The sequence below is a fragment of the uncultured Caulobacter sp. genome (assembly GCF_947036865.1).
Taxonomy (GTDB): domain Bacteria; phylum Pseudomonadota; class Alphaproteobacteria; order Caulobacterales; family Caulobacteraceae; genus Caulobacter.
The window spans coordinates 1-225,486 of sequence record NZ_CAMQSF010000003.1; the positions used below are offsets into that span (position 1 = coordinate 1).

General features: G+C 69.0%; 207 protein-coding genes and 2 tRNA genes (1 of these 209 only partly in view). 107 read left to right on the forward strand and 102 right to left on the reverse strand.

Translation table 11 applies throughout. From position 1 onward, the window contains the following. Positions 1-401: 401 nt before the first annotated feature. Together Q0V34_RS03425 and Q0V34_RS03430 are read right to left on the reverse strand one after the other, a co-directional pair. Positions 402-1,847, reverse strand: a complete 1,446-nt coding sequence (locus Q0V34_RS03425) for a lipopolysaccharide biosynthesis protein (RefSeq protein ID WP_367272025.1) — start codon at positions 1,845-1,847, stop codon at positions 402-404. Positions 1,848-1,903: 56 nt separating this feature from the next. Then, the gene (locus Q0V34_RS03430) at positions 1,904-3,256 is read right to left on the reverse strand and encodes a hypothetical protein (protein WP_297507748.1); all 1,353 of its coding nucleotides are present in this window, start codon (positions 3,254-3,256) and stop codon (positions 1,904-1,906) included. A gap of 96 nt (positions 3,257-3,352) precedes the next feature. Between Q0V34_RS03430 and Q0V34_RS03435 the strand changes: the two genes are divergently transcribed. Further along, on the forward strand, positions 3,353-3,985 hold the full coding sequence (locus Q0V34_RS03435; RefSeq protein ID WP_297507751.1) for an acyltransferase: 633 nt from the start codon (positions 3,353-3,355) through the stop codon (positions 3,983-3,985). Next, positions 3,982-4,413, forward strand: a complete 432-nt coding sequence (locus tag Q0V34_RS03440) for a hypothetical protein (RefSeq protein ID WP_297507754.1) — start codon at positions 3,982-3,984, stop codon at positions 4,411-4,413. The genes Q0V34_RS03435 and Q0V34_RS03440 overlap by 4 nt, the downstream gene beginning before the upstream one ends. Positions 4,414-4,630: 217 nt before the next feature. Here the strand turns inward: Q0V34_RS03440 and Q0V34_RS03445 are convergent, their stop codons facing one another. The 7 genes from Q0V34_RS03445 to Q0V34_RS03475 form a co-directional block, all read right to left on the reverse strand. Then, on the reverse strand, positions 4,631-5,674 hold the full coding sequence (locus Q0V34_RS03445; RefSeq protein ID WP_297507758.1) for a phosphatidylinositol-specific phospholipase C domain-containing protein: 1,044 nt from the start codon (positions 5,672-5,674) through the stop codon (positions 4,631-4,633). 96 nt (positions 5,675-5,770) lie between these two features. Then, positions 5,771-8,404, reverse strand: coding sequence for a TonB-dependent receptor (locus Q0V34_RS03450; protein WP_297507761.1), 2,634 nt, complete (start codon positions 8,402-8,404; stop codon positions 5,771-5,773). Positions 8,405-8,540: 136 nt separating this feature from the next. After that, positions 8,541-9,524, reverse strand: coding sequence for a FecR family protein (locus Q0V34_RS03455; protein ID WP_297507764.1), 984 nt, complete (start codon positions 9,522-9,524; stop codon positions 8,541-8,543). Then, a complete protein-coding gene (locus tag Q0V34_RS03460) occupies positions 9,514-10,107 on the reverse strand; it encodes a sigma-70 family RNA polymerase sigma factor (protein ID WP_297507767.1) in 594 nt (197 codons plus the stop codon). Before Q0V34_RS03460 ends, Q0V34_RS03455 begins: the two co-directional genes overlap by 11 nt. Next, a complete protein-coding gene (locus Q0V34_RS03465; protein WP_297507770.1) occupies positions 10,095-12,938 on the reverse strand; it encodes a TonB-dependent receptor in 2,844 nt (947 codons plus the stop codon). Before Q0V34_RS03465 ends, Q0V34_RS03460 begins: the two co-directional genes overlap by 13 nt. 98 nt (positions 12,939-13,036) lie before the next feature. Beyond that, entirely contained in the window at positions 13,037-15,553 is a 2,517-nt protein-coding gene (locus tag Q0V34_RS03470; protein WP_297507773.1) for an FtsX-like permease family protein, read from the reverse strand. A 3-nt stretch (positions 15,554-15,556) separates the two neighbouring features. Then, positions 15,557-16,240 carry an ABC transporter ATP-binding protein gene (locus Q0V34_RS03475; protein WP_297507776.1) on the reverse strand — a complete coding sequence of 228 codons (684 nt, stop codon included), beginning with the start codon at positions 16,238-16,240 and terminating at the stop codon, positions 15,557-15,559. Between the two features lie 55 nt (positions 16,241-16,295). Between Q0V34_RS03475 and Q0V34_RS03480 the strand changes: the two genes are divergently transcribed. The 5 genes from Q0V34_RS03480 to Q0V34_RS03500 all read left to right on the forward strand — a co-directional run bounded on the left by Q0V34_RS03480 (position 16,296) and on the right by Q0V34_RS03500 (position 22,661). Then, positions 16,296-16,940 carry an arylesterase gene (locus Q0V34_RS03480; RefSeq protein ID WP_297507779.1) on the forward strand — a complete coding sequence of 215 codons (645 nt, stop codon included), beginning with the start codon at positions 16,296-16,298 and terminating at the stop codon, positions 16,938-16,940. Between the two features lie 59 nt (positions 16,941-16,999). Beyond that, complete coding sequence (locus Q0V34_RS03485; RefSeq protein ID WP_297507781.1) at positions 17,000-18,199, forward strand: TetR family transcriptional regulator; 1,200 nt, start codon at positions 17,000-17,002, stop codon at positions 18,197-18,199. 415 nt (positions 18,200-18,614) lie between these two features. After that, positions 18,615-21,014 carry a TonB-dependent receptor gene (locus tag Q0V34_RS03490; RefSeq protein ID WP_297507784.1) on the forward strand — a complete coding sequence of 800 codons (2,400 nt, stop codon included), beginning with the start codon at positions 18,615-18,617 and terminating at the stop codon, positions 21,012-21,014. A 77-nt stretch (positions 21,015-21,091) separates the two neighbouring features. Next, positions 21,092-22,291, forward strand: a complete 1,200-nt coding sequence (locus tag Q0V34_RS03495; RefSeq protein WP_297507787.1) for a phosphatidylinositol-specific phospholipase C1-like protein — start codon at positions 21,092-21,094, stop codon at positions 22,289-22,291. 76 nt (positions 22,292-22,367) lie between these two features. Further along, positions 22,368-22,661 (forward strand): type II toxin-antitoxin system HicB family antitoxin, encoded by a 294-nt coding sequence (locus tag Q0V34_RS03500; RefSeq protein WP_297507790.1) that lies wholly within the window; start codon positions 22,368-22,370, stop codon positions 22,659-22,661. 4 nt (positions 22,662-22,665) lie between these two features. Here Q0V34_RS03500 and Q0V34_RS03505 read toward each other — a convergent pair. From Q0V34_RS03505 to Q0V34_RS03530, 6 genes are all read right to left on the reverse strand, one after another. Continuing rightward, a tRNA-Cys gene (locus tag Q0V34_RS03505) sits at positions 22,666-22,739 on the reverse strand. Positions 22,740-22,877: 138 nt separating this feature from the next. Further along, positions 22,878-25,919 (reverse strand): TonB-dependent siderophore receptor, encoded by a 3,042-nt coding sequence (locus Q0V34_RS03510; protein ID WP_297507792.1) that lies wholly within the window; start codon positions 25,917-25,919, stop codon positions 22,878-22,880. 129 nt (positions 25,920-26,048) lie between these two features. Continuing rightward, positions 26,049-27,833, reverse strand: coding sequence for an amidohydrolase family protein (locus Q0V34_RS03515; RefSeq protein WP_297507795.1), 1,785 nt, complete (start codon positions 27,831-27,833; stop codon positions 26,049-26,051). A gap of 144 nt (positions 27,834-27,977) precedes the next feature. Further along, entirely contained in the window at positions 27,978-28,226 is a 249-nt protein-coding gene (locus Q0V34_RS03520; RefSeq protein WP_297507798.1) for a DUF2188 domain-containing protein, read from the reverse strand. An 8-nt stretch (positions 28,227-28,234) separates the two neighbouring features. Beyond that, a complete protein-coding gene (locus tag Q0V34_RS03525; RefSeq protein WP_297507801.1) occupies positions 28,235-29,167 on the reverse strand; it encodes an iron-containing redox enzyme family protein in 933 nt (310 codons plus the stop codon). A gap of 131 nt (positions 29,168-29,298) precedes the next feature. Beyond that, positions 29,299-29,829: a CinA family protein gene (locus Q0V34_RS03530; RefSeq protein ID WP_297507804.1), complete on the reverse strand. Its 531-nt coding sequence runs from the start codon at positions 29,827-29,829 to the stop codon at positions 29,299-29,301. 159 nt (positions 29,830-29,988) lie between these two features. On the opposite strand from Q0V34_RS03530, the gene Q0V34_RS03535 reads away from it, so the two are divergent. Further along, positions 29,989-30,192 (forward strand): hypothetical protein, encoded by a 204-nt coding sequence (locus Q0V34_RS03535; protein ID WP_297507808.1) that lies wholly within the window; start codon positions 29,989-29,991, stop codon positions 30,190-30,192. On the opposite strand, the gene Q0V34_RS03540 is transcribed toward Q0V34_RS03535, so the two are convergent. Next, positions 30,189-30,683 carry a DUF421 domain-containing protein gene (locus Q0V34_RS03540; RefSeq protein WP_297507811.1) on the reverse strand — a complete coding sequence of 165 codons (495 nt, stop codon included), beginning with the start codon at positions 30,681-30,683 and terminating at the stop codon, positions 30,189-30,191. The genes Q0V34_RS03535 and Q0V34_RS03540 overlap by 4 nt on opposite strands. Positions 30,684-30,748: 65 nt before the next feature. Next, positions 30,749-30,973 carry a hypothetical protein gene (locus Q0V34_RS03545; RefSeq protein ID WP_297507814.1) on the reverse strand — a complete coding sequence of 75 codons (225 nt, stop codon included), beginning with the start codon at positions 30,971-30,973 and terminating at the stop codon, positions 30,749-30,751. Between the two features lie 130 nt (positions 30,974-31,103). Here Q0V34_RS03545 and Q0V34_RS03550 point away from each other — a divergent pair, with 130 nt between their 5' ends. Beyond that, positions 31,104-31,325: a hypothetical protein gene (locus tag Q0V34_RS03550; RefSeq protein ID WP_297507817.1), complete on the forward strand. Its 222-nt coding sequence runs from the start codon at positions 31,104-31,106 to the stop codon at positions 31,323-31,325. A gap of 73 nt (positions 31,326-31,398) precedes the next feature. Here the strand turns inward: Q0V34_RS03550 and Q0V34_RS03555 are convergent, their stop codons facing one another. Beyond that, entirely contained in the window at positions 31,399-32,454 is a 1,056-nt protein-coding gene (locus Q0V34_RS03555) for a sensor histidine kinase (RefSeq protein ID WP_297507820.1), read from the reverse strand. 345 nt (positions 32,455-32,799) lie between these two features. On the opposite strand from Q0V34_RS03555, the gene Q0V34_RS03560 reads away from it, so the two are divergent. Together Q0V34_RS03560 and Q0V34_RS03565 are read left to right on the forward strand one after the other, a co-directional pair. Next, positions 32,800-33,426, forward strand: coding sequence for a Crp/Fnr family transcriptional regulator (locus Q0V34_RS03560; protein ID WP_297507823.1), 627 nt, complete (start codon positions 32,800-32,802; stop codon positions 33,424-33,426). Positions 33,427-33,499: 73 nt separating this feature from the next. Next, complete coding sequence (locus Q0V34_RS03565) at positions 33,500-33,871, forward strand: response regulator (RefSeq protein ID WP_297507826.1); 372 nt, start codon at positions 33,500-33,502, stop codon at positions 33,869-33,871. Positions 33,872-33,878: 7 nt separating this feature from the next. Here Q0V34_RS03565 and Q0V34_RS03570 read toward each other — a convergent pair whose 3' ends face one another. From Q0V34_RS03570 to Q0V34_RS03585, 4 genes are read right to left on the reverse strand one after another with little or no spacing between them, the layout of a single operon-like run. After that, positions 33,879-35,018, reverse strand: coding sequence for a hybrid sensor histidine kinase/response regulator (locus Q0V34_RS03570; RefSeq protein WP_297507829.1), 1,140 nt, complete (start codon positions 35,016-35,018; stop codon positions 33,879-33,881). Further along, a complete protein-coding gene (locus Q0V34_RS03575; RefSeq protein ID WP_297507832.1) occupies positions 35,015-35,590 on the reverse strand; it encodes a chemotaxis protein CheB in 576 nt (191 codons plus the stop codon). Before Q0V34_RS03575 ends, Q0V34_RS03570 begins: the two co-directional genes overlap by 4 nt. Then, complete coding sequence (locus tag Q0V34_RS03580; protein ID WP_297507835.1) at positions 35,587-36,411, reverse strand: protein-glutamate O-methyltransferase CheR; 825 nt, start codon at positions 36,409-36,411, stop codon at positions 35,587-35,589. The genes Q0V34_RS03575 and Q0V34_RS03580 overlap by 4 nt, the downstream gene beginning before the upstream one ends. A 5-nt stretch (positions 36,412-36,416) precedes the next feature. Then, complete coding sequence (locus Q0V34_RS03585; RefSeq protein ID WP_297508381.1) at positions 36,417-39,800, reverse strand: response regulator; 3,384 nt, start codon at positions 39,798-39,800, stop codon at positions 36,417-36,419. Positions 39,801-40,181: 381 nt separating this feature from the next. On the opposite strand from Q0V34_RS03585, the gene Q0V34_RS03590 reads away from it, so the two are divergent. The 4 genes from Q0V34_RS03590 to Q0V34_RS03605 are packed head-to-tail and all read left to right on the forward strand — an operon-like array spanning position 40,182 to position 44,807. After that, on the forward strand, positions 40,182-40,388 hold the full coding sequence (locus Q0V34_RS03590) for a hypothetical protein (RefSeq protein ID WP_297507837.1): 207 nt from the start codon (positions 40,182-40,184) through the stop codon (positions 40,386-40,388). After that, positions 40,389-43,133, forward strand: coding sequence for a cyanophycin synthetase (cphA, locus tag Q0V34_RS03595; protein WP_297507840.1), 2,745 nt, complete (start codon positions 40,389-40,391; stop codon positions 43,131-43,133). It abuts the gene before it with no gap. Then, positions 43,126-43,992 carry an isoaspartyl peptidase/L-asparaginase family protein gene (locus Q0V34_RS03600; RefSeq protein ID WP_297507843.1) on the forward strand — a complete coding sequence of 289 codons (867 nt, stop codon included), beginning with the start codon at positions 43,126-43,128 and terminating at the stop codon, positions 43,990-43,992. Before cphA ends, Q0V34_RS03600 begins: the two co-directional genes overlap by 8 nt. 5 nt (positions 43,993-43,997) lie before the next feature. Continuing rightward, positions 43,998-44,807, forward strand: a complete 810-nt coding sequence (locus Q0V34_RS03605; RefSeq protein WP_297508385.1) for a cyanophycinase — start codon at positions 43,998-44,000, stop codon at positions 44,805-44,807. 4 nt (positions 44,808-44,811) lie between these two features. Here the strand turns inward: Q0V34_RS03605 and Q0V34_RS03610 are convergent, their stop codons facing one another. Further along, a complete protein-coding gene (locus Q0V34_RS03610) occupies positions 44,812-45,570 on the reverse strand; it encodes a Crp/Fnr family transcriptional regulator (RefSeq protein WP_297507846.1) in 759 nt (252 codons plus the stop codon). Positions 45,571-45,933: 363 nt separating this feature from the next. On the opposite strand from Q0V34_RS03610, the gene Q0V34_RS03615 reads away from it, so the two are divergent. Continuing rightward, entirely contained in the window at positions 45,934-46,077 is a 144-nt protein-coding gene (locus tag Q0V34_RS03615) for a hypothetical protein (RefSeq protein WP_297507849.1), read from the forward strand. 49 nt (positions 46,078-46,126) lie between these two features. Here the strand turns inward: Q0V34_RS03615 and Q0V34_RS03620 are convergent, their stop codons facing one another. From Q0V34_RS03620 to Q0V34_RS03635, 4 genes are all read right to left on the reverse strand, one after another. After that, on the reverse strand, positions 46,127-48,376 hold the full coding sequence (locus tag Q0V34_RS03620; RefSeq protein WP_297507852.1) for a TonB-dependent receptor: 2,250 nt from the start codon (positions 48,374-48,376) through the stop codon (positions 46,127-46,129). Positions 48,377-48,474: 98 nt separating this feature from the next. Beyond that, positions 48,475-49,002 carry a DUF6702 family protein gene (locus Q0V34_RS03625; RefSeq protein WP_297507855.1) on the reverse strand — a complete coding sequence of 176 codons (528 nt, stop codon included), beginning with the start codon at positions 49,000-49,002 and terminating at the stop codon, positions 48,475-48,477. Continuing rightward, positions 48,999-51,506: a M1 family metallopeptidase gene (locus Q0V34_RS03630; protein ID WP_297507858.1), complete on the reverse strand. Its 2,508-nt coding sequence runs from the start codon at positions 51,504-51,506 to the stop codon at positions 48,999-49,001. Before Q0V34_RS03630 ends, Q0V34_RS03625 begins: the two co-directional genes overlap by 4 nt. A 32-nt stretch (positions 51,507-51,538) precedes the next feature. Then, a complete protein-coding gene (locus Q0V34_RS03635) occupies positions 51,539-53,479 on the reverse strand; it encodes a TonB-dependent receptor (RefSeq protein WP_297507860.1) in 1,941 nt (646 codons plus the stop codon). 174 nt (positions 53,480-53,653) lie between these two features. Between Q0V34_RS03635 and Q0V34_RS03640 the strand changes: the two genes are divergently transcribed. Beyond that, positions 53,654-54,709 carry a sterol desaturase family protein gene (locus tag Q0V34_RS03640; protein WP_297507862.1) on the forward strand — a complete coding sequence of 352 codons (1,056 nt, stop codon included), beginning with the start codon at positions 53,654-53,656 and terminating at the stop codon, positions 54,707-54,709. Positions 54,710-54,810: 101 nt separating this feature from the next. Here Q0V34_RS03640 and Q0V34_RS03645 read toward each other — a convergent pair whose 3' ends face one another. Next, positions 54,811-55,758, reverse strand: a complete 948-nt coding sequence (locus Q0V34_RS03645; protein WP_297507865.1) for a UDP-glucuronic acid decarboxylase family protein — start codon at positions 55,756-55,758, stop codon at positions 54,811-54,813. A 198-nt stretch (positions 55,759-55,956) separates the two neighbouring features. Between Q0V34_RS03645 and Q0V34_RS03650 the strand changes: the two genes are divergently transcribed. From Q0V34_RS03650 to Q0V34_RS03665, 4 genes are read left to right on the forward strand one after another with little or no spacing between them, the layout of a single operon-like run. Continuing rightward, positions 55,957-56,886, forward strand: coding sequence for an ABC transporter ATP-binding protein (locus Q0V34_RS03650; protein ID WP_297507868.1), 930 nt, complete (start codon positions 55,957-55,959; stop codon positions 56,884-56,886). Between the two features lies 1 nt (position 56,887). Continuing rightward, entirely contained in the window at positions 56,888-57,625 is a 738-nt protein-coding gene (locus tag Q0V34_RS03655) for an ABC transporter permease (protein WP_297507870.1), read from the forward strand. Between the two features lie 2 nt (positions 57,626-57,627). Further along, on the forward strand, positions 57,628-58,788 hold the full coding sequence (locus Q0V34_RS03660) for a sensor histidine kinase (RefSeq protein ID WP_297508387.1): 1,161 nt from the start codon (positions 57,628-57,630) through the stop codon (positions 58,786-58,788). Next, the gene (locus Q0V34_RS03665) at positions 58,788-59,393 is read left to right on the forward strand and encodes a response regulator transcription factor (RefSeq protein ID WP_297507873.1); all 606 of its coding nucleotides are present in this window, start codon (positions 58,788-58,790) and stop codon (positions 59,391-59,393) included. Before Q0V34_RS03660 ends, Q0V34_RS03665 begins: the two co-directional genes overlap by 1 nt. Here Q0V34_RS03665 and Q0V34_RS03670 read toward each other — a convergent pair. Beyond that, positions 59,390-60,358, reverse strand: coding sequence for a flippase-like domain-containing protein (locus tag Q0V34_RS03670; RefSeq protein ID WP_297507876.1), 969 nt, complete (start codon positions 60,356-60,358; stop codon positions 59,390-59,392). The two genes, Q0V34_RS03665 and Q0V34_RS03670, sit on opposite strands and share 4 nt — an antisense overlap. Beyond that, positions 60,355-61,557, reverse strand: a complete 1,203-nt coding sequence (locus Q0V34_RS03675; protein ID WP_297507879.1) for a glycosyltransferase family 1 protein — start codon at positions 61,555-61,557, stop codon at positions 60,355-60,357. Before Q0V34_RS03675 ends, Q0V34_RS03670 begins: the two co-directional genes overlap by 4 nt. Positions 61,558-61,887: 330 nt before the next feature. On the opposite strand from Q0V34_RS03675, the gene Q0V34_RS03680 reads away from it, so the two are divergent. Continuing rightward, the gene (locus Q0V34_RS03680; protein WP_297507882.1) at positions 61,888-62,640 is read left to right on the forward strand and encodes an NTP transferase domain-containing protein; all 753 of its coding nucleotides are present in this window, start codon (positions 61,888-61,890) and stop codon (positions 62,638-62,640) included. A 37-nt stretch (positions 62,641-62,677) separates the two neighbouring features. Here Q0V34_RS03680 and Q0V34_RS03685 read toward each other — a convergent pair whose 3' ends face one another. From Q0V34_RS03685 to Q0V34_RS03710, 6 genes are read right to left on the reverse strand one after another with little or no spacing between them, the layout of a single operon-like run. After that, on the reverse strand, positions 62,678-63,532 hold the full coding sequence (locus Q0V34_RS03685) for a nucleotidyltransferase family protein (RefSeq protein ID WP_297507885.1): 855 nt from the start codon (positions 63,530-63,532) through the stop codon (positions 62,678-62,680). After that, positions 63,436-64,590, reverse strand: a complete 1,155-nt coding sequence (bcerS, locus tag Q0V34_RS03690) for a ceramide synthase (protein WP_297507888.1) — start codon at positions 64,588-64,590, stop codon at positions 63,436-63,438. The genes Q0V34_RS03685 and bcerS overlap by 97 nt, the downstream gene beginning before the upstream one ends. Further along, entirely contained in the window at positions 64,590-65,651 is a 1,062-nt protein-coding gene (locus tag Q0V34_RS03695) for an LptF/LptG family permease (RefSeq protein ID WP_297507891.1), read from the reverse strand. Before Q0V34_RS03695 ends, bcerS begins: the two co-directional genes overlap by 1 nt. Continuing rightward, positions 65,648-66,868 carry an LptF/LptG family permease gene (locus tag Q0V34_RS03700; protein WP_297507894.1) on the reverse strand — a complete coding sequence of 407 codons (1,221 nt, stop codon included), beginning with the start codon at positions 66,866-66,868 and terminating at the stop codon, positions 65,648-65,650. The genes Q0V34_RS03695 and Q0V34_RS03700 overlap by 4 nt, the downstream gene beginning before the upstream one ends. Then, positions 66,865-67,302 carry an HIT family protein gene (locus tag Q0V34_RS03705; protein WP_297507897.1) on the reverse strand — a complete coding sequence of 146 codons (438 nt, stop codon included), beginning with the start codon at positions 67,300-67,302 and terminating at the stop codon, positions 66,865-66,867. Before Q0V34_RS03705 ends, Q0V34_RS03700 begins: the two co-directional genes overlap by 4 nt. Before the next feature lie 58 nt (positions 67,303-67,360). Beyond that, on the reverse strand, positions 67,361-68,296 hold the full coding sequence (locus Q0V34_RS03710; RefSeq protein WP_297507899.1) for a metallophosphoesterase: 936 nt from the start codon (positions 68,294-68,296) through the stop codon (positions 67,361-67,363). A gap of 157 nt (positions 68,297-68,453) precedes the next feature. Here Q0V34_RS03710 and Q0V34_RS03715 point away from each other — a divergent pair, with 157 nt between their 5' ends. Genes Q0V34_RS03715 through Q0V34_RS03725 form a run of 3 tightly spaced genes read left to right on the forward strand, consistent with a single transcriptional unit; the run spans position 68,454 to position 71,301 of the window. Beyond that, positions 68,454-69,512 (forward strand): CDP-alcohol phosphatidyltransferase family protein, encoded by a 1,059-nt coding sequence (locus Q0V34_RS03715; protein WP_297507902.1) that lies wholly within the window; start codon positions 68,454-68,456, stop codon positions 69,510-69,512. Further along, entirely contained in the window at positions 69,431-70,426 is a 996-nt protein-coding gene (locus Q0V34_RS03720; protein WP_297507905.1) for a diacylglycerol kinase family protein, read from the forward strand. Before Q0V34_RS03715 ends, Q0V34_RS03720 begins: the two co-directional genes overlap by 82 nt. After that, positions 70,423-71,301 (forward strand): hypothetical protein, encoded by an 879-nt coding sequence (locus Q0V34_RS03725; protein WP_297507908.1) that lies wholly within the window; start codon positions 70,423-70,425, stop codon positions 71,299-71,301. The genes Q0V34_RS03720 and Q0V34_RS03725 overlap by 4 nt, the downstream gene beginning before the upstream one ends. Positions 71,302-71,355: 54 nt before the next feature. Here the strand turns inward: Q0V34_RS03725 and spt are convergent, their stop codons facing one another. The 7 genes from spt to lptC are packed head-to-tail and all read right to left on the reverse strand — an operon-like array spanning position 71,356 to position 77,697. Continuing rightward, on the reverse strand, positions 71,356-72,570 hold the full coding sequence (gene spt / locus Q0V34_RS03730; protein ID WP_297507911.1) for a serine palmitoyltransferase: 1,215 nt from the start codon (positions 72,568-72,570) through the stop codon (positions 71,356-71,358). 3 nt (positions 72,571-72,573) lie between these two features. Further along, the gene (locus tag Q0V34_RS03735; protein ID WP_013079816.1) at positions 72,574-72,825 is read right to left on the reverse strand and encodes an acyl carrier protein; all 252 of its coding nucleotides are present in this window, start codon (positions 72,823-72,825) and stop codon (positions 72,574-72,576) included. Between the two features lie 55 nt (positions 72,826-72,880). Beyond that, complete coding sequence (gene cerR, locus Q0V34_RS03740; protein WP_297507918.1) at positions 72,881-73,852, reverse strand: ceramide reductase; 972 nt, start codon at positions 73,850-73,852, stop codon at positions 72,881-72,883. A gap of 1 nt (position 73,853) precedes the next feature. Beyond that, on the reverse strand, positions 73,854-75,572 hold the full coding sequence (locus Q0V34_RS03745; protein ID WP_297507921.1) for a fatty acyl-AMP ligase: 1,719 nt from the start codon (positions 75,570-75,572) through the stop codon (positions 73,854-73,856). Continuing rightward, positions 75,535-76,917, reverse strand: a complete 1,383-nt coding sequence (locus Q0V34_RS03750; RefSeq protein WP_297507923.1) for a lipopolysaccharide biosynthesis protein — start codon at positions 76,915-76,917, stop codon at positions 75,535-75,537. Before Q0V34_RS03750 ends, Q0V34_RS03745 begins: the two co-directional genes overlap by 38 nt. Then, a complete protein-coding gene (locus Q0V34_RS03755) occupies positions 76,914-77,063 on the reverse strand; it encodes a hypothetical protein (RefSeq protein ID WP_297507926.1) in 150 nt (49 codons plus the stop codon). Before Q0V34_RS03755 ends, Q0V34_RS03750 begins: the two co-directional genes overlap by 4 nt. 1 nt (position 77,064) lies before the next feature. Further along, complete coding sequence (gene lptC / locus Q0V34_RS03760) at positions 77,065-77,697, reverse strand: LPS export ABC transporter periplasmic protein LptC (RefSeq protein WP_297507929.1); 633 nt, start codon at positions 77,695-77,697, stop codon at positions 77,065-77,067. A gap of 154 nt (positions 77,698-77,851) precedes the next feature. On the opposite strand from lptC, the gene Q0V34_RS03765 reads away from it, so the two are divergent. Together Q0V34_RS03765 and Q0V34_RS03770 are read left to right on the forward strand one after the other, a co-directional pair. Next, positions 77,852-78,916 (forward strand): LLM class flavin-dependent oxidoreductase, encoded by a 1,065-nt coding sequence (locus Q0V34_RS03765; RefSeq protein ID WP_297508390.1) that lies wholly within the window; start codon positions 77,852-77,854, stop codon positions 78,914-78,916. Beyond that, a complete protein-coding gene (locus Q0V34_RS03770; RefSeq protein ID WP_297507932.1) occupies positions 78,913-79,536 on the forward strand; it encodes a cysteine hydrolase in 624 nt (207 codons plus the stop codon). The genes Q0V34_RS03765 and Q0V34_RS03770 overlap by 4 nt, the downstream gene beginning before the upstream one ends. Here the strand turns inward: Q0V34_RS03770 and Q0V34_RS03775 are convergent. Then, a complete protein-coding gene (locus tag Q0V34_RS03775; RefSeq protein ID WP_297507936.1) occupies positions 79,533-80,849 on the reverse strand; it encodes a DsbA family protein in 1,317 nt (438 codons plus the stop codon). The two genes, Q0V34_RS03770 and Q0V34_RS03775, sit on opposite strands and share 4 nt — an antisense overlap. An 87-nt stretch (positions 80,850-80,936) precedes the next feature. Between Q0V34_RS03775 and Q0V34_RS03780 the strand changes: the two genes are divergently transcribed. Both Q0V34_RS03780 and Q0V34_RS03785 read left to right on the forward strand, forming a co-directional pair. After that, positions 80,937-82,589 carry a sulfatase-like hydrolase/transferase gene (locus Q0V34_RS03780; protein ID WP_297507939.1) on the forward strand — a complete coding sequence of 551 codons (1,653 nt, stop codon included), beginning with the start codon at positions 80,937-80,939 and terminating at the stop codon, positions 82,587-82,589. After that, a complete protein-coding gene (locus Q0V34_RS03785; RefSeq protein WP_297507942.1) occupies positions 82,577-83,590 on the forward strand; it encodes a formylglycine-generating enzyme family protein in 1,014 nt (337 codons plus the stop codon). The genes Q0V34_RS03780 and Q0V34_RS03785 overlap by 13 nt, the downstream gene beginning before the upstream one ends. Here the strand turns inward: Q0V34_RS03785 and Q0V34_RS03790 are convergent. Next, positions 83,587-84,003 carry a DUF1330 domain-containing protein gene (locus Q0V34_RS03790; protein WP_297507945.1) on the reverse strand — a complete coding sequence of 139 codons (417 nt, stop codon included), beginning with the start codon at positions 84,001-84,003 and terminating at the stop codon, positions 83,587-83,589. The genes Q0V34_RS03785 and Q0V34_RS03790 overlap by 4 nt on opposite strands. A 12-nt stretch (positions 84,004-84,015) precedes the next feature. Continuing rightward, complete coding sequence (locus tag Q0V34_RS03795; RefSeq protein WP_297507948.1) at positions 84,016-84,918, reverse strand: haloalkane dehalogenase; 903 nt, start codon at positions 84,916-84,918, stop codon at positions 84,016-84,018. A 90-nt stretch (positions 84,919-85,008) separates the two neighbouring features. On the opposite strand from Q0V34_RS03795, the gene Q0V34_RS03800 reads away from it, so the two are divergent. From Q0V34_RS03800 to egtB, 3 genes are all read left to right on the forward strand, one after another. After that, on the forward strand, positions 85,009-86,106 hold the full coding sequence (locus Q0V34_RS03800) for an MBL fold metallo-hydrolase (protein WP_297508393.1): 1,098 nt from the start codon (positions 85,009-85,011) through the stop codon (positions 86,104-86,106). A gap of 60 nt (positions 86,107-86,166) precedes the next feature. Then, positions 86,167-86,826 carry a TetR/AcrR family transcriptional regulator gene (locus Q0V34_RS03805; protein ID WP_297507950.1) on the forward strand — a complete coding sequence of 220 codons (660 nt, stop codon included), beginning with the start codon at positions 86,167-86,169 and terminating at the stop codon, positions 86,824-86,826. A 150-nt stretch (positions 86,827-86,976) separates the two neighbouring features. Next, the gene (gene egtB / locus Q0V34_RS03810; protein WP_297507953.1) at positions 86,977-89,142 is read left to right on the forward strand and encodes an ergothioneine biosynthesis protein EgtB; all 2,166 of its coding nucleotides are present in this window, start codon (positions 86,977-86,979) and stop codon (positions 89,140-89,142) included. A 66-nt stretch (positions 89,143-89,208) separates the two neighbouring features. Here the strand turns inward: egtB and Q0V34_RS03815 are convergent, their stop codons facing one another. Both Q0V34_RS03815 and Q0V34_RS03820 read right to left on the reverse strand, forming a co-directional pair. After that, positions 89,209-89,415, reverse strand: coding sequence for a general stress protein (locus Q0V34_RS03815; protein WP_013079804.1), 207 nt, complete (start codon positions 89,413-89,415; stop codon positions 89,209-89,211). 9 nt (positions 89,416-89,424) lie between these two features. Then, positions 89,425-89,592 (reverse strand): hypothetical protein, encoded by a 168-nt coding sequence (locus Q0V34_RS03820; protein ID WP_297507958.1) that lies wholly within the window; start codon positions 89,590-89,592, stop codon positions 89,425-89,427. Positions 89,593-89,710: 118 nt separating this feature from the next. Between Q0V34_RS03820 and Q0V34_RS03825 the strand changes: the two genes are divergently transcribed. After that, positions 89,711-90,379, forward strand: coding sequence for a DUF1345 domain-containing protein (locus tag Q0V34_RS03825; RefSeq protein WP_297507961.1), 669 nt, complete (start codon positions 89,711-89,713; stop codon positions 90,377-90,379). Here the strand turns inward: Q0V34_RS03825 and Q0V34_RS03830 are convergent. The 5 genes from Q0V34_RS03830 to Q0V34_RS03850 form a co-directional block, all read right to left on the reverse strand. Further along, positions 90,376-91,098 (reverse strand): EF-hand domain-containing protein, encoded by a 723-nt coding sequence (locus Q0V34_RS03830; protein WP_297507964.1) that lies wholly within the window; start codon positions 91,096-91,098, stop codon positions 90,376-90,378. The genes Q0V34_RS03825 and Q0V34_RS03830 overlap by 4 nt on opposite strands. Before the next feature lie 122 nt (positions 91,099-91,220). After that, entirely contained in the window at positions 91,221-92,636 is a 1,416-nt protein-coding gene (locus Q0V34_RS03835; RefSeq protein WP_297507967.1) for an ATP-binding protein, read from the reverse strand. Further along, positions 92,633-93,397, reverse strand: a complete 765-nt coding sequence (locus Q0V34_RS03840) for a response regulator (protein WP_297507970.1) — start codon at positions 93,395-93,397, stop codon at positions 92,633-92,635. Before Q0V34_RS03840 ends, Q0V34_RS03835 begins: the two co-directional genes overlap by 4 nt. A gap of 185 nt (positions 93,398-93,582) precedes the next feature. Continuing rightward, on the reverse strand, positions 93,583-94,299 hold the full coding sequence (locus tag Q0V34_RS03845; protein ID WP_297507973.1) for an MBL fold metallo-hydrolase: 717 nt from the start codon (positions 94,297-94,299) through the stop codon (positions 93,583-93,585). A 72-nt stretch (positions 94,300-94,371) separates the two neighbouring features. Then, a complete protein-coding gene (locus Q0V34_RS03850; protein ID WP_297507976.1) occupies positions 94,372-95,991 on the reverse strand; it encodes an amino acid permease in 1,620 nt (539 codons plus the stop codon). 180 nt (positions 95,992-96,171) lie between these two features. Here Q0V34_RS03850 and hrpB point away from each other — a divergent pair, with 180 nt between their 5' ends. After that, positions 96,172-98,613 carry an ATP-dependent helicase HrpB gene (gene hrpB / locus Q0V34_RS03855; protein ID WP_297507979.1) on the forward strand — a complete coding sequence of 814 codons (2,442 nt, stop codon included), beginning with the start codon at positions 96,172-96,174 and terminating at the stop codon, positions 98,611-98,613. Positions 98,614-98,842: 229 nt separating this feature from the next. On the opposite strand, the gene Q0V34_RS03860 is transcribed toward hrpB, so the two are convergent. From Q0V34_RS03860 to Q0V34_RS03870, 3 genes are read right to left on the reverse strand one after another with little or no spacing between them, the layout of a single operon-like run. Next, positions 98,843-99,634 (reverse strand): RNA methyltransferase, encoded by a 792-nt coding sequence (locus Q0V34_RS03860; protein ID WP_297507982.1) that lies wholly within the window; start codon positions 99,632-99,634, stop codon positions 98,843-98,845. A gap of 5 nt (positions 99,635-99,639) precedes the next feature. Beyond that, positions 99,640-100,563 (reverse strand): class I SAM-dependent methyltransferase, encoded by a 924-nt coding sequence (locus tag Q0V34_RS03865; RefSeq protein ID WP_297507985.1) that lies wholly within the window; start codon positions 100,561-100,563, stop codon positions 99,640-99,642. A 17-nt stretch (positions 100,564-100,580) separates the two neighbouring features. Further along, positions 100,581-102,002: a glycosyltransferase gene (locus Q0V34_RS03870; protein ID WP_297507988.1), complete on the reverse strand. Its 1,422-nt coding sequence runs from the start codon at positions 102,000-102,002 to the stop codon at positions 100,581-100,583. 201 nt (positions 102,003-102,203) lie between these two features. Here Q0V34_RS03870 and Q0V34_RS03875 point away from each other — a divergent pair, with 201 nt between their 5' ends. Genes Q0V34_RS03875 through Q0V34_RS03890 form a run of 4 tightly spaced genes read left to right on the forward strand, consistent with a single transcriptional unit; the run spans position 102,204 to position 105,385 of the window. Further along, complete coding sequence (locus Q0V34_RS03875; RefSeq protein ID WP_297507991.1) at positions 102,204-102,839, forward strand: TetR/AcrR family transcriptional regulator; 636 nt, start codon at positions 102,204-102,206, stop codon at positions 102,837-102,839. 4 nt (positions 102,840-102,843) lie between these two features. Then, on the forward strand, positions 102,844-103,650 hold the full coding sequence (locus tag Q0V34_RS03880; protein WP_297507994.1) for an ABC transporter substrate-binding protein: 807 nt from the start codon (positions 102,844-102,846) through the stop codon (positions 103,648-103,650). Beyond that, positions 103,593-104,633 (forward strand): iron ABC transporter permease, encoded by a 1,041-nt coding sequence (locus Q0V34_RS03885; protein ID WP_297508396.1) that lies wholly within the window; start codon positions 103,593-103,595, stop codon positions 104,631-104,633. Before Q0V34_RS03880 ends, Q0V34_RS03885 begins: the two co-directional genes overlap by 58 nt. Then, positions 104,630-105,385 carry an ABC transporter ATP-binding protein gene (locus Q0V34_RS03890; protein ID WP_297507998.1) on the forward strand — a complete coding sequence of 252 codons (756 nt, stop codon included), beginning with the start codon at positions 104,630-104,632 and terminating at the stop codon, positions 105,383-105,385. The genes Q0V34_RS03885 and Q0V34_RS03890 overlap by 4 nt, the downstream gene beginning before the upstream one ends. Positions 105,386-105,496: 111 nt before the next feature. Here the strand turns inward: Q0V34_RS03890 and Q0V34_RS03895 are convergent, their stop codons facing one another. After that, on the reverse strand, positions 105,497-107,599 hold the full coding sequence (locus Q0V34_RS03895) for a lytic transglycosylase domain-containing protein (protein WP_297508001.1): 2,103 nt from the start codon (positions 107,597-107,599) through the stop codon (positions 105,497-105,499). A gap of 246 nt (positions 107,600-107,845) precedes the next feature. Here Q0V34_RS03895 and dapA point away from each other — a divergent pair, with 246 nt between their 5' ends. Further along, positions 107,846-108,733 carry a 4-hydroxy-tetrahydrodipicolinate synthase gene (gene dapA / locus Q0V34_RS03900; protein WP_297508398.1) on the forward strand — a complete coding sequence of 296 codons (888 nt, stop codon included), beginning with the start codon at positions 107,846-107,848 and terminating at the stop codon, positions 108,731-108,733. Further along, complete coding sequence (smpB, locus tag Q0V34_RS03905; protein ID WP_297508004.1) at positions 108,730-109,185, forward strand: SsrA-binding protein SmpB; 456 nt, start codon at positions 108,730-108,732, stop codon at positions 109,183-109,185. The genes dapA and smpB overlap by 4 nt, the downstream gene beginning before the upstream one ends. 201 nt (positions 109,186-109,386) lie before the next feature. On the opposite strand, the gene Q0V34_RS03910 is transcribed toward smpB, so the two are convergent. The 5 genes from Q0V34_RS03910 to Q0V34_RS03930 form a co-directional block, all read right to left on the reverse strand. Further along, positions 109,387-109,725, reverse strand: a complete 339-nt coding sequence (locus Q0V34_RS03910; RefSeq protein WP_297508007.1) for a hypothetical protein — start codon at positions 109,723-109,725, stop codon at positions 109,387-109,389. An 8-nt stretch (positions 109,726-109,733) separates the two neighbouring features. Then, positions 109,734-109,925, reverse strand: coding sequence for a hypothetical protein (locus tag Q0V34_RS03915; protein WP_297508010.1), 192 nt, complete (start codon positions 109,923-109,925; stop codon positions 109,734-109,736). Between the two features lie 178 nt (positions 109,926-110,103). After that, positions 110,104-111,096: a DUF2891 domain-containing protein gene (locus Q0V34_RS03920; protein ID WP_297508013.1), complete on the reverse strand. Its 993-nt coding sequence runs from the start codon at positions 111,094-111,096 to the stop codon at positions 110,104-110,106. After that, on the reverse strand, positions 111,093-112,049 hold the full coding sequence (locus Q0V34_RS03925) for a DUF979 domain-containing protein (RefSeq protein ID WP_297508016.1): 957 nt from the start codon (positions 112,047-112,049) through the stop codon (positions 111,093-111,095). Before Q0V34_RS03925 ends, Q0V34_RS03920 begins: the two co-directional genes overlap by 4 nt. Then, on the reverse strand, positions 112,046-112,705 hold the full coding sequence (locus tag Q0V34_RS03930) for a DUF969 domain-containing protein (RefSeq protein WP_297508019.1): 660 nt from the start codon (positions 112,703-112,705) through the stop codon (positions 112,046-112,048). The genes Q0V34_RS03925 and Q0V34_RS03930 overlap by 4 nt, the downstream gene beginning before the upstream one ends. A 144-nt stretch (positions 112,706-112,849) precedes the next feature. Here Q0V34_RS03930 and Q0V34_RS03935 point away from each other — a divergent pair, with 144 nt between their 5' ends. The 5 genes from Q0V34_RS03935 (at position 112,850) to Q0V34_RS03955 (ending at position 121,185) form a co-directional block, all read left to right on the forward strand. Beyond that, a complete protein-coding gene (locus tag Q0V34_RS03935) occupies positions 112,850-113,626 on the forward strand; it encodes a class II aldolase/adducin family protein (protein ID WP_297508021.1) in 777 nt (258 codons plus the stop codon). A gap of 98 nt (positions 113,627-113,724) precedes the next feature. Next, positions 113,725-114,414: a hypothetical protein gene (locus Q0V34_RS03940; protein ID WP_297508025.1), complete on the forward strand. Its 690-nt coding sequence runs from the start codon at positions 113,725-113,727 to the stop codon at positions 114,412-114,414. A 118-nt stretch (positions 114,415-114,532) separates the two neighbouring features. Then, positions 114,533-115,675, forward strand: a complete 1,143-nt coding sequence (locus Q0V34_RS03945) for an efflux RND transporter periplasmic adaptor subunit (protein ID WP_297508028.1) — start codon at positions 114,533-114,535, stop codon at positions 115,673-115,675. Continuing rightward, a complete protein-coding gene (locus Q0V34_RS03950) occupies positions 115,675-118,815 on the forward strand; it encodes an efflux RND transporter permease subunit (protein ID WP_297508030.1) in 3,141 nt (1,046 codons plus the stop codon). Before Q0V34_RS03945 ends, Q0V34_RS03950 begins: the two co-directional genes overlap by 1 nt. A gap of 15 nt (positions 118,816-118,830) precedes the next feature. After that, entirely contained in the window at positions 118,831-121,185 is a 2,355-nt protein-coding gene (locus tag Q0V34_RS03955; protein WP_297508033.1) for a transketolase, read from the forward strand. Here the strand turns inward: Q0V34_RS03955 and Q0V34_RS03960 are convergent. After that, positions 121,182-121,538, reverse strand: a complete 357-nt coding sequence (locus Q0V34_RS03960; RefSeq protein WP_297508036.1) for a nuclear transport factor 2 family protein — start codon at positions 121,536-121,538, stop codon at positions 121,182-121,184. The genes Q0V34_RS03955 and Q0V34_RS03960 overlap by 4 nt on opposite strands. Before the next feature lie 154 nt (positions 121,539-121,692). Next, complete coding sequence (locus Q0V34_RS03965) at positions 121,693-122,211, reverse strand: cytochrome c family protein (protein WP_297508039.1); 519 nt, start codon at positions 122,209-122,211, stop codon at positions 121,693-121,695. Positions 122,212-122,490: 279 nt separating this feature from the next. On the opposite strand from Q0V34_RS03965, the gene Q0V34_RS03970 reads away from it, so the two are divergent. From Q0V34_RS03970 to Q0V34_RS03980, 3 genes are all read left to right on the forward strand, one after another. Then, a complete protein-coding gene (locus tag Q0V34_RS03970) occupies positions 122,491-122,994 on the forward strand; it encodes a GcrA family cell cycle regulator (protein WP_297508042.1) in 504 nt (167 codons plus the stop codon). Between the two features lie 57 nt (positions 122,995-123,051). After that, on the forward strand, positions 123,052-123,261 hold the full coding sequence (locus Q0V34_RS03975) for a hypothetical protein (RefSeq protein WP_297508045.1): 210 nt from the start codon (positions 123,052-123,054) through the stop codon (positions 123,259-123,261). 137 nt (positions 123,262-123,398) lie between these two features. After that, on the forward strand, positions 123,399-123,926 hold the full coding sequence (locus tag Q0V34_RS03980; RefSeq protein ID WP_297508048.1) for a MarR family winged helix-turn-helix transcriptional regulator: 528 nt from the start codon (positions 123,399-123,401) through the stop codon (positions 123,924-123,926). Between the two features lie 15 nt (positions 123,927-123,941). Here Q0V34_RS03980 and arfB read toward each other — a convergent pair whose 3' ends face one another. The 5 genes from arfB to crtY form a co-directional block, all read right to left on the reverse strand. Beyond that, positions 123,942-124,373: an alternative ribosome rescue aminoacyl-tRNA hydrolase ArfB gene (gene arfB / locus Q0V34_RS03985; RefSeq protein ID WP_297508051.1), complete on the reverse strand. Its 432-nt coding sequence runs from the start codon at positions 124,371-124,373 to the stop codon at positions 123,942-123,944. Positions 124,374-124,378: 5 nt separating this feature from the next. Then, positions 124,379-124,840 (reverse strand): YaiI/YqxD family protein, encoded by a 462-nt coding sequence (locus Q0V34_RS03990; RefSeq protein WP_297508054.1) that lies wholly within the window; start codon positions 124,838-124,840, stop codon positions 124,379-124,381. 32 nt (positions 124,841-124,872) lie between these two features. Continuing rightward, positions 124,873-124,947: transfer RNA gene (locus tag Q0V34_RS03995), tRNA-Thr, on the reverse strand. A 178-nt stretch (positions 124,948-125,125) separates the two neighbouring features. Continuing rightward, on the reverse strand, positions 125,126-126,649 hold the full coding sequence (locus Q0V34_RS04000; protein ID WP_297508057.1) for an aldehyde dehydrogenase family protein: 1,524 nt from the start codon (positions 126,647-126,649) through the stop codon (positions 125,126-125,128). A gap of 47 nt (positions 126,650-126,696) precedes the next feature. After that, the gene (crtY, locus tag Q0V34_RS04005) at positions 126,697-127,884 is read right to left on the reverse strand and encodes a lycopene beta-cyclase CrtY (RefSeq protein WP_297508060.1); all 1,188 of its coding nucleotides are present in this window, start codon (positions 127,882-127,884) and stop codon (positions 126,697-126,699) included. Positions 127,885-127,975: 91 nt separating this feature from the next. Between crtY and folD the strand changes: the two genes are divergently transcribed. From folD to Q0V34_RS04020, 3 genes are read left to right on the forward strand one after another with little or no spacing between them, the layout of a single operon-like run. Continuing rightward, positions 127,976-128,869, forward strand: coding sequence for a bifunctional methylenetetrahydrofolate dehydrogenase/methenyltetrahydrofolate cyclohydrolase FolD (gene folD / locus Q0V34_RS04010; protein WP_297508064.1), 894 nt, complete (start codon positions 127,976-127,978; stop codon positions 128,867-128,869). Further along, complete coding sequence (locus Q0V34_RS04015) at positions 128,869-129,228, forward strand: cytochrome c5 family protein (RefSeq protein WP_297508067.1); 360 nt, start codon at positions 128,869-128,871, stop codon at positions 129,226-129,228. Before folD ends, Q0V34_RS04015 begins: the two co-directional genes overlap by 1 nt. 13 nt (positions 129,229-129,241) lie before the next feature. After that, entirely contained in the window at positions 129,242-130,648 is a 1,407-nt protein-coding gene (locus Q0V34_RS04020; protein ID WP_297508070.1) for a D-arabinono-1,4-lactone oxidase, read from the forward strand. Here the strand turns inward: Q0V34_RS04020 and Q0V34_RS04025 are convergent, their stop codons facing one another. The 3 genes from Q0V34_RS04025 to Q0V34_RS04035 form a co-directional block, all read right to left on the reverse strand. Continuing rightward, positions 130,649-131,134: an Hpt domain-containing protein gene (locus tag Q0V34_RS04025; protein ID WP_297508072.1), complete on the reverse strand. Its 486-nt coding sequence runs from the start codon at positions 131,132-131,134 to the stop codon at positions 130,649-130,651. It abuts the gene before it with no gap. A 103-nt stretch (positions 131,135-131,237) separates the two neighbouring features. After that, positions 131,238-132,020, reverse strand: a complete 783-nt coding sequence (locus Q0V34_RS04030) for an NAD kinase (RefSeq protein WP_297508075.1) — start codon at positions 132,018-132,020, stop codon at positions 131,238-131,240. Between the two features lie 46 nt (positions 132,021-132,066). Next, positions 132,067-133,152 carry a DUF2336 domain-containing protein gene (locus tag Q0V34_RS04035; RefSeq protein ID WP_297508077.1) on the reverse strand — a complete coding sequence of 362 codons (1,086 nt, stop codon included), beginning with the start codon at positions 133,150-133,152 and terminating at the stop codon, positions 132,067-132,069. A gap of 164 nt (positions 133,153-133,316) precedes the next feature. Here Q0V34_RS04035 and glpK point away from each other — a divergent pair, with 164 nt between their 5' ends. Next, entirely contained in the window at positions 133,317-134,807 is a 1,491-nt protein-coding gene (gene glpK, locus Q0V34_RS04040; RefSeq protein WP_297508080.1) for a glycerol kinase GlpK, read from the forward strand. 35 nt (positions 134,808-134,842) lie between these two features. Further along, positions 134,843-135,874, forward strand: coding sequence for an SMP-30/gluconolactonase/LRE family protein (locus Q0V34_RS04045; protein WP_297508083.1), 1,032 nt, complete (start codon positions 134,843-134,845; stop codon positions 135,872-135,874). Positions 135,875-135,876: 2 nt separating this feature from the next. On the opposite strand, the gene Q0V34_RS04050 is transcribed toward Q0V34_RS04045, so the two are convergent. Continuing rightward, complete coding sequence (locus Q0V34_RS04050; protein ID WP_297508086.1) at positions 135,877-136,551, reverse strand: uracil-DNA glycosylase; 675 nt, start codon at positions 136,549-136,551, stop codon at positions 135,877-135,879. A 1-nt stretch (position 136,552) separates the two neighbouring features. Beyond that, positions 136,553-137,149, reverse strand: coding sequence for an NYN domain-containing protein (locus Q0V34_RS04055; RefSeq protein ID WP_297508089.1), 597 nt, complete (start codon positions 137,147-137,149; stop codon positions 136,553-136,555). A gap of 48 nt (positions 137,150-137,197) precedes the next feature. On the opposite strand from Q0V34_RS04055, the gene folK reads away from it, so the two are divergent. Beyond that, positions 137,198-137,686: a 2-amino-4-hydroxy-6-hydroxymethyldihydropteridine diphosphokinase gene (folK, locus tag Q0V34_RS04060; RefSeq protein WP_297508401.1), complete on the forward strand. Its 489-nt coding sequence runs from the start codon at positions 137,198-137,200 to the stop codon at positions 137,684-137,686. A 93-nt stretch (positions 137,687-137,779) separates the two neighbouring features. Next, positions 137,780-139,834: a M13 family metallopeptidase gene (locus Q0V34_RS04065; RefSeq protein ID WP_297508092.1), complete on the forward strand. Its 2,055-nt coding sequence runs from the start codon at positions 137,780-137,782 to the stop codon at positions 139,832-139,834. Between the two features lie 10 nt (positions 139,835-139,844). Here the strand turns inward: Q0V34_RS04065 and Q0V34_RS04070 are convergent, their stop codons facing one another. After that, positions 139,845-141,887, reverse strand: coding sequence for an amidohydrolase family protein (locus tag Q0V34_RS04070; RefSeq protein WP_297508095.1), 2,043 nt, complete (start codon positions 141,885-141,887; stop codon positions 139,845-139,847). A 250-nt stretch (positions 141,888-142,137) separates the two neighbouring features. On the opposite strand from Q0V34_RS04070, the gene rpoZ reads away from it, so the two are divergent. From rpoZ to Q0V34_RS04085, 3 genes are all read left to right on the forward strand, one after another. Further along, on the forward strand, positions 142,138-142,497 hold the full coding sequence (gene rpoZ, locus Q0V34_RS04075) for a DNA-directed RNA polymerase subunit omega (RefSeq protein WP_010919426.1): 360 nt from the start codon (positions 142,138-142,140) through the stop codon (positions 142,495-142,497). A 161-nt stretch (positions 142,498-142,658) separates the two neighbouring features. Next, a complete protein-coding gene (locus Q0V34_RS04080; protein ID WP_297508404.1) occupies positions 142,659-144,812 on the forward strand; it encodes a bifunctional (p)ppGpp synthetase/guanosine-3',5'-bis(diphosphate) 3'-pyrophosphohydrolase in 2,154 nt (717 codons plus the stop codon). Positions 144,813-144,881: 69 nt separating this feature from the next. Then, on the forward strand, positions 144,882-145,919 hold the full coding sequence (locus tag Q0V34_RS04085; protein WP_297508104.1) for an alpha/beta fold hydrolase: 1,038 nt from the start codon (positions 144,882-144,884) through the stop codon (positions 145,917-145,919). On the opposite strand, the gene Q0V34_RS04090 is transcribed toward Q0V34_RS04085, so the two are convergent. Further along, the gene (locus tag Q0V34_RS04090) at positions 145,906-146,319 is read right to left on the reverse strand and encodes an NUDIX domain-containing protein (RefSeq protein ID WP_297508106.1); all 414 of its coding nucleotides are present in this window, start codon (positions 146,317-146,319) and stop codon (positions 145,906-145,908) included. The genes Q0V34_RS04085 and Q0V34_RS04090 overlap by 14 nt on opposite strands. 81 nt (positions 146,320-146,400) lie before the next feature. Here Q0V34_RS04090 and pyrE point away from each other — a divergent pair, with 81 nt between their 5' ends. From pyrE to Q0V34_RS04120, 6 genes are all read left to right on the forward strand, one after another. After that, positions 146,401-146,982, forward strand: coding sequence for an orotate phosphoribosyltransferase (gene pyrE, locus Q0V34_RS04095; protein WP_297508109.1), 582 nt, complete (start codon positions 146,401-146,403; stop codon positions 146,980-146,982). A gap of 206 nt (positions 146,983-147,188) precedes the next feature. Next, complete coding sequence (locus Q0V34_RS04100; protein ID WP_297508111.1) at positions 147,189-147,953, forward strand: pyridoxine 5'-phosphate synthase; 765 nt, start codon at positions 147,189-147,191, stop codon at positions 147,951-147,953. Continuing rightward, a complete protein-coding gene (gene acpS / locus Q0V34_RS04105) occupies positions 147,950-148,351 on the forward strand; it encodes a holo-ACP synthase (protein WP_297508114.1) in 402 nt (133 codons plus the stop codon). Before Q0V34_RS04100 ends, acpS begins: the two co-directional genes overlap by 4 nt. A 268-nt stretch (positions 148,352-148,619) precedes the next feature. Further along, positions 148,620-149,462, forward strand: a complete 843-nt coding sequence (gene lepB, locus Q0V34_RS04110; RefSeq protein WP_297508117.1) for a signal peptidase I — start codon at positions 148,620-148,622, stop codon at positions 149,460-149,462. Positions 149,463-149,471: 9 nt separating this feature from the next. Continuing rightward, complete coding sequence (gene rnc, locus Q0V34_RS04115) at positions 149,472-150,167, forward strand: ribonuclease III (RefSeq protein WP_297508120.1); 696 nt, start codon at positions 149,472-149,474, stop codon at positions 150,165-150,167. 132 nt (positions 150,168-150,299) lie between these two features. Further along, positions 150,300-150,740 (forward strand): hypothetical protein, encoded by a 441-nt coding sequence (locus Q0V34_RS04120; protein WP_297508123.1) that lies wholly within the window; start codon positions 150,300-150,302, stop codon positions 150,738-150,740. Positions 150,741-150,768: 28 nt separating this feature from the next. Here Q0V34_RS04120 and Q0V34_RS04125 read toward each other — a convergent pair whose 3' ends face one another. After that, entirely contained in the window at positions 150,769-151,191 is a 423-nt protein-coding gene (locus Q0V34_RS04125) for a hypothetical protein (protein ID WP_297508126.1), read from the reverse strand. Positions 151,192-151,333: 142 nt separating this feature from the next. Between Q0V34_RS04125 and era the strand changes: the two genes are divergently transcribed. From era to Q0V34_RS04155, 6 genes are all read left to right on the forward strand, one after another. Further along, positions 151,334-152,284, forward strand: coding sequence for a GTPase Era (gene era / locus Q0V34_RS04130; protein WP_297508129.1), 951 nt, complete (start codon positions 151,334-151,336; stop codon positions 152,282-152,284). Beyond that, the gene (locus Q0V34_RS04135) at positions 152,277-153,134 is read left to right on the forward strand and encodes an arylamine N-acetyltransferase (RefSeq protein ID WP_297508133.1); all 858 of its coding nucleotides are present in this window, start codon (positions 152,277-152,279) and stop codon (positions 153,132-153,134) included. The genes era and Q0V34_RS04135 overlap by 8 nt, the downstream gene beginning before the upstream one ends. Before the next feature lie 14 nt (positions 153,135-153,148). Next, positions 153,149-153,880 (forward strand): DNA repair protein RecO, encoded by a 732-nt coding sequence (gene recO / locus Q0V34_RS04140; RefSeq protein ID WP_297508136.1) that lies wholly within the window; start codon positions 153,149-153,151, stop codon positions 153,878-153,880. Positions 153,881-153,949: 69 nt separating this feature from the next. Further along, positions 153,950-155,542: an alkaline phosphatase D family protein gene (locus tag Q0V34_RS04145; protein WP_297508139.1), complete on the forward strand. Its 1,593-nt coding sequence runs from the start codon at positions 153,950-153,952 to the stop codon at positions 155,540-155,542. A 203-nt stretch (positions 155,543-155,745) separates the two neighbouring features. Beyond that, entirely contained in the window at positions 155,746-158,025 is a 2,280-nt protein-coding gene (parC, locus tag Q0V34_RS04150; protein ID WP_297508142.1) for a DNA topoisomerase IV subunit A, read from the forward strand. Next, positions 158,022-159,422 carry a serine hydrolase gene (locus tag Q0V34_RS04155; RefSeq protein ID WP_297508145.1) on the forward strand — a complete coding sequence of 467 codons (1,401 nt, stop codon included), beginning with the start codon at positions 158,022-158,024 and terminating at the stop codon, positions 159,420-159,422. Before parC ends, Q0V34_RS04155 begins: the two co-directional genes overlap by 4 nt. A gap of 67 nt (positions 159,423-159,489) precedes the next feature. Here the strand turns inward: Q0V34_RS04155 and Q0V34_RS04160 are convergent, their stop codons facing one another. Beyond that, a complete protein-coding gene (locus tag Q0V34_RS04160; RefSeq protein ID WP_297508149.1) occupies positions 159,490-160,938 on the reverse strand; it encodes a hypothetical protein in 1,449 nt (482 codons plus the stop codon). 201 nt (positions 160,939-161,139) lie between these two features. On the opposite strand from Q0V34_RS04160, the gene Q0V34_RS04165 reads away from it, so the two are divergent. The 4 genes from Q0V34_RS04165 (at position 161,140) to Q0V34_RS04180 (ending at position 165,201) form a co-directional block, all read left to right on the forward strand. Beyond that, positions 161,140-162,450 (forward strand): serine hydrolase, encoded by a 1,311-nt coding sequence (locus Q0V34_RS04165; RefSeq protein WP_297508152.1) that lies wholly within the window; start codon positions 161,140-161,142, stop codon positions 162,448-162,450. A gap of 64 nt (positions 162,451-162,514) precedes the next feature. Then, positions 162,515-163,489, forward strand: coding sequence for a zinc-binding alcohol dehydrogenase family protein (locus Q0V34_RS04170; protein WP_297508156.1), 975 nt, complete (start codon positions 162,515-162,517; stop codon positions 163,487-163,489). Further along, a complete protein-coding gene (locus Q0V34_RS04175; RefSeq protein ID WP_297508158.1) occupies positions 163,486-164,421 on the forward strand; it encodes a nitronate monooxygenase family protein in 936 nt (311 codons plus the stop codon). Before Q0V34_RS04170 ends, Q0V34_RS04175 begins: the two co-directional genes overlap by 4 nt. Positions 164,422-164,433: 12 nt before the next feature. Further along, entirely contained in the window at positions 164,434-165,201 is a 768-nt protein-coding gene (locus Q0V34_RS04180) for an SDR family NAD(P)-dependent oxidoreductase (protein ID WP_297508161.1), read from the forward strand. Between the two features lie 147 nt (positions 165,202-165,348). On the opposite strand, the gene Q0V34_RS04185 is transcribed toward Q0V34_RS04180, so the two are convergent. Continuing rightward, positions 165,349-166,188, reverse strand: a complete 840-nt coding sequence (locus Q0V34_RS04185) for an arginyltransferase (protein ID WP_297508165.1) — start codon at positions 166,186-166,188, stop codon at positions 165,349-165,351. Between the two features lie 102 nt (positions 166,189-166,290). Continuing rightward, complete coding sequence (locus Q0V34_RS04190; RefSeq protein ID WP_297508168.1) at positions 166,291-167,190, reverse strand: flagellar motor protein MotB; 900 nt, start codon at positions 167,188-167,190, stop codon at positions 166,291-166,293. Positions 167,191-167,306: 116 nt separating this feature from the next. Here Q0V34_RS04190 and Q0V34_RS04195 point away from each other — a divergent pair, with 116 nt between their 5' ends. Further along, complete coding sequence (locus Q0V34_RS04195) at positions 167,307-168,161, forward strand: NAD(P)-dependent oxidoreductase (RefSeq protein ID WP_297508171.1); 855 nt, start codon at positions 167,307-167,309, stop codon at positions 168,159-168,161. Positions 168,162-168,246: 85 nt separating this feature from the next. Here the strand turns inward: Q0V34_RS04195 and bioD are convergent, their stop codons facing one another. Together bioD and bioF are read right to left on the reverse strand one after the other, a co-directional pair. Continuing rightward, a complete protein-coding gene (gene bioD, locus Q0V34_RS04200) occupies positions 168,247-168,933 on the reverse strand; it encodes a dethiobiotin synthase (RefSeq protein WP_297508174.1) in 687 nt (228 codons plus the stop codon). Next, the gene (bioF, locus tag Q0V34_RS04205; protein WP_297508178.1) at positions 168,930-170,084 is read right to left on the reverse strand and encodes an 8-amino-7-oxononanoate synthase; all 1,155 of its coding nucleotides are present in this window, start codon (positions 170,082-170,084) and stop codon (positions 168,930-168,932) included. The genes bioD and bioF overlap by 4 nt, the downstream gene beginning before the upstream one ends. 75 nt (positions 170,085-170,159) lie before the next feature. Between bioF and Q0V34_RS04210 the strand changes: the two genes are divergently transcribed. Together Q0V34_RS04210 and Q0V34_RS04215 are read left to right on the forward strand one after the other, a co-directional pair. Continuing rightward, a complete protein-coding gene (locus tag Q0V34_RS04210) occupies positions 170,160-171,422 on the forward strand; it encodes an adenosylmethionine--8-amino-7-oxononanoate transaminase (protein WP_297508181.1) in 1,263 nt (420 codons plus the stop codon). Continuing rightward, complete coding sequence (locus Q0V34_RS04215) at positions 171,419-172,360, forward strand: EamA family transporter (protein WP_297508182.1); 942 nt, start codon at positions 171,419-171,421, stop codon at positions 172,358-172,360. Before Q0V34_RS04210 ends, Q0V34_RS04215 begins: the two co-directional genes overlap by 4 nt. Here Q0V34_RS04215 and Q0V34_RS04220 read toward each other — a convergent pair. Next, the gene (locus Q0V34_RS04220; protein WP_297508185.1) at positions 172,357-172,875 is read right to left on the reverse strand and encodes a hypothetical protein; all 519 of its coding nucleotides are present in this window, start codon (positions 172,873-172,875) and stop codon (positions 172,357-172,359) included. The two genes, Q0V34_RS04215 and Q0V34_RS04220, sit on opposite strands and share 4 nt — an antisense overlap. 43 nt (positions 172,876-172,918) lie before the next feature. Further along, positions 172,919-173,443 (reverse strand): superoxide dismutase family protein, encoded by a 525-nt coding sequence (locus Q0V34_RS04225; RefSeq protein ID WP_297508188.1) that lies wholly within the window; start codon positions 173,441-173,443, stop codon positions 172,919-172,921. 125 nt (positions 173,444-173,568) lie between these two features. Here Q0V34_RS04225 and gyrA point away from each other — a divergent pair, with 125 nt between their 5' ends. Further along, positions 173,569-176,331 (forward strand): DNA gyrase subunit A, encoded by a 2,763-nt coding sequence (gene gyrA / locus Q0V34_RS04230; protein ID WP_297508190.1) that lies wholly within the window; start codon positions 173,569-173,571, stop codon positions 176,329-176,331. Positions 176,332-176,359: 28 nt separating this feature from the next. Next, positions 176,360-176,851 carry a pantetheine-phosphate adenylyltransferase gene (gene coaD / locus Q0V34_RS04235; RefSeq protein WP_297508193.1) on the forward strand — a complete coding sequence of 164 codons (492 nt, stop codon included), beginning with the start codon at positions 176,360-176,362 and terminating at the stop codon, positions 176,849-176,851. A gap of 55 nt (positions 176,852-176,906) precedes the next feature. Here coaD and Q0V34_RS04240 read toward each other — a convergent pair whose 3' ends face one another. Continuing rightward, a complete protein-coding gene (locus Q0V34_RS04240; protein ID WP_297508196.1) occupies positions 176,907-177,218 on the reverse strand; it encodes a hypothetical protein in 312 nt (103 codons plus the stop codon). Between the two features lie 255 nt (positions 177,219-177,473). Here Q0V34_RS04240 and tatA point away from each other — a divergent pair, with 255 nt between their 5' ends. The 3 genes from tatA (at position 177,474) to tatC (ending at position 179,274) form a co-directional block, all read left to right on the forward strand. Beyond that, entirely contained in the window at positions 177,474-177,698 is a 225-nt protein-coding gene (gene tatA, locus Q0V34_RS04245; RefSeq protein WP_297508198.1) for a twin-arginine translocase TatA/TatE family subunit, read from the forward strand. Between the two features lie 86 nt (positions 177,699-177,784). Further along, positions 177,785-178,375, forward strand: a complete 591-nt coding sequence (gene tatB / locus Q0V34_RS04250; RefSeq protein WP_297508201.1) for a Sec-independent protein translocase protein TatB — start codon at positions 177,785-177,787, stop codon at positions 178,373-178,375. After that, a complete protein-coding gene (gene tatC, locus Q0V34_RS04255) occupies positions 178,372-179,274 on the forward strand; it encodes a twin-arginine translocase subunit TatC (protein WP_297508204.1) in 903 nt (300 codons plus the stop codon). Before tatB ends, tatC begins: the two co-directional genes overlap by 4 nt. Before the next feature lie 193 nt (positions 179,275-179,467). Here the strand turns inward: tatC and Q0V34_RS04260 are convergent, their stop codons facing one another. Then, positions 179,468-179,932 (reverse strand): hypothetical protein, encoded by a 465-nt coding sequence (locus Q0V34_RS04260; RefSeq protein WP_297508207.1) that lies wholly within the window; start codon positions 179,930-179,932, stop codon positions 179,468-179,470. A 384-nt stretch (positions 179,933-180,316) separates the two neighbouring features. On the opposite strand from Q0V34_RS04260, the gene serS reads away from it, so the two are divergent. The 4 genes from serS (at position 180,317) to Q0V34_RS04280 (ending at position 185,204) form a co-directional block, all read left to right on the forward strand. Then, positions 180,317-181,612, forward strand: a complete 1,296-nt coding sequence (serS, locus tag Q0V34_RS04265; RefSeq protein ID WP_297508210.1) for a serine--tRNA ligase — start codon at positions 180,317-180,319, stop codon at positions 181,610-181,612. Positions 181,613-181,774: 162 nt separating this feature from the next. Next, positions 181,775-182,572 (forward strand): 5'/3'-nucleotidase SurE, encoded by a 798-nt coding sequence (gene surE / locus Q0V34_RS04270; protein WP_297508213.1) that lies wholly within the window; start codon positions 181,775-181,777, stop codon positions 182,570-182,572. Beyond that, positions 182,569-183,237, forward strand: coding sequence for a protein-L-isoaspartate(D-aspartate) O-methyltransferase (locus Q0V34_RS04275; protein WP_297508216.1), 669 nt, complete (start codon positions 182,569-182,571; stop codon positions 183,235-183,237). The genes surE and Q0V34_RS04275 overlap by 4 nt, the downstream gene beginning before the upstream one ends. Before the next feature lie 92 nt (positions 183,238-183,329). Next, positions 183,330-185,204 carry a LysM peptidoglycan-binding domain-containing protein gene (locus Q0V34_RS04280; protein ID WP_297508219.1) on the forward strand — a complete coding sequence of 625 codons (1,875 nt, stop codon included), beginning with the start codon at positions 183,330-183,332 and terminating at the stop codon, positions 185,202-185,204. Positions 185,205-185,379: 175 nt separating this feature from the next. On the opposite strand, the gene Q0V34_RS04285 is transcribed toward Q0V34_RS04280, so the two are convergent. After that, complete coding sequence (locus Q0V34_RS04285; RefSeq protein ID WP_297508222.1) at positions 185,380-186,213, reverse strand: ATP-binding protein; 834 nt, start codon at positions 186,211-186,213, stop codon at positions 185,380-185,382. A gap of 118 nt (positions 186,214-186,331) precedes the next feature. On the opposite strand from Q0V34_RS04285, the gene yajC reads away from it, so the two are divergent. The 6 genes from yajC (at position 186,332) to Q0V34_RS04315 (ending at position 191,241) form a co-directional block, all read left to right on the forward strand. After that, positions 186,332-186,643: a preprotein translocase subunit YajC gene (yajC, locus tag Q0V34_RS04290; RefSeq protein WP_297508225.1), complete on the forward strand. Its 312-nt coding sequence runs from the start codon at positions 186,332-186,334 to the stop codon at positions 186,641-186,643. Between the two features lie 58 nt (positions 186,644-186,701). Next, on the forward strand, positions 186,702-188,300 hold the full coding sequence (secD, locus tag Q0V34_RS04295; protein ID WP_297508228.1) for a protein translocase subunit SecD: 1,599 nt from the start codon (positions 186,702-186,704) through the stop codon (positions 188,298-188,300). Positions 188,301-188,312: 12 nt separating this feature from the next. Further along, positions 188,313-189,263: a protein translocase subunit SecF gene (gene secF / locus Q0V34_RS04300; RefSeq protein ID WP_297508231.1), complete on the forward strand. Its 951-nt coding sequence runs from the start codon at positions 188,313-188,315 to the stop codon at positions 189,261-189,263. After that, positions 189,263-189,616: an MTH938/NDUFAF3 family protein gene (locus Q0V34_RS04305; protein ID WP_297508234.1), complete on the forward strand. Its 354-nt coding sequence runs from the start codon at positions 189,263-189,265 to the stop codon at positions 189,614-189,616. The genes secF and Q0V34_RS04305 overlap by 1 nt, the downstream gene beginning before the upstream one ends. A 224-nt stretch (positions 189,617-189,840) precedes the next feature. Beyond that, positions 189,841-190,455, forward strand: coding sequence for a urate hydroxylase PuuD (locus Q0V34_RS04310; protein ID WP_297508237.1), 615 nt, complete (start codon positions 189,841-189,843; stop codon positions 190,453-190,455). Positions 190,456-190,527: 72 nt separating this feature from the next. Next, complete coding sequence (locus Q0V34_RS04315) at positions 190,528-191,241, forward strand: squalene/phytoene synthase family protein (RefSeq protein WP_297508241.1); 714 nt, start codon at positions 190,528-190,530, stop codon at positions 191,239-191,241. Positions 191,242-191,374: 133 nt separating this feature from the next. Here the strand turns inward: Q0V34_RS04315 and Q0V34_RS04320 are convergent, their stop codons facing one another. After that, entirely contained in the window at positions 191,375-193,465 is a 2,091-nt protein-coding gene (locus Q0V34_RS04320; protein ID WP_297508244.1) for a S9 family peptidase, read from the reverse strand. Positions 193,466-193,750: 285 nt separating this feature from the next. On the opposite strand from Q0V34_RS04320, the gene lpxC reads away from it, so the two are divergent. From lpxC to recN, 3 genes are all read left to right on the forward strand, one after another. Next, positions 193,751-194,647 (forward strand): UDP-3-O-acyl-N-acetylglucosamine deacetylase, encoded by an 897-nt coding sequence (lpxC, locus tag Q0V34_RS04325; protein WP_297508248.1) that lies wholly within the window; start codon positions 193,751-193,753, stop codon positions 194,645-194,647. A 100-nt stretch (positions 194,648-194,747) separates the two neighbouring features. After that, positions 194,748-195,680 (forward strand): outer membrane protein assembly factor BamD, encoded by a 933-nt coding sequence (locus tag Q0V34_RS04330; protein ID WP_297508251.1) that lies wholly within the window; start codon positions 194,748-194,750, stop codon positions 195,678-195,680. Between the two features lie 81 nt (positions 195,681-195,761). Further along, positions 195,762-197,459 (forward strand): DNA repair protein RecN, encoded by a 1,698-nt coding sequence (gene recN, locus Q0V34_RS04335; protein ID WP_297508253.1) that lies wholly within the window; start codon positions 195,762-195,764, stop codon positions 197,457-197,459. Positions 197,460-197,503: 44 nt separating this feature from the next. On the opposite strand, the gene Q0V34_RS04340 is transcribed toward recN, so the two are convergent. Further along, a complete protein-coding gene (locus Q0V34_RS04340; protein ID WP_297508256.1) occupies positions 197,504-198,655 on the reverse strand; it encodes an acyltransferase in 1,152 nt (383 codons plus the stop codon). 82 nt (positions 198,656-198,737) lie between these two features. Between Q0V34_RS04340 and ligA the strand changes: the two genes are divergently transcribed. Further along, entirely contained in the window at positions 198,738-201,089 is a 2,352-nt protein-coding gene (gene ligA / locus Q0V34_RS04345; protein WP_297508259.1) for an NAD-dependent DNA ligase LigA, read from the forward strand. 110 nt (positions 201,090-201,199) lie between these two features. Next, complete coding sequence (locus Q0V34_RS04350; RefSeq protein WP_297508262.1) at positions 201,200-201,616, forward strand: DUF2147 domain-containing protein; 417 nt, start codon at positions 201,200-201,202, stop codon at positions 201,614-201,616. A gap of 141 nt (positions 201,617-201,757) precedes the next feature. Here the strand turns inward: Q0V34_RS04350 and Q0V34_RS04355 are convergent, their stop codons facing one another. The 6 genes from Q0V34_RS04355 to Q0V34_RS04380 form a co-directional block, all read right to left on the reverse strand. Then, entirely contained in the window at positions 201,758-203,569 is a 1,812-nt protein-coding gene (locus tag Q0V34_RS04355; RefSeq protein WP_297508265.1) for an aminopeptidase P family protein, read from the reverse strand. Between the two features lie 41 nt (positions 203,570-203,610). Beyond that, positions 203,611-204,000 carry a hypothetical protein gene (locus tag Q0V34_RS04360; protein WP_297508268.1) on the reverse strand — a complete coding sequence of 130 codons (390 nt, stop codon included), beginning with the start codon at positions 203,998-204,000 and terminating at the stop codon, positions 203,611-203,613. 1 nt (position 204,001) lies between these two features. Next, entirely contained in the window at positions 204,002-204,868 is an 867-nt protein-coding gene (locus Q0V34_RS04365) for a 50S ribosomal protein L11 methyltransferase (RefSeq protein WP_297508270.1), read from the reverse strand. 37 nt (positions 204,869-204,905) lie between these two features. After that, positions 204,906-205,418: a hypothetical protein gene (locus tag Q0V34_RS04370; RefSeq protein ID WP_297508274.1), complete on the reverse strand. Its 513-nt coding sequence runs from the start codon at positions 205,416-205,418 to the stop codon at positions 204,906-204,908. A gap of 37 nt (positions 205,419-205,455) precedes the next feature. Continuing rightward, positions 205,456-208,029: a glycosyl hydrolase 115 family protein gene (locus Q0V34_RS04375; RefSeq protein WP_297508276.1), complete on the reverse strand. Its 2,574-nt coding sequence runs from the start codon at positions 208,027-208,029 to the stop codon at positions 205,456-205,458. Between the two features lie 99 nt (positions 208,030-208,128). Then, a complete protein-coding gene (locus tag Q0V34_RS04380; protein WP_297508279.1) occupies positions 208,129-210,546 on the reverse strand; it encodes a UvrD-helicase domain-containing protein in 2,418 nt (805 codons plus the stop codon). A 147-nt stretch (positions 210,547-210,693) separates the two neighbouring features. Here Q0V34_RS04380 and Q0V34_RS04385 point away from each other — a divergent pair, with 147 nt between their 5' ends. Next, complete coding sequence (locus tag Q0V34_RS04385; protein WP_297508282.1) at positions 210,694-210,879, forward strand: hypothetical protein; 186 nt, start codon at positions 210,694-210,696, stop codon at positions 210,877-210,879. Between the two features lie 7 nt (positions 210,880-210,886). Then, on the forward strand, positions 210,887-211,147 hold the full coding sequence (locus tag Q0V34_RS04390) for a hypothetical protein (RefSeq protein WP_297508285.1): 261 nt from the start codon (positions 210,887-210,889) through the stop codon (positions 211,145-211,147). On the opposite strand, the gene Q0V34_RS04395 is transcribed toward Q0V34_RS04390, so the two are convergent. Genes Q0V34_RS04395 through Q0V34_RS04405 form a run of 3 tightly spaced genes read right to left on the reverse strand, consistent with a single transcriptional unit; the run spans position 211,144 to position 212,455 of the window. Then, a complete protein-coding gene (locus tag Q0V34_RS04395) occupies positions 211,144-211,353 on the reverse strand; it encodes a ribbon-helix-helix domain-containing protein (RefSeq protein WP_297508407.1) in 210 nt (69 codons plus the stop codon). The genes Q0V34_RS04390 and Q0V34_RS04395 overlap by 4 nt on opposite strands. Before the next feature lie 3 nt (positions 211,354-211,356). After that, the gene (locus tag Q0V34_RS04400) at positions 211,357-211,533 is read right to left on the reverse strand and encodes a DUF4169 family protein (RefSeq protein ID WP_297508288.1); all 177 of its coding nucleotides are present in this window, start codon (positions 211,531-211,533) and stop codon (positions 211,357-211,359) included. Between the two features lie 4 nt (positions 211,534-211,537). After that, entirely contained in the window at positions 211,538-212,455 is a 918-nt protein-coding gene (locus tag Q0V34_RS04405) for a DUF6807 family protein (RefSeq protein ID WP_297508292.1), read from the reverse strand. A 133-nt stretch (positions 212,456-212,588) separates the two neighbouring features. Here Q0V34_RS04405 and Q0V34_RS04410 point away from each other — a divergent pair, with 133 nt between their 5' ends. Beyond that, positions 212,589-212,825, forward strand: a complete 237-nt coding sequence (locus Q0V34_RS04410; RefSeq protein ID WP_297508295.1) for a DUF2171 domain-containing protein — start codon at positions 212,589-212,591, stop codon at positions 212,823-212,825. 117 nt (positions 212,826-212,942) lie between these two features. Further along, on the forward strand, positions 212,943-213,578 hold the full coding sequence (locus Q0V34_RS04415) for a glutathione S-transferase family protein (protein ID WP_297508298.1): 636 nt from the start codon (positions 212,943-212,945) through the stop codon (positions 213,576-213,578). A gap of 805 nt (positions 213,579-214,383) precedes the next feature. Here the strand turns inward: Q0V34_RS04415 and Q0V34_RS04420 are convergent. Then, entirely contained in the window at positions 214,384-215,586 is a 1,203-nt protein-coding gene (locus Q0V34_RS04420) for a pyridoxal phosphate-dependent aminotransferase (protein WP_297508301.1), read from the reverse strand. Positions 215,587-215,719: 133 nt separating this feature from the next. Then, positions 215,720-216,391: a ParA family protein gene (locus tag Q0V34_RS04425; protein WP_297508304.1), complete on the reverse strand. Its 672-nt coding sequence runs from the start codon at positions 216,389-216,391 to the stop codon at positions 215,720-215,722. Positions 216,392-216,614: 223 nt separating this feature from the next. Between Q0V34_RS04425 and Q0V34_RS04430 the strand changes: the two genes are divergently transcribed. Continuing rightward, positions 216,615-217,334 carry a TVP38/TMEM64 family protein gene (locus Q0V34_RS04430; protein WP_297508308.1) on the forward strand — a complete coding sequence of 240 codons (720 nt, stop codon included), beginning with the start codon at positions 216,615-216,617 and terminating at the stop codon, positions 217,332-217,334. A 55-nt stretch (positions 217,335-217,389) separates the two neighbouring features. Here Q0V34_RS04430 and Q0V34_RS04435 read toward each other — a convergent pair whose 3' ends face one another. Further along, positions 217,390-218,046, reverse strand: coding sequence for a TetR/AcrR family transcriptional regulator (locus Q0V34_RS04435; protein WP_297508311.1), 657 nt, complete (start codon positions 218,044-218,046; stop codon positions 217,390-217,392). Positions 218,047-218,096: 50 nt separating this feature from the next. On the opposite strand from Q0V34_RS04435, the gene Q0V34_RS04440 reads away from it, so the two are divergent. Beyond that, entirely contained in the window at positions 218,097-220,052 is a 1,956-nt protein-coding gene (locus Q0V34_RS04440) for an alkyl sulfatase dimerization domain-containing protein (protein ID WP_297508314.1), read from the forward strand. Between the two features lie 233 nt (positions 220,053-220,285). Next, positions 220,286-221,860 (forward strand): 2-isopropylmalate synthase, encoded by a 1,575-nt coding sequence (locus Q0V34_RS04445; RefSeq protein ID WP_297508318.1) that lies wholly within the window; start codon positions 220,286-220,288, stop codon positions 221,858-221,860. Here Q0V34_RS04445 and Q0V34_RS04450 read toward each other — a convergent pair. Beyond that, positions 221,857-222,330 (reverse strand): hypothetical protein, encoded by a 474-nt coding sequence (locus tag Q0V34_RS04450; RefSeq protein ID WP_297508321.1) that lies wholly within the window; start codon positions 222,328-222,330, stop codon positions 221,857-221,859. The genes Q0V34_RS04445 and Q0V34_RS04450 overlap by 4 nt on opposite strands. A 177-nt stretch (positions 222,331-222,507) precedes the next feature. Here Q0V34_RS04450 and Q0V34_RS04455 point away from each other — a divergent pair, with 177 nt between their 5' ends. From Q0V34_RS04455 to mreC, 3 genes are all read left to right on the forward strand, one after another. Further along, positions 222,508-223,386: a DMT family transporter gene (locus Q0V34_RS04455; protein WP_297508324.1), complete on the forward strand. Its 879-nt coding sequence runs from the start codon at positions 222,508-222,510 to the stop codon at positions 223,384-223,386. A 339-nt stretch (positions 223,387-223,725) separates the two neighbouring features. After that, entirely contained in the window at positions 223,726-224,769 is a 1,044-nt protein-coding gene (locus Q0V34_RS04460) for a rod shape-determining protein (protein ID WP_004623009.1), read from the forward strand. 47 nt (positions 224,770-224,816) lie between these two features. Further along, positions 224,817-225,486, forward strand: partial view of a rod shape-determining protein MreC gene (gene mreC, locus Q0V34_RS04465; RefSeq protein WP_297508336.1) — the 5' portion only. The gene runs 368 nt beyond the window's last position; the window shows 670 of its 1,038 coding nt (coding positions 1-670); its start codon is at positions 224,817-224,819; its stop codon lies off the right edge, out of view.

Genomic DNA, 225,486 nt, shown 5'->3' on the forward strand with positions numbered 1-225,486 from the left:
CAACCCTCCACTAAATCCGCAGCCCGGCTGTCCCAAAACTTCTGACGACGGACAAAAGAAAATCCCCTTACGACCCACTCTTTAAAGCCCCAGTGGATCATCCAGAATAAAGCTTCGTGTCAAATCTGTCTCCACGGCCGGGTTCGATTGACACCGGAGCATAAGAACCGTCTTGGTGAGCTCTATGTTCGATTGTCGACGTAGCGCTCGTGGTAAGTCTCGTCGCGCAATAGCCCGCGCGTCGACCGATGCTCAGTCTAACCGCACAAGCGCGCCGCGTATACGCCATTTCGCGCCGAGATGGTCCGCGCCAGATTTCCGCGCTCTTGGGTTGACGAACTTCGCCGCCAACGCCACGCCGATGACGTTCACGTGGGCAATCAAAGCCCTTGACCGCCCGTCTAGGGGCGTTCGGTCTCGGGCGCCTTTCGGAGCAGATTCACCGCCCGCGACCTGAAGCCGCCGATATCGAACGTCAGCGCCAGCGCGCCATAGACCAGGGCGCCGACGGCGGCCTTCACGCTGAGCTTGCCAAATCCGCCGATGGCGGGAATCTGCCTGACGCACAGCGCCATGACGAGGCTCGCCAAGCCGACCTTGAGAAGGACGTCTATGGGGAAGGGAAGGGGGCAGGCCCACCGCCCGAAGAACCACGCGGCGGCGAGGCCGACCGCATAGCTCGCCGTGGTGGCCTGCAGCGCGCCTTCCAGGCCGAAGATGGGAATGAGCGCGACGTTCAGCACGATGTTCAGGACCGCTGGTATCGCCATCGTCAGCACCAGCAGCTTCGTGCGTCGGGCAAGGCCGAAGGCCTGCATGAGATAGTAGGTGGTCACGCCCGAAAGCCAGCCGCTGGCGGCGATCCACGGCGTCACCCGCACGGCGTCCGCGCGCAAGGCGGGGCCGACCATGACTTCGACGAGCGGACGGCTCACGAGGATGAGGCCGACGGCGGCGGGCAGGGTTATCAGGATCAGCAGGGACGCCTGCTCCTTGGCCGCGGCGTTGAGCGCCGCCTTGCCGCCGCGTTCCAGGGCCGCGACCAGCGCGGGCGCCCCGGCCATGTTGAGCCAGATGAAGAGGACTTCGAGGGTCCGGTTCCCCAGGGCGTAGCCGGCGTGGTAGGCGCCCACGACCGACTCCCCGAGCATGCTACCCAGGATCAGGCGGTCGGCGCTGGACAGCACCGTCGCCATGATCAGCGAGGCGGAGACGGGGAGGCCGTAGTTGGCGTATTCGAGCGCGAACGACGGCGTGAACTTGCCGCCGCTCATGCTCGAGATTTCGGTCGGCAGCACCAGAAGGCAGATCACCAACGAGGCGCAGCCCACCCCGAGGAGCGGGGCGGCCCCGCCAAGCCCGAGCTTGACGAGGCCGACGCCCAGCAGAAAGCCGCCGGCGGACTGGAAGACCGACAGCATCGCGACCTTTGTGGTTTCGCCCGCGGCGCGTCGCTTATCGAGGGCGAGCTTGGCGACGCTGTTGGCCAGGCACGAGACTAGCGCCGCGATCAGCGCGGTCTCCAGCGACTTGCCGAGCGGCAACGCCAGGACCACCAGTATGGCGAGCGGCACGGCCGCCGCGCTGAGCCCCCAAAGACGATACAGCGTGGCGAAGTGGTCCGAGAGCTGGCCATCACGCTGGCGGATGGCCCAGAAGCGTACGGTCGAGGCCTCCGTCCAGGAAAGCAGGCAGACCTGAACCAGGCTGCCCGCCGAAAAGCCCAGAACGTACGCGCCGTAAAGCGCGGGGCTCAGGAGCCGGGTAAAGACGACCATCGTCAATATGCCGGTCGCCGCTTGTACGAACGCTACCGGCAGATATCCGAAAATGCCCCGCCAAAACATTAATTATATGCACCCGGTCTTAGAAGGTGGTCCAAGTATAGACCACCTTCCAGTGGTCAAGATCTCAGCGGTTGGGCCGCGAACTGCTTTCTTCCCGCGTATCCGAAAGCCAAGGCTGTCATGAACAGGATCAGCTCGTTCGTAAAAGGCGCTGACGCCAAGGAAACCAACAGAGCGAGGAAAATAAAAGACTGGCAAACACGAAGCCATCCGGCATTTATACGTTCGCCTTTCTTACGAGTCTGAAAAATTCGCAAGAGGAAAACACCAAGGAAGGCGATGTAGGATATGCCACCGATCCATCCTCCCTCTGCGATAATCTTTGGCCAAAACACATCCTGCAAAAATGCGGCGTACTCACGGCTGCCGCCCCATAAAAGGTGAATGTTGTAGGCGTAATAGACGTTGCTATAGCCCCCCTGATACGACGGCGCGCTCCCGAACGCCCCCCCACCCGAGCCGAGCGGAAAAAAGTCGCTGGCTATCCGCCAGGAGGCGTCGGTCATGCCGGCCCGCACCGTGGGAATGGAGCTCTCGCCCCAGAACATGCCGACGTGCTTGAGAACCGCAGCGCCGAAATCCGAAGTGGCTACGAGAAAGCCGCCCATGGCGATCAGTGAGGCGGCGATGATGCGCATGCCGATGTCGAAGCGTTCGCGCCGCTGCATGCGAATGATCAGGAAATTTCCGAGAAGTAGTGCGAATATTTCCTTAATGGAGACGCACAAAATTGCCAATAAAGAAAAGCATATTACGCCCGCCATATTCATTGATGTGCGACGCTTCGAGTATTGATAGGCCATATAAAACGCCGAAAACGTATACAGCCACGCAAGTTCCGTAGGGTGGTGAAAGAGGCCGCGCGGTTGGATAAATCCGCTTTTAATTTGAAGAATTTCCCCGTGAATATCGGATTTGCGTAGATAGTCTAGCGCCATAAACGGCGTGTTTATGATTGCTATAATTATCATTGTCCTAAGGACTGAGCTAATGATGCGCTCCGGGTCCTTGGAATTTGAAAATATATAGCACATGGCAAGGGCGAATACGGCGATTTTCGCGTCGAGCAATATCGCGATGAGCCCGGATTGTGGCTGCAGTACCCCGCCGAGCTGATTAGATATTGCACCCAAGTAAAGAAATAGTGCGTAGAGCAGGAAAAAGAAAACCGGGAGAACGTCTCGGCTGCGAATAACGTACGAAATTGCAAAAGGTAGGGCGAGAACCGCAGTTATCTCATCGAGCAGCGAGGGGGAATATCTATATGCAAACGCGAGCAAGATGTAGTGTAATAACACATAAAACATACACGCGAAATTCGTAAAGTCTTCCGAGCTCAATCCTCGGGACCGTTTGGGCTTGGCTAGGGTGCGGTGGTTCTCGTACATGGAGGAATGCGCTGTGGTCATTTTCGCCTCGGGCTGCCCCCTCATATTGGGAAAGTCCGCCAGGCGCCATCATCAAAGTGGCAAGAGCGACTTGAGTGCTCAACAAGAGGGGATGGGATGCAATTAAGGGGAGAGTCCGTTGGCCTTGAGGGGGGCGCGGGAAAATACAACGGCATTCAATGCCTAAGGCTTGTTGCGGCCTTCATTGTAATATTGATGCACTCTACTTTCTATTTGAAGGAAAGGCTAGTTCCAGAATATCCTATATGGCTAAACGGCGCTCGTGGTGTGGATATATTCTTCACGATAAGCGGATTTGTCATGTTCGTATCCTCAAAACGTCTCAGTGGGATTTCGGGGATAAAGACGTTTTGTGAGAAGCGAGCGATTAGGATATTGCCGCTCTACTGGTTTGTGACGACGTTGAAATTGGCCATCATGATAGTGGTGCCTGGAGTTGCTCTGCATTCATCTATAGAAGCTGTATATGTATTAAAGTCTTACCTTCTTATTCCGAGTGAAAATGTTGAGGGCAATGTGGAGCCGTTGCTCGGAGTTGGTTGGACGCTCATATTGGAGTTTTTCTTCTATGGGGTCTTTGCAATCGGCCTCTTGGCGAGACGTAAGATTTTGGAATTCTGTAGCATAGTTTTGTTAGCGTTCTTCGCGATCTCATTCTTTAGGTCTAGCAATTGGCGGCGTACAGAATATATTTCGACGCTAGAGTTCTGGAATTTCTCCTTGGCATGATAATCGCTCAGTTTCTGGAGCGGCATGCGGTCCCAAGCGTTATATCTGTTTTGGCTGTATTTGTTGGAGCGGCCTACGTCGTCTTTGGTCGCGGACTTGACAACGTCTTTCTGAATTCACTCGCCGTCCCCCTTGCTGCGGCAGCGTTGGTTTTTGGCGTGGCGAGCTCCGAAGGGCGCTGGGGTTCCCTCTTTCCGCGGTGGATGATCTATATGGGGGCGGTTTCCTATGCGCTCTACTTAATTCATCCGATAGTGGCTCCAGTTGCTCCTGTTATATTGAGAAAACTATCGATTGTGTCGCCGCTATTGTCGATCACGCTGAGTGTGACAATATCGATTATTGCATCAATATTATTATATGAGTTAGTCGATCGTCCGGTAGGTTCTTTCCTTAATAGATTGATAAAAGGGAATCAGACTCACTGATCACTCGCTTAATTCATACAAAGTAATGAGTGATCTGCTCAGAGATATAGGATTTTTCCTTAATTCTGCACAGCGATTTAAATTCTCACGGGGTGGTGATCAGGCGGGAAATGGGGTTCTGTGGCTGTTTGCTATCCAGCTTGAGGCCTTTCGCCTCTTTGGCGACGGCCTCAAGCCCGGCAGACGGAGCTCCGTAGTAGCTGCGCGCGCCATTCGCTCATTGCGCGGCTTTCTGCTCCCCAAACCACACCGGCTTCGCCTCGAACTTCAGGCCCAGCGGGTCCGGCGCGCCCGGGTAGTAGTCGCTGCTGATGATCTGGGCGCCGGAGCGTTCGGCCGAGCGCAGGCGGGCCAGGTCGTGGTTGCGGGCTTCCGTGGTGTCAGCGTCGCTGCGGGTGCGGACCAGGAAGCCTTGGGCGACCAGGGCCTTGATGCGGGCCTCCTCGGGGCGCGGGTCCTGGATGTTGAACACCGCCGCCTCCGGCTCGTTCTCGGCGTAGAGGCCAAAGAGCACGCGGCCCTTCAGCGACGGATGGCCGGCGCGATAGGCCGCCTCGATGCGCGGGTTGGCGTCGAGCACCATCAGGACCTTGCCGCGCGCGGCCTCGGCCGTCGGCCAGCCGCCGCCGGTGACGCCGTCACGCAGGGTGGCGCGGGCGCCGCGCACGTCGTCGGGCGTGATGATCCGGTCCCGGCCGAAGGTTTTCAGGGCGTCGGCGTCCAGGCCGGCGAAGTCGGCCTCGGTCCACAGCGGCGGGTTCGGAATGGCCGGGGTGTTGAACGGCTCTTCCTTGGTGTTGACGAAGATGACGAGCGCCTGGTGGCCGGGGTGGGCCTTGGACCAGGTCGCCACCTCGGTGAAGCAGTCGATCAGGCGCAGGCAGTGGGTGCGGTTGTCGACCACCGGCGCGTGCAGCACCTTGGCGCCGGGACCCTTCATGATCGCGGCCTTGGCCGGATCGTTGGCGTAGGGGCCGGCATAGAGCCCGCCGGCGGTGTCGGCATAGGGGTCGAACTCCAGCTGGCGCAGTCCGAGGTTCAGCTGGGCCTGGATCGGCGGATGGCCGTATTCGACGCCGCGCGAGTGCTCGCCCATCACCTGCCGCTGGTGGGCCAGGGCGGCCGGATCGAGCTCGGGACGGTAGCTGTTGTGCGAGCCGAGCCAGCGCAGGGTGTTGAGCTTGGGCGTCTCGGCCGCGACGGCGGAGAGGGCGAGGGCCGACAGGGCGGCGGCGAGAAGCAGGGGGCGAACCGGCGACATGGCGACCTCATCTTGCAAGAGAAGGGCGCGGGCCGGCCTTGGACCAGCCCGCGCGAGTTGACGCCCTCCCGCGGAAGGGAGGGCGTTGGGGATGGCTTAGAACTTGCCGCGGAGCGTCAGCGAGACCGTGCGGCCCCAGTGATAGATCTCCATCGGCTGGTCGGTGGTCTTGCCGTAGGTGTAGCGGACCTCGTCGCTCAGGTTCGAGCCTTCCAGGGTCACGGCGTATCGCGGCGTGATCTGGTAGGAGAGCGAACCGTCCAGCGAGCCGTACGGGGCGATGTAGGACTGGGCCGTCGTGGTGCTGCCGATCGACTGCAGATAGCGCGAACGCCAGAACCAGCCGAGGCGGGCGCTGAGCGGACCCTTCTCATAGTAGCCGACCAGGTTGTAGCTGGTCTTGGACAGGCCCACGAGGTCGTCCTTGATCTGGCGATTGCCGGCGAAGTAGTTGGCCTTGCTGTCGACGAGGGTCACCGAGGCCTGCACGCCCAGGCCGCTGAACAGGCCGGGCAGGAACGACAGCGACTGGTTGTAGGCCGCCTCGAAGCCGCGCACTTGCGCGTCGCCGCCATTGACGTTGGACGACAGCAGCACGTCGCCGCGGCCCGGCACCTGGATCGTGACGTTCTGGGCGGTGATGTAGTCGTCCATCTTCTTGAGGAAGACGGCGGCGGTCACGGCCGTGGTCGGGGCCGGGTACCATTCCAGCGAGGCGTCGTACTGCTTGGCCAGGAAGGGGTTCAGGTCCGGGTTGCCGCCCGAGGCCGTCGGCGAGTCGCGCGAGACGCTGATGCGCGGGGCGCTGTCGGTGACGTTCGGACGGTTGACGACGCGCGAGGCGGCGAAGCGGGCGATCAGGTCCTCGCGCAGCTCGGCCTTGATGTTCAGGCTGGGCAGCCAGTTCTTGTATTCCTTCAGATAGCCGACCGGTACTGGGGTCGAGCCGCTGGTCAGCGTGCCGCTGGCCAGCTGCTTGGTCTCGGCATAGCGCACGCCGGCGTTGCCGCTGACCGGCACGCCGCCCAGGTCGAACTTGAAGTCGCCGCGCACATAGGCGCTGTGGATCTTCTGGTCGACGATGAAGGAGTTGCGCAGGTCGGCCGCCGACAACGGCTGGGCCGCGACGGTCGGGGTGTAGAGGCGGTTGTAATAGGCGTCGCGGGTCGGGCTGACCCAGGCGCGCGGGGTATTGCCCGAGAAGTTCGACAGGAAGCCCGAATAGGGCATCGGCTGGTAGAAGCTGGCGCCCAGCGTGCTCAGCGGCACGTTGAGGATGTCGTTCAGCACCCAGTCGCGGCGCAGATAGGTGCGGTTCAGATTGTGCTGCTCCGCGCCAAAGGCGATCTTGGTGAACCAGCCCGAGAACACCCGCGCGCCGTCCAGGCGGAAGGTCTCGTCGGTGTCGCGCGAGTCCTTCCAGGTGTAGTCGAAGGCCTGGCCGACGAAGTTGGCCGGATTGGTGTAGTCGACCGGGGTGGTCAGCTGCGGAATGGCCTTGTAGCCGCGCGAGAAGTCGTAGGTCAGCGGCGCGAAGAAGGCGATCCGGTCGCGGGTCGTGGCCTTGCCGTCCGGGTGATAGCTGCGGGCGCGCGAATAGCCGTACTCGGCGTTGAAGGTCCAGGCGCCGGGCGTCCAGGCCTGCTTGACGCCGAAGATCGCCAGGTCGTGGCGGTTCAGGCTGGTCTCGCGCGAGGCCATCCAGCGGACATTGTTGATCGTGGCCCCGACGACGGTGTCGCCGACCACCTTCTGGCTGCCGGCCACGAACTGCGGCGTGGCGAAGGTGGTGTCGTCCGGATAGATGTCGAGGCCGAACTCGTCATAGTCGACGTCCAGGCGGGTCACCAGGATGTCGAGATCGGTCTGGAAGTCGCCGTTCGGCTTCCACTGGCCCGAGATCGCGCCCGACGACAGCTTGCGGTGCTCGGTCTCGATGGTCGGACGGGTGCGCGAGGGCGTGTAGAAGCCGCTGCCCAGCACCGACTTGAACTTATCGAGGTTCCAGCCGACCTGGTACAGGCGGTCGTTGCGGACGTGGCGCTCGTCATAGAGGCCCGAGGCCAGCAGGCCCAGGGTCTTGGCCTCGTTGGTCCAGCTCAGCAGGCCCGAGGCCGACGGGTCGGCCTTCTTTCGCACGTCGTTATAGGTCTCGCGCACCGAGAAGGCGGCCTTCTTGCCCAGGTCGAACGGCTTGAAGGTCTTGATGTTGATATTGCCGCCCAGGGCGCCTTCATCCATGTCGGCGGTCGGCGTCTTGACGACCTCGATCTGCGAGATCAGCTCGGTCGGCAGCACCTCGAAGCGGAACTGGCGGCCCTTGGCGCCGCCGTTCTCGATCAGGTCGTTGACCGCGATCGAGCGGCCGTTCAGCTCGGTATACTGGAACTGCGGGCCGAGGCCGCGAACGCTGACATACAGGCCCGCGCCGCGCTGGCGGTCGATGGTGACGCCGGTCACCAGCTGCAGCGCGTCGGCGGCGTTGCGGGTCGGGAATTTGCCGATGTCCTCGGCGTTGACGGCGTCCAGGCCGTAGGCGGCGCTGCGCTTCAGCGCGGCGGCGGCCTGCAGGCTCTTGCCGTACGAGGTGATGACGACCTGGTCGACGGTGGTGGCGTCAGCGGCCGGAGCGGCCGGCTCGGCGGCGAAGGCTTGGCCGGCGCCCAGGGCGGCGAAGGCCAGGACGGCGACGGCGCCCGCGCAGCGGGCGGGCTTGGTGGAGCGGATCATGTATCCCCCGATCTTGGTTGGCCCGCGGGGAGGCGCGGGTCGGGGGAGAAGAACGGAAGCCGGGTCCCGCCGCCTCAGTCGGCGGCGGGTGAATTATTTGCGACGACCTGTTGAAAACTCTCGACTTTTATCCGTCTCAGGACGATTTGACCCCCGGGGAGATGAAGAGGTCGCCCTCGCGGGTCAGCCGGGTTTTCACCGGCAGCAGGGCCTCAAGGCCGGCGGCGACGTCGCTCATGCGCTCGATCCGCAGCGAGCCGGAGAGGCGCAGGTTAGAAAGCGCCGGATCGGTCAACTCCACCCGCCGGCCGGCGGCGCGCGACAGCCGTTCGGCGGCCTGGGCCAGGGTGGCGCCGGTCAGCACGACACGGCCGCTGGTCCAGGCCGCGTCGCCCGCGACGTCGCCGGCCTGGACCGCGCCGGCCGCCGGTGCGGTCTCGACATAGCGCTCGCCCGGACGCAGCACGACGCTCGGGGCTCCAGCCTGGCTGACGCGCAGCGAGCCTTCGACCAGCGACACCGTCAGACGCCGGCCGCCGGCCACGTTGAAGCGGGTGCCCAGCACGGTCAGGGTCCGCCCGGACGCGGCCACCGTGAACGGCCGCCGCGCGTTGTGCGCCACCTCGAAATAGGCGTCGCCCTTCCGCAGAGCGACGTCGCGCGCGCCGAGGGTGAAGCGGCTCTCCAGCCGCCCGCCGGGGCTCAGGGTCACGCGGCTGCCGTCGGTCAGGGTCAGGTGGGCGGCGGCATGGTCGGGCGCGGTGAAGACACGCGTCTCGACCCTCGTCGACAGCGTCACGCCCACCGCCAGGGCCGCCGCGACGGCGAGGCCGAGGCCAGCGATCACGAGGCGTCGGACCAGCGACCGGGGCGCGGCGACGCGGTCGAGGCCGGCCTCGCGGCGCGCGGCCTGGCGCATGGCGCGCACGGCGGGATCCTCCGCCGCCAGGCCCAGAGCCATCCAGGCCTCGCGCGTGCGGGCGATCTCCTCGCGGGCGGTGGCCGAACTGGCGGCCCAGGCGTCGAGATAGGCCTGTTCGGACGCGGTCAGAGGGCGGGTCAGGCTGGCGGCCAGCAGTTGGCCGGGATCGGGCAAGCCCTCTTCGGGACTAATGGTCATTCGGGGCCTCGATCGCCTCGCGCAGCCGCGACAAGGCGCTCATCATGTGCTTTTCGACCGCGCTGACGGATAGGCCGAGCCGCTTGGCGACCTCGGCCTGGGTCAGGTTCTCGAACCGGCAAAGGACGAAAACCGAGCGCGCGTTGGGGTGAAGATCGTCGAGCGCCGCCACCAGGCGATGCAGGCGCTGGCGGCCCGCCACCGCCGCCTCGGCCGAGGGCTCGTTGGCGGGAAGGGCGGGGTCGACCTCGACGTGGCGGCCGCTGGCCCGGGCGCGCTGGTGGCGCTCGTGGTCGACCAGGGTGTTGGAGGCGACGGTGAAGATCAGACCGTCCGGATTGTCCCAGCGAAGATGGGAGAAGCGGCGCGACAGGCGCATGAAGACCTCCTGCGTCAGATCCTCGGCATCCTCCACCCCCAGCGCGCGGCGGCGGAAGAAGCTCAGCAAGGGGCGGCGATAGCGGGCGACGAGGGAGTCGAAACGCGGCGCGTCGGTCGACGGGCCCTTCGGGGCCGAGTCGAGCGCGTCGTTCGGCGGCTCGCCCGTGGCGGGCGCGCCGTCTTGGAAGGTCAGAACGCCCATCGAAGCCTCGCGGACAGGTAGCGGCCCCAGTGATGAATCTCCATCGGCTGGTCGCGGCTCTCGCCATAGACGAAGCGGCGCGCGTCGGCCAGATTTACGCCTTCGAGAGACAGGGTCGTCGCCGAATTGACCCGCCAAGCGGCCGCGCCGTCCAGCGAGCCGAACGCCGCGGTGGTCGAGGGCGCGGTGACCGAACTGCCGATCGTGGTCAGGTAGGGCCCGCGCCAATTATAGGCCAGGCGCACCGAGCCGCGGCCCTTCTCGTAGAAGACCACGCCGCTATAGGTGGCGCGCGACAGGCCCAGCAGCGCGTTGCGGATCACCCGGTCGCCGGCGAAATAGTTGGCCTGGCTACGCACCAGCGTGACGGCGGCCTGGACGCCCAGGCCGTTCAGCGGCGCCGGGGCGCGGCGAAACACGCGGCTGAACGAGGCTTCCACGCCCTGGATCCGCGCGTCGCCGCCATTGACATTGGTCGACAGCAGGATCTGGCCGCGACCGGGGACCTCGATGAAGGTGTTCTGGGCGGTGATGTAGTTGTCCAGCCGCCGGTCGAACACCGCCAGGCTCACCGCGCCGCCGGCTGGCTGGTACCATTCCAGCGACGCGTCGAATTGCGTGGCCAGGAACGGGTTGAGCTCGGGATTGCCGCCGTTGGCCGTGGGCGTGTCGCGCGCCAGGGTGATGCGCGGGGCGCTGTCGATGACATTGGGCCGGTTGACCACGCGCGAGGCGGCCAGACGCAGCAGCAGGTCGCCTGTCAGGTCGATCCGCAGATTGCCGCTCGGCAGCCAGTTGCCATAGTCCTTGCGCCATTGGGCGGGCAGGGGGTCATCGCCGCTCGAGACCACGCCGATGGAGCGCTGGCGCGTGGCCGCGTAGCGCAGGCCCGCCTCGCCGCTGACCGGACGGCCCAGCAGCGTCGTGGCGAAGTCGTAGCGGACATAGGCCGCGCGGATGGCCTCGCGCACCACGAACGAGTTGCGCAGGTCCGCCAGGGACGGGGGCTGGGCGGCGACCTCGGGCGTGTAGAGCAGGTCGTAGAAGGCGCGGGCGTTCGGCGCCACCCAGCGGCGTGGCAGATCGGCGGGCGTTCCGGAAAGAAAGTCCGAGACCGGCGTCTGGCCATGGAAGGCCGGCCCCAGGCTGGTCAGCGGCGTCCCGACCAGGGTGTTGAGGTTCCAGTCGCGCCGCCGATAGTCGCGCTTGCGGATGTGGACCTCGCCGCCGAACGACAGCCCGCCCGCCGGCAGATCGCGACGCAGGTCAATCCGATAGAGCTGGTCGCTGTCGCGCGAGTCCTTCCAGGTGTAGTCGAAGGTCTGGCCCACGAAATTGGCCGGATTGGCGTAGTCGACCGGGGTCCGCAGGGTCGGGCCGCCGCTGAGGCCGTGTCCGAAGTCGTATTGCAGCGGCGCGAAGAAGGCCACGCGGGCGCGCACCGTGCCGCGCCCGTCCGGATGATAGCTGCGGGCGCGGGAGAAGGCGTAGTCGGCGTCCGCGGTCCAGGCGCCGCCGGTCCAGCGCTGATGAAGGCCCAGCGCGACCAGGTCGTGGCGGTTCAGGCTGGTCTCGCGCGAGGCCATCCAGCGGGCGTCGTTGATGGTTCCGGCCTGCACCGTGTCGCCGACGATCGTCTGGCTTCCGGCCACGAAACGTGGGTTCGAGACCGACGGATCGTCGGGATAGATGTCGAGGCCGTACTCGTCGTAGTGCGCGTCGAGCCGCGTCGCCAGCAGGTCGGCTTCCAGCGACCAGGCCTTGGACGGTCGCCACTGTAGCGTGACGTCGCCAGACACCGTCCGGCGATCCTCCAGCTCGAGGGTCGGGCGTGTGCGGGTCGGGGTGTAGAGCCCGGGACCCAGCACCGAGGCGAAGCGGTTGAGGTTCCAGCCGACCTGATAGAGCCGGTCGTTGCGGATGCGCCGCCGCTCGGCGACGCCGCCGGCCAGGACGCCGAGGCGGCCGCTGTCGTCGACCCAGCTCCACACGCCCGAGACCGAAGGGTCGGGCTTGCCGGTCTGGCCCCGCGACATCCGCAGCGACGCGACCGAGCGTCGGCCCCGGTCGAGCGGCTTGAACGTGCGCACGTCGATATTGCCGCCCAGGGCGCCTTCATCCATGTCGGCGGTGGTCGACTTGGCGACTTCGATCTGGTCGATGACGTCGGCGGGCAGGACCTCGAAGCGGAACTGCCGCCCGCGAAAGCCGCCGTTCTCGACGAGGTCGTTCAGGGCGATCGGCCGGCCGTTCAGCAGCACGTTCTGGAACTGCGGCCCCAGGCCCCGGACGCTGACATAGAGGCCAACGCCCCGGTGCCGCTCCAGGCTGACCCCCGGCGCCAGTTGCAGAGCCTCGGCGGCGTTATAGGCCGGCAGGCGGGCGATGTCCTCGGCGCTGACCGCGTCCAGCACATAGGCGGCCGCACGCTTGGCGCCGAGCGATCGGTCGAGGCTGGCCGCGTAGGCGGCGGTGATGGTGACCGGCGTGAGCGTGCGCGGCTCCGCATCGGCGGGGGCGGCGCTCATGGCGGCGGGCGGCGGGGCCGGCGCCTTGGCCCTTTCGAGCACGAAGACGCCGCGCCGCACCTCGCGGACCGTGGCGCCGGTCCCGGCGACCAGGACCTCGATCGTCGCGCGCACCGGCAGGCCGCGCGGGGCGGGGCGGCCATGGCGTCCGGCGACCAGGTCGGGCGGATAAAGGATCAGCACGTCGCGCTCGGCGGCCAACCGCGTCAAGCTCTCGCCAAGCCCGGTCGGCGTCGCCGCCATCGCCCCCGAGGCGGCCAGCCCGGCGACCAAGGTCAGACAGGTGCGAAGTGAAGACGGCATGCCCGGCGTGGCGGCCCAAGGCTGAAAACCTAGGTCCCTTACCGACGGGTGATGACAGAAGGGCGACAGACGGCGGGAAGCTTCACCGTCCTGGAGCGCTAATCACCGCGCAGCACCGGCGCCGGCCGCTGCGACAGGGCCAGGCCCGCCGCCACCAGGCCGCCCAGCGTCGTCAGGCCCGTCGCGCCGCCGATCAGCGCCAGGACACCGCCCCAGTCGACGCTCCAGTGGGCCTCGAACACCTTGACCACGACCGGCCAGGCGGCGGCGAAGCCGAGCGCCAGGCCCGCCGCGCCGGCGATCAGGCCGACGGCCCCGTACTCGATCAGATAGGCGGCCAGGATCTGGCCCCGCGTCGCGCCCAGCACCTTCAGGGTGGCCGCCTCGCGAGCCCGGGCGCGGGCGCCGGCGGCGATGGCCCCGGCCAGGACCAGCAGGCCCGCCAGACCGGCGACCGCCGCCGCGCCCCGGATCGCCAGGGCCAGCCGCTCGAACAGCGCCGCCGCCGCGTCCAACTGCTCGCGCACGCTGATGACGTTCACGGAGGGGAACTGGACGCCCAGGGCTCGGGTCAGAGCCGCCTCGCGGTCGCGGCCCAGGCGGGCGATCGCCACGCTGCGCAGGTCCGCGCCCTCCAGCGTCGAGGGATTGAAGATCAGCGCGAAGTTCGGGCCAAAGCCGCCGAAATCGACCTTGCGCAGCGCCGCCACCCGCGCCTCGATCTCGCGGCCCAGGATCAGCATCGTGATGCTGTCGCCGACCTTCAGGCCGGCGGCCTGCGCCATCTCGACGGTCAGGGCGACCTTCGGCGGGCCCGTGTCGTCGGCGCGCCACCAACGGCCGGCCACGACACCGGCGTTGCGCGGCTCGGCGGCGGCCAGGGACAGGCCGATGTCGTTGTCGAACGCCCAGCGTCCGGACGGCTTGATCGCCTGGATGTCGACCGGCTTGCCCTTCAGCGCGACGATCCGGCCGGTGGCGAAAGGCATGCGCAGATAGGTCTCGTCGCTCAGCGGGCCCATCACGCCGGCGACCGCGGCGTCGAAGGCCTCGGCGCGATCGGCGGGGATCTCGGTGAACACCATGGCCGGAGCGGTGCGGGGCGCCACATCGCTGACCTGGGCCAGCAGCGCCGACTGGATCAGCACCACGCAGGCGACCAGGGCGACGCCGAGGCCGATGGCGGGGCTGGCGGTATGGGCGGCCGAGCCCGGTCCGGCGAGATTGGCGAGGCCCAGCTTGATCGGCCCCCGGGCGAGGCGCCGGGCTCGACCAGCGGCCCAGGCGGCCGCGCGTCCGAGGATGGCGAGCAGGCCGAACGCGACGGCGACGCCGGCCATCATGATCGCCGCCGCCAAGGGCGTGGGGGCGGTGACGATGGCCAGGGCGGCGAGGCCCGCGCCCGCCAGCGCCGCGCCGATCGTCTCCAGGCCGAACGGCGGCCGGGCCTTGGGCGCGCGCCGGAACAGGGCGGACGGCGGCGTCGCGCGGGCGCGGGCCAGAGGCACGAGCGAAAAGGCCGCCGCCGCCAGGACCCCGAACAGGCCCGCCTTGATCAGCGGCCAGGGATAGAGCTTGAACAGCGCGGGAATGGGCAGGCTGGAGCCGACGGCCTGGCCCAGGGCCAGCGGCGCGGCGGCCCCGATCGCAAGACCGATACCGACGCCCAGCAGCGCCAGCACGCCGATCTGGATCAGGTGCAGGTCGCGGATCAGCCCGCTCTCCGCGCCCAGCGCCTTCAAGACCGCGATCGCCGGCTCGCGGCTCGAAAGATAGGTCGAGACCGCGCCCGCCACGCCCAGACCGCCGGCGACCAGCGAGGCCAGGCCGATGAAGCTGAGGAAGTATTCCAGCTGATCGATCAGCCGCCGCGCGCCGGGGGCGGCGTCGAGGCGGTCGCGCACGCGGAAACGGGCGTCGGGGAGGGCCTTCTGGATCGCCTTGCCCGTGGCGCGCGGATCCTGCCCCTGCGGCAGGTCGACCCGCACCGTGCGGCCGAACAGCCCGCCGGCCGCCAGCAGGCCCGAGCGCTCCAGCACGTCGGCGCGGACCAGCACGCGCGGGGCGATGGCGAAGCCGCGCGAGAGGCCGTCGGGCTCGCTGACCAGGCGGGCGCGCACCACCAGGGTGAGAGCGCCGGCCTCGAACCGGTCGCCGATCTTCAGGTGAAGACGATCGAGCAGGGCCGGCTCGACCGCCGCGCCGGGCAGGCCGTCGTGGTCGGCCAGCGCGCCCGCGAGGCTGCCCGCGCCGTCCAGCTTGACGACCCCGGCCAGCGGAAACCGCCCGTCGACGCCGCGCAGGCTCACGAGGCGGCGCTCGCCGCTCGGTGCCTGGGCCATGGCGTTGGCGCTGGCCGTATAGGTCGTGGGGCCCAGGCGCTGGATCGCGGCGCGCTCCTTGTCCGTGAAGTCGCGGTTCTCGACCGAGAACGACAGATCGCCGCCCAGGATCTCGCGCGCCTGACTGGCCAGACCCTGGCGGAAGGCCTCCGCCGTCGAGCCGGCGGCGGCGATCGCCGCGACGCCCAGCGCCAGGCAGGCCAGGAAGATCCGAAAGCCGCGAACGCCCGAGCGCAGTTCGCGAGCGGCGAGGCGGAAGGCCAGCGGCGCCATGGCTCAGGCCTGGATCTGGCCGTCGGCCATCCGCACGATGCGGTCGGCGCGGGTGGCGAGGGCTGGGTCGTGGGTCACCATGACCAGCGCCGCGCCGACCTCGGCCACCAGGTTGAACATCAGGTCGGCAACGGCCGTGGCGGTCGCGCCGTCGAGATTGCCGGTCGGCTCGTCGGCGAACAGCAAGGCGGGGCGCGCGGCGAGAGCGCGGGCCAGGGCGACCCGCTGCTGCTCGCCGCCCGACAGCTGGTGCGGATAGTGGCTCAGGCGACCGGAGAGGCCCACCCGCGCCAGCCAGTCGCGGGCGGTGGCGATCGCGTCGCGCGCGCCGGTGATCTCCAGCGGCGTGGCGACATTCTCCTCGGCGGTCATGTTGGGCAGCAGGTGAAAGGCCTGGAACACCAGGGCCGCCCGACCGCGCCGCAGCCGAGCCCGCGCGTCCTCGCCCAGCTTGGCCAGATCCTGCTCGAACAGCCGCACCGTCCCGGCCGTGGGCTCCTCCAGGCCGGCGGCGACGGCGATCAGCGAGGACTTGCCCGACCCGGAAGGACCGACGATCGCCACCCGCTCGCCGGACGCGATGGTCAGGTCGACGCCGCGCAGGATCTCGACGGGACCGGCGGCGGAGGGCAGGGTGAGGGCCACGGCGTCGAGCTGCAAGGGCGCGGCGGGGGAGGCTTCGGTCATCGGGTTTCCTGCGCGGCCGGGCTTGTTCCGTCGGTGCTCGACCTAAATAGGAAGCATGAACGCCACCGCACACCGATTTCCGAGCCGCCGCCTCATTTTGGTGGGGCTTGGCCTGCTGACCCAGGGCGCCGCCGCGCCCAAGCCGCCGGTCGTGACCGTGCTGGGCGACTCGATCACCGCGGGCCTTGGCCTGCCGGCGCGGGACGCCATGCCGGCCCAGCTTGAGGCGGCGCTGGCGCGACGCGGCGCCTCGGCCGTCGTCCGCGCGGCCGGCGTGTCGGGCGACACCTCCGGCGGCGGTCTGGCGCGGGTCGGCTTCAGCGTCGGCGCCGACACCAGGGTCTGCGTCGTGGCCCTGGGCGGCAACGATCTTCTGCAAGGCGTCGATCCGGCCCAGACCAAGGCCAATCTGCGCGGCATTCTCCAGAAGCTGAAGGCGCGCGGCGTCCGCGCGGTGCTGGTCGGCGTCGCCGCGCCCCCGACCATCGGCGCCAGCTACGCGCGGGACTTCAACGCGATCTATCCGAACCTGGCCAAGGAATTCGGCGTCCCGGTCCTCGCCAACATGTTGGCCGGGGTTCGAGGCGACCCGTCCCTGATGCAGCGCGACGGCATTCATCCCAACGCCGCCGGCGCCAAGCGCATCGGCGAAGCGCTCGCGCCGCTGGTGGCCAAGGCGCTCGGGCGCGCCGCGGCTTAGGCGCGGCTGCGAAGCGGGCAAAGCCATCCGATCGTGACCTTCAGCTGGCGATGGGCTAGATGCGCCTTGTGTCGGTGAACCCAGCCTTTCCTTCCGTCGAAGCGATCGCGGACCAGGCCCTCGATCTGGTCGCTTCCGGCGGCCTCGCGGAGCTGACTCTGCGGCCCCTGGCGACCAGGCTCGGGGTGAGCGTCCCCGTGATCTCCTCGCGGATGGGCAGCAAGGAGCAGTTGATCGAGCGTGTGACCGAGCACGCCCACGCGCGCGATGTCGCCTTCCACGCGCGCTGGCTGGCGCGCCAGCGTGATCTTGGACCCATGGACGCGGCCGCCCGCGCGGCCCTGGTCGAGCTGGCCCTTCGTGATTGGGTCGAGGCCGAGCGCCGCCAGCTCATTCTGCTGATCGAGCTCGTGCACGACTACGCCTTGCGGCCCGACCGATCCTCGGCCCTCGAGAGATGGCTGGAGGAGGCGGGGCGGTTCTGGTCGCGCCTGCTGTTCGACGACCCTGACCTGGCCGATTTCGCCATGGGCTACGCGCTCGACGAGGCCGGATTCTCGCTGAGCGCCGGCGACAATCCGCTTTATGTGCTGTTGCGGGTCCTTGGCCTGCAGCGGCTGACGCGAGGCATGTTCCCGGGAGACGAGACGGCGACCGACACCGCGAGCGCGCTGATCGCGATGCTTGATCCGCCCGCGCCGCCGAGCGTCGAGGAGAGCGATCCCAAGCGCCAGCGCATCGCCGATCGCGCCGCAGACCTGATCGTCTCGTCCGGCATCGAGCGCGTGACCCACCGGTCGGTCGCGCTGGCCGCGGGCATGCCGGCCTCGACGGTCGTCTATCACTTCGGCGCCCGCGCCAGCCTTGTGGCCGCCGGCCTGCATACGGTGATCGCGCGGTTCAGCGCGCGGCAGCGTGACGCGCGTTCGGGCGAAGACGGCGCCTGGAAGGCCGAGCCGAGCGCGCAGGATCTGCTCAAGGCGACCTCGATGATCGCCCTGGCCGCCGTCCGAGAGCCGAGCCTGGCCTCCTACGCCCTCGACATGCGTCGCCGGCGCGGGGAGAACGTCCGCCCGGGCGATCTTCCCAAGCTTGGCCTCGGCGTCGGCGCCGGGTTCGACCGCCTGGCCGGGCAGGTCTTCTCCGTCGCGGTGTTCGGCATGGGCATGATCGGCCTGGCCTGCAAGCGGCCGCGCGACGAGCATTACCAGGGCGCCTTCGCCCGTTTCGAGGCGTGGCGACTCCGTTCCGTCGCTTGAGTCTGGGCGAGCCCGTTTCGGCGTCACCGAAGCGGGATGGGCGGGCCTAGGAGCCCCTTGACCCTTCTTGTCGGCCAAGAGCGCGCCGGCGATCCCTTGCGTTTGTTACGGGGCGGGCGGCACGGGGCTAGCCGCGATCCGCGCAGAATGCCGTCAACTGAACAAGTGTCTCCAGCTATCAGGCGGGTTCCGGGTTTGGCCGCCCGCGCGATAATGTCCTTATCCCTCCTATTGCCGGAAAATCTCAACACCGGTGGGCGTCGGTCGAGCGCGGAAAAAGGGCGACGTGAAGTGCTGATGGTTTTGAACAACTGTTATTCTCCTGTCATGCTCGCGCTCTAAAGGGAGCCTCGGTCTCGCCGTCTCGACGGCCCCGCGAGGGGTCTGGCGTGACGACCAGTTCAGGGGGTTTCCAATGAAGTGTCGTTTCTCGCGGGCGCTGATGGCCAGCGCCGCCACCGTGCTGCTCAGCCTCGGCGTCACCGAACAAGCGTGCGCCCAGGCCAAGGCGTCGAGCGCGCCGCTGGCCGGATCCGAAAGCGTCGGTCTGGAGGAGATCGTCGTCACGGCCCAGCGCCGCGAGGAGAAGGCGCGGTCGGTGCCGATCTCGATCACCTCGGTCACCGGCCAGGCGTTGGAAAACAGCGGCTACACCGCCCTGACCGACCTGCAGTACGTCGTGCCGGGCGTGCAATACGATCCGACCCAGGGCGCGGCCTTCCAGATCCGCGGCGTCGGCAGCACCTCGTTCGACTTCTCCAACGCCAAGTCGGTCAATGTCGTGGTCGACGACGTGGTCATGGACGCCCAGCGCGACAACGGCCTGATCGGCCTGACCGACGTCCAGCGCGTCGATGTGCTGATGGGGCCGCAAGGCACGCTGTTCGGCAAGAACTCGACCTCGGGCGTCATCGCCATCACCACCAACAAGCCGGTGATCGGCCAGTTCGCCGGCAATGGCTATGTCAGCTATGGCGAGCGCAACGACCGGATCGCCAACGCCACGGTCAATCTGCCGATCAGCGACCACGCCGCCCTCCGGGTCTCGGGCTTCGCGCAGGGCCAGGACGGCAAGGGCCGCTATGTCGTCCTCGACCGCAACCTCGGCCGCGTCGACGAATATGGCGTTCGGGGCAAGCTGCTGCTTCTGCCCGCGCCGGCGCTCGAGGTGGTCGTGGCGGGCGAATACACCCACCACGTCGACACCAGCATCCGCGTTCCGGTTGGCGGCCCGGCGGGCACCAGCTTCGCCCCGGCCGCGGCGGTGACCGCTCAGCAGATCGCCCTGGGCGTCCGGCCCGGACCGGAAAACGCCGACAGCGCCGACGGCTCCATGGGCCACATCCGCACGGTCAACTCCGGCGGCTCGATCCACGCGACGTACCAGCTCGGCGAGCACACGCTGACCTCGATCACCGCCTATCGCGAAACGGCTTACGACAACGACACCCCGGCCGACCTGCTGCCGGGCAATCTCTACGCCTATATCCCGTTCAACGAGGGGCGGCTGAAGACCAAGAAGTTCAGCGAGGAGGTGCACCTGGCCTCGCCGACCGGCCGGCCGGTCGAATATCTGCTGGGCGCCTTCTACAACGACCTGAACGCCAAGCAGACGCAGCTGCAGTGGGGCACGCTGGGCGCGCCGCTGTTCTCGCCGACGGGCGTCCGCACCCCGACGCTGTACGCCCTGACCGGCGCGTTCGACCCGATCACCCGGGCCCTGCTGGGCAACGCGGTCAAGTTCGACGCCACCAACCGGGCGGCGGCCGTCTTCGGCCAGGTCAAGATCACGCCGGTCGAACGGCTGAGCGTGACGTTCGGCGGCCGCTACAATCACGATCATAACAGCCAGACCATCGGCTATCTGAACATCGATCCCGTGCCGGTGGCGGGCTATACCCCGACCTTCATCGCCACCAGCTCGGCCCCGACCAGCGACTTCCGCTCCGGCTCGGTCAAGGGCGGCCGCTTCACCTACCGCATCGCCCCGCAATTCCAGATCACGCCGGACGCCATGGTCTACGCGACCTACGCGACTGGCTATAAGCCGGGCGGCGTCGCCTTCGTCGGCAACCGCTACGACCCCTACAACGCCGAGTCGGTGAAGAGCTGGGAAGTCGGCTTCAAGAGCGAGCTCTTCGACAAGCGCGTGCGGTTCAACGCCGACGTCTTCTCGTCGAAGTTCACCAATTTCCAGGCGACGATCCTGACGCCGGTCACGACGGGCGTCGGCGGCTTCATCCTCGCCTCGGCGATCGGCAACGCCCCGGGCCTGCGCTCGCGCGGCGCCGAGACCTCGATCGCCGTGCGCCCGAGCCGGGACCTGACGCTGGGCGGATCGCTGACCTACACCGACGCCGAGTTCACCAACTACGTCGCCAGCCCGACGGCGAACTATACCGGCACCCGCCTGACCAACGCGCCCAAGTGGCAGACGTCCCTGACGGTCGATTACAGCCGCGAGGCCGGCGCCAACCTGACCCTCAAGGCGCATCTGGACTACGCCTATCGCAGCGAGACCCAGACGGTCACCGGGGCCATTCTCGGCGACATCCTGGCGCCGCCGGTCGCCCGGGCCGACGGCACGTCGACGCCCAACTCGACCTATTCGCGGATCCCGGCCTATGGTCTGCTGAACGGCCGTCTGAGCCTGGTCAAGCTCGACAACTCCGTCGAGTTCGGCGTCTATGGCCGCAACCTACTGAACACCTATTATTCGACCGGCTGGCAGATCTACGGCGCGCTCGGCCTGCTGCACTACACCACGCCCAACGCCTACCGGACGCTGGGCGCCTTCGCCAAAGTCAACTTCTGACCTCGCCGCCGAGCGGAGCCGGCGTGGTCGTCCACGCCGGTCTCCCGCGGCGCGCCTCATCGCGAGAGATCTCGGGCATGAAAACGCAAACCCTCGGCCTCGTGGCCGCCGCGGCGCTCCTGGCCGGAGCGGCCCGCGCCGAAGAGCCGCGCCTGAACCAGATCCAGGTTCTGGGCACGCACAACAGCTATTCCCAGGGCGTCGATCCCAAGCTGCTGGCCCTGGCCGACGCGGCGATCGGAACCAAGATGGCGACCTTCGCCGAACGGATGCCGCCCGAGATGAAGAAGGAGTGGGAAGAGTACCACCCCCACTTCACCAGCATGAGCGAGGCGCTCAGCTACCGCTTTCCGTCGCTGACCGCCCAGCTCGACGCGGGCCTGCGCAGCCTGGAGCTGGACATCAACAACGATCCGCAAGGCGGGCGCTACGCCCACCCGGCCGGCTACGCGGCCCTGCGCGCGCGGGGCGTGCCCAACGGCGCCATGCTGCCCTACGACGCGACCGACATGGAAAAGCCCGGCCTGAAGGTCTTCCACGTCGCCGATCTCGACGTGCGCTCCAGCTGCAACCTGTTCGCCACCTGTCTGAGGCAACTGCGCGCCTGGTCGGACGCGCATCCCGATCACGCGCCGATCTTCATCCTGGTCGAGGCCAAGAGCGACCCGGTGCCGCTGTTCCCCAACGCCGCGCCGCCGCTGCCGTTCGACAGCGCCGCGTTCAACGAGATGGACAGGTCGATCTTCGAGATCATCGGCCGCGACAAGCTGGTGACGCCCGACGATGTGCGCGGCGACTATCCCACGCTCGAGACGGCGGTGCTGGCCCATCACTGGCCGACGCTGGGCAAGGCCCGCGGCAAGTTCGTCTTCCTGCTGCTGACCGCCCTCGATCCCGCCGCGCTCGCCGCCTATCACCAGGGGCACGAGAATCTGGAGGGTCGCGCGGCCTTCCTGCGCGCCACGCCGGGCCAGAGCTACGCGGCCTTCCTGCTGCTCGACAACGCCACGATGCGGGCCAAGGAAATCCCCGAACGCGTCAGGCAGGGCTATCTGGTCCGCGCCCGCGCCGACATCGAGACCTACGAGGCCAAGCTCAACGACCTCAGCCGCGCCAACCAGGCGTTCGCGAGCGGCGCCCAGATCGTCTCGACGGACTTCTACAAGCCGGGTAACACCTACGGCACCGACTATGTCGTGCGCCTGCCCGGCGGCGGCGAAGCGCGCTGCAACCCGATCAACGCGCCGAAGGCGTGCGACCTTGGGGCGGCGCGATAGGCCGGCGAAGCGGGGGCGCGTTCGCCGCGATCCGCCTTTCGCCGGCGCCGTGATAGGGTCGGCTTAGGGAGAACTCATGCGATACATCGCCCTTATCGACGGCGCGCCCGGCGCCTACGGCGCGGTCATCCCCGACTGTCCGGGCTGCACCGCCATGGGGGACACTGTCGATGAGGCCTTGGACAATGCTGGCGCAGCCCTCCGCGATTGGATGGAGCACTACGACGCTCGCAATGGCGCGCGGCCCGAAGCTCGGTCCATCGAGGCGATCCGGACCGCGCACGCACAAGAGCTTTCAGCCGGCGCCGTCCTGGCGTCCGTGGCCCTGGACCCGCGAACGCCAAGCACACCTGGGCGCGATAACGGTTGAGAGATGGAGGCCCGGCCCGGAATCGAACCGGGGTGCACGGATTTGCAGTCCGCTGCGTCACCACTCCGCCACCGGGCCATCCGGGGTCGACGCAAATCACGTCGGCGGGGGAGGGGGTTCGATACAGGAGCGCTGGCGGGGCCGCAACTCGAATTTGGCCCGCCGCTTTCGCCCGGATCGCTGGACGATCCGGGCGTTGCGCCTTCCGCGTTCGGCTTAGAACGACTTGCGGATGCTGGCGTAGAGATACCGGCCGTAGGGCTGGTACATCGAGGCCAGATAGCCGTTCGACGACACCGGCGGCGCCTCGTTGGTCAGGTTGCGGACGCCCAGCTTCAGGCGGGTGTTGGCCGCCCAGCCCTTGGTGAAGGCGTACTGACCGTAGACGTTGGCGGTGATCTGCGAGGCGATGATCCACGGAGCGCCGGTCGAGTCGATCAGGCCCGTGTCGTCGACGTCCGAGATGTACTGGGTGAACACCCCGGCCGAGAACTGCTCCAGGCGCCAGCTCAGGGCGGCGGTCCACTTCCAGTCCGGCTTGCCGTTCTGGCGGACATAGCTGCCGCCGCCGGTGATGTTGGTGCCGGCGTTGATCTTGCCCGCCGAGCGCGCCGAGAGCAGTTCGGCGATCTGCGGCGAGGGCTGCTGGTAGAACTTGATCAGGTGGGCGCCGTTGACGCTGAGGTCGAAGTCGCCGAACGGCGTGCCGTGCTTGCGCCACATCAGGCCGATGTCGACGCCGCGCGCCTCCTGCGGCAGGGTGTTGACGTACTGGTCCTTGACGTAGAGCACCGTTCCCACCGGGGCCAGGCCCGTGCCGTTGAAGGCGGCCACGTCGTCGCTGGTCGGGGCGGCGCGTACCACGTTCGGGTTGCTCGAGCCGCCCTGCCGCAGCAGGTAGTCGAGGATCAGGGCGTTACCCTCGCCGAACAGGCCGACGATGCCCTTCTGCTTCACGCGCCAGTAGTCGGTGGTCAGGGTGAAGTCGCCGAACGCCGAGGGGATGAACTTCGGCTGGAAGACGAAGCCGAAGCCCATGGTTTCGGAGTCTTCCGGCTTCAGGTCCGGATTGCCCGACCGCTGGGCCTGGACGCTGAGCGAGCGGCTGCAGTTGCTGAAGCTGGCGATGCGGCCGGCGCGCAGGTCGGCCTCGCAGCGCACCCAGTCCGTGCGCGTGTTGGCGCGGGTGACGACGGTGGCGTTGATCTGTTCCAGGTTCGGGGCCTTGAAGCCTTGAGCCCATGAACCGCGGACGCGGAAGCCGTCGATCAGGTCCCAGGCGAGCGCCACCTTCGGCTTGGCCACCGAACCGACGTCGCTGTACTTCTCGGCGCGGCCGGCCAGTTGCAGTTCGACATTGCGGACCAGCGGAATGCCCATCTCGGGCGAGATCACCGGCACGGCGAACTCGAGATAGGCCGAGGTGACCTTGCGCGAGCCCTTGGTGTCGGGCGACGGGCTGGTGCCCACCATGTCGCTGAGATAGGTCAGGCCCGTGACCGCGTTGGTGTAGGTGATCGTGCCGTCGACATGGGCGTCGCGGTCGTCGTGCTGGGTTTCGCGACGCCATTCGACGCCCGAGGCCACCCCGACATCGCCGGCGGGGAGGTGGAAGAGGTCGGCCTTCGAGAGGCGGAAGTCCCACGAGGCCAGCGAGCTCGTGCTCTCGCGCTTGGCCTTGAAGCGGATCGCGTCGAGCGCGGCTTGGCTGCTGGGCGCGCCGTCGCCGACGCTGGTGTTGGCCAGATTGCCGCCGTTGAACGGGTTGTAGGCGTCCGACGTCGACAGGGCGAGTTGCTTCTGCACGGCCGTGGCGCTGATGCCGTCCGAGACGTCCTTGACCTTGGCTTCGGAGTAGAGCAGCGCCGACTCCCACTTCCAGCCCAGGAGTTCGCCGCGCAGGCCCGCCAGGAAGCGGGTCTGGGCGTTGGTGACGTCGACCTGCTGCTTGCCCGCGTCGACGAAGTTGTAGCTGGTCAGGGTGACGTTCAGGCCCGTGGCGGGCGCGGTCGTGCCGGCCAGGCGATTGGGATTGGCCGCGCCGCTGGCGAAGGTGACCGGGCCGAACGGGTTCCAGTAGTTCGACGTCGGAACGGTCAGCACCTGGGCCGAGCTCGTGGTCGTCGGCGCTTGGAAGGCGCGGGTCTTGGCGTGGTAGACGCCGACCTCGCCGAAGGCGGTGATGTGGTCGGTGATCTCATAGTTGCCGGTGGTGAAGACGTTCAGCCGCTTCAGCGCCGGCATGGTCGTGATGCCGCTGGCGGCGGCGTCGTAGCGCAGGTCGCGATCCTCGGCCGAGGTGGCCGGGGCCCCGTTCTGGATGCTGATGCCCGGACCGACGCTGACCAGGCTGCCGGGATAGGTCGACGGCTGGATGTGGAAGGCGCCGCCCGTGCTGGTGATGAGCGTCGTGCCGATCCGCACCGCCGACGAGGCGGTGAAGCTGCCCCACGGCGTGATCGTGCCGCGGTTGTCCAACGCCGTCGCGCCGTCGAAGCGGGTGGCGGTGAAGAGCACGCGCTTGTCGGCCGACCGGGTGTAGGGCTGATCCAGGGATTGCAGCGCCGTGCGTTGGTCGTAGGCCAGGAACACCGTGACGTTGCCGCGCGCGAAGTTGTGGCCGAAGAGGCCGTTGAACTCATATTCCTTCAGGTGCGTGCCGTGGGCGGCGCCATATTGCGCCTCCATGTCGACGCCGTCGAAATTGTCCTTCAGCACGGTGTTGACCACACCGGCCACGGCGTCGGTGCCGTAGATCGCCGCGGCGCCGTCCCGCAGGACCTCCAGGCGCTTGAGGCCCGTCGTCGGGATGGCGTTGGTGTTGTAGGTGATGGTCGGGACCAGGCTCGTGCCGTCGGCCTGGCTGGTCGGGTGCGCCACGACGCGGCGGCCGTTCAGCAGCACCAGGGTGTTGCCCGAGCCGAGGTTGCGCAGGTTCACCGACCCGATGTCGCCGCGCGCCGAGTTGCTGCTGCCGGGCAGATAGGCGCTGTTGTAGTTGACGTCGCCCATCTGCGGGATGGCGCGGAAGAGGTCGTCGCCCGAGCTGGCGGCCACGGCGTCCAGCTGCTTGGAGTCGACGACGGTGACGGGCAGGGCGGCGGTGGCCTTGGCGCCTTCGATGCGCGAGCCGACGACGACGATTTCCTCGACGGTGCTGGCCTGGCTGGAGGCTTGCTGGGCGGCGGCTTGTCCGGCCCAGGCGCAAAGCGCCGAGGTCGCGAGCATGACGGCGCGAAGCGCGCGCGGATGGTTCATGGTTATTCCCCTCTTCTTGAAACCCGCCCCCGAGAGCGGGCCTTGTACGGAATGGCGCCCGACCTGGACGTGCCTCCCAAGGACAGCTTCGGGCGCGATCTTGTCGTCGCGGCCCGAGTCTTTTCCGGCCTAGTAGAAAGCCACGTTGTCGACTTCCATCCAGAGCTTTTCGCCGCCCTTGCGGCCGCCCATGAACTCGATCTCGGTAAGGTCCGAGCCGGTCCAATCGCCCTTGGCGCCGCGTTCGCCCGCGGCCTTCAGGGCCGAGAACGGGATTTCGACCGTCTTCCACGCCGCGCCCGCCGTGAACGGCGCGGACCAGCGGCCGCCGCTGGTGGTGACGCCCAGGGCGTAGTCGCCGTCGCCGCGCACCTCGAAGCGCACGCCCTGGAAGGCGCGGGCGTCGACCGGCTGGATCGAGCCCCGGGTCAGCGGGATGATCACGCCGGCATAAGGCTTGGCTTTCATCGACATCCTGGCGTTGATCGACAGCGCGTGACCCTGGTCGCCGCGCGAGATCAGCTGGCTGATCTCGACGGTGCGGTCGAGGCCGCCGTCCGGGTCGTCGGTGCGCAGGGTGTCGAGGCTGGAGCGGCCGTCGGCGCGCTCGAAGTCGTCGATCTGGGCCTTGGCCGGAACCGACGGCATCGCCGTGGCCTGGTTGGCGGTCATTGGCGCCGCGCCGGGGCCGAACACTAGCTTGCCGTCGATGAACACGCGGTCGGTCTTGCGGACGTCGCCGATCGTCTTCCAGGGCTCGCCCTTGATCAGCACCAGGTCCGCGCGCTTGCCGACCTCGATCGTGCCGCGATCGTCGAGCTGGTTGATGACCTTGGCGCTCAGCGCGGTGCCGGCCATCAGCGCCTCGGTCGGCGTCAGGCCCGCGCGCACCAGGAGCTCCATCTCGTGCAGGGTCGAGACGCCGTGCGGCGTGCCGGGCATGCCCGCGTCGGTGCCCAGCGCGATGGTCACGCCGGCGTCGTGCAGCATCTTGGCGTTGTGCAGCGCGTTGTCGAACTTCTTGAAGCTCTGTTTGACGTTCGGATTTTCGTCGGGGTCACGGGCGGGCTGGCCCGGCTTCACCGGTTCATAGACGGCCAGGGTGGGCGTGTCGGCCGTGCCGCCAGCCTTGATGGTCGCCACGGCCTCGGGCGTCAGCCGCCGGTCCTGCAGGCTGTGGGTGATGACGTCGACCTTCGAGCGGCCCGCGACCTCGCCGCGATCGACGGTGACCGTGTGGGTGAAGACCTTCAGATTGTTCTTGTGGGCCTCGTCGACCAGGGCGGTCAGGGTCCACTCGTCCATGCTGGTGTTGTCGGGCGCGACGCCATAGCGCCAGCCGTCGGTGAAGGCCTTGATCAGGTCGGGCTTGTAGGGGATCAGCGCCTTCACCGCCGCGCGGGCGGCCTCGGGCGTGTTCACCCACTTGGTGGTCGCCGTATCGGCCCAGTCGGCGCCGTGACCGCCGGGCGTGCTCATCCGGGCGGCGAAGTTGACGTGCGGCGCGACCAGGGTCGACAGCCATTGGCGGCGCGGGGCGTAGGACTCCGGCGCGGCGTTGAAGTCGCTGACGGTGGTGACGCCGGCCGAGACATAGGCGGTGGCGATCTGAGGCGTGGTGGCCGGAACGCCGCTCGGAGTCCAGTGGGTGTGCAGATCGAAGAAGCCGGGCAGCAGCGCCTCGCCCTTGGCGTCGATCACCTTGGCGCCCCGAGGAGCCTTCACGGTCGGCCCCACCTCGACGATGCGGCCGTCGCGAATGACGACATTGGCCGGATGCGGGGCCGCGCCCGTGGCGTCGAACACCGTCGCGCCGATGATGGCGATGGTCTCGCCTCCGGGCGTCTTGGCCGCCTTCGCGATGCCGAAGCCGAGGAGCCCCAAGGAACCGGCGAGCGCCGTCGCGGCCCACATATTCACTCGCGATGACCGCATGACGCTCGAACCCCCGAATCCGACAAACACTATCAGAACGACGGGTGAGACGAGCGTTTCCGCCATCGCCGCCGAGGCGACTTGGCGACTATCTTGAGACAAATTCGGCGTTTGGGACGCGTGTTAGGCGACGACTCGGGGTGGCTCCACCTTGGGCGGCGCTGGGCGCTCGGCTCGTGGCGCGTCGAACGCGCGCGGTTCGACCGAGCGACCGCGCACCCGCACCTCGGCGTGACCTGGCCAGGCGCGGGCCAGATCGCGCGCCTCGGTGATGGCCCGGCGACGGCCCGGGAAGAACAGCACCTCGCCCGTGGCGCCGATCTTCACGCACCAACCCCCGTCGTAGGGTGAGACGTCGAACAGACAGGTCATTCGAACCTCTATTCGGCGGCGTAGGCGAACGGCCCGCGTCGACCCCAGAGGCTCTGGCGGTAGGCGTCGAAACACTGCTCGCCGCAGATCATGCGCATGACCGCGCCTTCGGCGATGAAACGCGCGCGCGCGGGATCCTCCGACACCAGCGGAACCAGGGCCTCGGCGTTCCAGGCCTTGGAGTGTTCGATGTCGATCTGGGCGTGCAGCGCGAAGTACTTCCTGGCCTCCGGAGAAACGCCCAGCCGCTTGAGGCCCGCGTCGACGCGCGAGACCCGGGTCGGCGCCGTCAGCTCCACCGCGCCCAGCGCGCCGATCGACTGCCAGACATAGCGGCGGGTCGTGGCGAAGGCCGTCATGGTGTTGGCCAGGCACAGGGACTGCCAGAGCGTGTCGTCGATGGTCGGCGCCAGGCCCAGGATCGCCGTCGTGCGCGACAGCATCGGGCCGTGCATGCCGCGCATGGAGCCGCGCCCCATCTCGTCCCAGTAGTTCCGGGCGAGTTCCAGCTTGGCGCGGTCGGGGATCTTGACCTGGGTCAGGGCCACCAGATCGTCGAACCCCGCCTCGCCGGCGGCCTCCTGGGTCAGGAACCATTTCAGATCGTCGAGCGAGGCGTCCGCCTCCAGCCAGTCGAACAGCGCATCCCACTGGCCGGGGCCGTGGTCCTTCAGCGCCTCGAACCAGCCGATGAAGCCTTCTGGATCGGACGGGACGTCTTCGACCATCGGCGCCACGTGGCGCCGGAAGGCCTCGACGAACGCGCCTTCCAGCTGGCGCATCCTGAGGTCTTGATCGAGGTCTTCGCGCCAGGTTTCGGACGGCGCGGACGGCGCCAGCCGCACATGGTTCCAGTGCGCGAGCGCCTTGTGCAGCGCGTCGGCGTCCGGAACCGTCTGATCGAAGGCGCCAAGGTTGGAAAGTCGTTCGCCACCGTACACGGCGTCACTCCAAGGTCGTGGGGTTGAGAAGAGCGGCCAAGCCGCCCCCTCAAGTCGAGGGGCAAACGGCGGCCGATGGATTTGCGTTCCTGTGTCGAAATCGCGACTTAGGGTTTGGTCGTTCGCGAGGTTCAATCCGGCGGGCGGTCGTCGCCGTGTCCGAGCGTGGCCAGCAGCATGTCGAGACCCGCGTCCAGGCAGGCGATCCGCACCGCGCCCCGGCCGACGTCGCCAAAATGATGTTCAGTAACCGTCACCGGACCATCGCGGCGCGCCACCGCCAGAAAGACCAGGCCCGCTTCGTCGTCCGGCGCCCCTCGGCCGGCGAAGCCGGTGACCGATAGGGCGATGTCGGCTTCCGAGGCCCGCACCGCGCCCTCGGCCATGGCGCGCGCGACCGGGGCCGACACGGCGCCCTGGCTTTCGAGGAGCGTCGCGGGGACGCCCAGCACCTGCGCCTTGGCCTGGTCGGTATAGGTCACGAAGCCTCGCTCGAAAGCGTGCGCGCGGCCGTCGACGTCGGTCAGCACCGAGGCGAACAGTCCGCCGGTGCAGCTCTCGGCCGTGGCCAGGGTCAGGCTTTCGGCGCAGGCAATCCTCAGCACCGTTTCGACCTTGTGCTCGACGGCCGGCGGTAGGGTGGGCGACAGGGTTTCGGTCATGTCCGCGGCATGGTTGGTGTCGGTTCGGCCCCAACGCCGCGCCCGCTCGGAAGGCTCCCGACGGCGATCTGGGCCTTAGCAAAGGATAGAGTCGGGGCTCGCCCGGGGAGCGGCCGCCGCGTCCGGCCGTTGATTCACGCTCGTGATCAGGAGACGCGTATGACCGTTCCCCCCAACAACGCCGGCCGCTCGGGCAACGAAGCCGAGAAGCTTGGCGACTACACCGCGCTGGGCGGCGAGAAGAAGATCCAGAGAACCGGCGAGAAGTCCCGGGTGCGGGCCGGGCCGGACGGTCCCGACGCGACCGAGGTCGGCGACACCTTCAAGGGGCCGAAGGGCGACCCGGTCGAGGGCAAGCGCTAACGAGGTTCTGACTTCACGACGCTGATCTTGCCGCCGGCTTCCAGCGTCGCGAGCCGCGCGTCGGCGGGCGTCTCGGCCTGTTCGAGGCGGAGACCCTCGTCGAGGTCGGCGCGGCCGATGCCGTGACGGGTCATGGCTTGGTCATCGACCTCGCCGTTCCGGACCAACACCACCGGCGCGCCCTTTATCAGGGCGGCGACCGCGCCCCAGCGCAGGCTGGCCATGGCCAGCAGCCTGTGCAGGACGACGACCACCAGCGTCGCGGCCAGTCCGCCGACGAAGGGCGCCTTGCCGGTCATGCAGCGGCTGAGGTTCGAGCCGATGACGATGGCCACCACGATGTCGAGCGGGGCCATCTGCGAGAAGGTCCGCCGCCCGGCGATGCGGATGCACAGAAGCCCGAACGGCAGCAGGATCAAGGCCCGGGCGCAGAGCTGCCAGACCGCGGCCCCGCCCGTGTCGGGACCGATCAGTGGTCGGAGTATTTCCATCCCCCTCTAACGCCGCCGGCTTCGAACCGTTCGCCGGCGCTGGGCCGGCGAACGGAAGGCGCTCGTCAGGGCGCGGAGGTGGGTCCGGTCGAGGCCGGCGCGTCTCGAGCGCTGAGGCTGCCGCCCATGCCGGCGCCGGGCTGACGGCCGCCCAGGACCAGCGCGGCGACGGCCAGCGCGATGAGAAGGCCCAGCACGACCAGGATCATATTGGTGTTGCGGCGACGTCGCGGCGTGGAATTGGCGTTCGGCTCCTGCCCGATCTTGGGATCTTGCTGTACGGCGGCCATGGATGTCTCCTGTTCGAGGGAGAAGGGCCAACGTCGCGCGCCGGGGCGTGTTTCGGGCCGTGTCCTTTGCGCGCCGACAAGCATGTCCTATGTTGCTGCATCGCCTCGGAAACGAGGCGAGGTTCGCCGCATGATCTCGGCGTTTCCCGTTGTCACCGTTCTGAGGATCGAGCCGCTGGACGGCTGTTGGGTCCTGCTGTGCCGGCAGAACGCTCTGGCGCAGATCTTCCGTTCCGGCGCCGAGGCCGAGCGGCAGGCGCGGCGGCAGGCCCGGACCTTGGCGCGTTGCGGCTTCGCGCCGCGACTGACCATCGTCGATCGCGCCGGCCAAGTGACCCAGGTCAGGCTCTGAAGCAGACAGGCTCGCTTTCAAACGTCTAGAGCGTGCCAGCCGCCGAAACCGCTCACACTTTCGGCTATCACGCTCAGTCCGCGTCGGTCTGCAGCACGCTGCGTCTCGGCGTGAACGGGAAGCTGATCTCGCAGCGCACGCCGCCCGGCGCGAAGGCGAGGCTGCCGGTCCCCATGAGTTCGTAGGGCACGCGCTGCTCGATCAGCACGGCGCCGAACCCGGTCCGTCGCGGCGCGGCGACGGCGATCCTGACGCCGCTTTCCCGCCAGCGAAATTCCAGCCAGTCGGCTCCGTCGCGCATCGCGATCCGCCAGTCGATGGTCAGGCGCCCCCCTCCGGTGGCGAGGGCGCCGTATTTCGTGGCGTTGGTGGCCAGTTCGTGGACGGCCAAGGTCATGACCTCCGCGGCCTTGGGCGGCAGAAGGACTTCCGGGCCCTCGACCGCGATACGGTCGTCGTCGGCCACCTGCGCCAGCAGCTCGTCGCGGACCAGGCCCTCGAGATCGACCCCGCTTGCCGCTCCTCGGGTCAGAAGCACCTGGGTGCGCGCCAAGGCCGCGAGCCGCCCGTCCAGGTGGGCGGACAGATAGTCGACGCTATCGCTGGTCTCGGCGGTGCGGCTGACGATCGAGCGGATCACCGCCAGGATGTTGCGCACCCGATGCTGCAGCTCCGCGACGATCAGGTTCCGCGCCTGAGCCGCTCGGCCGCGATCATGCGCCTCGACCAGGATCAGCAGGGCGCCCATCACCGCGCCCGCTTCGTCGCGCACCGGCGAGCACGATAGGATGAAGCCGCCGTTCTCTCCGCCGTCGTCGCGGCGCAGGGGCAGGACGTTGTCCTCCAGGGTCACGGTCGCGCCGCGCCACGCGTTGTCGACGGCCGGCGCCACGATCGCCCTGGCCGGCTCCAGGGCGCCCAGTCCCGATCGTCCCAGGTCGTCTCGAGGCCCCAGAAGATCGGCATAGGCGTCATTGTAGAGGGCGACCGCCTCGCGGCCCGCCCAGAGCACCGCGGGAAATCCGCAGCCCAGCATCACGTCGGCGGCGGTCTTCAGGCTTTGCGGCCACGCCGCGCGCGCGCCGATGGCCGTGGCGGCCCAGTCGAAATCTTGAATGCGCCGGGCCATGCCGGGCGAGGATACTTCGCCGCTCTGAACCCGCATGTCCTTCCAGCCTGCTATGCCCGGCGGTCGGCGCTTTAGGGCGGGACCGGATGAAGGCGATAACGCGAAGCGTCTTAAATCGCCACACGGGAACGAACGCGCGGGGCCTCCGCGCGTTTCAACCTACGCGGCGCAGGGTCTATCAGATGATAAAGACCCGGGCGGGGCTCGCTGCTAGGGACGGAAGTGAGCAACAATGACTGTGATGTCCACGCCATATACCGCCGGAGCGCGCGCTCCATGCTAGGCGCCCCCGCGCAGAGGGCGATCGAGAAGGTCTATGTCCGAAGGCTCAGGCGCTTCGGTCCGATGCAAGACGATGACGTCTCCGCGCTGGAGGCGCGGCTGGGGCGGATGGAGGCCTACGCCGCCGGCAAGGACCTGGAGCTGACGACCTCTCCGCCGATGTTCCTGCTCTCGGGATGGGCCTGCCTGGCGCACTCTCTGCGGGACGGCCGGCGCCAGATCCTAGCGTTCGTGCTGCCGGGCGACGGGATCGGTTTCGACCTTCTGACCCGCTCGCAGCGGTCGGTCGAGGTCCTGGCGCTGACGCCGCTCAAGGTTCGCTATGCCCAGCCGGGCTTCGTGGCGGGCGCGGAGCGGCTCAGCCGGGTCTTCGCCGGCGCGGCGGCCGCTCAGCAGGGCCGCATGATCGACCACATGGTCCGGCTCGGTCGGCAGACCGCCCTGGAGCGCATGGCGCACCTGCTGCTCGAGTTGCACGCCCGACTGGCCGAGATCGGCGAGACGCGGGGCGAGAGTTTCCATCTGCCGATCAAGCAGGAGATCCTCGCCGACGCCCTCGGGCTCAGCCTGGTCCACGTCAACCGCACGCTGCAGCAGATGCGCCGCGAGGGCCTGATCGACATGCGGGGCTCGCAGATGACTCTGCTGGATCGCGCGGCCCTGGAGGCGGCCTCCGACCAGAGCTCCTAGCCGATAAACATAGGTTATTTGGGGCTTTGCGCCGCTCTCCTATGGCTGCCTCTCGACAGGTTCGGGGCGACGAATGGCGGACGGATTGCGAGGACTGGCGGTGCTGATCGTCGAGGACGAGTTCTATCTCGCCGACGATCTGGCGTTCGCCGTGATCAGCGCCGGAGCCAGCGTCTGCGGCCCGCATGGGCGGGTCGATGACGCGCTTCGCGCCCTGGACGCGGGCGAGGTCGTGGACCTGGCGGTGCTGGACATCGATCTCTTCGGCGAGCGCGTGTTTCCGGTGGCCGACCGGCTTCGCGGACGCGGCGCGCCGTTCCTGTTCGCCACGGGGTACGACCACGAGATCATCCCCGACCGCTTCCGCGACGCTCCGAGGCTGGAGAAGCCGTTCGCGGTCGAGGCCGTCGTCGCCGTCCTGGAGGCGCTGAGCAGCCTCGGCTGACCCGCGTTCAGGCCGCGGTCGGCAGGCGGACGGTGAAGGTGCTGCCCTGGTTCTCGCCGGCGCTGTCGACCGTGATCACCCCGCCGTGCAGCGCCACGAGCTGCTTGACCAGCGCCAGGCCGATGCCGAGACCGCCCTGGGCCTTGCCGAGGTGGTCTTCGACCTGGGCGAAGATCTCGAAAATCTTGCTCTGCATGTCGACGGGAACGCCGACCCCGGTGTCGGCGACGGTGATCGTCGCCCAGCCGTCGCGCGCCGCCGCCGACAGCGACACCGTCCCGCCGGTCGGCGTGTATTTGGCGGCGTTGTTCAGCAGGTTCGAGACGATCTGCGCCAGTCGCGTATGGTCCGCGTCCAGCCAGACCGGTTCGGCGGGCAGGTCGGTGATGAAGGCGTGCTCTCCGGCGTCGAGGTTGTGCTGGCTGGCGTCGATCGCCGAGCGGAGCACCTCGCCCAGCTCGATCCGAGCCTTCTTCAGCACGATCTTGCCCTGGCTGACGCGCGAGACGTCGAGCAGGTCGTCGACCAGGTGGCTCAGGTGGTCCAGCATCCGCTCCATGCGCGCGCGGATGTCTCGGGCGCGCTCGGGCGGAACGTCCTTGTTCAGCAGGTGCAGGCCGCCGCTTAGGGCCGCCACGGGGTTGCGCAGCTCGTGGGCCAGCACGGCCAGGAAGCTGTCCTTGTGGCGGTCGGCGCGGCGCAGGGCCTGGGCGGCGGCTTCCAGCTCGTCGCGCTGGGCTTCGATCTGACGGCGCTGCTCGTAGAGATCGAAGAACACATTGGCCTTGCTGCGCAGGATATGGGCCTCGATCGGCTTCTGGATGAAGTCGACCGCGCCGGCCTCGTAGCCGCGGAAGCGCCGCTGGCTGCTGGCGGCGCCCGCCGTGACGAAGATGATCGGGATATGCCGCGCGCGCTCGCTGCCGCGCATGAACTCGGCCAGCTCGAAGCCGTCCATGCCGGGCATCTGCACGTCGAGCAGAGCCAGGGCGACCTCGTGCACCAGCAGGAGCTCCAGCGCCTCCTCGCCCGATCGCGCCTTCAGGCAGGTCAGGCCCTCGCGCTGCAGCAGGGCTTCCAGGGCCAGCAGGTTCTCCTCCAGGTCGTCGACCAGCAGGAAGTTGATCGGCTTGTCCGCGTGAGTCATGCGACCCCCAAACTCGCTAGATAGGACGCGATGGCGTCCAGGGTCATGGTCGTCGCGGCGGGACACGCGTCGCGCGCGGCGGCCGGCATGGCGGTCGCGTAGGCCTCGGCCTTGTCTTGAACGATGGCCACGCCGCCCGCGTCGCACACGGCGCGAAGCCCCCGGGCGCCGTCGTGATTGGCCCCGGTCAGGATAACGCCGATCAGGCTCGCGCCATAGACGTCGGCGGCGCTCTCGAACAGGACGTCGATGGCCGGGCGGGAATAGTTGACCGCCTCGTCGGTGGAGAGCGCCAGGCCGCCGTCCGTCTCGACCAGCAGGTGGTAGTCGGAGGGGGCGAAATAGACGACGCCGGCGCTGATCGGCTCCTTGTCCTCGGCCTCCTTGACCGTCAGGCGGCACTTGGCCTGCAGCAAGGGGACGAGCACGTTGTCGCGATCGGCGGGGACGTGGACGACCACCAGCACGGGCAGCGGGAAGCTGGCGGGTAGGGCGGGCAGAATGGTCAGCAGCGCCTGCACCGCGCCGGCCGAGGCGCCGATGACGATCGCGGCGGGGGGCGGCCGGCTCACGGGTCGCGCCTCTGATAGATCTTCTCGCCCTCGACGAATTCGACGAAGGCGCCGGCGTGGGCGGAGAAGCGCAGGCTTTCCTTCGAGCCCAGGCCCAGGAAGCCCTTGCGCGTCAGGGAGTCGCGGAAGAGGCCGATCGCGCGGTCCTGCAACGGCCTGTCGAAATAGATCATCACGTTGCGACACGAGATCAGATGCATCTCGGCGAACACGGCGTCGGTCACGAGGCTGTGGTCGGAAAACACCACGCGGCTTCGCAGCGACTTGTCGAACGCCGCGCGGCCGTAGGCGGCGGTGTAGTAGTCCGACAGAGAGGACTTTCCGCCGGACTTCTGGTGGTTCTCGGTGAACTTGCGGATGCGGTCCAGCGCGTAGACCCCGGCCTCGGCCGCGGCCAGCGCCTCGGGATTGATGTCGGTCGCGTAGAAGATCGTCCGGTCGTACAGGCCTTCCTCGCGAAACAGGATGGCCAGCGAATAGACCTCCTCGCCCATGCTGCAGCCGGCGATCCAGACCTTCAGCGAGGGGTAGGTGCGAAGATGCGGCAACACCGTCTCGCGCAGGGCGCGGAAATAGGACGGGTCGCGGAACATCTCGCTGACCTGCACCGTCAGGAAGTCGAGCAGCCGCGGCAGCATGTTCGGATCGTGCAGCACGCGATCCTGCAAGGCGGAAATCGTAGGGAAGCCCAATTGCGCGCGGGCCTGGGCCAGCCGTCGCTTGATCGACGCCCGAGCATAATGGCGGAAGTCGTAGTGGTAACGCTGATGCAGCGCCTCCAGCAGGAGCTGAATCTCCAGGTCCTCGATCGAGTCCGACACCGGCTCTACCTCGGCATCCAGACGCGGACCAGCGACAGCAGCTTGTCCACGTCGATCGGCTTGGCCATGTAGTCGTTGGCCCCGGCGTCGATGCAGCGCTGCTGGTCGTCGGGCATGGCCTTGGCGGTCAGCATCAGGATGGGCAGCTTCGACCAGCGCGCGTCGCCGCGGATCTGGCGCGTGGCGGTCAGGCCGTCCATCACCGGCATCATCACGTCCATCAGGACCAGATCGATCGCGGCGGCCGGCTCCTCGGCCGATCGTGCGAGGGCGTCGATCGCCTCCTGGCCGTTGCGGGCGATCTCGATGATCGCGCCGCGCGGCTCCAGCACGTTGGTCAGCGAGTAGACGTTGCGGATGTCGTCCTCGACGATCAGGATCCGCCGGCCTTCCAGCACCGCGTCGCGATTGCGCGCCTTCTGGATCATCTTCTGCTGCTCGGGCGGCAGTTCCGAGACCACCTGGTGCAGGAACAGCGAGACCTCGTCGAGCAGCCGCTCGGGGGACTTGGCGTCCTTGATGATGATCGAACTGGAATAGCGGCGCAGGCGCTGCTCATCGTCGGGCGACAGGTCGTGGCCCGTATAGACGATGACCGGCGGGAAGCCGTGATCGCCTTCGCGGCTAAGGGTCTCCAGCAGCGAAAAGCCCGAGGCGTCCGGCAGGGACAGATCCAGCACCATGCAGTCGAAGGTCTGGTCCTTCAGCGCCTCAAGGCACTCGGCCGCCGTGCCGACGCCGACGGTCTCGACGTCGCCCGACGAGAGCAGCTTGCCGACCGCCTCGCGCTGCACCGCGTCGTCCTCGACGATCAGGACGCGCCGCACCCCGTTGGCGAGCTTGGCCTCCAGGGTCCGCAGCACCTCGGCCAGGGCGTCGCGCTGCACCGGTTTGACCAGGTAGCCGATGGCGCCCAGAGAGAGAGCCGTCTGGCTGTGATCCGCGCCGGAGACGACGTGGATGGGGATGTGGCGGGTCGCGTCGTCGCGCTTCAGGCGATCCAGAACCATCAGGCCGGACTCGTCGGGAAGGCCGACATCCAGGACCACGGCGCTGGGCTTGAAGTCGCGGGCCAGCTTCAGGGCCTCCTCGGCCGTGCCGGCCACCAGACACCGGAAGCCCAGTTCGCGCGCCAGATCGCGAACCACGCCGGCGAACGTGTCGTCGTCCTCGACCACCAGCAGCACGCGCCGGGCGCCCGCCGTCTGGTCGCGGTCGTCCTCGACGGTGCGGCGCAGCGGCGCGGCTTTCGCGGCGCGGCGCGGGGCGGACGGGGCTTGCGGACCCGCCGGGCGCGGCTCCTCGCGCGGCGCCACCTGGGCCGGATCATAGGTCACCGGCACGGTGACGGTGAAGGTGCTGCCTTGCCCCGGCGCGCTGTCGAGCGCGATCGAGCCGCCCAGCAGGCGGACCAGATGGCGCGAGATCGAAAGACCCAGGCCCGTGCCGCCATAGCGACGGCTGATGGTGCCGTCGGCCTGCCGGAAGGCCTCGAAAATGGCCTCCTGCTGCTCGGCCGACACGCCGATGCCCGTGTCCTTGACCGAGAAGGCCAGGCGGTCGGGGCCCGCCGGCGCGATGAGCAGGCGCACGCCGCCTTTCTCGGTGAACTTGAACGCGTTCGACAGCAGGTTCTTCAACACCTGCTCCAAGCGCTGGCGATCGGTCTCGATCACGCCCGGAGAGCCGGCGGCGACCTCGATCTCGAAAGCCAGCTCGCGGTTGTCGGCCACGGGGGCGAACAGCTGCTTCAGGTCGTTGGTCAGGCGCGAGAGCGCGACGCTTTCCGGCCGCACTTCCACATGACCCGCCTCGATCTTGGAGAGGTCGAGGATGTCGTTGATCAGGCTGAGGAGATCGTTGCCGGACGACTCGATGGTCTTGGCGAACTTGATCTGCTCGGCGGAAAGATTGCCCTGCGGATTGTCGCCCAGGAGCTTGGAGAGGATCAGCAGCGAGTTGAGCGGCGTGCGCAACTCATGGGACATGTTGGCCAGGAAGTCGGACTTGTACTGACTGGCCTGCTCCAGTTCGCGCGCCTTCAGCGCCACCGCCGCGCCGGTCCGTTCGAGATCGGCGCGCTGGGTCTCCAGGATCTGGGCCTGTTCCTCCAGTTGGCTGTTGGTCTGCTCGAGCTCGGCCTGCTGCTGTTCGAGACGGGTCTGGGACTCCTTCAGGGCCCGGCCTTGCTCTTCCAGTTCCTCGTTGGTGACCCGCAGTTCCTCGCTCTGGACCTGAAGTTCCTCGGCTTGGCGCTGAGTTTCTTCCAGCGCGTCCTGCAGGTCGGCGCGATAGCGGGCCGATCGCAGGCCGATGCCGATCGCGGCCGATGCCTGCTCCAGCAGCTCCAGCACCCGGTCATCGACCGGATGCAGGAAGCCCAGTTCGATGACGGCGTTGACGATCCCGTCGGCGCGCGTGGGCACGATCACGAGATGCCTGGGCTTATCCCGCCCCAGCGCCGAGCCGATGGTGATGTAGCCTTCGGGCACGTCGCGGATCAGCGTCGCGGCGCCTTCGGCGGCCACCTTGCCGAGCAAGCCCTCCTTCAGACCGAAACGTGTCGGCGTCTCCGCGTCGGCGGGAATGCCCAGGCTGGCGACGCGCCGGAAGACGCCGGCCTCGCCCTTGAACAGCGCGGCGGCCTGGAAATCCAGATACTTGGCCAGGAAGACCAGGATGTTGTCGGAAAGCGCCTCGACGGACTGGTCGCCCATCATCGCCTGGGCCAGTCCGACTTGACCCGCCTGCAGCCACTCGCCTCGCGCATGGGCGCGCGCGGCGCGACGGATCAGGTAGAAGACCACGACCGTCAGCGCCGCGCCGAGCAGGCTGGCCAGCACGCCGCTGAGCAGAGCGCTGCGGTAGGCCGCCTCCATCTCGGACAAGCGGATGTCGCGCAGCCGGTTTTCCTCGCGCCGCATCACCGAGACCTGCTGGCGGATCGCGTCCATCTCGGCCTTGCCGCGGTCGGTGTTGACCACCTCCAGCGCGGCGCGCTCCCCGTTCGAGCGGCGCAGCCTGACGGTTTCCTCCAGCTCTCCGAGCTTGGCCTGCACATGACGCCTCAAGACCGCCAGATTGGCTTGCTGCGTGGGGTTGTCGCGGGTGAGCGCGCCGACGGTGTCGAGGCGCGCGACCACATTCGAAACGGCGGCCTGATAAGGCTCCAGATAGCGGTCATTGCCTGTCAGAAGGTAGCCGCGTTGACCGGTCTCGGTGTCCTGCACGGTCGAGAACAGCTCGTCGATGGCCATCAGGACATCGTGCGAGTGCCAGATCTGCTGGCTGTTGGCCCGCAACATGGCGACGTTGCGATAGGCGACGACGCCGCTTCCCAGGAAGAACAACAGCACCATCGCCAAGCCCACGGCCGACCAGACCTCCATCCTGGACAGGGAGAGCGACAGGCGAGGTTTGGCGGTGGTCGACATGGCGAACTCGGAACCAGGGCGTCAGGCGTTGAAACTTATCGGCGAGGCGCGCACGGGGCGAGGGCGGCGATACGTGGCCGGCACACGCGGAGACGCCAGACGCGGTCCGCGACGCTCAGCATCATATGAATCCGCGCACGAAGTCCCCGAACACGCTCAAGCGCGTGGGTTTAAAACGCGCGACGATGGCGAAGGTTCCCGGCCTGGCCAAAAGACGCCGCCGGAACGCCTGGCCGGCTAAACAAGTTTAAGCGCCTCATCAAACGAGGGCGCCACCGGAACTTCGATCCTCATCGCCCCGTTCTCGTCGCCCTGAGGCAAGACGGGGTTTTAGCCATGTCCGCGCATTATCCGGGTATTGGATTTTCGATCCGCGCCGAGGGGCCGCTCTGGCTCTGGCGGGCCACGTTGGACGACGTCACGCTGGCCGAGGGGCGCGCGCGCACCCGCGCCATCGCGGCGGCTCAGGTGATCCAGGTCATCTGCCGCGTCTACGGGCCGGAAACCGCGGCGTCGGCCGTGCGGCTGGCCAAGGCGGCCTGAATGCGCGTCATCGAAACCGCCACCTATCGCGGTCCCCACTATTACGCCACGCGGCCCATGATCCGCCTTCGCGTGGATCTGGGCGCGTTGGAGGACTGGCCCACCCACCGCCTACCGTCGCACTTCATCGACCGCCTGCTGGTCGCCTTGCCTGGGCTGGAGTCGCACGGCTGCTCCTACCAGGCCGCCGGCGGCTTCGTGCGGCGGCTGCGGGAGGGCACCTGGCTGGGCCACGTCGTCGAACACGTGGCGCTGGAGCTGCAGGCCGTCACCGGCGCGGCCACGACGCGGGGCAAGACGCGCTCGGTCAAGGGCAAGCCTGGCGTCTATGACGTGCTCTACGCCTATGAAAGCGAAGGCCTGGCGCGCGCCGCCGGCCGGCTGGCGCTGGTCTTGGTCGACAGCCTGCTGCCGCCGGCCTTGAGCGGCGTGGAAGGGCTCGACCTGGTGGCGCCGGCCTTGGCCGGCGGGGTGGAGACGCCGCTGGATCTCAATGCCGCGCTCGCGGAGCTGCGGCGCGTGGCCCGACGCGAGGCGCTGGGGCCCACGACTCGGGCGCTGGTCCTGGAGGCCCGCCGAAGGGGCATTCCCGTGCAGCGGCTCGACGAGCACAGCCTGTTCCAATTCGGCTACGGCGCGCGGCGAAAGCTGATCCGCGCCAGCATCACGGGCGAGACCTCGCAGATCGCCGTGCAGACCGCCGGCGACAAGGATCTGACCAAGCGCTTGCTCGCCGGCGTCGGCGTGCCCGTGCCGCGCGGGGCGGTGGTCCGAGATGTCGAGGAAGCTTTGGAACATGCCGCGCGCATCAAGGGTCCCGTCGTGATCAAGCCGCTGGACGGCAATCACGGTCGCGGGGTCAATCTCGACCTGCGCACGCCCGAGCAGGTGCGATGGGGTTTCGAGCAGGCGATGCGGCACGGCCGCCGCGCGCTGGTCGAGGAACAGTTCGTCGGGCGCGACCACCGAATCCTGGTGGTGGGCGGCCAGGTCGTCGCGGTGGCCGAGCGCGTGCCGGCCAGCGTGGTCGGCGATGGCCGCTCGACGGTCAAGCGGTTGATCGAGGTCGTGAACCGCGACCCCCGGCGCGGCGACGGGCACGAGAAGGTCATGACCCGCATCGTGGTCGACGATCATGTCCGCGAGATGCTGGGCCGCGTTGGCCTGGACCTGAACAGCGTTCCGGCCGAGGGCGCGGTGGTGCAGTTGCGCGCGACCGCCAACCTGTCGACCGGCGGCACGGCGATCGACCGCACCGACGTCATCCACCCCGACAACGCCGCCATCGCGCGGCGCGCCGCCCTGACCGTCGGCCTCGACGTCGCCGGCATCGACTTCGTCGCGCCCGATATCCGCCGTTCCGTGCGCGAGACGGGCGGGGGGATCATCGAGGTCAACGCCGCGCCCGGCTTCCGCATGCACTTGGAGCCTTCGGAAGGTCCCTCCCGCGACGTCGCGCGCGCCGTTCTGGCCCATCTCTACCCCCCTGGAACGCGCAGCCGCGTTCCGGTGATCGCGGTCACCGGAACCAACGGCAAGTCGACGGTGGGTCGGATGCTGTCGGCGATCTTCCGCGCCCAAGGCAAGACCGTCGGTCTGACCAACACCAGCGGCGTCTATATCAACGACGAGCGCCTGAAGGCCGTCGACGCCAGCGGGCCCAAGAGCGCGCGCATGGTGCTGCAGGACCCCACCGTCGAGGTGGCGGTGCTGGAGACCGCGCGGGGCGGCATCCTGCGCGAGGGCCTGGCCTTCGACCGCTGCGACGTCGGCGTGGTTCTCAACATCACCGCCGACCACTTGGGCCTGAAGGGCGTCGATACGGTCGAGGACCTGGCGCGCGTGAAGTCTGTGGTCACCGAGGCGGTCAGCCGGCGCGGCGTCAGCATCCTGAACGGCGATGACCCGATGACCCTGCGCATCGCCCGCCACGCCGGCGGCCGGGTCGCCTATTTCACCCTGAACGGCGGACCCGAGATGTCGCCGTTCCTGCAGAAGCATGTCGCCGAAGGCGGTTTGCTGGCGGCGCGCGAGCCGTCGATCCACGGCGGCGATCTGGTGATCCACGACGGCGAGCGCCGCATTCCCGTGATGAGCGCCGGCGACATCCCGGCCACGCTCTCGGGCCTGGCGGACTTCAACACCGCCAACGCCCTGGCGGCGGTGCTGGTCGGCTACGCTCAGCGCGTGCCGGTCGAGATCATGGTCCGCGCCCTGAGCGGGTTTACGTCGTCGCACGAGGAGAACCCCGGACGCTTCAACGTGCACGACGCGCACGGCTTCCGGGTGATCGTCGACTACGCGCACAATCCCGCCGCCATGCGCGCGGTGGGGCAGGTGGTGCAGCGGCTGCGGCCGCGGGTCGGGCGGGTGATCGGCGTCGTCAGCATTCCGGGCGACCGGCGCGACGAGGACATCCGGGAGATGGGCGAGATCGCCGCCGGCCTGTTCGACGAACTGGTGTTCCGCGAACGCCCCGACGGCCGGGGCCGAGCCGCCGGCGCGGTGGTCGCCCTGCTGACCGAAGGCGCCTTGGCGGCCGGGTTCCCCGAGGCCCAGCTGCACCGCGTGCTCAGCGAGCCGCGCTCGGTCGACCTGGGCCTCAAGTTGGCGCGTCCCGGCGACCTCTTGATGGTGTTCCCGACCTCGGTCGAGGAGGTCTGGCGACAGGTCGAGACCTTCCGGCCTTCGGTCGAAAGCGGCGCCGATGCGCGGCCGGCGGACTTGGGAGGCGCGATTGTCTGAGCGATGGGCCGTGATCGTTCACGGCGGAGCGAAGACCATTCCCGAGGCGCGAAGAGAGCGTCATCGGCAAGGGTGCCTGCGGGCGGTCGAGGCGGGGGCGGAGGTCCTGCGCTCCGGCGGCTCGGCCGTGGACGCGGTCGAGGCCGCGGTGCGGGCGCTGGAGGATGATCCGACCTTCAACGCCGGGCGAGGCTCGGTGACCAACGCCGACGGCGAGGTGGAGTGCGACGCGGCGATCATGGACGGCTCCGACCTGTCGGTCGGCGGCGTCGCTGCGGTGCGCACCTTGAGGCATCCCATCTCGGTCGCCTGTTCGATGTTGCCGGAGCGCCCGGTGCTGCTGGTCGCGGACGGCGCCGAGCGCTTTGCCCGCGACCACGGCGCCGAGTTCTGCGCGCCGGAGGACCTGATCGCGCCTCATGACGATGATCCCGGCTGCGACACGGTGGGCTGCGTGGCGCTGGACGTGTCCGGGGATATCGCGGCCGGAACCTCGACGGGAGGTCTCAGAGACTGCGCGCCCGGCCGCGTGGGCGACTCGCCCTTGCCGGGCTGCGGCCTCTACGCCGACAGCGCCATCGGCGGCGTCTCGCTGTCGGGCGAGGGCGAGAGCATCATCCGCACCACCCTGGCCGCGCGGCTGATCCAGGCTCTGGAGACCGACACCCCCGGTCCGGCGATCGACCATGCCCTGGCCGTGCTCGAGCGCGTCGGCGGCGAGGCCGGCCTGATCGTCATCGACCATCGGGGGCGCGTCGACTGGGGCCATAACAGCGACCACTTCGCCGTCGCCCACGCTTCCCGCGACGAACCCGCCCGCGCCTTCCTTCAGCGTTCCGAAGATCGGAGAAAGACTTGAGCAACGTGAACGGCCGTGAAGGACCCCTGATCATCATCGGCGGTCACGAGGACAAGGAGGGCGACAAGGTCATCCTGCGCGCCGTCGCCGAGCGTCTGAGCGGCGGAAAGCTGGTTGTGGCCACGATCGCCTCGCACGCGCCGGAAGGCTATTTCGAGTCCTACCAGAAGGCTTTCGGGGCCTTGGGCGTCGACAATCTGGTCGAGCTCTACGTCGAGGACCGCGCCGACACGCACGACGACGCGACCCTGTCCGTGCTGGACGGCGCGGCGGGCGTGTTCTTCTCGGGCGGCGACCAGCTGCGGATCAGCAGCCAGATCGGCGACACCCCGATCGAGCGGCGCATCCGCGAGATCTGGCGCGCCGGCGGAGTGCTCGCCGGCACCTCCGCCGGGGCCTCGGTGATGAGCGACACGATGATGGTCCGCGGCGCCAGCGCCGAAACCCATCGGATCGGCGATCTTCGGATGGCGCCGGGCCTTGGGCTGGTCCGCGACGTCATCATCGACCAGCACTTCGCCGAGCGCGGGCGCATTGGGCGCCTGCTGGGGGCGGTGGCGCAGAGTCCGCGCGTCTTGGGCCTGGGCATCGACGAGGACACCGCGATCGTCCTGGAAGGCGACGACTTCGCCGTGATCGGCAGCGGCGGCGTCTATGTCGTCGACGCCGAGGGCGTGACCTCGTCGAACATCGCCGAGGCGAAGAGCGAGCGGGCTTTGTCGATGCTGGACGTGCGCCTGCACGTGCTGGCCGACGGTGACGGCTATTGCCTGCGCACCCGGCGGCCCCATGGCCAGCCCAAGGTCCCAGGCTGAGCCTCTACACGGGATCCTTGGACAGCCGCAAATAGGTCGCGTCGAACTCCGCGAGGTCGGTCAGAGCGGGCCAGTCCAGGATCTCGACCTCCTGGTCGCGCCAGGCCAGCAGCCGCTGCTCGCGCAGGGCCTGGATCGTGCGGTTGGTGTGCACCGCAGAAAAGCCCAGGGCCTCGCCGATCTGCTGCTGGGTCATGGGCAGGTCCATCCGGCGATCGTACGCCAGGGCCACGGTTTCCAGCCGCACATAGAGCTCGCAAACCAGCCGGGCCAGGCGGGCGGGGCCGTTCTGGCGTCCCATCGACAAGAGCCACTGCCGGTGGATCGCCGCGTCGATCACGGTCTCCAGCCAGAACAGCCGCGTCAGGTGCGGATAGATCTCGGTCAGGCCGCGGAGGTCGGCGTGCGGGACCTCGAGGATCCGGCAGTCGGAGAACGCGAAGACGCCGTGATCCAGCTGCTTCATGACCAGGCCGTGGAGGTCGATGAAGTCGCCGGGCACGCTGATCTCGGTGAACTGGCGCGGTCCATTGCGGAACGCCGAGTAGCGGCCGGCCAGCCCGCTCAAGAGCAGGGTGCTGTGGTCTACGCGGGCGCGCAGGCCGACGATGTCGTCGCCGGCGCGGACGTCGCGCACGCGGCCCTTCAGGGCCTCGATGGCCTTCACCTCTTCGGGCGAGAGATCGTCGCGCCGCGAGAGCTTTCGGATGAAGGCCGCCATGCCCGCCGCTTCGTCGGCGCGTGGTGCGCGGCGCTCGTTCACGAGACCTCCGCTTGGCGCATGAGCCCGAGACAAGGTCGCCGCGCGTCGCGCCGCTGGGGATGGATGATCATGCAAGCTCCCGTTTGCAAGCAGAAGCGCTGATCGGGCCGCCGGTTCCTCGCGCCTTCATACAAGCTTGGCGCTTGTCCCGCGTGCTTTGGGGGGCGCGATGGACGATCGCGATGGGCCAGCGGCGAGCCCTTGGACGTTTGTCGCGAGAATCCGCTTTGAGCCTGGATGAAAAAAATGCTGGAAAGCGGTGAACGCCGAAGGGCTCGTCGCGTACGCGATCGAGCCGCCGGCATTGCGTCGCGTGAGCGGGGGTGTTGAAGTCCGATGGCCGAAGAGCCTAAGCGTCGTCGATTGCGTCAGAAGAGAAGCTCCACGCGCGCGAAGCTTCGCCAGCAAGCCAAGATCCAGAAGATCATCTGGCTTTGCGTCGCGGCGTTCCTGGGCTTGGCCATTCTCCTGGTTTTCGCGCGATACGCGATGCTGAACGGCAATTAGCGCTTGGCCGGCCGGCGCGACGAACGTCGCGCGGCCGGCCTGGCCTTGACTACATCGGCCCCACGCCGCCGGTCGGCGGTTGGAAGTCGAAGGCCGGCTCGCGGGCGCGACGCGCGTTCGCGCCAGGCTGGCCGCCGAAGCCGTAGGTGAAGCCGATGAAGACGGCGCGCAGGTCCAGATCAAGCGCCCGGCGATCCTTCAGCACCGCCGTGTCGATCACCAGCTTGTCGCCGAAGGTCTTCAGGGCGTCCTGTACGGTGACCACGCCCGAGAGGCGGTCGTTGAACTTGTGGCGGTAGCCAAGGTTCAGCATGCCCGTCGGCTCGCGATAGCCCTGCGGCGTCAGGCGCTTGCCGATGGCGAAGCCGCTGATCTGCAGGAAGTCCTTGGGCGTGGCCTGAACGTTCAGGGCCGCGTAGCCCGAGACGCTGACGGCGGAGCGCTTGTCGGGGAAACCCAGGTCCGTGGCGCCGATCTCGTTCCAGGCGGCGTTGCCGCTGATGGTGTACGACAGCTTGGGCGTCAGGCGGGCGTTGGCGACCAGCTCCAGGCCGCCGCTGCGGCTCCGGGCGAGATTGGCCTTGGTGGTCAGCAGGACGCCGCCGCCGATGTCGCGCACCACGTCGGTGACCCCGTCGCGCGCCTCGCGCCAGTAGAGCGTGCCCAGATAATAGTTGAAGCCCTTGCGCAGCTGGTAGGCGACCTCGAACGAGTCCGTGGTCTGCGGCTTCAGGCGCGGGTCGCCCTGACGGTAGTTATAGGGGTCCTGATAGATCCGGTACGGATTGAGGTCCTGAGCCGTCGGGCGCTGGATGCGGCGGCTGTAGCTGGCGTTGATCTGGCGAGCGTCGTCGACCTTGTACTGTGCGTGCAGCGACGGATAGGCGCGCAGATAGTCGTAGCCGTCCTTCAGGTTCGAGGTGACCTGGTTGGTGTCGATCTTGACGTCCTCGACCCGCAGGCCCGGCATCACGGTCCAGTCGCCGAAGGTTCGGCTATAGGTCGCGTAGCCGGCGTGGATCGTCTGCTCGTACTTGAACCGATTGGTCAGGGCCGGGTCGACGACCAGGCCGCCGCCGATCGAGCCGCGCGCGCCGAAATTGTCGTAGTCGTTGTCGTCGATCTGCAGCTCATAGCCCGCCACCAGCTTGGCGCCGTCGGGGAGGGGGCGCTTGTACTCGGCCTTCAGGCGGGTCTGGACCAGTTCGTCGCCGATGCTGACATGCTCGACATAGCTGGAGACCGCCGGCAGCTGGTTGAAGCCGGTGGCGTCGGTGGTCTGGCGGTCGCGGGTGCGTTCGACGCCGGCGTGCAGCGTGAACTCGTGCTCCTCGCCAGGCAGCTTGCGGCGCAGGTCGCCGGTGAGGCCGGCCACCGACCGCGTCATCGCGCCGTCGCTGAGCCGCTGGTAGCGGACAACCGGCGCGCCGGCGGTGTTCAGGCCCTCATAGGCGGACCCGGCCTTGGAGTTGTATTCGGTCTCGTTGTAGCGGGCCTCGGCGCTCAGGCGGGTCTGCTTGTCGACGTCGTAATCGACGCCGGCCCGAGCGTTGTAGGACTTGCCCTCGCTGATGAAGCCGACCTTCTGGTGGCTATCGGCGTAGCGGCCCGAAGCGGCGTCCAGGCGCGAGCGGTCGTCCTCGATGCCGCCCTTGGCCTTATCGCGCCGCCAGCCCGCGTCGCCGGACAAGGTGATCTGCTTGGTGTTGCGGGCGAGGCTGATGCTGGCGTTCTTGCGGCCCTCGGTGCCGAGCGTCGCGCGGACGGTCCCGGTCGTCCCCACCCCGCGCTGCTGCTTGGTGATCAGGTTGATGATGCCGGCGGTTCCCTCGGGGCTGAAGGCGGCGGACGGATTGGTCATCACCTCGACGCGCTCGAACTGGCTGGCGGGGATCTGCTGCAGCACCTGACCGCGATTGTCGCCCTTGAACATGCCCGACGGCTTGCCGTCGATCATGATCGTCACGTTCGGATCGCCGCGCAGGCTGACATTGCCCTGCACGTCCACCTGCACTGACGGCACGTTGCGCAGCGCGTCGGCGACCGAGCCGGTGGTGGCCTGCACGTCCTTGCCCAGGCTGTAGCTGCGCCGGTCGATCGAGGTCTTGATGTCCTGGGCGCCGGGGGCGGTGATGGTCACGCCCTGCACCTGGTTGGACGGCTCCTTCTTGGCCGGGGCGGGCGTCGTCGACGCCGGAGGGGCGGTCTGGGCGGCGGCGGTCGTCGCCAGCGGCAAGGCGCTGATCGCGACCAGGCCCGAAGCGGCCAGCAGGGCGGCGCGGCGGGTCGTGACGGTCATGGAAAGTCTCCTCTGTTGGCGAGGAAACTGCCCGAGCGATTCAAAGCCTTGCAGTGCCTGGAGTCAGGCTCGCGGGGTGACGTTTGTCATGTCGGGCCTCAGCGTCCGGCGCCGTCGAGCGGATCGAGGACCTGCGGCGTCGTCGCTTCCGGGGCGTTGAACACCAGGGTCCGGGTGACGCCGCGCCGCCGCACGTTCACCTGGTTGACCTCGTCGCCATAGATGTCGGCGAACATCGCGGCTGTCACCGCCACCGCGCCGCTCGCCTCGCCAGGCGCGATCTTGCCCGCGTATTCGAACCGCACCTCGTCGGCGCCGAGCGTCATGTCCTTCAGCGTCAAGGCGATCGGCGAATCGTTGACGGTCACCGAGAAGCGCTTGGCCACGTAACGCTTCAACGCCTCGACCGCCTCGGGGTCGTCGAGGCTGGCCTGGGCGTCGGGGGCGATCAGGGCCAGGGCGGGTTCGGCGTCGTGCGTCGGGACCCGGTGGCTGACGGTGACCGCGCCGCTCCTGGCGTCGATCTCTACGACGCTCAGGGCGCCGTGGCCGCGGTGGGCGGCCGCCGGGAGCGGGGCGAGCGCGAGGCTCGCCGCCGCGATCAGGACCGCCGCGCGCCGGATCACTTCGGGCCGTCGTCCTTCTTGGGCTCGCCCTTCTTGTCGTCGCCGGCCGGCTGGGTGTTCAGGCTGTCGGGATCGACCTTCAGATTGGCGTCCTTCATCCGGCTGGAGCCCATGTCGGGCAGTCGGATGACCTTCAGCGTCGTCGGCGTGATCGCGCCGTCGAAGACGTTGTTGGAGCGATCGGCGTCGGCGGTCTCCCACAGCGGATCGATCTCGGCGCCCTTCAGCTGCTTGGCCGAGACGTACTGCCAGGTCACCACCTTGGGGCTCTTGCGCCAGATCTCGGCCGGGATTCGGGCCGTCTCGCTGGTGCCGTCGGTGAAGTCCATCTTCAGGATCACCGGCATGACCAGGCCGCCGATATTGCGGAAGGTGAAGCGATAGAAGTTGTCCTTGGTCGCCTGGGCTTCCAGCTCTTCCGGCGTCAGGTCTTCCTTGGCCGCCTTGGCGCGCTTCTTGGCGCCCTCGGTGACGGTGAACTCGTCGGTGGCGTCGTAGAAGTCGCGGGTCTTCGGGTCGCGATCGACGACGGTCGGCTCGGTGTTGCGGGCGGCGGTCAGCGAGCCGGGCTCCTTGGCGCGCTCGGCCTTGCGGACCGAGGCCTCGAGATCGGGATCACCGCTCTCGATCCGACCCTGGACGACCTTGTCGAGCGCGATGTCGACATGGTCGGTCGAATAGAACCAGCCGCGCCAGAACCAGTCGAGGTCGATGCCCGAGCTCTCTTCCATCGTGCGGAAGAAGTCGTAGGGCGTCGGGTGCTTGAAGCGCCAGCGATTGGCGTACTCCTTGAACGCCCGGTCGAACAGCTCGCGGCCCATGATCGTTTCGCGCAGGATCACCAGGGCGGTCGCCGGCTTGGAATAGCCGTTCGGGCCGAATTGGATCACCGAGTCCGACTGGGTCATCAGCGGCACCTGGTCCTGGCTGACCATGTACTCGACGATGTCCTTGGGCTCGCCTCGGCGCGACGGGAACTTCTTGTCCCACTGCTTCTCGGCCTGGAATTCGAGGAAGCTGTTCAAACCCTCGTCCATCCAGGTCCACTGACGCTCGTCGGAATTGACGATCATCGGGAAGTAGTTGTGGCCCACCTCGTGGATCACCACCCCGATCAGGCCGTACTTGGCGCGATCGCTATAGGTCAGGGCGCCGGTCTTCTTGTCCTTCACCGGGCGAGGCCCGTTGAAGCTGATCATCGGATATTCCATCCCGCCCTGCGGGCCGTTCACCGACTGCGCCACCGGATAGGGATAGGCGAAGGTGAAGCTGGAATAGACCTTCAGCGTGTGGGCGATGGCCTTGGTCGAATAGGCGTCCCACAGCGGCCCGGCTTCCTTGGGGAAGAACGACATGGCCATGACCAGCGGGTGCGCGGCGTTCGGATCGGCCTGCTTCACGCCCATGGCGTCCCAGATGAACTTGCGCGAGGTCGCCCAGCCGAAGTCGCGGACATTGCTGGCCTTGAACACCCAGGTCTTCTCGCCGGTCGGCTTGCCGGCCTCTGCGGCGGCGGCCTCCTGCGGGGTCACCACATAGACCGGCTCGCTGGCGGCGCGGGCCTTGGCCAGGCGGTCGCGCTGGGCGGCGGTCAGGATCTGGGCGGCGTTCTGCAACTCGCCGGTGGCCGAGACCACGTGGTCGTTCGGCACGGTCAGGGCGACGTTGTAATCGCCGAACTCCAGGGTGAACTCGCCGCCCGACAGGAACGACTTGTTGTGCCAGCCCTCATAGTCGGAATAGACGGCCAGGCGCGGGAACCACTGCGCGACCTCGAAGATGCAGTTGCCGTCGTCGCCCTTGGCGGTGAAGCACTCATAGCCGCTGCGGCCGCCGATCAGCTTGGTCTCCACCATCGGGAACGACCACTCGATCTGGAACGTCGTCGTTCCGCCGCTGGCCTTGACCGCCGCCGGCAGGTCGATGCGCAGCATGGTGTCGACCACGGTGAACTTCAGCGGCCGGCCCGAGGCGTCCTTGACCGACTTGATGGTCATGCCGCCTTCCCAGTCCTTGAAGCGCTCGGCGCGGCGGACCTGGCCCAGGCTGACGCTGTCGCCCGACACCGTCTCGGTCATGTGGCTGATGGACGAGCGCTTGAAGTCGTTCTGGTCCAGCATCAGCCACAGATAGGGCAGATCGTCCGGCGAGTTGTTGCGGTAGGTGACCGTCTCCTTGCCGATGATCGACTTGGTCGGCTCGTCCAGGCGGGCGTTGATGCTGTAGTCGACCTTCTGCTGCCAGTAGCGATAGCCCGGCGCGCCGGAGGCGTTGCGGTAGTCGGTGGGCGTGGGCCAGTCCTCGCCTTCCAACTGGCGGAACTTGTCCTCGAACGGCGCCTTGGTCTGGCGGATGGCGTCGGCGTGCGCGCCAGAAACGAAGGAAGCGGCGGCGAGCGTGGCGGCGATCACGCCGGCCACGGCGCAACGGATGGAACGCTTGGACAAGTCGAAAGGCCCCTCAGATGGCGGACGGAAACCGCAGCGCGAGCTTGGCCAGCCCAAGAGGGAAAATCACCCCCTTTTTCGTCAAACCGTCAGAAATTGATCCTGACGCCCGCGCGGACGGCGCGCGGCTCCACGGGGTGGAAGTGAACGTCGTCGACTCCGGCGGCCGGCTCGCCGGGCAGGCGCGAGGCGTAGAAATAGGCGATGTCGTCGGCCTTGCTGTTGGTGACATTCAGCACCTCGATCATCAGGCTGGCCTTGCCGAGATCGTGCGTCAGCAAGGCGTTGACCAAGCCGCTGGCGCGCGAGCGGACGCTGTCGTCCTCGATCAGCGGCGCGGAGCCCAGGCGGCGCCAGGTCAGCGACAGGGTCGAGGCGCCGGTCAGCTTCCAGACGGCGCCGGCGCTCAGCACCGAGTCGACGGCGTTCGGAATGCGGTCCCCATTGGCGAAGCGGGCGTGGGTCGCCGCGTACGAGCCGGTCAGGCTCAGACGCGCCGTCGGCCGCCAGTCGGCGAGCAGTTCCAGACCGCGTCGGCGGGTCTCGCCGCTGGCCTCGGTGAAGCCCGAGTCGCCCGCGTAGACGAGTTCGGAGGCGACCCGCAGCGCCCAGGCTGCGGCGGTCACCGTCAAGCCCCGGGCCTTCCAGCGCAGGCCCAGCTCGGCGCCGTCGGTGGGCGACAGCAGCGGCGCGCCGGCGATCGCGCCGCGGGCGTCGTTCGAGTGGAAGCCTCGGCCCGCGTCGGCATAGAGCTCGAAGGTCTTTGACGCCCGCCAGGCCAGGGCTAGTTTGGGGCTGACCAGCAGATCGCTGACGCGGCCCTTGTCCTGGACGTCCGCGCCCATGGCGTCGGCGCGCAGGCCCAAGGTGGCGTCCAGCTTGCCGAACCGCCGAGAGGCTTCGCCCCAGGTCGCCGCTGACCATTCCGTCACCGCGTCCTGGCGCACGGTCTCGCGCCGGACGCGGGCCGTGGTGTGGTAGAGGCCGACCCGGCCGATGTCGTCGACGCGCAGCGACGCCCCCGTCCGCGCGCTCCAGCCGTCGCCCAAGCTCCAGCGCTTGATCACGGACCCGCCATAGACCCAGCGCCGGTCGACCTGCTCGAACTGGTCGCCATGGACGGGATCGTCGAGGAAGTAGGTGAAGTTCGAATAGAGATCGAGCGTGTAGCGCTGGACGTAGACCACCGTATCCAGGCCGTGCAGCAGGTCGCGGCGGCGCGCCGAGAGGATGTAGCGCGAGGTGGTTCCGCCGTCGGTCGGATCGACGGCGTCCAGGCGGCCCAGCGTTCCGGCCTCGACGGCGCGGAGCGGGATCTGGTCGGTGGCGTTCCAGCGGGCGTCGTAGGCAAGGGCCGTGATCGACCAGCCGCCGACCAGGGCGCGGCCCAGCAGGTTGATCTTCCTGAGGTTCTCGGCCGTGGTCCAGGCGCCGCGCGAGGTCGAGAGGTCGGCCGCCAGCAACAGGTTCTGATTCAGGGCCTTGGAGCCGACGCCCCGATAATAGCCGTTCTCGCCGACCCAGGCCTGCAGCCCGTCGCCATGCAGGTGATCGGCCGTTTCGAAGGCGACCGCGCCGGCGGTGGCGAAATCGCCGTTTTCGGCCGCATAGGGGCCCTTCTTGAAGGCGATGTCGTGGACGAACTCGGGCGTTAGGATGTTCAGGTCCAGATAGCCCTGGCCATGGCCATGGGTCGGCAGGTTCAGCGGCACGCCGTCAAGCGAGGCGGCCAGGTCCGTGCCGTGGTCCAGATTGAAGCCGCGCAGAAAGTATTGGTTGGCCTTGCCCGCGCCCGAGTGCTGGGTGGCGGCCAGGCCAGGCACCGCCTCGATCAGTTCGCCGGGCCGCAGCAGCGGGCGCACGGCGAAGTCGGAATAGCTGACCCGGCCCTCGCTGGCCGAGGTGGCGCGGCCAAGATCGTTGGCTCGCCTGCCCCAGACCGAGATGGCCTCGACCTCCTGCGCGCGAACGGCCAAGGGCGCCGAGAGCAGGGCCAGCAAGGAAAGGGCGAGGGGCGCGACACGCGTCATGAGCGGCTGTTAGGCCGGCGGCCAGGTCTCGGCAAGCCTTGGCTCGCGGGCGGCTGGCTTGATCCTTGAAATGATCAGGTGGCGGGCGTCGCCCTCAGGTTGCCGCGCCACACCAAGTCTTAACGGGGTCTCCGGCATACATCGCCCCCTCGAATGTCTCGCGGAGCCAGACGCTTGAAACCCGCCACCCTTGATGTGTCCACCGACCTCGGCGGCGCGCCGGGGCCCGCGCGCGCCCTCTTGGTGCTTGGGTTTCTGCTCTACGCCGCCGTCGCCGGCGCGGCCTGGTGGCTGGCTCTGCGGCTGGTTCCGGCCGAGCTCTCGCTGACCTTGGCGGGTCACACCCTGCATACCGCCTCGGCGCACGACCACCTGAACAACGTCTTCCTGGTCTTCCTGCTGCTGCCGACCATGCTGGGGGTCGAGGCGGCCACGGTCGGTTGGCGCGACAGCTCGCTGCGTCAGCTGATCTTCGCGCGCACGCCGTCGCTGAACACCGACCTCGCCGTCTTCGTCCTGGGCCAGGGGCATGTGCTCGACGTCGTCGGACGGGTGATGATGCTCGGCGCCTCGATGATCTCGGGCGCGTGGATTCACGAGGCGATCGCCAACGCCACCGGCGTCAGGCTGCGTCCACCGCCGCTGCCGTTCGCGCTGCAACTGCCGCTCTATTTCGCGATCTATACGTTCTTCGATTACTGGACCCACCGGATCGACCACACCAAGTTCATGTGGCCGCTGCACCGCTACCATCATTCGGCCGAGGACTTCGGCGTCGTCACCTCGGTGCGCCAGCATCCCGCGACCTTCACCGCGATCTTCGTGGTCAACCTGCCGCTGGCGGTGCTGGGCGCGCCGGCGGACGTGATGATCTATGTCAACGTGCTGGTCGTCGCGATCGGCTTCCTGATCCATTCGAAGATCGAGGCCGACTGGGGCTTTGTCGGCCGCTGGCTGGTCCAGTCGCCGAACCACCACCGGGCGCACCACAAGTTGGACATGTCCCGCCCGACCGGCCACTTCGCCATCGCGCCGATCTGGGACCGGCTGTTCGGCACCTGGTACGAGGACCGACCGGACCCGAAACTAACGATCGGCGTCGACACGTCGTACCGCCACGGCGTTTTCGTGCCGCGCGACATGCTGCGGGACTACTATCACTTCTGGATCGGCTGGTTCGGCGGCAGGAACGACGGTCCGAACGCCGCGCGCTTCTTCGAGAAACGCTGAGGCTCCGTCATCTCGCTTCGACCAGTTCGGCGAGGACGATTTGCGGACCCTATCCTCGAACCTCACCCTGAGCCCGTCGAAGGGCGACGGTCGACCGCGTCTCAAGCCGCCTTCAGCAGCCCATCGAAATACTCGATCGTCTTCGTCAGCCCGACCTTCAGCGGCGCCGTCGGGGTCCAGTCCAGGTGCTGCTTGGCCAGGGTGATGTCCGGCTGGCGCTGGCGCGGGTCGTCGGAGGGCAGGGGGCGATGGACGATGACGGACTTGCTGCCCGTCAGCTCCAGCACCAGTTCGGCTAGCTGCTTCATCGTGAACTCGACCGGGTTGCCCAGATTGATCGGACCGGTCACGTCGTCGCCGGTGTTCATCAGCCGTATCAGGCCGTCCACCAGGTCGTCGACATAGCAGAACGACCGCGTTTGGTTGCCGTCGCCATAGAGGGTGATGTCCTCGCCCTTCAGGGCCTGGACGATGAAGTTCGACACCACGCGCCCGTCATTGGGATGCATGCGCGGGCCGTAGGTGTTGAAGATCCGCGCCACCTTGATGCGCAGCTTGTGCTGGCGCCAGTAGTCGAAGAACAGCGTCTCGGCGCAGCGCTTGCCTTCGTCGTAGCACGAGCGGACGCCGATCGGATTGACGTTGCCCCAATAGGTCTCGACCTGCGGGTGGATCGTCGGGTCGCCGTACACCTCCGAGGTCGAGGCCTGCAGGATCTTGGCCTTCACCCGCTTGGCCAGGCCCAGCATGTTGATCGCGCCGTGGACGCTGGTCTTGGTCGTCTGCACCGGGTCGAACTGGTAGTGTACGGGGCTGGCCGGGCAGGCCAGATTGTAGATCTGGTCAACCTCGACATAGAGCGGCATGGTCACGTCGTGGCGCAGCAGCTCGAAGCGCGGATTGGCCAGGTTCTGGGCCACGTTCTGGCGCGAGCCGGTGTAGTAGTTGTCGACGCACAGCACCTCGGCGCCGGTCTCCAGCAGGCGGTCGCAAAGATGCGAGCCGACGAAACCCGCGCCGCCCGTCACCAGTATTCTTTGCGTGTGCATCGGCGGGCCGACCTTTCAGGGACTCAAGCGTCCGTGACTTTGTACCGCTCGGCTTTCGGAGCCGTCGAGCCCTTGCCGGCGGGTGCGGCGCCGGGCCGCGCGTCCTAGGTGACGTTTGTCATGTCGGCGCGATGACGGCCGGCACTGATCGCGCGGACGGAAAGGCGGCATCTTGGCTTCACCACGAGGGAGCTGCACATGTCACCTACATCCTCCGAGCCGGTCGCGCTGCTGCGCCAGGTGGTCAAGCGTCGCGGCGCGACGCTGGCCCTGAACGGCCTGGACCTGACCATCCGCCCCGGCCAGTGCGTCGCGCTGCTGGGCCCCAACGGCGCGGGCAAGAGCACCAGCGTCGCCCTGCTGACCGGTCGCCTGCGACCCGACGGCGGCGACGCCTTCCTGTTCGGCGAGGACCCTCGCGCGCTGGCCGCCCGCGGCCGCATGGGCGTCATGCTGCAGGACGCCGGCCTGCCCCGCACCCTGACGGTGCGCGAACAGGTCGAGCTGTTCCGCGGCTACTACACCGCGCCGCGCCCGCTGGACGAAGCGATCCGCCTGGCCGGTCTGGAAGGCCTTGAGCGTCGCCGTTGCGGCGCGCTGTCGGGCGGTCAGCAGCGGCGGGTGCAGTTCGCCCTGGCCCTGGCCGGCCGGCCGGACTTTCTGGTCTTGGACGAGCCGACCACCGGCATGGATATCGACGCCCGTCGCGGCCTGTGGACCGCCGTCCGGGCCGAGATCGCGCGCGGCTGCGCGGTGCTGCTGACCACCCATCACCTGGACGAGGCCGAGGCCCTGGCCGACCGCATCGTGGTCATCGACCATGGCCGGGTCATCGCCGACGGCACGCCCGAGCAGATCAAGTCGCGCGTGTCGGGCGTCGCCATCCGCTGCCGCACCCGCCTGTCCGACGCCGAGCTTTCGGGCTTGGCGCGGGTCACCGGCGTCAGCCGCGACGGCGGCAAGGTCACGCTGCTGACCACGTCCGCCCCCGCCACCCTGCGCGAGCTTCTGGCCCGCGACGAGACCGTCGATGACCTGACCGTCGCCGGCGCCTCGCTCGAGGACGCCGTCACGCGGCTCGTCGAGGCCGGCGCCGCCGCCTCCCAACCCCAAGCCAAGGTCGCCTGAGATGCACACCCTGTCCGTCTATGTCCGTGAGATGCGCGCCCAGATCCTGGCGACCTGGCGCACCCCGCAATTCCTGATCCCCAGCGTGGCCCTGCCGCTGCTGTTCTATGGCGTCATGGGCCTGGGCCTCAGCAAGGGGCGCGAGGAGGTCGCGCACTTCATGCTGGCCAACTACGTGATCTTCGCCGCCATCGCGCCGGCCATGTTCGGCTTCGGCGCGGCCGTGGCCGCCGAGCGCGAGGCCAGGCTGATCGAGCTGAAGCAGATCGCGCCGCTGCCCGCCGGCGGCTATCTGGCCGGACGCCTGGCGGCCGCCCTGGCCCTGATCGCCGTGGCGGTGGCGCTGCTCGGCGCCCTGGCCTGGTTCGGCGGGGTGCGCATGGACGGCTGGCGCTGGGCCGCCACCCTGGGACTTGGCCTCGCCGCGACCTTTCCGTTCGCGATGATCGGCCTGAACATCGGCCTGCGCATGGGCTCGCAAGGCGCCACGGCCCTGGCCAACCTGGTCTTCCTGGCCTTCTCGCTGTTCGGCGGGCTGTGGATCCCCCTCAGCGCCATGCCGGCCTGGTTCGGTAAGATCGCTGAATACACCCCGTCCTATCACCTGGGACAGCTGTCGCAGATGCTGTCGGGCGTTCAGCCGATGGCCGACGTGCAGCGCCACGTCTCGATACTCCTGGCCATGACGCTGGCCGCCCTAGTCGGCGCCTTGATCGCCTGGCGCCGGCGGGCCGCTTGACCATGGGCGTCTGGGCGCGCGACATCGTGCGGATGAGCATGGACCCGTCGATCGCGCCCCAGGGCGCCGCCCAGCAAGCGTCGGGCGCCTCGGCTTCCACAAGTCGGGGCTTCGACGGTCGCTGGCACCTGATCTGGCTGGTCTATATCCCGTTCTACTTCATCGGCTGGTTCTACCGGAAGCCGACGACGGTGGAGGTGGCGGCGTCGATCGGCGGCGCGCTGGCCTTCCTGGCGCTGTTCGTGCGGATCTGGCGCAAGCGCGGACGCCCCGCGCTGTGGGAGGTCCTGGCCATCTACGCGATCGGGCTGGCGCTCTCGCCGTTCGGCGCCGGCTGGAGCGTCTACACGATCTACGCCATGTCGTTCGCCGCGCGGATGAGCTCGCGACGCGACGCCATTCGCACGCTGATCGGCCTGGAACTGGCCTTGCTCGCCCTGGGTCCGCTGCTGATGAGCCACGGCTGGTCGGCCTGGGCCTCGGGGCTGATCTTCGGCGCTGTGGTCGGCTTCGCCGGGCTGATGCAGAGCGACATGGAGCGCAAGAACCAGGAGTTGGCCCTGGCCCACGAGGAGGTTCGCGCCCTGGCCACCACGGCCGAGCGCGAGCGCATCTCCCGCGATCTGCACGACCTGCTAGGCCACACCCTGACCCTGGTCGCGGTCAAGGCCGAGCTCGCCGCCCGGCTGGTCAGCCGCGACGCCGAGGCGGCCGAGCGCGAGATGCAGGCCGTCGCCGCCACCGCCCGCGAGGCGCTGAGCGAGGTTCGGACGGCGGTCGTCGGCATGCGCGGCGCGTCGCTGGCCTTCGAACTCGACAAGGCCCGCCAGGCCCTGGCCGCCGCCGGGGTGCGCGCGGAAATCTCGGCCCTGACCACCGACGGCCACCCCGCCCAGGAGGCGGTGCTGGCCATGGCCTTGCGCGAAGCCGTCACTAACGTGATCCGCCACGCCGACGCCCAGACCTGCGAGATTCGGCTGGAGCCCAGCGCCACCTCGCTGGTGCTGACCGTCGTCGACGACGGGGCGGGCGGCCGAATGGTCGAGGGTTCGGGCCTCAAAGGCATGCGGGCGCGACTGGCGGCGATCGGCGGCGCTCTGAAGATCCAGTCGGACAAGGGCGGCACGCGCCTGGTGGCCGCCGCGCCCCTGGAGGCCTCCTGATGATCCGCGTCGTGATCGCCGAAGACCAGAAGATGGTGCTGGGCGCGCTGAGCGCTCTGCTCGAACTGGAGGGCGACATCCAGGTCGTCGGCCGCGCGCCGGACGGCGAACAGGCCCTGGCGCTGGTGCGGTCCGAGAAGCCGGACGTGCTGATCTCCGACATCGAGATGCCCGGCCTGACCGGCATCGACGTCGCGACCCGCCTGAAGGCCGAGAACGCGCCAACCCGTGTCCTGATCGTCACCACCTTCGGCCGGCCGGGCTATCTGCGTCGCGCGCTCGACGCGGGCGTGAAAGGCTACCTGCTTAAGGACGGCCCCAGCAGCGTGCTGGCCGCCGCCGTGCGCACCATCGCCGCCGGCGGGCGGGCCGTCGCGCCGGAGCTGTCCGAGGCGGTTTGGGACGCCAGCCCCGATCCCTTGACCGACCGCGAGCGCGAGATCCTGCGCCTAGCCGAGGAGGGGCGCTCGAACAAGGACATCGCCGACGTGCTGGACCTCTCGCCCGGCACGGTGCGCAACTACCTCTCCGAGGCGGCCCAGAAGCTGGGCGCGGCCAACCGCGTCGAGGCCGGACGGATCGCTCGGTCCAACGGCTGGCTCTAGGACGTTCTCGCCGGCGGCGTCGTACGCCATAGGACAAGACCGATCCCGCCCAGGACCAGCTCGCGCAGGCGTCGCAGCAGCGACAGCGCCAAAGCTTGATCGGGCGTAAGCCCCAGGGCGCCGCCCAGCAGCAGGTAGCCGCCTTCCTGCACGCCCAGCGCGCCGGGAATGGCGAAGCCGACGACCTTGGCGCTCTGCGCCAGTCCTTCGACAATCAGCGCCTGCAGCAAGGTCGGTTGAAGCCCCAGCGCCCACATCGAGACATAGGTCTCGAGCGCGCCGGCGCTCCAGGCGGCCATGTGCCACGCCCAAGAAGCCATGAGGTTGGCGCGCTGGCGGCCGACGCCGCGGAAGGCCTCGCCCAGCTCCTCCAGGCGGCTGGCGATCGACGACCACCGTTTAGAGGCCTGACCGACGCGCCGCGCGAGGCCCGACCTCTGGGCCGCGAACGCGGTCAGACCGATCAGCGCGAGGACGCCGACCAGAGCCAGCCCGGCTTGGGCGAGGCGAGGATCGTGCAGGGTGACCATGGCCACGTCCAGGCTGATCAGGACGAATATCGCCAGGCCCACCGTGCCCGTCAGCACGTCGACGACGCAGCTGGCGGTCGCCTCGGCCAGGGTCAGGCCGTTTCGCGCCGCCAGCTTGGCCCGCACCACGTCGCCGCCGACCTGGGCCACGGGCAGCAGGGCGTTGACCGCCTCCTTGATCATCCGCAGCCGGAACAGAAAGGGCAGGGACGGGCGTCGGTCCGGCGGCATCAGAACCTGCCAGCCGATCGTGGCCATGAAGGTGATCGGCAGGTGCGCGGCGACGACGGCCACGGCGCTCCAGCCGACCTTGGCCACGATCTCGCGCACCGCGCCGGCGCCATGCGTCGCAAGCAGGATCGCCAGCAGGGCGACGCCCAGCGTCAGCAGCCACGCCCGCCAGGGCGAGCCCTTTTCCCCCGCCTTGCTCGTCATGCCGCGACGCGCGCCTTCTGACCGCCAAGCGCGCCGAGCTCGCGATAGACGTCGAGCACGGAGGCGCAGACGGCGTCCCAGTCATGGCGAGCGCTGGACTGGCGCGCGGCGCGGCCCAGCCGCAGGCGGCGCAGGGGTTCCCCGGCGAGCGTCCGGATCGCCGCGCCATAGGACCGAGCGTCGCCTTGATCGACGAGAACGCCGTCCTGGCCGTCGGCGATCAGGGCGCTGGTGCTAGGCGCGCGGGCGCAAAGCACGGCGAGTCCCGCGGCCATCCCTTCGAGGGTGGCGTTGCCGAACGCTTCGGTCTGGCTGGGATTGAACAGGATGTCGGCGCTCGACACGGCGCGCGCCAGCGCGTCGCCGTCGAGGTGTCCGGTGAAGACCGCGTCGGGCAGGTGGTCTCGCAGGAAAGCGCGCGCGGGGCCTTCCCCGATGATCAGGGGCCGGATCGGCTGGTCGCGGAGGCCGTTCAAGGTCTCGCAGAAAACACCGAGGCCCTTTTCCAGGACCAGGCGACCCAGGAACGCCACGACCACCTCGTGATCGCCAATCCCTTGCGCGCGCCGCCACTGCATATCCCGCCGGGCGGGCGAGAAGCGGTCGCGGTCGACGCCGCGGCCCCAGATCCGCACCCGCTCGCCCAGGCCGTCCTGGCGCAGCAGATCGGCCATCGGGGCGTTGGGCGCTAGAACCCGGTCGCAGCCGCGATAGAAGCTGGTCAGGTACCGTTCCACCCCGGGGCGCAGCCAACCGAGCCCGTAATAGGAGAGGTAGGTCTCGAACCGCGTGTGCAGGCTGGACACCAGCGGCAGGCCGCGCTTTCGCGCCCATTGGCCCGCCTGCGAGCCGAGAAGGTCGGGCGCGGACAGATGCAGGAGGGTCGGCTGGAACCGCGCGAGATCGGCTCTCAGGCCGCGCGTCAGGCCAAACGCCAGCCGGTATTCGCCGCGGCCAGGGATGGCGAAGGACGGGGCCGACACCAGATCGCCGGCGGGTTCGAACGCCGGGGTGGCGGTGGTCGGCGAATAGACGCGCACCTGGGCGCCCGCCGCGACCATGAACGCGGCCAACCGGTTCAGGGCCTGATTGCAGCCATCCCGGGTGTAATTGTAGTTGCCGGAGAACAGCGCCAGACGCAGGCCTTCGGCCGGCCTTTGGTCAGCGGGCTGATGAAATGATCTTTCCGCGCGCGGCACGACGCCTCCGTCTGTGAGTCCGTGAGGCCCGCCCAAATCCTCCGTGTGACAATGGCCATATGGGGGAATGGTTCAGTTTCGAAAAGGGGCTCCAGGGCGCGGCGGCGAAACATCCGGCGAATGTAGCCTCGCGGCGACAGCGCGGCGCGACGCGGGCTCGCCGTCCAGGGGGCATTCGCTCGCGCCAGGCTTCCGCTCGCCATTTACCGGGCCGCTCGCCCTTGTCGCGAGCCCCGTTCGTGCTCAGTTAGGCGGCCACGGTCGCGATGCTCGCGGCCGACCATTCCCCAGGGGCGAGTAAGGCCCCCGCGTTCAGTGAGTTTTTGACGTATGCAGCCGGTCAAGACCCTTATTCTCAGCGCCGGTCAGGGCAAGCGCCTGTCGCCCCTGACCGACGACCGGCCCAAGTGCCTCGTCGACCTCGCGGGGCGCACCGTTCTGGAATGGCAGCTTCGACACCTGCACCGGGCCGGCGTGACCGAGGCGGTGGTCGTCACCGGTTTCCGCGCCGATCTGGTCGAGGCCGAGGTGGCGCGCTTGACCTTGCCGGGCCTTACGATCCGCACGCTCTACAATCCGTTCTACAGCGTCACCGACAATCTCGCGACCTGCTGGCTGGCGCGCGAGGAAATGCGCGGCGGGCCGTTCATGATCCTCAATGGCGACACCCTGTTCGAACCCGCCATCGCCGAGCGGCTGATCGGCGCGCCGCCGGCCCCGATCACCGTCACCGTCGATCGCAAGGCCGAAGGCTATGACAGCGACGACATGAAGGTGCTGACCGACGGCGACGCCCTGCGCGCGATCGGCAAGACCATCCCCGAGTACGACGCAGAATCGATCGGCTTCCTGCGCTTCGACACCGAAGGCTCGGCCCTGTTCGTCGAGACTCTGGAGAGGATCATGCGCGGGCCGGAAGGTCTCAAGCGCTGGTATCTCAGCGTGATCCACGAGATCGCCCAGGCTCACGACGTCGTGCGGGTGCGCTCGATCGAAGGTCTGGACTGGGCCGAGATGGACTTTCCGGAGGACCTTGTCCGCAACCGCGCGCTGACCGCGCTGTGGGCGGCCGAGGCCGTTTAGGCCAGGCTGGGGGCGACGAAGGGCGAGGCTTCGCGGCTCAAGCCTTCTCGCCGACGATCCGCCGCACGAGGTCGAGGTCCGAGGGCTTGTCGACGTCCACCGCCGCCAGACCGTCGTGCGCCCGGACGGCGGCGGCCTTGACCCCCGCCAGGCGACCCAGGCGCAGCACGGCCTCGTCCAGGGTCAGTCGGTTCAGGAGATAGCGGAAGAGGAACGAAGGCCCCAGCAGGGCTGCGATCTTCCAGGGCTGTTTGCGCATCGCCTCGACCTTGCGCCAGACGTGGACGACGTTCAGCGCGGCCTCGTTGCGCAGGACGAAGAGGTTGCAGCCCGAATAGCGGCCGTCCTGGAAGCGCAGATAGGTCCGCTGGGTCCCCGGCGCGGCGGCCTGGACCTTCTCCTCGGACGCCAGCAGCACGGCGACATCGGCCCAGTCGGGACAGTCCGCCAGGAAGCTCGTGATCCACTCGGGCTTGAGCAGCGCGTGGTCGACCGTGGTCACCAGCAGCGGAAAGCCCAGCGCGCCCGCGGCGGTCTCGACGCTCTGGCTGGGGCCGGACGCGGGGGGGAGGATGACCACGTCGGCGTCCGCCAGGCGCGTCTTGATCGCCTCGTCATTGGCCGCGACGCCGATCGTCTCCGGCCCCGCCGCGCCGACCGCGCTCAGGACCCGGTCGAGCAGCGCGCGCCCCTCCAGCGTGATCAGCGCCTTGTGGCTCACCCCGGCATAGGCGGCGACGGGATCGACCTCGCCGCCGCGCGATCCGGCCAGGATCAGGGCCTTGAACCCTTGGTTCAAAGCGCCTTCTCGTAGATCCGATAGGTCTTGTAGTGCGTGCCGCCGACGTTCTCGGCGATGTGGGTCATCGCCTTGTTGTCCTCGAGCACCCACGAGATTTCATAGCGGTTGTAGCCGAGCGACATCGCCATATCGCGGCTGGCCTTCATCATCCAGAACGGCAGCATGCGGCCGCGCTGGGTGGACGAGAACTTGCGCTTGACCCCCATCAGCGGAATCCGCGCCGACTTCACGCCCTTGACCTTCAGTCGCCACAGCAGCTTGGCCCAGCCGAACGGCAACAGCTTGCCGTTCAGGTCGGCGATCGCCTCATTGACATTGGGCAGGAAGACGACGACGCCGGCGGCCTCGCCGTCGATCTCCGCGAACCAAACCAGGCGCTGGTCGATCACCTGCTTCAAGGCCTTGGCCAGTTGGCGGGTCTCGGCCTCGGTCGTGGGGGTGAAGCCCCAGTTGTCCTTCCAGGCGTCGTTCAGGATCTCGGTCAGGGTCTGGACCTCGGCGTCGTAGCGCTTCATGTCCAACTGGCGCAGCACGACGCCCGCCGGCAGGCCGCGCTTGACGCGGCGCTGGGCGATCTCGGGGATGTCGCCGGTCTCGTCGGCCGTATAGGCGAAGATGTCCTTGGCCTTGGCGTAGCCCTGCTCCTCGACCCGCTTGCCCGTATAGATCGGATCATGACCCATCATCACCATGGGCGGCGTGTCGAAGCCCCAGACCAGCAGGCCGACCTCTTCGTTGATCGACAGGTTGAAGGGTCCGACGACATGGGTGCGGCCGCGGGCGCGCAGCCAGTCCTCGGCGCTGCGGAACAGGATCTGGAACACCGCCGGATCGTCCTCGGCGGCGATCATGCCGAAGTGCCCGTCCAGGCGACCGGGCGCGGGCTGCGGCGTCAGCTGGTCGATCTGGGCGCTGATCCGGCCGACGTCGCGGCCGCCGCGCGTGGCCAGGAACAGCTGCACCTCGGCGTGGGCGAAGAACGGATTGGTCTTCGGCGTCAGCGCCTCCAGCCGCTCCAGGGTCAGGGGCGTGATCCAGTTGGGATCCCTGGCGTTCAGGCGCGCGGGCAGGGCGACGAAGCGCTTGAGCTCGTCCTGCGTCTTGACGGGGATGACCGTCAGATCGGCGTTCGCGGAGTCGAAAGGCATCACCCCTCCAGGGCTAAGAAGGCGCGGACGGCGAGCGCGCCGAAGATCGCGGGAGCGGCCCAGACGGCCAGGAACGGAGACAGGGCGCCCGACTCGCCCAGCGCGGTCAGCATGCCGTTGGCCACCAGGAAGAACAGGCCCGCCGCCAAGCCGGTGGTCAACAGCATCGCGCCTTGCCCGCTGCGGAAATTGGCCAGCGCCACCGGCGCGCTCAGCAGCAGCATCACCAAGGCCACGAACGGACCAGCGAACGCGGCCTGCAGATGGGTGGCGTAGAAGCTTTCGGGACGGTCCGAGCCGCCGTTCGCCAGCGCGCGACGGGCCGAGGCCGCGGTCGGCGCGGCGTCCTCGGCGAACAGGCCTTGCACGTCAGCGGGCCGAAGGGCGGTCGGCCAGGTGGTCGAGGTGGCGGTGGAGGTCTGGGCCAGGTCGCCGGCGAAGCGCGTCGTGCGCGGCTGATCCAGTGTCCAGGCTTCGTTGACGAACCGCGCGCGCGGCGCCTCGACCTTCTCGACCAGGATGCCCTTGTCGTTGCGGCGGAAGAGGGTCAGCGTGTCGATCGTGCGACCGTCCGCCGAGGCCTTGGCGGCGATCACGAGGTCGGCGCCCGCCCGGAAGGTGCGCGGCGGCGCGACCTTGCGCTGGGCGACGGGGGTCGTGTTCTTCCACCATTCGGCCAGGGTCGGGTCGGCGCGCGGGGCCAACACCTGGCCGCAGAGGACGTCCAGCAGCATCACCGCGACGGCCGCCGGCATGGCCATGGCCACGATGCGGTAGCCTGAAATGCCCGTGGCGCGCATGGCCACGACCGCGTTCTCGCGGGCCAGTTGCGAGAAGGCGAACAGGCCCCCTGCCAGGACCGACAGCGGCGCGACTTGCTCAAAAAGGCGCGGCAGACGCAGGGCCGCGTAGTAGAGGACCCCCGCGACGCCCAGGCCTCGGTCCAGAATGTCGGTCGTCACGTCCAGCAGATCCAGGATCTGCAGGATGGACATCAGGATCACGGCCGCGCCCAGGATATGCGTGGCCACGGTCCGCAGGACGTAGAGGTAAAGCTTCATGCGGGAAGTCGCTTCCGGGGCAAGGGTAGGGCGCGAACGACGCGCGTGACCAGCTTGTTGATCCGGCGAACCAGACGCGACACCGGCGTGTCGCCGGGCCGCGTGCGGCTGCCGACGAACAGCCAGACCGCCAGGCCGGTGAAGATCAGGAACGGGACCCAGATGGCGGGCAGGGCCGCCACCTTGCCGGTCTTGGCCAGGCTCTGGCCCAGTTGCAGCGCGTGCTGGAAGGCGATCAGCAGCAGGCCCGCCATGATCAGGCCCGGCGCGCGATTGCCGCGCTTGGACGCCAGGCCCAGGGGGAAGGCCAGAAGCGGCAGGAACGGCAGAAACGCGGCCCGCGCCCAGCGGCCGTAGAACTCGCTCATCAGCGTGCCCTTGGAGACTACCGGGTGAGGCGACTTGGCCTGATCCAGCAGTTCGCCCATGGTCAGCTCGCGCTCGTCGCCGCCGCGCGCGCGCAGCAGAACGGCGGCGGCGGCCAGCGGAGTCTGGGTGGTCAGGCGGCTGAAGGCGAGGTTGCGATAGGCGCCCCCGCCGTCCATCGCGATGCGGCGGCCGTCGCGCAGACCCATTGTCACGGTTTTGCCGTCCGCGTCGATCCGAAGATCGGCCGAGGCGGCGGTGATGATCTCTTCGTGGCCGCGCGCGTCCTTGCGGCGGATGAACACCCGCGTCAGCCGCTGGCCGGCGAGGTCGGCGCTGTCGGCGGTGAGCAGCGATCCGGAGTCGTCGATGAACGCGCCGCCGGCGAGCTTACCGTTCCATCCGGCGTTGATCGCGGCGTGCATGACCGCCCGGTAGGCGTAGCGGCTGTAGGGCTGCATGTAGCCGAACACCACGACGCTGAAGACGCTGAGGAAGACGGCGACGGCCAGGAAAGGCGCGGCGATCCGCTCCAGCGACTGACCGCTGGCCAGCAGGGCGTCGATCTCCGAGCCGTCCGAGAGCTTGGTGATCACGATGAACAGCGCCAGGAAGAACGCCATCGGCAGGGCCAGGCCCAGATAGTGCGGCACCAGGTTGAAGGCCAGCTGCGAGACGTAGTCGAACCGCGCGCTGCTTTGCGACAGCGCGTCCAGGAGCCGCAGGACGCGCTCCAGCAGCAGCGCGACGACGGTGACGCCCAGGCAGGCGATCAGCGGCCAGAACAGCAGGCGCAGCAGATAGCGGTCGATCAGGCGCCCCGGCGCGACCGTGAGGTCCTGAACGCTCACGCGCGCACCCAAGCCTCGGCCAGGCGTTCGGCCAGTTGTTCGACGGTTTCCGGCGACAGCTCCACGGCCGTGCTCAGCGCCGGAGCGGCGGGCCAGCCGGCGTCGGGGAACGACATGCCCGCGTGCTCGCGCGTCCCGGCGTAGCGCGGGATCACGTGAAAGTGGACGTCCCTGTCGACCATCATCAGCATCAGGTAGTTGATCTTCTCGTAGTCGACGGCGGCCTTGAGCAGGCGCTCGATCCCCGCGACCGCGACCTGGAGGTCGGCGAAAGCGGCGGGACTCACGTCGGAGAACGCCTGCGCCGCTTCCTTGCACACCAGCACCAAAGACCCAAACGTCGGCTGCTTGGGGCGGACCAGAATCAGCCAGTGATCGGTCTCCGCGATCTTGGAGCGGGGATAGCCGAACGCGAGGGCCGTGGGATTGGTCATGGGAAAGCCGGAACCGTGGGCGGACGTCGCCCTGGCGTAACAATAGGGACGCGGCCTTTTACAGGGAAGCACGATCCGTGTGGAGCGTCGCCTTCCTGGCCAGATCGACCAGGCTGTAGCGGCCAAGCTCCGCCAGCCCGTCGCGGCCCGGCTCGATCCCACGGACCACGATCCGCGCCCGCCGGCCGCCGTCGGGGCCGTCCTCGATCTCGATCGCGTGCCAGCGCGCGGGCGAATGACCGCCGGGGCGGGCCGAGGCCGAGGGGACGCCCAGCACCGGAATGACCGAGCCGTTCGGGCCGAGAACGGCGCCGACCAGGGCCTCGTGCGCGTGGCCGTGCAGGACGAGGTCGGCGCCCCTGCGCGCCAGCACGGCGCGCAGGGCGTCCTGGTCGTCGAGGGCCTTGCGCCTGGACACCGCGCCCTTCTGCGGCGGGTGGTGCAGCACCACGATCCGGAAGCGCTCGGCATGGACGGGATCGGCCAGGGCGGCGTCCAGGCGCTCCAACTGCTCGGCGCCCAGCCGGCCGGTGGCGAGGTGGGGCGCGGTCGGCACGGCAGAGCAGAGGTTGAAGATGGCCGCCGGCCCGCGCACGCGGACTTGCGGGAACGCCGCCTCGCCCGCGTCGCCCAGCCAGGGCGTCCAGGCGGCGAAACGCTCCGGGCCGCCCGCGCCGGCCAGGGCGTCGTGGTTGCCCGGACTGACCGTGAAATCGCTGGCCGGACCCAGCGATTCCAGCCAGGCGCGCGCCGCCATGATCTCCGTATGCGAAGCAAAGTTGGTGAGATCGCCGCTGATCACCACATGGTCTGGGTTGGCGGCCTTGAGGTCGGCGACAAGGGCCGCCAGCACTTCGGGCCGGTGGACCTTGCGCTTCCTGCGCCAGGCGACGCGGCTCAGCAGGCGCTTGGTGACGACGTCCTTCCAGCCGAACGCGTCCGGCGGCGGCGGCAGATGGGGGTCCGAAAGGTGCGCGATGCGGTAAATGGACAAGAGGGCTCGGGTCGTTCTGGTGGAAGCGGTCGAAGCTGCTTATCAATCGCTCCGGGTTGCAAGGGTAGATCTGTCGTTGAGTAGTGGAAATCAAAGCCGAGCCAACCTCGAGCCGCGCGCTCTGACGGTCGGGCGGGGCGGCGGCCGGATCTGGGGCATGACCTCGCCCGAGCGCCTGTCGCGGATCTATCGGCGTATCGGCTTGATCGAGACGCCGGCCGTCGACCTGTCGCATGCGGTGGTCGCGGTCGACGCCGGCTGGGTGTTCGACGAGTCGCTGATCAAGGCGCTGGCGGGCCGAGAAGGCGCGGTGCTGGTCGACGAGGCTGGCCGCGCGGTGGCCGTCCACGCGCCGGCCGACCTGGCCTACGCGGCTTCGGACGCCCTGGCGGCGGGACAGGACCCCTCGACGCTGGATCCGCGACTGACGCGTCTGACCGCGCTGGAGCTGGGCTCGGCCTATAACAGCGCCCTCCGCAAGCGCGAGCCGCCGGTTCTGGAGCGGCTGACGCCCGAGACGGTCCGCGCCGTCGAGAAGCGCCTGTTCCAGGGCTCGTACAAGGGCGTCACCGACCTCGTCACCAAGTATGTCTGGCCGACGCCGGCGCGGATCGTCACCCGCTGGTGCGCGATCGCCAGGATGACGCCGAACCAGGTCACCGGGATCGGCTTTCTGCTGGTGCTGGCCGCCATGGCCCTGTTCTGGACCGGCCACTTCGGCTGGGGCCTGGTCTGCGCCTGGATCATGACCTTTCTCGACACCGTCGACGGCAAGCTGGCGCGGGTCACCCTGACCTCGTCCAAGTGGGGCAACGTCTTCGATCACGGCATAGACCTGCTGCATCCGCCGTTCTGGTGGTGGGCCTGGTTCGTCGGCGTCGGCGCGGTCGGTCAGACGATCCCGTACGCCAATCTCTGCCTGTTCATCGTGATCGCCGGCTATGTCGCCCAGCGCGTGGAGGAGGGGATCTTCCTGGCCCTCTTCAAGCTGGAGATGCATGCTTGGCGACCGTTCGACAGCTTCTTCCGCCTGATCACCGCGCGCCGCAATCCGAACCTGATCCTGCTGACCGCCTGCGCCTTGTTCGGGCGACCGGATCTTGGCTTCGTGCTGGTCACGGTCTGGACCGCCGCGTGCTTCGTGGTGCACGCTGTCCAGATCCTGCAAGGTTTGATCGCGCCGAAGGGCTCGATCCGCTCGTGGCTGTCGACATGAGGCGCATCGGGGTCGTTCGCAATCCGAGAAGCCACGGCAACCGGGTGCACCCGCCCGGCCCGCCGCCAGAGGGCGTGCGTCTCGTCGAGCCGCTGGGGCGCGACGCCTTGAGAGCCGAATTGGAGACCTTCGCGCGCGAGGGCCTGGACCTCCTGGTCATCGACGGCGGCGACGGCACGGTGCGCGACGTCATCAGCCTCTTGCCGCACACGTTCGGCGAAGCGCCGCCGCTGCTGGCGGTGTTGCCGTCCGGCAAGACCAACGTGCTGGCCATCGATCTGGGAACGTCCGCCGCCTGGGGCCTGGAGCAGGCGCTGGCCGCCGCGCGCGGCGAAGAACCGCGCATCAAGTCGCGACCGCCGCTGCGGATCAGCTGGGCCGACGGGCGCCGCCCTTGCCTGCAGGGCTTCTTTTTCGGCGTCGGCGCTCCGGTCAAGGCGACCAGCCTGGCGCAGAAGGCCCACAAGGTGGGAGTCTTCCACAATTTCGCGGTCGGCCTGACCATCTTCACCGCGACGCTTGGCGCCCTGTTCGGCGGCGCGCGCGACGAGTGGCGCGAGGGCGTGCCGGCCAGGCTGGTGCTGGACGGCCAGGAGCAGCCTCCCGGCGAACGCTTCGCCGTGGTCGCCACGGCCCTCAAGCGCCTGCCGTTCGGACTCAAGCCGTTCGGCGATCCGCGCGAGGGGCTCAAGCTGCTGGACGTCGACGCCCCGCCGCGCCGGCTCTGGAAAGCGATGCCCCTGGTGCTCAGCGGCAAGGCCGAGCCGCGCCTCGAGGGGCTGGGCTATCGACGTCGCGATCCCAGCGTCGTCGAACTGGGCGGCGGCGCGCCGTTCGTGCTGGACGGCGAGACCTTCGAGGGCGGCGACCTGACGATCGGCTTGGGTCCGTCGCTGCGGTTCCTGGTCGGATGAGCCGGCTGCGCGGCCTGGTCGCGGCCGAGCTCGGCGCCCCGACCCCCGCGCCGATCACCGCCTTCGCCGAGCGCTTGTCGCGCGTGTTTCCCGAAGCCCGCGCGGTGCTGTTCTACGGCTCGATCCTGCGGACCGGCGACCTGTCGGGGGTCCTGGACTACTACGTGCTGACCGAGCATCCGCCACGGGGGGTGCTTGGGGCCGTTTCGCGCGTCCTGTGGCCCGATGTCAGCTATCACGAGCTGACGCTGGACGGCCAGACGCTGCGCGCCAAGGTGGCGTCGATGACCCTGGCCCGGTTCCAGCGCGCGGCGAGCGGCGCCGGACTGGACACGACCATCTGGGCGCGTTTCGTGCAGCCCAGCGCCCTGGTCTGGGCGACCCCCGAGGCTCGCGGGACGGTGGTCGACGCGGTGACCGACGCCTGCCTTACAGCGGCGCGTTTCGCTCGCGCCCTCGGGCCGGTCGATGGAACCGCGCAAGCGCTTTGGACGGCGCTGTTTCGCGAGACCTACAAGGCCGAGCTGCGGGTGGAGAAGGCCGGTCGGGAGGTCTCGATCCTGACCTTCGATCCAGAGCGCTACGAGGCCGTCATGGCGGCGGTCGAGGCCGACGACGGCCCCTTGTCGGCCGAGACCCGCGCGCGCCTGCTCGAGGCTTGGACGCCGCGAAGGCTGTTCGGCAAGCCGCTGAATGTCGCGCGGCTTATCAAGGCCGCCTTCACCTTCCGGGGCGCGTCGCGCTACGCGGCCTGGAAGATCGAGCGTCACACCGGCGTGCCGGTCGCCGTGACCCCCTGGCGCGAGCGTCATCCGATCCTGGCGGCGCCGGGCGTGCTGCTCAGGGTCTGGAGAAACCGGCGGCGGGCAGGCTGAAACGAAAAACGCCCGGGCGAAGCCCGGGCGTCTTCGTTCGGCGAGGCGAGGGCGTTACGCGCGGGCGCGCTTCAGCGGCTCGATCACGCCCAGGGCCGCGCCCACCTCGGCGAAGGTCTTCAGGACCGCGTCGATCTGGTCGTCGGTGTGGGCGGCGCTGACGCTGGCGCGCAGCAGCGGACGGCTGTCCGGCGTCGCGGGCGGCAGGGCCAGGTTCAGGTAGACGCCGGCCTGCAGCAGGCCGTTCCACATGGCTATGGCGCGCTCCTGGTCCGGCATGGCCGAGGCGACGACGGGGCTCGCCGTCGGGCCGGTGTGGAAGCCCAGCGCCGTGAGGCCGTCATAGAGGCGCTTGGCGTTGTGGTTCAGGCGATCGCGCAGCTGCGGCTGCTCGATCATCCGGCGCAGGGCGGTGATGGTCGAGGCGACCACGGCCGGCGGCAGCGAGGCGGTGAACATGTAGGGGCGGCAGACGACGCGCATGACGTCGAAGTCGTCCAGGTTCGAGACGCAGAAGCCGCCGATGGCGCCCAGGCTCTTGGAGAAGGTGCCGACGATGAAGTCGACGTCGTCTTCCACGCCGGCGGCCTCGGCCAGGCCGCGGCCGGTCGCGCCGAGCACGCCCATCGAGTGGGCTTCGTCGACCAGCAGGTAACCGCCCAGCTCGCGCTTCACGGCGGCGATTTCCTTCAGCGGCGCGACGTCGCCGATCATCGAATAGACGCCCTCGACCACGATCAGGCGCTCGCCCGGCGCGTCGCCGAGGCGGCGCAGGCGCTTGGCCAGGTCCTCGGGGTCGTTGTGGCGGAAGCGGATGACCTCGGCCTGGCCCAGACGCGAGGCGTCATAGATCGAGGCGTGGCTGTCGGCGTCGAGGATCAGGTGGTCGCCGCGGCCGACCAGCGTCGACAGCACGCCCAGATTGGCCTGGTAGCCGGTCGTGAAGACCATGGCGTGCTTGCGGCCGTAGAACTTGGCCAAATCGCGCTCGAGCTCGACGTGCGCCTCGAACGAGCCGTTGGCGATGCGCGACCCGGTCGTGCCGGTGCCGCGTTCCTGGACGGCCTTGACGGAAGCGGCGATCGCCTCTTCGTCGAAGGTCAGGCCCAGATAGTTGTTGGTGCCGAGCAGGATCGTCGGACGACCCTCGACGACGCCTTCCGTTGGCGAATGCACCGCGTCGAAGCGGACCTTGAACGGGTCGGCGCCCGCTTGCTGGATGGCCTTGTACGCGTCGCGATAGGCCAGGTGCTTATCGAATAGCCCCATTAGTTAAGCCCTAGTCCGGAGATCGTTGATCAGTTTGGAAAGGTCGCCGGCGGTCTCGACAGAGGCCAGGCGGTCGAGCGGAATGGAGATATCGAAGGTGTCTTCGAGCTCCATGATGATGTTCATGAGGGCTAGCGAGTCCACGGCGAGGTCACGGCCGATGTGCGACTCTGCGCGAACCTCGACGGGTCGTCCCAGAACCTTGCTCGCAGCCACCCCGATCTCGCGCAAGCTGAGATCCGTCACCGTTTCCATTCTAAATCAAACCTCCGGGAGCCCCACCCGTGACACTACTGTAACGGCGAGTCTGTCAGTTTTCCGCCGTTTTCGAACTCGGCGACGATAATTCGGGTAGCCAGCCTTGCTTTCGATACCAACCAACGGTGTGAGCAAACCCATCGGTCAAATCGAACCGGCTGGGTACTCCCTCCGACATCGGAGCGCTAGATAGGGACCAATCGCGGTGAAGCAACTCCCGAGCTTTGCCGGAACCAAAGACCGAAGGGGTTTTCGTAGCAGAAGACCAAGCATCTGCAAGGGTTCCAGCGAATAACAGCACGCCGTCGGGTAAGCGAAACAGGCGCGGAGAGCGGCCCATCACCGCCCCCGCGGCGCTCATGATTTCCGACCAAGTGTATCCGTCGCGCCGCACATCGGACAGCTCCACAACCCCCGGAACGGGGGTTCGGGAGAAGGCGACCAGCTTGGCGGCGGCGTCCTCGACGTGAATCATGGCGATCCGCGTGGCCGGGGAAAGGACGGGCAGAAGGGGGCTCTTGGCCGCCATCGCGAACAATCCCAGCGTCTCGGTGTCGCCCGGGCCGTAAATGGCTGGGGGCCGAACGATCAGCGCGCCGGGGTAGGCCTCCAGCACGGCCTCTTCGCCCGCCCGCTTGCTGGCGGCGTAGTTCGACAGCTGGGGCTCGCGCGCCGCCAGGCTGGAGACGAGGATGAACCGCGCCCCGGCGGCCTTGGCGGCGAGGGCGGCGGCTCGGGCGCCGTCTCGATTGATCAGATTGAAGGCGGCTAGCGACGCGGCCTTGATCAGGCCCGCGACGTGGATCACCACCTCCGCGCCTTGGCTGAGTCGGTCCAGTGCGCCAGGCGTATTGAGGTCGCCGACGACGATCTCGACCTCGATGTCCCGCCAGAGCGGATGGATCGGGTCGCGGCGGACCAGCACCCGCGGCCGCCAGCCGTCGTCCGCCAGGGCGCGCACCAGATGGCGGCCGAGGAAGCCGGTGGCTCCGGTGACGGCGACGATCCCCCTGTCGTGCGGCATGCTACTCGCCGTAGGCGCCGGACAGATACGCCGCCTTGGCCTTGGAGCGGCTCAGCTTGCCCGAAGATGTCTGGGGCAGGGCGTGGGCGCCGACCAGCTTCACCTTGGCCTCGACCCCGTGACGGGTGCGCAGCAGCGTGGCCACCGACTCCGCGAGCGCCGCGCGGCTGTCGGCGTCGCCGCCGCGCGCCTGAACCAGCACGACGATCTGGTCTTCCGGCTCGGCGGGAATGGCGAAGGCGCAGACGTCGCCGCTGCGCAGGCCCTCGATCTCGTGATCCGCCGTCCATTCAAGGTCTTGCGGCCAGATGTTGCGGCCGTTGAGGATGATCAGGTCCTTGGCGCGGCCGGTGATCACGATCTCGCCCTCGATCACGAAACCGATGTCACCGGTGTCCAGCCAGCCGTCCGGCGACAGCACCCGGGCGGTCTCCTCGGGGTTGGCGAAATAGCCGCTCATGACCGAGGGCCCCTTGGCGAAGATGCGGCCGACGCCGCGCTCGGGCAGGACCGCGCCGTTCTCATCGCGGACTTCGAGGAAGTGGTCGGGCAAGGCGGGACCGCAGCGGGCGAAGTCGCGGGCGCGCTCGGAGCCTTCCGGCGCGTCGACGGCCAGGTTGTCGCGCTCGAGCCGTTCGACGTCCAGCGTCTCGGCCCGCAGGCCCTTGCCCAGCGGGGCCATCGACAGGGCCAGGGTCGCCTCGGCCATGCCGTAGCTGGCGACGAAGGCCTTGTCCGAGAACCCGGCGGGGCCGAACGCTTCGACGAAGGCCTTCAGGGGCGGCATGCGGATCATGTCGCCGCCCAGGCCCGCGCTGCGCCAGTGGGCGAGGTCGTAATTCTCCAGCGACTGGCCCTGGACGCGGCGGGCGCACAGCTCGTAGCCGAAGGTCGGGCTGTAGGCGATCGTGGCCTTGTTGCGGGTGATCAGGTCGATCCACAGCAGCGGCCGGCGGACGAAGGCGCCGGTCGGCAGCAGGTCGACCGACATCTGGCAGGCCAGCGGGCTCAGCAGAAAGCCGATCAGGCCCATGTCGTGATAGAGCGGCAGCCACGAGATGGCGCGGTCGGACGGCTTGACCTGCAGGCCATCGCGCGTGATCGCCACGCAGTTGGCCATCAGCGCCTTGTGGCGGACCAGGACGCCGGTCGGTGTCCGGGTGCTGCCCGACGAGAACTGCAGATAACAGGGATCTTCCGGCGTGATCGCGGGCAGCGCCGCGCCGCCGTCCTCCGGCAGGTCGGCCAGGACGCCGGCGAAGTCGAGGCCGGCGCGGGCGCCGATCTCGGCGACGAAATCCTTCAGACCGACCGGGCCGATCAGGATCCGCGCCTGGGCGGAGCGGGCCAGATTGGCGATCTGCTCGATATAGGCCTCGCGACCGCCCAGCGGGGTGGGCAACGCCATCGGGGCGGGCAGCAGGCCCGCGTATTGGCAGGCGAAGAAGGCGCGAACGAAGTCGCCGTCGGTCTCGGCCAGCAGGGCGACGCTGTCGCCGACCTTGGCGCCCGTGGCCAGCAGGCGGCGGGCCAGGACCTGTGCCTCCTCACGCAGCGTGGCGTACGGCAGGGCCTCGACCAACTCGCCGCGCAGCGAATGGAGGTTGATCCCCGTCTCGCCCGTGGCGGCGAAGTCCAGGGCCTCGGTCAGGGTCGGGAAGTCGGCGAACCGGACAGTACGCTCAGACGCCGTGGGGGTGATCATAGGATAGTCTTTCATCGTCTGTGCCGGGGCGCGCGGAGCCTTCCTCCGCCGCGAGTCGGGCGAGCCGGTGGCGCGCCATGAAATACATTCCAACCGCCATGGCCAGGGCTGACGCCACCAGAGCGGCGCCCGCGCCGGCCAGGCCGAACGCCTTGATAAGCGGCGCGAGCGTCGCGAGATAGGCGATAACGACCACAAGGCGAACCGCCAAGGCGGCGCCCGCCGCGCGCATGGAGACCAGCATCGGCTCCAGCGGCAGGGTCACCACGCCGACGGCCGCGGCGGCGACCTGCCAGTTCATCACGTCGGCGGCGGCGCCGAACGCCTGGCCCATCACCAGCTCCAGGATGGGGCGGCCGGCCAGCAGGCTGACCAGCAGAAGGACGCCCGCCGCCGCGCCGCCGATCAAGGCGATCTGGACGGCCAGCCGGGTCATGGCCTGCTGGCCGCCGGCGGCGCGCATCTTGGCCAGTTCGGGATAGAGGGCCGGAATCATCAGGCGCGCGGGCTTGGCCATGCCGTCGGCCACCTGCTTGCCGACCCGCCAATAAGCGGCTTGCACGGGTCCCAGGATCGCGCCGACCACCAGGGTCAGCACGTGGGTGAAGCCGACGTCGATCGTGCTGGAAAAGTTCGTGGCGATCGCGAACCGCCAGACGCCGGGCAGCCCCTCGGCCAACGGGCCCACCAGGCTGAAGCCCTTCAGGAGGCCGCGCGCGCGAAGATCCCAGACCGCGATGACGGCGATGTAGAGGAACGAGACGATGGTCCCGGCCGCCCAGGCCATCAGGAACCATTGGATCTCGGCGTGCAGGAGCGCGCAGATCGCGCAGCCGATCATCCGCACCAGCGAGCTCACCGCCTGCTCGGCGGCCAGATAGCGGAAGCGGTCGAAGAGTCGCAGGAGCCCGACGCCGGTGGCCGAGGTCATGACCCCGATCGACAGCGCGTAGAGCGCGCCGTAGCCGCTCATGCCGGGCGGCCATTTCAGCGCTTGCCAGAACAGGAACGCCCCGGCCACGCCCAGGGCGACGCCGAGCAGGCCGCTGATCAGGTCCAGCAGCAGCGACAGGCGCAGCACCTGCTGGAACTTGGGCCGGTCGCCGTCGAGGGCGGGCCCGGCGCCGAAGGTGATCAGGGTCTGCCAGGACTGGAAATGGGCCACCTCGCCGAGGAATTGGGCGAAGGCGTTGATCAGCACGACCACGCCCATCAGCTCCTCGCCCAGGCTGCGCGCGGTCAAGGCGATATAGGCCAGGCCGACCACGGCGTTGACGACGCGGCCGCTCAGCAACTGACCGGCGTTGCCCAGCACCTTGGCCAGCGGACCGGGCGGGGTCTCGGAAGGCGCGCCGGTCACCCCGCGCGCTCCGGCTTGTCGACAATGGCGCGCGCCGCGCGCCGTCCGGCCGGAACGCCGGCCATGGCCGCGGCCACCGACGGGCCGTGCCAGACCTGATGGTGTCGCGCGATATAGAGAAAGCAGACGCGTTCGCCGTCGATCACGTCAGCGTCCGGACTCAAGCCGCGTGCGCACGCGGCCCTTCAGCACGACCCGGTCGCCCTTGTCCGTGACTTGATAGCTGTTGGCCTTGGTGCTGCCCTTGGGACCCGCGCCGGCGATCCCGGACTGGCCGCTGACCTCGCCCGTGCGCATGTCGATCAAGGCGCTGGGCGCGTCGAAGTCGTAGCCGTCGCTGCTGGTGATCTGGACGTCGTCCTGCAGCAGCAGGGTGTGCTCGGCCTCGCGGAACAGGCCGGTCTTGGCGGTCGCCTGGCTGGGATTGGGCGCGCCGTAGCCGCGAACGAGGACGGGCGTGACCAGATGCAGAAGGTTCTCGTCCTTGGCGTCGCGCTCGGCGCTCTGGGCCGTGATCAGGAAGGCGCGGCCGTCCTTCAACACGCCGGTGAAGCGCGGCTTGTCCAGTTGCAGCGGCGTCTTGGCGGCCTGGGTCTGCACCTTGTTCGAGGCGAGCCCGCGCCAGGAGGCCTGGACGACCACCGCCAGGCCGATGCCGATCGCGAACACGGCCAGCCCCAGGCGCAGCCGGCGGACCGGCTCGCGGCGGCGATTGCGCGCCCGCTCCGCGGCGCTTTCGGTGGGGGGAGCGGCGCGAGCGCCTTCGGTCTGGGTGAGCATCGGCGAATGAAATAGTCCCGCGTCGTCGATCACCCAAGACCTTTGTTTCCCGGGCGCGCGCTACACACCGCCCGGTCGTCTCTCGGCGCGGGCTCCGCTGGGCGGCCCGGAGAAGCGCGTGATCCGCCGTCGCGAGGCGTGTAAGGTCGCCGCCATGTTCGATCGCCCCGCCCAGCACAAGGATTTCGGCGTCTTCCTGCCGGTGGCCAACGGCGGCTGGATCGTCTCGAAGGCCACGCCCGTCCTGGACGGCCTCTATGCCCAGAACCGCGCCGCGGCGGTCGCCGCCGACCGGATCGGCATGGATTTCGTGATGTCGATGGGCAAGTTTCGCGGCTTCGGCGGCGAGACCGACCACTGGGGGACCTCGCTGGAGTCGGTCACGCTGATGGCCGCGATCGCCGAGGCGACCCGCCGGGTGCGCATCTGGGCCACCGTGCATCCCCTGCTGCAGAACCCCGCCGTCGCCGCCAAGATGGTCGCCACCCTGGACCACATCAGCGGCGGTCGCGCGGGTCTCAACATCGTCGCCGGCGCCTACAAGGCCGAGTTCGACCAGATGAGCGCCTGGGACGACTCGCTGTCGCATGACGATCGCTATGCCCTGGCCGAGGAGTGGACCACGATCGTCAAACGCCTCTGGGCCGAGGACAGCGTCGACTTCGCCGGCCGTTACTTCACGATGAAGGACTGCCAGTCCAAGCCCAAGCCACTGTCTCGGCCGCGTCCCGAGCTGATCTGCGCCGGCATGTCGGATCGCGGGTTCCAGTTTTCCGTGCGCGAGGCCGACGCGTGCTTCATCGGCGGCCGCTCGCGGGCCGGGCATCGCGACGCCTCTCGCCGCGCCAAGGCCCTGGCGGCGGCGCTGGGCAAGTCGGTTCGCGTCTACGCCATGTGCACGATCATCCACGCCGAAAGCGACGCCGGCGCCGAGGCCCGGGTCCGCCGCTACGCCGACGGCGCGGATATCGGCGCGATCCTGTCCATGCTGGCCAGCTGGGGCGTGCCCGCCGATCGCCTCGACGCGACGGCCAAGGCGCAGGGTCCGTTCATGACCGAGACCGTTATCGGCTCGCCCGCCACCTGCCGCGAGCGGGTCGAGAGCTTCATGACCGAGTGCGAGCTGGACGGCTTGATGCTGATCTTCCCCGACTATGACGAGGGCCTGGCCATGTTCGGCGGCGAGATCCTGCCCGGCCTGCGCGCGGTGTTCTCGTGAGCCTGAAGGCCTGGATCGCCCCGGCGCGAACCGCGCTGTTGATCGTCGACATGCAGGTCGATTTCGCCTCGCCCCAGGGGGCGGCGGGCCGCTGGGGCCTGGACCTTTCCACGGTTCCTGAAGCGCTGGCGGCGGCCGAACGCTTGGCCGGCGCCGCTCGCGCGGCGGGTGTTCCGGTGATCTTCGCCGGCCTGTTCACGACGGCGGAGACCGACTCACCGGCCTTGATCGAACGTCTGCGCCGTCGCGGCGACGCGATCGACGCCGATGTCGCCATCTGCCGCGCGGACGCCTCCGGAAGCGACTTCGTCGGGCCGCTGCCCGCGCCGGGCGAGACGGTGATCCGCAAGACGCGCTACAGCGCCTTCTGGCGGACCGAGCTGGATGCCCGCCTGCGCGTGTTGGGCGTCGACACCCTCGTCCTGGCCGGCCTGACCACCGAATGCTGCCTCGCCGACACCGCGCGTGACGCCTTCAGCCACGACTACCACGTGTTCGTCGCCGCCGACGCCTGCGCGGCGTATGAGCCGGACCTGCACGCCGGCGCGTTGAAGATGCTCGACCTGAACACGGCGATCCTGACCGACACGGCCAGCGTCGCGCGGGCCTGGACGGCCTAGGCGGTCGCGGGCGCCATCGCCGCGCGGATGTCCTCTTCCAGCATCCACAAGCGGTCCTGGCCCCAATGGGCCTCGTACCCGCTGACGCGGACCGTCGGCGCGCCCCAAAGACCGGCGTCGAGCAGGGCGGCGCGGTTGGTCTCGGCGCGGTCACGCCAGCTTTCGTCGGCCAGAGCGGCCGTGGTCTGGTCGTCGGTCAGGCCCGCGCGCCGCGCGGCTTCGTAAAGACCCTCGTCCTCGGCCAGGGCGATTCCGTCGGCGAAGGCGGCTTTCAGGCCCGACTCCGCGAACGCCTCGCCGAGCCCCAGGTCGATGGCGTGATGCAGCACCGCCAGCGCCCGCTCGGCCCCGGCCCCGACCGGGTCGACGATCCTGCCGAATGGCAGGCCCAGCCGCTCGGCTTCGCGCTTGCAGTCCAGCGTGATGTAGAAGGTCTTGATGCGAGGCACGGCCAGGCCGCGCATGACCATCGGCAGGATCGGCCGCAGCTCGAGCCGGGCGCGATGGGCCCGCGCCAGCTCGCGAATGCGCGGCATGAAGAGCCACGAATAGGGGCTGCGGAACGAGAACCAGGCCTCGATCGTCGGACCCGGGCCTTCGTGCGACGGGATGAGACTCGGCTCGAACGCGGGCGCCAGCGGCGGGACGCCGGCCTCGCGATCCAGGCCGCGCGCCGCCAGGCGGCTTTCCAGCCAGCCCAGGCGGTCGACGCCCCAGAACCACTCGCCCTCGAAATGGAACATGCCGCCGAGATAGTGGCCAAGCTGCTCGCGGCGCGCCTCGCCCGCGCTCAGCAACCGGTCGGGTAGGGCAGGGTCCTGGGCGCTGGTCGCGGCGGCCATGCGGGCCAGGCTCTTGTCGTCGCCGGACCACAGGGCCGCGCCCGCCGCCGAGGCGATATCCGCGAAGCGGTCGCGTTGCAGAGCATCGGCCAGCACGGCCTGCAACTGGCGTACGGCGCTCGCGTCCGGCAGCTTGGCCCCCGCGGGGAAGCCGAGACCGCGCGCCTTGGCCAGCCGGGCCGCGTCCCCCAGGCCGTAGGCGCGAAGCCGCTCGCGATCGGGCGCGGCCGAGTCCGCCGGCGGCGGGACCAGAAAGATCTCGACATCCACGGCGTAGCGGTCGCGCAGGCGCGGCAGGACCTGGGCGGCCAGATGGGAGTAGGGGTCGTCGGCCTGATGGAAATAGCGAACGGTCGGCCGCTCGCCGCGCAGCCTCGCGTCCAGCGCGGCGAAGTCGCGCGCCATCCGGCGTCGGGTGGGGCTGGTCATGGCGCTGGTCACGGTTCGCATGATCTGGGTGCGCAGGGACATTCGAAGACGCCTCCATCGGTCGCGCGATGACATCTAGCGGCACGGTGAATGTCAATATATGGTTTGGGTAACGAGAGGGAGGCGTGCATGAAGGCCTGGAAGGTTCTCGCGACGATCGTCGTCGCGCTGGTCGTCGCCGGCGCGGCGGCCTGGCATTTCCGCTTCGACCTGATCATTCTGCTGGCCAAGTCCAAGCAGCCGAAGATCGAGGCCAACCATCCGGTGACCTGGGCCAAGGGCCCCGAGGCGCCCGCGCCGGGTCCCCGTCCGCCGAACGTGGTGTTCATCCTGGCCGACGACCTTGGCTATAACGACATCACGCTGAATGGCGGCGGCGTGGCGAACGGCGCGGTGCCGACGCCGAACATCGACTCCATCGCCCATCAGGGCGTGACCTTCGCCAACGGCTACGCCGGCAACGCTACCTGCGCGCCCTCGCGCGCGGCGATCATGACCGGCCGCTACGCCACCCGCTTCGGGTTCGAGTTCACCCCGACCCCCGTGGCCTTCTCGCGTGTCGTGGGCGGTCATGGCGGGGATCCGCTGCATCCCTCGCGCTTCAACGCCGGCGAGGTGAAGAACGCGCCGAGGGACGACAACACCGAGGCGGTGCCCTCGACCGAGATCACCATCGCCGAGGCGCTGAAGACCAAGGGCTATCACACGATCCATCTGGGCAAGTGGCACCTGGGCGGCGTCAAGGGCTCGCGGCCCGAGGACCAGGGCTTCGACGAGAGCCTCGGGTTCATGGCCGGCGCCTCGCTGTTCGCGCCGGTCGGCGACCCCTCGGTCGAGGAATCCCGCCAGGACTTCGACCCGATCGACAAGTTCCTGTGGGGCGCGCTGCCTTACGCCGTGCAGTACAACGGCTCGAAGATGTTCCACCCCAACGCCTACATGACCGACTATCTGACGGACGAGGCGGTCAAGTCGATCGGGGCCAACCGCAACCGGCCGTTCTTCATGTACCTGGCCTATAATGCGGTGCACACGCCGCTGCAGGCGCCGAAGGCCGACTTCGACGCGCTTTCGGGGATCAAGGATCACCGCCTGCGGGTGTACGGCGCGATGGTGCGCAATCTCGACCGCAACATCGGCCGCGTGCTGCGGGCGCTGAAGGATCAGGGGCTGGACGACAACACCCTGGTGATCTTCACCTCCGACAACGGGGGCGCGAACTATATCGGCCTGCCGGACATCAACCGGCCGTATCGCGGTTGGAAGGCGACCTTCTTCGAGGGCGGCATCCACGTGCCGTTCCTGCTGCGCTGGCCGTCGCAACTGCCGGCGGGCGCGGTCTATCGCAGCCCGGTCGGTCACGTCGACATCTTCGCCACCGCCGCCGGCGCGGCCGGCGCGGCCACGCCCAAGGATCGGGTGGTGGACGGCGTCGACCTGGTTCCCTTCGTGAAGGGCAAGGCCTCGGGCGACCCGCACAAGGCCATGTACTGGCGCTCGGGCCGTTACAAGGTGGTGCTGGCCGGCGGCTGGAAGCTGCAGGTGGCCGAGGAGCCCGATCGCGTCTGGCTGTTCGACCTGTCGGCCGATCCGACCGAGCGGCATGACCTGTCCAGGAGCCGGCCCGACAAGGTCAGGGAACTGCGGGCGACGCTCGCGCAGCTGGACGGCCAAATGGCCAAGCCGGCCTGGCCGTCGCTGCTGTCGGGCGCGATCTATGTCGACCACCCCGGCGGCGTGAAGGCCACGCCCAGCGACGAGTACATCTATTGGGACAACTGAGGGCGCTGCCGATCCTGATGGTCCTGGCGCTGGCGGGCTGCGGCAAGCCGGCGCCGAAGGCCTGTCTCGTCGGCCAGCCGGTCGCCGATCCGGCTCATCCCACCGCCGGCATGGTCCGCCTGGCCGGCCGCGACTTCCAGATGGGCGCGGCGCCGATGCGCGCCGAGGAGGGGCCGCCCCAGACGGTGAAGGTCGCGCCGTTCTGGATCGACCGCACCGAGGTCACCAACGCCGCCTTCGCGCGGTTCGTGGCGGCCACCGGCTATCGCACCCTGGCCGAACGTCCGCTGGATTCCGGCCGCTACCCCCAGCTGACCGAGGCGCAGCGGCGTCCGGCCTCGCTGGTCTTCGTGGGGGCGAAGGGCGCGCGGTCGGACGATCCCTCGCAATGGTGGCGGGTGATCCCCGGGGCCGACTGGCGTCACCCAGAGGGCCCAGGCTCGAACATCCGCGGCCGCGAGGCCTGGCCGGTCGTGCACATCGCCTGGGAGGACGCCATGGCCTATGCGCGATGGCTGGGCCGCGACCTGCCGACCGAGGCCGAGTGGGAATACGCCGCGCGGGGTGGCCTGGTCGGCAAGCGCTATGCCTGGGGCGACCAGCCGCAGGACGCCAAGCATCCGCGCGCCAACACCTGGCAGGGCGTCTTCCCGGCCCAGGATCTCGGCACGGACGGCTTCAAGGCCAGCCCCGCGCCCGTCGGCTGCTTCCCGCCGAACGGCTATGGCCTGGTCGACATGGCCGGCAATGTCTGGGAGTGGACCAAGGACTGGTTCAAGCCGGGCCTGGCCCCCGCCAGCGTCCTGGAGACCGGCGGTCCGCCCGAGATCCGCGCCCTTGACCCCGAGGAGCCGAACGCCCCCAAGCATGTGATCAAGGGCGGTTCGTTCCTGTGCGCCGACGACTACTGCTTCCGCTACCGGCCCGCGGCCCGAACGCCTGGGCCGCCCGACAGCGGGGCCTCGCATATCGGCTTCCGGACGGTCTATCGCGCGCGCTAGAAGCCCGCCGCCGGCTTGGTGCGGATGTTCAGCTGACCCGCCAGCCCCGCCTTGCGGTGGTGCTCGATGGCGTGCATCTCGGGCGACAGGGCCATCTTCTGGAAGGCGGCCAGAGACGGATATTCGGCCAGGGCCACGGCGTCCCACAGCTCCTCGACCTCGCCGATCATCAGGCCGGTGACGGGCCCGCTGTAGCGGATCTTGCCGCCCAGGGCGGTGACCAGCTTGGCCACCTCGGCGCCGTAGCGCGCATAGGCCTCGCGCCCGGACAGTTCTGGCTCAGAGCCATCCTCGTACTCGGCCTTCTCCTTGAACTTCAGCAGGTTGACCATCACGAACGGCCCATCCTCGGGCGCGCCGAAGAAGGCCTGGAACTGCTCGGGCGTCGGGAAGACGGTGTTGACGACTTTCATGGCGCGGGACTCCTAGGCCAGGGACGCGACGAGGCCGTCCAGCAGGGCGGCGATTTCGGCGGGGCTGTCTTCCTGGATGAAGTGGCCGCCCTTGAGCGTTGTGTGAGCGGCCTTTTTCGCGCCCGGCACGCGCGCCTGGAACGGCGCCTCGCCGCCGCGCGTGATCGCGTCGGCGTCGCTGAAGGCGGTGACGAAGGGCTTGTCGAACCGTTCCAGCACCGCCCAGGCCGCCTTGTTCTCGGCGACCGAGGCGTGTTCCGGAGTGATCGGCACCAGGGTGGGGAACTGCCGCGCGCCTTCCTTGTAGGTCTCGTCCGGGAACGGGGCCTCGTAGGCGGCGCGCTCGGCGTCCGACAGGTCGCGGGCCGTGCCGCCGTTCAGGATGAAGCCGATCGGCAGCTCCGGCACATTCTGGCTGAAGTTCAGCCAGGCCTCGAACCCGTCGGTCTTGCCGACCCCGGTCGGCAGGCCGGTGTTGGAGACCACCACGCCCGCGAACCGCTCGGGGAAGGCCGCCACCAGGCGCAAACCGATCAGGCCGCCCCAGTCCTGGCAGAACAGCACGATGTCCTTCAGGTCGTTCTGGACCAGCCAGTCGCTCATCCAGGCCACGTGACGCTCGTAGGTGTAGTCGGTGCGCTTGGCCGGCTTGTCCGAACGGCCAAAGCCCACCAGGTCGGGCGCCACGGCGCGGCGGCTGCGCTGGACGAGATCGGCGATCACCTTGCGATAGAGATAGGCCCAGGACGGCTCGCCGTGCATCAGCAGGATCGGCCGCTCATCGCGGGGACCCTCGTCGACGTGGTGGAGTCGCAGCGTCGCCCCGTCGGCGTCGCGCACCTCGGTATAGTGGGGCGCGTAGGGCCAGTCGGCCAAGCCCTCGAAGCGTTCGTCCGGCGTGCGCAACACGTCCATGGCGTCCTCCCTGTCATCCGTCGCGGATTTGTATTGACACTATGAGTGTCATTATGGAGCCTGTCGGTCAAGATCGAGCGGGAGGCGAACGTGCGGAAGGTGTGGATCGGGCTAGGGACGGTGGTCGGTCTGTTGGTCGTGGGCCTTGGCCTCGCCTGGCTCTTCCGCGACCGCATCGCGCTGGTGGGGATGCGCAAGGCCTACGAACAGATCCTGGCCAGCGATCCCGTGGCCGAGCTGCCGGACGGGCTGCACGTCGGTCTGTGCGGCTCCGGCTCGCCGATGGCCGATCCCACGCGGGCCGGGCCGTGCGTCGTCGTGGTGGCGGGCAAGGACGAGTTCGTCGTCGACAGTGGTCCCGGCTCGACGCGCAACCTGCTGCTGATGAACCTGCCGCCGCCGCGCGTCTCGGCGGCCTTCATCACCCACTACCACTCCGACCATATCGGCGATCTGGGCGAGCTGATGCTGCAGCGCTGGGCCGGCGGGGCGGCGAAGACGCCGCTGCCGATCTATGGCCCCCAGGGGCTGGACGGGGTCGTAAAGGGCTTCGAGGCCGCCTACCAGCTGGATCGCGGCTACCGCATCGCCCACCACGGCGAAAAGGTCGTGCCGCCCTCGGGCTTCGGCGGCGCGCCTCACGCCTTCACCGCCGATCCGGACGGTCAGGACGTGCTGGTGCTCGAAAAGCCCGGCCTCAAGGTCTTCGCCTTTCCGGTCATGCACCATCCGGTGGAAGGCGCGGTCGGCTATCGGTTCGAGTACAAGGGCCGCAGCGTCGTGATCAGCGGCGACACCGGCCCCTCCGAACGCCTGGTCCGCGCGGCCAAGAACGTCGACCTCCTGGTCCACGAGGGGTTGGCGCCGAACCTGGTGGCCGTCCAGCAGGATGTGGCGACCAAGGCTGGCAAGACCAACTACGCCCACATCTTCCACGACATTCTGACCTACCACACCGCGCCCGAGACGGCGGCGCGCGAGGCCAAGACCGCGGGCGTGAAGGCGGTGCTGTTCTATCACATCATCCCGCCGCTGCCGGTCCGGGCGCTGGAGGGGCCGTTCCTGGGCCGCTCGCGCGAGATCTTCGGCGGCCCAATGAGGGTCGGTCACGACGGCGATTTCGTTTCGCTGCCCGTCGGGTCGAAGGCGATGCATTGGTCGGACCGGCTGGCGCTGTTGAAGCTTTGAGGTGGTCGGGGGCGCGCCGGCGGTCTAAGCAGTCGGGCTGAACAGGGAGAGTCCCAGCCCGTGGAACCCGCCGCGCGTTATCTTCGTCGTAGCGACGTCGACAAGGACGAGCCCCTCGTCGACGGCCGCCGGCGCCGCTCGCAGGACAGCCGGGCGCGGATCGTTCAGGCCATGCTCGACTTGGTTCGCGAGGGGGGCGTTTCGCCCTCGGCCGAACTGGTCGCCGCCCGCGCCGACGTAGGGCTGCGCACCGTCTTCCGGCACTTCAACGACCTCGACAGCCTGTATCGCGAGATGTCGGCGGTCATCGAGTCGGAGCTGATGGCCCTGGTCCACACCCCCTTCAAGGGAACCACGTGGCAGGCGCGGGTGCTGGAACTGGTCGAGCGGCGGGCCTGGGCCTACGAGAAGATCGGCCCGTTCAAGCGCGCGTCGGAAGTGCACCGCCACCAGTCGCCGCCCCTGGCCGCCGACCACGCCCGCATGGTCGAAATCTCGCGCGAGATCCTGCGTCAGCAGCTGCCGACGGAGCTGGCCAAGGACCGGGTGCGCTTCGAGGCCATCGACATGCTGCTGAGCTTCGACGCCTGGAACCGGCTGCGCCGGGACCAGGACCTGTCCCCCAAGCGCGCGACCGAAGTGCTGCAGGCGGTCATCGCCGGTCTGCTGGAGGTCGCCGCCGACGTTCCTGGGAAGGTCACGGCGCCGGGCGAGGGTTAGACGCGAAGGGCTTGCGGTTCGGCTCCTGCCACGCGGTGTCAGGAGCCGCGTCGCGGTTCCTTGTCAGTCGCGCGGGGAACACCGAAGTTCTGGGAACGTTGTCGTCGCCTGGGCCTCGACAAGGCGCCGCTAAAGCCGACGGGGGGCCGTATGATTCCGGACGAAACGCTTGCCATTGACTGGTCCACGGCGCCGGGCGAGATCCTGCTGGAGCGCTATCACGCCGTTCGCCGCCGCACCGAGACGCTGGCCGCGCCGCTGTCGCCCGAGGACCAGGCGGCGCAGTCGATGCCGGACGCCAGTCCGACCAAATGGCACCGCGGGCACACGACCTGGTTCTTCGAGACCTTTCTGCTGACGCCTTATCTGCCCGGATACGCGGTCTATGACGAGCGCTTCGGTTATCTGTTCAATTCCTATTACGAGGCGGCCGGGCCGCGTCAGCCGAGGCCCCAGCGCGGCCTGCTGACGCGCCCGTCGGCCCAGGTGGTCGGGGCCTATCGCGCCCACGTCGACGCCGCCATGGCGCGGTTGCTGGCCGGTCCGCTGACGCCGGAGATCCGCGAACGGCTCGAGCTTGGCCTGAACCACGAGGAGCAGCATCAGGAGCTGATCCTGATGGATATTCTCCACCTCTTCGCCCAGTCGCCGCTGAGCCCGGCCTACCAGCCCGGCCCGGGCCCGGCGCGGCCGGATCCTGGACCCCAGCGCTTCCACCGCTTCGCCGGCGGGCTGGTCGAGATCGGGGCCGGGGAGGCGGGCTTCGCCTTCGACAACGAACGTCCGCGCCACAAGACCTTCGTCGCCCCTTTCCGCCTGGCCGATCGCCTCGTCACGAACGGCGAGTGGCTGGCCTTCATCGAGGCGGGCGGCTACGCCCGCGCCGACCTCTGGCTGTCCGAAGGCTGGGCCAGGGTTCAAGCCGAGGGCTGGGAGGCGCCCGCCTATTGGCGACGCGAGGCCGACGGCGCCTGGACCACCATGACCCTGCGGGGCCGCCATCCGGTCGATCCGCACGCTCCGGTCCTTCACGTCAGCTATTACGAGGCCGCCGCCTACGCCGCCTGGGCGGGCCGGCGCCTGCCGACCGAGGCCGAGTGGGAAGCCGCCGCCACGGCCAGCGGCATGTCCGCGGCGCTCCGCCAGCTGTGCGGCGCGGCCTGGCAGTGGACCGCCAGCGCCTACAGCCCCTATCCCGGTTTCAAGCCGGGGGGCGGCGCGCTGGGCGAGTACAACGGCAAGTTCATGGTCAGCCAGATGGTGCTGCGCGGCGGCTGCGAGGCCACGCCGCCGGGCCATTCCCGCGCCACCTATCGCAACTTCTTCTATCCCGGCAGCCGCTGGATGTTCGGCGGCGTGCGCCTGGCCGACGACGACCGCCTGGCCGAGGTGACGCCGGGCAACACCTTCCTCGACGAGGTGGTCGCGGGCCTATCCGCCACGCCCAAGACCCTGCCGGCCAAGTACTTCTACGACGCCGAGGGCTCGCGCCTGTTCGAGGCCATCTGCGATCTGCCCGAATACTACCTGACCCGCACCGAGACGGCGCTGCTGCGCCGCGTCGCGCCGGAGATCGCCGCGCGCATTCCGCAAGGGGCCGCCCTGGTGGAGTTTGGCAGCGGGGCCAGCACCAAGACCCGCATCGTGCTCGACGCCGCGCCCCAGATCGCCGTTTACGCTCCGGTGGACATCAGTCCCACGGCGCTCGACGAGGCCGCCGCGCGCTTGCGCGAGGCCTATCCGGATCTGGTCGTGGCGCCGCTGGTCGAGGACTTCACCAAGGCCATGACCCTGCCGGAAGGCGCTCAGGGCCATACGCCCGTCGGCTTCTTCCCCGGCTCGACGATCGGCAACTTCGCCCCGGCGGAGGCCGAGGCGCTGCTGCGGCAGGCGCGACTGTTGCTGGGCGAGGGCTCGCTGTTCATCGTCGGCGCCGACGTCGCCAAGGACCCGGCCGTCCTGATCCCGGCCTATGACGACGCGCAAGGCGTCACCGCCGCGTTCAACCGCAACGTCCTGGTCCACATCAATCGCGAGCTGGGCGGCACGTTCGACCCCATGGCCTTCGCGCACAAGGCGGTGTGGAACGCCGAGGAAAGCCGCGTCGAAATGCATCTGGAAAGCCGGCGCGACCAGATCGTCATGGTCGGCGACTACGGCTTCCGGTTCGCGGCGGGCGAGACCATCCACACCGAGAACTCGTACAAATATCCGTCCGAAGCCTTCGAGACCATCGCGCGGCGGGCGGGTTGGACGGTCGCCCAGCGCTGGATCAGCGAGGATCCGACCTTCGCGATCTACGCCCTCACCGCATAGGGGCGCAAAAAAACGCGCCGGCTCCGAGGGGATGGAGCCGACGCGTCGAATTCGGGGGCGATCGCCTTAAAGCCCGCGTTCGCCGGGGCGGCCGCCGCGCGAGGAAGATCCGCCCTTGCGACCGGCGTTGGCCGCCAGATCGCGGTCCTTGGCGAAGCTGCGCTTTTCGCTGGGCACGCTAGCTCCGCCCTTCCTGGCGATTTCGCGGCGGCGTTCCGGGTCCATGGCGGCGAAACCGCGACGACCGCGGGGACGTTCGCTATCGGTGTCCATGTGGGGCTCCTAGTCGGGACTGGTCACGGGCGGTACGGGCGAGAAGGCGGCGCCGTAGGGACGATCGTCCCCTGGATCGACCGGCGGCGAGGCGGGGGGCTCCTCGACCGGGATGACGCCGGGCTCGTACTCGGGCGGTTGAGGCTCGGTCGGAGGCGGGGCGTCTGGGTCGGTCACTGGCGTCGTTTCCTGCACGTTCCGGTGAAGTAACCAGCGAAGGCGCTTTCGGTTCACCGTGAAACCGCACTAATTACGCCGCACCGGGACGAGCCGGGCGTGAGGGAGTCGTCGGAGAATGCCTCGTAAGACCAAGAAGATGGTCGCTGGCGCGGTCGCTCATTGGCGTCTCGCCGCCGGCGTGGCGACGGGCCTCGTCGTCTGGTCGGCCGCGAAATATCTCGGCGCGCCGCGCGGCGCTCATCTTTTGTTGGGCTGGGACAGCGGGGCCATCGTCTATCTGCTGACGATGTGGACGCTGTTTCTGACGGCGGACGAAGCCGAGGTGCGATCCCGCGCCGCCCGCGAGGACGAGGGCGTTCCCGTCCTGATGCTGATCATCATGGCCGCGATCGTCGCCAGCCTGGGGGCGGTGGTCGACGCCATGATGGCCGTCAAGAACGCCGGCGCCGCGACCAAGTTCTTCATCGGCGCCTGCGCCGGCGCGACCTTGGTGCTGTCGTGGCTGGTGCTGCAGTCGGTGTTCGTTCTGCATTACGCCCATCGCAACTTCGGCGACGGCAGCACCAAGCAGGGGATCCAGTTTCCCGGCGAACCGCCGACCTGCTACATGGACTTCGCCTATCTGGCGTTCAGCGTGGGGGCGACGTTCCAGGTCTCGGACAACAGCATCCTGACATCCAAGCTGCGCAAGCTGGTCACCGCTCACGCGGCCACCGCCTATTTCTACAACACGGCGATCCTGGCGCTGGGCATCAACATCATCGCCAGCCTCGTCGGCGGCTAAGACGGACGGCCGCCGCCCCGGCCGCCGCGCCCGCCCCCCGGTAAGGGGCCCGGGCGCCCGCCGCCTTCGACGGCGGCCTGGGACGGGGTCTTGGGGAGCTCCTCCAGGGTCAGCTTGCCGTCCTTGTTGACGTCGAGCAGCGCGAAGCGGGTCTTGGCCGCCTTGACCGCCTCGGCCTTGCTGACGCGGCGATCGAAGTCGCCGTCGGCCGCCATCACGGGCTCGGGTTCGGCGATCAGGCCGTAGAGCGCCGCGCCTTGCAGTACATTGGACCCTCGCGGCCGAGGCGGTCGATCCCCGCCGCCGTCCTCCTGGCCCCGCGGACCGCCACGCATCGCGCCCGGCGCGACGCCGCCTATGATCTCCGGCGCGATATGCTGCTCGTAGTTCGAGACCTCGAACCCGTCGATGATCCCGTCGTGGTCGGTGTCGAGCACGGCGAAGAAGCGCAGGGCGTCGGCGACGAACTCATCGCGGCTCAGGGCGCCGTCGTGATCGGCGTCGGCGCCGGAAAACCACGCGGCGACGGGATAGGGCGCCCCGGCCGGCGCGCGGAACGGCTCGCCGGCGGGGCTGATGAACAGCTGAGGCCCGCGAGGGCGGCCTTCGCCGGGCGGCCCCTGGCGGGCGTCCGGGCCGGGCGGGCCTTTCGGCGCGGCGGCGCCGGCGGCCAAGGCGGCGGTGATCACGGCGGTCAGGCCCAGCGAGCGAAGCATCATGCGCGAAGTCTCCATGCGGCCAAGCTTTGAAGCGCCGGCCCATGGCGCGACGATGTCATCACGATCGGACGCGTTTGCCGGGCCGCAACAAAGCCGCCCCTTTCGGCCTCAATCCCCGACGATCAGGCCGGCAGGCGCACGCTCGCGCGAAGGCCGCCGCCGGGACGGTTCTGCAAGGTCACGTCGCCGCCGTGGGCGCGCGCCAAAGAGCGCACGACCGCGAGACCCAGGCCGATCCCGCCGGTCTCGCGATTCCGGGAGGGCTCGCCCCGATAGAAGGGCTCGAACACGCGCTCCAGCTCCGCGGTCGGCACGCCGGGGCCATCGTCGTCGACCTCGATGATCGCCATGTCGCCGTCGCCATAGACCTGGCCTCGCGCCGAGCCGCCGTACTTCAGGGCGTTCTCGACGAGATTGGAGACCAGGCGCTTCAGGGCCACGGGGTCGCCTTCGATCACCACCTTTTCGGCGCGCTCGACCGAGGCCTGGCCTCCGGTTTCGGCGGCCTCGTCCATGACGCTCTCCAGCAGCGAGGAGAGCTCCAGCTTCGTCCGCTCGGCCGGACGATTGGTGTCGCGGACGAAGCCGAGGGTGGCGGCGATCATCGCCTCCATCTGGTCGATATCGGCCGCGAGCTTCGGGCGGATGTCGTCGGGCGTGGCCTCGATGCGAAACTTCAGCCGGGTCAAGGGCGTGCGCAGATCGTGCGCGATGGCCCCGACCATGGCCGTACGGTCCTCGACATAGCGACGCAGGCGTTCCTGCATCATGTTGAAGGCGGTGGCCGCCGCCACGACCTCGCCGGAACCCGTGATGCTGAGCGGCGGGGTGCGCGGGTCCTTGCCCAGGCGCTCGGCGGCGTCCGCGAAGGCGGTGATGGGCTGCGCCAGGCGTCGGGCGAAGAGCCAGGCCAGCGGCGTCACCGCGATCACCGACAGCAACAGGATCAGCAGGATCCGCTGCTGCCAGTTGTCGAAGCGAAAGGTCGGCTTCGGCTCGACCACCAGCCACCGCCCGTCGCTCTGGCGCACGCCCAGCTTGAAGTCTCCGAAGATCAGGGGCTCATCGCGGCCCTGCGCGCGGGCGCCGCCGGGCGCGCCATTGCCGGGCTCCCGCGCGAACGGTTCGCGCGGACCGGAGCCGCCACGCGGCGGGTCATCGCTGGTCTTCGGCGGCGTCACGGGCGTGCGGCGGACGAAGAAGCGGGGGCCGTTGTCGATCTGCAGCTCGACGCGATCGGCGGGCACGCCGATCGCCCGGCCGATGCCCGCCTTGAAGTCGGCGCGGCGCGGGCTGTCGGGGCCGACCGAGTGAAGGGAGCCGCGTTGCTTGACCACCAGCAGGCGTCCGTCGCGGGGCTGCACGGGCTGACCGGTCTTCAGCGCCTTCACGATCTCGGCCGAGCGATAGAACTCGGGCGGCGGCGGGGGCAGGGTGAAGATGACGGCGATGGCGACGAGCTGCGCCGCCACCAGGGTGACGATCACCAGGCCGAGGGCCTGTACGAACAGCGGGGTGCCGCGCCGAACCGGCGTCATGGCGTGCGCACGACCTTGGCGGTGAACATGTAGCCTTCGCTGCGGATGGTGCGGATCAGCTCGCTGCCGCCGCCGTCGTCCAGCTTGCGCCGCAGGCGGCTGATCTGCACGTCGATGGCGCGGTCATAGGCGTCGCTGTCGCGGCCGCGCGCCAGGTCCAGCAGCTGGTCGCGGGTCAGCACGCGCTGGGGCCGCTCGACGAAGGCCCGCAACAGCGAGAACTCGCCGCTGGAAAGGTTGACCACCACCGACTGCGGGGAGCGCAGTTCGCGACGCACCAGATCCAGGCGCCAGCCGGCGAACTCGCAGGCCGCGCCCATGGCGTCGTCGCTCGCGCGCGGCTCCTGGCGACGCCGCAGAATGGCGCGCACGCGGGCCAGCAGCTCGCGCGGATTGCAGGGCTTGGGCAGATAGTCGTCGGCGCCCAGTTCCAGCCCGACGATGCGGTCGGTGTCCTCGCCCATGGCCGAGAGCATGATGATCGCCGGACCGTCGCTGGCGGACGACAGACGTCGGCAGATCGCCAGGCCGTCCTCGCCGGGCAGCATGACGTCGAGCACGATCAGGTCGATCGGCCCGCGCGCCAGCGCCTGCTCCATGGTGCGCGCGTCTTGGGCGGTCTCGACGGCGTAGCCATGACGCGACAGGAAGTCCGACACCACGTCGCGAATCCCCGGGTCGTCGTCAACGATCAGAATGCGCGGCGCGGCGCCGCGGGGCGCGTCGAGATCGGCCTGAGCGCTGTTTTGGGCGTTTTCCATGCGAATTTCCTGTCACGCCCCCGTCACGGTCAGATTTCACGCCTGAAACAGCGGCGCAACCCCGTCGTGCGATTCCGCGTCGCGCCGGCGGCGGGCTTCCCCCCTTTTTGCCAGTCGACGGCCTCCGGGATCCGGTTTGTCGTCCCCCCCTGTACGGCCGGGTCCCGGGATCTCCTCGCCTCGGATCAGCCCGGCGAGTGGTTCTTGGGCGCCTGATAGGCCTCGCCCTGCGCCCGCATCGCCGCGACGACGCGATCGCCGACGAAGGGATTGGACCGCCGCTCCGCGCCGAAGGTCGACATCGGGCCGTGGCCGGGCACGAAGCGGACGTCGTCGCCCAGCGGCCAGAGCTTGCCGGTGATCGCGTCGATCAGATCCTGATGGTTGCCGAGGGGGAAATCGGTCCGGCCGATCGAGCCCTGGAACAGCACGTCGCCGACCTGGGCGAACTTGGTCTCGCGGTGGAAGAACACCACGTGGCCGGGCGTGTGGCCGGGGCAGTGGAAGACCTCGAATTCGGTCTCGCCCAGAGTGACGGTGTCGCCGTCCTTGAGCCAGCGGTCGGTGACGAAGATGCGCGCCTCGGGCATGCCGTACATCTCGCCGGACTGCTGGATGCGGTCGATCCAGAACTGGTCGTCCTCGTGCGGGCCTTCGATGGGGACGCCGGCGCGGGCCTTCAGCTCGGCCGCGCCGCCGGCGTGGTCCATGTGGCCGTGGGTGATCCAGATCTTCTCCAGGGTCAGGCCCTTGTCGGCGATCGCCTTCAAGAGGCGGTCGACCTCGCCGCCCGGATCGATCACGGCGGCCTTCATCGTCTTGGCGCACCAGACGATCGTGCAGTTCTGCTGCAGCGGCGTGACCGGGGCGATGACGGCGCCGATCGGCATGGCCTGGCTCATGAGCGGGCTCCAAGGAAAAAGGGCGGGAGCCGAAGCGCCCGCCCTTCCGACCTAGCGGCTATCGGCCGAAGATCAAGAACGCTCTTCCGTCGAACCCGGCGCCGGCGCGCCCGGCATCGGGGCGACGCCGGTGGCCGGAGCGTTCGGATCGAGCTCCGGCACGTCCACCACGCCCTTGCGCACGTTCGACTGCCAGAAGCCGTAGACGAAGTAGAACAGCAGCCCGATCGCGGTCCAGACGTAGAACACCGTCTTGGATTCCTTGCCGAGGCTCAGGAACAGCACCACGCAGCCGATGATCGACAGCGGCGCCACCACGAACAGCAGCGGCGTCCGGAACGGGCGCGCGCGGTTCTTGTCGGTGAAGCGCAGGATCATCACGCCCAGCGACACCGCCGCGAAGGCGAACAGCGTGCCCGAGTTTGAGTAGTCCGCCAGCTGGCCGACCGGCAGGAACGCCGCGGCGACCGCGACGGCCACGCCGGTGATCAGGGTGATGATCCACGGCGTCTTGAACTTGGCGTGGACGGCGCTGAGGCCCTTGGGCAGCAGGCCGTCGCGCGCCATCACGAAGAAGATGCGGGTCTGGCCGTACATCATCAGCAGCACGACCGAGGGCAGGGCGATCGTCGCCGCCAGGCCCACCGTGTAGCCGGCCAGCGGGTGGCCGACCTCGCGCAGGACGTGAGCCAGAGCCTCCTTCGAGCAGACCAGCGGCGCGTGCGCGCTGGTGCAGGCGGCGCTGGCGTAGAGGGCGGGCGAGCCGTCGGCGAAAGGCAGGCCGGTCGCCGGGTCGACCAGCGGCTGGGCGCCGAACGAACCGATCACGCCGCCCGCGACCAGCAGGTAGAAGATCGTGCAGATCAGCAGGCTGGCGATCAGGCCGATCGGAACGTTGCGTTGCGGGTTCTTGGTTTCCTCGGCCGCCGTCGAGACGGCGTCGAAGCCGACATAGGCGAAGAAGATCGAAGCGGCCGCGCCCAGCACGCCGGTGCCCGACGACCCCAGCGGATTGCCCCAGCCGCGGGGCGTGAAGGGGTGGAAGTTCGCGCCGTGACCCAGGGCGATCGGCAGGGTGATGATCACGAACAGCGACAGGGCCGCGACCTTCACGGCCACCAGGATCGCATTGAAATTGGCGCTTTCCTTGGTGCCCAGGATCAGCAGGGCGGTCACGACCGCCGTGATCACCACGGCGGGCAGGTTGACCACGCCGCCGACCTCGCCGCCTTGGATGAAGCCGCCGATGGAGATCTTCGGGCCGACCGTCAAGGCATGGGGTATGTGTACGCCTATGGCGTCGAGGAAGCCCACGATGTGGCCGGACCAGCCGACCGCGACGGCGCTGGCGCCCAGCGCGTATTCAAGGATCAGCGCCCAACCGACCAGCCAGGCGACCACCTCGCCCATGACCGCGTACGAATAGGTATAGGCCGAGCCGGCGACCGGCACCATCGAGGCGAGTTCGGAGTAGCAGAGCGCGGCGACCGCGCAGACCAGACCGGCGATGATGAACGAGATCATCATGCCGGGGCCGGCTTTTTGAGCGGCGGTGGCGGTCAGGACGAAGATGCCCGTGCCGATCACCGCGCCGATTCCCAGCAGCGTCAGCTGGACGGGACCTAGCGAGCGGTGCAGGGATTTTTTCTCAGCCGTCGCCAGGATCGCATCAAGCGATTTTACGCGCCACATAGTTCCTCCTCGATAGGCAAGACTCCCCCCGGGGGTCGCCTTTAGAAAATTTTGCGGACCGTGACCCTTTTATGAGCATGGGGTCAAGGCCAACTGGTGAATGGGCGTAAATGTTCTCCGGAGGCGCGGCGCGTCCAGTCCTCCTTGGCGACGCGGCCCCGCGCCGGTAAAGCGGGCGCGATGTTGCCCATTTTCGAGGCCATGCCGGCGCTGAAAGACGCCTTGAGCGCGCGGGAGAGCGCCGTTCTCGTCGCGCCGCCCGGCGCGGGCAAGACCACGGCGGTCCCGCTGGCCCTGCTGCACCAGCCTTGGGCGGCCGGCCGCAAGATCATCGTGCTGGAGCCCCGGCGCCTGGCCGCGCGCGCCGCCGCCGCGCGCATGGCCGCCAATCTGGGCGAGAGCGTCGGCGACACGGTCGGCTTCCGGGTCCGCCTCCAGTCCAAGGTCTCGGCCAGGACGCGGATCGAGGTCGTCACCGAGGGCGTCTTCACGCGGATGATTCTGGACGATCCGGGGCTGGACGGCGTCGCCGCCGTGCTGTTCGACGAGTTCCACGAGCGCAGCCTCGACGCCGACCTTGGCCTGGCCTTCGCGCGCGACGCGCAGGGGCTGCTGCGCGACGACCTGCGCCTCCTGGTCATGTCGGCGACCCTGGACGGCGCGCGCGTCTCGGCCCTGCTTGGCGAGGCGCCGGTCGTCGAGAGCCAGGGGCGGATGTTCCCCGTCGACACCCGCTATCTCGGGCGCGACGAGCGCCAGCGGCTGGAGGAACGCGTCGGCCGCGCGGTCGAGCGGGCGCTGGCCGAGGAGACCGGTTCGATCCTGGTGTTCCTGCCGGGCCAGGGCGAGATCCGCCGCGCCGAAAGCTGGCTGAACGAGCGCCTGCGCCGGCCGGAGGTCGACATCGCGCCGCTCTATGGCGCCTTGGAGCCCGCCGCCCAGGACCGCGCCATCTCGCCCGCGTCGGCGGGGCGTCGCAAGGTGGTGTTGGCCACCTCGATCGCGGAGACCAGTCTGACCATCGAGGGCGTGCGGGTGGTGATCGACGCCGGCCTGGCGCGCGTGCCGCGCTATGACCCCGCCTCGGGCATCACGCGGCTGGAGACGGTGCGCGTCAGCCGCGCCGCCGCCGACCAGCGCCGGGGCCGCGCCGGCCGCGTCGAGCCCGGCGTCTGCTATCGTCTGTGGGACGAGCCGGAGACCCGCTCGCTGCCCGCCTTCGCGCGGCCGGAGATCCTGGAGGCGGACCTGTCGCGCCTGGCGCTCGACTTGGCCCGCTGGGGCGCGCGCGATCCCTCGGGCCTGACCTTCCTGGATCCGCCGCCGGCCGCCGCCTTCGCCGAGGCGCGCGCCTTGCTGACCCGCGTCCAGGCGCTCGACGCCCAGGGCGACCTGACCGCCCACGGCCGGGCCCTGGCCGACATGCCGCTGCCGCCGCGCCTGGCCCACATGGTCGTGCGCGCCGCCGCCTCGGGCCAGGCGCGCGAGGCCGCCGAGATCGCCGCCGTCCTGACCGAGCAGGGCTTGGGCGGCAGGGATGTCGACCTGCGCCGGCGGCTGGAGAACCTGCACCGCGACCGCTCGCCGAGGGGACGCGACGCCATGGCCTTGGTCGAGCGCTGGGCCCGCGCGGCCGGCCGGGGGGCCGGCGCCAAGACCTTGGAGATCGGCGCGATGCTGGCCGAGGCCTATCCGGAGCGTGTGGCCAAGGCGCGCGGCAAGCCCGGCGAGTTCCAGCTGGCCGGCGGGCGCGGGGTCTATCTGGAGCCGACCGATCCCCTGGCGCGCGAGCCCTGGCTGGCCGTCGGCGAACTGGGCGGCGGCGAGGCCCGCGACCGCATCCTCCTGGCCGCCGCCGTCGACGAGGCCGATCTGCGCGAGACCTTCGCCGACCGGCTGGTGGCCGAGGATCGGCTGGAAACGTCGGGCGGCAAGGTCCGCGCCAAGCGGCTGCTGCGCCTGGGTAGACTCGTGCTCGAGGAGCGGCTGATCGACAGTCCCGATCCGGCCATGATCTCCGGCGCGCTGCTGGACCAGGTCCGCGCCGAGGGTCTCTCGGCGCTGCGCCTGGGCGAGCGGGGCAGGGCGCTGCTGGATCGCGTGGCGTTCCTGCACGAAGTCGATGGCGAGGAATGGCCCGACCTGTCCGAGCCCGCCCTGATCGCGAGGCTGGACGAGTGGCTAGAGCCGCTGCTGGCCGGCCGCTCGTCGCTGGCGAGCCTGGACGAGGGGACCTTGCATGACGCCCTGAAGACGCTGGTGCCCTGGGACCTGCAGCGGAAGATGGACGCGCTGCTGCCCGCCCGCTTCGAGGCGCCGACCGGCAACACCTTCGCCATCGACTATTCCGCTGAAGGGGGACCGCGCGTCGAGGTGCGGGTCGGCGAACTCTATGGCCTGGCCGAACATCCCAGCGTGGCCGGCGGTAAGGTGCCGCTGACGCTCGCGCTGCTCTCGCCCGCCCACCGCCCGATCCAGATCACCAAGGACCTGCCGCGCTTCTGGAAAGGCTCGTGGCGCGAGGTGAAGGTCGAGATGAAGGGCCGCTATCCGAGGCATGTCTGGCCGGATGATCCGGCCAGCGCCGCGCCGGTGACAAGAGCGAAGCCTCGGGGGACTTGAGGTGGAAGGGAGGTCTTTGCTCATCAGCGGATCTTTAAATCCTCCGTCATTCCCGCCCTTGTGGCGGGAACCTCTCTCTACGCCGCAGGTGCGGGAGGGGCGGACCGCTAAGCAGTCCGCTGGTGTCTCACGTGTGAGCTGAACCAGGGGTTCCCGCCACGAGGGCGGGAATGACGGTTGGTATGGGAGCGGTGCAGCGCCGACTTACGCCTGTGCCGCCGCTCGCGCGCTACCCGGTCACCGTATAGATCATGATGCCCGTGGCCACCGACAGGTTCAGGCTGTCCGCCCGGCCGCGCATCGGGATCTTCACATTCACATCGCACGCCGCCGCCAGCTCCGGCGGCAGGCCCTGTTGCTCGTTGCCCATCAGGATCAGCGAGGGCTTCACATAGTCGGCGGACTTGTGGTCGACGGTGGCGGTCAGCAGGGTGCCCACCACGCTGCCGGGCCAGGTCTCGCGCCAGGCCAGGAACTCCGGGATCGTGGCCTTGGCTATCTTCACCGCGAAGATCGAGCCCATGGTCGCGCGGACGCCCTCGACCGAATAGGGGTCGACGCAGTCGCCGACCAGGATCACCCCGCCGCAGCCGGCCGCATCGGCGGTGCGGATGACGGTGCCGAGGTTGCCGGGGTCGCGGACGGCCTGCATGGCCACCCAGCAAGGCGCGCTTTCGGGAACGATCGCCGACAGCGGCGTGAACACCTGCCTGAACACCGCGACCACGGCCTGCGGGTTGTCGCGGCGCGAGACCTTCTCGAGGATCTCGCGATTGACCTCGATGACTTCGCCGCCGGCCTTCAGGCACGCGGCGACGGCCTTCTTCAGCATCGGATGGTCGGCGGCGTCGGGGCCGTACATGACGATCTTGGGCGCGTGGCCGCAGTCGATCGCCTCGATGACGATCTTCAGGCCCTCGGCCAGGAACAGGCCGCTCTCCTCGCGCTCCTTGCGCATGTGCAGGGCGCGGACCGCCTTGACTGTGTTGTTGGTCAGGGAGGTGACGGTCTTGGTGTTCATGTCGCTTAGCCCTCCCCAGAAACATCAGAAGACCAGCGCGCGAAGAACGACAGGCCGATCTGGCGGTCGCCCCTTTCCTCGACCAAGGCCAGTTCGCCCCAGTCGATGACGCCACCGCGCCCCTGAAGCTCCTGCGCTAGCAGACCCGACATCGCCGCGCCCGAAACCCGCGCGGCATAGGCGTTCATCAGCAGGAAGGAGGCGTCGTCCGACAGCAGCGTCGCGCAGTCCTTGGTCAGGGCGGCCAGGTCTTCGAACAGGCGCCAGACCTCGCCGTCGGCGCCGCGGCCGAACTTCGGCGGGTCCAGGATGATCCCGTCATAGCGGTTGCCGCGCCGCACCTCGCGGGCCACGAACTTGCGGGCGTCCTCGACGATCCAGCGGATCGGCTTGTCGGCCAGGCCGGCGAAGGCGGCGTTCTCGCGCGCGAAGCCCACCGACTTCTTGGAGGCGTCGACATGGGTGACGGCCGCGCCGGCGGCGGCGCAGACCAGCGAGGCGACGCCGGTATAGCCGAACAGATTCAGGATCTTGGGCTGGCCCTCTGAGGCCTTGTTGAAGGCGCGGACCCGTTCGTCCTGCCACGCCCAGTTGGCCGCCTGCTCGGGGAAGAAGGCCAGGTGCCGGAAGGGCGTGAACTGGCCGTGGAACTTGGCCTGGCCCCAGGCCAGGTCGAACTTCTCGATCGGCTTGCCCTTGAAGCGCCAGCGGCCGGCCTCGTCCTCGTCGGTGGGATCGAAGACGGCGTCGGCGTTCTCCCACACCCTCTGGTCCAGGCGCGGCTTCCAGAAGCACTGCGGCTCGGGCCGCACCACGGTGTAGCGGCCGTAGCGCTCCAGCTTCTTGCCGTCGCCGCTGTCCAGCAGGGCGTAGTCGGCCCAGCCGGGGGTGCGCATGACGATGGGGGCGGGGGCGATCTTCGGGGCCATCGCCCGCCCATACCGCCTTAGGGCGCCGGGCGTCCAGAGCGCGGGGCGTGCAGCGTCTTGTCCCAGCGGTGCGGGGCGGTGACGAATTGATAGAGGGCCTTGGCGGCCGCCAAGCTCTGCAGGATCCAGTAGCCGGCCATGCCGAACAGGTGCAGCGCCTTCGGCTGGCCGCCGGCGCGGACCATGCCGCGCGCGCCGGCCACGACCGCCGAGCCCCAGCCCAGGCCGTAGAGCATCAGATCCCAGATCGGGATCTCGAACCGGCCGTCCGGCACGTAGTCGATCGCCGCCAGGCCTATGGCCACAGCCATCACCGGCCCGTGCAGGTGCGACGACGCCACCGACTGCGCCAGCGTCAGGATCAGGGCGACGGCGTTGCGCGGCTGGCGCGGAATCTGGCCGCGCGCGTGGACGGCCAGGGTCTGCATGTGGCCCTTGATCCAGCGGGCGCGTTGCGGAAACCACTGGGCCGAGGTGGTCGGGGCGGTCTCCCAGGTGGGCCGGCCGATCACGCCCAGCCGATAGCCCGCGGCGGCGAGCCGGAAGCCGACGTCCGCGTCCTCGGTCACGTTGTAGGCGTCCCACGCGCCGACCTTTCTCAAGGCGGCCGTCTTGAAGTGATTGCTGGTGCCGCCCAGCGGGAAGGCCAGCCCCCAGCGGGCCAGGGCCAGCAGCAGCACCTCGAAGTGGGCGGCGTATTCCAACCGGAACTGCGAGGGCAGGAAGAGCGGGAAGGCCGGCTCCTCGATCCGCAGCGGCGCTTGCAGGCAGGCCAGGCGCGGATCCGAGGCGGCGAAGCGCGCGGCGGCCTCGCGCAGCTGACCGGGGTCGGGCATGTCCTCGGCGTCGTAGATGACGACGAGGTCGCCGCGCGCCCGCTCCAGCGCGAAATTGCACGCGCGCGGCTTGGTCTTCGGCGTCCCCGGCGGGGCGATCAGCACTTGCACGAAGGTCGGCAGGCGAAGGCGGCGAACCGCCGCCAGGGTGGTCTCGTCGTCGGCCTCCAGCACGATCAGCGCCTGGAGTCGCTCGCGCGGGTAGTCGATCGCCGAAAGGCTCGCGACCAGTTCGGCGACGACCTCGGCCTCCCGGTAAAGCGGCACGATGATCGTGTAGGCGGGGAGCGCCTCTTCGTCGAGCGGCGGCGGCTCGGCGGCCGGCAACGGCGTGCAGGCCGCGGCCAGCCGCGTGACCCCGCCCAGCAGGAACACGGCGAAGAACGCGTGGTGCGCCACGATCAGCGCGCCCGTCGGATCCAGCGCGACGCCGATGGCGGCCAGCAGGCCGCTGATGGCCACCGTCGCCGCCTGGGCCTGGCTCAGGGTCTGGTGCGCGCCGTCGCGGCTCGCCGCCGCGCCCCACGGCGCGTCCCGTTCGATCGCCGCGGGTCCGACCGCCGGCGCGATCGCCGGTTCAAGTCGTCTGTCTTCGCGCGCCATGGATGGCTCCCGATCCGCCGCTCGCCCCAACGGCGGCAGATAACGGAATCACAACCGAAGGGTGTCAATAGCCAAAAATGCGCGTTTTACGCTTGCGCCTCGCGCGCGCGAGCCTGAATTCTCCTGCCACGCACGTTCTTGCGACGGCTGAGTGATTCCCGTTTAGTGTCGGGCGGGGGAAATGAAGGGGAAGCCAGGTTCGTGAGCGTCGCACTGAAAAAGCCTCAGAAGTCAGCCAGAAAACCCAAGGGCGACGGGCACTTGCGACGGGGCGAGATCCTGGCCGCGGCCGAGCGGATCTTCATCGCCGAGGGCTATTCCGGCGCGACGATCCGCAAGATCGCCGACGCCGTCGGGGTCTCGTCGACCGCGCTCTACATGCACTTTCGAGACAAGGATCAAATTCTGCTCGAGATCAGCAACGACGCCATCGAGCGCTTGCTGGAGCTGAACACCCAGATCGCCTCGCGGCCCATCGACCCGGTCTCGCGCGTCCGGCTGATGCTGGAGGCGTACATGCGGTTCGCCCTCGACAACCCCAACACCTACCAGCTCGTCTTCTGCACGACCGGCGATCACATCTCGTCGGACAAGGTCGGCGACACCATGGCCCTGGGCGATCGCTGCTTCGAGAAGTTCAGCGAACCCGTCCATCAGATCGCCGCCCAGGGGCGCCTCCGCTCCGGCTCCGCGGTCCAGGCGGCCGAGGTGCTGTGGAGCGGCTGTCACGGCCTCGTCTCGCTGCTGATCACCAAGCCGTCGCGCACCTGGTCGGACGCCGAGGGGCTGATGAAGGTCATGCTGGACGGCCTTCTGCACGGCCTGGTGACGGACTGACGGCGTGAGTGCGGCCAGGGTCTTGCGCGCCCTCGCGGCGGCGCTGGCGTTCGCGCCGGTCTCGGCCGCGGCCGCGCCGCGCGTGATGTCGCTGGACTCCTGCGCCGACCAATACGTGCTGGCGCTGGCCCCGCGCCAGACCATCGTCGGCCTCTCGTATCGCGCGGTGGCGGCCGACAGCTATATGCGCGCTTCGGCCGGGGGCCTGCCGCTTCGGCGCGCGACCTTCGAAACGCTCGTGGCCGCCAAGCCGGACGTGGTCGTGCGCCTATGGGGCGGCGACGCGCGGCTGGTCCGGGCCTTGGACCACAAGGGCGTGCTGACCGTCACGCTCGACGACGCCAGCGATTTCAACGGCTTGCGCGCCAATGTCCGCAAGGTGGCGGCCGCGCTGAACCGTCGGCCGCAGGGCGAGGCGCTGGTCGCGCGGATGGACGCGCAACTCACCCAAGCGGCCGGGGCGGGACGAGGGCGGCCTGCGCTCTATCTGACGCCGGGCGGCTTCACGACGGGCTCCGGGACGCTGATCGACGCCCTGCTGAAAGCGGCGGGCTATGCGAACGCGGCCAAGGGCGCGTCCTACGCCCCGGTCTCGCTGGAGGGGCTCGTGATGGCGCCGCCAGCGGCGGTGGTGCTGGGCCTGTTCGATCTGGCGCGCGCCGGGGCCGACCGCTGGGGGCCCGGCCGTCACGCCGCGCTCCAGGCCGCGATCCGCGACCGCACCGTCGCCTCCATGCCGGCCAAGCTGGTCGGCTGCCCCGGCTGGTTCGCCGCCGAGGGCGCCCTGGATCTGGCCAAGGCGTCGCGATGAGCCTTCCTCGCCTTTGCCTCGCGATGATCCTGGCCCTGAGCGGCGTCGCGGTCGTCGCCATTTGCCTGGGAGAGACACCGCTTACCCTGGCGCAGTACGCCCAGGCGCTCGCGCACCCGGCCTCGCCGCCGGGCGAGGTGCTGTGGAGCATCCGCGCGCCCCGCGTCCTCGTCGCGGCCCTGGTCGGCGCGGCGCTGGGCCTTTCGGGCGCGACCATGCAAGGCCTGCTGCGCAACCCGCTCGCCGATCCCGGCGTACTGGGCGTCTCCGCCGTCTCCGGCCTGGGCGCGGCGCTGGCCATTTCCATGGGCCTGGCGGTTCTGCCGGGCGCGATCGAGCTCGCGGCCCTGGCGGGCGCCTTGGTCGCTGGCGCGCTGGTCGTCGTTCTGGCCGCGCGGTTCCGCGAGCCCGAGGCGCTGATCCTGTTCGGCGTGGCGCTGTCGGCGCTGGGCGGCGCGCTGACCGCCCTGGTCTTCAACCTCTCGCCCTCGCCGGTGGCGACGGCCGAGGTGATGGCCTGGCTGATGGGCTCGGTGCAGAACCGCGACGCGCTCGACGCCTTGCGCGCCCTGGTTCCGATGACGATCGGCGCGATCCTCTGCGCGCGCGCGGGCCGGGGCCTTCGCATGCTGACCCTCGGCGAGGAGGTCGCTCGGATGTCGGGCCTGCCGATGGCCAGGCTTCGGGTCCAGGCCGTCGCCGGCTCGGCGCTGCTGACCGGCGCGGCCGTCGCGGCGGCGGGGGTGATCGGCTTCGTGGGCCTCGCCGCGCCGCACCTGGTTCGCGCGCTGGTGCGGGACGATCCCAAGCGCCTCCTCTGGCCCTCGGCCCTGGCCGGCGCGCTGTTGCTGGTGCTGGCCGACCTCGCGGCGCGTGTGATCCCGACCGAGCAGGAGCTGAAGCTCGGCGTGGTCACGGCCCTGTTCGGCGCCCCGGCCTTCGCCCTGCTGGCCTGGCGCGCCTCGCGGAGCTGGCGGTCATGAGCGCGCCCTGGGTCCTCAGCGAGGTCGCGACGCGGCACGGCGCGAACACCGTGCTGAACGGCGCGTCGCTGACCGTCGCCGCTGGCGAGGTGGTGGGGGTGGTCGGGCCGAACGGCGCCGGCAAGACCAGCCTGCTGCGCGCGGGACTTGGCCTCCTGCCGCTCGCCGCCGGGGAGGCGAGACTGGCGGGCATGAGCGTGGCGACCCTGACGCCGGGGGCGCGCGCCCGTCTCGCCGGTTACCTGCCGCAGGACCGCCGCGTCGCCTGGAACCTGCCGGCCCGCATGATCGCCGCGCTGGGCGCCGCCGACCTCGCCGAGGACGCCGCCGACGCGCGGGCCCTGGACGCTCTGGCGCGCGTCGGCGCTGATCATCTCGCCGACCGAGGCGCGCTGGACATGTCCGGCGGCGAGCGGGCCCGGGTGCTGCTGGCGCGCCTCTTGGCGACGCGCGCGCCGCTGCTGATCGCCGACGAGCCGGTGGCGGGGCTCGATCCCGACGCCCAGCTCCTGACCCTGGACCTGCTGCGCGCCGAGGCCGCCAAGGGCGCGGCCGTGGTGGCGACCCTGCACGACCTTGGCTTGGCCGCCCGGTGCTGCGACCGGATCATCGTCCTCAGCCATGGCCGCATCGTCGCCGAGGGCCCGCCCCGCGAGGCGCTGTCGCGCTTCATCCTCAGCCATGTCTTCCGACTGGACGGCGAGTTGGTGGAGACCAGCGCCGGACCCGTGCTGGCCGCGCGACGGATCTAGCCTCGGGCGGCGAAACCTCGCGCCTAGACAAGCTCGGGATGAGGTTTTCAGGACGGCGCGACGTTGAACAAGCCCTCACCCCGAGCTTGTCGAAGGGCGAGGGCTCGGCGCCTAGGGCTGCGCCGTCGGCGTATAGGCCGCCGCCACCGACGGCGTGTAGACATAGCCGCCGCGCTTGAGGTCGGCCGACAGGGTCAGCGGCGCGACGCCGCCGTTCAGTCGAGCGCGGTAGACCATCGTCGTCTCCATGGTCCGCATCACGTAGTTGCGGGTCTCGGAGAACGGGATGCACTCGATGAAATCCAAGGGATCGGTGGCCGCGCCGCGCGGGTCGCCGCACAGGCCCGCCCACTGCGCCGGACGACCTGGGCCGGCGTTGTAGGCGGCCGAGGCCATGATGTACGAGCCGCTGAAGCTGTTGATCATGTCGCCCAGATAAACCGAGCCCAGGCGCATGTTGTACGAGGCGTCGGTCAGCCGGTCGATGCTGTGCGGCTCGCCCAGCTTGCGGGCGACGATCGCGGCGGTGGCCGGCATCAGCTGCATCATGCCGCGCGCGCCGACGCCCGAGCGGGCGGCCGGGTCGAAATTGCTCTCCTGCCGCGAGATGGAATAGACGAAGGCCGTCTCGGCCGCGCCGGGGCCCGGCGTGAAGTGATGGTCCAGCAGCGGATAGCCGCGCTCGGGCAGGATGAAGCCGCGCTGGGCGGCCGTGCGCACGGCGCGCATGGCCAGGTCCTGGTCGCCATAGCCGCGCGCCAGGTCGACGAGCAGGGCGCTCTCCTCGGCGTTAGGGAGGGTGTCGTCGATATAGAGCACCAGGCTGCGGAACAGGTCGCGATTGCCGATGTCGGCCAGGATCCGCGCCGCGCGGATCTGCTCGCGACCGAAGAAGCGGGCGCGGTCGGCCTGGGTGATCGCCGGGTCGCGATCCAGGCGCAGTTCCTTTATCCCCGCCTTCTCCGCCGAGAGCTGTCCGTAGAAGGTCGTGATGTAGCGCGCGCCCTCGCCATAGAAGGCCTGGGCGGCGATCAGGTCGCCCTGCGCCTCGGCCGCGCGGCCCTGCCAATAGAGCGCCCGGCCCTTGGTGATCGGCGAAGCGCCGACGGCGGCGATCTGGGCGAAGTGGGCGGCCGCGGCGTCGGGGTTCTTCAGTCGGGTCAGGGCGATCCAGCCGGCGTAGAACTCGCTCTCGGCGATGTCGGCGGGGGCCAGGGCCTGGGCGTTGTTGGCCGCGGCATAGGCGCCGACGCTGTCGCCCGCCTTCAGCGCCGCGACGACGAGTTGCTTGCGCTCCTTCCAGATCGCGGCCGAGGCCTCTTCGTTCGGCGGGACGGGGAAGTTGACGACCATCGGCAGCGCCAGGGTCTCCATGCCCTTACGGCGCAGATAGGCGGCGCGCTCGAAGACGACGCCCGGCGAGGCCTGCTGGTCCGGCGTCAGGTCGTTATAGAGCGTGTTGGCGTTGGCCGAGTTGGCGCGATAGGCCATCCGCACCCGGGCGGCGGCCTGCTGGGTGTCGGACAGCATGGCGACGATGTCGCGCGCGGCCGGACCCTGCTGGCCGTACAGAAGAATGTCGGCGCGACGGTTGTAGTCGTCGGGCGTCAGCATGGCGCCGAAGCGCGCGATCATCGCGCGCTGGGCGTCGGCCTCGAACACCTTGTCGCGGAAGGTGCGGCGGATCAGATCCGTCGCCTGCTGGTTCTGACCCAGGGCCTGATAGGCCGAGGCGAGGGTCATCGCGCCCTCGGCCGTGGCGGGCTGGGCGCCGCCGAACCAGGCGACGATCCTTGCCGGGTCGAGGCCCGAGGTCGACAGGGCCTTCTCGGCGGCGCTGTCGCGGCGCGCGCTCCGCGGCCAGCCGGCCAGGTCGCGGCGGGCGGCGTCGAGTTCGAAGAAGCTCATCGCCTCGGCGTTGCCATCGACCAAGGCCCACTGGGCGATCTTCCGGGCGATCGGATCCTGCAGGCTGTCCATGGCCATGCGCGCGCCGGAGACGTCGCCGCGCTTGGCGGCCGCCAGGGCCGTCTGCAGGTTGGCCGAGTCGGTGTCGGAGAGGGCGGCCGGGACGGCGGTCGGCGGCGTGGTGATCAGGCCGGGCGCGCTTTGCGAGGGCGAGGCGTAAGGCGACGCCGTCTGGGCGTCGGCGGTCCCGAACACGACCGCGATCAAGGCTCCCCCGAGCAGAATGCGACGCGCTGCTGAAGCCAAAACGCTCTCCTTCATCGACCCCCGAGGGGCCTTGTAACCGACTCTCACCTCAGGCCCTATGCGGCGATTCAGGCCTCAATAGGGTTTTAAGTCCGGTTGGCGGGCTTGACCGCGACCGGTCGGCCCCTCAAATCCGCACCCTCGTCCCACGCGCCGGTTGCGGTGCGACGGGGCAGCAACATATTGTCCGCCCCCATCCTCCTGCCGCAACACCACGCGGCGCTTCCTCACGGCAATTTGCAGGTCATGGTCCAGTCTCACTTCAAGGGCGTCATCCCGGCCCTCGTCACGCCGTTCCGCGACGGTGAGGTGGACGAGAAAGCCTTCGTGTCGCTGGTCGAGCGCCAGATCGCCGGCGGCGTGCACGGCCTGGTGCCGGTCGGCACCACCGGCGAGACCTCGACCCTGTCGCACGACGAGCACAAGCGGGTCGTCGAGCTCTGCGTGAAGACCGCCGCCGGCCGCGTGCCGGTGATCGCCGGCGCGGGGTCCAACTCGACCGCCGAGGCCATCGAGCTGACGGCGCACGCCAAGGCCGTCGGCGCCGACGCCGTGCTGGTCGTGACGCCGTACTACAACCGCCCGAGCCAGGAGGGGATGTATCAGCACTACAAGGCGATCAACGACGCCGTGGAGCTGCCCGTCTTCGTCTACAACGTGCCCGGCCGCACGGGCGTCGATATCTCGAACGACACCCTGGCGCGTCTGGCCAAGCTGCCCAATATCGTCGGGATCAAGGACGCGACGGGCGACCTGACCCGCATCAGCCTGCAGCGCCTGATGTGCGGTCCGGACTGGGTGCTGTTGACCGGCGATGATCCCACGGCGCTGGGCTATATGGCGCACGGCGGCCACGGCGTGATCTCGGTCACCTCGAACGTCGCGCCGGACGCCTGCGCGGCCTTCATGAACGCCTGCATGCAGGGCCAGTGGGAAACCGCTCGCTACTGGCAGGATCGCCTGGTGCGCCTGCACAAGGCGCTGTTCCTGGACAGCTCGCCGGCCCCGACCAAGTTCGCCATGGCGCAGCTGGGCCTCTGCTCGGACGAGGCGCGTCTGCCGATCACGCCCTGCGCGGACGCGGTGCGTCCGGCGATCCTGGACGCCATGCGCGAGGCTGGCCTGCGGGAATGACCAAGCCGATCGCTGAAAATCGGCGCGCGCGCTTCGACTACTTCATCGAGGAGACGTTCGAGGCCGGGATCATGCTGACCGGCACCGAGGTCAAGAGCCTGCGGACCGGACGCGCCAACATCGCCGAATCCTACGCCTCGGTCGAAGGCCGCGAGATCGTGCTGGTCAATGCGGACATCCCGCCCTACGGCCACGCCAACCGCTTCAATCACGAGCCGCGCCGTCACCGGAAGCTGCTGCTCCATCGCCGCCAGATCGACAAGCTGATCGGCGCGGTGCAGCGCGAGGGCCGCACGCTGATCCCGATCAAGCTCTATTGGAACGACAAGGGCCTGGCCAAGCTCGAGGTCGGCCTGGCCAAGGGCAAGAAGCTGCACGACAAGCGCGAAACCGAAGCCGCCCGCGACTGGCAGCGCGACAAGGCGCGTCTGATGAAGGGCGATCGCGACTAGAGCTCTCGGGCCCCATGACTTGGAAATGGGGCCGTTTCGCTGGCTTCATCCAAGCCAGACAGGCTCCAGGCGCGCCTTCTCTGACCACGCCGCCCTGGGCGGCCTAGAAATGGATGCCAAGCCCGATCAGGAGACCAAGGCAAAACGCGACACCCATGATGGTGACGTAGACCCGCAGACCTTTCGGCATGGTCGACGTTCTCAGCAACGGAACTGGCTTCTCAGGCCGCGCCTGAGGAACATGTGCGCGCGATCGGTGAGCGCCCAGCCCTTGGCGCTGACGGTAATCATCTCCGGCAGCCGCAGCTGGGCCGCGTAGCCGCGATGGAGGTCGAGGGCCATGGCCAGTTCGGCGATCAGAGCCGGGGAGGCGCGCTGGCCTCCGCGACGCCGGGCCACGGTGTCGGCCACCACTCCGGCGCTGGCCACGCCGCCCGAAGCGAGCAGCGCCTCGACGATCTCGCCAATCAGAGGAGAGGCCAGGCCCTGGCTGACCAAGCGTCGGTGTCGCGCGGCGGCGATCTCGTTCGTCTCCGTCACGGCTGTGCTCAGGCCGCCTTCGCCAGCTGGCAAACGCGCGAATGGACGCCGCGCTCGAAGAGTTCCGCGCATAGCGCCAGGGCGTGCTGGTAGGCCTTTTCGACGGACTCGAACTGGTTCAGCGGTTCCCCCGCCTGACGAACCTGCCAGCCGTCACCGACCGGCGCGACCTCGATATTCTGGCAGAGCGCTTCCCTCATAGCGCGTTCTCCATGCTACGCACGACCGGTGGCGGTGGTCGTGAAGCATGCATAACGCCTCGGGCGCTTTATTCATTGTCAATCAATGTAAACAGTGGTCGGACGTTCTCGTCTTGCGCGAATTCTCCAGCAGACTGTCCGTTGCTGTAACTTTCCGGGCACGTTTCGCGAGCGCTGCCTAGTTTTCCAGCGCCAACAGCGCGTAGGTCGCCAGCCAGTGCTCGCCCATATAGTCACCGGAGACGTGCGGAATCGCCGCCGCCAGATGGTTCAGCGCCGCGCTGATCGCGTGCGGCTTGGCCGGGTCGGCTTCGGACATGGCGCTGGCCAGCAGCCGCCAGCACCAGGCGCGCGACAGGTTTAGGCCGTCCAGATGCGCGATCTTGCCGTCGCTTCGGTCCGTGACCCGCGCGGGGTTGAAGAGCGTCGCCGGGCGCTTTTCTGCGAGATCGGGCAGGAAGCGCGGGAACCAGACGTCGAAGCTCTCGCGCGGCAGCAGCCGGCGCATGGCCTCGGCCTCGATCAGGGCGGGCGAGAGGAAATCGTCCCCCGACGGCTCCCACGCCTGGCAGGCCGCGTCCTGGCCGTACCAGGTGACGGCGCGGTTTTGCAGCAGTCCGAACAGGGCCGCGTCGTCGGTCATCACCGCGTATTCGCTGGCCAGAACCAGCGCGAAGGCGGTGTTGTAGTGGGTTCCCGCCCGCACGGGGTAGTCCGCGATCGGCAGGAAGGCCTGGAACCGCTGGACGAACGCCTCGGCCAGAGGCGCGTGAACGCCCGCCCAGGCGCGGTCGTGACGCAGCAGCTCGGCCTGCAGCATCAGGCTCCAGGCCCAGCCGTAGGGGCGCTCGAACCCGCGGCTTTCCGGGCGCGCCAGATAGGCGACCTCGAGCGCGACCTTTTCGGCGGTGAAGGCGTCGTCGAACAGGCGGACGATCGCTTCGGCTTCCGGCATGTCGGGCCGCAGCCGCAGAAGCGTCGCCAGCAGCCAATAGCCATGCACGCAGGAGTGCCAGTCGAAGCTTCCGAAGAAGATCGGGTGCAGATCGCGCGGGGACCGAACATCGTCCGCGCCGCCCATGACATGGTCCAGCTTGTTCGGATATTCGCGGGTGAGGTGGCCGAGCGCGATCTTGGCGAAGTCGGAAGCCGTGGAGCGCGCCAGGCTCATCGGTGGAAGGCCAGAAGGTTCATCAGCGCCACATTCAGAGCCAGCATCACGAACGCCGTCGGCGCCTGGGCGCGGATCACGGCGTAGCGGTCCTTCAACCGCAGCAGGGCGGCCGGGACAAGGTTGAAATTGGCGGCCAGCGGGGTCAGCAGGGTGCCGCAGAAGCCCGACAGCATGCCGATGGCGCAGACCACGGCCGGATCGCCGTGAAACCGGCCGATCACCAGGGGCAGGGCGATCCCGCCCGTCATGACGGGGAAGGCCGCGAACGCGTTGCCCATCATCGCCGTGAAGGCGGCCATGCCCACGCAATAGGCCGCGACCGCCGCGAACCGACTGTCGACCGGCGTGATCATCACCGCCAGCTCCCCGACGCTCTTGCCGACTCCGGCCAGCGCGAACACCGCGCCCAGCGCCGCCAGCATCTGCGGCAGCAGCGCCGCCCAGCCGACCAGGTCCATCAGCCGGCGCCCCTCCTGGATCGGCGCGCTCGGCGGCTGCCGGAACATCACGCTGGCCAGGATCGCGGCGACGATCGCGGCGAAGGCCAGCGAGATCAGTGTCGCCTGCTTGGGATCCGCCAGCGGCGCGCCATGGATCGTAAGGCGCTTCAGGACCAGCGAGCCCGCCAACACCATGACGGGAATGACGAGGGCCGGGATGAACAGGCGCGGGCCGTGGCGCGTCGCCAGGGCTTCGCGCGTTTCGTCCGTCGTCGTCCTCGGCGCGCCGAGGCCGAGCCGACCGGCCCCGGCGATCACGGCCAGCAACAGGGCCAGGACGCCGTTACCGAGATCGCCAAGGCGGTCGCCGAACAGGAAGCTCACCGCGAACAGCCCCCAGAACGCGGCGTTGCCGAAACGCTTGGCGTTGTCGCGATCCGCGGCGCTCAGCCCCGCGAAGGCGGCGAACATCAATCCGGCCAGCAGATAGACGAGCGGCAGGCCGATCATGCGGCGTCCCTGGTCTTCGCCAACCGGCGATCGAACAACAGCAGGCGGGCGCCATGGACGACGAAGGCGCAGACCGCCGTCGGGATCGCCCAGACCGACAAGGCGAGCGGCTCGACGGTAATGCCGCTCTGGTCCAGGAAGCCGACGATCAGCAGGATCGAGCCGATCGCCAGGAAGATGTCCTCGCCGAAGAACAGGCCGACATTGTCGGTGGCCGCGCTCATCGCCCGGACGCGTTGCCGCGCGTCGTCGGCCAGGGGCTCGGCGGCGGCCTCGGCCATCGGCGCCAGCAGCGGCCGCACGGTCTGGGCCTGGCCGGCCGCCTGGGTCAGGCCCAGGGCCGCCGCGATCTGGCGCAAGGCCAGATAGGCCAGCAGGATGCGGCCCGCGCTCGCGCCCTTCAGGCCCTGGATCGTCCGCCGCGCCTGTTCCTTCAGACCCGCGCGCTCCAGCACGCCGATCGCCGGCAGCACCAGCCAGGCCGCGCTGACATAGCGGTTGGTGTTGAAGGCCTTGCCGAACGCGGCCAGCACCTCGGTCGGCGACAGCCCCGCCGCCAGACCCGAGGTCATGGCGGCGGCGATGACCACGAGCAGCGGGTTGAAGCGCAGGGCGAAGCCCAGCACGATCACCGCCACCCCCAGCAAGGTCAGCATCCGCCGCGACTCCCCTTGTTCGCGACGACGGTCGGGCGCCGCACGCCGGCTGGCAAGTGCGCGCGCGGCGATGGTCCCTCTTGACGACCTTTCGCCTCGGCGCGACCCTCAACTCAACAATGATAACCTATCGGGAGGCCCCACATGGCCGACGGTGCTCTGCCCATCTCGTCTCTCAAGGGCAAGGTCAGCGACGCGGAATGGCAGGCGCGCGTCGACTTGGCGGCTCTTTATCGTCTCGTGGCCCTGCACGGCTGGGACGACATGATCTTCACCCACATCTCGGCCCGGGTGCCGGGGCCTGAGCATCACTTCCTGATCAACCCATACGGCATGTTCTTCGGGGAGATCACGGCCTCGAGCCTGGTCAAGGTCGACCTTGACGGCAACGTCGTCGACAAGACGCCGTACTACATCAATCCGGCGGGCTTCACGATCCACTCGGCCATCCACGCCGCGCGCGAGGACGCCCACTACGTCATGCACCTGCACAGCGACCAGGGCGTGGCGGTGTCCGCGCACAAGGAAGGCCTGCTGCCGCTGACGCAACACGCGCTTATCGTCTTGCCTCAACTCGCCTATCACGACTATGAAGGCATTGCTCTCAACTTGGACGAGCGAGAACGGCTGGTCGCCGATCTCGGCCCGACCAAGAGGCTGATGATGCTGCGCAACCACGGCACCCTGTCGGTGGGCGGCACGGCGGCCGAGTGCTGGTTGGGGATGTTCTTCCTGGAGCGAGCGTGCGCGCAGCAGGTGATGGCTCTGTCGATCGGACGCGACAACGTCCTTCTGGCCCCGGACGCGGCCCAGGACGAAGTGCGCAAGCAGACCGGCATGGGCATGGGCATGATCGGCGGCTTGGCCTGGCCGGGCTGCCTGCGAAAACTGGACCGCGAGCTGCCCGGCTACGCGGACTAGGCGCGCCTATCGCCGTTTCGAAAGCCGCCGCGATCCTGGCGATCGCGGCGGCTTTTTCGTGCCTGGGGGCGGGAGCGGCGTGGGCCGGCGCCTGGGCCATGGCGCCGGGACGGACCCAGGTCATCGCGAAATACGAGGGGACCGCCGCCGACCAGGGCTTTGGGCCGGAGTCGACGCTCGCCGACATCGACCATCGCCGCGACGAGAGCCTTTCGGTCTTCGTCGAACACGGCGTAACGCCGCGCCTGACCTTGCAGGCCAAGGCCGGCCTGACGCGGGGCAGGGATCGTTGGGCGGACTATTCGGGACGCGGCCTGACGGAGCTGGGCCTGCGCTGGACGGTTCGACGCGACGAGCGCTCGTCGCTGGCCGTGTACCTGGGCGCTGGCGAGGCCGGCGCCGGCCGCAACGCCGGCTACGCCGCGCCGGGGCAGGGGAGTCTCGATCTCGAGGCGCGGGTGCTTTACGGCCGCGCCGGCGCGTGGCGCGGTCGCCAGGCCTTCTTCGACCTCGAGGTCGCGCGGCTGAAGCGGCGGGGTCTGGCCGACGAAACGCGGTTCGATGCGACCTTCGGCCTTCGACCTGGGCGCGACTGGCTGCTGCTGGCCCAGACCTACGCGGGCGAGGCCGATCGCCGTCCGATCCGCTCGCGCTGGCTCAAGTCCGACCTGTCGGTTGTTCGAACGTTTGGCGACTGGAGCGTCCAGGCCGGCTGGCGCGAGACGCTTTCGGGGCGGGAGACCGCCCGCGATCGCGGCGTCGTGCTGGCGACGTGGCGCAGGTTCTAGCGTGTTTCAGGCCTGCAATAGTCAGTCATCCTGGTGTCACTAGACGTCGCTTTAGGCTGCGGTCATATCTCGCCGCACCCTAGACCGCGCCGAATCCGCTTGGCGCCTGGAGCCTCTCTTGATCCGTCGGCACTTCTTCCTCGTGGTGGCCCTGATCGCCGTCGTTGTGATGCTAGTCGTGGGGGGACTGAAGCTGGCGTTCGGGGGCAAGGACGCCGCCAAGGCGGGCGGTGGCGGTGGCGGTCGCGCCACGGCGGTCACGCAACTGGTCGTGGGCGAGCGGCCGTTCATGGACCGGATCGAGGTGCTGGGCGCCGCCAAGGGCCGCCAGTCGGTGACGATCACCTCCAACACCGCCGAACTGATCACGGCCGTGCGCTTCCGCGACGGCGAGACGGTGCGCAAGGGCCAGGTGCTGGTCGAGCTGAAGGCCGACGCCGAGGACGCCAACATCGTCGAGGCCAAGGCGCGTCTGGCCCAGGCCGAGCGGGACTATCAGCGCTGGAAGACCCTGGCCGACAAGGGCATCGCGCCGCGCGCGACCGCCGAGCAGTATCTGGCCAGCGTCGAGACCACGCGCGCCGCCGTCGCCTCGGCCCAGGCCAATAAGCTGGATCGCGTGCTTCGCGCGCCGTTCTCCGGGCGAGTCGGCATCTCGGACGTCGCGCCCGGGACGCTGGTCGCCGCCGGCACGCCGATCGTCAGCCTCGACGACATCTCGGTGATCCGCGTCGATTTCGCCGTTCCGGACCGCTACCTGACCACGCTGCGCGTCGGCCTGCCGATCATCGCGCGGCCAGACGCCCTGCCGGGCGAGGTGTTCCAGGGCCGGGTCGCTCAGATCGACACCCGCATCGACCCCGCCACACGCGCCATCAAGGCGCGGGCCGAGTTCCCCAACGCCAACGGTCGCCTGCGGCCTGGCATGCTGGTCAAGGTCGCCATCGACCAAGGCGTCCGCACCGGGGTGGCGGTTCCCGAGCCGGCGGTGCAGTTCGAGGGCAACCAGGCCTCGGTGTACCGGATCGTCAAGGGTCCCAAGGGCATGGTCGCGCGCCGCACGGACGTCGACACGGGGATCAGCGCCGACGGCTTCATCGAGATCCGGAACGGCCTGAAGAAAGGCGACAAGATCGTCGCCGACGGCCTGAACCGCATCCAGGACGGCGCGCCGGTCGGCGGGGGGAAGCCCGGCGGCAAGGGCGGCGACGATAAGGGCAGCCATGGACAACGAGGCGGCGCCGACCGCAAGGCCGGCTGATGCTGTCCGATCTTTCCGTCCGTCGCCCCGTCTTCGCCGCCGTCGCGGCGATCATCCTCTGCGTCATCGGCCTGGCGGCCTTCTCGTCGCTGCCGGTGCGCGAGCTGCCCAGCGTCGATCCGCCGGTCGTGTCGATTTCCACGTCCTATCGCGGCGCCTCGGCCGAGGTCATCGAGGAGCGGATCACCCAGGTGATCGAGCGCCAGGTCGCGGGCATCCAGGGCATCGACCGCGTCAACAGCTCCTCGCGCGACGGCCGCTCGCAGATCACCATCACCTTCAACCTGGACCGCGATCTCGACGCGGCGGCCAACGACGTGCGCGACGCGGTCAGCCGCGTGACGTCCAACCTGCCCGACCAGGCCGATCCGCCGCAGATCGCCAAGGCCAACGCCGACGCCTCGCCGATCATCATCCTGAACCTGACCTCGACCACGCTGGACCCGCTGCAACTGGCCGACTACGCCGACCGCTATCTGGTCGAGCGGATGTCGACCATCGACGGCGTGGCTCAGGCCAACCTGTTCGGCGCCAAGATCTACGCCATGCGGATCTGGCTCGACGCCAACGAGATGGCCGCGCGCGGGATCTCGGTGGATGACGTCGAGAACGCCCTGAATTCGCAGAACCTTGAACTGCCGGCCGGCTCCCTGGAAAGCTCCGCCAAGGACTTCACGATCCGGGTGGCCCGCACCTACGCCAAGCCCGAGGACTTCGCCCGCCTGCCGCTGAAGCCGGCGGACGCCAGCGGCTACGTGCTGCGGCTGGGCGACGTGGCCCGCATCGAAGAAGGGCCGGACGAGCGCCGCAAGCTGTTCCGCGGCAACGGCGTCGATCAGGTCGGCATCGGCCTGACCCGCCAATCCCAGGCCAATGACGTCGCCATCTCCAAGGCCGTCCGCAAGGAGGTCGAGGCGATCAACCAGTCGCTGCCGCCAGGCACCAAGATGGTCGTCGCCGTCGACAACTCGGTCTTCACCGCCGAGGCGATCCGCGAGGTCTGGATCACCATGGCCCTGTCGATCGGGCTGGTGGTGCTGGTCAATCTGCTGTTCCTGGGCAGCTGGCGCTCGGCCCTGATCCCGTCGGTGGTCGCGCCGATCTGCATCCTGTCGACCTTCATCGTCCTGGCGCCGCTGGGCTTCTCGCTGAACCTCTTGACCCTGCTGGCCCTGGTGCTCGCCGTGGGCCTCGTCGTCGACGACGCCATCGTGGTGGTCGAGAACATCCAGCGCCGCGTGGACGAAGGCGAGCCGGCCCTGGTGGCGGCCGAGCGCGGCACGCGCCAGGTGTTCTTCGCCGTCGTGGCCACCACGATCGTGCTGATCTCGGTGTTCGCGCCGCTGATGTTCCTGCCCGGCTATATCGGCCGCCTGTTCGTCGAGCTGGCGGTGGCCATCGCCGCCGCCGTCGGCTTCTCGGCCCTGCTGGCGCTGACCCTGTCGCCGATGATGGCCTCCAAGCTGCTGCGGCCGGCCCATGGCGAGGGCTTCATCGCCCGCCGTGTCGACGCGGCCATGGAGGCGCTCAAGAACTCCTACCGCGCCTCGCTGGAAGGCATTCTGGGGGGCTGGTCGGCGGCGATCGCCGGCGGTCTGGTGGTCATCCTGGCCGCCTTCGCCGCGCTGCTGTTCGTCAGTCTGCCCAAGGAGCTGGTGCCGCAGGAAGACCGCGGTCGGGTCGATGTTTCCATCAGCGGTCCGGAAGGCGCGGGCTATGACTACACCCTGGGCATCGGCCTGAAGATCGAGAAGATCGTCGCCCGGTATCGCGAGGAAGGCATCGCCGACCGCATCCTGCTGACCATTCCGCGCTTCGGCGGCAACTCGTTCAACAGCGGCAACAGCGTCGTCGTGATGAAGCCGTGGGGCGAGCGCAAGAAGACCGCCGACGAGGTCGCCGCGGAGCTGAACAAGAGTCTGTCGAAGATCACCGGCGTGCGCGCCGTCGCCAGCGTGCGCGGGCCGTTCCAGCGGAACGGCGGCGGCGGCGGGGGCGGCACCAATGTCGACCTGATCGCCGTCGGCAACGACTATGTCCAGCTGGCTGCCTGGCTGAAGCCGATCCTGGACGCGGCCCAGGACAACCCCGGCCTGTCGCGGCCGCGCCTGGACTACGAGCCGACCTCGCCGCGACTGTCGGTGCAGATCAATCAGGACAAGGCCGCTAGCCTGGGCGTCTCGGCCCAGTCGATCGGCCGAGCGCTGGAGACCATGTTCGGCTCGCGCAGGGCCACGACCTACATCAAGAACGGCCAGGAGTACGACGTCATCCTGCAGACCAACCTCGACCAGCGACGCAGCGTCGAGGACCTGAACCGGCTGCAGGTGCGCACCAGCTCCGGCGCGCTGGTGCCGCTGTCGACCGTGGTGTCCACGCAACTGCGCGGCGACACGCCCGATCGTCCGCGCGTCGACCGTCTGCGCTCGGTGACCCTGACGACCCAGCTCAATCCGGGCTACACCGTCGGCGACGCCGTCAAGTTCTTCCGCGAGCAAGCCGACGAGCGCCAAGCCCCTGGGGTCAGCATCAAGTGGGGCGGCCAGGCCAAGGACTATCTGGAGGGCTCGGGCGGCATCGCCGTGGCGTTCGGTCTAGCCCTGCTGCTGGTGTTCCTGGTGCTGGCGGCCCAGTTCGAGAGCTGGATCCACCCGGCGGTGATCATGCTGACCGTGCCGCTCGCGGCGCTGGGCGGCCTGTTCGGCCTGCTGGTGATGGGCTCGACGATCAACACCTACAGCCAGATCGGCCTGATCATCCTGGTCGGCATCGCCACCAAGAACGGCATCCTGATCGTCGAGTTCGCCAACCAACTGCGCGACGAGGGCCTGACCGTCCGCGAGGCGGTGATCGAGGCGGCGGCCCTGCGCCTGCGCCCGATCATCATGACCTCGATCTCGGCCGCCATGGGCGCCTTGCCGCTGATGCTGTGGGCCGGGGCCGGCGCGGGCAGCCGCAAGACGATCGGGGCGGTGATCTTCACTGGCGCGATCTTCGCCACCCTGCTGACTTTGTTCATCGTTCCGGTCTTCTACGACCTTCTGGCGCGCTTCACGAAGTCGCCGGAGTGGACGGCCCGCCAGATCGAAGAGTATGAAGCCCAGGAAAAGGCGGGCGAGGGGCAAACCTCACCCGCATAGAACGGGCGAGGAAGCATGGCCGACGGCTCTCTGACGGCGAAGCGGCAGGAAATAGCGCTGCTGCGTCGCCTGGAGGAACGGATTCTCTGGCTGGCCGCGTGGACGATCCACAACGCCAACCATATCCGCCCCAGCCGCGACGGTCTGAAGGTCGGCGGCCATCAGGCGTCCAGCGCCTCTCTGACCACGATCATGACGGCGCTCTACATGAAGGCGCTGCGGCCGCAGGACCGCGTGGCGGTCAAGCCGCACGCCAGCCCCGTCTTCCACGCCATCCAGCACCTGTTCGGCCGCCAGAGCCTGGAGAACCTCAAGCGGTTCCGCGCCATGGGCGGGGCTCAGTCCTACCCGTCGCGGACCAAGGACGTCGACGACGTCGACTTCTCCACGGGCTCGGTCGGTCTTGGCGTCGCCATGACCGCCTTCGCCTCGCTGGCCCAGGACTATCTGGCCGCGCGGGGCTCGGTGAAGCCCGAGAAGATGGGCAGGATGATCTCGCTGCTGGGCGACGCCGAGCTGGACGAGGGCAACATCTACGAAGCCCTGATCGAGGCCTGCAAGCACGACATCCGCAACACCTGGTGGATCGTCGACTACAACCGCCAGAGCCTGGACGCCACGACCCAGGACCGGATGTTCACGCGCTACGGCGAGATCTTCGAGGCGGCCGGCTGGGCGGTCGAGACGCTGAAATGGTCCAAGCGCCAGCGAGAGGCCTTCGCCAAGCCCGGCGGCGACAAGCTGCGCGCGTGGATCGAGACGGCGCCGAACGACCTCTTCTCGGCCCTGACCTATCAGGGCGGCGCGGCCTGGCGCGAGCGGCTGAACGCCGACCTGGCGGGCGACGCCGACGCCTTGGCCCTGATCGCGGCCTACAAGGACGTCGACCTGGCCGAACTGATGACCCAGCTGGGCGGTCACTGCCTGGAGACCCTGCTGGAGGCCTTCGAGAAGGCCGGCCAGGACGACCGCCCGCGCTTCTTCATCGCCTATACGGTCAAGGGCCTGCGTCTGCCGTTCCAGGGGCACAAGGACAACCACGCCGGCCTGATGACGCCGGCCCAGATCGCCGAGCTGCGCGCGCGGCTCGGCGTCGTCGAGGGGGAGGAGTGGGATCCGCTGTCGGGCCTGTCGGCCGCCGAGCGCACGGCGCTGAAGGGCCTGATCGCCCGCGCGCCGTTCGCCGCCGAGGTCGAGCGCGAGCACGTGGCGCCGATCATCCCCACGCCGACCGCCGACGAACTGCTGGCCGCCGTCGCCGGCGGCGGCGAGCAGTCGACCCAGGCCGCGTTCGGCAAGGTGATGTTCGAGATCGCCGCCCGCAAGGACGAGTTCGCCGGCCACGTGGTGACGACCTCGCCCGACGTGACGGTCTCGACCAATCTCGGCGGCTTCGTGAACCGCCGGGGCGTGTTCCAGCGCCGCGCCCACGAGGACGTGTTCAAGCGCCGCCGCATCCCGTCGGCCCAGGTCTGGTCCAAGGCCGAGACCGGCCAGCACGTCGAGCTGGGCATCGCCGAGAACAATCTGTTCATCGCCCTGGCGGCCCTGGGGCTGACCGCGCCGCTGTTCGGCGAGCGGCTATTCCCGGTGGGGACGCTGTACGACCCCTTCATCGCCCGCGGCCTCGATGCCCTGAACTATGCCTGCTACCAGGACGCCCGCTTCCTGCTGGTCGCCACGCCGTCCGGCCTGACCCTGGCGCCGGAGGGCGGCGCGCACCAGTCGATCAACGCCCCGGTGATCGGCATGGCCCAGCCCGGCCTCGACACCTATGAGCCGGCCTTCGCCGACGAGACCGCGGTGCTGATGGCGCACGCCTTCGACCGCATCCAGGCCGCGGACGGCGCCTCGACCTATCTGCGGCTCTCGACCCGGGTCATCGCCCAGCCCGACCGCCAGGACGACGCCTGGCGCCAGGGCGTCATCGACGGCGCCTATTGGCTGAAGCCCCCCGCGCCCGGCGCGCGGCTGGCTCTGGTCTACAGCGGCGCCCTGGCGCCCGAAGCGCTCGCGGCCTTCGAGGCGCTGTCGGAGGACATGCCCGAGGCGGGCCTGCTGGCCGTCACCTCCGCGGACCTGCTGCACCGGAACTGGACGGCCGCCGGACGGTCGCGCTGGACGGGGCAGGGGACCCGCGCGTCGACGATCGAGACGCTGCTGGCGCCGCTGGACCGAGATGCTGGCCTGGTGACGCTGACCGACGGCGCGCCGCTGGCGCTGTCCTGGCTCGGCTCGGTGCGCGGGCAGAGAGTGCGGGCGCTGGGCCTCGAGGCCTTCGGTCAGTCGGGCGATCTGCCGGACCTCTACGCGCGATACCGTCTGGACGCCGACGCCGTGCTCGACGCCTGCGCCGACCTGCTGAGCTAGAACCCGCTCAGGATCGTCATCCCCGATAGCAGGCCGTCTCGGAAGTGATAGACCAGCCGCGCCCGGCTATCGGTCCAGACGCGACCGTCGGCGGTCTTGACCGAGTACTGGGCCTCGATCAGCAACGCGTCTGGGGTCTCCTCGAGGACTTCGATCAGCTCGATATCCGCGTCGATCGTGGCGAACACCCGCGCGAAGTGGCCGAGGACCGCTTCCTTGCCGCTCAAGGGTTGGCCCATGTCCAAGGTGTTGGGCCAGACGGCCTTGGGATGAATCAGTGGGCGCAGGCGTGGCAGATCGCGCGCGTTGAAGGCCGCGTAGGCTTTTTCCAGCACGGCCCGCGGCGTTTCCATGGCGCGTCAACCCCAGTGCTATCCGCCAGGCAAGCCGGCGTCCCGTCGGCCTCGCCGCCGGGATCGCCATGCATGCGCCAGAACGCGCCGCGGCGACGTGTGTCACAATGCCGCAGGTACGGGTTCGATCAAGAGCGGTTCGCGGCCTTCGGGATTACGGGGCCGGCTTGTACCCCGTCTCGACCATCAGGTAGGCGATCAGATCCGTGCGATCCTTGGGATCGTGCAGGCCCGCATAGGTCATCTTGGTGCCCGGCAGGAACTCGCGCGGGTTGTTCAGCCACTTGTCCAGATGCTCGGCGTCCCAGGTGAAGCCCGCCGCCTTCAGCGCGTCCGAATAGGCATAGCCCGCCTTGGAGCCGACCTTGCGGCCGAACACGCCGTAAAGGTTCGGACCGGTCAGGTCCGGACCGCCTTGGGTCGCGGTGTGGCAGGAGCGGCAGAAGGCGAACTTGCTCTGGCCATTCGAAACGTCGGCGGTGTTGTACGGCGCGGGGAGGGCGGCGACCGCCGCCGCCTTGGCCGCGTCGGACGGCGCGGCGGCGGGGGCCGACGCGGTCGCGGGCGCGTCGGCCGGGGCCGAGGCCGGCGCCTCGCTGGAGCTTCCGCCATCCTTCGAACAGGCCGAAACGGCCACACAAAGCGCCGCGACGGCGAGGTTCAACACGCGCATGGTGATCCCTGACAGACGTTTAGCCGCACGGTGTGCGACCGCGCGACGCATTGCAAGTCCTTATAAAATCAGGCCCCGCGCCCTGTCACGGAACGGCGGTCCTTAAGGTGTCGCGCGCGGTGACGCTGCGACAATTGTGGATATCCCTGTGATTCTCCTTGTGAAAAGTGGAACCGCAAACCGTGGGTCTGCACATAACGGTTTGACGGATGTTAACCATAAATTTTACCCCTTTTTCCAGGGAGCGGGCTGGCTCCGATTTGGCTGGGAAACAGGATCATGGACTGGAGCGAGGAACGCACCGCGACGCTCAAGAAGCTGTGGCTGGAAGGCCTCAGCGCGAGCCAGGTGGCCCGTCAATTGGGCGGCGTCAGCCGCAGCGCGGTGATCGGCAAGGTCCATCGCCTGGGCATCACCGTCCGCGAGGTTCCCGTCCGTCAACGGACGACCGGCGCGCGCTCGCCCTCGCGGATCCAGGCGCGCCGTCCGAGCCGCGAGACCACGGTCGCGCCGCGTGTCGCGCCGCGCCCCGAGCGCGTCGAGGAGGAGCTGCCGCCGACCTCGGGCATCCTCGACCTCGGCGCCCACTCGTGCCGCTGGCCGATCGGCAATCCCGAGGGCGATGATTTCGGCTTCTGCGGTCGGCCCAAGCTGAGCACGCGCGGCGCCTATTGCGAACAGCACACCGCCGGCGCCTTCCGCCGCCTCGCGGGCGGCGCGGCCGTCGAGACCTGGGCGCTCCAGGGCGTCAAGGAAAGGCGTGTCCTGCCGCGCCAGATCTGACCGTCTCGGCGCAGACCCTTCGCGATGTCCCTTCATTTCTAGATCACCGAGTCTCCCATGAACATGGTCCTGATCGAGAACGCCGCCGGCAGCAGCCAAGTGATCACCATCATCGAGGAGTTCGCCGGCCACTCGGTGTCGCGCGACCTCAACCCGGGCGACCACGCCCGCATCCCGGTGACCCAGTTCAAGTCGATCACGGTGCGCGAGACCTATCCCGACGACTGGCTTACCCGCGGCCGAAGCCGCAATCGCGCCGCCGCCTGAAACGCGGGCATGGATCGCCCCCGACAACCCCGCGAAGCCCTTCGCGGGGTTTTTCATGTCCTCCGCGAGCGCCGTAGATTGCGCGCGCGTTAACCTTGTGAGACACAGAGCGCCGTTTTTGGGGGCGGAAGCGGATCATGGGCGAGGGGGACGAGCGGGCGGACGTGGCCGACGACCACGCGCTGCCGCTGCCGAGCTATCTCAGTTACTTGCTTTACCAGACCGAGCAGCATCGTCGCGCGGCGGCGGCGGATCTTCTGGCGCGGCACGGGCTGACCTTCGCCAAGTGGGTGGCGATGATCTCGCTGAGGCGGTTCGGCGACCTGTCGATGACGCGCCTCGCCAAGTTGGCCGCCACCGACCGCACCACCCTGACCCGCTCGATCGACGGCCTGATCGCCGACGGTCTCGTGGTTCGCGGCGCCTCGAGCCGGGATCGCCGGATCGTGGTGATCCGCCTGACCGACGAGGGCCGTGATCTGCTGGAGCGCATCCGCGCCGAGATCCGGCCGCTGAACCGCGACATCTGCTCCAATCTGACGACGGAAGAGCAGGCGGCCATGACCCGCTACCTGCAGAAGATGCTGACCGGGCTGATCGTCGAGCCGGACTGGAAACAGGACGTCATCGGCTTTTCCGCCCCGGCCCCGCCGGAGACGGCTTAAGGCCGCCACCGGCGCCTAGTCGTCGAACTTGACCCGCCCGCGCCCCGACTTCACGGTGGATCGCTTCGACTTGCCGTCCAGCCTCTTCAGCTTGCTGGAATAGGTCGGCTTGGTCGCCTTGCGCGGCTTGGGCTTTTCGGTGGCGCGGCGGATCAGGTCGACCAGGCGCTCCAGCGCGTCCTGGCGGTTCATTTCCTGGGACCGGCTCCCCTGGGCGAACAGCACCAGCACGCCGTCCTGGGTCAGGCGGCTGCCGGCCAGGGCCTCCAGCCGCGCCTTGACGTCGTCGGGCAGCGCCGGCGAGTTGCGCACGTCGAACCGCAGCTCGATCGCCGTCGAGGTCTTGTTGACGTGCTGGCCGCCCGGACCCGAGGCGCGCGTCGCCTTCCAGACGAGTTCGTCCTCGTCGATCCGCAGCCAGGAGGTGATCTCGATCATCTGCGGCATGGCCTTTAGCGTGGCGCCGCGCGCTTGGCCTTGACCACCAGCTGGTCCAGGGCCTGCAGGAACCGCGACCGGTCCGCGTTCGAGAAGGCCGCCGGACCCTTGGTCACTTCGCCCATAGAGCGCAGGTGCTCGCCGATCGAGCGCGAGGCCAGGGCCGAGCCGATCATGTCGGGCGTGAACATCCGCCCGTTGGGCGCCACCGCCGCGCCGCCGGCCTTCAGCACCCGGTCGGCCAGGGGGATGTCGTTGGTCACCACCACGTCGCCGCGACCGACGCGCTCGGCGATCCAGTCGTCGGCGAGATCGGGGCCCGCGTCGACGACGATTTGCTCGATGACCGGCGTCTGGGGCACGCGGATCCAGCTGTTGGAGACCACGAAGGTCTTGAAGCCATGGCGCGCGGCGACCTTGTAGGCCTCGTCCTTCACGGGGCAGGCGTCGGCGTCGATGAAGAGGGTCGCGGCCATCGCCTTGCGCCTTGGAAAACGCCCGAGGAAAGTGGTGCCGGCTGAGGGGATCGAACCCCCGACCTTCGGTTTACAAAACCGCTGCACTACCGCTGTGCTAAGCCGGCGCGGGCTGGAGGCCCGAGGTCAGGGCTTATGCCGTCTGCGGGGGTGAAGGGCAAGGGCGGCCCCGCCGTGCGTCCTTCGAGGCTCACCTTCGGCTCGCACCTCAGGATGAGGAATGCACTACAGAGAGCCTCATCCTGAGGTGCGCGCTCTTGAGCGCGCCTCGAAGGACGCAGAGCCTCACAAATCGAACCGCACCCCCTGCGCCAGCGGCAAGGCGCCGGAATAGTTCACCGTCGCGGTCTGGCGGCGCATGTACTGTTTCCAGCTGTCGGAGCCGCTCTCGCGGCCGCCGCCGGTTTCCTTCTCGCCGCCGAAAGCGCCGCCGATCTCGGCGCCCGAGGGGCCGATATTGACGTTGGCGATGCCGCAGTCGCTGCCGGCCGCCGACAGGAAGGTCTCGGCCTCGCGCACGTCGTTGGTCATGACGCAGGACGACAGGCCCTGCGGAACGTCGTTCTGGATCGACAATGCGGTATCAAAGGACGTGTACGGAACAACGTGCAGCAGCGGGGCGAAGGTCTCGCTTTGCATGCACGGCGCGGGGGTGGGAAGGCGCGCCAGGGCGGGACGGACATAGTAGGCGTCGGGACGCTCGTCGGCCAGCAGCCGCTCGCCGCCGCTGACCGTTCCGCCCTCGGCGCGAACCGCGTTCATGGCCTCGACGAAGGCGTCGTGGGCGGCCTTGTCGATCAGCGGCCCCAGCAGCGTCTCGGGAGCGCGCGGGTCGCCGACGGGCAGGCGCTGGAACGCGGTCTCGACCGCGTCGGCCAGGGTGTCGACCAGGCTCTCGTGGACGATCAGGCGGCGCAGGGACGTGCAGCGCTGGCCGGCCGTGCCGGCGGCCGAGAAGACGATGGCCCGCAAGGCCAGGGAAAGGTCCGCCGACGGCGTGACGATCATGGCGTTGTTGCCGCCCAGCTCCAGGATCGAGCGGCCGAAGCGCTCGGCGACCAGCGGCGCGACGGCGCGGCCCATCCGCGTGGAGCCGGTCGCGCTGACCAGCGGGATGCGCGGATCGCGCGTCAGGCGCTCGCCGGCGTCGCGCCCGCCTTGGACCACGCAGGCCAGACCCTCCGGCGCGTCGCCGAACCGGGCCAGCGCGCGCCGCAGGATCGCGTGCGTCGCCAGCGCCGTCAGCGGAGTCTTCTCCGACGGCTTCCAGATCACCGGATCGCCGCAGACCAAGGCCAGGCAGGCGTTCCACGCCCAGACGGCCACGGGGAAGTTGAAGGCGCTGATCACCGCCACCGGCCCCAGCGGGTGCCAGGTCTCTCGCATCGCGTGGCCCGGGCGCTCGGAGGCGATGGTCAGGCCGTGCAGCTGACGCGACAGACCCACGGCGAAGTCGCAGATGTCGATCATCTCCTGGACCTCGCCGGCGGCTTCGGAGGCGATCTTGCCGGCTTCCAGCGTCACCAGCGCCGCGAGCTCGGCCTTGGCCGCGCGCAGTTCCTCGCCGAACAGGCGGACCAGCTCGCCCCGGCGCGGGGCCGGGACGATCCGCCAGGCCAGGAAGGCGCGACAGGCGGCCGACACCTTGGCCTCGATCATCCGGGCGTCGTCATGGAGAACGTGGGCCAGGACCTCGCCGTCGATCGGCCCGCGCACCGGCTGGCCCGCTTCGGCGGGCGGCGTCGGAACGCCGAGCTTGTCCAGGAGGTCGCGGGCGTGGGCGGCGGGAGTCGGAAAGGACTGAGTCATGGCCCGCGAGAACGCCCCGCTAGCGGGGGCGGGTCAAGTCCCGAACCTCAGCGCTCCGTCCGCGGCGGCGCGGCCCGGTCCGGGATCTGTTCGAAGGCCTCGGCCAGCGGGATGGGCGAGGGGGCGGCCAGGATCCGCGCCTTGTCCCACAAGGTCAGGCGCGCGGCGTGGAAACGATGGATCAGGCTGGGGGGCAGCCGGTGGAAGCGCGCGGCCACCTGGGGCCGGGCCTCGGGCGGACAGGCCACGAACAGCAGGCGGTTGAGCAGGCGATGGAAGCGGCGACGCCGCCAGGCGGTCTTGGAATAGGTCTCGGCGACGGCGCGAACGCTGGCGCTGGTGATGCGCGGCAGGGCGGCGATCTGGTCGGCCAGGCGCGCGGCGTCGGGCAGCGCATGTCCGGTGCCGGGATGAAAGATCGCCGCGCGCGGACCGACCTTGGCCACCTCCGGCCGCGCCTCGCGCCAATAGGCGTCGATGTCGCCGCCCAGGGCGATCGGCAGGGCGTCGGCGTCCTCGCTCGCCGCCTGTTCGATCGTCCAGCCCCGCGCCCGCGCGTAACGCCCGATCGCCGCCCGGAACGGCGCTGGGTCGATGACCGGCGTCGCGGCGTAGCGCGCGTGCTCGATACGCAGGCGGCGCGGACCCAGGGGCAGCACGGTGAAGGCGGGACAGGCCGGATCGCCCGCTTCGACGGCGTCGACCAGGACGGGACAGGAAAGACCATGCGCCGCGTCCAGCGTCACCGCCTGGGCCAGGGAGACTCGCCAGCGGAGCGCCAAGCTGCGCGTGTTGCGTGGGCCTCGACCGTCGATGACCGCCGCGGCGGCGATCCGGCGGCCGTCGGCCAGGGTGACCTGATGCGGCGCGATCTCGGTCACCTCGACGCCCAGCCAAAGGTTCGCGCCCAGAGCCGTCGCGAGCGCTTGGCTAAGACGTTCGCCGGTCAGCGCGAAGCAGGGCGTCTCGAAATAGCGCTCGGCGCCCGCCGGGCCCGCTTCCCAGCCGCTCCAGCGATGGGTGACCAGAGGGCGCAGCCAGGCGGCGAGGCCGGGGGCGAGGTCGGTCTCGAACCAGCGCCAGCTCCGCTCGCCGCCGATCCGCCGGTCGCGCTCCAGCAGAAGCACCTTCAAGTCCGGCCGCATGGCGCGAAGCCGCAAGGCGATCAGGCCGTTGGCCAGGCCGCCGCCCACCAGGACGACGTCGGCGCGCGCGAAAGCTGAGGAGGGCGACATGGTCTCTGCCTTAGCACGCCGAACATGACGGCAACGCGGCGTTGCGTGCGTTCGAACGAACGGCTAGGGACGGCCAAACCGGGAGATGCGGATGAGCCAGGCGACCATCATCGACGGCAAGGCGTTCGCGGCCGACCTGCGGGCGAAGATCGCCCAGGAGGTCGCCGAGCTCAAGGCCAAGCACGGGATCACGCCGGGCCTGGCGGTCGTGCTGGTGGGCGAGGATCCGGCCAGCCAGGTCTATGTCCGCAACAAGGGCGAGCAGACAGAGGCCGCCGGCATGTATTCCGAGACGCATCGGCTGCCGGCGGAAACGACCCAGGACGAACTGCTGAGGGTGGTCGAAAAGCTGAACGCCGACCCCAAGATTCATGGCGTGCTGGTCCAGTTCCCGGTGCCGCCGCACATCAGCCAGATGGACGTCGTCGCGGCCCTGTCGCCCGACAAGGACGTCGACGGCCTGACCGTGACCAACGCCGGTCGCCTGGCCAGCGGCCTGCCGGCCCTGACGCCCTGCACGCCGCTGGGCTGCATGCTGCTGCTGAAGGACGTGGTGGGCGATCTCTCGGGCAAGACCGCGGTGGTCATCGGCCGCTCGAACCTGATGGGCAAGCCGATGGCCCAGATGCTGCTGGCGGCCGACTGCACCGTCACCATCGCCCACTCGCGGTCCAAGGATCTGCCGTCGATCGTCCGCCAGGCCGACATCGTCGTGGCCGCCGTCGGCCGCGCCGAGATGGTCAAGGCCGACTGGGTCAAGCCGGGCGCGGTGGTCATCGACGTCGGCATCACCCGCTTCCCCGCGCGCGATCCCGAGGCCGCCGCGGCGGGCAAGACCCGGCTTGTCGGCGACGTCGCCTTCGACGAGGTTCGCGAGGTCGCCGGCGCGATCACGCCGGTTCCGGGGGGAGTTGGACCGATGACCATCGCCTGCCTGCTGGCCAATACCCTGACGGCGGCCAAGCGCATCTCGGGGATCGCCTGATGACGCGGGCGCTGGGTCTGGTCGCCGCCGGCCTCGTCCTCGCGGCTTGCGGGGCCAAGACCCCGCCGCCGCCGACCCCCGAGCAGGCCTTGGCCCTGCGTCCGGCGAACGCGCGGCTGTCGGCGCTTTACGAGACCTCGTGCCATGCCTGTCACGCGGTGGCGGGAACCGGCGCGCCAGGTGTCCACGACCGCGCCGCCTGGGATCCGCGCTGGAAGCAGGGCGAGGCCGTGCTGCTGGACCACGTCATCCAAGGCTACAAGGCGATGCCGGCGACGGGCCAATGCGCGACTTGCACGCCGGACGATTTCAAGGCCCTGATACGGTTCATGGCGGGGCGCGAAGACTCCGCGACATAACAGCGGGGGAAGCATGATCTCCAGGCGCGGAGCTCTGATCGCGGGCGGAACCGGGGCGGCGCTGGTCGCCGGCGGCGCGGGCGTGGCCTACAAGGTGGCGACCGGCGACAAGCCGGAACCCGTCTCGCCGCCCTCGGTCGACGGCCGGGGCAAGGTGCTCTGGCGCAACTGGTCGGGCGTGCAGCACGCCTATCCCGCCGCGCGGCTGGCGCCCAAGGACGAGGCCGAGCTGGCGACGGCCTTGAAGACCGCTCAGGCGCCGATCCGACCGGTCGGCGCCGGCCACTCGTTCACCGCGCTGGCGCCCACCGACGGGACGCTGTTGTCGCTGGACGCGATGTCCGGCGTCGCGGGCTGGGAGGGCGACGAAGCCGTCGTCCGAACCGGCACGCGGCTGGGCGCCCTGGGGCCGCTGCTGGCGCAGAAGGGTAGGGCGCTGCCCAATCTGCCCGACATCAACAAGCAGTCGCTGGGCGGCGCCTTGGGAACCGCCACGCACGGCACGGGGACCAAGATCCGCGCCTTGCACGGCGACGTCACCGCCCTTCGGCTGGTCACGCCCTCCGGCAAGGTGATCGACGCCGACGAGACCAAGAACGCGGAAGTGTTCCAGGCGGCGCGGGTCTCGCTGGGCGCCCTGGGCGTCATCACCCAGGTGCGGATCAAGACCAGCGCCAACCGGCGCCTGCGCCGGCGGGTCTGGCTGGAGTCGTTCGAGGAAGCGCTCGCCAAGGCCGAGGGGCGCTGGGCCACGCACCGCAATTTCGAGCTCTATGCCGTGCCGTTCACCGGCCTGGCGGTCAATATCAGCCACGACGAAACCGACGACCCCGCCCAGCCGCGCGGGCCGGAGCAGGACACCCAGTTCCTGGAAGCGCTGCGGGGCCTGCGCAACCTGCTGGGCTTCGCCACGCCGCTACGCAAGGCGGCGGCCCACGCGCTGCTGGCGTCGACGCCGCCCGAGACCGCCGTCGACGAGGGCTGGAAGCTGCTCTCCACCGAACGGCCGGTGCGCTTCAACGAGATGGAGTTCCACCTGCCGGTCGAGCACCAGCTGGCGGCCCTGGCCGAGGTGGTGCGCACGATCGAAAAGGAGCGGCCGGACGTCTTCTTCCCGATCGAGGTGCGCCGCATCGCCCCCGACGACGCCTGGCTGTCGCCGTTCCAAGGCGGTCCGCGCGGCTCGGTGGCCGTCCACGCCTATTATCGGGACGATTTCAGCTTCCTCTACCAGCTGGTCGAGCCGATCTTCCGTCGCTACGACGGGCGTCCGCACTGGGGAAAGCTTCACAGCCTGAACGGCGGCCAGCTGGAAGCGATCTATCCGCGCTGGAAGGACTTCCTGGCGGTGCGTCGGGACCTCGATCCGGAGGGGCGGATGCTCAATCCCTATCTGAAGGGCCTGTTCGGCCTGACCTGATCAGGCCGCGCCCAGATACTCGGCGACGCGGGCTTCCAGTTCGGTGATCAGGGCGCTGCCGACGGGGTGGGTGTCGACCTTGATCTCGTCGCGCACGCAGGCCTTGATCGCGTCGATATGGGCGTCGACCAGGAACATCGGGGCCGAGAGGCGCGTGTCGGGATCATCGATCAGCCGGCACAGCGAAGCGGCCAGGCGGGTGATCAGCGGGAACTCGTAGGTCGCGCCCAGGCCTTTCAGATCGTGCGCGCGGAGATACAGGGTCTCGACGCTCCCGGCGGTCAGGCCCTCGACCCGAACCGTCTGGCGCGCGGCCTCGAGCTTGGTGATCTCGTCGTTCAGCCACTCCGCGAAATTGCCGGACAGGCTCTTCAGCGCGGCCTCGGCCTTGGCGATCGCGGCCATGTCGATGCCGCCGCGTCCGCCCACCTTGAGCTTCAGCATGTTCGGCACCTGGATCACCTCGGCGGTGGTCTTGTTCGTCACGATCGCCTCCCCATCGGCGGGTCTTCGGGAATCGATACCATAGCAGGCGTTAAGATTGGATGAGACCAGACCGGGCCCGCGACCGAACGCCTCAGGTCGAGCGTCACGCCGAGAACTGTTCGGCCAGCACCCTTTCCTCCAAGCTACGGCCAGCGTCGAAAAGCATGGCCAGCGACGTGCCGCGATCCTCGGAGATGTGCACCTCAAGGACGTCGCGAACCTCGAAATTGTCGGCCACGGCGCTGACCGGGCGCTTGTCGGCCTCGAGCACCTCGAAGGTCACGCGGGCGGACTGCGGCAGCAGCGCGCCGCGCCAGCGGCGCGGGCGGAAGGCGCTGATCGGGGTCAGGGCCAGCACCTGGCCGTCGATCGGGATGATCGGGCCGTGGGCCGAGAGGTTGTAGGCCGTCGAGCCGGCCGGGGTGGCCAGCAGGGCGCCGTCGCACACCAGCTCGCCCATCCGCACCTTGCCGTCGATCGAGATGCGCAGCTTGGCGGTCTGGCGCGTCTGGCGCAGCAGCGACACCTCGTTGATCGCCAGGGCGCGGTGCTGAGCGCGCCGCGCGTCGATGGCCACCATGGCCAGCGGATGGATGACCGCGCGCTCGGCGGCGTTGATGCGCTCGAGCAGGCCGTCCTCGCTGTACTCGTTCATCAGGAAGCCGACCGAGCCGCGGTTCATGCCGTAGATCGGCGTCTGGCTGGCGATCGCCTCGTGCAGCGTCTCCAGCATGAAGCCGTCGCCGCCCAGGGCCACGATCACCTGGGCGTTCTGCTCGCCGACGTCGCCATAGCGGGCGGCCAGCCGCTCGCGCGCCTCGATCGCCTCGGGCCGGTCGCTGGACTTGAACGCCAGGCGAGTCACGAAAGGTTGCGGCTGGTACATGACGCCAAGAGGCGGGAAGCCTCCGGACTTGTCAAAGGGCGAGCGCTCAAGCCTGGCCCACGGCCTGGCGGAAGGCCATGCCGGCGATGTCGGGCGTGAAGGGGCCGAAGGCGTTGGCGGCCCGCCGGACGCCTTCGTCGCCGCCGCCGGGGCGTCCGCCGTTCAGCTGGCGCACGTGCTCCAGGATGGTCGGAAACACGCTGCGGTCGATGCCGACCGCCGAGCAGGCCAGGGCCAGCAGCTCGGGGCGACCGCTGTCGATCGCGCGGCGAATCTGCGTCGGCTCGAACTTGCCCAGACGCGCCAGGGCCATCACGAACAGCTGCAGCCGCCCCTCGCGCAGCACGCGCAGCAGATAGCCGGGGCGGAGCTGGCCGGCCGAGTCGAGCTTCTCGATCAGGGCGCGTTCCATCTCCTCGCGATCCTCGTCCCGCTCGATACGGCCCTGGGCGGTGTCGGCGTCGCCGCGATGGGCGGCCCGCAGCGCCTCGTCCACGGCGGCCTGCATCTTGGCGGGGTCGAGGGCGAAGCGGCTGGTCAGGGTGTCGCGCAGGGCGCGGCCGACCAACAGATAAAGCTGCTCGGCCAGGTCGCTGGAAAGCCGGGGATGACGGGCCAGCGGCGAGCGCAGGGCGACCACGTCGCGCGAGCGGTTGACCAGCTTGCGCATCGCGTCCGACGAGATCTGCGCGGTTTCGTTCGAGGCTAGGGCGGTGAGCACGGCGGGCTCGTCGCGATCGATGATCGCCTCCACTACCGGCGCGGGCAGGCGCGGGCGACGGGCGATCTCGATCTGGTGTTCCAGGGTCGCCTGGACGAGCAGGCGGATCAGGTCGTGGTCCTGCAGCACCGGACTGCGGGCGATGATCGGCCGGGCGATCTCGATCTCGTCCAGCGCCATGATGTTGATCAGCGCCGACGGCGCCCATTCGGCGTCGGCCAGACGTTCCGACAGCCGATGGCGGATGTCGCGTTCGGCCTCGACCACGAGGGTCATGAAGATCGAGTTCAGCAGGGCCTGGATGTCGGGATGGGTCGGCTCGCCGCTGTCCTGGGCGGCTTCGCAAAGATCGATGATCCCGGTGAGCAGGCGTTCGCGATCGCCCGGCTCGCGACTGCGGGCCAGCTGCATGAGCGATGCGATCTGGACGGCTTGGATGGCCCGCCTCCTCGAATCCCGAAGACCCGACGAGGATGACCTTGCGGCTCCCAAATGAAAACATGCTTAAACAGCCAGAGCACGCCGACGCATCGAGAAGCGTCGAGATGTCGCAAGCTGAAGCGGAGGAAGATCGGATGGCGCAAGACCTGATCCTGGCCCTGGACCAGGGCACGACCAGCACGCGGGCCATCCTGTTCGATCGCGCCGGCCAGGCGCTGTGCGAGGCCTCGCGTCCGCTGCGCCAGAGCTACCCCGCCGACGGCTGGGTCGAGCACGACGGCGAGGAGATCTACGCCGCCTGCGTCGCGGTTCTGCGGGAAGCGACGGAAAAGTCGGGACGCCTCGCGGATGTCGCCGCGATCGGCGTCACCAATCAGCGCGAGACGGTGGTCGTCTGGGACCGCAAGACCGGCAGGCCGATCCACCCGGCCATCGTCTGGCAGGACCGCCGCACGGCCGAGGTCTGCGCCAAGCTCAAGGCCGACGGTCACGAGCCCCGCGTCGCCGAGGTGACTGGCTTGCTGCTGGATCCCTATTTCTCGGCGACCAAGATCGCGTGGATCCTCGACAAGGTTCCCGGGGCGCGAAAGCGGGCGGAGGCGGGCGAGCTTCTGGCCGGGACGATGGACTGCTGGGTGATCTGGCGGCTGACCGGCGGGGCCGTGCACGCCACCGACGCCACCAACGCCTCGCGCACCCTGCTGTTCGACATCGCCGCCCAGGCCTGGTCGCCTGAAATGCTGAGCCTGTTCGACGTCCCGGCCGCCCTGCTGCCCAAGGTGCTGGACTGCGTCGACGACTACGGCGCGGCGGGCGCGGAGGTTCTGGGGCGGCCGGTTCCGATCCGCGGTGTCGCGGGCGACCAGCAGGCGGCGCTGATGGGGCAGGGCTGCGTGGCGCCCGGCCAGATGAAGGCCACCTACGGCACCGGCTGCTTCATGTTGCTGAACACTGGCGAGGACCGGTGCGTCTCGGGCTCGCGGTTGCTGACCACCGTGGCGGCGCGGGTGAACGGCAAGGCGACCTATGCGCTGGAGGGCTCGATCTTCGTGGCGGGGGCCGCGATCCAGTGGCTGGGCGAGGGCCTGGGGGTGACCGGCGGTCCCCGCGCGGCCGAAGCCCTGGCGCGGGCCGCCAAGCCCGATCATGGCGTCGTCGTGGTCCCGGCCTTCACCGGCCTCGGCGCGCCCTGGTGGGACGCGAACGCGCGCGGGGGAATCTTTGGCCTGACCCGCGACGCGGGCCTGCCCGAGATCGCCGCGGCGACCTTCGACAGTTGCGCCCTGCAGAGCCGCGACCTGATAGAGGCCATGCGCGCCGACGCGCCGTCGGCGTTCGGCGACGCGGCCCAGATGCGGATCGACGGCGGCATGTCGCGCAGCGCCTGGTTCTCGCAGCGCCTGGCCGATCTGACGGGGATCGCCGTGCGCCGCGCCAGCTATCAGGAGACCACGGCCCTGGGCGCGGCCCTGTTCGCCGGGGTCGGGGCCGGGCTCTACGCCTCGGTGGAGGAGGCCGCCGAGGTCAGCCCGGCGGCCGAGACCCTGACGCCATCGATCGCGGCGCATGCGCGCGAGGCGGCCTATGCGCGCTGGCTGGACGCCGCGCCGCGCGTTCGCCTGTAAGCGTGTCTGTCCCGCCAGGAAACCGGAGGCCGCCCATGACCACCCGCCGCGCCGTGCTCGGCGCCGGACTCGCCGCGATCGCCGGCGGACCGGCCTTGGCCGCTTCCGCCTATCCCCGGATCGGCGGCGTTCGGCGTCTGTCGCCGGAGCTCGACCAGATCATCGCGCGCGACGCGCCGATCGAGCAGATCGCCGACGGCGTCGCCTGGGCCGAAGGGCCGGTCTGGGTTCGGGACGGCGGATACCTGCTGTTCTCCGACGTGCCCGGCAACACGATGTATCGGTGGAGCGCCCAGGACGGAAAGATGGTGTTCCTGCGGCCGTCCGGCTATGACGGCCCGCCGACGAAGATTTTCCGCGAGGCCGGCTCCAACGGCGCGATCGTCAGCGTCACCGGCGATCTGCTAATCTGCGACTGCGGCAACCGGGCGATCGCCAGCATCGACTTCGACACCCGCAAGAAGACCCTGCTGGCCTCGACCTACAAGGGCCGGAAATTCAACAGCCCCAACGACCTGGTCGAGCAGCGCAAGGGCCGCCTGAAGGGCGCGCTCTATTTCACCGATCCGCCCTTCGGCCTCGAAGGGATCGACGCCTCGCCGGCCAAGGAGCAGCCATTCAACGGCGTCTATCTGCTGCGCCCGACCGGCGAGGTTGCGCTGGTCGATGATAAGCTGAGCTTCCCGAACGGCGTGGGCCTGTCGCCCGACGGCAAGCAGCTGTACGTCTCGGTCACCGACCCCAAGCGCCCGGTGATCATGGCCTATGATCTCGGCGCCGATGGCTTGCCGACGTCCTCGCGGGTGTTCTTCGACGCCTCCGACCTGGCCAAGACCGGCGCGCCGGGGCTGCCGGACGGCCTGAAGATCGACGCCAAGGGCAGGCTCTTCGCCAGCGGCCCGGGCGGGATCCTGATCCTGACGCCCGAGGCCAAGCTGCTGGGCGTCATCGAGACCGGCGGTCCGATCGCCAACTGCGCTTTCGGCGACGACGGCAAGACCCTGTACCTGACCTCCAGCCACATCGTGGCGCGGGTTCGAACCAAGACCTCGGGCCTGGGCTGGTAGGCTCAGGCGCCCGCGTCCAGATAGGCCTTCACCCGCGCGAACAGCTCCTCGAACATCGGCGTCGTCAGGCGGCCGGTGTTCGTGTTGAGCCGCGAGCAGTGATAGCTGTTGAAGATCCGGTAGGGTCCGGCCTGGAACTCCGAACCGTGGCCGGGGACGCCCGCAGAGGCCTTCAGGCCGAGCGCCTTGAGCACGTTGCGCCGCGAGACGTCGCCCAGGGTGACGATGGCCTTCAGGTTCGGGAACATCTCGAGCCGCGCCGTCAGGAACGGCCGGCAGTTGTTCTCCTCCGAGGTCTCGGGCTTGTTGCCGGGCGGGGCGCAGCGGACGGCGTTGGTCACGGCCGCGCCGACCAGCTTCAGGGAGTCGTCGGGCCGCGCCTCGAACCGGCCGGTGGCGAAGCCGAACTTGATCAGGGTCTCGTAGAGCAGGGTCCCGGCATAGTCGCCCGTGAACGGCCGGCCGGTGCGGTTGGCGCCCTTGCGGCCTGGGGCCAGGCCCACGACCAGCAGCCGCGCCTCCTTGTCGCCGAACGAGGGCGCCGGGCCGTTGAACCAGTCAGGATAAAGCGCCTGGTTCTCGCGGCGATAGGCCACCAGGCGCGGGCACAGCGGACAGTCGCGCGGCGGCTCGCCTGGGTTGGGCACCGACTCGCCGGCGATGTTGGAGGGCTGCATCTCAGTACTCATCGTCCGCGTCGCGCTCGGCCGGGGTGCGCGTGTCGTGCAGTTGGCGCGGCTGAGCCCGCTGCGGCCGGCCGATGATGGTCCCGAGGTCGGCCAGGTCGACGAAGTTGTCGGCCTGGCGGCGCAGGTCGTCGCTGGTCATCGGCGGCTGGCTCTTCATCGTCGAGACCACCGTGACGCGGCGGCCCTTGCGCTGCACGGCCTCGACCAGGGCGCGGAAATCGCCGTCGCCCGAGAACAGCACCAGGTGGTCGGCGGTCTCGGCCATCTGCAGCATGTCGACGGCGATCTCGATGTCCATGTCGCCCCGCCAGCGCTTGCGGCCCTGGGCGTCGGTGAACTCGCGCGCCGGCTTGGTCACCAGGGTGAAGCCGTTGTAGTCGAGCCAGTCGACCAGCGGCCGGATCGGCGAATAGTCGTCGTTCTCGGCGATAGCGGTGTAATAATAGGCCCGGATCAGGACGCCGCGCTTTTTGAACTCGTCGAGCAGCTTGCGGTAGTCGATGTCGAAGCCCAGCGCCTTGGCGGCGGAATAGAGATTGGCGCCGTCGATGAACAGGGCCAGGCGATCGGTCGGATAGAAGGTCACGGTAATCCCTTGAAAAATCAGGTCGCTCGAAATGACTTGGACGAGGCCGTGATCGTGGCGCTCGGCGGCAATCTGCCGGGACCGTATACGAGTCGCGAGGCCTTGTTGGAAGCCGCGCTGAAGGCCTTTCCCGAAGCGGGGCTGGAGGTCGTCGCGCGATCCAGCTGGTGGGCGTCGGCGGCTTGGCCCGATCCGGCGGGGCCGGAATACCTGAACGGGGTGGCCATCGTCCGCACCGACCTTTCGCCGGCGGCGACGCTGGCGGCGCTGCATGGCGTCGAGGCGCGCTTTGGTCGGACGCGCGGCGAGCCCAACGCCGCCCGCACCCTGGATCTCGACCTGGTGGCCCACGGCCGTGCGATCCTGGACGGCGCGCTTGTCCTGCCGCACCCCCGCGCCCACGAGCGGCTGTTCGTGATGGGGCCCCTGGCCGAGCTGGCCTCGGCCTGGATCCACCCGGTCAGCGGCGAGCCCGCCTTCCGCCTGGCGGCGACCGCCAGGGTGGGACTCGACGCGCGCTCCATTGCCAAAGTTTAATGAAGGTCTGGCGCGGGCCATGCCCATAGTCCGGCCCAATTTTCGAACCCAGCGTCTCGCCCCGGAGGACGCCAGAGGAGGGGATCGCCCCACATGACCTTCACCCGCTCGCTGTTCGCCTGCGCCGCCGTCTGCGCGCTGGCCATCGCCGCGCCCGCCCTGGCCCAGACCCAAACGGGATCCAAGAGCGGCGTCGACCTCGCCTCGATCGACAAGACCGTCAAGCCGGGCGACGACTTCTGGACCTATGCCAACAACACCTGGATCAAGGCCCACCCGATCCCGGCCGACCGCAGCGGCTACGGCATCGGCGCGGTCATGGTCGAGGAGGCCAACAAGCGCACCGTCGACCTGATCCAGGCCGCCGCCAAGGGCGGCGCCGGCGACGGCAAGAAGGTCGGCGACTACTACGCCACCTACATGGACGAGAAGGCCATCGAGGCGAAGGGGATCGCCCCGCTGAAGCCCGGCCTGGCGCGCATCGCCGCGATCAAGGACAAGAAGCAGCTGGCGGCCGTTCTGGGCGGCAATATCCGCGCCGACGTCGACGCTCTGAACGCCACCGACTTCTACACCGACAACGTGCTCGGCCTCTGGGTCTCGCCCGCCTTCGACGACACCAGCAAGTACGCGCCGTTCCTGCTGCAAGGCGGTCTGGGGATGCCGGACCGCGAGTATTATCTGTCGGACAAGGCCGCCATGGTCGAGGCGCGGACCCAGTACCTGGCCCACGTCGAGAAGGTGCTAACCCTGGGCAGCGTGGCCGACGCGAAAGCCAAGGCCAAGGCGATCGTGGCGCTCGAGACGCAGCTGGCCAAGGCCTCGGGCTCGCGCGAGGACAGCGTCGATGTTCAGAAGGCCAACAACAGCTGGACGCCCGCCGACTTCGTCGCCAAGGCGCCGGGCCTGGACTGGCCGACCTTCTTCGCGGCCGCCAAGCTGAACACCCAGCCGCGCTTCATCGTCTGGCATCCGACCATGGTCGTCGGCCTGGGCAAGGCGGTGGCCGAGGTCCCGCTGGCCGCCTGGAAGGACTACCTGACCTTCCACCTGCTTGAGCACTACAGCAACGTCTTGCCCAAGGCCTTCGTCGACGAGCGCTTCGCCTTCTACGGCCGGGCGCTGCAAGGCACGCCGCAGCTGTCGCCGCGCTGGAAGCGGGCGGTGGGCTCGACCAACGCCGTGCTGGGCGAGGCGGTGGGCAAGCTCTACGCGGAAAAGTACTTCTCGCCCGAAGCCAAGGCCGCGGTCACGGCCATGGTCGACAGCATGAAGGCCGCGTTCGAGAAGCGGATCGACGCCCTGGACTGGATGGATCCGGCCACCAAGGCCGAGGCCCGCAAGAAGGTGGCCGTTCTGAAGGTCGGCGTCGGCTATCCCGACCGCTGGCGCGACTATTCCGGCTACAAGGTCGTGCGCGGCGACGCCGTCGGCAACGTGCAGCGGTACGAGGCCTTCGACTATGACCAGGCGTTGGCCAAGCTGGGCCAGCCGACCGATCGCGGCGAGTGGGTGATGACCCCGCAGACGGTCAACGCCGTGAACCTGCCGATCCTCAACGCCCTGAACTTCCCGGCCGCCATCCTGGCGCCGCCGAACTTCGACCTGAAGAACGACATGGCCGCGAACTATGGCGCGACGGGCGCCACGATCGGCCACGAAATCAGCCACAGCTTCGACGACCAGGGCGCGCAGTTCGACAGCCAGGGGCGCCTGCGGAACTGGTGGACGCCCGCCGACCTCGATCACTTCCAGAAGGCCGGCGCCGCCCTGGCCGACCAGTTCGACACCTACAAGCCCTTCCCGGATCTCGCGGTGAACGGCAAGCAGACGCTGAGCGAGAACATCGCCGACGTGGCGGGCCTAGGCGCGGCGCTGGACGCCTATCACGCGTCGCTGGGCGGCAAACCCGCGCCGGTGATCGACGGCCTGACCGGCGATCAGCGCTTCTTCCTGGCCTTCGCCCAGAGCTGGATGGACTATTCGCGTCCGGCCGCCCTGCGCCAGCAGTTGATCACCGACGGCCACGCGCCCGCCCAGTACCGCGCCTTCACCGTGCGCAATCTCGACGACTGGTACGCGGCCTTCGGGGTGAAGCCCGGCGACAGCATGTACCTGCCGCCGGAGAAGCGCGTGAAGGTCTGGTAGGGCGCGGCCGTCAGCGCGGCATGCCGCTCAAGCCGCTGGCCTGCCGCAGCGCCTGGGCGTCTAGGCGATAGCCGTCCAGGAACACCAGCTCGACGTGACGCAGATTGCGGAGGTCGCGGGAGACGTCGCCGTCGACCAGGATGACGTCGGCCGTCTTGCCTTGCGCGATCGATCCGGTCCTGTCGTCCATGCCGGTCATGCGGGCCGGGACGATGGTCGCGGTCTGCAGCGCCTGGGCGTTGGTCAGGCCGGCCTGCTGGTAGAGCTCGAGCTCGCGCACGAGTTCGAGACCGTACCCGTCGGTCCCGGCGACGATCGGCACGCCGGCCTGGTGCAGCTTGCCGACCAGTTGGACCATCTTGGCGAAGCTCTTGCGGTAGTCGTCGCGCGTCAGGCCTTCGGACAAGGGATAGCCCCCGATCTTCCAGCCGCGGACGACGCTGGGCGGAGCGACCTCGGCGAAGGGGGCGTATTCCGGCGAAATGGCCGAGCCGTCCGACGTCATCAGCGGCTCCCAGACGGTCAAGGTGGGGTCGATGATCGTGCCGCGCTTGGCGAGCTCGGCGTAGAAGGCCTTCATCGCGGGCGAGTCGAGATCGACGTCCTTGCCATAGCGCGCCGGGCCCTCCAGCCGGGCGGCGGTGTTGGACTTGTCGACCACGTCCTGCGGCATGGCCTGCATCAGGATGAAGTTGATGTGCGTGACCTCGTCGTAGCCGGCGCGGACGGCGTCCAGCGGCCGCATCCCGGCCGGCACGTGGCCGTGCACGTGCAGGCCAAGCTTGTGGGCCTCGGCCGCGCCGGGCGCGATCCAGGCCGGGTTCATCGAGGTGTAGAACTTGGCGCCCCACAGGCCCGCGGCCTTGATCTTGTCGACGGCGGCTATGGTCTCGGCCTCGGACGACACGATCAGCGCGCCCTGGGCGGCCAGCGGGTCCTTGCGATCGATGATCACCGAGATCTTGCCGTCCGGCGCGAGAAGGTCGCCGCTGGCGCGGCGCTTGTAGATGCTGAGCGCGTCGTCGATCTGGCTTCCCGGGCTGCGATAGTTGGTCATGCCGGTGGCCAGATTCTGCAGCAGGCCCCAGTCGTCTCCGACGTGCTGGTGCGAGTCCCACAGGCCCGGCGTCAGGGTCTTTCCTCGACCGTCCACCACGACCGCGCCGGCCGGCGCCTTGATCGATCCGCCGGCGCCGACGGCGGCGATCTTGCCGTCGGCGATCAGCACCGCGCGATCGGGCAGATAGCGCCCCGCCGGGGCGTCGAACATCAGCACGTGATCGACCAGGGTCGGCGTCCGGTTGGCCGGCCGCAGGAACCGATGGGCGACGTCGCGGACCATGTTCGCCGTCGCCCTGTCCTGGATCGCCTTCAGCTTGGGGCCGGCGGCCTCGTAGCCCTCGGGCAGCAACCGCATGCCGCCGGCGAAACCGAAATAGCGATTGTCGCCGTCGAGCCAGACCGGGGAGGGCGCGAAGCCATAGCCGGTGACGAAGGCCAGCTTGACGGTCTTGGGTCCCGCCGGGCCGTCGATCTGGGTCGACTCGCCGATCGCGATGCTGGCGTGGCCCGTGGGCAGCAGGTCCAGCCCCTTGGCGCCCGCCGCCACCAGGGCGTTGGTGTCCAGTTCGCTCGCCAGCCAGGGACCGCCATAGGTGCTATACCGGCGGCCCTGGAACGGCGCCGAGCCGCTGTCGATCACCGTCTTCCAGTGCGCGACGCCCTGGTCGTCGACGCTGAAGTCCTCGGTCGCGTCGCCCTGGTCGGTAAAGCCCCGGATCGCGATGGCGATCGGGCGGCCGTCCTTGCCCAGGGTCACCACCTGATCGTCCTCGGTGACCCAGCCCCGGAGGGACATCGACATCCGATAGGCGGTGCGGCCGTCGGCGAGGGTCCACGACCAGACGTCGCCATGTTTGCCCGCGTCGGAGCTGATGACGTAGTGCCGGGCCGACGCGGGCGGGGTCAGCAACTTCTCCTTCGGCGTCGGTTCCGCCGAAACGGCCGTCGCCGCGGCGGCGATCATCAACGAAGCGACAAAGGCGCGGCGCATGCGAGAACCCCAAAGCCCGGTTGTTGAAGCGGTCACGCTAGGCTTGGCCGGCAAGATCGGCGAGTCTTTTATCGGGGGAGCCCCCGCCGGGCTGGCGAACGCCAAGCGAGACTGAACCGGCGCTCTGGACATTGACGGACGAACAGGGCATAAGCGCCCCCTCGCGAAAGTCAGGACGTTCGTGCGCGGCGTTGCGTGTCGCCGCACGGAAGCCTATTTTCCGATTGCTTATCGGCAGCCCGAGGAACTCATGGCCCGCGTCACCGTCGAAGATTGCGTCGAGAAGGTTCCGAACCGCTTCGCGCTCGTCCTGCTCTCGGCCCACCGCGCCCGCGGCATCTCGGCCGGCGCGGCCCTGATGGTCGACCGCGACAACGACAAGAACCCGGTCGTGGCCCTGCGCGAGATCGCCGACGACGTGATCGATCACGAAGGCCTCAAGGAACACCTGATCAGCACGCTGCAACGCGTCGACGAGCACACCGAGGCCGAGGAAGAAGCCGAGACCCTGGCCCTGCTGGCTGATCCCAGCCACATGCAGATGAGCGAGCTGGAACTGGTCCGCGCCCTGCAGAGCGACCGCGACGGCGGTCAGGAGGAGCGGTACTGAGCCCCGAAGGCGCAGACCCTCTGACCCTAGAAGCGGCGACCTCCACCACCGCTCCTTCCGAACGCGCGCCCGATTCCGCATCGGGCGCGTCTTCGTCTGTAGGCGCCGCATCGCCTGAGCCGGCGGCCCCGCCCAAGCGCAAGTTTCTTCGCCAGTACGAACTGATCGACCGGGTCCTGGCCTACGACCCGACGGCCGACGAGGCGCTGCTGAACCGGGCCTATGTCTACGCCATGCGCATGCACGGCTCGCAGACCCGGGCCAGCGGCGATCCCTATTACGCCCACCCGATCGAGGTGGCCGGCATTCTCACCGAGTACCGGCTCGACACCGCGACCATCGTCACGGCCCTGCTGCACGACGTGATCGAGGACACCCCGGTCACCAAGGAAGAGATCGCCAAGCTGTTCGGCGACGAGATCGCCGAGCTCGTCGAGGGCGTCACCAAGCTGTCCAAGCTGGAGCTTCAGGCCGAGCACACCCGCCAGGCCGAGAACCTGCGCAAGTTCATCCTAGCCATCTCCAAGGACGTGCGCGTCCTGCTGGTCAAGCTGGCCGACCGTCTGCACAACATGCGGACGCTGCACTTCATCAAGAACCAGGCCAAGCGCGAGCGCATCGCCCGCGAGACGCGCGACATCTACGCGCCGCTGGCCCGCAACATCGGCTGTCACCGCATCTGCGTCGAGCTGGAGGAGCTGTCCTTCCAGCACACCAACCCGGTGGCGCGCGACGCCATCCTGCGCCGCCTAGAGGCGCTGCGGGAAGAGCAGGGCGGGGCCGTGGCCCTGGTCAGCCAGGAAATCGCCGCGCGGCTGGAATCCTCGACCCTGCCGGCCCGCGTGTTCGGCCGCGAGAAGACGCCGTACTCGATCTGGCGCAAGCTGCAGCGCAAGTCGATCGGCTTCTCGCAGATGTCGGACATCTACGCCTTCCGGGTGATCGTCGACAGCGAGGAGGACTGCTACCGCGCGCTGGGCGTTGTCCACCGCGCCTGGTCCAGCGTGCCCGATCGTTTCAAGGACTACATCTCGACGCCGAAGCGGAACAACTACCGCTCGCTGCACACCACGGTCGTCGGGCCACGCGGCATGCGCATCGAGATGCAGATCCGCACCGAGAGCATGGACCGCGTCAACGAAGAGGGCGTCGCCGCCCACTACCGCTACAAGGACGCCTCTTACGGCCTCGACCTGGAAGGCATGGAGGCCGCCGGCGGCCGCGACCCGTTGGCCAACCTGCGCCAGCTGGTCCAGGTGCTGGAGCACGGCGGCGACAGCGAAGAACTGGTCGAGCACGCCAAGCTCGAAATGTTCCTCGACCAGGTGTTCGTGTTCACGCCCAAGGGCAAGCTGGTCAGCCTGCCGCGCGGGGCGATGCCGCTGGACTTCGCCTACGCGGTCCACACCGATGTCGGCGACACCTGCATCGGCGTGAAGATCAATGGCGAGCTGAAGCCGCTGCGCACGGTGCTGGTCAACGGCGACGTGGTCGAGGTGGTGCGCGGCTCCAAGCCGGTGGTGCCGCCGGACTGGCGCTCGCTGACCGTCACGGGCCGGGCCCGCTCGGCCATCCGCCGCCATATCCGCCAGACCGAGAAGGAAGAGTTCCTGCGTCTGGGCCGCGCCTCGCTGGAGCAGGTCTTCGCGCGCGCCGGCAAGAAGCTGAAGGACGTGTCGCTGCGGCCGATCCTGGAGCGCTTCGCCCTGGAGAGCGACGAGGCGCTGTACGACGCCGTGGGGCGCGGCCGCGTCTCGCCCAGCCAGGTGCTGGAGACGGCCTATCCCGGCATGAAGGACTCCGAGCGCGAGGCGGCCACCGCCCGGCGCAAGATCGAGGGCGGCCAGGAGGCGGCGCGGCTCTATGTGCGCGGCGGCGGGCTGACGCCGGGCGTCTCGCTGCACTTCGCCCACTGCTGCAGCCCCGTGCCGGGCGACCGCATCGTCGGCATCCTGCGCGAGGACGGGGAGGGGCTGGACGTCCACACGATCGACTGCCCGCGCTTGGCCGAATACGAGGATCGCGAGGAGCTCTGGCGCGACCTGAACTGGACGCCGGAGGCCGAGCGCTCGACCATCTCGCTGACCCGCCTGCACGCCACCATCCAGAACGCCCCCGGCGTGCTGGGGCTCGTCTGCACGATCATCGGCGAGGCGGGCGGCAATATCGTCAACCTGCGCATGCACCACCGCCAGAGCGACTTCTTCGACACCGACATCGACGTCGAGGTTCGCGACGCCAAGCATCTGACCAATATCCAGGCCGCGCTGCGGGCGTGTCCGTCGGTCGAGACGGTGGATCGGACGCGCGGCTAAGCTTTAGGCTGATCGCTTGCGAGTTTCGCGCTAGAGGCGCATCGTGACGCTCTCGTGGGGGGAGCGGTGATGAGCGACGCGCGGGTCTATTTCGCCACCAATCGCAATGCGCAGCCGGACAACAAGAAGCTGGTCTTCGGACCTCGCTTCAACCCCGACGGCGTCGCGGCCCTACGGTTCGGCTATGTCGATTTCCCCGACGGGGTCGAGACCCTGCAAGGCGGTTCGGCGCACGTCTATCCGGACGTCAAGAACGAGACCGACATCGCCAAGACCGGCGGCGGCCAGTTCCTGGAGGACCTGCGCAAGGCCATGGTGGGCGGCCAGGACACGCTGGTCTTCATTCATGGCTTCAACGTCAGCTTCAACGGCGCGATCGAGGCCGGCGCGCGGCTGGCCCGCCAGGTGAGGGTCGGGTCGGCCTCGCCCGACGGCGGACGGCCGGTCAATGTGGTGGTGTTCAGCTGGCCTTCGGACGGCGAGGCCGTGCCGTTCATGTCGTACTACAGCGACCGCGAGGACGCCCGCGCCTCCGGTCCAGCCCTGGCGCGGACCTATCTGAAGCTTCGGGAGTTCCTCGGGAAGCTGCGCGCGGAGGATCACTGCCAGCGCAGCATCCATCTGATGACCCACAGCATGGGCGCCTATGTGCTGCGCCACGGCCTGCAGGCGGCGCTCGCCAAGGACTCCGACAGCCTGGCGCGGATCTTCGACCAGATCCTGCTGGCCGCGCCCGACGAGGACGACGACGCCTTCGAGCAGGACGGCAAGCTGAAGCCCCTGCCCAGGATCGGCCGCCAGGTGACGGTCTATTTCAACCCGTGCGACCAGGCGCTGCTGATCTCGGACAAGACCAAGGGCAATCCCGACCGCCTGGGCTCGGACGGCCCGCGTCTCATCGACATGCTGCCCAAGAAGGTGGTGCTGGTCGATTGCCGCAACGTGGCGGGCGACGCCGACCCGCTGATCCAGCACAGCTACTACGCGCACAGCCCGGCCATGGCGGCGGACATCGGCGCGGTGCTGGCCGGCATGGAGGCCGACACCATCGGCAACCGCGTCTATGTCCCGTCGCTGCGCGCCTGGCGGATCGTCAGGGAGCTTTGAGCCCCAGGGCCGCGACGGCGTCTCGGGTCGCCGCCGTCAGGGGAGAGGGCAGGGCGTCCAGGGCGAACCAGCCCCAGTCGCGCAGGGCGTGGGCTTCCTGGATCGCCGGCGCGCCCTCGAAGGCGTCGGCGGCATAGGTGATCGCCACCCAGTGATAGTCTTCGGCGACCATGTCGGTCACCGCCAGCACGCGGCCGGCCCTGATCGTGATCCCCAGCTCCTCGCGGATCTCGCGCTCGGCGCAGGTTCGCGCGGCCTCGCCCCAGTCGAGCTTGCCGCCGGGCACGCCCCAGTGGTCGGCCTCGGGATTCTTGACCCGCTTGACCAGCAAGAGGCGGCCCCGGTCGTCAAGGATGGCCGCGCCGCAGCCGACGCGAGGGCGTTGAGGTTCGCTGTCCATAGGGGCGCTTAAGGACCGAAATCGCCCGCCGGCGCAAGGCGGCGTTTGAAGACTCGCGGGGCTGGTTTATAGGCGAGCCTCATGACCAACGACGACGTCCTCGACGAATTCCGCGCCGCCGGCGCCCTGCGCGAAGGCCACTTCGTGCTGTCTTCCGGCCTGCACAGCCCGGTCTTCCTGCAGAAGAACCTGGTGTTCATGCGGCCCGAGCGCTGCGAACGCCTGTGCAAGGCCCTGGCGGAGAAAATCCTGGCGACGGTCGGCGCGGTCGACGTGGCCGTCTCGCCCGCCGTCGGCGGCATCATCCCGGGCTACGAGACCGCCCGCCACCTGAACGTGCCGTCGATCTATGTCGAGCGCGAGGGCGGGGCCTTCAAGTTCCGGCGCGGCTTCCACCTGGAGCCCGGCCAGAAGGTGGTGATGGTCGAGGACATCGTCACCACGGGCCTGTCGTCGCGCGAGTGCATCCAGGCGATCAAGGACGCCGGCGGCGACGTCGTGGCCGCCGCCTGCATCGTCGACCGCTCGGGCGGCAAGGCCGATGTCGGCGTGCCGCTGGTGGCCCTGGCCAGCCTGGAAGTCCCGGCCTATCCGGCCGACGCCCTGCCGCCGGAACTGGCCGCCATCCCGATCGAGGACCCGGGCAGCCGGCGGCTGCGGTAGACGCCCAGAAGCCGAAACCTCGCCCTTCGACACGCTCGGGGTGAGGTTTCTAACGCCAAGGCTCTAGCCATGGTCCTCATCCTGAGCCTGTCGAAGGACGAGGATCACGCACCGCCCTGGCGCCGGCGCGGGAAATTCCCACCTGCATAGCTGGACGGCTGGGCTTATAGGTCGTGGCCTTGGTCTTGGTTTCGACGGGAAGAACGATGAGCTTGCGACTGGGCGTCAATATCGACCACGTGGCGACGATCCGGAACGCGCGCGGCTCTTCCTATCCCGAGCCGGTGCGCGCCGCCGAGCTGGCCCTGGCGGCCGGGGCCGACGGCATCACCGCCCACCTGCGCGAGGACCGTCGCCACATCAGCGACGCCGACATCGCCGTGCTGACCGACCTTTGCCACAAGCGCGGCAAGCCGCTGAACTTCGAGATGGCCGTGACCGACGAGATGGTCGGCATCGCCCTTGGCGCGCGACCGCACGCCGCCTGCTTGGTGCCCGAGCGCCGCGAGGAGGTGACGACCGAGGGCGGGCTGGACGTCGTCCGGGGGCAGGACCGCATCGCCGCCGCGACCGCCCGGCTGCGCACCGTGGGCGCGCGGGTCTCGCTGTTCATCGAGCCCGATCCCGCCCAGATTCGCGCCTCGGCCCAGGCGGGCGCGCAGGTCGTCGAACTGCACACCGGCGCCTATTGCGACGCCGCGCGGGCGGGCGAGACCGGGCGCGCCGAGGCGATCCTGGCGCGCCTGAAGGCCGGCGCGGCCTTGGCCGCTCAACTGGGGTTGGAGGTCCATGCCGGCCACGGGATCGACTACGCCACGGTCAAGCCGATCGCGGCCATTCCCGAAATCGCCGAGCTCAATATCGGCCACTTCCTGATCGGGGAGGCGATCTTCGTCGGCCTGCCCCAGGCGATCCAGCGGATGCGCGCGCTGATGGACGCCGCGCGGCTCGAAGTCGAGGCGCTGGCGTGATCATCGGCATCGGCTCGGACCTCTGCGACATCCGGCGGATCGAGAAGTCGCTGGAGCGCTTCGGCGACCGTTTCACCCACAAGGTTTTCACCGAGATCGAGCGGGCCCGGTCCGAGCGCAAGCCCGACCGCGCCTCCAGCTACGCCAAGCGCTTCGCGGCCAAGGAGGCCTGTTCCAAGGCGCTGGGCACCGGCCTCAAGCGCGGCGTGCATCTGGCCGGCATGGGAGTGGTCAACCTGCCGTCAGGCAAGCCGACCATGGCCCTGACCGGCGGCGCCGCCGAACGGCTCAAGGCCCTGACGCCCGAGGGCATGGAGGCGGTGATCCACCTGTCCCTGACCGACGATCACCCCTACGCCCAGGCCTTCGTCATCATCGAGGCGCTGCCGAAGGTTTAGGGGCGACCACGCGCTTAAACCGATCTTCCCCGCGAAAGCGGGGACCCAAGCCGCGTCAGGGCTTCTGGGTGATGCCGCGCCACGCTCTCTGGCGCCGCTTGGATCCCCGCTTTCGCGGGGATGAGCGGATCTTGGGGCGAACGGCCATGGGGATCCGAGCGGCCGCGGTCCAACCTTCGCCTCAAAGCCAAGCTAACGCGCCGCACTTGCCGGCCGGGCCAAGCCCGTCTAGCAAGGCCGAACCATTTCCGAAGAGCTCAGCCGCCGCATGACCGACACCGTCGACACCACGCCGCCCGAAGACAAGGGCGCCGTCGCCGAGCTCATCGAGATCATCAAGACCGTCGCCTACGCCCTGGGCATCGCCCTGGTGCTGCGGGTCCTGCTGTTCCAGCCCTTCACCATCCCGTCGGCCTCGATGGAGCCCAACCTCTATCAGGGCGACTACATCATCGTGTCGAAGTTCAGCTACGGCTGGAGCAAGCACTCGATCCCGTTCAGCCCGCCGCTGTTCAAGGGCCGGATCTTCGGTCACGCGCCGACGCGCGGCGACATCATCGTGTTCAAGCTGCCGCGCGACAATCGCACCGACTACATCAAGCGCCTGATCGGCCTGCCGGGCGACAAGGTCCAGGTGCGCGGCGGCCAGGTGTTCATCAACGGCAAGGCCCTGCCGCGCAAGGAACAGCCGCCGGCCCTGGTCGACACCGGCTATGGCTTCACCCAGCAGGTGCAGCGCTTCCAGGAGACCAATCCGGAAGGCCGCCAGTACAACACCCAGGACTTCGGTCCCGACAGCCGCGGCGACAACACCGGCGTCTACACCGTGCCCGCCGGCTGCTACTTCTTCATGGGCGACAACCGCGACAACTCGGCCGACAGCCGCTTCGATCCGGGCGTCTCGCCGTTCAAGGACAGCGCCTGCAAGTGGGACTACGAGCTGGATCAGTATATCGGCGACGAGGTCGGCGTCGGCTTCGTGCCCGCCGAGAACCTGGTCGGCCGCGCCCAGATCATCCTGCTGTCGTGGAACGCCGACGCCAGCCTGTTCAAGCCGTGGACCTGGTTCATGAACGCGCGTCCCAGCCGCTTCTTCCACGTGCTGAAGTGATCTTGAGCCATGGATAGACGGGTCGCCGCCGTCGGCGACCTGGAGCGCCGGATCGGCCATCGGTTCAGCGATCGCGAACTGCTCGAGCGCGCCCTGACCCACGCCAGCGTCGGCGACGGGGCCAAGAAGGTGCGCGACAACGAGGTGCTGGAGTTCATCGGCGACCGGGTGCTGGGATTGCTGGCCGCCGAGGCCCTGGCGCAGCGGTTCCCCAAGGCCAAGGAAGGCGAGCTGGCCCCGCGCCTGAACGCCCTGGTCAGCCGCGAGACCTGCGCCCGCGTGGCGCGCAAGGCCGAGCTCGGCCCCGCCCTGCGCCTGTCGGCCTCGTCCAGCAAGATCGGCGGCCGCGAGACTGACTCGATCCTGGCCGGCGCCACCGAGGCGCTGATGGCCGCGCTCTATCAGGACGGCGGCCTCGACACCGCGCGGCGCGTTTTCCTTGACCTCTGGGCCGACGAGTTCGACCGGGCCGGGGAGGGGCGTCCGCGCGATCCTAAGACCGCGCTGCAGGAATGGGCCCAAGGCAAGGGGCGGCCGCTGCCGACCTACCGCGTCCTGGACCGGACGGGGCCAGACCACGCGCCGGTGTTCACCGTCGAAGCGCTCGTGGTCGGCGTCGATCCCGCCATCGCCAAGGGCAAGTCGCGCCAGGAGGCCGAGAAGGCCGCAGCCAAGGCCTTGCTGGAGCGTGAAGGCGCGGCCTGACCGGCGCTGGCATTGCCTTCATCCCGATATAGTGGCACTCAAAGTGCCATTAGGGGCGGAGGCGACATGGCGAGCTTCTGGACTTGCCGTGGGCCAGGTGGCTTGGCTGCTGATCGCGAAAGGAACGCCATGATGGCCCTGCTGCCGCCGTCCACCAACGTCGACTATCGCGGCGCGCGCCTTTCGGCCTGGGCGCTGATGCTGATGGGGGTTCTGACGGCCGCGGCCGGACTGGTCCACTACGGGCTGCCGGACGGCGGCATCGGCGTGATCGCTGGCGTCGATCTCTCCACGCGCCGCGAGACCATCGTCGGCATGGCCGCCTGGATCGGCGCGATCCAGATCCCGCACGGCGTCGCCGAGGTCCTGGTCGGCTGGCGCTACCGGACCCTGACGCCGCTGTTCCTGGCTCTGATCGCGCTGGAGCGCGGCCTGATGGCCGTGGACGGCTGGCTGCTAAAGGGCGCGCGCGCCGCGCATCATCCGCCCGAGCATTACGCCAGCGTCGTGGTGACCGCGCTGTCGCTGGTCCTGGTGGCGCTGGCCTCGCGGCCGAGGCGCGGGGCGGTCTGAACGACACCGCCCACGCGCTTGGCTCCGCTTAGCGGTTCGGCGGCGTGCGCCGGTCGCTATTCGTCGTTCCAGAGGTCCCCGTCGTTCCGCTGGTCCCGGTCGTCCCCGTCGCGGAGGAGCCGGTCACCGAGGCGCCGGGCGTGGTCCCGGTCGAGCTTTCCCGCTGCGCGCCCGGAGATCCCGGCGCCCCGGTCGAGCCCATCGAGCCGGTGGAGCCAGAAGAGCCGTTGGCGCCAGCGCTGCTGGGGCTGTTCATATCCGGCGCGGTCGGGGTTTGGCCGCCCGTGGTGTTCGAAGCGTCCGTTCCCGTGGTCCCGGCGGCGCCACTGGCGTCGGCCGCGGCGGCGGGCGGATTTTGCTGGGCGTCCTCCTGCCGACGGGAGCAGCCGACGATCGTGGCGGCGCCGAGGGCGACGAGGGTCAGGCGGGCGAGGGTGGCGTGGCGTGTCATGGAAAAGGCTCCGGCGTTGGACTGCCAGAAGCCAACGGGCGGAAGCGTCGGCCGGTCCGCGCCTTAGGCAAAGGACACTCCAAGGTCGCCCGCGAGGCCGGTCGCTACCGTCAGGCCGTCATCGGTGCTAAACGCACCGGCAATGAACGATACTCCCTCCCAAACCCGCGCCGGTTTCGCCGCCATCATCGGCGCGCCGAACGCCGGCAAGTCCACCCTGGTCAACCGCATGGTCGGGGCCAAGGTCTCGATCGTCACCCAGAAGGTCCAGACCACGCGCTTTCCCGTGCGCGGCGTCGCCATCGAGGGCGACACCCAGATCGTCCTCGTCGACACCCCCGGCATCTTCAGCCCGCGCCGCCGCCTGGACCGGGCCATGGTCCGCTCGGCCTGGGCCGGCTCGGAAGAGGCCGAGGCCACCGTGCACCTCGTCGACGCGCAGGCTGAACTCGCCAGCCGCGCTGACAAGGCCACGCCCGGCGAATACCGCTCGGCCCAGGACGTCCAGACTATCATCGAGGGCCTGAAGGCCGCCGACCGCCAGGTGATCCTGGCGCTGAACAAGATCGACGGGATCAAGCGCGACACGCTTCTGGCCGTGGCCAAGGACTTCTTCGACACCGGCGTCTATACCGACGTCTTCATGATCAGCGCCGCGACCGGCGCGGGCGTCGAGGACCTGACCGCCAAGCTCGTCACCATGATGCCCGAGGGGCCCTGGCTCTATCCCGAGGACCAGACCGCCGACCTGCCGGCCCGGCTGCTGGCCGCCGAGATCACGCGCGAGAAGGTCTATCTGCGCGTTCACGAGGAACTGCCCTACGCGGCCACGGTGGAAACGACCGCTTTCGAGGAGCGCAAGGACGGCTCGGTGCGCATCGAGCAGACCATCCTGGTCGAGCGCGAGGGCCAGCGGGTCATCGTCATCGGCAAGGGCGGCCAGACCTTGAAGTGGATCGGCCAGGCCTCGCGCGAGGAGTTGTGCGACATCCTCGACCGCAAGGTTCACCTGTTCCTGCACGTGAAGGTCAAGGAAAACTGGGCCGAGGAGCGCGGTCTCTTCAGCGATATCGGACTGGATTTCGATGTTTGATGCTCCGGCGGCCGCTCCGGCCGTTGATCTGGACGCCTACTTCAATCGCATCGGCCATGACGGCCCGCGCGAGCCGACGCTGGACGTGCTGCGGGCCATCACCTTCAGGCATCCCGACGCCATCCCGTTCGAGAACCTCGACGTGCTGCTGGGGCGCGGGATCAGCATCGTCCCGTCCGAGGTCGACGCCAAGCTGATCGGCGCGGGGCGAGGGGGCTACTGCTACGAGCAGAACGGCCTGATGAAGCGGGTGCTGGAGGCGCTGGGCTTCCAGGTCGAGGGCCTGATGGCCCGCGTCAAGTGGATGCTGCCCGAAGGCGCGCCGCCGCGCCCGCGCTCGCACCAGGTGCTGGGCGTGGATCTGGACGGCGAGACCTGGCTGGTCGACTGCGGCTTCGGCGGCTGCGTGCTGACCGCGCCGCTGCGCCTGTTCTCCGACGAGGTGCAAGAGACGCCGCACGGCCGGTTCCGCATCGTCGACACGGAGACCGGCGGCGTCGCCGAGCGCCAGGTCCAGGCCGATCTGTCGGGCCGCTGGGCGCCGCTCTATCAGGTGTCGCAAGGCGCCTGGGCCGAGATCGACTACGAGCAGGCCAACTTCTACACCTACACGCACCCGAGCTCGCACTTCACCTGGAGCATGACGGTGGGGCGCACCACGCCGACCGCGCGCTATGCCCTGAAGAACAACCGCTTCACCCATCGCGACCTGACCGGCGCGGTGGTCGAGCAGCGCGACCTGTCGGCCGACGAGTTGGAAGCGACCCTGAGCGACGTGATCGGCCTGCCGGTCGCGCCCGAGTGGCGGCCGGTGCTTGAGAAGGTCGTGGCCTGGGGGACGCCATCCTAGCTGGAGTGGCCTAAATGGAGTGGGAAGACGAAGCCTATGTCCTCTCGGCCCGCTCGCACGGCGAGACGGGGGCGATCGTCGAGCTGCTCACCCAGGATCGCGGCAAGTTCGCCGCTCACGTGGCCGGCGCCGCCTCGCGGCGGATGAAGCCGTTCCTGCAACCAGGCGCGCGCGTCATCGCTCGCTATCGGGCGCGGGTGTCCGACCAACTGGGCTCGGCCAGCCTGGAGCCGATGGGCGAGGGGCCCGCGGCGCTGTTCGACGACCGCCTGGCCCTGGCCGGGCTGTCGGCCGCCGCCGCCGTCGCCGCCGGAGCCTTGCCCGAGCGCGAAGCCCATCCCGGCGCCTTCCACGCGCTGGAGGCCCTGATCCGGGTGCTGGAGATCGCCGAGGTCTGGCCGGCGGTCTATGTCCGATACGAGGCGGGCCTGCTGCAGGAACTGGGCTTTGGCCTGGATCTCTCCAAGTGCGCCGCCACCGGCGTCTTCGACGATCTCGTCTATGTCAGCCCGCGCACGGGCCGGGCCGTCAGCCGCGAGGCCGGGCGGCCCTATCACGACAAGCTGCTGCCGCTGCCGCCGTTCATGTTGTCGTCGCAGGGCGGCCTCGCCGAGGGCGACGTCAAGGCGGGCCTCGACATCACCGGCCACTTCCTGGAGCAGTTCGTGTTCGGCCCGCTGAACCGCCCGCTGCCGCCGGCGCGGCTGTGGCTGCTGGACCGGCTGGCCGAGGCGGGTCGGCTTTAGCCAAACGACTTTAAGAACCGTCACAAAGCGGGTTTATCGGCGGAAGCTCAAGTTTTCCGGAGTCGCGTCATGTCCGTCCTCGACCGTTACGCCCTGAGCCGCCGCCGCCTGCTGAGCGTGTTCGGCGCCTCGGCCGTCACCGCCCTGGCCATCCCGCTGGAAAGCGGCAAGGCCCTGGCCCAGGCTGTGTTCGCGACCTACCCCTTCCAGCTCGGCGTCGCCTCCGGCGATCCGTCGTCGGACGGCTTCGTGATCTGGACCCGCCTGGCGCCCGAACCGTTCGAGATCGGCTACGGCATGCCGATGGCTCCGGTCGCGGTCGACTGGGAAGTCGGCGACTCGGCCAGCATGCGCAACATCGTGGCCAAGGGCACGACGATCGCGCCGCCGGAACTCGGCCATTCGGTCCACGTCGAGATCGGCGGCCTGCAGCCGAACCGCGACTACTGGTACCGGTTCACCGCCGGCAAGGAGCGCAGCATCACCGGCCGCGCGCGCACCACGCCTGCCGTGGGCGCGGCGCTGGAGCGGGTGCGCTTCGGCGTCGCCGGCTGCCAACACTATGAGAACGGCTACTACACCGCCTATCGCCGCCTGGCCGAGGAGAACCCCGACTTCATCTTCTGCTACGGCGACTACATCTACGAGGGGCGCGGCGCCCGCACCTCCAGCGGCCCGAATGGTCCGGTCGAGAACCCGCGCCAGCACTTCGGCGGCGAGATCTACAGCCTCGACGACTACCGCCACCGCTACGCGCAATACAAGATGGACACCGACCTGCAAGCCGCCCACGCCGCCGCGCCTTGGTTCGGCGTCTGGGATGATCACGAGATCGACAACAACTGGGTCGGCGATCGCGATCAGGATGGCACCGATCCCAAGCTGTTCAACCTGCGTCGCCAGGCCGCCGCCCAGGCCTATTACGAGGCCATGCCGCTGCGGGCCACGAGCTTCCCGGCCGGAACCTCGATCCAGATCTATCGCCGCGCCGCCTATGGCCAGCTGATGAACCTGAACCTGCTGGACACCCGCCAGTTCCGCTCGGACCAGCCCTGCGGCGACAAGTACGGCGCGTCCTGCGCCGAGATCGGCGATCCCAAGGCCGAGGTCGTTGGCGCGGCCCAGGAGAAGTGGCTGATGGACAGCCTGACCGGCTCGAAGTCGACTTGGAGCGTCATCGCCCAACAGGTGATGATGATGGACCTCGACCGCGAGCCGTCCATCCCGGGCGTGCAGGTCAATCCCGACAGCTGGGCCGGCTATCGCATCCCGCGCGGCCGCCTGCTGGGGAAGATCAAGGACGCCAAGGTGGCCAATGTCGCCGTGCTGACCGGCGACGAGCACCAGAACTTCGCCGGCGACCTGTTCGTCGACGGCGCCAAGCCCGACGGCGCGCCGATCGCCTCGGAGTTCGTGATCACCTCGATCACCTCGGGCGGCGACGGCGTCGACCAGCGCCCGGACATGGCCAAGGTCCAGGCCGGCAATCCGATGCTGAAGTTCAACAACAGCCAGCGCGGCTACGCCATCTGCGACGTGACGCCCAAGGCCTTCGTCACCGAGTTCAAGGTGCTGGACGCGGTCACCCGCAAGGACGGCAAGCTGTCGACGCGCGCGAAATGGGCGCTGGAGGCCGGAAAAGCGGGGATCGTTCAGGCCTGAGCGCGCGACAGCCGAAAGTGCGCGCGGTTTCGGCGCCCGTCGCGCGCCAAAAAAGGCTCAAGCGCGCGACAGCCGAAAGTGCGCGCGGTTTCGGCGCCCATCGCGCGCCAAACACGGGGATAGAGCCCGGGAACCGGCTCTATCGGGTCGAATCGTCGAGGGTATTTGGCTAGACTCCCGTCCCGGAGTAACGAATCCCCTCGATGAACAAGCCTGTCCTTCCTCCTCCCGGCGGCCCCGACGACGGCGACCGCATTCTCGACGAGCCGCTGACCGAAGCGCTGTCGCGTCGCTATCTGGCCTACGCCCTGTCGACCATCGGCTCGCGGGCGCTGCCGGACGTGCGCGACGGTCTGAAGCCCGTGCACCGTCGCGTGCTCTACGCGATGAGCAACATGCGCCTGAACCCCGACGCCGCGGCGCGCAAGTGCGCCAAGGTGGTCGGCGAGGTGATGGGTAACTTCCACCCGCACGGCGACCAGTCGATCTACGACGCCCTGGTCCGCCTGGCCCAGGACTTCGCCCAGCGCATCCCGCTGGTCGAGGGGCAGGGGAACTTCGGCAATATCGACGGCGATAACGCGGCGGCCATGCGTTACACCGAATGCAAGATGACGGAGGCGGCGACGCTTCTGCTGGACGGCATCGACGAGGACGCGGTCGACTTCCGGCCCACCTATGATGGCCAGGACGAGGAGCCGGTGGTCCTGCCGTCGGGCTTCCCCAACCTCCTGGCCAACGGCTCGTCCGGCATCGCGGTCGGCATGGCCACCTCGATCCCGCCGCACAACGCCGCCGAGCTTATCGACGCCTGCCAGCTCTTGCTCAGCAATCCCGAGGCGACGACCGAGGAATTGCTGGAGAAGGTTCCGGGACCGGACTTCCCGACCGGCGGCGTCATCGTCGAGCCGCGCGGGTCCCTGCTGGAAACCTATGAGACCGGCCGCGGCGGCGTGCGAATCCGCGCCAAGTGGGAGAAGGAGGACACCGGCCGCGGCACGTACCAGATCGTCGTCACCGAGATCCCCTACCAGGTGAAGAAGTCGGATCTGGTCGAGCAGCTGGCCGACCTGATCGACAGCAAGAAGGCCGCTCTGCTAGGCGACGTCCGCGACGAGAGCGCCGAGGACATTCGTCTCGTCCTGGAGCCCAAGTCCAAGAACGTCGAGCCCGAAGTGCTGATGGAGAGCCTGTTCAAGCTTTCGGCGCTGGAGAGCCGCTTCCCGGTCAATATCAACGTACTGGATGCGCGGGGCACGCCGGGCGTGATGGGCCTGAAGCAGGCTCTGCTGGCCTTCCTGGCCCACCGCCGCGAGGTGCTGACCCGCCGGGCCCGCCACCGGCTGGCCAAGATCGAGGCCCGCCTGCACATCCTGGACGGCCTGCTGATCGCCTATCTCAATCTCGACGAGGTCATCCGGATCGTCCGCTACGAGGACAAGCCGAAGGACAAGCTGATCGAGACCTTCGCCCTGACCGACATCCAGGCCGACGCGATCCTCAATACCCGCCTGCGCCAGCTGGCCAAGCTGGAGGAGATGGAGATCCGCCGCGAGCACGCCGAACTGGTGGAAGAGCGCGACGGCATCCTGGCCATGCTGGCCAGCGACGCCAAGCAGTGGAAGCTGGTCGGCGTGGGCCTGGGCCAGGTCCGCGAGACCCTGCTGAAGATCAAGCACCCGCTGGACAAGCCGCGTCCGACCGGCGTTCCCGGCCGCTCGATCTTCGCCGACGCCCCGGTGGTCGACGCCGACGCCGCCATCGAGGCGATGATCGTCCGCGAGCCGATCACCATCATCCTGTCCGAGCGCGGCTGGATCCGCGCGGCCAAGGGCAAGGTCGACGATCCGTCGGAGCTGAAGTTCAAGGACGGCGACAAGCTGGGCTTCCTGGTCCCGGCCGAGACCACCGACAAGCTGCTGATCTTCTCCAGCGACGGGCGGTTCTTCACCCTGGGCTGCGACAAGCTGCCCAGCGCGCGCGGCCATGGCGAGCCGGTGCGGATGATGATCGAGCTGGACGACAAGGTGAAGATCGTCGACGTCTTCCCGTTCAAGGCCGGCCGCAAGCGCATCCTGGCCTCGAAGGCGGGCTACGGCTTCCTGATGCCGGAGGAGGAGGCTCTCGCCAACCGCAAGGCCGGCAAGCAGGTCCTGACCGTCGATGACAAGGGCGCGGCCTTCTGCATGGAGGCCGTCGGCGACCAGCTGGCGGTGATCGGCGACAACGGCAAGATCCTGATCTTCCCGATCGAGGAACTGCCCGAGATGCCGCGCGGCAAGGGCGTCAAGCTGCAGTCCTATCGCGAGGGCGGGCTGCGCGACGGGCTGTCGTTCAACGCCGAGACTGGGGCGTACTGGATCGACACCGCCGGGCGCCGCCGCGACTGGGCGGAGTGGAAGGAGTGGGTCGGTCGGCGCGCGGGCGCGGGCAAGCTGGCGCCGCGCGGCTTCGCCACCAACAAGCGGTTCAAGCCGAAATGAGGTCGGGGCGGTTGCGTCGCCGGGCGTTGAGCTTCTTGGCCAGCGTGTTCGGCTGCGCGGCCGTCGCCGCGACCCCCGCCTCGGCCCTGCCCAAGGCCCGCCCGGGCGAGGTCGGCTTCAGCGCCGAGCGGCTCAAGCGTCTCGACGATCACATGCAGACGATGGTGGACCGCGGCCAGATCGCCGGCGCGGTGACCCTGCTCGCGCGACACGGCCGCGTCGTCCACGCCAAGGCGTTCGGCCGTCGGGCGCTGCGCGGCGGGCGCATGCCGCTGGACGCCATCTTCCGGATCCGTTCGGAGACCAAGCCGATCACCGGCGTGGCGATGATGATCCTGTACGAGCGGGGTCTGTGGAAGCTGGACGACCCGATCAGCAAATACGTGCCAGAGTTCGCCAACCTGCGGGTCGTGACGGGGCTGGACGCGGAGGGGCAGCCGATCCTGGCGCCGGTCAGCCGGCCGCCGACCATGCGCGAGCTGATGACCCACACGGCCGGCTTCGCCTATGGTCTGGCCGACGATCCCAGGAGCCCGGCGGACCAGGCCTATTACCGCGCGGGCGTGTTGCGGTCGGCCTCGCTGAACGACCTCGTCCAGAAGGTCTCGGACCTGCCGATGTTCGCCGAACCCGGCCAACTGTGGCGCTACAGCGTGGCGGCCGACATCCAGGGCTATATCGTCGAGAAGCTGTCAGGCGAGAGCCTGCCGGTGTTCATGCAGGAACACATCTTCGCGCCGCTCGGCATGCGCGACACCGCCTTCTACGTGCCCGAACAGAAGATCGGCCGGCTGGCGGCGCTCTATGACGCCGATCCGGCGACCGGCAAGCTGATCCCCGCCGTCGAGCCGGCCTGGCGGGACGTGACCCGGCCGCCGGCCGCGCCGCTGGGCGGCGGCGGATTGGTCTCCACGGCGCGCGACTTCGCCCGCTTCGCCCAGATGCTGCTGAACAAGGGCGAACTGCACGGCGCGCGGATCCTCAAGCCAGAGACCGTGGCACTGATGACCCAGAACCACCTGCCAGCCGGCTTCGTGGTGACGACCAACGGCACGGCGGGGGTGCTGAACCCCAGCCAGCGCCCGTTCCCGTTCGCCGCCGGCATGGGCTATGGCCTCGACATGGCGGTGGCGGTCGATCCCGCCGCCTCGGGCGCGCCCGTGGGGCCCGGAACGGTCAGTTGGGGCGGCAGCGCCGGCACCTGGTTCTGGATCGACCCGGTCAACGACCTGTTCTTCGTCGGCATGATCCAGCGCCTGGGCGGGGTGGGGCCGGGCCTCGACGCCCAGTCGCGGACCCTCGTCTACCAGGCCCTTGAGCGGCCTCCGCTCGTTGCGGCTCCGTTGGCGAGATCGCCCGCCAAGATCGCGACGGCCAAGACCGCCTCGACCCGCTGAACGCCACGGAAAAGCTCCCCCCGCCAGGGCGAGGGGAGCTCCGTCACGGCCCGGATGGGCTGAGGATCTAGGCCGCGAACAGGATGTCGGCGGCGGCGTCGGGGCCGCCCGCCGTCAGACCGGTCACGCCGGCCAGCTTGATCAGGCCATCGCCCGCGTCGACGCCGGGCGCGCCGTCCTGGTGGAAGATGTAGGTGTCGCTTTCCCACTCGAAGACCGTGTTGCTGTTGGCCGGGGTCTGACTGGCATAGGCGGCGAGCGCCTGGTCGAAGGTGGCGGCGGCGAAGAAGTTGATCTGCCGCTTGGTTCCCGAACCGGTACCGTCGCCGATGATCTTCAGAAGATCCAAGCCCTTCTGGAAGTCGTCGATCACCGCGACGTCGGCGACCTGGCCCCCGGTCAGATGCAGGCCGGCGAACGAACCCAGATAGATCAGGTCATGGCCGGGGCCGGTCGTCAGCTGGCCGTCCAACTGGGAGATCACGGTGAAGTCGTTGCCCGCGCCCAGATCCACGTGACCGCGCATCGGGCCGGTGTCGATCAGAACGACGTCGTTGCCCGCGCCGGTGAACACGTGGCGGCCCGCGTCGAGGCCCAGGGCGTCGTTGGACCGCAACACGTCATTGCCGTCGCTGGCGAGAACGTGGGTGTCCTGGCCCGGCGCGGCGGCGGCGTCGACATCCCAGTCGTGCGAGAACGGAAGGTTCTCGCTGCCCCGACCTGGCTCACCGGGCAGGCCCGGGTCCAGCGAGCCGCCGGGCGCGCGGTCGCCGCCGCGGCCGTAGTGCGTCAGGAAGCCGGTCGTCGTCGTCACGGCGCCGTCCACGCCGACATCCGCCAGATAGGCGTGCAGAGCCTCGACATAGGGGCCCTTGTTCTCCTGCACGGCGACGGCCATCAGCCAGCCCACCATGGCCGCGCGCGTTCCAAGGCCGAACGACCCGTCGCCGCCGATCTCGGCGAAATAGGCGACCCGGGAATAGGTCCCGCCACGGCCGTCCGGCACCGGCGCGTTGAGGAGGGCCAGGGTGTCGTCCAGCGAGATCTCGACGCCGAACAGCTTCTGATAGGCCTTCTGAAAGGTGTTGATCGGCGAGCCGCTCTCGCCGTAGGCGGCGACGAAGGCGTCGCGCCCCTCGCCGTACTTGGCGAGATTCACCGCGAAATTGATGTACCGGTTGGTCGTGTTGAACTTGGCGTAGTAGTCGCTGTTCAGGTTGTTCGGATTGCTCCCCGTCCTGGCGACGAGATAGTCGAGCCCCGTCGTGCTCAGCGACTGGTCGGTCAGGACTCCGTACGCCATGACCGCCACGTCGGTCGTGGCCTTCACGGTGTCCTGGATCCAGGAGACGGCGCTGGCGTAGGTCCAGCCGTCGCCGATGCGGCCGTTGCGGCCGGCGTCGATGCCCTGGGCCATCAGATTGAGCTGAGCGGCGACGTCGGTTGGCACGGGAGCGTTCGTCGGCAGGCGGCTGACATTGCGATAGATCGCGGTCAGGTTGTCGAGCGTGGGCAAGGGCCGGCCTCCTCGGCGTATTTCGTAATCTATTGTGCAGTAAAAAATATACATGAACGGCGTTCGGGCAACCCGGATCTCCGTGAAATCTATGTAATCTTGGCCGTGGCGGCGGGCGCGGGTCCTTCGGGCGAGAAAAGCGGCTTGCGCGCGGTCAAGCGCGCTCTAAGGTCGCATCAAACATCTGTTTGGGAGGGTGCGTTGGCGTATCGTAGGATGCTCGCCGCCGTGGCGGCGGCGACGCTGCTTATCGGCGGTTCGACCGGGGCGGAGGCTGCCGCGAAGGCGCCGGCGGTCGCGACCGCGTCGCCCGCCAGCGTCGGCTTCTCGGCCGACGGGCTCAAGAAACTCGACGCCCACATGCAGGCGCTGGTCGACACGGGCCATCTGCCCGGCGTGACCACCATGCTGGTGCGCCATGGCAAGGTCGTGAACTTCGAGGTCCACGGCAAGAAGGGCTTCGACGGCCCGCCGATGACCAAGGACACGGTCTTTCGCATCTATTCGCAGAGCAAGCCGGTCACGGGCGTGGCCATGATGATCCTCTACGAAGAGGGCAAGTGGAAGCTGGACGACCCGGTCAGCAAGTTCATCCCCGAGCTCGCCTCGCTACGCGTCTTCAAGGGCGTCAATCCCGACGGCTCGTTCGACACCGTCCCCGCCGACCGGCCGCCGACCATGCGCGAGCTGATGAGCCATTCGGGCGGCTTCGCCTATGGCCTCGTGCCCGACAACCCGATCGACAAGGCCTATGCGCGCGAGGTGCTGACCGCCCGTTCGCAGCAGGCCTTCATCGACAAGGTCGCGGCGCTGCCGCTGGTGGCCCAGCCGGGCACGCGGTGGAAATATAGCGTCTCGGTCGACCTCCAGGGCCTGATCGTCGAGAAACTGTCGGGCATGTCGCTGGGCGACTTCATGCAAAAGCGGATCTTCCAGCCGCTGGGCATGGTCGATACCGGCTTCTGGCTCCCGGCCGACAAGATGGATCGCCTGGCTTCGCTCTATGCCTGGAGCCCCAAGGACCAGAAGCTGGTCCCGGCGAGCGGCTTCATGGTCCTGGACATCACCAAGCCGCCGGTCATGGCCTCGGGCGGCGGTGGGCTGGTCTCGACCAACGCCGACTACGCCCGCTTCGCCCAGATGCTGCTGAACGGCGGCGAGTTGGACGGCCATCGCATCCTGAAGCCCGAGACGGTCAAGCTGATGCGCACCAACGTGCTCAGCGACACGATCATGAACGGCGACGTTCCGCCGTTCAACACGGCCAAGGGCCGAGGCTTCGGCCTCGACTTCGCGGTGGTGCTGGACAGCGCCAAGGCCGGGCCGTGGGGCGAGGGGACCTATAGCTGGGGCGGCGCGGCCGGCACCTGGTTCTGGATCGACCCGAAGAACGACCTCTTCTTTCTGGGCATGATCCACATCCTGAACAAGGAAGGCGACCCGGCGATCAGGGCCATCGACTACGATAGCGCCAAGTTGGTCTACGGCGCGCTGACGGATCCGCAGAAATAAGGTCTCTCCGATTGCCCCGGCGAACGCCGGGGAAGTCAGGCGAAGCGATGCAGGGAGGAGCGCCATGAAGGCCGCCGTCTATTACGAGACCGGGGCGCCGGACGTCTTTCGCTACGAGGACGTTCCCGACCCCATCTGCCATCCCCAGGGCGTGCTGATCCGCGTCGAGGCGGTCAGCATCGAGGGCGGCGACACCCTCAACCGCGGCGGCGGCCAGATGGCCGGCAGTCCGCACATCGTCGGCTACCAGGCCGCGGGCGAGATCATCGAGGTCGGAGCAGAGGTCTCGCACCTGAAGGCCGGTCAGAAGGTCGTCACCGTGAACGCCTTCGGCTCGCACGCCGCGCTGCGCGCCGTGCCGGCCCGCAACGCCTGGCCGATCCCCGAGGGGTTCGACATCCAGAAGGCCTCGGCCATCCCGGTGCCGTTCGGCACGGCGCACGAGTGTCTGTTCGGCGCGGGGCGGCTCAAGGCCGGCGAGACCGTGCTGGTCCAGGCCGGGGCCGGGGCCGTGGGCCTGGCGGCCATCCAGCTGGCCAAGCAGGCCGGCGCGACCGTGCTGGCCTCGGCCTCCAGCGACGAGCGGCTGGAGCGGCTGAAGCCGTTCGGCATGGATCACGGGATCAACTACCGTCGCGACGACCTCGTCGAGCGGGTGATGGCGCTGACCGGCGGCAAGGGCGTCGACCTGGTCGTCGACCCGGTCGGCGGGGCGACGCTGCAAGGCAGCCTCGGGGCCTTGGGCTATCGCGGCCGCGTCTCGCTGGTCGGCAACGCCGGCCGCGAGCCGATGAAGGTCGATGTCAGCTCGCTGATGGGCGGCAACCGCTCGCTGACCGGGGTCTTCCTGGGGGCCGAGATCATGACCGACCGCATCCACGACATGATCCAGGAGATGATCGACCGCGCGGCCAAGGGCGAGTTGGAGGTCGTCATCGACCGGACCTTCCCGCTGTCGGAAGCGGCCGCCGCTCACGCCTATATCGAGAGCCGCCAGGCCGTCGGACGGGTGCTGCTGATCCCTGGAGACCAGGCATGACGAACCGGGTCCTCGCCCACACCGGCGCCAAGTATCCGATCATCCAGGCCCCGATGGGTTGGATCGCCCGCTATCCGCTGGCCTCGGCCGTGTCGCGGGCCGGCGGGCTCGGCATCATCGAGACCTCGTCGGGTGAGACCGAGGCGTGCAAGGCCGAGATCGAGAAGATGGCCGCGACGGGCCTGCCGTTCGGGGTGAACCTGCCGATCCTGTTCCTGCGCGACGAGGCCATGCTGCGCTTCGTCTGCGAGAGCGGCGTCAAGTTCGTGACCACCTCGGCGGGCAGTCCGGCCAAGTTCATCGGCCCGCTGAAGGACGCCGGCATCGTCGTCTATCACGCCGTGCCCACCGTCGACGCGGCGGTCAAGTGCGTCGAGGCCGGCGTCGATGGCCTGGTGGTCGAGGGCGCCGAGGGCGGCGGCTTCAAGAACCCGGAGGAGGTCTCGACCCTGGTCCTGCTGCAGGCGATCCGCGCGCGGGTGGACGTGCCGCTGGTCGCGGCCGGCGGCATCTGCGACGGGCGCGGGATGGCGGCGGCGTTCGCCCTGGGCGCCGAGGCGATCCAGATGGGCACCCGCTTCGTCAGCTCGGCCGAGAGCCCGGTGCACGACAACTACAAGGCCGCCATCACGGGCTCGAAGGAGACCGGCACCTGGGTGCTGAACAAGAAGGCCAGCCCCTGCATCCGCGCGCTCAAGTCCGAGCGCACGCGCGAGATCCACGAGGCGGGCCTGATGCCGCCCGACGCGCTGAAGGGCATTCTCGGCGTCTATTTCGGCGGCGACATGGAGGCCGCCCCGGCGCTCGCCGGCCAGACCGTCGGACTGATCGACGAGGTCAAGTCCGCCAAGGCCATCATCGACGAGACCGTCGCGCAATTCCACCAGATCACCGGGCGCCTGGGCGCCCTGGCCGCCGCTGGCGGCTTCTAGAGGACCAAGATCATGCAGAACCTGTTTTCGCTCGAAGGCCGCGTCGCGGTGGTCACCGGCGGCTCGCGCGGCATCGGCGCGATGATCGTCAAGGGCTTCCTGACCCACGGCTGCAAGCGCGTCTACATCACCGCCCGCAAGGCCGCCGCCTGCGACGCCGCCGCCGAGGCGCTGAGCGAATATGGCGAGTGCGTCTCGCTGCCGGGCGACATCTCGACGATGGAGGGCATCCAGGGGCTCGCCGAGCGGATCAAGGAACGCGAGAGCAAGCTCGACATCCTCGTGAACAACGCCGGCGCGGCCTGGGGCGCGGCCTTCGACGAGTTCCCCGAAAGCGGTTGGGACAAGACCGTCGACCTGAACATGAAGACGCCGTTCTTCTTGACCCAGGCCCTAATCGGCGAGCTGCGCGCGGCGGCCAAGGATCGGGTGGCCAAGGTGATCAACATCGCCTCGATCGACGGCCAGTCGGTCACCCGCGACGAGACCTATCCCTATGGCGCGTCCAAGGCCGGCCTGCTGCACATGACCAAGCGCATGGCCGTGCGTCTGGCCCCGGAGAACATCGCCGTCAGCTGCATCGCGCCCGGCGCCTTCGCCTCGGACATGAACAAGGTCGCCCGCGACCACGCCGACGCGGTGTCCAAGGCCATTCCAGCCGGCCGCATCGGCACGGAAGAGGACATGGCCGGCGCGGCCATCTATCTGGCCTCGCGGGCGGGAGACTATGTGATGGGCGGGGCGGTGACCGTCGACGGCGGGGTCAGCTTCGCGCGATAGGTCGAGTTCACCCGTTTCCCCGGCGAAGGCCGGGGCCCAGATGCAAGAGCGCCCGCATTCCGGACAGGATCGCGGGCGTTTTCGCGTGTGCTTCCCAGCCATACGATCTGGGTCCCGGCATTCGCCGGGAAGATCGGACTAAAGCACCTATCCCAGCCCCTCGATATCCGCCGGCTCGGCGTCGCTGAGCGGCAGGTCGCAGGCATCCTTGACGCCGGCGCGGTCGGTGGGCGGACGGGCGCCGCGCTCGCGGGCCGACATCAGCGACCAGCCGCCGGGCTTGAGGATCTCCAGCGGCGAGAACCGCGCCTTGTAGGCCATCTTCTCGCTGCCCGGCACCCAATAGCCCAGATAGACGTAGGGCAGGCCGCTCTGCTGGGCCTGAACGATGTGGTCCAGGATGATGAACGAGCCCAGGCTGCGGCGATCCTCGGTCGGGTTGTAGAAGCTGTAGACCAGCGACAGACCATCGGCGAGCACGTCGACCAGTACGCAGGCGATCAGATCGCCCGGGCCCCGATCCTGCGACCTGCGGCGATATTCAATGAGGTGCGTGCGGACCGCCGTGTCCTCGACCATGGCCACGTAGTCCGGCCAGGTCATCTCGGCCATGCCGCCGTCGGCGTGGCGGGCCAGGAGGTAGCGGCGCAGCAGTTCGAACTGTTCCAGCGTCGCCTCGGCCTCGACCAGGTGGCGCTCGAGATCGCCGTTGCGGTTCAGGACCTTCCGCTCGGAGCGCGAAAGCACATAGTCGATGGCCGGGGCGCGGGCCGACTGGCAGGCGCGACAGGTCTCGCAGGCCGGGCGATAGGCGATGTTCTGCGAGCGACGGAAGCCGACCTGGGTCAGGCTGTCATTGACCGTCGGGCCGTCGGACAACGGCAGGTGGGCGAAGACCTTCCGCTCCTCGCGGCCGGGCAGGTACGGGCAAGGCGTGGGCGCCGTCAGGAAGAACCGAAGCTGTCGCGTCGGAAAATGCTGCGTCACTTTAGGCCCTGTCCCCTTCAGTCTGTTTCGCCGCCCGTAAGGGGATTAGGGGCCATCACGTTCGGTTGCGCAAGCTTCACGACGCGCTCGCGCGGCGAACGGTCACAGGCCGTCCGGCAGAACCGGCTTTTCCCTCAGCAGCACGATCGAGATGCGTCGGTTGCCCGCCAGAGTCGGGTCGTCGGCGTAGAGCGGTTCGGAATTGGCCTTGCCGGAGACCTGATAGACCCGATCGTCCGAGACGCCGAACCCGCGCAACACCTGACGCGAGGCGTCGGCGCGCTCGGCCGACAGCGCCCAGTCGCCGTCCTGCTTCTTGCCATAGGCGTTGGCGCTGGTGTGGCCCGAGATCGTCACGCGGTTGGGCAACTGGTTGATCACCTTGGCCACGGCGCGCAGCAGGACCTTGGCCCGGTCATTGGGGACCTTGGAGTTCTCCTGGAACATCGCCCGGCCTTCCTGGTCGACCAGTTGGATGCGCAGGCCCTCGGGGGTCTGGTCGATCAGGATCTGTTTCGACAACTCGGCCAGTTCCGGCATGTCCTGCAGCGACTGGCGCAGCGACTGGGCGGCCGAGGCGAAGGCATCCTGCTCCTTCTTGGCCAGGGCGTCGCGCAGGGCCTGCTCGCTGGCCGAGTCGAGATTGGCCGAGGTGCTGCTCTGGCCGTCCTTGCTGACATTGTCCGGCGCTTCGGGAGCCATCTGCTGGATGACCGACATCTTGCCGTCGGCCTTGGCGCCGTCGTCGCCCAGCGACGTGCCGCCCAGGATGCCGCCCGAACCGCTGGTGGTCGACGAGATCGAGGCCGGGGCGAAATAGTCGGCGATGCCCTGCTTCTGCTCGGGGCTGGTCGTGTTCAGCAGCCACATCAGCAGGAAGAACGCCATCATCGCCGTCACGAAGTCGGCATAGGCCACCTTCCAGGCGCCGCCATGGTGCCCATGGCCGCCGCCCTTCTTGATCTTCTTGATGATGATCGGCTGTTCGCTGTTGACCGCCATCGTGCTTAAGCCTGCTTAACCTTAAGCCCGCAACCTGCGCGAAGGTCGTTAAGATGGGGTTGCCGAGGGCCGCTTCCGGCGCTTAATGCCGGCCTCTTGAATCAGGGAGCAGCGGCATGAAGACGGCGTTTATCGGCCTGGGCGTGATGGGCTTTCCGATGGCCGGGCACCTGAAGGCCGCCGGCCACGACGTCGCCGTCTACAATCGCTCGCCGGAAAAGGCGCGCCGCTGGGCCGACAAGCATGGCGGGACGGCGTTCGAGACGATCGCCGAGGCCGTGGCGGGCGCCGAGGTCGTGCTGCTGTGCGTGGGCAATGACGACGACGTGCGCGACGTCGTGGCGCGGGCGCTGCCGGCGCTGAGCGAAGGCGCGGTGATCGTCGACCACACCACCACCTCGGCCACCGTGGCCCGCGAGATGGCGGCGCTGCTGGCCCAGAGCGGCAGGGCCTTCGTCGACGCCCCGGTCTCGGGCGGCCAGGCCGGCGCCGAGAACGGCCAGCTGACAATCATGGCCGGCGGCGATCAGGCGGCCTACGACCGCGTGCTGCCGGTGATCGAGGTCTACGCCAAGGCCGTCCGCCGGATGGGCGAGGTCGGCGCGGGCCAGCTGACCAAGATGTGCAACCAGATCGCCATCGCCGGCGTCGTGCAGGGCGTGGCCGAGGCGCTGCACTTCGCCAAGCGCGCCGGCCTGCCGACCGACGACGTGCTGGCCGCGATCTCGAAGGGCTCGGCCCAGTCCTGGCAGATGGAGAACCGCTGGGCGACGATGGCGCAGGGCAAGTTCGACTTTGGCTTCGCGGTCGACTGGATGCGCAAGGACCTCGGCATCGCCCTGGACGAGGCCAGCCGCAATGGCGCCAAGCTGCAGAGCACGGCCCTGATCGACCAGTTCTACGCCGAGGTCCAGGCGATGGGCGGGAATCGCTGGGATACGTCCAGCCTGGTGGCGCGGCTGGAGAAGTAATCACCATTATCCGACTATCCCCGCGAAAGCGGGGATCCAAGCGGTGGTGTGTCTTGCTACGCGAAGGGCGCGAAAGCTCTGAACGTCAGCTTGGGTCCCCGCTTTCGCGGGGATGATCGGAGAACAGGCGCGCTAGCTCCCCCGCGTCCCAAGCCGGATCCCTCGGCGCGACCAGGATCGGCGCCTGGCGCTCGAAGGCGCGCAGCATCTCCACCGTCTGGTCGAGGTCCGGCGCGTCGAGGCTCTCGCTGACCACGACCGCCGCCACGGTCAAGCCGCGCGCGCGGAGCACCGCCAGCGCCGTCAGCAGGTGGCTGGCCGTGCCCAGATAGCTGCCGGCGACCAGCAGGACGGGCAGGCCCAGCGCCGCCATCAGGTCGAGGTTGGTCGCCTCGTCGGTCATCGGCGACATGACGCCGCCGGCGCCTTCGACAAGCGCGAGATCGGCGTCGCTCTCAGCGAGCCAGGCCCGGCAGTCGGCGATGAGATCGTTCATGACCAGGGTGTCGCCTTCCAGCCGCGCGGCCAGGTGCGGAGCCAGCGGCGCGCGGTAGCGGCGGGGCGAGATCGACTCCCAAGCCTCGGGACGCCCCATCGCGGCGGCCAGGCGCGCCGGATCGCTTGTCTCGGGCGCGTCGGGATCGAGGCCGCTGACCACCGGCTTGAAGGCGTCGACGCTCAGGCCGCGCGCGCGGGCGGCGCGGAGCAGGGCGCAGGCGACGTGGGTCTTGCCCAGGTCGGTGCCGGTTCCGGCGACGAACAGAGCTTTCATGCGGCTTGCCTCCGCAGCGCGGCGACGGCGTCGGCCAGGCGAGTGACGTCGGCGTCGTCATGGGCGGCGGTGAAGGCCACGCGCAGCCGGGCCGTCCCCTCGGGCACGGTCGGCGGACGGATGGCGACGACCAGGAACCCCAGCGCCTCCAGAGCGGTCGAGGCGGCGAGGGCGGCGTCGGCGCTTCCCAGGATCACCGGGACGATCGGGCTGGTCGCGTCGGGCAGGCCGAGGCGTCGCGTGAACAGCCGCGCCTTGGCCAGCGGCGCGGCGGTCAGGCCGGGCTCGGCGGCGATGACGTCGAGCGCCGCCAGCGCCGCCGCCGCCGAGGCCGGCGGCAGGCCGGTGGCGTAGACCAGGGTGCGGGCGCGGGTCTTCAGGAGGTCGATCACCGCCCGCGAGCCGCAGACATAGCCGCCGTAAGAGCCCAGCGCCTTTGAGAGGGTGCCCATCTGCAGGGGGATGTCCGCGTCCGGAAACAGCGCCCCCGAACCGCGGCCCTCGGCCAGCACGCCCACGCCGTGGGCGTCGTCGCTGAGCAGCCAGGCGTCGTGACGCTGGCAAAGCGCCGACAGCCGGTCCAGAGGCGCGATGTCGCCGTCCATCGAGAAGACGCCGTCGGTGGCGACCAGGGCGTGGCGGGCCGAAGGGCGCTCGGCCTCGATCAGCCGCGCCAGGTCCTCGACGTCGTTGTGGGCGAACTTGACGACCCTGGCCCCGGAGAGCTGGGCGCCGGCCCAGAGACACGCATGGGCCAGGGCGTCGATGAAGATCACGTCGCCGGCCCCGACGAGGGTGGGGATCGTCCCCGCATTGGCCAGATAGCCCGAGCCGAACACGCAGGCCGCCTCGGTCCCCTTGAGGCGCGCCAGTCGCTTTTCGAGATCGCCCAGCAGCGGGTGATCGCCGGTGACCAGGCGCGAGGCCGCCGCGCCCGCGCCGTAGTTCAGCGCCGCCTCGGCCGCCGCCGCGCGGACGGCGGGATGGTGCGACAGGCCCAGATAGTCGTTGCACGAGAAGGAAATCAGCCGTCGGCCCTCGCGCTCGACCACGGCGCCGTCGTGGCGGCGGGTCGGCTTCAGCCGCCGCCGCAGGCGCTTGGCCTCCAGGGCCGCCAGCTTGTCGCCGGCGAAGGCGTCGAGGCTGCGCATGTCGTTTCCCGTTTGCCGTGGCTGGAGCGCGGGAATAGGCAAGGCGCCCCGAGTCCGCAAACGGAAAGCGCCGTCATGACCGATCCCGATTGGCTCTCCGCTGGCGCGGCCCATGTCTGGCGCCCGTACTGCCAGATGAAGACCGCGCCGCCGCCCTTGCCGGTGGTCGCCACGCGCGGGTCGCGGCTGGTGCTGAGCGATGGCCGGGAACTGGTCGACGGCCTGGCCTCGTGGTGGACGGCCTGCCATGGCTACAACCATCCCCACATCGCAGAGGCGCTGCGGGCCCAGCTCGACCGCATGCCGCACGTTATGTTCGGCGGCTTGGCGCACGAGCCGGCCTATCGCTTGGCGGCGCGGCTGGCCAAGCTGCTGCCCGGCGATCTCGATCATGTCTTCTTCGCCGAGAGCGGTTCGGTCTCGGTGGAGATCGCCATGAAGATGGCGCTGCAGTTCCACATCAATCGTGGCGTCAAGGGCCGTACGAAGTTCCTGGCCTTCCGGGGCGGCTATCACGGCGACACCCTGGCGACGATGACGGTCTGCGATCCGGAGGAGGGCATGCACAGCCTGTTCGCCGGGGTCATGCCCAGCCAGGTGATCGCGGATCTACCGCGTGACGCGGACAGCGAGGCGGCGCTCGACGCGTTGCTGGCCGCGCGCGCTTCCGAGATCGCCGCCATCCTCGTCGAGCCCCTGGTCCAGGGCGCGGGCGGCATGTTGTTTCACCCGCCCGAGGTGCTTCGGACCTTGCGCCGTCTCGCCGACAAGCACGGCGTGCTGCTGATCTTCGACGAGATCTTCACGGGCTTCGGGCGCACCGGGACGCTGCTTGCCATGCAGGCGGCGGGGATCGAGCCGGACATCGTCACCCTCTCCAAGGCCCTGACCGGCGGGACGCTGCCGCTGTCGGCGGCGGTGGCCTCCAAGCGCGTGTTCGAGGCCTTCTGGTCGGACGATGCGGACGCGGCCTTGATGCACGGCCCGACCTATATGGCCAACCCGCTGGCCTGCGCGGCGGCCAACGCCTCGCTGGATCTGTTCGAGGACGGAAGCTGGTCGGCGAATGTCGCCCGCGTGTCGGCGGCGCTGGCCGAAGGGCTTGAGCCGTGCCGCGCGGGCAGGGGCGTGGTCGACGTGCGGACCCTCGGCGCGATTGGCGTGGTGGAGTTCGAGGCGCCGGTCGCCGTTGGCGCGCTCTGCGCCGCCTTCGCCGCGCTGGGCGTGTGGATCCGCCCGATGGGCAAGGTGGTCTATCTGACGCCGGCCTTCACGACGCCGGACGCGGACCTCGAGCGCCTGACCGCGGCGGTCCGCCGCGTCACTGGGGTCGGTTGACCCCGGCGGGCGGGAATGGTCCAAGCACGGCCATGTCCGCCAAGTCGTCTCCGCTCACGGGCCTGGAATATCTCGCCATCCTGGCGATCATCCTGACCTGGGGGATCAACAACGCCGCCGCCAAGGTGGCGACGCACTACCTGCCGCCGATGCTGATGGGGGGCTTGCGGTTCCTGGTCGCCCTGGCGTTCCTGTTTCCGTTCATCCGGCCGCCGTTTCCCGAGCCGCGCAAGGTGCTGGCGATCGTCCTGCTGACCGGACCCATCCATTTCGGGATCATCTATATCGCCTTCAGCATGGCCAAGGGGCTCAGTCCGCTGGTCGTGGCCAGCCAGCTATGGATCCCCTTCACCGCCATCGTCGCCTGGCGGATGCTGGGCGAGGATATGCGCCCGCCCGCCGTCATCGGCCTGGTGGTCGCCTTCCTGGGTGTTGCCTGGATGAGCCTCGATCCTCATGGCGCGGGGGACTTGCCGGCCATCCTGCTGATCGTCGTCGCCTGCGCGTGCTGGGCGGTGGCGACCGTGCTGGTGCGCAAGACGCCGGGCGTGAAGCCGCTCAAGATGCAGGGGATGACCGCCCTGGTCGCCGCGCCCGCGTTGCTGGCCCTGTCCCTCGTCTTCGAGACCGGACAGCTCGATCGGATCAAGGCCGCGCCGCCGATCGCCTGGGCGGCGGTGCTGTTCGCGGCGATCGTGTCGACGGTCGGCGCCAGCGCCCTGCTGTTCTGGCTGGTTCAGCGCCGCGAGCCCGGGCGGGTGACGCCGTACTTCCTGCTGACGCCGCTGGTCTCCTGTACGATCGGTGTTCTGTTCCTGGGCGACAGGCTGACGCCCCAGCTGCTGATCGGCGGCGGCGCGACCATGGTCGGCGTCGCCCTCGTCGCGATGACCGAGAAGCGGTTGAAGCCGGAAGAGGCGCTCGCCGAGGCTGCCTAGCCCTTCGGCGGCGGGCAGCGGTCGGCGGTCTCCCGACGGAGCAGGGCGGCCGTCGCCGGGACCTGTCCCTGGCCCTCGTCGTCGCCATAGGCGCCCGTGGTCAGCTGGCCCGTCACGGCGATCGTCTCGCCGGGGCGCGGGCGAACGAGAAAGAGGCCCGCCAGGTCGGACAGGTTGTCGATGCTCAGGAACCCCGCGCCGACCGTCGCGTGCCCCGTCAACATCGTCTCGCCGCCGCCGGCGCCGGTGACATTGATCGTCCAGCCCGCCGGCACGTGACAGACCGCCAGCACGTCGAGACCCGTGGCGCGCAGATCGAAGGCCTGCAAATTCTGGTTCCGGTTCGCCGGCGTCCAGGCCAGCGAGACGAGCTCCGCGGCGGCCGGCGGCGCGGTCGATGGCGAGGCGGCGGCCGCGGGCGGCGGCGAACCGGCATCGCGCTTGTCGCCCTTGGGGTGACAGGCGGCCGTCGCGATCAGCAGAACAGCGATGAGCGACAGCCGCCAGACGCGCATGAGAAATCCCGCCAAGAAACCAACTTGGCGGGAAGCTAGCGCTCTACTTGATCACGCCGCAAGCCGCGCGGGCGCCGGCCCCGCCGATCGGCTGGCTCATGTGATCGTCGGCGTTGGCGTGAACGACGATGGCCGAGCCGTCCGCGTCCAGCAGGGCGGGGCGGCCGCCGGCGCCCTTCAGCGACACCAGGGGCGAATAGACCTCGGCCGTCGCCGAGCCGTCGGCGTTGGCGAAGATGTTCGGCAGGTCGCCGCTGTCGTTCGAGGCCGGGTTCAGCAGGCCGTGGACCGTGGTCGCGGCGGTGTGGACGTGGGCGCCGGCCGACTTGAAGTCCGGCGCGCCGCAGTCGCCCTTCTCGTGGAAGTGCGCCGCGTGCCAGCCCGGCGTCAGGCCCTTCAGCTCCAGCTTCAGCAGCACGCCATGCGGCGCCTCGGTCAGGGTGACCAAGCCCAGGTCCTTGCCGTCGGCGCCCTTGACCTGGGCCGTCGCGGTGGTCTGGGCGAGGGTCGGCGAGGCCGCGATCAGGGCGGCGATGGTCACGACGGCCGCGACGGTGAGCTTGCGCATACGCTTTTTCCTTCTGGATGAACCGGAGGATGGGGACGAAACGGCCGGAAAGGTGGCGCCTCCGGCATCCAAATGCTAACAGTTTCCGGCAGTTCCGTGTCCGATTCTGACGGCGAAAAATCCCCTTGAGCGACGATCAAAACACCGTTCCCCCTGACGCTCCGGGCGGGGATATCGCCCCCATCAATATCGAGGACGAGCTCCGGCGCTCCTATCTCGACTATGCGATGAGCGTGATCGTCAGCCGCGCCCTGCCGGACGCGCGCGACGGTCTCAAGCCCGTGCACCGGCGCGTGCTGTTCTCGATGCACGAGCAGGGCCAGACGCCCGACCGGCCGTACGTCAAGTCGGCCCGCGTGGTCGGTGACGTGATGGGTAAGTACCACCCGCACGGCGACGCCTCGATCTATTTCACCCTCGTGCGGATGACCCAGTCGTTCTCGATGGGTCTTGTCCTGATCGACGGTCAGGGCAATTTCGGCTCGGTCGACGGCGATATGCCCGCCGCCATGCGCTACACCGAATGCCGCATGGCCCCGCCGGCCATGTCGCTGCTGGCCGACCTCGATAAGGACACGGTCGACTTCCAGGACAATTACGACGGCAAGGAGCAGGAACCGACCGTCCTGCCGTCGCGGATACCCAACCTCCTGGTCAACGGCGCGGGCGGCATCGCCGTCGGCATGGCCACCAACATCCCGCCGCACAATCTGGGCGAGGTGATCGACGCCTGCCTGCTCTATATCGACGAGCCGGACTGCACGACCGACCAACTGCTGGACCTGGTGCCCGGCCCCGACTTCCCGACCGGCGGCGAGATCATCGGCCGCTCGGGCCCGCGCCAGGCGTTGCTGACGGGCCGCGGCTCGGTGGTCATGCGCGGCGTCGCCAGCGTCGAGGAGCTTCGCGCCGGCCGCGAGGCGATCATCATCACCGAGATCCCGTATCAGGTGAACAAGGCCACGCTGGTCGAGCACATCGCCGAACTGGTCCGCGAGAAGAAGATCGAGGGCGTCGCCGACATCCGCGACGAAAGCAACCGCGACGGCATGCGCATCGTGGTCGAGCTGAAGCGCGACGCCTCGGGCGACGTGATCCTGAACCAGCTCTATCGCTTCACGGCGCTGCAGACCTCGTTCGGGGTCAACATGCTGGCCCTGAACCGAGGCCGGCCCGAGCAGATGGGCCTGCACCAGCTGATCCAGCTGTTCGTCGAGTTCCGCGAGGAAGTCGTCGTCCGCCGGACCAAGTTCGAGCTCGGCAAGGCGCGCGACCGGGGGCACGTGCTGGTCGGTCTGACCATCGCCGTCGCCAATATCGACGAGTTCATCCACATCATCCGCTCGTCCAAGGATCCGACCGAGGCGCGCGAGCGCCTGGTGGCGAGGGCCTGGCCGGCCGGCGACATGCTGCCGCTGGTCGAGCTGATCGCCGACCCGCGCACCATCCAGGAAGACGGCGGCTTCATCCGCCTGACCGACGAGCAGGCCCGCGCCATCCTGGCCCTGACCCTGTCGCGCCTGACGGGCCTGGGCCGCGAGGAGATCGGCAACGAGGCCGCCGCCCTGGCCGACGCCATTCGCGGCTATCTCGACCTCTTATCCGACCGCGCCAACATCATGGCCGTGGTCCGCGAGGAGCTGGTCGAGGTCAAGGAACGCTTCGCCATCCCGCGCCGCAGCCAGATCGTCGACGGCGACGCCGACGTCGAGGACGAGGACCTGATCGTCCGCGAGGACATGGTGATCACCGTCACCATGGGCGGCTACGTCAAGCGCACGCCGCTGGCCAACTACCGCACCCAGCACCGGGGCGGCAAAGGCAAGTCGGGCATGGCCACCAAGAGCGAGGACGCGGTCACCCGCGTGTTCTCGGCCTCGACCCACGCGCCGCTGCTGTTCTTCACCTCGGGCGGCAAGGTCTACAAGATGAAGGTGTGGCGCCTGCCGCTGGGCGTCGCCAATTCGCGCGGCAAGGCCTTCGTCAACCTGCTGCCGATCGAGCCGGGCGAGACGATCACCTCGATCCTGACCCTGCCGGAGGACGAGGCCACCTGGGGCGCGCTGGACGTGATGTTCGCCACCCGCTCGGGCAGCGTGCGCCGCAACAAGCTCAGCGACTTCGTCGACGTGCGCCGCAACGGCAAGATCGCCATGAAGCTTGATGAGGGCGACGGTATCATCGGCGTGGCGACCTGCAGCGGCGATCAGGACGTGCTGCTGACCACGGCGGCCGGCCGCTGCATCCGCTTCTCGGTCGACGAGGTGCGGGTGTTCGCCAGCCGCGACTCGACCGGCGTGCGCGGCGTGAAGCTGGCCGATGGCGACGAGGTCATCTCGATGGCCGTGCTGCGCAGCGTCGACGCCACGCCCGCCGAGCGCGCCGCCTATCTGAAGCACCAGCGCGCCATGCTGCGCGCCGCCGACGGCGAGGAGGGCGAAGAGGTCTCGACCGCCGCCGCCGACGAGGGCGAGGACGAGGTCGGCGAGGCCTCGCTGACGCCCGAGCGCATCGCCGAACTGGGCGCGGCCGAGGAAATCCTGCTGACCGTGTCGTCCGAGGGCTTCGGCAAGCGCACCAGCGCCTACGACTTCCGCCGCACCGGCCGGGGCGGCCAGGGCCTGGCGGCGCAGGATCTCAGCAAGCGCGGCGGCCGTCTGGTGGGCTCGTTCCCGGTCGAGGAAAGCGACCAGATCCTGCTGGTCACCGACGCCGGTCAGCTGATCCGCGTGCCGGTTTCGCAAATTCGTGTTGCGGCGCGGAATACTCAGGGCGTAACCATTTTCCGCACCGCGCAAGACGAGCATGTCGTCAGCGTCGAGCGCCTCGCCGATTCCGGCGGAGACGACAACCAGGGCGAGGACAGCGGGGCGGACGAGACCCCGTAACCCTCGACCCTCAAGGACAGGGGGCTGCATGCGGGTCGGGCTTTATCCGGGAACCTTCGACCCGGTCACCAACGGCCATCTCGACATCATCGGTCGAGCGGTGAAGCTGGTCGACAAGCTGGTGATCGGCGTGGCGATCAACATCGGCAAGGGGCCGTTGTTCTCGCTGGAAGAGCGGGTCGAGATCCTGGAGCGGGAAACCGCGCACCTGACCAAGATCGCCCAGATCGAGGTGCGGCCGTTCGAGAGCCTCTTGATGCACTTCGCGCGCGACGTGAACGCCCAGATGATCGTGCGGGGCCTGCGGGCCGTGGCCGACTTCGAATACGAGTTCCAGATGACCGCGATGAACCAGCAGCTGGACCGCGAGATCGAGACCGTCTTCCTGATGGCCGATCCGCGCCATCAGGCGATCGCCTCGCGGCTGGTCAAGGAGATCGCCACGCTGGGCGGCGACATCAGCAAGTTCGTGCCGGCGGGCGTCAAGGAGCAACTGCTGGCCAAGGTCGGCCGAGGCTGACGCCGCTGGACAGCGGTTGGGTCGCTTGACGCGCTAACCGCGACACCCGCTCGGTCTAGGCGAGGATGTTGGCCACCAGGCCCGTCTGGCCCTTTCGGTCCGGGGCGTTCTGGACCTGCTGCTTGATCATGTCTTTCAGCTTGTCCTCGACCTGCTTGCGCTTCTCCGGCGGCATCGCCTTGACGTCTTCTTCCTTGAGGCCGAGCTTGGCCAGCATCATCGCCCGCATCTTCTGAGCGGGCGACATGGTCTGGTATTTGAGGAATTCGTCCTTGGCCGACGGCTCGTCGACGGAAGATGTCTTGCCGGCCGTGAGACCCGCATAGAGGCTAACGCCGGCCGTCGAACCGATGGATGAAATGGACATGACGCGCTCCCGAACCGTGGGTTGCGCCGGGGTAGGCAAGAAGCACGCCAAAACGGGAAGTGAAGCTTTACAGGGGCTTGGATCGTCCGGCCGCGAAAAGGCGGGGGCAGGCGGCCGACTTGACCCTGCAGAACTTGCCGCGGTCTTCCTGGCGCGCGCGCCGTGGCCCCGCGCCCCGCGAGCGCCTATATTGCCCGGCATGTTGTAACGACGCGTCGCAGCGGCTACAGGGCGCTGTCGCAAGGAGTCTTAGGTATGGGAAGTCTCGGTCCTATCCACTGGATCATCGTCGCCGTCGTGGTGCTGCTGCTGTTCGGCGGTCGCGGCAAGCTGTCGGGCATCATGGGCGACGCGGCCAAGGGCATTCGGGCGTTCAAGGACGGCCTGAAGGACGACACCAGCAGCGAAGTCGCCGACAACAAGGCCAAGGGCGCCCTGCCGCGCACCGAGGCCGAGACGGAAGAGCTCCGCAAGTCGTAAGTCACGGCGCGCGGGGAGCGGTTCCCCGCGTGCGACGGTCCAACCTCGCGGAGGGCCCCTGGGCCCCGCCGCTCTAAGGCGCGTCCATGCTTCCTGATATCGGCGGCACAGAACTCCTCGTCATCGCCGCCGTCGCCCTGATCGTGGTCGGTCCCAAGGACTTGCCGGTCCTGCTGCGCAAGCTTGGCCAGTTCGTCGGCAAGATGCGCGGCATGGCCTCGGAATTCCGCGCCAGCTTCGACGAGATGGCCCGCCAGTCCGAGCTGGACGAGCTGCGCCGCGAGGTCGAAGCCATGCGCGCCGGCCAGTTCGCTCACCCGCTTCAGCCGACGGTCGAGGCGGCCTCCAGCAACCATGTCGACCAGGTCTTCACTGACATCGACGCGTCGCTGTCCAGCGGCGCGACCCAGATGCATCCCTATGCCGGCGGCGAGGTCCACAACACGATCCTGCCGCCCGAGCCCGCGCCGACGCCCGCCGTCGAGATCGTCGAAAAGCCCAAGCGCGCGCCGCGCAAGAAGGCCGCGAGCGAGACCGCCGGGGTCGAGGCGGCCAAGGCGCCGCGCAAGACCTCGGCCAAGAAGGACATCACCGTCGAGGCCCCCAAGGCCGTGCGCGCGCCGCGTAAGCGCGCCGCCAAGGCCGGCGGCTCGACCGCCTCGGATATCGTCTCGTGAGCAAGGCCATCGGATACGACCCCGAGGAGGAGATCGAAGCCTCCCGCGCGCCGCTGCTGGATCACCTGATCGAGCTGCGCATGCGCCTGATCGTCTGCGTCGGCGCCATCGCCGTGGCGTTCGGGATCTGCTTCGCCTTCATCAAGCCGATCTTCCTGTTCCTGGTGCGGCCGTTCACCGTGGCCGAGGGGCTGAAGGCGGTGCAGGACGCGGGCGGCCATCACGGCTCGTTCGACCTCGTTTTGGCCCTGACCGGCTTCAAGAAGGTGCCCGCGGGCGCGTTGCAGAACATCACCCTGCAGGCCACCGCGCCGCTGGAGCAGTTCTTCACCAACATCAAGCTGTCGGCCTTCGCCGCGATCGTCCTGGCCTTCCCGGTGATCGCCTGGCAGCTCTACCGCTTCGTCGCGCCCGGTCTCTACAAGAAGGAGCGCAACGCGTTCCTGCCGTTCCTGATCGCCTCGCCGGTGCTGTTCCTGCTGGGCGCGTCGCTGGTCTATTACGTGATGCTGCCGTTCGTGCTGTGGTTCTCGCTGAGCCAGCAGATCGTCGGAGATGGGGTCAAGGTCGTCCTGCAGACACGGGTCTCGGAATATCTGACGCTCGTCACGACCTTGCTCCTGGCCTTCGGCCTCAGCTTCCAGCTGCCCGTGGTGCTGTCCCTCGCCGGCCTGGCGGGCCTGGTCGATTCCAAGATGCTGCGGGCCGGCCGGCGCTACGCCATCGTCGCGGTCTTCGTGATCGCCGCCATCGTCACCCCGCCCGACCCGATCAGCCAGATCACCCTCGCGGTGCCGCTGTGCCTGCTCTACGAGGTCTCGATCTGGTGCGTGTGGCTGATCGAACGCCGGCGCAAGAAGGAAGACGAGGAAGCCGGCCGGGACATCGTGTCGGTGTAGGAAATACCCTTCCCCCTTGATGGGGGAAGGGTAGGGATGGGGGTGAACGCTGAGCTGGCCTAGGCGTCCGGCGTCCACCGCCATGCTCACCCCACCCCTGCCTCCGCCCATCAAGGGGAGGGGAACACGAAAAAGGCCCCGCGACGGGAGTCGCGGGGCTTTTCGTTTTCGGTCGGGAGACGTGGGAGAGCTGTTAGGCGGCGGCGCCGTTGCGCGCGGTCAGCTGGGCCTTGGCGGCGCGGACGGTGTCGGCGACGCAGGCCTGATAGCTGATGGCGCTGAAGTTCGGCTGGGCGCGGCAGACCGTCGTGGCCGCGGTGCGGATTTCGCTGTGGATCTGGTCCAGCGTCTTGCCCTTCAGCGAGATGCGGACGACCGAGACGGTCTCGGCCTTCAGCGCCTTGCCGGCGTCGCGGGCGCGCAGGATCATCGCCAGCTGGCGGTGAGCGCTCATCAGCGCGGTGTCGACGCAGTCCTGAGCGGCGACCTTGGCGCCGGCGGCGCAGACGCTGTCGGCGGCGGCCTTGATCTCGTTTTCGATCTGGACCGAGGTCTTGCCCGTGATCGAGACGCGGACTTCTTCGGTAGTCTTGGCGCCGGCCGGAGCGGCGACGACGGCGGCGAGGGTCAGGGCGGCGAAAGCGGCGAACGTCTTCATGATCGGATCAAATCCCTTGAATGATCGAAAGGGCCGGGGGAGGAGGGCCGTGGGGCGGAGAAAACGCGTACTGAAAAACGAGGCGCGCTTATCCGCGCCGGGGATTAAGTCCCGATGACAAAGCGCGGATAATTTCCGTTAACAGGGGGATTGTTCGTGCCGCGGGCCGGGAAAACGCGGAATCCCTCGCCGTCTGGCCTGCGACATGCGGTCGCACGTTCCCGAAAATCGGTGTTTGGCGCAATGTCGCGCAAGGGGCGAGGGCGCGGTCGCGGATCACGAAGCCGTTGAGCGGCGGCCTCGTCGCCCGGAACGCTTGGCGCCCCCGCCGACGCGCCTTAGAGAGGGCGTTTCTCCATCGCCTCTCTCCCGAGCTTGCGTTCGATGCACGACATCAAGGCCATTCGCGACAATCCCGAAGCCTTCGACCGCCACTGGTCGGCCAAGGGCCGGTCGGGCGCGGCCGCCGAGGCCGTCAAGCTCGACGCCCAGCTACGCGCGGCCCAGACGGCGTTGCAGGAAGCCCAGGCCAAGCGCAACGAAAGCTCCAAGCTGATCGGCATGGCCAAGGCCAAGAAGGACGAGGCCGAGGCCCAGCGCCTGATGGCCGAGGTCGAGGCGCTGAAGGGCGTCATGGCGACGGCCTCGGAAGAACAGGACCTGGTCGGCGGCAAGCTGAAGGACCTCTTGGCCAGCCTGCCCAATATCCCCGCGCCGGAGGTTCCCCAGGGCGAGGACGAGCACGGCAATGTCGAGCAGCGCCGCTGGGGCGACGCCCAGGCCCTGCCGGCCGGCAAGCTGAACAAGCCCAAGGACCACGTCGACCTCGGCGCGGCCCTCGGCGGCATGGACTTCGAAGCCGCCGCCCGCATGAGCGGCGCGCGCTTCGTGGTGCTCAAGAAGGAGATCGCCCGCCTGGAGCGCGCGATCGGCCAGTTCATGCTGGACCTGCAGACGGTCGAGCATGGCTACACGGAGGTCAGCCCACCGCTGCTGGTGCGCGATGAGGCGCTCTACGGGACGGGACAGCTTCCGAAGTTCGCCGAGGACCTGTTTCACACCGACGACGACCGTTGGCTGATCCCCACGGCCGAAGTATCCCTGACCAACATCGTCCGCGAGCAGCTCGTCGCCGAGGAAGAGCTGCCGATGCGCCTGACGGCCCTGACGCCGTCGTTCCGGGCCGAGGCCGGCTCGGCGGGGCGCGACACGCGCGGCATGATCCGCCAGCACCAGTTCTACAAGGTCGAGCTGGTCTCGATCACCACCCCCGACCAGTCCGAGGCCGAGCACCAGCGCATGGTCGAGTGCGCGGAAGCCGTGCTGAAGAAGCTGGAGCTGCCGTTCCGCACCATGCTGCTGTGCACCGGCGACATGGGCTTTGGCGCGAGGAAGACCTATGACCTCGAGGTCTGGCTGCCGTCGCAGGACATGTACCGCGAGATCAGCTCGTGCTCGAACTGCGGCGACTTCCAGGCCCGCCGCATGGACGCCCGCTACCGCAAGGCCGGCGAGAAGGGCGGCCACTTCGTCCACACCCTGAACGGCTCGGGCCTGGCCGTCGGCCGCACCCTGGTGGCGGTGCTCGAGAACTATCAGGACGAGGGCGGCCGCATCCACATCCCGGCGGCGCTGCGGCCTTACATGGGCGGGCTGACGCACATCGGGGGCGAGGGGTGAGGCGCGTTCAGAAGCATTCCTTCCCCCTTGATGGGGGAAGGGTAGGGATGGGGGTGTCTCGGCCTCTCAGCCTCTCCGTGGCTGGCGGGCTGACGCCGCTGATCGTCGGCGGCCGCCTCACCCCCACCCAACCCTCCCCCATCGAGGGGGAGGGCTAGAGCGATGCGCATCCTCCTCACCAACGACGACGGCATCCACGCCCCCGGCCTCGCGAGCCTGGAGCGGATCGCCCGCGCCCTGACCGACGATGTCTGGATCTGCGCGCCGGAGTACGAGCAGTCCGGCGCCAGCCGCGCCCTGACCCTGTCCGACCCGATCCGCGTGCGCCGGCTGGAGCCGCGCCGCTTCGCCGTCGAGGGCACGCCGACCGACTGCGTGATGATGGCCGTGCAGCAGCTGATCGACGACGGCAAGTCGCCGGATCTGGTGCTGTCCGGCGTCAATCGCGGCCAGAACCTGGCCGAGGACGTGACCCTGTCGGGCACGGTCGCCGGCGCCATCGAGGGCATGGCCCACGGCATTCCGGCGATCGCCCTGTCCCAGACCTTGAACTTCTTCCACGACGAGGTGGTGGTCCACTGGGAAACCGCCGAGCATTTCGGCCCCGGGATCATCCGGCGGCTGCTGGAGGTGGGCTGGCCCGCCGACGTGGTGATGAACGTCAACTTCCCCGCTTTGCCGCCCGAGGCGATCAAGGCGGTGGAGGTGACCCGTCAGGGCTTCCGCGACGGCCTGCTGCGCAAGATGGAAAAGCGCACCGACCTGCGCGGCCGCGACTATTACTGGATGGGCTTCTCGGCCAAGGCCTCCGAGCCCGCCGAGGGCACCGACCTGCGCGCGGTCTATGACGGCCGCATCTCGGTCACCCCGTTGCACATCGACCTGACGCACCACGAGACCGTCCATAAGCTGAAGGGCGTCCTGGGCGGCGCGCCGCCCGCGCCGAAGGTGGGCGCATGAGCGGTCGGACGACCAAGGCCGCCCAGGAGGCCAAGGCCGACCTGCCGCGCCTGATGCAGGCGCTGCGCGAGCAAGGCGTCACCGATCCCCAGGTGCTGAAGGCGATCGAGACCACGCCGCGCGATCTCTTCACGCCCGATCTGTTCAAGGACCGCTCGTGGGAGGACTCGGCCCTGCCGATCGCCTGCGGCCAGACCATCAGTCAGCCGTTCATCGTCGGCCTGATGACCCAGGCCCTGACGGTCGAGCCGCGCTCGCGGGTGCTGGAGATCGGCACCGGCTCGGGCTATCAGACCACGATCCTCAGCAAGGTCTCCCGCCTCGTCTACACGATCGAGCGCTATCGCACCCTGATGAAGGAGGCCGAGGGCCGCTTTCAGGCCCTGGGCCTGACCAATGTCATCACCAAGTTCGGCGATGGCGGCGAGGGCTGGGCCGAGCAGGCGCCGTTCGACCGCATTATGGTCACGGCGGCGGCGGAAGATGATCCCAAGCGGCTGCTATCGCAGCTGAAGCCCAACGGCGTGCTGGTCGCGCCGGTGGGCAAGGGGCCTGTACAGAGCCTTCGCCGCTATGCCGGCGACGGCAAGGGGGGCTTCCGCGTGGAGATCCTTTGCGACGTGCGCTTCGTGCCGCTGCTGGCCGGGGTGGCGAAGGATCAATGAGTCTGGGGAGCGCGGCGTTTCGCGCTCTCGATGTTAAAGGTTGGTTTACCCTGGCGGAGCCCTGTGGAGGCCCCGACGGGAAAGGAGAGGCTATGAGGCAGTTGTGGACGCGCGCGGCGGTGATCGCCCTGACGGCTGGAACGCTCGGCGCCCATGCCGAGAGCGCGCGGGCGGCGGGCCAGCGCTTCACGCCGAACTTCCCGATCACCCAGCCGCCGGCCCAGCCCGCGACCCCATCGACGGCGCCGGCGTCGGAGACGATTTCGACCGCGCCGAGCGCGCCGGAAACCCTGCCGCGCCCGGTTCCGATCCAGAACGCGCCCCCGGCGATCGCCCAGACCGAGCTTCCGCCGCCCGCGCCCGTCCGCGCCGCGCCGACCGCGCAGACGGCGGTCCGCCCCGCGCCGCCGAAGACCGTCGTCACCACCACCGTCACCGGTCCGCTGGTGAATGTGCCCGGCAAGGCGCAGCTGCACGTCGTCGAGTCGGGCGACGCGCTGGACGCCATCGCGCGCGGCATGGGCTCGACCCGCGCCGAGCTCGTCGAGCTGAACAAGCTCAAGGCCCCGTACCACCTGAAGCTTGGCCAGAAGATCAAGGGCCCGCCCAAGGACGACCAGAAGGCCTATGTCGTCCAGACGGGCGACACGATGTTCGCCATCGCCAAGCGCTTCAACGTCACCGCCGCGGCCCTGGCCGAGGAGAACGGCCTGAAGGCCGGGGCGGCGATCAAGAAGGGCGAGAAGCTGATCCTGCCGGAAGGCTTCAAGGACAAGGGTCCGATCAAGACCACCCAGGTGCTGGCCAGCGCGCCGGGCTCCCAGACTGCCGAAGCCGAACCCGCGCCGACGGCGGCGCCCAGCCGCCCGACCGCCGCGCCCTCGCGCGCGAGCCGTCAGCCCGTCGCCACGAGCGCCGCCGAGCCGGCCGTGACGAGCACCACCACGCTCAGCGTCACCGGCTCGGTGATCACGGTCGACGGTCCGCGCCCGATCCACACCGTGCGCTCGGGCGACACCCTGAGCTCGATCGCCCGCAAGTTCGACGTCAGCGTCGGCGACCTGGCCGACGACAACAACATCAAGGCCACCAAGCCGCTGCGGCCGGGCCAGAAGATCAAGGGGCCGCCCAGCGACCGCAAGGCCTATGTCGCCCAGACCGGCGACAACCTCACCGAGATCGCCAAGCGCTTCAATGTCAGCGTCAAGTCGCTGGCCGCCGAGAACGGCCTGCGCGCCACGGCGGCGATCAAGAAGGGCCAGAAGATCCGCCTGCCGGAGGGCTACAAGGACAAGGGGCCGATCCGTGTCACCACCTCGGTGGCGGCGGCCCGACCGACCGAGACCCAGAACAGCTACGCCAAGGTCGAGACTCCCACGTCGGCGCCGTCTCGCCCGGCCTATACGCCGCCCGCCAACCCGGGCGGCCCCGTGCCCTATGCGCCGAGCGGCAACAGCTATCCCCGTCCGAGCGCGCCGGTCGCCGCCCAGCCCGTCTCGCCCTCGACCGGCTCGCGGCCGATCATCGAGAGCAGCGCCGCGCCGACCGAGGCCGAGATCATCGCCTCGGGCAAGGGCAAGTTCGCCTGGCCGGTTCGGGGCGAGATCATCTCGGACTTCGGGGTGAAGGGCGCGGGCCAGCGCAACGACGGTCTCGACATCCGCGCGCCGCAGGGCGCGCCGGTCCTGTCGTCCGCCGACGGCGAGGTGGCCTATGCCGGCAACCAGGTTCCGATGTTCGGCAATCTCGTGCTCGTCAAGCACGCCGACGGATGGGTGACGGCCTATGCCCACCTGTCCAGCATCAATGTGAAGATGCGCCAGCAGGTGCGGCAGGGCGAGCAGATCGGCGCCGTCGGCTCCACCGGCGGGGCCAACGAGACCAAGCTGCACTTCGAGATGCGCTACGCCCCCACTGTCAAGGACAAGGCCAAGCCGGTCGACCCGGCCCTGGTGCTGCCCAAGTAAGACAGAGGCCCGCTTCGAAAGAGGCGGGCTTTTTTCTCGGCTGATCCCATCCCCGCGTCATCCCGCGCTTCATGCGCGGGACCCATGGGGCGGCTTACACGTGAGGGGATCGTCCGTCGCTTCACATGCGGCGGAAAGATGGGTCCCGCGACCACGTCGCGGGATGACGAGGAAACTAGGCCGGCAGCTTGACCCCCAACTCGCCCGCCAGGTCCCGCACGAACTGCCAGGCGACGCGGCCCGACCGCGCGCCGCGCAGTTGCGACCATTGCAGGGCGCGGCGGTCGAGGTCTGGCGCGGCCAGGCCGAAGCGGTCGGCATAGCCGCGCACGACGGCCAGATAGGTGTCCTGGTCCATCGGCGGGAAGCCGATCCACAGGCCGAAGCGGTCGGAGACGCTCATCTCCTCCTCGGCGTTCTCGGCGGCGGCGATGGCGCCCTGGCGCTCGACATGGTCGCGGGGCATCAGGTGACGGCGGTTGGACGTGGCCACGAACAGCACGTTCTCCGGCGGACCCGAGACGCCACCCTCCAGCGCCGACTTCAGGGCCTTGGCCGCCGCGGCCCCGTCCTCGAACGACAGGTCGTCGCACAGCACCACGAACCGCTCGTCGCGGGCGCGCAGAAGATCGAACAGCGGCGGCAGGGCCGCGACCTCGTCGCGATCGACCTCGATCAGCTTCAGGGCGGGGAAGTCGTCGGCCACGGCGACGAAGGCGGCCTTGGTCAGCGAGCTCTTGCCCGTGCCGCGCACGCCCCACAGCAGCACGTGGTTACAGGGCAGGCCCACCGCGAACCGGCGCAGGTTCTCGACGAAGCGATCCTTCTGCCGCTCGATCCCGACCAGCAGGTCCAGGCCGAGGGGAAAATCGCCGGCCGGGACGAAGGCGCCGCTGGCCGGCTCATGCCGGAACAGGCGCGCGCCGGCGAAGTCCGGGGCGGCGGGCGGGGGCGGGGCCAGGCGCTCGAGGGCGTCGGCGATGCGGGCGAGCAGGGGCGCGTCGGTCATGCCCGCTCCTTACTCCCGCGCGCTCGCATTGCAAAAGGGAAGGCGAACGCATAGCTTCCGCCGACTTGGCGCGACCCTATGTCAGGCGGCGCGCCTAACCGAATTTCTTGGAGAGACCATGCCGACCGGTTCCAACGTGGCGACCCTGATGAACATGCTGCCCATCGTGCTGATGGTCGTGCTGTTCTACTTCATGCTGATCCGCCCGCAGCAGAAGCGTCAGAAGGAGCATCAGGCGATGCTCGCCAACCTGAAGCGCAACGACAGCGTCGTGCTGTCGTCGGGCGTGCTGGGCAAGATCGTCCGCGTCGAGGAAAAGGAAGTCGGCGTCGAGATCGCCCAGGGCGTCACCGTGAAGGTGCTGAAGGGCATGATCACCGAGGTCCGGGCCAAGGGCGACCCGGCCGCCGCCAACGACGCCAAGAGCTAAGGCGCTCAGAACCCTTCGACGGGCGTTCTAGCGACGTCGCCTGAAAGTCACGGATCCAATGCTGACCCTATCCCGCTGGAAGATCATCGCCGTCACGCTGTCGGTGGTCTTCGGCATCCTGTTCTCGCTGCCCAACGTGCTGCCGCAGAAGACGCTGGACGCGCTGCCCGGCTTCCTGCCGCACCAGAAGCTGAACCTTGGTCTCGATCTGCAGGGCGGGTCCTACCTGCTCTATTCGGTCGACACCGAGGCGCTGCACCGCGAGCGCCTGGCCAATCTGACGGAAGACGTGCGCACCCAACTGCGCACCGAGCAGATCCCGTTCGGCGAGTTGTCGCAGCAGGGCGAGATCATCGGCGTCCGCATTGGTGACCCGGCCCGCTACAACGCCGCCTTGAACCTTCTGCGCAAGAACCTCGGCGCGCCGCTGGCCGGCGCGATCGGCGGCAAGGACGTGGCGGTGGACGGCAAGGGCGACAGCCGGATCGAAATCCGCTTCGTCCCCGAGGCTCAGCGCGCGGATTCCGCCAAGGCCGTCGAGCAGTCGATCGAGACGATCCGTCGCCGTATCGACAGCCTGGGCACGAAGGAGCCGTCGATCAACCGCCAGGGCGCCGATCGGATCATGATCCAGGCGCCCGGCGAAAGCGATCCGGGCAAGCTCCGCGCCGTGATCGGCAAGACCGCCAAGCTGACCTTCCAGATGGTCGACGAGACGGTCACGCCCGAAGACATCCAGGCCGGGCGCATCCCGCCGGGCTCGGTGCTGATGAAGAGCGAGGACCAGTACGCGCCTTACTACGTGCTGAAGAAGCGGGCCGTGGTTTCGGGCGAGGAGCTCACCAACGCCAACCAGACCTTCGATCAGAATGGCCGTCCGGCCGTGGGCTTCGCCTTCAATGGCGCGGGGTCGCGCAAGTTCGCCGACGCCACCACGCGTAATGTCGGCAAGAAGTTCGCCATCGTCCTGGACGGCAAGGTGCTGTCGGCGCCGGTGATCAACGGCCCGATCCCCGGCGGCAGCGGCATCATCCAGGGCAACTTCACCGCCGAGAGCGCCAACGAACTGGCCCTGCTGCTGCGCTCGGGCGCGCTGCCCGCGCCGCTGAACGTGGAAGACCAACGCACCGTGACCGCCGAGCTCGGCGCCGACGCCGTGAAGGCGGGCTCCATCTCGCTGGCCATCGGCGCGGCGGCGATGTTCGTGTTCGTGATCCTGGCCTACGGCCTGTTCGGCGGCTTCGCGGCCATCGCCCTGGTGGTCAACGTGCTGCTGATCATCGGCATCATGTCGCTGACCCAGGCGACCCTGACCTTCCCGGGCATCGCCGGCCTGATCCTGACCTTGGCCGTCGCCGTCGACGCCAACGTGCTGATCTACGAGCGGATGCGCGACGAGGCCAATGCCGGCCGCACGCCGATGGCGGCGGCCGACCACGGCTACAAGCTGGCCATGACCTCGATCCTGGACGCCAACATCACCAGCCTGATCTCGGGCATGATCATGTTCGGCTTCGGCTCGGGCCCGGTGAAGGGCTTCGCCTGGACCCTGGTGATCGGCGTGTTCACCTCGCTGTTCACCGCCATCTTCATCACCCAAGTGCTCATCGGCTGGTGGTTCAAGGCCACCAAGCCGAAGAAGCTGCCGATCGCATAGGAGACCCGACCGATGCGTTGGCCCCTTATCCGCTACATCCCGCGTTCCACCCACTTCCGCTTCGTGCGGTGGGCCCCGGTCGCGGCCGTGCTGTCGGCGATCCTGATCGCCGGCTCGATCGGCTCGCTCGTGCTGCAAGGCCTGAACCTCGGCATCGACTTCAAGGGCGGCAACGCTCTGGAAATCGCCATGTCGCGACCCGTGCCGCTCGCGGAACTGCGCGCGGCGATGGACCAGACCGGCGCCCATGACGCCCAGGTCCAGGGCTTCGCCAGCCAGCCCAACTCGGCCATGGTCAAGTTCCTTCCGGCCAAGGGACAGGCGCCCAGCGCCGCCTCGGCCCAGGTCGAGGCGCAGTTGGTCAAGCGCTTCCCGGACCTGAAGGTCACGAGCCGCTCGGAAGTGGGCGCCAAGGTCTCGGGCGAGCTCTTGCTCTCGGGCTTCAAGGCCCTGGGCGTGGCCCTGCTGCTTACCCTGGGCTACATCTGGTTCCGCTTTGGCCTGTCCTACGGCACGGGCGCGGTCGTGGCCGTGATCCACGACATCGTGCTGACGCTGGGCTTGCTGTCGATCGTGCACATCGAGTTCTCGATGACCGAGATCGCGGCCCTGCTGACCGTGATCGGCTATTCGATGAACGAAAAGGTCATCACCTTCGACCGGCTGAAGGAGAACCTGCGCAAGTACAAGACCACGCCGCTGCGCGACATCATCGACCTGTCCGAGAACGAGCGTCTGTCGCGGACGATCATCACCGGCTCGACGGCGCTGCTGGCCCTGGGCGGCACGATGATGTTCGGCGGTCCGGTCCTGTTCCCGCTGGTCTTCACCATGGTGTTCGGGATCATCATCGGCACCTATTCGTCGATCTACATCGCCCTGCCGCTGATCCTGGTCTGGGGCGTCAAGCGCGGCGACGAGGACGCCCAGCCGATCAAGTTCGGCGCGGCCTCGCGGCCCTGATGCGGCAGCCGCCGTCCATCGACGCCTGGGGCGGCGGCGGCTTTCGGGTCGCCGGAGTCTGGCGGCCCGGTTCGCTGCTGATCCTCGACGATCAGCCGCGCGACTGGAGCGTGACGGCGCTCTCGGACCTGTCGCCGGAGGCGTTCGCCGAAGTGTTCGCCGCCGGCGGCGCCGTCGAGTTCGTTCTGCTGGGCGTGGGCCTGGCCAACGCCCTCCCGCCGCGCCCCGTGCGCGACGCCCTCAAGGCGGCCGGCCTTGGCCTGGAATTCATGAGCACCGAGGCGGCCGCTCGGACGTACAACGTCCTGGCCAGCGAAGGCCGGCGGATGGCGGCGGCGCTGATCGCGGTGTGATCCCTCTCCGCCGTCATCCCGCGCTTATGCGCGGGACCCATCGTTCAGCTTTCACGTGAGCGCGTGAACTTTCTCCGCGCTTGCGGCGGACAAATGGGTCCCGCGAACAAGTCGCGGGATGACGGGGTGAGGGCGTCACGGATTCGCGTTCTTCCCCAACTTTGCCCGACTCCGAAAACACCCCTATGGTCCCTCCCAGCAAAAGGGATCCGAGGGGGAAACCGATGTCTGGACTGCTTTCCAACTTCCGCAACACCATGATCGTCAGCGCCATCCTGGCCCTGGTGATCGTCATCGGCTACGGGCACGGCCCCGACGGCCATGGCGCGATCTATTTCCAAGCCGTGTTCCGCTGGCTGCACGTGGTGTTCGGCATCCTATGGATCGGGCTGCTGTATTACTTCAACTTCGTGCAAATCCGGGTGATGCCGCAGATCCCGGCCGAGCTGAAGCCGGCGGTCAGCAAGTATATCGCGCCGGAAGCCCTGTTCTGGTTCCGCTGGGCGGCGCTGGCGACCTGGGTGATGGGCGTGATCCTGGCCTATAGCCGCGGCTATCTGCTCGAAGCGGTCACCCTGGGCCTGGCCGGCGGCTACACCCCGCACGTCGACATGCAGTACACCTTCATCGGCGTCGGCATGTGGCTGGCCACGGTGATGTTCTTCAACGTCTGGGTCTTCATCTGGCCGAACCAGAAGATCGCGCTCGGCATCGTCGAGGCCGACGCGGACGCCAAGGCCAAGGCGGCCAAGACGGCCATGCTGTTCTCGCGCACCAACACGCTGCTCAGCCTGCCGATGCTGGCCACCATGGCGATGAACCAGACCATCTTCGGCTAAACACGGCCGAGAAATGCTGTAAGGGGAGGGCCCGCCGCGATCCGTCGGCGGGCCCTCTTCGTTTTCGAGACCATGGCCGACACCGAAACCCTCGACGACCTCGTCCGCCGCGTCGATCCCGACCGCTGGCTGGCCAGCCGGTTCATCGGCGACGCCAAGGCGCGGGCGGATGTCGTCGCGCTCTACGGCTTGAACTACGAGCTGGCGCGGGTGGCGGGCGGCGTCTCCAGCGCGTTGATGGGCGAGATCCGCATCACCTGGTGGCGAGAGGCGATGGAGGAGATCGCCGCCGGCAAGGCGCCGCGCAAGCATCCCAACGTCGAGGCGCTGGCCGCGTCCGGCTTCGATCCCAACGCCCTGGCGGCGCTGGCCGAGGCGCGGTTCGCGGACCTGGACGAGGGCCCCTTGGGCGACGAGGCGGCGGTCTTGGCCTATGTCGACGCCACGGCCGGCGCGCTGGCGGTTCTGGCCGCGCGGCGGCTGGATCCGTCGACCGACCCCCACGCGGTCAAGGGCGCGGCGCGGGCGTTCGGGCTCGCGGGCCTGTGGCGGCTGCAGCAGGCCGGTCGCGCGCGGCTGCCGGCGGCCTGGGCGCGGGAGGACGTGGCCCGGCGTGTGACCGAGCAGTTGAAGGCCGCGCGGGCCGAGGTGAGGGCGCTGCCGGTGGCGGCCTTTCCGGCGGTGGCCGTGGCGGCGCTGGCGACGGCCTACGTGAGCGGCCGCGAGATGGGCGAGCTGGAGAAGAAGGCGCGGCTGACCTGGGCCGTGGCGACGGGGCGGCTTTAGCTATTTTCACCGCACCTAACGCCGATCTTCCCCGCGAAAGCGGGGATCCAAGCCGCGGTTCAGTCTCATTCGCCTGCACCCTGGCCCGGATCCGCTTGGGTCCCCGCTTTCGCGGGGAAAGGCGGATAGGAGGTTATTTCCCCGGCCGCGTATTCCCCGTCCACTGGTCCAGCCAGTCCAGCACCTCCTTGTGCCATTGGACCGAGTTCTGGGCCTTCAGCACCCAGTGGTTCTCGTTCGGGAAGTAGAGGAGCTTGCTGGGCACGCCCTTGCGCTGCAAAGCGCTGAAGGCGCCCAGGCCCTGTTCCAGCGGGATGCGGTAGTCCAGCTGGCCCTGGATGATCAGGTGCGGCTTGGACCAGGCCGCGACGTGATTGACCGGATTGAAGGTCTCGTAGGTCGTGTTCGGCTGCCAGGGCGTGCCGCCGTTCTCCCACTCGCTGAACCACAGCTCCTCGGTCGAATAGCCCATCATCCGGGTATCGAAGACCCCGTCGTGGGTGACCAGGCACTTCCAGGGCTGGTTCCAGTTGCCGGCGATCCAGTTGATCATGTAGCCGCCGTACGAGGCGCCCAGGGCGCAGGCGCGGTCGGCGTCGAGGAACGGATACTTGGCCAGGGCCGCGGCCCAGCCCTTCTGAAGATCCTCCAGCGGCCGGTCGCCCCAGTGCTGGCTGATCGCGTCGGTGAACTTCTGGCCGTAGCCGGTCGAACCGTGGAAATCGACCATCACCACGGCATAGCCGGCATTGGCGTAGATTTCCGGGTTCCAGCGATACGACCAGCTGTTGGCGAACGAGCTCTGCGGGCCGCCGTGGACGATGAAGGCCACCGGATACTTCTTGGCCGGGTCGAAGTTCGACGGCTTGACCACATAGGCGTGGACCTCCTCGTCGTTCCAGCCCTTGAAGGTGAACTGCTCGGGCTGGCCCCAGGCGACGTCCTTCAGGGCTTCGGCGGAGACGCTGGCGACCTTCACCGCCGGACCCTTGGTCGGCAGGAAGAAGAGCTCCGACGGGCTGGTCAGCGAGTCCGAGGCGTAGACGATGCCCGTGGGGCCGACGTCGAAGGCCGTGACGTGGCCTTCGCCGGTCAGCGCCTTGACCTTGCCGGTCTTGACGTCGAAGGCGAACAGCTTGGACTGGCCCATCTCATAGGCGGTCGCGTAGACGGTCTTGCCGTCGGGGCTCCAGGCGACGGCGTCGGCCGAGCGATCCCAGTCCGGCGCGAGCTCGTGGTCGATCTTCGTGGCGCGGTCGCGGATCATGATCCGGAACCGGTCGGCCTCGAAGCCCGGGCGGGTCATGGCGCGATAGACCGCGAACTTGCCGTCGGGCGAGGGCGCGGGCGCGCTGTCCCAGGCCTTGTTGGCTTCGGTGCGGTTGTCGATCTTACCCGAGCCGTCCAGCTTGGCGTACCAGAAGTCGTAGTTGGTCGACCACGACTCATCCTTGCCCGCGACCTTGGCCGCGAAGGCGACGGCGTCGCCCTCGGGCGTGAACACGAAGTCCTCGTCGCCGCCGAACGGCTTGGTCGGCGAGTCTCCGTCGAAGCCCTTCATCAGGTCGACGGGCTGGCCGGTCGCCACGCCGTTGGCGTCCAGCGTGTAGGCGAACAGGTGATTCTTGGTCCCGTCGTTCCAAGTGTCCCAGTGGCGGACGAACAGGCGGTCGAAGACGACCCCGGTCGCCTTGGTCGCTGTCTTGGCCGCCAGGCGCGCCTCGGTGCAGGCCAGGTCCGCGCAGTCGGGGAAGACGGCCATGCCGACGACGATGGTCTTGCCGTTCGGCGCGACCTTGTAGGCCTGGACGTCGAACGGGGTCGAGGTGATCTGGGTCGCCGCTTCGCCGGCCACGTCGGTCCGGAAGACCTGATCGGTTCCGCCGGCGCGGCCCGAGGTGAAATAGATGGACTTGCCGTCGGCGCTCCAGCGGCCGTTGCTGGCGCCGCCGTCCGAGATCTTCAGCCGGCGCGGCGCGATCTTGGCCTTCAGATCGGCGATCCACAGCGACATCGAGGCCTTGTTGGCCGGATAGTCCACGGTCCGAACGCTGTAGAGCACGTAGCGGCCGTCGGGCGACACGCGCGGGTCCGACAGGCGATCCAGGCTGGCCATGTCCTTGGCGGTGAAGACGTGGGGCTTCGGAGCCTGGGCGTGGGCCGAGCCCACAAGCGCGGCGGCGATGGCGACGGCCGAGGCGGCGAGACGCAAGCTGTTGGTCATGAAACCCAAGTTCCCGGAAACGGTTATGCCTTTTGGCGGCGGAGCCTAGCCCCGCTTCGCCCCCTCCGCTAGGGGCGCGGCCCCGTGATTCGAGAGCGCGGATCGTCGACCCGCGTTGTGTTTCATCGTCGGTGTTTCTGAAATAAAAGCGAAATAAAGTCAGTTGCTTAGCTGGTAACAATCGGAAACAGGACTTGCGTTGCCGCGGTGGGGCATCCTTTCTACTGCTAGACCGGGGGCGATAAGGGCGGCCGTAGAGCCGTTCGCCAACCATAAGGGTCTCGAGTGTCGGCTTCGGGTTATTTTCAGCACACGGTCGCTGGACCGGTGATCTTCGCGGGGATCGGCCTGCACACGGGCGCGCACGTGCGCGTCGCGGTGCGTCCGGCGGCCCCCGATGCGGGGATCATCTTCGTGCGGACCGATGTCGGCGACCGCGACAACCGGATCCCCGTCTCGCCGGACGCGGTCTGCCAGACCCAGCTGGGCACGGTGATCAATAACGCCGACGACGTTCGCGTCTCGACCATCGAGCACCTGATGGCCGCGCTGGCCGCGCTGTCGATCGACAACTGCGTCGTCGAGCTGGACGGCCCCGAGGTGCCGATCATGGACGGCTCGTCCGAGCCCTTCGTCCAGATCCTGGACCGCGCCGGCCGTCGCCGTCAGGAGGCCGTCCGCCAGTACATCGAGATCCTGTCGCCGATCACGGTGGAGGAGGGCGACAAGCGCGCCAGCCTGCTGCCCGCCGACCGCTTCGAGGTCGCCTTCGAGATCGCCTTCGACAGCAAGGCCATCGGCCGCCAGGCCGTGGACTTGGTCGTCGACGAAGACACGTTCCGCGCCGAGCTTTCCGATTGCCGCACCTTCGGCTTCGTCCGGGACGTCGAGGCCCTGCGGACGATCGGCCTGGCGCGCGGCGGCTCGATGGAAAACGCGGTGGTCATCGACGGCGACCGCGTGCTGAACCCGGAAGGCCTGCGCCGTCCGGACGAATTCGTTCGCCACAAGGCGCTCGACGCCGTCGGCGATCTTTATGTGCTGGGCAAGCCGATGATCGGCCGCTTCGAAGGCGTTCTGGCCGGGCACGGCCTCAATAACGCCGTGGTTCGGGCGTTGCTGGCCCAGCCGCGCGCCTGGCGCCTGCGCGCCCTCGCGCCGGAGCTGGCGCGGGCGGTCTAGAGAGCGTCTCCGGGAGTCGGGGCTCGGCGTTCGCATTTGCGCCTTCGACGGCGTGGTGTAGAAGCCTTGCACGGCGCAGGGGCGCGCGTTTGGTTCGAGGGTGAGAGACTCCGTGCTTCGTAATTTTTCGGGACGTTCGGCCGTCACCATCGCCGCCGTGCTGGTCGCCGTGACCGTGAGCGGCTGCGCCGGCAAGTCCAAGAAGCCGAGTCTGGCCTACGAAGAGCGCCCGGTCGAACTGCTGTATTCCACGGGCGCCGATCGTCTGGACCGCGGCAACTGGAACGAGGCCGTCGACTATTTCCGCGAGGTCGAGCGTCAGCACCCCTATTCGGAATGGTCGCGTCGCTCGATCCTGATGACCGGCTACGCCCACTACATGGGCAACAACTACACCGACGCGATCGGTGACGCCGACCGGTTCATCTCGCTGTATCCCGGCAATCCCTCCGCGCGGTATGCCTTCTATCTGAAGGCCATCTGCTATTTCGAGCAGATCGTCGACGTGAACCGCGACCAGGCCTCGACCGAGCAGGCCCTGGCGGCGCTGCGCGACGTGGTCCAGCGTTACCCGAACACCGAATACGCGACCGACGCGCGCCTGAAGATCGACATGGTCAACGACCAACTGGCCGGCAAGGAAATGGCCATCGGTCGCTACTATCTGAAGAACGGCCAGACCCTAGCCGCCATCGGCCGCTTCAAGACGGTGATCGAGAAGCACCAGACCACTTCGCACACGCCCGAGGCGCTCTATCGCTTGGTCGAGGCCTATCTGACCCTCGGCCTGATGGACGAGGCCAAGCGTAACGGCGCGGTGCTGGGCTACAACTTCCCCGGCGACCGCTGGTACGCCGACGCCTACAAGCTCTTGACCGACAACGGCCTGCGGCCCGCCGTCGAGCCGCTGAAGGCCGGCGCCAAGCGCAACATGCTCGAGCGCATCCTGTCCAAGGACAAGTCGGCGACCCTGGCCCCTCCCGGCGAGAAGAAGTCCAAAAAGGGCGGCGTCGCGGGCATTCTCGGCATGTAGATCGGCGACGGGGTCGTGGCGATCCCGTTTCGTTCCGCCTTTTGACTTTGAAAAAGCGCGATTCCCGGCGATCTTCGTCCCATGCTGATCGGCCTTTCCATCCGTGACGTCGTGCTCATCGAGAGCCTGGACCTCGCCATTGGCGAGGGTCTGACGGCGCTGACCGGCGAGACCGGCGCGGGCAAGTCGATCATTCTGGACGCCCTGGGCCTGGCGACGGGCGCGCGCGCCGACGCGGGTCTCGTGCGGCGCGGGGCCGCCGGACAGGCGTCGGCCACCGCCATCTTCGCTCTGCCGGCCGACCATCCGGCCTTCGCCTATCTGGACGAGAAGGGCCTGGCCTACGCCCGCGACGAGGACCTGGTGCTGCGCCGCCAGCTGTCGGCCGACGGCCGCTCCAGGGCCTTCGTCAACGACCAGGCCACCAGCGTCGGCGTGCTCAAGGACTTGGGCGCGCTTTTGCTGGAGGTCCATGGCCAGCACGAGACCGTCGGCCTGCTGGATCCCAAGACCCACCGGGGGCTGCTGGACACGTTCGGCGGGGTCGGCGTCGGGGCGGTGGCCTCGGCCTGGAGCGCCTGGCGCGCGGCGCGCGAGAAGGCGGAAGGCTTGCGCGACCTCGCCGGCCGGGCCGCGGCCGAGACCGAGGAACTGACCCTTCGCCTCTCCGAACTCGACCGGCTCGACCCGCGCGAGGGCGAGGAGGCGGCGCTGGCCGACGAGCGCGCGCTGCTCAGCGCGGCCGAGAAGGCCATGACCGACATCGCCGCCGCGCAGGACGCCCTGGCCGGCGACAATTTCTCGGGCCGGCTGGCCCAGGCCTATCGGGCGTTGGAGCGGGCGCGGGAGCGGGCCCTTCAGGCTGGCGCGCCGCCGGAGGGCGCGGCCATGACCCGGCTGACGGCGGCCTGCGAAGCCGTCGATCGCGCCATCGCGGAGGCGCACGAGGCCAGCGCCGCCATTGACGCGGTCGCCGAGAGCTTCGAGTTCGAGCCCGACCGCCTGGAGAAGGCCGAGGAGCGCCTCTTCGCCCTGCGCGGCATGGCCCGTAAGCTGAACGCCCTCGTCGAGGACCTGCCGGCCAAGCGCGCCGAGTTCGCCGCGCGGCTGCAGGCGATCGAAACGTCGGAGGACGCCCTGCGCGCGGCGGAGAAAGAGGCCGCCGAGGCGCGCGAGGCCTATCTATTCGCCGCCGAGGCGCTTTCGGCCGAACGCCGCGCCGCCGGCGACGCCCTGGCCAAGGCCGTCGAGAGCGAGCTTGCCCCGTTGAAGCTGGAAAAGGCCAGGTTCCGCGTGGCGGTCGAAGCGCTCCCCGACGATCGCGCGGGCCCCACGGGCCTCGACCGCGTGGCCTTCGAGATCTCGACCAATCCCGGCGCGCCGTTCGGCCCCATGGAGGCCATCGCCTCTGGCGGCGAGCTGGCGCGTTTCGCCCTGGCGCTGAAGGCGGCCCTGGCGGCCCGTGGCGGCGGTCCGCAGCCGCTGATGATCTTCGACGAGGTGGATCAGGGGGTGGGCGGCGCCGTGGCCGACGCGGTGGGCCTGCGGCTCAAGCGCCTGGCGGCGAACGCCCAGGTGCTGGTGGTCACCCACTCGGCGCAGGTCGCCGCGCGCGGCGACGCCCACTGGCGGATCTCCAAGTCCGGCGACGACACCGCCACCCGCACGAAGGTGGAGCCGCTCACCCCCGCTCAGCGCGAGGAGGAGATCGCCCGCATGCTGGCCGGCGCCGAGGTCACCGAGGCGGCGCGCGCGGCGGCGCGGGCGTTGATGGGCTGAACGTTTCTCCGACTATCCACGCGAAGGCGTGGACACAAGCTGGATCAGACGCCATTGCCCAACCGCGCCGCGACCGGCGACGCCGCTTGGGTCCCCGCTTTCGCGGGGAAGATCGGTTGTTGGTAAGACCCCTTCACCCACCGCTGCAACGGCGCGTCGACATGGCGCTCGAACAACCAGGCGACGACGACCGTCGCCAGGATCGCCAGGGCCCATAGCGTCCAGATCGCGGCCGGGGGCAGGGCGACCTTATGCTCGACGACCCGGACGAGGCCGAACCAGACGATCGCCGTCAGGGTGTTGGTCAGGAACAGCGAGAACGAGATCCGGCCCGCCGCGCCGGCCCAGCGCCAGGCCTTGGGCGGCGACGCGCCCGCCGCGTGGATCAGGAACGCCAGCAGGGCGAGGCTTAGATAGTCGAAATTCCCGAGGGCCTGGATGGCGACCACCAGAGCCAGCGTGGCGACGGCCAGCGGCACGGCTTGCCGGCGGGTCAGGTCCGTGATTGGCGCGCGGGCGACGAGCAGGCCGACCAGGAACAGCGGGACGCCTCGGATCAGGCCGTCGCGCAGCGGCAACTGATAGCCGTGCGCGCCGAACGCCAGGAGCGCGCCATAGTCGAACGCGACATACAGCCCCGCGCCGAACGCCAGGGCCAGCCAAGGCTGGCGGCTCGCGCCGATCCGCCGCCAGACGACCGGGAAAAGCGCGTAGGCGACGACCAGGGCCGACAGCGTCCAGGTCGGCATATTCCAGCCCGAGGTTCCGGGCGCGAACCACGCCTGGACCAGGAAGATCTGGGCCGGCAGCTGGCTCCACTGGAACCATTGCGGGTTCTGCGGCGCGAGCCCGACGGCGCTGGTCAGCAGGAAGAAGACCACGAACAGGGCCAGCATCACCAGGTGCGGCGGCCAGATCCGCTGGACGCGGCGCTTCAGGAACTCCAGCGTGTCGATCTTGCCGCTCAGCACGCGCGGGCCATAGGTTCGCGCCAGCACATAGCCGGACAGCATCAGAAAGAAGTCGGTGGCCAGATAGCCGCGCCCGAACGCCGGCGACAGGCTGAACAGCGACACCGGCGCGCGCTCGGCCACGTGATAGAGCACGATGAACAGCGCCGCCAGGAAGCGCAGCGCGTCCAGCGGCCCGTCGCGCGTCAGCGCGGGCGTCTCGATGGTTGTGCCGGCTTTGGACATGACGGGCTCCTTCGAAGCCCCCGTCGCAAGCCGCGCGCCACGTTGCTAACGTGCCGGCCTCGCAGCCTTCGGATTCGCCCCCGTGTCCCTGATTCCCGTCTCCGACCTCACCGAAGCCCAGGCCGTCGAGGAACTGGAGCGTCTGGCCGACGAACTGGCGACCCACGACATCGCCTATCACCAGCAGGACGCGCCGACGATCAGCGACGCCGAGTACGACGCCCTCAAGCGTCGCAACCTCGACATCGAGACGCGCTTTCCGCACCTGGTGCGCGACAACTCCCCGTCGATGCGGGTGGGCGCGGCCCGGGCCGAGCAGTTCGCGCCGGTCGAGCACGGCGTGCCGATGCTGAGCCTCGACAACGCCTTCTCCAACGACGAGGCGATCGAGTTCGACGCCCGCGTGCGCCGCTTCCTGCGCCTGTCGGCCGCCGACACGGTCGCCTACACCGCCGAGCCCAAGATCGACGGTCTGTCCGCGTCGCTGCGCTACGAGAAGGGCGTGCTGGTGCAGGGGGCCACGCGAGGCGATGGTCGGGTGGGCGAGGACGTCACGGCCAACCTGCGCACCATCGCCGACATTCCCCAGCGCCTGAAGGGCTCGGGCTGGCCCGACGTGATCGAGGTGCGGGGCGAGGTCTATGTCGAGCTCGAGGCCTTCGCCGCCTTCAACCGCGCGGCCGAGGAGTCCGGCGCCCGCACCTACGCCAATCCGCGCAACTTCGCCGCCGGCTCGCTGCGCCAGATCGATCCGAGGATCAGCGCCCAGCGGCCGTTGCGGTTCTTCGGCTACGCCTGGGGGCTGGTGTCGGAGAGCTTCGCCGAGACCCAGTGGGGCGCGCTGGAAAAGCTCTCCGCGTGGGGCTTCGTCACCACCGCGCCGCCAGCGCGCCGGGTCGAGAACGGGCAGGGCTTGCTCGACGTCTATGCGGAGTTCGAGACGCTGCGGCCCAAGCTCGGTTTCGACATCGACGGCGTGGTCTACAAGGTCGACGACCTGGAGCTGCAGCGCCGCCTGGGCTTCGTCTCGCGCTCGCCGCGCTGGGCCATCGCCCGCAAGTTCCCGGCCCAGCGGGCCCGCACGGTGCTGGAGGCGATCGACCTGCAGGTCGGGCGCACCGGGGCGATCACGCCGGTGGCGCGGCTCAAGCCCGTGACGGTCGGCGGGGTCTCGGTGACCAACGCCACGCTGCACAATGCCGACGAGATCGCCCGCCTGGACGTCCGGGTCGGCGACACGGTGGTGATCCAGCGCGCCGGCGACGTGATCCCGCAGATCGTCGAGGTGGCGCTGGACGCGCGGCCGGATCCGGCGCCCGAGCCCTACGCTTTCCCCCACGAATGCCCCTGTCCGCTAAGGACGCCGCTGGCGCGAGAGGTGACGGCCTCGGGCCTGGAGTCCGTCGTGCGCCGCTGCACGGGCGAATTCGCCTGTCCGTTCCAGCGGGTCGAGCACCTGCGCCACTTCGTGTCGCGCCGCGCCTTCGACATCGAAGGCCTGGGCGAGAAGCAGCTTCAGGCCTTCTTCGACGAGGGCTGGATCACCGAGCCCGCCGACATCTTCCGGCTGGCGCGCGACGAGGCCAAGCTGGCCGCCCTGCGCGAGCGCGAGGGCTACGGCGAGACCTCGGTGACCAATCTCGCGCGCGGCATCGAGGCGCGGCGTGTGATCGGCATGGACCGCATGATCTATGGCCTGGGCGCGCGCGATATCGGCGAGACCACCTCGACCGTGCTGGCCCGCAACTTCGACCGGTTCGAGGACCTGCAAGCCGCCGCCGAGGCGGCCGCCAAGGCTCTGCCGGGCGAGACCTATCTGGAACTCTCGACCGCGCCGGGCGTCGGACCCAAGGCGCTGGACCTGCTGGTCGAGGCGGGACGGGCAGGGCGCATGGCCGATCCTTGGCCCCAGACCGACGACCTGGAGATCAAGATCGGCCACGCGGTTCCGAAGCTGACCAAGCCGGCCCGCGCCGCTCTGGCCCAGCGCTACGGGACCTGGGACGCCTTCGCCGACGGTCTCGTGGCGGCGGCCGCCGGCGCGCCGGGCGACGATTACCTGAATCTCGCCGCCATCGACGGCGTCGGCCCGGTCGCGGCCCAGTCGCTGGCGCGGTTCTTCGCCGAGGACCACAACCGCGCCAAGGTGGCCAATCTGGTCGCCGAACTGGACATCCAGCCGGTCGCCAAGCCCAAGACCGACACGGCCGTGGCCGGCAAGACCATCGTCTTCACCGGCGCCCTGGAGAAGATGACCCGCGACGAGGCAAAGGCTCAGGCGGAGAGCCTCGGCGCCAAGGTCGCTTCGTCGGTGTCGAAGAAGACCGATCTCGTCGTGGCGGGGCCCGGCGCCGGCTCCAAGCTGAAGACCGCGACCGAGCTGGGCGTGCAGGTCATGACCGAGGACGAGTGGCTGACTCTCGTAAACGGCTGATCGATCTTCGAAATCTCGCCGCGATTTCGTGTCAGGACTTGTCGCGAGGGACAAGATCGGCAACCAGTGAGCCAAACGCGCATTTGAAACGCGCGCCCAGGGAGTAATTGATGTTCCGCACCATGATGATCGCCGCCGCGCTCGGCGCCTTGGCGACCCCGGCCTTCGCCGCCGACGTCACCGGCCTTTGGGCCACGCCGGGCAATGGCGGCCAGGTCGAGATTTCCCGTTGCGGCAACAGCCTGTGCGGCAAGCTCGTGACGTCAGACAATATCAAGACCAATCCGGCCCTGAAGGACTTCCGCAACAAGGACGAGGCCCAGCGCGGCCGGCCGCTGAAGAACCTGCAGATGCTGTACGACTTCACCGGCGGCCCGACCAAGTGGACCGGCGGCAAGGTCTATAACCCCGAGGACGGCGGCACCTATTCGGGCACGATCGAGATGCTCAGCGACAATGAGCTTAAGCTGAAGGGCTGCATCGTCGCGCCGCTGTGCAAGACCCAGAAGTGGACGCGCCTGAAGTAGAGCGCTTCCTTCTCCCCTCGTGCGAGAAGGTGTCATCCGCTGGATGACGGATGAGGGGTTTCTCGGCGCGGCCCGCGCGACCCCTCACCCAGCCCGCTTCGCGGGCGTCCCTCTCCCGCGAGGGGAGAGGGTTTTTCTCTATTAAAGCGGCGCGCACGCCCCTTCGAGCCAGGCTCGCACCTCGGGCTCCACGCGGGGTCCGATCTCGCGCAGCACGCGGGCGTGATAGGCGTCGAACTGGGCGATCTCCTCGGCGGTCAGCAGGGCCTTGTCGATCAGGCGGCGGTCGATCGGGGCCAGGGTCAGGGCCTCGAAGCGGTGCATCGGGCGCTCGCCGCCGGGCACGGGCTCGGCGGGCATGACGATCTCCAGGTTCTCGATCCGGATGCCGTATTCGCCGTCCTTGTAGTAGCCGGGCTCGTTCGAGACGATCATGCCCGGCTGCAGGGCGATCGTGTTCGGCGCTTTCGAGATCCGCTGCGGACCCTCGTGGACGCCGAGATAGACGCCGACGCCGTGGCCGGTGCCGTGGTCGTAGTCCAAACCGTGCGCCCAAAGGGCCGCGCGGGCGAAGGCGTCGATCGCCGAGCCCGTGGTCCCCGCCGGAAAGCGCAGGCGGGCGATGGCCAGATGGCCCTTCAGCACCAGGGTGTTGCGCTGGATCATCTCGGCCGTGGGTTCGCCGATCGCCACGGTGCGCGTGACGTCGGTGGTGCCGTCCAGATACTGACCGCCGCTATCGACCAGCAGCAGGGAGCCCGGCTTGGCGCGCTCGTTGGAGCGTTCGGTCGGGCGATAGTGGGGCAGGGCGCCATGGCCGTTGGCCGCGCCGATGGTGTCGAAGCTGAGGTCCTTCAGAACGCCCGTGGCCTCGCGGAAGGCCTCCAGCTTGGCGACGGCTTCCTTCTCGTCGGGCGGATTGACCTGACCCTCGGTGGCCAGCCAGTGCAAGAAGCGGGTCAGGGCGGCGCCGTCGCGGCGGTGGGCCTCGCGCGTTCCGTCCAGTTCGACGGCGTTCTTGCACGCGCGCGGCAGGGCGCAGGGGTCCATGGCCGGGACGACCTTGGCTCCGGCGGCCGCCAGGGTGTCGAAATACCAGGCCGAGGACTGGGCCGGATCGACGAGGACGGCCTTGTCGGAGAGATCGCCCAGCGCCTCGGGTAGCCGGTCCGGCGTCTCCAGAGACACCTGATTGCCCAGCCAGGCGGGCAGGTCGGGCGTGACCTTGGCCGGCTCCAGGAACAGGCGAGCCGTGCCGTCGGCGTTCAGGATGGCCTGGGCCAGCGGCAGCGGCGAGCGGATCACGTCGCCGCCGCGCACATTGAACAGCCAGGCGATCGAGGCGGGCGCGGTGATCACCGCCGCCTCGGCGCCCAGGGCGGCGATCGCGGCGCCGACGCGGGCGCGCTTGGCGCCGGAGTCCTCGCCGGCGTAGTCGAGAGGCTGCGGAACCACCGGGGCCATGGGCTGAGCCGGACGCGCCTGCCCCCAGGCCTGATCGACGGGATTGACGGCCACGGCCTTCAGCGTCGCGCCCGCGCGGTGGGCGGCGGCCTTGAGGCCCTCCAGAGCGGCGGGGCTATGCAGGCGCGCGTCGTAGCCGATCACAGCGCCCTTCGGGGCGGTCTCCAGATAGGCGGGAACCCCGCCCTCGACGAGGTCGCGGATCTCGAACACGCCCTGATCGACCTGCTCGCGGACCTGAAGGGTGTAGCGGCCGTCGACGAAGACGGCGGCGCGGTCCTTCAGGATCACCCCGGCCCCGGCCGAGCCGGTGAAGCCGCTGGCCCAGGCCAGGCGGTCATTGGCGGCGGGCAGGTATTCGTTCTGGTGCTCGTCCTCGTGCGGCACGAGGAAGCCGTCCAGTCCCTGCGCCGCCATGGCCTGGCGGATCAGCGGAACGTGCTTGGGGCCGAAGGAGGGATCGGTGGATTCGTCGAAGGTCTGGCGCATGGGGAGGATTTAGGCCCCAGCGCTTTTCCTGAAAAGGCCGACTATTTCCCTGCGCCCGCGAAATAGCCCGTCACCATAGAGAGTTGATCGGCGGATGCGCATTGCTCATCTGGTGGCAAGCCGAGGCAATGCTGCATATCAGACTCAAATTTTGCTCGAATGGCGGACGGGGAGAGCTTCTTGAGATCGAGCTTGAGAGTGTGGCGAGGATAGCTTTTCGCGTAGGCGTGGATGGCTGTGACGATCGCCCAGTTCATATTGCGCAGGACAAATTCATTTGAATGTCCCACGAAAGCCTCGGCGATTTCTTCAGAGAAATCCGTCAACTGCCGGACGATCATTCGGCCTCTGGGCAAACGCCGGATGCCGAATGAGACGCGGGGCGGCCAATAAGCAAGCGTCTCAGCCAGGATTTGCTTGAAATCCTTCAATCTACGGTCTCACCAGCACCAGCGTCGCCCAGGCGTCGCGGTGGATGCGGCTCTTGACCTTGAAGCCGCGCGACAGATAGGCGGCCTTGACCATCCGCTCCTGGGTGCGCAGCAGGCCTGACAGGATCACCGTGCCGCCGGGGACCAGGGCGCGCTTGATGTCCTGGGCCAGGCTGATCAGCGGGCGGGCCAGGATGTTGGCGAACACGAGATCGTACGGCGCGTTCTGGGCCACTAGCTTGTTCGACAGGCCCGAGGCGTGGACGAAGCGCGCGTTGGCCTTGTTGACCTTGGCGTTCTCCTTGGAGATCCGCACGCTGGGCTTGTCGATGTCGGTGCCGACCGCCAGCTTCGTGCCCGTGCGCGCGGCGGCGATGGCCAGGAGGCCGGTGCCGGCGCCGACGTCGAGCACCTTGTTGAACTTGCGGGCCTTGATCAGCCGGTCATAGGCCTGCAGGCAGCCGACCGTGGTGCCATGGTGGCCCGTGCCGAAGGCCGCGCCGGCCTCGATGCGCAGGTTGACGGTGCTGGCCGGCGTGCGACCCCGGTCGTGCATGCCGTAGACGAAGAAGCGGCCGGCCCGCACCGGCGGCAGGCCCGACAGCGCCATGGCCAGCCAGTCGGCGTCGGCCAGGGTGTCGCGGGTGACCTTCAGATCGTACTCGGCCAGCAGGGCCATCAGGCCCTCGTCCTCCTCCTCGGTCGTCGGGAAGGCGTCTATGCGCCAGACGCCCCGATCCTCGTCCTCTTCCAGGATCGAGTAGGTCGCGCCTTCCAGGCCGGGGTGGTTGTCGATGGCGTCGGCGGCGGTCTCGGCTTCGGCGCGCGCGCCGCGGGCGACGATCTGCTGGGGCGTGTAGTCGGTCATGGCGCCTGTTAGCGCCAAAGACGGCGAAAAGCGAGCCTCAGCGCGTGGTCATGCCGGTGGCGGCGGCGTCGGCCAAGACCGTCGGGGCAGGCTGGGTAGCGCGGTCCTCGGGCAGGGACACGTCGGTGATGTCGCCGCGCGCCGACGCCCAATGCGGGGCGTCCGGGTTCGGCGGCGGGGTGGCGGGGCCGTGCTCGCCGGCGACATAGGCCGGAATCTCCGGCATGGGCGGCGGCTCGTAGGTCGGCTCGTATGACGCCATCTGGATCGGCGGCGCCTGCGCTTGCCGCGCGAAGTCCGTGCCGACCACATAGTCGGGAATCTTGCCGGCGGGCCAGGAGATCGGTTCCACCGTCTCGGCCTCGGCATAGCGCGCCGGCTCCATCTCCGGCGTGTAGGGCCCGTCCAGTGGACCGGTCTGCAAGGCGAGACCCGCCAGGGCGCCGACGATGGCGCAGACGGGCGCGCCGTAGGCGACGGGCCGGGTGGCGGCGAAGGCCCTCAGGCGATCGAGGATGGGATCCAGGCGTTCCATGTCGCTACAGCGCATGAAACGACACTTGGTTCGACGCGGGCCCCCGCCGGGCTCAGCGCGTGTCCACCTCCACGCGTTCGAGCACGACGTTATCGTCGAGACGCCAGATCTTGAGTTGATGGCGGCCCACGGAAAGAGACGGTAGCGACGCCTCCAGCGTATGGCCGTGATCCTTGACCGCCTCGATCCACGCCGCCTGCTCGGGCGTCGAGGCCGCGCCGGGCGTCGGGACCAGGGCCGAGGTCAGGACTTGGACCGGGCCGTCGTCGACCGACACGCCGATCGCGAGGCCCTTGCCGCCCGTCGTGTCCAGGGTCGGCGCCAGGCGCAGCCGCACCCGCGCCGGACCCTCCCGATCGACCTGGATCCCGTATTCGAGGCGCACCCCATCGGCGGGCGTGGTCGCGGGCCGGCCTTGCGGCGTGGCGATCATCGCCGTTCCGAGGCCCAGGTTGGGGATCGCCGTCCAGGTCAATCCCCGGCCGCCGACGGCGCGCTCGAATTGGGCGGCGTCCACTATCACGAGCCCAGGGGGCGGGGTGGACGTCCGCGCGAACGTCACCTTGGCCGCCAGTCGGTCCAGCGGGGTGTCGGCGGCCACGCGGGTGACGCTGGGCATCGACTGTTTCGTCGGGTCGTTCCAGATCACATAGCTCATGTGGACCTGGTTCATCATGCCGGCCCACTTGCCGCCGTTGATCGCGTGGTACTGGGCGGTCAGCTCGGCGTCGCGCTTGAAGGTGGTCTCGACCGTATCGGCGAAGACGTTGGCGCGCGGATCGTTGCGCGACGACAGCCGCCGGTTCCAGGCCGTCGCGTAGTACATCTCGTAGAGATTGGCGAAGGCCAGGACGGGATATTCGACCAGCTGGAAATAGGCGTCGCGCTGGTCGGGGCGCAGTCGCGCCTTGACGGCCTCGACCCGCTCGACCAGGGCCCGCCAGCGATCGACGATGGCGCCGAAGGTCCCGCCGTCGAGGGCCGCGCCGCCGTCCGGGCCCAGCGGGAAACTGTCCTGGTCCAGCAGCTCTGGCTTCTTGCGCGAAGCGAGGGTCCCATAGGTCTCGAGAATGTCGCCGACCTCCGGCCCGAGCTCCGCGCCCAGGGTCTCGGCGCCCCACTGGCGCGGGAAGGCGGCGAGCGCCGCTGGCGTCATGGCCTCCGGGTTCCACGCCTGTCGCAGGAAGAAGCTTAGCGGATATTCCATCGGCTTGATGTCGCCGACATTGACGATCCACAGGTTCCGGGCCCCGCGCCGGTAGGCCAGGTCCATCTGCTGCCAGACCTTGGCGATCTGGTTGGTGTTGATCCACTTGTAGTTCCGGGGGCCGCCGACATAGTCGAAGTGATAATAGACCCCGTAGCCGCCGGCGCGCGGCAGCTTGTCCTTGCCGGCCACCGGCAATCGGCGGATCTGGCCCCAGTTATCGTCGGAAAACAGCAGCGTGACGTCGTCGGGCACGCGCATGCCGTGGTCGTAATAGTCCTGCACCTCCTTGTAGAGGGCCCAGACCTGGGGGGTCTGGTCGGCGGGCTTGCCGGTGACCTCGGCGATGATCCGGCGCTGGTCGGCGACGACCTTTTCCAAGAGCTGCGTCGCCGCGCCCTCGCTCATCGGCTCGTCGCCGTCGCCGCGCATGCCGACCGTGACGAGGCTCTCGTAAGGCGTCCCGTCGCCCTTCGACATCATCCGTTCGATGCCGCCGCGCCAGAAGGTCCGAAGGTTTTCGGCGTTCGTCGCGTAGTCCCACTTGCCGCCGGTGACGCCCTGCTCGGTGTGGCGATGCCACTCGTCCTGGGCGCGGGTCATCGGCTCGTGGTGCGAGCTGCCCATCACCACGCCCATCTGATCGGCGATGACCTTGCTGCGCGGATCGTCGTCGTTGAACGCTTTGGGCGCCCACATGGCCGGCCACAGATAGTTGCCCTTCAGGCGCAGCAGCAGGTCGAAGACATGGGCATAGGCGTCGGCGTTGACGCCGCCGAACTTCCGCTTGGCCCAGCCGCTGAAGGCCGGGTCCTCGTCATTGATGAAGAAGCCGCGATAGCGGACGCGGGGGTGGTCGGCGCGGGCGCCGGCGGTGACGAACAGGTCGCTCTTTCGCGTCACCGGCGCGTCGGCCCACCAGGTCCAGGGCGAGACGCCGATCCGCTCCGAGAGGTCATAGGCGCCGTAGGCCGCGCCGCGTCGGTCCGAGCCGACGATCACCAAGGCGCGGGCCAGCTTCGGCGTCGGTCTCTCGACCACGACCTGCCGAAAGCCTTCCCATTGCCCCGGCAGATCTCCGACCCTCAGCTTGCCGGCGCGGACGAGGCCGTCGATCACCGGACTGGCGCCCAGAACGCCGACGATGACGGTGGGGCCCGTGGCGCGGGAAAGATCCTTGATGGGCTCGGGTTGCGCGGCGCCGGCCACGAGAGCGAGATCGCCGCCGAGCGCCTCGGCGGCGTGGCGCACTGCGGGATCGGCCTTGGCGTCGACATAGACGGCGGCCGGGCGACCTTGGCGGATCAGCGCGAGACTCGATGGCTTCGCCGTCTCGCAAACGCTGACCGGCGTTTCGCAGGCGCGCGCCGCGCCGGCGGTGATGCCGATCGCGGCCAGGGTCCAGACGGCTTGCGCCAAGAACGCTCGAACCCGCACGCATCTCTCCCCAATTGTCAGGCCAATAGGCCTTTTGGCCTGACCTTATCAGAGATGGTAGCGGTCACAAGATGCGGGCGCTCACGCCTTCTCGACGAAGCTGTCGATGACCTTCTTCTCGCCGGCCTTGTCGAAGGCGACGGTCAGCTTGTTGCCCTCGATCCCGGTCACCTGGCCATAGCCGAACTTGACGTGGAACACCCGGTCGCCGCGGGAATAGGCGCTGTTGGTCGGGGCCGAGACGGCGACCAGCCGGCCTTCGCCCTCGATCGGGGCCGAGCGGGCGGCCGAGCCGGCGCGGACGCCTTGGATTCCCCGCCAAGATCCGCCGCGCTCGCCAAAGCCGGCGGTGCGCTCCTGCGCCCGCTTCCAGCCGGGGCTGTCGTAGCTGCCGCCCTGGAAGGCGCTCGTTCCGGGATCGTCCCAGCGCGACGCCGCCGTCGACTGCATGCCCGGACCGCCGCCGTAATAGCCGGTCTCCGAGGCCGCATCGACGTGGGCGATCGGCAGTTCGTCGACGAAGCGACTGGGCAGCTGGCTGGTCCAGCGGCCATAGACCTGCCGGTTGGCCACGAAGCTGATGCGCGCTTCCTCGCGGGCGCGGGTGATGCCGACATAGGCCAGGCGCCGCTCTTCCTCGAGGCCCTTCTCGCCCTTGTCGTCCATGCTGCGCTGGCTGGGGAACACGCCTTCCTCCCAGCCGGGCAGGAAGACCAGCGGGAACTCAAGGCCCTTGGCCGAGTGCAGGGTCATGATCCAGACGGCGTCGCCGGTGGCCTCGCGGTCCAGGTCCATGACCAGCGACACATGCTCCAGATAGGCCTCCAGCGTGTCGAAGGCGCCCATCGACTGGACCAGTTCCTTCAGGTTCTCCAGCCGCGTCTGGCTGGTCGGACCCTTGTCCAGGCGCAGGGCGTCGGTATAGCCGCTCTCCTCCAGCACGGTCTCCAGCAGGCGCTGGTGGTGCAGGGTTCCGATCAGCGAGCGCCAGCGGTCGAGATCGCGGATGAAATTGCTGAGCGCGGTGCGGGTGCGGGCCGGCAGGTCGTCGCTGGTGATGATCGCGCGCGCGGCGTCGACGGTCGAGATCCCCTCCAGTCGCGCGATCTGCAGCAGCTTCTGCACCGAGGTGTCGCCAATGCCGCGCTTGGGGGTGTTGACGATCCGCTCGAAGGCCAAATCATCGTCGGGCGACTGGATCAGGCGCAGATAGGCGTGGGCGTCGCGGATCTCGGCGCGCTCGAAGAAGCGCGGGCCGCCGACCACCTTGTAGGGGATCTGCAGCATCACGAAGCGCTCTTCGAACGCTCGCATCTGGAAGCTGGCGCGGACCAGGATGGCCATCTGGCTGTACTTGCGACCGGCCTTCTTGGCGCGCTCGATCTCGTCGGCGATCAGACGGCTCTCGGCCTCGCCGTCCCAGACGCCTGACACCTTGACCTTTTCGCCGCCCTTGGCCGGGGTCCAGAGGGTCTTGCCCAGGCGCCCCTTGTTGGCGGTGATCAGGCCAGAGGCGGCGGCCAGGATGTGCTCGGTGGAGCGATAGTTGCACTCCAGGCGGACGACCTTCGAGCCCGGGAAGTCGCGCTCGAACCGCAGGATGTTGTCGACCTCGGCCCCCCGCCAGCCATAGATCGACTGGTCGTCGTCGCCGACGCAGCAGACGTTCTGGCGACCCTGGGCCAAGAGGCGCAGCCACAGGTACTGGGCGACGTTGGTGTCCTGGTACTCGTCGACCATTACGTATTTGAAGCGCCGCTGGAATTCGTCCAGCACGTCGGGATGGCCGGTGAAGATGCTGATATTGTGCAGCAAAAGGTCGCCGAAATCACAGGCGTTCAGGATGCGCAGGCGCTCCTGGTACTGACGATAGAGGCTGATGCCCTTGCCGTTGGCGAACTCGCCAGCCTCGCTGGTCGGGACGCGGTCGGGCGTCCAGCCGCGGTTCTTCCAGCCGTCGATGATCTGCGACAGGATCCGGGGCGTCCACCGCTTGGCGTCGATGTTCTCGGCTTCGATCAGTTGCTTGAGCAGGCGTTCCTGATCGTCGGTGTCGATGATCGTGTAGTTGGACTTGAGGCCAATCAGCTCGGCGTGGCGGCGCAGGATCTGGGCGGCGACCGAGTGGAAGGTGCCCAGCCACCGCAGGCCCTCGGCCTCCGGGCCGATGATGTGGGTGATCCGCTCGCGCATCTCGCGCGCGGCCTTGTTGGTGAAGGTGACGGCCAGCAGTTCCCACGGGCGGGCGCGGCCGGTCGCCAGGATGTGGGCCAAGCGCGTCGTCAGCACGCGCGTCTTGCCGGTGCCGGCGCCGGCCAGCACCAGCAGCGGACCCTCGGTGGTCTCGACCGCCTCGCGCTGTTCGGGGTTCAGGCCGTCCAGATAGCCGGGCGCGGCTTCCCGTCCCATCGGCACCGGCGGGCGGGCTCGGGCCAGGTCGGAGATGCGCGGGGAGGGGAGGTCGCCGGGGAAATCGGGCGAGTCGGCGTCGGAATGCATGGGAACATATGTAGCACAGACGGCGCGTCGCTTAAGCCCCCCGCGCGACGGAAGCCCGTCGACCGCCTATGTCGGGAAAGGAACTTCCCGCGCCGCGTATCGTTGATCCGCCAACAGCAACGAGAGCCGAGAGGCGTGGAGAAACTGATGGCAGAGGAAACCAGCGGCGGGAACAGCGGTCTTGCCTTCATCGTCGGTGGCCTGGTGGTCATCGTGGCGGTGCTGGCCTTCTTCATGTGGTCGGGCGGCTTCGGTCACAAGAAGCAGGTCGACGTCAACATCTCGGCCTCGGCGCCGAAACTGCCCGACGCGCCGAAGCCGGCGGGCGGCTGAGGTTTCCGTGAAAACGCTCACCCATCCGCCGCGCGCGGACGCGCCTAGAGATCATGGCGCGGCCTGGGCGGCGCTCCTGGTGGTCGCGATCGTCGGCCTGGCGGTCTGGGGCGCCTGGACCCTGGGCGTCATGGCCGGCGACAAGGCCGACTGGCGGCAGGCCATGCCGGATGTTTCGCGGAGCCTGCGCAAGGCTCCGGACCCGCAACCCGCGCCGACCCCGCTGCAGCGCCGGCCGATGGTGAGCCAGGAACACCCGCGCGGCTAGCGGTTGGCTCGCCCCAGCGCGAACACCCGGCAGGCCGAGGCGAGGGGCCGCTCGCCCCGTTCCAGATCGATCCTCTGGATCAGACCGGCGAGGCTGAGCGCCTCGTCGGCCGCCGCGCGTTCCAGCGCCGCCCAGAACTCCGGCTCCAGCGCCAGGGAGGTCGCGTGGCCAGCCAGGTTCACCGAGCGCTTCTTCAGTCCAGCCAGGGCTCAGTCCTCGCGCTTGGCGCCGTCGAGATCGCGCTTCAACTTGTCGGCGCGGGCGGCGTCCAGGGCCTTCTCGCCCTTGGTGCGGCCGAACTTGGCGCGGTTCTCGGCGGCGCGAGCCTTGTCGTCGGCCTTGGCCTTGGCCTTGCGCGCCTGGTTCAGATTGACGATGTCGGCCATCGGCTTACGGCTGCTTCTTCGCTGCGGCGGTCTTGCTCTGCGGACGAATGACCAGGGTTTCCTGAAGATGCAAGGCCTGGCCCTTCTTCAGGACCAAAGGCGCGCGGCCTGGGAAGACGCAGTTCTGCATCGAACGGTCGGTGTAGAGCATCCAGCGGGTGATCGCCTGATCGTTGGCCTTGCACGCCAGGCCGATGGTCCAGGCCGGCGAGGCGTCGCCGCCGCTCCAGGCGAAGCCCATCGAAGGTCCGGCCTGGATCGCGCCGCCGTTCGGGACGATCGTCTTGCCGCCCGACGCGAAGGTCAGGTGCTCGGGATCGACGAGGCGGATCGAGAAGCCGCCGAACCCGCGATCGTCCTCGCTGCCGCCCAGGCCCAGAGCGTCGACGCGGGCGGTGATCGTGGTGTCGAACTCCACCCGGCGCGCGCCGGCCTTCAGCGGCCGCAAGGTGATCTTCGTCGTCTCGGTGGCGACATAGGCAAGCTCAGGACCCGAATTGACCATCCAGTCGACGTCGACGGTCAGGGTTCCGCCGCCCTCGGCGTCGCCGAGGAAGCGCTTCTGGCGCACGAAATAGGACAGTCCCTTCATGTACCAGCCGTCGGCCGCCGTCCTGCCGTCGGTCTGGACCTTCATCCAGGCCCACCAGACGCCGCGCTGGTGCGGATGGTCGCCGGGCCGGTCCTCGACCAGGGCCGTTCCGTCGGGCGCGTAGAGCGCGCCGACATAGTGGGCCCGGCCGGGCTCCGTGGCCGGGTCCAGCGGCTTGGCGCGATAGACCAGGACCGTCTTGCCGGCTTCGGTCAGGGTGACCGTATCGTCGGCGAACACGGCGTCGACCCGCTTGCCGATGGCCGGATCGGCGAAGGCGGGCGCGGCGAGGGCCATAAGAGCGGCGACGAGAAGCGCGCGAAGGCTCATGCGAGATCCCCGAAAGGCGTGGAACGTATCAAGAACAATCTTGCCGGGCGTGGCAAGTGAAACTTGGCCGGTGACGTGGCCGTTTGATGACGCGAGAGCCGGCATGGTCTCGCTTAACTTCAGGAGACGACAGATGATCGACGTCACGCAGATCAAGGAACATCAGGAAGTGGTCGGGTCGGACGGCGGCCATGTCGGTCGCGTCGACCACGTGATGGGCGGCGAGATCGAGCTGGCCAAGCTGGACCTCGGCGGCGGCTTCAAGCACCACCTGATCCCCCTGTCGTGGGTGGAATATGTCGATGACGACAAGGTCCACCTCAGCCTGACCAAGGACGACGCCAAGGCCCAGTGGCGCGAGAAGCACTGAGTCGGCCGACGGGTTCGAGAAAAGAGGCCTCCGCCGGATCGGCGGAGGCCTTTTGGCTTGGGCTTGACGTTCCGGTCCGGGCGACTGTCTATCCGCCCCTCGGCGCGGAGGGGATCGATGTACAAGCTCTATGGCTCGCCCAGCACGGCCGGAACGGCCATCCACTGGCTGTTGCTGGAACTCGGCGTTCCGTTCGAGGTCCGTCTGCTCGACTTCGACAAGGGCGAACACAAGACGCCCCAGTACCTGGCCCTCAATCCGGACGGCGTGGCGCCGACCCTGATCATCGACGGCGCGCCGGTCACCCAGATGGCGGCGATCGCCACGCTGCTGGCCGAGCGCCACCCCGAGGCGGGCTTCGCGCCGCCGCCCGGATCGCCGGCGCGGGCCGACTATCTGAGCTGGACCCTGTGGCTGGCCAACAGCCTGCAGCCGCACTTCCGCGCCTGGTTCTATCCGCACGAGCCGGCGGGCGGCGAGGCGCTGGAGGCGGTCAGGAGCGCCGCCCGCGCGCGGATCGAGGCCGGACTGGCGCGGCTGGATGCGCGCCTGGCCGATCGCGACCATCTGGTCGGCGACCAGTTCACGACGGTCGACGTTCTGGCCGTGATCCTCTGTCGCTGGACCCGCAACATGCCCAAGCCGGCGACCAACTGGCCGAACCTCAAGCGCTACCTGGACCGCATGCGCCAGCGCCCGGCCCTGCGCGAGGTTCATGCCCGCGAAGGGCTTACCGATTGGATCGACGGCTAGGTCGGTCCCGCGCCCGGACCCACCCGCGGGGCGCAAGCGCCATCGGGCGACACGGGGCGCGCGCAGCCTTCGGGCGCGCGCCGATCGGCGGGCGGAACGGCATGGCTCCGCGTCACCGCGCCACGTCTCTGTTCAAGCGGCTGCGGCGTCAAGACCGAGCGTACGCCCCAGAAGATGGCCCACCAGACCGCCGCCGAGAAGAGCGTCGCGATCAGCCAATAAAGGTTCCTCCGCCAGACCGGGTAACGGTCCTCCATCGGTTCGTCCCAGTGACCCAGGGGGAGGTCGCGATCAGGCCGGGCGGCATCTTCGCGGAGGGTCTCGGGCGGGGGACGATCCGGCGACATCAGTAGAATCTCGGGGCAGGGCGCTCGGCCAAAGATTGTGGAGCGGCCTGCGCTCGCGACGTCAGTAGCGATGAGGTATAGATTCTCAACTTTCAATAGTTATTTCGCGATAACCTCTATTTTTCGGCCTTTCTCCTGCGATCCCGCCGATAAGCGTGCAGGTGATCGTGTAAGAACAATAATTTTTGTTACATTCAGCGCGAGGCGAGCGTCGAGTTGCTCGGCGTCCTCGGCGGACGCGTCCGGGCCGTCGGGGGCGCAACGGGCGCGCCGTGGTCGAAGGCGACGATCAGGCCTCCGGCGCCTCGGGCTCCGGATTCACGCCAGCGGCGCGCGTATTCGGATGGTTAGGGGGAAGCTCGGCGGCGGTTAGGCGAAGTCCTCGCGCTTCGGGTCAGGCCGCGCCGGACGCCTTGAAGAGCGGTGGCGCCGGATCGTCCCAGCGCCACCGTCGCTGACTACTTCACGCTGGCGCAGAAACGCTGGATGCGCGCGCAGGCGTCTTCCAGCACCTCGTTGCTCGTGGCGTAGCTGATGCGGAAGAAGGGCGAGAGCCCGAACGCCGCGCCGTGCACGACCGCCACGCCTTCGGCCTCCAGCAGTTCCGTGGCGAAGTCCTCGTCGCTCTCGATGACCTTGCCCGAGGGCGCGGTCTTGCCGATCAGGCCCTCGCACGAGGGATAGACGTAGAACGCCCCTTCCGGCGTCGGGCAGTGCAGACCGGTGGCCTGGTTCAGCATCGACACCACCAGATCCCGGCGCGCCTGGAACAGTTTCTGGTTCGGCTTGATGAAGTCCTGCGTGCCGTTCAAGGCCTCCAGCGCCGCCCATTGCGAGATCGACGAGGGGTTCGAGGTCGTCTGGCTGATCATCTTGCCCATGGCCTTGATCAGCGGCTCGGGCCCGCCGGCGTAGCCGATCCGCCAGCCGGTCATGGCATAGGCCTTGGAGACGCCGTTCATGGTCAAGGTGCGGTCGTAGAGCCGAGGCTCGACCTGGGCGATGGTGGTGAACTCGAAGTCGTCGAACACCAGGTGCTCGTACATGTCGTCGGTCAGCACCCACACCTGCGGGTGGCGCAGCAGAACGTCGGCGATCGCCTGGAGCTCGGCGCGGGTGTAGGCGCCGCCCGACGGGTTCGAGGGGCTGTTGATGATCAGCCACTTGGTCTTGGGCGTGATCGCCGCTTCCAGCGCCTCCGGCGTGATCTTGAAGCCGCTCTCGGCGGTGGTTTCCACCGGCACGGGCGTCCCGCCGGCCAGCAGGGTCATGTCCGGATACGACACCCAGTACGGCGCGGGGATGATCACTTCGTCGCCGGGGTTCAGGGTGGCGACCAGGGCGTTGTAGATCACCGGCTTGCCGCCCGGCGCGACGTGGATCTGGCTCGGCTTGTAGTCGAGGCCGTTCTCGCGCTTGAACTTGGCGCAGATGGCGGCCTTCAGCTCCGGCATGCCGTCGGGGTCGGTGTACTTGGTCTTGCCGGCCTTGATGGCCTCGATCGCGGCGTTCTTGATATTGTCCGGCGTGTCGAAGTCCGGTTCGCCCGCGGAGAGGGCGATCACGTCACGGCCGGCGGCTTTCAACGCGCGCGCCTTGGCGCTGATGGCGATGGTGGCCGACGGAGCGATGCGCCGCAGGGCGGCGGACTCAAGCGACATTTGGCAGGACTCCCCTGTGCTGCTGGTCCGAACGACGGGACCGTTTCAGGATTGGGGCGGTCTTTACGCTCCCGCTCGCCGCGGCGCAACGCGGGTCGGCGACATTCGAACGGTCCGTCGGCGGAGGGGGCGTTCAGGCCTGGTTGGCGGCCAGGGTCTTCACCGGTCCCTGGCCGAACAGCATCGGCGCGACCAGCTCCCACAGGCGAGAGATCTCCTCGGCGGCCGCCGAGCCCGGCTCCCACTCGCACACCGAGCGGCCGTGGGCGATCGACTGCTGGAAGGCGGCGCGGGCGCGCAGGCCGATCGGGGCCAGGGGCATGCCAGTGAACCGCAGGGCCTCGGCGGCCTTGATCACCGCCGGCGGTTCGACGCCATTGCGGCGCGGCGGGGCTTGGCTCAGCACGATCACGCCCCTCTTGCCCAGCCGCCGAACGGCCTCGGCCGACCGCACCACCGAGGCGATGTCGAGAAAGGTCGGGCGGCAGACCAGCACGCAGAGATCGGCACAGTTGATCGCCTGCAGCACGTCCGTCTCCGGCGCGGCGGGGGTGTCGATCACCAGGGCGTCGAAATTGTCGTGCTGGGCCGAAACCTGGGTCGAGAACAGCTTGCCGGCGTTGATTTCGGCCAGGACCGGACCGGCGCTGTTTCGCGCGCGCAGAGCGTCCGACGCCGAGCGCTGCGCGTCGAGATCGGCGAGCATGACCTTCAGGCCCGCCAGGTGCGCGGTGATCGCCAGATTGACCGCGAGCGTCGTCTTGCCGGCGCCGCCCTTGCGCGAGATCACAGCCAGGGTCTTCACGATCTAACTCCCCACCAGGCCAGGGCTCGTTGTCCTCGGGGCCTGTGGATAAGTAACGCTGTCTTGTGAAGATCACGCAACCGAAATGTCGTGGCGGGCGAATCATGTCGTGCCCAAATCGCGTTCGCGGGCCTTGCCCCAAAAGCGCCCGGTTCGCGGCCTGTATCCGCCGGCGGACAGCGGCGCGGCTTGACCCTGGCCGACGCTTGCGCGAGGAGGGCCCGTGATCCGCCGCATCATCGATTTCCTCACGAACATGGACGCCCGCGCCTGGCGCACGGTGGCCGTCTCGTTCGTGCTGTTCGGCGGGGTGGGACTGGTCTTCCTGTTCGGCGCGCAACTGCTGGGCGTGAACGGCGAGACGGCGGTCGAGCACTGGCTGGGCGCGGCGAGTGGGCCATGGGCCCTGCCGATGGCGGTGGTCGCGTTCGCGGTCATGGCGTTCCTTGGCGTGCCGCAGTTCGTGCTGATCGCCGCGGCGGTGGTCGCCTTCGGGCCGTGGGCCGGCTTCGCCTACAGCTGGATCGGCACGCTGGTCTCGTCCCTGGTCGGCTTCTGGCTGGGTCGGGCCTATGGCGCCAGGATCCTGCGCGACTTCGCCGGCGAGAGCGTCAACAAGTTCATGCGGATGATCGGCAAGAACGGCTTCATGGCCAGCCTGATCGTGCGCCTGGTGCCGTCGGCGCCGTTCATCGTCGTCAACATGGCCGGGGGCGTCACGCCGATGCGCGTCCGCGACTTCGTCGCCGGCACGGCCATCGGCATCGTTCCGAAGATCGCCCTGACCGCCTTCGCCGGCAACTCGATCGTCCAGGCGCTGAAGGGCGGCGGCAAGCAGCACATTCTGATGATCGTGCTGGCCGTCGTGATCTGGCTGGCCATGGGTCTCTTCAGCCGCGCCTGGCTCAAGAGGCGCGAGGCGGCCGAGGCAGCGGAGGGCTAAGTCCCAAGCCCTTCCGATCCGCGCCTTTGAGCGGATCGGACGAAAGGGCTCGGTCTCATCGAGGAAGGCTTTCCGGGACAGGAAGCCTGGCCGCGGCGTAGGTCGCCTCGCGCCAGGCCCGGACGATTTCGCCGAACCAGCGGGTCCGGGTCGCGTCGTCCATGCCGTCGGTCTCCTCGAGCCCCGCCGCCCAGGCCTCGATCACGAACGGCATGAAGGTGCGGGCGGCGTGTTTGCAAGTCGCCCGTTGCGCGTCCGAGGCGTTCGCGGGGGCGGCGACGAACGGCTCGATAAGCTGGGTCAGCAGGCGCTCCAGCGCCTCGCGCCAGACGACCGCTTCGGGCGCGCCGCGCGCGTCGCGGAGCAGCAGCAAGGTCAGCTTGGGATTGGCGCGCGACATCGTCACCAGCCGCGCGATGCTCGAACCATAGCCGCCCCAGGGACGTCCGGCCTCGGCCTCGATGCGGGCCAGCATGTCGCCGAACAGCGCGTCGAGCAGGCTCTGGCGCGAGGGATAGAGCCGATAGATCAGGATCTTGGCCACCCCCAGACGGTCGGCGACGTCCTGCATGGTGGCGGCCTGCAGACCCTTCTCCGCGAACACCTCGACGGCCGCCTCCAGCACCGCGACGCCGCGCGCGGCCTTGTCCACGCGGGGCTTGGGCTGGCCGGGGCGGCCTCGGGGCGCGGGGGCTTTCGCGGGCGTGTTCATCGGTGCTATGTAGAATGAAACTCTAAAGTTTCAAATAAAGGGGGAGCGGCATGCGGACGGGGATGTTGTTGACGAGCGCGCTGGCGGCTTTGGCGCTGGCGTCGGGCGCCCGCGCGGGCGAGCCGGCCAGCGCGATCACCATCGACAAGCAGAAGGCCGTGGCCGCCAGCCTGCCGATGGCCGATCGCCAGGACTTCGACTTCGCCGAGCAGGGCTTCCTGGGCACGCGGGCCGATCCGCTGATCAAGCGCGAGGACGGCCAGCCGGCCTGGAACCTGGCGGCCTACGACTTTCTGAAAGGGCCGGCCCCGGCGACCGCCAATCCTAGCCTCTGGCGCCAGGCGCAGCTGCTCTCCAAGCATGGACTCTTCAAGGTGTCGGACCGTGTCTATCAGGTGCGCGGCTTCGACATCTCCAACATCACCTTCGTGCGGGGCGACACCGGCTGGATCATCATCGATCCGCTGACCATGAAGGAGACCGCGCGCGCGGCGCTGGATCTGGTCGACCAGAAGCTGGGCAAGCTGCCGGTCAAGGCGGTGATCTACACCCACAGCCACAGCGACCATTTCGGCGGCGTGCGCGGCGTGGTCGACGAGGCCGACGTCAAGGCCGGCAAGGTCGCCATCGTCGCGCCCGAGGGCTTCATGAAGGAGGTCGCGGCCGAGAACATCCTGGCCGGCAACGCCATGAGCCGGCGGGCGCAATACCAGTTCGGCATCATGCTGCCGACGGGACCCCAGGGACAGATCACCTCCGGCATAGGCCAGGCGATCGCCAAGGGCTCGATCACCCTGATTCCGCCCACCGTCACCGTCGACCACACCGGCCAGGAGCTGACGCTGGACGGCGTCAAGATCCGCTTCCAGTACACGCCCTCGACCGAGGCGCCGGCCGAGATGAACCTCTATTTCCCGGACCTGCGCATCCTGGACATGGCCGAAAACGCCAATGTCTCGATGCACAACATCCTGACCCCGCGCGGAGCGCTGGTGCGCGACAGCAAGGCCTGGGCCGACGACCTGACGGAGTCCCTGCGCCTGTTCGGCGACGTCTCCGACACCATGATCACCAGCCATGGCTGGCCGCGTTTCGGCGGCGCGGTGGTCAAGGATTTCCTGGCCGATCACCGCGACGCCTACAAGTATCTGCACGACCAGACGGTGCGGCTGATGAATCTGGGCCTGACCGGCGACGAGATCGCCGCCCGGATCGAGCTGCCGCCGGCCCTGGCCAAGGACTGGTTCAATCGCGGTTATTACGGCTCGATGAGCTTCAACAGCCGCGCGGTCTATCAGCGCTACATGGGCTGGTACGACGCCAATCCGGCCCACCTTGCGCCCGCGCCGCCGGCCGACGCCGGCAAGCGCTATGTCGAGGCGATGGGCGGCGCGGCCAAGGTCAAGGCCCTGGCCAAGGCGGCGGCGGACAAGGGCGACTATGCCTGGGCCGCGACCCTGCTGAACCACGCGGTCATGGCCGACGCTGATGACAAGGAAGCCAAGACGCTGCTGGCCTCGGCCTATGACCAGATGGGCTACCAGAGCGAGAACAGCCTGTGGCGCAACATCTACCTGACCGGGGCGGACGAGCTGCGCGGCGGGGTGCGCAAGCTGCCGGCCTCGCTGACGCCGCTGGACATGATCGCGGCCCTGGACAGCGCGATGATCTTCGACGTGCTGTCGGTGCGGCTGAATCCGGACAAGGCCAAGGACGCGCGCCTGCGGATCGTCTTCGTCTTCCCGGATCGCAACGAGCGCTTCCTGGTCGAGGTCCGCAACGGCGTCCTGGTGGCCCAGCCCTCGCAAGGCGGGGAGCAGGCCGACGCGACCCTGACCGTCGCCCGGCCGCTGTTCCTGGAGTCGCTGTTCCAGGGCAAGTCGCTGGTCCCCAAGATCCTGATCGGCGAGGTCAAGTTGGAGGGCGATCGCGCGGCCTTGGGCCGGATGACGGGTTGGTTTGACACCTTCCCGACCGACTTCCCGATCGTGACTCGCCCTCAATAGCGGTGAAATGGGGGAAATCATGCGCCGGCCGCGACGAATTCGACGGCCGGCGCAAATTGCTTGCCCGATTCCGGGCGTCTGTGTAGAAGTTCCGGCATGACCGTCGCGCGCGACCTGCTTCCGCTTCTGCTTACCAACCCCTGGGCGCTCTAGGGGCCGCGGATCGTCGTGGCCGGGCGCACAGGGGATGAACCCGCCGCCCGCACGCAGACACCCATTCGACGAGTATTCCGATGACCCCCGTAACCGCCGGCGCTTTCGACAAGCGCGACAACGTCGTGATCTTCGACACCACCATGCGCGACGGCGAGCAGTCGCCCGGCGCGTCGATGTCGCTGGAAGAGAAGCTGGAGCTGGCCAAGATCCTCGAGGAGATGGGGGTCGACATCATCGAGGCCGGCTTCCCGATCGCCTCGAACGGTGACTTCGAGGCCGTCCGCGAAGTGGCCAAGATCGTCAAGAACTCGACCATCGCCGGCCTGTGCCGCGCCCACCAGGTCGACATCGACCGTTGCGCCGAGGCCCTGAAGCCGACCCAGCGCGGCCGCATACACGTGGTGATCGCCACCTCCGACCTGCACATGAAGCACAAGCTGCAGATGGAGCCGGATCAGGTCATCGACGTGATCGCCCGCTCGGTCGGCCACGCCCGCAACCTGCGCGACGACGTCGAATGGTCGGCCGAGGACGCTACCCGCAGCGACCGTCAGTTCCTGCGCCGCGCGGTCGAGACCGCGATCAAGGCCGGCGCCACGACGATCAACCTGCCCGACACCGTCGGCTACACCTATCCGTCGGAATACGCCGACCTGTTCAACTGGATGGTCAATAACGTCGAGGGCGCCGACAAAGTGATCTTCTCGACCCACTGCCACAACGACTTGGGCCTGGCCGTCGCCAACAGCCTGGCGGGCGTGCAGGGCGGCGCCCGTCAGGTCGAGTGCGCCGTCAACGGCCTGGGCGAGCGCGCCGGCAACGCCGCGCTGGAAGAGATCGTCATGGCGCTGAAGGTGCGCGGCGACCGTCTGCCTTTCCAGACCGGCATCGACACCACCCACATCACCCGCGCCAGCCGCTACGTCTCGGCCATCACCGGCTTCCCGGTGCAGTACAATAAGGCCATCGTCGGCAAGAACGCCTTCGCGCACGAGAGCGGCATCCACCAGGACGGCATGCTCAAGAACCGCGAGACCTACGAGATCATGACGCCGGAGTCGGTGGGCCAGGCCCCGTCGAGCCTGGTCATGGGCAAGCACTCGGGCAGCCACGCCTTCCGCGCCAAGCTGAAGGACCTGGGCTACGAGCTGGGCGAGAACGCGCTGAAGGAAGCCTTCGGCCGCTTCAAGGACCTCGCCGACCGCAAGAAGCACGTCTATGACGACGACATCATCGCCCTGGTCGACGACGCCCTGGCGCGCGGTTCGGAGAAGATCCGCGTCTCGCACCTGCGCGTGGTGGCCGGCACCGAGGGCCAGTCGGCCGAGCTGACGCTCGACGTCGATGGGGTCTCGAGCACGGCCGAAGCGACCGGCGATGGTCCGGTCGACGCGGTGTTCAACGCCATCCACAAGATCGTGCCGCACGGCGCGGCCCTGCGTCTGTTCCAGGTGCACGCGGTGACCGAAGGCACCGACGCCCAGGCCCAGGTCTCGGTGCGTCTGGAAGAGGACGGCCGCATCGCCACCGGCGCGGCCGCCGACACCGACACGCTGACCGCCTCGGCCAAGGCCTATGTCAACGCGCTGAACAACCTCTTCGCCCGCAAGGAAAAGACCCGCCCCGAGGCGGCGATCGCCAGCGGGTTCTAGGCCGCTCGACGATTGCCGAAGGGCCGCGTCGCCAGGATCTCGGCTCCCAGGTGCGCCTGGGGCTGAACGTCCAGGCCCAGCGCCCGCAAGCTGTCGGCCAGCGCCCTGCGATCAGTCTCGTCCAGTAGGGCGCTCGCGTCGGCGACCAGGGTCCCGCCGGGGCGCAGCATGGCGTAGGTCGCGGCGATTACGGCGCGGGCGTCGGGCAGAGTGGGGCAGTCCAGCACCAGCAGCACGTCGCTGCGCTCGTCGGCCGCCCCGCAGGTGGCCCGGCGCGCGGCCTCGACGCGCTGGTAGCCCTTGCGCCACAGCTGGCACATGGCTTCGCCCGCGCCAGGTCCGGCGACGGCCACGAAGCTAAGCGGGGTGGCCTCGGCGAGGTCCAGCATGCGGTCCAGGGCGGGATTGATCCCCTCGGTGGGCACGCCCAGCAGGAACTGGGCGGCCTGACGAAGCGGGTGGGGCGACATGGTCGGTAAGCCTTCTTCCTACAGGTCCGCGAGACGGACCGACCCGGTGTTTTTGCGTCCAAGGCCCGCAAGGGCTCCATTCGGAAAAAGGCCCTTCCGTATAAGGGCCGCGTAAGGAACAACAGGATGTTCGCCCAGGCCTGGTCGGGCGAGCATGGGGGCCTGAAGCGCTAAGCCATGATCTGGATTCCCATCACCGTCGGCGCCGCCGCCCTGCAAGTGGCGCGCAACGCCGCCCAGCGTTCGATCATGGGCGGGGCCGGACCCTGGGGCGCGACCTTGGTGCGGTTTCTGTTCGGCCTACCGTTCGCCGCTGTCTTCGCCGGCGTGGCGTGGCTGGCGACGCCCGGCGCCGCGGCCCATCCGACGGCACCGTTCTGGCTGGCCTGCGCGGCCGGGGCGGGGCTGCAGATCGCCGCCACGGCCGCCTTGCTGACGGCCATGCATCGCTCGACCTTCGCGCTGGGCACGGCGATGCAGCAGAGCGGCTTGCCGTTCGCGCTCGTCTGGGGTGCGCTGTTCTTCGGCGACCACGTGGGGCCGATCACCTGGGCGGGGGGCCTGATCGCCTCGGCGGGACTGGCGGCGCTGACCTGGCCGCGCGGCGAGGTCGTTATGCGGCGGGGCGCGGTGCTGGCGGGCCTGGGCTCGGGCGCGGTGTTCGCGCTCAGCGCCAACTGTTTCCGGCAGGCGAGTCTGGCCTTCGATCCCGCCCATCCGGCCGCTTCGGCCCTGGTGACCGTGATGGTCGTGCAGGCGATCCAGACCGTCGGCCTGACGAGCTATCTGGCCTGGCGAAACCCGGCCGCGCTGAGGGCGGTGGTCGCCGCCTGGCGCCACTCCCTGGGCGCCGGCTTCTGCGGCGCGGCCGCCTCGGGCCTCTGGTTCACGGCCATGGCGCTGTCGCCCGTCGGGCCGGTGAGGGCGGTCGGGGTGGTCGAGATGCCGATCGCTGCCCTGGCCGGCCGCCGTCTGTTCCAGGAGCGATTGACGGCGCTCCAGGCCGTCGCGGGATTGATAACGGCGGTCGGCGTGGTGATGGCCGCGCTCGGCTAGATTTCGCCACGATCGGGTGCTTGGCGGCGTCGGATGCGAAACCGTGAAAGCCGCCCGCGAATAGACCTTGAAATCAACGCTTTCGCAGTGCAAACGGGCGGCGTCGGCGCGGTTGTATCGCTCGGACGACGGCGCGGCCACGGGGCGGCGCTCCCGTCGGGCGGCCGGGCGCGCGGACGGGGGCGAAATCCCCCAAATGCGGGAATCATGTTGTCCTCGCATTGAATTGAAGTAGGAGCCTTTTTCTTTTCCGCCGACCCCGTCTTCGGGACGGAAAGGACCCCGCTTCACCGATCTGCCGTCCGTAACGCCCCTCCTACCCCTCAGTCAGGGCTTTCAATGTTCTCTTCCCTCTTCGGCGTGATCTCGAACGACATCGCCATCGACCTCGGCACGGCCAACACCCTCATCTACATGAAGGGCAAAGGGATCGTCCTGAACGAGCCGTCGGTGGTGGCGCTGCGCAATGTCGGCGGCCGCAAGATCGTCCACGCCGTCGGCATCGAGGCCAAGCAGATGCTGGGCCGCACCCCGGGTCACATGGAAGCCATCCGCCCGATGCGCGACGGCGTGATCGCCGACTTCGAAGTCGCCGAGGAGATGATCAAGTACTTCATCCGCAAGGTTCACAACCGCAAGGGCTTCGTGAACCCCAAGGTCATCGTGTGCGTGCCGTCGGGCGCGACCGCCGTGGAACGCCGCGCCATCAACGACAGCTGCCTCAACGCCTCGGCCCGTCGCGTCGGCCTGATCGACGAGCCGATGGCCGCGGCGATCGGCGCCGGCCTGCCGATCCACGAGCCGACCGGCTCGATGGTCGTCGACATCGGCGGCGGCACCACCGAGGTGGCCGTGCTGTCGCTGTCGGGCATCGTCTATTCGCGCTCGGTCCGCGTCGGCGGCGACAAGATGGACGAGGCGATCATCAGCTACATGCGTCGCCACCATAACCTCCTGATCGGCGAGACGACCGCCGAGCGCATCAAGAAGGAAATCGGCACCGCCCGCGCGCCCGCCGACGGCGAGGGGCTGTCGATCGACGTCAAGGGCCGCGACCTGATGCAGGGCGTGCCGCGCGAGGTCCGCATCAGCGAAAAGCAGGCCGCCGACGCCCTGGCCGAACCGGTCGGGCAGATCGTCGAGGCGGTGAAGGTGGCCCTGGAAGCCACGCCGCCGGAACTGGCCTCGGACATCGCCGACAAGGGCATCATGCTGACCGGCGGCGGCGCGCTGCTGCGCGGCCTGGACGCCGAGATCCGCGACCACACCGGCCTGCCGGTGACGGTGGCCGACGATCCGCTGTCCTGCGTGGCCCTGGGCTGCGGCAAGGTGCTGGAGCACCCCAAGTGGATGAAGGGCGTCCTGGAATCGACTCTGGCCTAGTTTTAGAGTTCCGCTAGAGGCGCCGGGGGGCGCCAGGAGAACAGTTCGTGCCCTTTCGCGAAGGTCCCCTCGGCGACCTGAAAGTGCCGCTTACCTGGACGGCGGCGGTGGCGCTGATCGTGGCGGCCGTCATCGCCGTCGCCTTCCTCCTGGCCGACCGGCGCGAGACGCTCCAGGAGCAGGCTTACGGCGTCACGCGCCAGACCGTCGACACCGTGGCCAAGCCGGTCAGCGGGGCCATCGCCGCGCCGGGCCGTTGGACGGGGCTGGGGCTAGACTATGTCCGCAGCTACTTCTTCACCGCCTCGGAGAACCGCCGCCTGAAGGCCGAGCTGGCCGAGATGCGTCAGTGGCGCGACCGCGCCTTGGCGCTGCAGGACCAGAACGACCGCTACAAGTCGCTGCTGGGCCTGCGCACCGATCCGCCGATCCCGATGGCCTCGGCCCGGGTGGTCAGCGACAGCCGAGGACCTTTCGCCAACACCCGCCTGGCCGACGCCGGGTCGGAGCGCGGCATCGCCGTCGGCAATCCGGCGCTGAACGAGCGCGGTCTGGTCGGCCGGGTGGTCGGGGTCTCGCGCGGGGCCAGCCGCATCCTGCTGCTGACCGACATCGCCTCGCGCACGCCGGTGATGATCGACCGCACCAACGCCCGGGCGATCCTGACCGGCGACGGCGGCCCTAATCCGAAGCTGGAATATCTGCGCGGGGTCGATC

Bases quoted from the DNA above. Each gene is read 5' to 3' on its own strand.
- Q0V34_RS03445 (WP_297507758.1), bottom strand. From the start codon at position 5,674: ATGTCGCCGGTTCGCCCCCTGCTTCTCGCCGCCGCCCTGTCGGCCCTC.
- Q0V34_RS03960 (WP_297508036.1), bottom strand. From the start codon at position 121,538: ATGGAAACGCCGCGGGCCGTGCTGGAAAAAGCCTACGCGGCCTTCAAC.
- Q0V34_RS04460 (WP_004623009.1), top strand. From the start codon at position 223,726: ATGTTCTCTTCCCTCTTCGGCGTGATCTCGAACGACATCGCCATCGAC.
- Q0V34_RS03920 (WP_297508013.1), bottom strand. From the start codon at position 111,096: ATGAGCCTGGCGCGCTCCACGGCTTCCGACTTCGCCAAGATCGCGCTC.
- Q0V34_RS04090 (WP_297508106.1), bottom strand. From the start codon at position 146,319: ATGGACAGCGAACCTCAACGCCCTCGCGTCGGCTGCGGCGCGGCCATC.
- Q0V34_RS04320 (WP_297508244.1), bottom strand. From the start codon at position 193,465: ATGACCAACAGCTTGCGTCTCGCCGCCTCGGCCGTCGCCATCGCCGCC.
- Q0V34_RS03660 (WP_297508387.1), top strand. From the start codon at position 57,628: ATGGGCGTCTGGGCGCGCGACATCGTGCGGATGAGCATGGACCCGTCG.
- Q0V34_RS03965 (WP_297508039.1), bottom strand. From the start codon at position 122,211: ATGCGCGTGTTGAACCTCGCCGTCGCGGCGCTTTGTGTGGCCGTTTCG.
- cerR (WP_297507918.1), bottom strand. From the start codon at position 73,852: ATGCCGCACGACAGGGGGATCGTCGCCGTCACCGGAGCCACCGGCTTC.
- Q0V34_RS03845 (WP_297507973.1), bottom strand. From the start codon at position 94,299: ATGAGCCAGGCCATGCCGATCGGCGCCGTCATCGCCCCGGTCACGCCG.
- Q0V34_RS04355 (WP_297508265.1), bottom strand. From the start codon at position 203,569: ATGCGCCAGACCTTCGACGAATCCACCGATCCCTCCTTCGGCCCCAAG.
- crtY (WP_297508060.1), bottom strand. From the start codon at position 127,884: ATGTCGCCCTCCTCAGCTTTCGCGCGCGCCGACGTCGTCCTGGTGGGC.
- era (WP_297508129.1), top strand. From the start codon at position 151,334: ATGAACGATACTCCCTCCCAAACCCGCGCCGGTTTCGCCGCCATCATC.
- Q0V34_RS04365 (WP_297508270.1), bottom strand. From the start codon at position 204,868: ATGACCGACTACACGCCCCAGCAGATCGTCGCCCGCGGCGCGCGCGCC.
- Q0V34_RS03975 (WP_297508045.1), top strand. From the start codon at position 123,052: ATGAACATGGTCCTGATCGAGAACGCCGCCGGCAGCAGCCAAGTGATC.
- lptC (WP_297507929.1), bottom strand. From the start codon at position 77,697: ATGCTCACCCAGACCGAAGGCGCTCGCGCCGCTCCCCCCACCGAAAGC.
- Q0V34_RS03860 (WP_297507982.1), bottom strand. From the start codon at position 99,634: ATGAACACCAAGACCGTCACCTCCCTGACCAACAACACAGTCAAGGCG.
- Q0V34_RS03650 (WP_297507868.1), top strand. From the start codon at position 55,957: ATGTCACCTACATCCTCCGAGCCGGTCGCGCTGCTGCGCCAGGTGGTC.
- Q0V34_RS03840 (WP_297507970.1), bottom strand. From the start codon at position 93,397: ATGGAAAACGCCCAAAACAGCGCTCAGGCCGATCTCGACGCGCCCCGC.
- Q0V34_RS04285 (WP_297508222.1), bottom strand. From the start codon at position 186,213: ATGACCGACGCGCCCCTGCTCGCCCGCATCGCCGACGCCCTCGAGCGC.
- Q0V34_RS03465 (WP_297507770.1), bottom strand. From the start codon at position 12,938: ATGCCGTCTTCACTTCGCACCTGTCTGACCTTGGTCGCCGGGCTGGCC.
- Q0V34_RS03515 (WP_297507795.1), bottom strand. From the start codon at position 27,833: ATGTGGGCCGCGACGGCGCTCGCCGGTTCCTTGGGGCTCCTCGGCTTC.
- Q0V34_RS03930 (WP_297508019.1), bottom strand. From the start codon at position 112,705: ATGCTGACCTTGCTGGGGGTGGCGGTGATCGTGCTGGGCTTCGCCCTG.
- Q0V34_RS04405 (WP_297508292.1), bottom strand. From the start codon at position 212,455: ATGAGCCTTCGCGCGCTTCTCGTCGCCGCTCTTATGGCCCTCGCCGCG.
- Q0V34_RS04050 (WP_297508086.1), bottom strand. From the start codon at position 136,551: ATGCAGCCCTCCAACATCGCCGGCGAGTCGGTGCCCAACCCAGGCGAG.
- Q0V34_RS03530 (WP_297507804.1), bottom strand. From the start codon at position 29,829: ATGACCGAAACCCTGTCGCCCACCCTACCGCCGGCCGTCGAGCACAAG.
- Q0V34_RS04030 (WP_297508075.1), bottom strand. From the start codon at position 132,020: ATGTACCAGCCGCAACCTTTCGTGACTCGCCTGGCGTTCAAGTCCAGC.
- Q0V34_RS04455 (WP_297508324.1), top strand. From the start codon at position 222,508: ATGATCTGGATTCCCATCACCGTCGGCGCCGCCGCCCTGCAAGTGGCG.
- Q0V34_RS03440 (WP_297507754.1), top strand. From the start codon at position 3,982: ATGATAATCGCTCAGTTTCTGGAGCGGCATGCGGTCCCAAGCGTTATA.
- bioF (WP_297508178.1), bottom strand. From the start codon at position 170,084: ATGCGCAGCCTCGACGCCTTCGCCGGCGACAAGCTGGCGGCCCTGGAG.
- Q0V34_RS03970 (WP_297508042.1), top strand. From the start codon at position 122,491: ATGGACTGGAGCGAGGAACGCACCGCGACGCTCAAGAAGCTGTGGCTG.
- Q0V34_RS03715 (WP_297507902.1), top strand. From the start codon at position 68,454: ATGACCTCGCCCGAGCGCCTGTCGCGGATCTATCGGCGTATCGGCTTG.
- Q0V34_RS03455 (WP_297507764.1), bottom strand. From the start codon at position 9,524: ATGACCATTAGTCCCGAAGAGGGCTTGCCCGATCCCGGCCAACTGCTG.
- Q0V34_RS04450 (WP_297508321.1), bottom strand. From the start codon at position 222,330: ATGTCGCCCCACCCGCTTCGTCAGGCCGCCCAGTTCCTGCTGGGCGTG.
- tatA (WP_297508198.1), top strand. From the start codon at position 177,474: ATGGGAAGTCTCGGTCCTATCCACTGGATCATCGTCGCCGTCGTGGTG.
- Q0V34_RS03940 (WP_297508025.1), top strand. From the start codon at position 113,725: ATGGCGCCGGGACGGACCCAGGTCATCGCGAAATACGAGGGGACCGCC.
- Q0V34_RS04085 (WP_297508104.1), top strand. From the start codon at position 144,882: ATGAGCGACGCGCGGGTCTATTTCGCCACCAATCGCAATGCGCAGCCG.
- Q0V34_RS04190 (WP_297508168.1), bottom strand. From the start codon at position 167,190: ATGGCGGTCAACAGCGAACAGCCGATCATCATCAAGAAGATCAAGAAG.
- Q0V34_RS03545 (WP_297507814.1), bottom strand. From the start codon at position 30,973: ATGGCCGCCGTACAGCAAGATCCCAAGATCGGGCAGGAGCCGAACGCC.
- Q0V34_RS04385 (WP_297508282.1), top strand. From the start codon at position 210,694: ATGGCAGAGGAAACCAGCGGCGGGAACAGCGGTCTTGCCTTCATCGTC.
- pyrE (WP_297508109.1), top strand. From the start codon at position 146,401: ATGACCAACGACGACGTCCTCGACGAATTCCGCGCCGCCGGCGCCCTG.
- Q0V34_RS03790 (WP_297507945.1), bottom strand. From the start codon at position 84,003: ATGAAAGTCGTCAACACCGTCTTCCCGACGCCCGAGCAGTTCCAGGCC.
- Q0V34_RS03565 (WP_297507826.1), top strand. From the start codon at position 33,500: ATGGCGGACGGATTGCGAGGACTGGCGGTGCTGATCGTCGAGGACGAG.
- serS (WP_297508210.1), top strand. From the start codon at position 180,317: ATGCACGACATCAAGGCCATTCGCGACAATCCCGAAGCCTTCGACCGC.
- Q0V34_RS04370 (WP_297508274.1), bottom strand. From the start codon at position 205,418: ATGCGCTGTAGCGACATGGAACGCCTGGATCCCATCCTCGATCGCCTG.
- Q0V34_RS04350 (WP_297508262.1), top strand. From the start codon at position 201,200: ATGTTCCGCACCATGATGATCGCCGCCGCGCTCGGCGCCTTGGCGACC.
- Q0V34_RS04045 (WP_297508083.1), top strand. From the start codon at position 134,843: ATGACCACCCGCCGCGCCGTGCTCGGCGCCGGACTCGCCGCGATCGCC.
- Q0V34_RS03510 (WP_297507792.1), bottom strand. From the start codon at position 25,919: ATGAACCATCCGCGCGCGCTTCGCGCCGTCATGCTCGCGACCTCGGCG.
- parC (WP_297508142.1), top strand. From the start codon at position 155,746: ATGAACAAGCCTGTCCTTCCTCCTCCCGGCGGCCCCGACGACGGCGAC.
- Q0V34_RS04000 (WP_297508057.1), bottom strand. From the start codon at position 126,649: ATGACTCAGTCCTTTCCGACTCCCGCCGCCCACGCCCGCGACCTCCTG.
- Q0V34_RS03695 (WP_297507891.1), bottom strand. From the start codon at position 65,651: ATGAAGCTTTACCTCTACGTCCTGCGGACCGTGGCCACGCATATCCTG.
- Q0V34_RS03705 (WP_297507897.1), bottom strand. From the start codon at position 67,302: ATGACCAATCCCACGGCCCTCGCGTTCGGCTATCCCCGCTCCAAGATC.
- Q0V34_RS03460 (WP_297507767.1), bottom strand. From the start codon at position 10,107: ATGGGCGTTCTGACCTTCCAAGACGGCGCGCCCGCCACGGGCGAGCCG.
- Q0V34_RS04280 (WP_297508219.1), top strand. From the start codon at position 183,330: ATGAGGCAGTTGTGGACGCGCGCGGCGGTGATCGCCCTGACGGCTGGA.
- Q0V34_RS04220 (WP_297508185.1), bottom strand. From the start codon at position 172,875: ATGCGCGTCTGGCGGCTGTCGCTCATCGCTGTTCTGCTGATCGCGACG.
- Q0V34_RS03815 (WP_013079804.1), bottom strand. From the start codon at position 89,415: ATGGACACCGATAGCGAACGTCCCCGCGGTCGTCGCGGTTTCGCCGCC.
- Q0V34_RS03835 (WP_297507967.1), bottom strand. From the start codon at position 92,636: ATGACGCCGGTTCGGCGCGGCACCCCGCTGTTCGTACAGGCCCTCGGC.
- Q0V34_RS03735 (WP_013079816.1), bottom strand. From the start codon at position 72,825: ATGGAAACGGTGACGGATCTCAGCTTGCGCGAGATCGGGGTGGCTGCG.
- Q0V34_RS04145 (WP_297508139.1), top strand. From the start codon at position 153,950: ATGTCCGTCCTCGACCGTTACGCCCTGAGCCGCCGCCGCCTGCTGAGC.
- Q0V34_RS03830 (WP_297507964.1), bottom strand. From the start codon at position 91,098: ATGATGCTTCGCTCGCTGGGCCTGACCGCCGTGATCACCGCCGCCTTG.
- smpB (WP_297508004.1), top strand. From the start codon at position 108,730: ATGACCAAGCCGATCGCTGAAAATCGGCGCGCGCGCTTCGACTACTTC.
- Q0V34_RS04155 (WP_297508145.1), top strand. From the start codon at position 158,022: ATGAGGTCGGGGCGGTTGCGTCGCCGGGCGTTGAGCTTCTTGGCCAGC.
- Q0V34_RS03795 (WP_297507948.1), bottom strand. From the start codon at position 84,918: ATGGACGTGTTGCGCACGCCGGACGAACGCTTCGAGGGCTTGGCCGAC.
- Q0V34_RS04410 (WP_297508295.1), top strand. From the start codon at position 212,589: ATGATCGACGTCACGCAGATCAAGGAACATCAGGAAGTGGTCGGGTCG.
- Q0V34_RS04210 (WP_297508181.1), top strand. From the start codon at position 170,160: ATGACCGATCCCGATTGGCTCTCCGCTGGCGCGGCCCATGTCTGGCGC.
- Q0V34_RS03430 (WP_297507748.1), bottom strand. From the start codon at position 3,256: ATGACCACAGCGCATTCCTCCATGTACGAGAACCACCGCACCCTAGCC.
- rpoZ (WP_010919426.1), top strand. From the start codon at position 142,138: ATGGCCCGCGTCACCGTCGAAGATTGCGTCGAGAAGGTTCCGAACCGC.
- Q0V34_RS03635 (WP_297507860.1), bottom strand. From the start codon at position 53,479: ATGACGCGTGTCGCGCCCCTCGCCCTTTCCTTGCTGGCCCTGCTCTCG.
- Q0V34_RS04225 (WP_297508188.1), bottom strand. From the start codon at position 173,443: ATGCGCAAGCTCACCGTCGCGGCCGTCGTGACCATCGCCGCCCTGATC.
- Q0V34_RS03725 (WP_297507908.1), top strand. From the start codon at position 70,423: ATGAGCCGGCTGCGCGGCCTGGTCGCGGCCGAGCTCGGCGCCCCGACC.
- Q0V34_RS04415 (WP_297508298.1), top strand. From the start codon at position 212,943: ATGTACAAGCTCTATGGCTCGCCCAGCACGGCCGGAACGGCCATCCAC.
- Q0V34_RS03490 (WP_297507784.1), top strand. From the start codon at position 18,615: ATGAAGTGTCGTTTCTCGCGGGCGCTGATGGCCAGCGCCGCCACCGTG.
- hrpB (WP_297507979.1), top strand. From the start codon at position 96,172: ATGTTGCCCATTTTCGAGGCCATGCCGGCGCTGAAAGACGCCTTGAGC.
- tatB (WP_297508201.1), top strand. From the start codon at position 177,785: ATGCTTCCTGATATCGGCGGCACAGAACTCCTCGTCATCGCCGCCGTC.
- Q0V34_RS03555 (WP_297507820.1), bottom strand. From the start codon at position 32,454: ATGGCCCGGCGCATTCAAGATTTCGACTGGGCCGCCACGGCCATCGGC.
- Q0V34_RS04135 (WP_297508133.1), top strand. From the start codon at position 152,277: ATGTTTGATGCTCCGGCGGCCGCTCCGGCCGTTGATCTGGACGCCTAC.
- Q0V34_RS04170 (WP_297508156.1), top strand. From the start codon at position 162,515: ATGAAGGCCGCCGTCTATTACGAGACCGGGGCGCCGGACGTCTTTCGC.
- Q0V34_RS03745 (WP_297507921.1), bottom strand. From the start codon at position 75,572: ATGAAAGACTATCCTATGATCACCCCCACGGCGTCTGAGCGTACTGTC.
- Q0V34_RS04240 (WP_297508196.1), bottom strand. From the start codon at position 177,218: ATGTCCATTTCATCCATCGGTTCGACGGCCGGCGTTAGCCTCTATGCG.
- Q0V34_RS04070 (WP_297508095.1), bottom strand. From the start codon at position 141,887: ATGCGCCGCGCCTTTGTCGCTTCGTTGATGATCGCCGCCGCGGCGACG.
- Q0V34_RS03450 (WP_297507761.1), bottom strand. From the start codon at position 8,404: ATGATCCGCTCCACCAAGCCCGCCCGCTGCGCGGGCGCCGTCGCCGTC.
- Q0V34_RS04445 (WP_297508318.1), top strand. From the start codon at position 220,286: ATGACCCCCGTAACCGCCGGCGCTTTCGACAAGCGCGACAACGTCGTG.
- bcerS (WP_297507888.1), bottom strand. From the start codon at position 64,590: ATGCCTTTCGACTCCGCGAACGCCGATCTGACGGTCATCCCCGTCAAG.
- Q0V34_RS04340 (WP_297508256.1), bottom strand. From the start codon at position 198,655: ATGTCCAAAGCCGGCACAACCATCGAGACGCCCGCGCTGACGCGCGAC.
- spt (WP_297507911.1), bottom strand. From the start codon at position 72,570: ATGGGGCTATTCGATAAGCACCTGGCCTATCGCGACGCGTACAAGGCC.
- Q0V34_RS03535 (WP_297507808.1), top strand. From the start codon at position 29,989: ATGACCGTTCCCCCCAACAACGCCGGCCGCTCGGGCAACGAAGCCGAG.
- Q0V34_RS03475 (WP_297507776.1), bottom strand. From the start codon at position 16,240: ATGACCGAAGCCTCCCCCGCCGCGCCCTTGCAGCTCGACGCCGTGGCC.
- Q0V34_RS04195 (WP_297508171.1), top strand. From the start codon at position 167,307: ATGAAGACGGCGTTTATCGGCCTGGGCGTGATGGGCTTTCCGATGGCC.
- Q0V34_RS03915 (WP_297508010.1), bottom strand. From the start codon at position 109,925: ATGAGGGAAGCGCTCTGCCAGAATATCGAGGTCGCGCCGGTCGGTGAC.
- Q0V34_RS03435 (WP_297507751.1), top strand. From the start codon at position 3,353: ATGCAATTAAGGGGAGAGTCCGTTGGCCTTGAGGGGGGCGCGGGAAAA.
- arfB (WP_297508051.1), bottom strand. From the start codon at position 124,373: ATGCCGCAGATGATCGAGATCACCTCCTGGCTGCGGATCGACGAGGAC.
- yajC (WP_297508225.1), top strand. From the start codon at position 186,332: ATGCCGACCGGTTCCAACGTGGCGACCCTGATGAACATGCTGCCCATC.
- Q0V34_RS04065 (WP_297508092.1), top strand. From the start codon at position 137,780: ATGACCTTCACCCGCTCGCTGTTCGCCTGCGCCGCCGTCTGCGCGCTG.
- Q0V34_RS03645 (WP_297507865.1), bottom strand. From the start codon at position 55,758: ATGCACACGCAAAGAATACTGGTGACGGGCGGCGCGGGTTTCGTCGGC.
- Q0V34_RS03470 (WP_297507773.1), bottom strand. From the start codon at position 15,553: ATGGCGCCGCTGGCCTTCCGCCTCGCCGCTCGCGAACTGCGCTCGGGC.
- Q0V34_RS04310 (WP_297508237.1), top strand. From the start codon at position 189,841: ATGTCTGGACTGCTTTCCAACTTCCGCAACACCATGATCGTCAGCGCC.
- coaD (WP_297508193.1), top strand. From the start codon at position 176,360: ATGCGGGTCGGGCTTTATCCGGGAACCTTCGACCCGGTCACCAACGGC.
- Q0V34_RS03620 (WP_297507852.1), bottom strand. From the start codon at position 48,376: ATGACCGTCACGACCCGCCGCGCCGCCCTGCTGGCCGCTTCGGGCCTG.
- Q0V34_RS03890 (WP_297507998.1), top strand. From the start codon at position 104,630: ATGAGCGCGCCCTGGGTCCTCAGCGAGGTCGCGACGCGGCACGGCGCG.
- Q0V34_RS03665 (WP_297507873.1), top strand. From the start codon at position 58,788: ATGATCCGCGTCGTGATCGCCGAAGACCAGAAGATGGTGCTGGGCGCG.
- Q0V34_RS03560 (WP_297507823.1), top strand. From the start codon at position 32,800: ATGCAAGACGATGACGTCTCCGCGCTGGAGGCGCGGCTGGGGCGGATG.
- Q0V34_RS04315 (WP_297508241.1), top strand. From the start codon at position 190,528: ATGGCCGACACCGAAACCCTCGACGACCTCGTCCGCCGCGTCGATCCC.
- Q0V34_RS03540 (WP_297507811.1), bottom strand. From the start codon at position 30,683: ATGGAAATACTCCGACCACTGATCGGTCCCGACACGGGCGGGGCCGCG.
- Q0V34_RS04035 (WP_297508077.1), bottom strand. From the start codon at position 133,152: ATGCAGCTGGCCCGCAGTCGCGAGCCGGGCGATCGCGAACGCCTGCTC.
- Q0V34_RS03425 (WP_367272025.1), bottom strand. From the start codon at position 1,847: ATGTTTTGGCGGGGCATTTTCGGATATCTGCCGGTAGCGTTCGTACAA.
- Q0V34_RS04260 (WP_297508207.1), bottom strand. From the start codon at position 179,932: ATGAAGACGTTCGCCGCTTTCGCCGCCCTGACCCTCGCCGCCGTCGTC.
- Q0V34_RS04435 (WP_297508311.1), bottom strand. From the start codon at position 218,046: ATGAACACGCCCGCGAAAGCCCCCGCGCCCCGAGGCCGCCCCGGCCAG.
- recN (WP_297508253.1), top strand. From the start codon at position 195,762: ATGCTGATCGGCCTTTCCATCCGTGACGTCGTGCTCATCGAGAGCCTG.
- Q0V34_RS04440 (WP_297508314.1), top strand. From the start codon at position 218,097: ATGCGGACGGGGATGTTGTTGACGAGCGCGCTGGCGGCTTTGGCGCTG.
- Q0V34_RS03570 (WP_297507829.1), bottom strand. From the start codon at position 35,018: ATGACTCACGCGGACAAGCCGATCAACTTCCTGCTGGTCGACGACCTG.
- Q0V34_RS04175 (WP_297508158.1), top strand. From the start codon at position 163,486: ATGACGAACCGGGTCCTCGCCCACACCGGCGCCAAGTATCCGATCATC.
- Q0V34_RS03870 (WP_297507988.1), bottom strand. From the start codon at position 102,002: ATGGCGCGCGAAGACAGACGACTTGAACCGGCGATCGCGCCGGCGGTC.
- Q0V34_RS03670 (WP_297507876.1), bottom strand. From the start codon at position 60,358: ATGACGAGCAAGGCGGGGGAAAAGGGCTCGCCCTGGCGGGCGTGGCTG.
- recO (WP_297508136.1), top strand. From the start codon at position 153,149: ATGGAGTGGGAAGACGAAGCCTATGTCCTCTCGGCCCGCTCGCACGGC.
- Q0V34_RS04120 (WP_297508123.1), top strand. From the start codon at position 150,300: ATGGCCCTGCTGCCGCCGTCCACCAACGTCGACTATCGCGGCGCGCGC.
- Q0V34_RS03850 (WP_297507976.1), bottom strand. From the start codon at position 95,991: ATGTGGCGCGTAAAATCGCTTGATGCGATCCTGGCGACGGCTGAGAAA.
- rnc (WP_297508120.1), top strand. From the start codon at position 149,472: ATGGATAGACGGGTCGCCGCCGTCGGCGACCTGGAGCGCCGGATCGGC.
- Q0V34_RS03485 (WP_297507781.1), top strand. From the start codon at position 17,000: ATGCGCCTTGTGTCGGTGAACCCAGCCTTTCCTTCCGTCGAAGCGATC.
- Q0V34_RS03780 (WP_297507939.1), top strand. From the start codon at position 80,937: ATGAAGGCCTGGAAGGTTCTCGCGACGATCGTCGTCGCGCTGGTCGTC.
- Q0V34_RS03775 (WP_297507936.1), bottom strand. From the start codon at position 80,849: ATGTCCCTGCGCACCCAGATCATGCGAACCGTGACCAGCGCCATGACC.
- Q0V34_RS04125 (WP_297508126.1), bottom strand. From the start codon at position 151,191: ATGACACGCCACGCCACCCTCGCCCGCCTGACCCTCGTCGCCCTCGGC.
- surE (WP_297508213.1), top strand. From the start codon at position 181,775: ATGCGCATCCTCCTCACCAACGACGACGGCATCCACGCCCCCGGCCTC.
- glpK (WP_297508080.1), top strand. From the start codon at position 133,317: ATGGCGCAAGACCTGATCCTGGCCCTGGACCAGGGCACGACCAGCACG.
- Q0V34_RS03990 (WP_297508054.1), bottom strand. From the start codon at position 124,840: ATGGCCGCGACCCTCTTCATCGACGCCGACGCCTGCCCCGTGAAGGAC.
- Q0V34_RS03935 (WP_297508021.1), top strand. From the start codon at position 112,850: ATGGCCGACGGTGCTCTGCCCATCTCGTCTCTCAAGGGCAAGGTCAGC.
- Q0V34_RS03500 (WP_297507790.1), top strand. From the start codon at position 22,368: ATGCGATACATCGCCCTTATCGACGGCGCGCCCGGCGCCTACGGCGCG.
- Q0V34_RS03655 (WP_297507870.1), top strand. From the start codon at position 56,888: ATGCACACCCTGTCCGTCTATGTCCGTGAGATGCGCGCCCAGATCCTG.
- egtB (WP_297507953.1), top strand. From the start codon at position 86,977: ATGATTCCGGACGAAACGCTTGCCATTGACTGGTCCACGGCGCCGGGC.
- secD (WP_297508228.1), top strand. From the start codon at position 186,702: ATGCTGACCCTATCCCGCTGGAAGATCATCGCCGTCACGCTGTCGGTG.
- Q0V34_RS03520 (WP_297507798.1), bottom strand. From the start codon at position 28,226: ATGACCTGTCTGTTCGACGTCTCACCCTACGACGGGGGTTGGTGCGTG.
- Q0V34_RS03550 (WP_297507817.1), top strand. From the start codon at position 31,104: ATGATCTCGGCGTTTCCCGTTGTCACCGTTCTGAGGATCGAGCCGCTG.
- Q0V34_RS03865 (WP_297507985.1), bottom strand. From the start codon at position 100,563: ATGGCCCCGAAGATCGCCCCCGCCCCCATCGTCATGCGCACCCCCGGC.
- secF (WP_297508231.1), top strand. From the start codon at position 188,313: ATGCGTTGGCCCCTTATCCGCTACATCCCGCGTTCCACCCACTTCCGC.
- Q0V34_RS03925 (WP_297508016.1), bottom strand. From the start codon at position 112,049: ATGATCGGCCTGCCGCTCGTCTATCTGCTGGCCGGATTGATGTTCGCC.
- Q0V34_RS04400 (WP_297508288.1), bottom strand. From the start codon at position 211,533: ATGGCCGACATCGTCAATCTGAACCAGGCGCGCAAGGCCAAGGCCAAG.
- Q0V34_RS04305 (WP_297508234.1), top strand. From the start codon at position 189,263: ATGCGGCAGCCGCCGTCCATCGACGCCTGGGGCGGCGGCGGCTTTCGG.
- Q0V34_RS03585 (WP_297508381.1), bottom strand. From the start codon at position 39,800: ATGGAGGTCTGGTCGGCCGTGGGCTTGGCGATGGTGCTGTTGTTCTTC.
- Q0V34_RS03980 (WP_297508048.1), top strand. From the start codon at position 123,399: ATGGGCGAGGGGGACGAGCGGGCGGACGTGGCCGACGACCACGCGCTG.
- Q0V34_RS04100 (WP_297508111.1), top strand. From the start codon at position 147,189: ATGAGCTTGCGACTGGGCGTCAATATCGACCACGTGGCGACGATCCGG.
- Q0V34_RS04180 (WP_297508161.1), top strand. From the start codon at position 164,434: ATGCAGAACCTGTTTTCGCTCGAAGGCCGCGTCGCGGTGGTCACCGGC.
- Q0V34_RS03495 (WP_297507787.1), top strand. From the start codon at position 21,092: ATGAAAACGCAAACCCTCGGCCTCGTGGCCGCCGCGGCGCTCCTGGCC.
- lepB (WP_297508117.1), top strand. From the start codon at position 148,620: ATGACCGACACCGTCGACACCACGCCGCCCGAAGACAAGGGCGCCGTC.
- Q0V34_RS03680 (WP_297507882.1), top strand. From the start codon at position 61,888: ATGCAGCCGGTCAAGACCCTTATTCTCAGCGCCGGTCAGGGCAAGCGC.
- Q0V34_RS03590 (WP_297507837.1), top strand. From the start codon at position 40,182: ATGTCCGCGCATTATCCGGGTATTGGATTTTCGATCCGCGCCGAGGGG.
- Q0V34_RS03825 (WP_297507961.1), top strand. From the start codon at position 89,711: ATGCCTCGTAAGACCAAGAAGATGGTCGCTGGCGCGGTCGCTCATTGG.
- Q0V34_RS04020 (WP_297508070.1), top strand. From the start codon at position 129,242: ATGATCTCCAGGCGCGGAGCTCTGATCGCGGGCGGAACCGGGGCGGCG.
- cphA (WP_297507840.1), top strand. From the start codon at position 40,389: ATGCGCGTCATCGAAACCGCCACCTATCGCGGTCCCCACTATTACGCC.
- Q0V34_RS04380 (WP_297508279.1), bottom strand. From the start codon at position 210,546: ATGCATTCCGACGCCGACTCGCCCGATTTCCCCGGCGACCTCCCCTCC.
- bioD (WP_297508174.1), bottom strand. From the start codon at position 168,933: ATGAAAGCTCTGTTCGTCGCCGGAACCGGCACCGACCTGGGCAAGACC.
- Q0V34_RS03480 (WP_297507779.1), top strand. From the start codon at position 16,296: ATGAACGCCACCGCACACCGATTTCCGAGCCGCCGCCTCATTTTGGTG.
- folD (WP_297508064.1), top strand. From the start codon at position 127,976: ATGAGCCAGGCGACCATCATCGACGGCAAGGCGTTCGCGGCCGACCTG.
- Q0V34_RS04275 (WP_297508216.1), top strand. From the start codon at position 182,569: ATGAGCGGTCGGACGACCAAGGCCGCCCAGGAGGCCAAGGCCGACCTG.
- dapA (WP_297508398.1), top strand. From the start codon at position 107,846: ATGGTCCAGTCTCACTTCAAGGGCGTCATCCCGGCCCTCGTCACGCCG.
- Q0V34_RS03955 (WP_297508033.1), top strand. From the start codon at position 118,831: ATGGCCGACGGCTCTCTGACGGCGAAGCGGCAGGAAATAGCGCTGCTG.
- Q0V34_RS04015 (WP_297508067.1), top strand. From the start codon at position 128,869: ATGACGCGGGCGCTGGGTCTGGTCGCCGCCGGCCTCGTCCTCGCGGCT.
- Q0V34_RS03950 (WP_297508030.1), top strand. From the start codon at position 115,675: ATGCTGTCCGATCTTTCCGTCCGTCGCCCCGTCTTCGCCGCCGTCGCG.
- Q0V34_RS03765 (WP_297508390.1), top strand. From the start codon at position 77,852: ATGTTCGATCGCCCCGCCCAGCACAAGGATTTCGGCGTCTTCCTGCCG.
- Q0V34_RS04420 (WP_297508301.1), bottom strand. From the start codon at position 215,586: ATGTCGCTTGAGTCCGCCGCCCTGCGGCGCATCGCTCCGTCGGCCACC.